Origin of the sequence: Aquaspirillum sp. LM1 (assembly GCF_002002905.1) — a bacterium.
GTDB lineage: Bacteria > Pseudomonadota > Gammaproteobacteria > Burkholderiales > Aquaspirillaceae > Rivihabitans.
Map to the genome: position 1 here is coordinate 2257350 of NZ_CP019509.1, position 212651 is coordinate 2470000.

The 212651-nt window shown below is 59.8% G+C and carries 180 protein-coding genes, 6 tRNA genes, 2 rRNA genes, 1 other RNA gene and 2 pseudogenes (2 of these 191 cut by a window edge); 95 read left to right on the top strand and 96 right to left on the bottom strand.

Translation table 11 applies throughout. The features are described 5' to 3' along the window. The 8 genes from BXU06_RS09675 to BXU06_RS09710 form a co-directional block, all read right to left on the bottom strand. A protein-coding gene (locus tag BXU06_RS09675) for a flagellar basal body rod protein FlgF (RefSeq protein ID WP_077299028.1) crosses the window boundary here: on the bottom strand, window positions 1-340 show its start. It extends 413 nt beyond the left edge of the window; 340 of the gene's 753 nt are visible here — the first part of the coding sequence; it begins with the start codon at window positions 338-340; its stop codon lies beyond the left edge, outside the window. A 118-nt stretch (window positions 341-458) separates the two neighbouring features. After that, a complete protein-coding gene (gene flgE, locus BXU06_RS09680) occupies window positions 459-1775 on the bottom strand; it encodes a flagellar hook protein FlgE (protein ID WP_077299030.1) in 1317 nt (438 codons plus the stop codon). 78 nt (window positions 1776-1853) lie between these two features. Continuing rightward, the gene (locus BXU06_RS09685; protein WP_077299032.1) at window positions 1854-2528 is read right to left on the bottom strand and encodes a flagellar hook assembly protein FlgD; all 675 of its coding nucleotides are present in this window, start codon (window positions 2526-2528) and stop codon (window positions 1854-1856) included. Window positions 2529-2546: 18 nt separating this feature from the next. After that, window positions 2547-2960, bottom strand: coding sequence for a flagellar basal body rod protein FlgC (gene flgC, locus BXU06_RS09690; protein WP_077299034.1), 414 nt, complete (start codon window positions 2958-2960; stop codon window positions 2547-2549). Window positions 2961-2967: 7 nt separating this feature from the next. Further along, window positions 2968-3372 (bottom strand): flagellar basal body rod protein FlgB, encoded by a 405-nt coding sequence (flgB, locus tag BXU06_RS09695; protein WP_077299036.1) that lies wholly within the window; start codon window positions 3370-3372, stop codon window positions 2968-2970. 242 nt (window positions 3373-3614) lie between these two features. After that, complete coding sequence (locus BXU06_RS09700; protein ID WP_077299038.1) at window positions 3615-5921, bottom strand: tetratricopeptide repeat protein; 2307 nt, start codon at window positions 5919-5921, stop codon at window positions 3615-3617. A gap of 80 nt (window positions 5922-6001) precedes the next feature. Beyond that, entirely contained in the window at window positions 6002-7810 is a 1809-nt protein-coding gene (feoB, locus tag BXU06_RS09705) for a ferrous iron transport protein B (RefSeq protein ID WP_077299040.1), read from the bottom strand. A gap of 45 nt (window positions 7811-7855) precedes the next feature. Next, window positions 7856-8086, bottom strand: coding sequence for a FeoA domain-containing protein (locus tag BXU06_RS09710; RefSeq protein WP_171982181.1), 231 nt, complete (start codon window positions 8084-8086; stop codon window positions 7856-7858). 379 nt (window positions 8087-8465) lie between these two features. Here BXU06_RS09710 and BXU06_RS09715 point away from each other — a divergent pair, with 379 nt between their 5' ends. Continuing rightward, window positions 8466-9236, top strand: coding sequence for a sulfite exporter TauE/SafE family protein (locus BXU06_RS09715; protein ID WP_077299044.1), 771 nt, complete (start codon window positions 8466-8468; stop codon window positions 9234-9236). A 120-nt stretch (window positions 9237-9356) separates the two neighbouring features. Here BXU06_RS09715 and BXU06_RS09720 read toward each other — a convergent pair. The 11 genes and pseudogenes from BXU06_RS09720 to BXU06_RS09770 form a co-directional block, all read right to left on the bottom strand. Beyond that, window positions 9357-10269 (bottom strand): annotated as a pseudogene (locus BXU06_RS09720) (DDE-type integrase/transposase/recombinase). A 276-nt stretch (window positions 10270-10545) separates the two neighbouring features. After that, window positions 10546-11310 (bottom strand): cephalosporin hydroxylase family protein, encoded by a 765-nt coding sequence (locus tag BXU06_RS09725; RefSeq protein WP_077299046.1) that lies wholly within the window; start codon window positions 11308-11310, stop codon window positions 10546-10548. Window positions 11311-11317: 7 nt separating this feature from the next. Then, window positions 11318-12064: a class I SAM-dependent methyltransferase gene (locus BXU06_RS09730; protein WP_077299048.1), complete on the bottom strand. Its 747-nt coding sequence runs from the start codon at window positions 12062-12064 to the stop codon at window positions 11318-11320. Between the two features lie 19 nt (window positions 12065-12083). Beyond that, window positions 12084-12905, bottom strand: coding sequence for an NAD(P)-dependent oxidoreductase (locus BXU06_RS09735; RefSeq protein ID WP_077299050.1), 822 nt, complete (start codon window positions 12903-12905; stop codon window positions 12084-12086). Further along, entirely contained in the window at window positions 12902-13390 is a 489-nt protein-coding gene (locus tag BXU06_RS09740) for a DapH/DapD/GlmU-related protein (protein ID WP_077299052.1), read from the bottom strand. The genes BXU06_RS09735 and BXU06_RS09740 overlap by 4 nt, the downstream gene beginning before the upstream one ends. Before the next feature lie 6 nt (window positions 13391-13396). Further along, entirely contained in the window at window positions 13397-13927 is a 531-nt protein-coding gene (gene rfbC / locus BXU06_RS09745; protein WP_077299053.1) for a dTDP-4-dehydrorhamnose 3,5-epimerase, read from the bottom strand. Continuing rightward, window positions 13924-15156: a class I SAM-dependent methyltransferase gene (locus BXU06_RS09750; protein WP_077299055.1), complete on the bottom strand. Its 1233-nt coding sequence runs from the start codon at window positions 15154-15156 to the stop codon at window positions 13924-13926. The genes rfbC and BXU06_RS09750 overlap by 4 nt, the downstream gene beginning before the upstream one ends. A gap of 6 nt (window positions 15157-15162) precedes the next feature. Further along, a complete protein-coding gene (gene rfbG, locus BXU06_RS09755) occupies window positions 15163-16257 on the bottom strand; it encodes a CDP-glucose 4,6-dehydratase (RefSeq protein WP_077299057.1) in 1095 nt (364 codons plus the stop codon). After that, window positions 16254-17027, bottom strand: coding sequence for a glucose-1-phosphate cytidylyltransferase (gene rfbF, locus BXU06_RS09760; RefSeq protein ID WP_077299059.1), 774 nt, complete (start codon window positions 17025-17027; stop codon window positions 16254-16256). The genes rfbG and rfbF overlap by 4 nt, the downstream gene beginning before the upstream one ends. Before the next feature lie 109 nt (window positions 17028-17136). Then, window positions 17137-19785, bottom strand: coding sequence for a tetratricopeptide repeat protein (locus BXU06_RS09765; protein ID WP_077299061.1), 2649 nt, complete (start codon window positions 19783-19785; stop codon window positions 17137-17139). 24 nt (window positions 19786-19809) lie between these two features. Then, entirely contained in the window at window positions 19810-24270 is a 4461-nt protein-coding gene (locus BXU06_RS09770) for a tetratricopeptide repeat protein (protein WP_077299063.1), read from the bottom strand. Between the two features lie 896 nt (window positions 24271-25166). On the opposite strand from BXU06_RS09770, the gene BXU06_RS09775 reads away from it, so the two are divergent. From BXU06_RS09775 to BXU06_RS09835, 13 genes are all read left to right on the top strand, one after another. Then, the gene (locus BXU06_RS09775; protein ID WP_077299065.1) at window positions 25167-26723 is read left to right on the top strand and encodes a flagellin; all 1557 of its coding nucleotides are present in this window, start codon (window positions 25167-25169) and stop codon (window positions 26721-26723) included. Window positions 26724-26911: 188 nt separating this feature from the next. Then, on the top strand, window positions 26912-28537 hold the full coding sequence (locus BXU06_RS18485) for a flagellin (RefSeq protein WP_077299067.1): 1626 nt from the start codon (window positions 26912-26914) through the stop codon (window positions 28535-28537). A 108-nt stretch (window positions 28538-28645) separates the two neighbouring features. Next, window positions 28646-28933: a hypothetical protein gene (locus tag BXU06_RS09785; protein WP_077299069.1), complete on the top strand. Its 288-nt coding sequence runs from the start codon at window positions 28646-28648 to the stop codon at window positions 28931-28933. Window positions 28934-29192: 259 nt separating this feature from the next. Next, a complete protein-coding gene (gene fliD, locus BXU06_RS09790; RefSeq protein WP_077299071.1) occupies window positions 29193-31229 on the top strand; it encodes a flagellar filament capping protein FliD in 2037 nt (678 codons plus the stop codon). A gap of 29 nt (window positions 31230-31258) precedes the next feature. Further along, on the top strand, window positions 31259-31747 hold the full coding sequence (gene fliS / locus BXU06_RS09795; RefSeq protein WP_077299073.1) for a flagellar export chaperone FliS: 489 nt from the start codon (window positions 31259-31261) through the stop codon (window positions 31745-31747). Next, a complete protein-coding gene (locus BXU06_RS09800) occupies window positions 31740-32060 on the top strand; it encodes a flagellar protein FliT (RefSeq protein WP_077299075.1) in 321 nt (106 codons plus the stop codon). The genes fliS and BXU06_RS09800 overlap by 8 nt, the downstream gene beginning before the upstream one ends. A 164-nt stretch (window positions 32061-32224) precedes the next feature. Further along, a complete protein-coding gene (locus tag BXU06_RS09805) occupies window positions 32225-32635 on the top strand; it encodes a DUF2802 domain-containing protein (protein WP_077299077.1) in 411 nt (136 codons plus the stop codon). Next, window positions 32632-34110 carry a flagellar hook-length control protein FliK gene (locus BXU06_RS09810; protein ID WP_077299079.1) on the top strand — a complete coding sequence of 493 codons (1479 nt, stop codon included), beginning with the start codon at window positions 32632-32634 and terminating at the stop codon, window positions 34108-34110. The genes BXU06_RS09805 and BXU06_RS09810 overlap by 4 nt, the downstream gene beginning before the upstream one ends. Continuing rightward, window positions 34100-34483 (top strand): EscU/YscU/HrcU family type III secretion system export apparatus switch protein, encoded by a 384-nt coding sequence (locus BXU06_RS09815; RefSeq protein ID WP_150125169.1) that lies wholly within the window; start codon window positions 34100-34102, stop codon window positions 34481-34483. The genes BXU06_RS09810 and BXU06_RS09815 overlap by 11 nt, the downstream gene beginning before the upstream one ends. A gap of 71 nt (window positions 34484-34554) precedes the next feature. Further along, window positions 34555-35442 carry an NAD(P)-dependent oxidoreductase gene (locus tag BXU06_RS09820; RefSeq protein ID WP_077299083.1) on the top strand — a complete coding sequence of 296 codons (888 nt, stop codon included), beginning with the start codon at window positions 34555-34557 and terminating at the stop codon, window positions 35440-35442. Between the two features lie 252 nt (window positions 35443-35694). Continuing rightward, entirely contained in the window at window positions 35695-36729 is a 1035-nt protein-coding gene (locus BXU06_RS09825) for a hypothetical protein (protein WP_077299085.1), read from the top strand. 100 nt (window positions 36730-36829) lie between these two features. Further along, window positions 36830-37252: a hypothetical protein gene (locus tag BXU06_RS09830; RefSeq protein WP_077299087.1), complete on the top strand. Its 423-nt coding sequence runs from the start codon at window positions 36830-36832 to the stop codon at window positions 37250-37252. A 128-nt stretch (window positions 37253-37380) separates the two neighbouring features. Further along, entirely contained in the window at window positions 37381-37731 is a 351-nt protein-coding gene (locus BXU06_RS09835; RefSeq protein ID WP_216352458.1) for a transcriptional regulator, read from the top strand. A 203-nt stretch (window positions 37732-37934) separates the two neighbouring features. Here BXU06_RS09835 and BXU06_RS09840 read toward each other — a convergent pair. Continuing rightward, a pseudogene (locus tag BXU06_RS09840) lies at window positions 37935-39215 on the bottom strand (RNA-guided endonuclease InsQ/TnpB family protein); the annotation flags it as partial. Between the two features lie 419 nt (window positions 39216-39634). Here BXU06_RS09840 and mgtE point away from each other — a divergent pair. Together mgtE and prmC are read left to right on the top strand one after the other, a co-directional pair. After that, window positions 39635-41077 carry a magnesium transporter gene (mgtE, locus tag BXU06_RS09845; RefSeq protein WP_077299093.1) on the top strand — a complete coding sequence of 481 codons (1443 nt, stop codon included), beginning with the start codon at window positions 39635-39637 and terminating at the stop codon, window positions 41075-41077. Further along, window positions 41074-41892 (top strand): peptide chain release factor N(5)-glutamine methyltransferase, encoded by an 819-nt coding sequence (gene prmC, locus BXU06_RS09850; protein ID WP_077299095.1) that lies wholly within the window; start codon window positions 41074-41076, stop codon window positions 41890-41892. The genes mgtE and prmC overlap by 4 nt, the downstream gene beginning before the upstream one ends. 9 nt (window positions 41893-41901) lie before the next feature. Here prmC and BXU06_RS09855 read toward each other — a convergent pair whose 3' ends face one another. Next, complete coding sequence (locus BXU06_RS09855; protein ID WP_077299097.1) at window positions 41902-43191, bottom strand: NCS2 family permease; 1290 nt, start codon at window positions 43189-43191, stop codon at window positions 41902-41904. On the opposite strand from BXU06_RS09855, the gene BXU06_RS17710 reads away from it, so the two are divergent. Both BXU06_RS17710 and moaA read left to right on the top strand, forming a co-directional pair. Next, window positions 43190-43351, top strand: coding sequence for a hypothetical protein (locus BXU06_RS17710; RefSeq protein ID WP_171982182.1), 162 nt, complete (start codon window positions 43190-43192; stop codon window positions 43349-43351). The genes BXU06_RS09855 and BXU06_RS17710 overlap by 2 nt on opposite strands. Before the next feature lie 137 nt (window positions 43352-43488). Then, on the top strand, window positions 43489-44463 hold the full coding sequence (gene moaA / locus BXU06_RS09860; protein ID WP_077299100.1) for a GTP 3',8-cyclase MoaA: 975 nt from the start codon (window positions 43489-43491) through the stop codon (window positions 44461-44463). 96 nt (window positions 44464-44559) lie between these two features. On the opposite strand, the gene BXU06_RS09865 is transcribed toward moaA, so the two are convergent. Beyond that, on the bottom strand, window positions 44560-45294 hold the full coding sequence (locus BXU06_RS09865; RefSeq protein ID WP_077299103.1) for a hypothetical protein: 735 nt from the start codon (window positions 45292-45294) through the stop codon (window positions 44560-44562). Then, complete coding sequence (locus tag BXU06_RS09870; protein WP_077299105.1) at window positions 45291-46199, bottom strand: LysR family transcriptional regulator; 909 nt, start codon at window positions 46197-46199, stop codon at window positions 45291-45293. Before BXU06_RS09870 ends, BXU06_RS09865 begins: the two co-directional genes overlap by 4 nt. Before the next feature lie 842 nt (window positions 46200-47041). On the opposite strand from BXU06_RS09870, the gene BXU06_RS09875 reads away from it, so the two are divergent. Next, window positions 47042-48628: a PAS domain-containing methyl-accepting chemotaxis protein gene (locus BXU06_RS09875; RefSeq protein WP_077299107.1), complete on the top strand. Its 1587-nt coding sequence runs from the start codon at window positions 47042-47044 to the stop codon at window positions 48626-48628. Window positions 48629-48719: 91 nt separating this feature from the next. Here the strand turns inward: BXU06_RS09875 and BXU06_RS09880 are convergent, their stop codons facing one another. Then, window positions 48720-49019, bottom strand: a complete 300-nt coding sequence (locus tag BXU06_RS09880; protein ID WP_077299109.1) for a helix-turn-helix domain-containing protein — start codon at window positions 49017-49019, stop codon at window positions 48720-48722. Window positions 49020-49199: 180 nt separating this feature from the next. Here BXU06_RS09880 and BXU06_RS18490 point away from each other — a divergent pair, with 180 nt between their 5' ends. Both BXU06_RS18490 and BXU06_RS09890 read left to right on the top strand, forming a co-directional pair. Next, entirely contained in the window at window positions 49200-50525 is a 1326-nt protein-coding gene (locus BXU06_RS18490; RefSeq protein WP_077299111.1) for a PAS domain-containing methyl-accepting chemotaxis protein, read from the top strand. A gap of 110 nt (window positions 50526-50635) precedes the next feature. Next, window positions 50636-51646, top strand: coding sequence for an Rpn family recombination-promoting nuclease/putative transposase (locus BXU06_RS09890; RefSeq protein ID WP_077299113.1), 1011 nt, complete (start codon window positions 50636-50638; stop codon window positions 51644-51646). A 22-nt stretch (window positions 51647-51668) separates the two neighbouring features. Here the strand turns inward: BXU06_RS09890 and BXU06_RS17420 are convergent, their stop codons facing one another. Then, a complete protein-coding gene (locus BXU06_RS17420; protein ID WP_150125170.1) occupies window positions 51669-51881 on the bottom strand; it encodes a hypothetical protein in 213 nt (70 codons plus the stop codon). A gap of 370 nt (window positions 51882-52251) precedes the next feature. On the opposite strand from BXU06_RS17420, the gene BXU06_RS09895 reads away from it, so the two are divergent. Next, entirely contained in the window at window positions 52252-53841 is a 1590-nt protein-coding gene (locus tag BXU06_RS09895) for a PAS domain-containing methyl-accepting chemotaxis protein (protein WP_171982183.1), read from the top strand. Between the two features lie 87 nt (window positions 53842-53928). Here the strand turns inward: BXU06_RS09895 and def are convergent, their stop codons facing one another. The 7 genes from def to tsaB all read right to left on the bottom strand — a co-directional run bounded on the left by def (window position 53929) and on the right by tsaB (window position 59867). After that, window positions 53929-54456 carry a peptide deformylase gene (gene def, locus BXU06_RS09900; protein ID WP_077299117.1) on the bottom strand — a complete coding sequence of 176 codons (528 nt, stop codon included), beginning with the start codon at window positions 54454-54456 and terminating at the stop codon, window positions 53929-53931. Window positions 54457-54499: 43 nt separating this feature from the next. After that, complete coding sequence (locus BXU06_RS09905; protein WP_077299119.1) at window positions 54500-55249, bottom strand: S-methyl-5'-thioinosine phosphorylase; 750 nt, start codon at window positions 55247-55249, stop codon at window positions 54500-54502. An 86-nt stretch (window positions 55250-55335) separates the two neighbouring features. Next, a complete protein-coding gene (locus BXU06_RS09910) occupies window positions 55336-56106 on the bottom strand; it encodes a YoaK family protein (RefSeq protein WP_077299121.1) in 771 nt (256 codons plus the stop codon). Between the two features lie 93 nt (window positions 56107-56199). Continuing rightward, window positions 56200-57690: a long-chain fatty acid--CoA ligase gene (locus tag BXU06_RS09915; RefSeq protein WP_171982184.1), complete on the bottom strand. Its 1491-nt coding sequence runs from the start codon at window positions 57688-57690 to the stop codon at window positions 56200-56202. Window positions 57691-57790: 100 nt separating this feature from the next. Continuing rightward, the gene (locus BXU06_RS09920; protein ID WP_253189440.1) at window positions 57791-58741 is read right to left on the bottom strand and encodes a uracil-DNA glycosylase family protein; all 951 of its coding nucleotides are present in this window, start codon (window positions 58739-58741) and stop codon (window positions 57791-57793) included. Next, on the bottom strand, window positions 58738-59205 hold the full coding sequence (rimI, locus tag BXU06_RS09925; RefSeq protein ID WP_077299125.1) for a ribosomal protein S18-alanine N-acetyltransferase: 468 nt from the start codon (window positions 59203-59205) through the stop codon (window positions 58738-58740). Before rimI ends, BXU06_RS09920 begins: the two co-directional genes overlap by 4 nt. Continuing rightward, window positions 59202-59867, bottom strand: coding sequence for a tRNA (adenosine(37)-N6)-threonylcarbamoyltransferase complex dimerization subunit type 1 TsaB (tsaB, locus tag BXU06_RS09930; RefSeq protein ID WP_077299127.1), 666 nt, complete (start codon window positions 59865-59867; stop codon window positions 59202-59204). Before tsaB ends, rimI begins: the two co-directional genes overlap by 4 nt. Before the next feature lie 514 nt (window positions 59868-60381). Between tsaB and BXU06_RS09935 the strand changes: the two genes are divergently transcribed. Next, on the top strand, window positions 60382-62388 hold the full coding sequence (locus tag BXU06_RS09935; protein WP_077299129.1) for a methyl-accepting chemotaxis protein: 2007 nt from the start codon (window positions 60382-60384) through the stop codon (window positions 62386-62388). A gap of 64 nt (window positions 62389-62452) precedes the next feature. Here BXU06_RS09935 and xseA read toward each other — a convergent pair whose 3' ends face one another. Next, the gene (xseA, locus tag BXU06_RS09940) at window positions 62453-63802 is read right to left on the bottom strand and encodes an exodeoxyribonuclease VII large subunit (RefSeq protein WP_077299131.1); all 1350 of its coding nucleotides are present in this window, start codon (window positions 63800-63802) and stop codon (window positions 62453-62455) included. Window positions 63803-64184: 382 nt separating this feature from the next. On the opposite strand from xseA, the gene BXU06_RS09945 reads away from it, so the two are divergent. The 7 genes from BXU06_RS09945 to BXU06_RS09975 all read left to right on the top strand — a co-directional run bounded on the left by BXU06_RS09945 (window position 64185) and on the right by BXU06_RS09975 (window position 69529). Next, on the top strand, window positions 64185-64790 hold the full coding sequence (locus BXU06_RS09945) for a MotA/TolQ/ExbB proton channel family protein (RefSeq protein ID WP_077299133.1): 606 nt from the start codon (window positions 64185-64187) through the stop codon (window positions 64788-64790). Window positions 64791-64800: 10 nt separating this feature from the next. Continuing rightward, window positions 64801-65214 (top strand): biopolymer transporter ExbD, encoded by a 414-nt coding sequence (locus BXU06_RS09950; protein ID WP_077299135.1) that lies wholly within the window; start codon window positions 64801-64803, stop codon window positions 65212-65214. A gap of 263 nt (window positions 65215-65477) precedes the next feature. After that, window positions 65478-66521, top strand: coding sequence for a tetraacyldisaccharide 4'-kinase (gene lpxK, locus BXU06_RS09955; protein WP_077299137.1), 1044 nt, complete (start codon window positions 65478-65480; stop codon window positions 66519-66521). Continuing rightward, window positions 66502-66690, top strand: a complete 189-nt coding sequence (locus BXU06_RS09960; protein ID WP_077299139.1) for a Trm112 family protein — start codon at window positions 66502-66504, stop codon at window positions 66688-66690. The genes lpxK and BXU06_RS09960 overlap by 20 nt, the downstream gene beginning before the upstream one ends. Further along, entirely contained in the window at window positions 66683-67441 is a 759-nt protein-coding gene (gene kdsB / locus BXU06_RS09965) for a 3-deoxy-manno-octulosonate cytidylyltransferase (RefSeq protein ID WP_077299141.1), read from the top strand. Before BXU06_RS09960 ends, kdsB begins: the two co-directional genes overlap by 8 nt. A 39-nt stretch (window positions 67442-67480) precedes the next feature. Next, the gene (gene adk, locus BXU06_RS09970) at window positions 67481-68137 is read left to right on the top strand and encodes an adenylate kinase (RefSeq protein WP_077299143.1); all 657 of its coding nucleotides are present in this window, start codon (window positions 67481-67483) and stop codon (window positions 68135-68137) included. A gap of 132 nt (window positions 68138-68269) precedes the next feature. Next, a complete protein-coding gene (locus tag BXU06_RS09975; protein WP_077299145.1) occupies window positions 68270-69529 on the top strand; it encodes a 6-phosphofructokinase in 1260 nt (419 codons plus the stop codon). A gap of 100 nt (window positions 69530-69629) precedes the next feature. On the opposite strand, the gene BXU06_RS09980 is transcribed toward BXU06_RS09975, so the two are convergent. Then, window positions 69630-70142, bottom strand: coding sequence for a diheme cytochrome c (locus BXU06_RS09980; RefSeq protein ID WP_253189441.1), 513 nt, complete (start codon window positions 70140-70142; stop codon window positions 69630-69632). Window positions 70143-70204: 62 nt separating this feature from the next. Beyond that, window positions 70205-70585, bottom strand: a complete 381-nt coding sequence (locus tag BXU06_RS09985; RefSeq protein WP_216352459.1) for a DUF1924 domain-containing protein — start codon at window positions 70583-70585, stop codon at window positions 70205-70207. A 191-nt stretch (window positions 70586-70776) separates the two neighbouring features. Between BXU06_RS09985 and BXU06_RS09990 the strand changes: the two genes are divergently transcribed. Then, entirely contained in the window at window positions 70777-72348 is a 1572-nt protein-coding gene (locus BXU06_RS09990) for a ferredoxin--NADP reductase (RefSeq protein ID WP_077299149.1), read from the top strand. A 104-nt stretch (window positions 72349-72452) separates the two neighbouring features. On the opposite strand, the gene BXU06_RS09995 is transcribed toward BXU06_RS09990, so the two are convergent. The 3 genes from BXU06_RS09995 to BXU06_RS10005 are packed head-to-tail and all read right to left on the bottom strand — an operon-like array spanning window position 72453 to window position 74179. Continuing rightward, window positions 72453-73307, bottom strand: coding sequence for a MoxR family ATPase (locus BXU06_RS09995; RefSeq protein WP_077299151.1), 855 nt, complete (start codon window positions 73305-73307; stop codon window positions 72453-72455). 3 nt (window positions 73308-73310) lie between these two features. After that, complete coding sequence (locus tag BXU06_RS10000) at window positions 73311-73727, bottom strand: hypothetical protein (RefSeq protein ID WP_077299153.1); 417 nt, start codon at window positions 73725-73727, stop codon at window positions 73311-73313. After that, entirely contained in the window at window positions 73724-74179 is a 456-nt protein-coding gene (locus BXU06_RS10005) for a thioesterase family protein (RefSeq protein ID WP_077299155.1), read from the bottom strand. Before BXU06_RS10005 ends, BXU06_RS10000 begins: the two co-directional genes overlap by 4 nt. A 224-nt stretch (window positions 74180-74403) precedes the next feature. Here BXU06_RS10005 and BXU06_RS10010 point away from each other — a divergent pair, with 224 nt between their 5' ends. Continuing rightward, window positions 74404-74889 carry a universal stress protein gene (locus BXU06_RS10010; protein WP_077299157.1) on the top strand — a complete coding sequence of 162 codons (486 nt, stop codon included), beginning with the start codon at window positions 74404-74406 and terminating at the stop codon, window positions 74887-74889. Window positions 74890-75285: 396 nt separating this feature from the next. Here BXU06_RS10010 and BXU06_RS10015 read toward each other — a convergent pair whose 3' ends face one another. From BXU06_RS10015 to BXU06_RS10030, 4 genes are all read right to left on the bottom strand, one after another. Continuing rightward, a complete protein-coding gene (locus tag BXU06_RS10015; RefSeq protein ID WP_077299159.1) occupies window positions 75286-75603 on the bottom strand; it encodes a DNA-binding transcriptional regulator in 318 nt (105 codons plus the stop codon). Window positions 75604-75851: 248 nt separating this feature from the next. Beyond that, an RNA gene (gene ffs / locus BXU06_RS10020) (signal recognition particle sRNA small type) lies at window positions 75852-75950 on the bottom strand. Window positions 75951-76077: 127 nt separating this feature from the next. Then, the gene (msrA, locus tag BXU06_RS10025) at window positions 76078-76641 is read right to left on the bottom strand and encodes a peptide-methionine (S)-S-oxide reductase MsrA (protein ID WP_308418067.1); all 564 of its coding nucleotides are present in this window, start codon (window positions 76639-76641) and stop codon (window positions 76078-76080) included. A 96-nt stretch (window positions 76642-76737) separates the two neighbouring features. After that, window positions 76738-77637: a histone deacetylase gene (locus BXU06_RS10030; RefSeq protein WP_077299163.1), complete on the bottom strand. Its 900-nt coding sequence runs from the start codon at window positions 77635-77637 to the stop codon at window positions 76738-76740. Window positions 77638-77719: 82 nt separating this feature from the next. On the opposite strand from BXU06_RS10030, the gene BXU06_RS10035 reads away from it, so the two are divergent. The 23 genes from BXU06_RS10035 to BXU06_RS10145 all read left to right on the top strand — a co-directional run bounded on the left by BXU06_RS10035 (window position 77720) and on the right by BXU06_RS10145 (window position 101014). Next, a complete protein-coding gene (locus BXU06_RS10035) occupies window positions 77720-78679 on the top strand; it encodes a tRNA-dihydrouridine synthase (protein ID WP_077299165.1) in 960 nt (319 codons plus the stop codon). A gap of 104 nt (window positions 78680-78783) precedes the next feature. Continuing rightward, window positions 78784-79305: a low molecular weight protein-tyrosine-phosphatase gene (locus BXU06_RS10040; protein ID WP_077299167.1), complete on the top strand. Its 522-nt coding sequence runs from the start codon at window positions 78784-78786 to the stop codon at window positions 79303-79305. Then, entirely contained in the window at window positions 79295-82141 is a 2847-nt protein-coding gene (locus tag BXU06_RS10045; protein WP_077299169.1) for an EAL domain-containing protein, read from the top strand. The genes BXU06_RS10040 and BXU06_RS10045 overlap by 11 nt, the downstream gene beginning before the upstream one ends. Then, a complete protein-coding gene (locus tag BXU06_RS10050) occupies window positions 82138-82827 on the top strand; it encodes a CheB methylesterase domain-containing protein (RefSeq protein WP_077299171.1) in 690 nt (229 codons plus the stop codon). Before BXU06_RS10045 ends, BXU06_RS10050 begins: the two co-directional genes overlap by 4 nt. A gap of 60 nt (window positions 82828-82887) precedes the next feature. Beyond that, window positions 82888-84342, top strand: coding sequence for a sigma-54 dependent transcriptional regulator (locus BXU06_RS10055; RefSeq protein WP_077299173.1), 1455 nt, complete (start codon window positions 82888-82890; stop codon window positions 84340-84342). Further along, window positions 84323-84646 carry a flagellar hook-basal body complex protein FliE gene (fliE, locus tag BXU06_RS10060; RefSeq protein WP_077299175.1) on the top strand — a complete coding sequence of 108 codons (324 nt, stop codon included), beginning with the start codon at window positions 84323-84325 and terminating at the stop codon, window positions 84644-84646. The genes BXU06_RS10055 and fliE overlap by 20 nt, the downstream gene beginning before the upstream one ends. A gap of 72 nt (window positions 84647-84718) precedes the next feature. Then, window positions 84719-86401, top strand: coding sequence for a flagellar basal-body MS-ring/collar protein FliF (gene fliF, locus BXU06_RS10065; RefSeq protein WP_077299177.1), 1683 nt, complete (start codon window positions 84719-84721; stop codon window positions 86399-86401). Continuing rightward, complete coding sequence (gene fliG / locus BXU06_RS10070) at window positions 86394-87392, top strand: flagellar motor switch protein FliG (protein ID WP_077299179.1); 999 nt, start codon at window positions 86394-86396, stop codon at window positions 87390-87392. Before fliF ends, fliG begins: the two co-directional genes overlap by 8 nt. Then, on the top strand, window positions 87382-88326 hold the full coding sequence (locus BXU06_RS10075; RefSeq protein ID WP_077299181.1) for a FliH/SctL family protein: 945 nt from the start codon (window positions 87382-87384) through the stop codon (window positions 88324-88326). Before fliG ends, BXU06_RS10075 begins: the two co-directional genes overlap by 11 nt. After that, the gene (gene fliI, locus BXU06_RS10080) at window positions 88313-89701 is read left to right on the top strand and encodes a flagellar protein export ATPase FliI (protein WP_077299183.1); all 1389 of its coding nucleotides are present in this window, start codon (window positions 88313-88315) and stop codon (window positions 89699-89701) included. The genes BXU06_RS10075 and fliI overlap by 14 nt, the downstream gene beginning before the upstream one ends. 111 nt (window positions 89702-89812) lie before the next feature. After that, window positions 89813-90259: a flagellar export protein FliJ gene (gene fliJ / locus BXU06_RS10085; RefSeq protein WP_077299185.1), complete on the top strand. Its 447-nt coding sequence runs from the start codon at window positions 89813-89815 to the stop codon at window positions 90257-90259. A 60-nt stretch (window positions 90260-90319) separates the two neighbouring features. Next, window positions 90320-91657 (top strand): flagellar hook-length control protein FliK, encoded by a 1338-nt coding sequence (locus tag BXU06_RS10090; RefSeq protein ID WP_077299187.1) that lies wholly within the window; start codon window positions 90320-90322, stop codon window positions 91655-91657. 124 nt (window positions 91658-91781) lie between these two features. Then, a complete protein-coding gene (fliL, locus tag BXU06_RS10095) occupies window positions 91782-92285 on the top strand; it encodes a flagellar basal body-associated protein FliL (RefSeq protein WP_077299189.1) in 504 nt (167 codons plus the stop codon). Between the two features lie 11 nt (window positions 92286-92296). Continuing rightward, window positions 92297-93328 carry a flagellar motor switch protein FliM gene (gene fliM / locus BXU06_RS10100; RefSeq protein WP_077299191.1) on the top strand — a complete coding sequence of 344 codons (1032 nt, stop codon included), beginning with the start codon at window positions 92297-92299 and terminating at the stop codon, window positions 93326-93328. Window positions 93329-93355: 27 nt separating this feature from the next. Further along, window positions 93356-93784 carry a flagellar motor switch protein FliN gene (fliN, locus tag BXU06_RS10105; protein ID WP_374754315.1) on the top strand — a complete coding sequence of 143 codons (429 nt, stop codon included), beginning with the start codon at window positions 93356-93358 and terminating at the stop codon, window positions 93782-93784. Window positions 93785-93787: 3 nt separating this feature from the next. After that, a complete protein-coding gene (fliO, locus tag BXU06_RS10110; protein WP_253189442.1) occupies window positions 93788-94255 on the top strand; it encodes a flagellar biosynthetic protein FliO in 468 nt (155 codons plus the stop codon). 83 nt (window positions 94256-94338) lie between these two features. Next, window positions 94339-95061: a flagellar type III secretion system pore protein FliP gene (fliP, locus tag BXU06_RS10115; RefSeq protein WP_253189569.1), complete on the top strand. Its 723-nt coding sequence runs from the start codon at window positions 94339-94341 to the stop codon at window positions 95059-95061. A gap of 10 nt (window positions 95062-95071) precedes the next feature. Then, on the top strand, window positions 95072-95341 hold the full coding sequence (gene fliQ / locus BXU06_RS10120; protein WP_077299195.1) for a flagellar biosynthesis protein FliQ: 270 nt from the start codon (window positions 95072-95074) through the stop codon (window positions 95339-95341). A 9-nt stretch (window positions 95342-95350) separates the two neighbouring features. Beyond that, window positions 95351-96148: a flagellar biosynthetic protein FliR gene (gene fliR / locus BXU06_RS10125; RefSeq protein ID WP_253189443.1), complete on the top strand. Its 798-nt coding sequence runs from the start codon at window positions 95351-95353 to the stop codon at window positions 96146-96148. Between the two features lie 160 nt (window positions 96149-96308). Further along, the gene (locus BXU06_RS10130; RefSeq protein WP_077299197.1) at window positions 96309-97034 is read left to right on the top strand and encodes a YebC/PmpR family DNA-binding transcriptional regulator; all 726 of its coding nucleotides are present in this window, start codon (window positions 96309-96311) and stop codon (window positions 97032-97034) included. Between the two features lie 244 nt (window positions 97035-97278). After that, window positions 97279-98595: a Xaa-Pro aminopeptidase gene (pepP, locus tag BXU06_RS10135; protein WP_077299199.1), complete on the top strand. Its 1317-nt coding sequence runs from the start codon at window positions 97279-97281 to the stop codon at window positions 98593-98595. Continuing rightward, the gene (locus BXU06_RS10140) at window positions 98592-99764 is read left to right on the top strand and encodes an FAD-dependent monooxygenase (protein ID WP_077299201.1); all 1173 of its coding nucleotides are present in this window, start codon (window positions 98592-98594) and stop codon (window positions 99762-99764) included. Before pepP ends, BXU06_RS10140 begins: the two co-directional genes overlap by 4 nt. Before the next feature lie 89 nt (window positions 99765-99853). Beyond that, a complete protein-coding gene (locus BXU06_RS10145; RefSeq protein ID WP_077299203.1) occupies window positions 99854-101014 on the top strand; it encodes a UbiH/UbiF family hydroxylase in 1161 nt (386 codons plus the stop codon). Window positions 101015-101078: 64 nt separating this feature from the next. Here the strand turns inward: BXU06_RS10145 and BXU06_RS10150 are convergent, their stop codons facing one another. From BXU06_RS10150 to grpE, 9 genes are all read right to left on the bottom strand, one after another. Then, entirely contained in the window at window positions 101079-101489 is a 411-nt protein-coding gene (locus BXU06_RS10150) for a hypothetical protein (RefSeq protein WP_077299205.1), read from the bottom strand. A gap of 202 nt (window positions 101490-101691) precedes the next feature. Then, complete coding sequence (locus BXU06_RS10155) at window positions 101692-102255, bottom strand: DUF1003 domain-containing protein (RefSeq protein ID WP_077299207.1); 564 nt, start codon at window positions 102253-102255, stop codon at window positions 101692-101694. Window positions 102256-102283: 28 nt separating this feature from the next. Next, window positions 102284-102493 (bottom strand): hypothetical protein, encoded by a 210-nt coding sequence (locus BXU06_RS10160; RefSeq protein ID WP_077299209.1) that lies wholly within the window; start codon window positions 102491-102493, stop codon window positions 102284-102286. An 89-nt stretch (window positions 102494-102582) separates the two neighbouring features. Next, on the bottom strand, window positions 102583-103629 hold the full coding sequence (locus BXU06_RS10165) for an IS481 family transposase (protein WP_077299211.1): 1047 nt from the start codon (window positions 103627-103629) through the stop codon (window positions 102583-102585). Between the two features lie 110 nt (window positions 103630-103739). Continuing rightward, on the bottom strand, window positions 103740-106490 hold the full coding sequence (locus tag BXU06_RS10170) for a COR domain-containing protein (RefSeq protein ID WP_171982185.1): 2751 nt from the start codon (window positions 106488-106490) through the stop codon (window positions 103740-103742). Window positions 106491-106561: 71 nt separating this feature from the next. Next, window positions 106562-107730 (bottom strand): IS3 family transposase gene (locus BXU06_RS10175; RefSeq protein WP_216352460.1). Its coding sequence is split into 2 segments (ribosomal slippage): window positions 106562-107463 and window positions 107463-107730, totalling 1170 coding nucleotides; the frame shifts between segments, so codons are not numbered across the junction. A 308-nt stretch (window positions 107731-108038) separates the two neighbouring features. Continuing rightward, a complete protein-coding gene (gene dnaJ / locus BXU06_RS10180; RefSeq protein ID WP_077299215.1) occupies window positions 108039-109187 on the bottom strand; it encodes a molecular chaperone DnaJ in 1149 nt (382 codons plus the stop codon). A 133-nt stretch (window positions 109188-109320) separates the two neighbouring features. After that, window positions 109321-111258, bottom strand: a complete 1938-nt coding sequence (gene dnaK / locus BXU06_RS10185; protein WP_077299217.1) for a molecular chaperone DnaK — start codon at window positions 111256-111258, stop codon at window positions 109321-109323. Between the two features lie 178 nt (window positions 111259-111436). Next, window positions 111437-111988 carry a nucleotide exchange factor GrpE gene (grpE, locus tag BXU06_RS10190; protein ID WP_077299219.1) on the bottom strand — a complete coding sequence of 184 codons (552 nt, stop codon included), beginning with the start codon at window positions 111986-111988 and terminating at the stop codon, window positions 111437-111439. Window positions 111989-112510: 522 nt separating this feature from the next. On the opposite strand from grpE, the gene aceA reads away from it, so the two are divergent. After that, window positions 112511-113809, top strand: coding sequence for an isocitrate lyase (gene aceA / locus BXU06_RS10195; RefSeq protein WP_077299221.1), 1299 nt, complete (start codon window positions 112511-112513; stop codon window positions 113807-113809). 272 nt (window positions 113810-114081) lie between these two features. After that, entirely contained in the window at window positions 114082-114642 is a 561-nt protein-coding gene (locus BXU06_RS10200) for a GGDEF domain-containing protein (RefSeq protein WP_077299223.1), read from the top strand. 71 nt (window positions 114643-114713) lie between these two features. On the opposite strand, the gene BXU06_RS10205 is transcribed toward BXU06_RS10200, so the two are convergent. Continuing rightward, a complete protein-coding gene (locus BXU06_RS10205; protein ID WP_077299225.1) occupies window positions 114714-115058 on the bottom strand; it encodes a YkgJ family cysteine cluster protein in 345 nt (114 codons plus the stop codon). Between the two features lie 214 nt (window positions 115059-115272). On the opposite strand from BXU06_RS10205, the gene BXU06_RS10210 reads away from it, so the two are divergent. From BXU06_RS10210 to BXU06_RS10220, 3 genes are all read left to right on the top strand, one after another. Continuing rightward, window positions 115273-116124: a LexA family transcriptional regulator gene (locus tag BXU06_RS10210; protein ID WP_253189444.1), complete on the top strand. Its 852-nt coding sequence runs from the start codon at window positions 115273-115275 to the stop codon at window positions 116122-116124. 227 nt (window positions 116125-116351) lie between these two features. Next, a complete protein-coding gene (gene yegQ, locus BXU06_RS10215) occupies window positions 116352-117704 on the top strand; it encodes a tRNA 5-hydroxyuridine modification protein YegQ (RefSeq protein WP_077299227.1) in 1353 nt (450 codons plus the stop codon). Window positions 117705-118337: 633 nt separating this feature from the next. Continuing rightward, window positions 118338-120146 carry a methyl-accepting chemotaxis protein gene (locus tag BXU06_RS10220; protein WP_077299229.1) on the top strand — a complete coding sequence of 603 codons (1809 nt, stop codon included), beginning with the start codon at window positions 118338-118340 and terminating at the stop codon, window positions 120144-120146. Window positions 120147-120251: 105 nt separating this feature from the next. On the opposite strand, the gene BXU06_RS10225 is transcribed toward BXU06_RS10220, so the two are convergent. The 3 genes from BXU06_RS10225 to BXU06_RS10235 form a co-directional block, all read right to left on the bottom strand. Next, entirely contained in the window at window positions 120252-121454 is a 1203-nt protein-coding gene (locus BXU06_RS10225; protein ID WP_077299231.1) for an ammonium transporter, read from the bottom strand. A gap of 1446 nt (window positions 121455-122900) precedes the next feature. Then, window positions 122901-124088 (bottom strand): hypothetical protein, encoded by a 1188-nt coding sequence (locus BXU06_RS10230; protein ID WP_077299233.1) that lies wholly within the window; start codon window positions 124086-124088, stop codon window positions 122901-122903. Beyond that, window positions 124085-127129 carry a hypothetical protein gene (locus BXU06_RS10235; protein ID WP_171982186.1) on the bottom strand — a complete coding sequence of 1015 codons (3045 nt, stop codon included), beginning with the start codon at window positions 127127-127129 and terminating at the stop codon, window positions 124085-124087. Before BXU06_RS10235 ends, BXU06_RS10230 begins: the two co-directional genes overlap by 4 nt. Before the next feature lie 147 nt (window positions 127130-127276). Here BXU06_RS10235 and dnaE point away from each other — a divergent pair, with 147 nt between their 5' ends. Beyond that, a complete protein-coding gene (dnaE, locus tag BXU06_RS10240; RefSeq protein WP_077299237.1) occupies window positions 127277-130717 on the top strand; it encodes a DNA polymerase III subunit alpha in 3441 nt (1146 codons plus the stop codon). Between the two features lie 128 nt (window positions 130718-130845). On the opposite strand, the gene BXU06_RS10245 is transcribed toward dnaE, so the two are convergent. The 6 genes from BXU06_RS10245 to ccoN form a co-directional block, all read right to left on the bottom strand. Next, window positions 130846-131382 carry a FixH family protein gene (locus tag BXU06_RS10245; protein ID WP_077299239.1) on the bottom strand — a complete coding sequence of 179 codons (537 nt, stop codon included), beginning with the start codon at window positions 131380-131382 and terminating at the stop codon, window positions 130846-130848. A 7-nt stretch (window positions 131383-131389) separates the two neighbouring features. Continuing rightward, the gene (gene ccoG, locus BXU06_RS10250) at window positions 131390-132829 is read right to left on the bottom strand and encodes a cytochrome c oxidase accessory protein CcoG (protein ID WP_077299241.1); all 1440 of its coding nucleotides are present in this window, start codon (window positions 132827-132829) and stop codon (window positions 131390-131392) included. 297 nt (window positions 132830-133126) lie between these two features. Then, entirely contained in the window at window positions 133127-134041 is a 915-nt protein-coding gene (gene ccoP, locus BXU06_RS10255) for a cytochrome-c oxidase, cbb3-type subunit III (protein ID WP_077299243.1), read from the bottom strand. Further along, complete coding sequence (locus BXU06_RS10260) at window positions 134038-134241, bottom strand: cbb3-type cytochrome c oxidase subunit 3 (RefSeq protein ID WP_077299245.1); 204 nt, start codon at window positions 134239-134241, stop codon at window positions 134038-134040. The genes ccoP and BXU06_RS10260 overlap by 4 nt, the downstream gene beginning before the upstream one ends. 10 nt (window positions 134242-134251) lie before the next feature. Then, on the bottom strand, window positions 134252-134866 hold the full coding sequence (ccoO, locus tag BXU06_RS10265; RefSeq protein WP_077299247.1) for a cytochrome-c oxidase, cbb3-type subunit II: 615 nt from the start codon (window positions 134864-134866) through the stop codon (window positions 134252-134254). A gap of 21 nt (window positions 134867-134887) precedes the next feature. Beyond that, a complete protein-coding gene (ccoN, locus tag BXU06_RS10270; RefSeq protein WP_077299249.1) occupies window positions 134888-136312 on the bottom strand; it encodes a cytochrome-c oxidase, cbb3-type subunit I in 1425 nt (474 codons plus the stop codon). A 517-nt stretch (window positions 136313-136829) separates the two neighbouring features. Here ccoN and BXU06_RS10275 point away from each other — a divergent pair. Continuing rightward, on the top strand, window positions 136830-138599 hold the full coding sequence (locus BXU06_RS10275; protein ID WP_077299251.1) for a M61 family metallopeptidase: 1770 nt from the start codon (window positions 136830-136832) through the stop codon (window positions 138597-138599). A gap of 145 nt (window positions 138600-138744) precedes the next feature. Continuing rightward, window positions 138745-141378, top strand: a complete 2634-nt coding sequence (gene pepN, locus BXU06_RS10280; RefSeq protein WP_077299253.1) for an aminopeptidase N — start codon at window positions 138745-138747, stop codon at window positions 141376-141378. A 54-nt stretch (window positions 141379-141432) separates the two neighbouring features. Here the strand turns inward: pepN and BXU06_RS10285 are convergent, their stop codons facing one another. Then, entirely contained in the window at window positions 141433-142629 is a 1197-nt protein-coding gene (locus BXU06_RS10285; RefSeq protein ID WP_077299255.1) for a YbfB/YjiJ family MFS transporter, read from the bottom strand. A gap of 400 nt (window positions 142630-143029) precedes the next feature. On the opposite strand from BXU06_RS10285, the gene BXU06_RS10290 reads away from it, so the two are divergent. From BXU06_RS10290 to BXU06_RS10305, 4 genes are all read left to right on the top strand, one after another. After that, entirely contained in the window at window positions 143030-143626 is a 597-nt protein-coding gene (locus BXU06_RS10290; RefSeq protein ID WP_077299256.1) for a methyltransferase, read from the top strand. Window positions 143627-143686: 60 nt separating this feature from the next. Next, window positions 143687-144151: a copper chaperone PCu(A)C gene (locus BXU06_RS10295; protein WP_077299258.1), complete on the top strand. Its 465-nt coding sequence runs from the start codon at window positions 143687-143689 to the stop codon at window positions 144149-144151. 372 nt (window positions 144152-144523) lie between these two features. Beyond that, a complete protein-coding gene (locus tag BXU06_RS10300; RefSeq protein WP_077302810.1) occupies window positions 144524-145669 on the top strand; it encodes a DNA cytosine methyltransferase in 1146 nt (381 codons plus the stop codon). Continuing rightward, window positions 145666-146625: a DUF4928 family protein gene (locus BXU06_RS10305; RefSeq protein ID WP_077299260.1), complete on the top strand. Its 960-nt coding sequence runs from the start codon at window positions 145666-145668 to the stop codon at window positions 146623-146625. The genes BXU06_RS10300 and BXU06_RS10305 overlap by 4 nt, the downstream gene beginning before the upstream one ends. A gap of 235 nt (window positions 146626-146860) precedes the next feature. Here the strand turns inward: BXU06_RS10305 and fdhE are convergent, their stop codons facing one another. The 8 genes from fdhE to folD form a co-directional block, all read right to left on the bottom strand. After that, the gene (gene fdhE / locus BXU06_RS10310; RefSeq protein ID WP_171982187.1) at window positions 146861-147733 is read right to left on the bottom strand and encodes a formate dehydrogenase accessory protein FdhE; all 873 of its coding nucleotides are present in this window, start codon (window positions 147731-147733) and stop codon (window positions 146861-146863) included. A 121-nt stretch (window positions 147734-147854) separates the two neighbouring features. After that, complete coding sequence (fdhD, locus tag BXU06_RS10315) at window positions 147855-148733, bottom strand: formate dehydrogenase accessory sulfurtransferase FdhD (protein ID WP_077299264.1); 879 nt, start codon at window positions 148731-148733, stop codon at window positions 147855-147857. 54 nt (window positions 148734-148787) lie between these two features. After that, on the bottom strand, window positions 148788-149408 hold the full coding sequence (locus BXU06_RS10320) for a formate dehydrogenase subunit gamma (protein ID WP_077299266.1): 621 nt from the start codon (window positions 149406-149408) through the stop codon (window positions 148788-148790). Beyond that, a complete protein-coding gene (gene fdxH / locus BXU06_RS10325) occupies window positions 149405-150280 on the bottom strand; it encodes a formate dehydrogenase subunit beta (RefSeq protein ID WP_077299268.1) in 876 nt (291 codons plus the stop codon). Before fdxH ends, BXU06_RS10320 begins: the two co-directional genes overlap by 4 nt. A 13-nt stretch (window positions 150281-150293) precedes the next feature. Beyond that, entirely contained in the window at window positions 150294-153380 is a 3087-nt protein-coding gene (gene fdnG, locus BXU06_RS10330) for a formate dehydrogenase-N subunit alpha (protein ID WP_077299270.1), read from the bottom strand. Between the two features lie 259 nt (window positions 153381-153639). Further along, window positions 153640-153804, bottom strand: a complete 165-nt coding sequence (locus BXU06_RS10335) for a helix-turn-helix domain-containing protein (RefSeq protein ID WP_171982188.1) — start codon at window positions 153802-153804, stop codon at window positions 153640-153642. 109 nt (window positions 153805-153913) lie between these two features. After that, the gene (purU, locus tag BXU06_RS10340; RefSeq protein WP_077299274.1) at window positions 153914-154774 is read right to left on the bottom strand and encodes a formyltetrahydrofolate deformylase; all 861 of its coding nucleotides are present in this window, start codon (window positions 154772-154774) and stop codon (window positions 153914-153916) included. Between the two features lie 38 nt (window positions 154775-154812). Further along, on the bottom strand, window positions 154813-155664 hold the full coding sequence (gene folD / locus BXU06_RS10345) for a bifunctional methylenetetrahydrofolate dehydrogenase/methenyltetrahydrofolate cyclohydrolase FolD (RefSeq protein ID WP_077299276.1): 852 nt from the start codon (window positions 155662-155664) through the stop codon (window positions 154813-154815). Between the two features lie 183 nt (window positions 155665-155847). Between folD and BXU06_RS10350 the strand changes: the two genes are divergently transcribed. From BXU06_RS10350 to BXU06_RS10360, 3 genes are all read left to right on the top strand, one after another. Next, a tRNA-Pro gene (locus BXU06_RS10350) sits at window positions 155848-155925 on the top strand. A 24-nt stretch (window positions 155926-155949) separates the two neighbouring features. After that, window positions 155950-156026, top strand: a tRNA-Arg gene (locus BXU06_RS10355). Window positions 156027-156099: 73 nt separating this feature from the next. After that, window positions 156100-156175, top strand: a tRNA-His gene (locus BXU06_RS10360). A 169-nt stretch (window positions 156176-156344) separates the two neighbouring features. Here BXU06_RS10360 and BXU06_RS17425 read toward each other — a convergent pair. The 3 genes from BXU06_RS17425 to BXU06_RS10375 all read right to left on the bottom strand — a co-directional run bounded on the left by BXU06_RS17425 (window position 156345) and on the right by BXU06_RS10375 (window position 160728). Further along, window positions 156345-156749, bottom strand: coding sequence for a hypothetical protein (locus BXU06_RS17425; RefSeq protein ID WP_150125172.1), 405 nt, complete (start codon window positions 156747-156749; stop codon window positions 156345-156347). A 188-nt stretch (window positions 156750-156937) separates the two neighbouring features. After that, window positions 156938-157013: transfer RNA gene (locus BXU06_RS10370), tRNA-Asn, on the bottom strand. A gap of 124 nt (window positions 157014-157137) precedes the next feature. Then, window positions 157138-160728 (bottom strand): Rne/Rng family ribonuclease, encoded by a 3591-nt coding sequence (locus BXU06_RS10375; RefSeq protein ID WP_077299280.1) that lies wholly within the window; start codon window positions 160726-160728, stop codon window positions 157138-157140. 698 nt (window positions 160729-161426) lie between these two features. Between BXU06_RS10375 and BXU06_RS10380 the strand changes: the two genes are divergently transcribed. The 10 genes from BXU06_RS10380 (at window position 161427) to BXU06_RS18545 (ending at window position 171170) form a co-directional block, all read left to right on the top strand. Then, window positions 161427-162362 carry an RluA family pseudouridine synthase gene (locus tag BXU06_RS10380; RefSeq protein ID WP_077299282.1) on the top strand — a complete coding sequence of 312 codons (936 nt, stop codon included), beginning with the start codon at window positions 161427-161429 and terminating at the stop codon, window positions 162360-162362. Then, the gene (locus BXU06_RS10385; RefSeq protein WP_077299284.1) at window positions 162359-163036 is read left to right on the top strand and encodes an HAD family hydrolase; all 678 of its coding nucleotides are present in this window, start codon (window positions 162359-162361) and stop codon (window positions 163034-163036) included. Before BXU06_RS10380 ends, BXU06_RS10385 begins: the two co-directional genes overlap by 4 nt. Continuing rightward, on the top strand, window positions 163009-163371 hold the full coding sequence (locus BXU06_RS10390) for a Rieske 2Fe-2S domain-containing protein (protein WP_077299286.1): 363 nt from the start codon (window positions 163009-163011) through the stop codon (window positions 163369-163371). Before BXU06_RS10385 ends, BXU06_RS10390 begins: the two co-directional genes overlap by 28 nt. Next, window positions 163368-164303: a S49 family peptidase gene (locus BXU06_RS10395; protein ID WP_077299288.1), complete on the top strand. Its 936-nt coding sequence runs from the start codon at window positions 163368-163370 to the stop codon at window positions 164301-164303. The genes BXU06_RS10390 and BXU06_RS10395 overlap by 4 nt, the downstream gene beginning before the upstream one ends. Before the next feature lie 34 nt (window positions 164304-164337). After that, the gene (motD, locus tag BXU06_RS10400) at window positions 164338-165114 is read left to right on the top strand and encodes a flagellar motor protein MotD (RefSeq protein ID WP_077299290.1); all 777 of its coding nucleotides are present in this window, start codon (window positions 164338-164340) and stop codon (window positions 165112-165114) included. Window positions 165115-165307: 193 nt separating this feature from the next. After that, window positions 165308-166735 (top strand): circularly permuted type 2 ATP-grasp protein, encoded by a 1428-nt coding sequence (locus BXU06_RS10405; RefSeq protein WP_077299292.1) that lies wholly within the window; start codon window positions 165308-165310, stop codon window positions 166733-166735. Next, window positions 166735-167646, top strand: coding sequence for an alpha-E domain-containing protein (locus BXU06_RS10410; RefSeq protein WP_077299294.1), 912 nt, complete (start codon window positions 166735-166737; stop codon window positions 167644-167646). Before BXU06_RS10405 ends, BXU06_RS10410 begins: the two co-directional genes overlap by 1 nt. Beyond that, entirely contained in the window at window positions 167643-168449 is an 807-nt protein-coding gene (locus tag BXU06_RS10415) for a transglutaminase family protein (protein WP_077299296.1), read from the top strand. The genes BXU06_RS10410 and BXU06_RS10415 overlap by 4 nt, the downstream gene beginning before the upstream one ends. 85 nt (window positions 168450-168534) lie before the next feature. Then, window positions 168535-169266, top strand: a complete 732-nt coding sequence (locus BXU06_RS10420) for a proteasome-type protease (RefSeq protein WP_077299298.1) — start codon at window positions 168535-168537, stop codon at window positions 169264-169266. A gap of 335 nt (window positions 169267-169601) precedes the next feature. After that, on the top strand, window positions 169602-171170 hold the full coding sequence (locus BXU06_RS18545; RefSeq protein ID WP_077299300.1) for a quinone-dependent dihydroorotate dehydrogenase: 1569 nt from the start codon (window positions 169602-169604) through the stop codon (window positions 171168-171170). A gap of 82 nt (window positions 171171-171252) precedes the next feature. Here the strand turns inward: BXU06_RS18545 and BXU06_RS10430 are convergent, their stop codons facing one another. Genes BXU06_RS10430 through fur form a run of 3 tightly spaced genes read right to left on the bottom strand, consistent with a single transcriptional unit; the run spans window position 171253 to window position 173170 of the window. Continuing rightward, the gene (locus tag BXU06_RS10430; RefSeq protein ID WP_077299302.1) at window positions 171253-172023 is read right to left on the bottom strand and encodes an arginyltransferase; all 771 of its coding nucleotides are present in this window, start codon (window positions 172021-172023) and stop codon (window positions 171253-171255) included. Next, complete coding sequence (gene aat / locus BXU06_RS10435; RefSeq protein WP_077299304.1) at window positions 172004-172711, bottom strand: leucyl/phenylalanyl-tRNA--protein transferase; 708 nt, start codon at window positions 172709-172711, stop codon at window positions 172004-172006. Before aat ends, BXU06_RS10430 begins: the two co-directional genes overlap by 20 nt. 15 nt (window positions 172712-172726) lie before the next feature. Continuing rightward, a complete protein-coding gene (fur, locus tag BXU06_RS10440) occupies window positions 172727-173170 on the bottom strand; it encodes a ferric iron uptake transcriptional regulator (protein WP_077299306.1) in 444 nt (147 codons plus the stop codon). Window positions 173171-173278: 108 nt separating this feature from the next. Here fur and BXU06_RS10445 point away from each other — a divergent pair, with 108 nt between their 5' ends. The 5 genes from BXU06_RS10445 to holA all read left to right on the top strand — a co-directional run bounded on the left by BXU06_RS10445 (window position 173279) and on the right by holA (window position 178844). Then, window positions 173279-173671: an outer membrane protein assembly factor BamE gene (locus tag BXU06_RS10445; RefSeq protein ID WP_077299308.1), complete on the top strand. Its 393-nt coding sequence runs from the start codon at window positions 173279-173281 to the stop codon at window positions 173669-173671. Between the two features lie 3 nt (window positions 173672-173674). Beyond that, window positions 173675-174481 carry a 4-hydroxy-tetrahydrodipicolinate reductase gene (gene dapB / locus BXU06_RS10450; protein WP_077299311.1) on the top strand — a complete coding sequence of 269 codons (807 nt, stop codon included), beginning with the start codon at window positions 173675-173677 and terminating at the stop codon, window positions 174479-174481. Window positions 174482-174648: 167 nt separating this feature from the next. After that, complete coding sequence (gene leuS, locus BXU06_RS10455; RefSeq protein WP_077299313.1) at window positions 174649-177267, top strand: leucine--tRNA ligase; 2619 nt, start codon at window positions 174649-174651, stop codon at window positions 177265-177267. Window positions 177268-177319: 52 nt separating this feature from the next. Beyond that, window positions 177320-177844, top strand: coding sequence for an LPS assembly lipoprotein LptE (lptE, locus tag BXU06_RS10460; protein WP_077299315.1), 525 nt, complete (start codon window positions 177320-177322; stop codon window positions 177842-177844). Further along, a complete protein-coding gene (holA, locus tag BXU06_RS10465) occupies window positions 177825-178844 on the top strand; it encodes a DNA polymerase III subunit delta (protein ID WP_077299317.1) in 1020 nt (339 codons plus the stop codon). The genes lptE and holA overlap by 20 nt, the downstream gene beginning before the upstream one ends. Before the next feature lie 93 nt (window positions 178845-178937). On the opposite strand, the gene BXU06_RS10470 is transcribed toward holA, so the two are convergent. Next, window positions 178938-179678 carry a beta-ketoacyl-ACP reductase gene (locus tag BXU06_RS10470; protein WP_077299319.1) on the bottom strand — a complete coding sequence of 247 codons (741 nt, stop codon included), beginning with the start codon at window positions 179676-179678 and terminating at the stop codon, window positions 178938-178940. A 363-nt stretch (window positions 179679-180041) separates the two neighbouring features. Further along, window positions 180042-181646 (bottom strand): ABC-F family ATPase, encoded by a 1605-nt coding sequence (locus tag BXU06_RS10475; protein ID WP_077299321.1) that lies wholly within the window; start codon window positions 181644-181646, stop codon window positions 180042-180044. Between the two features lie 163 nt (window positions 181647-181809). Between BXU06_RS10475 and dapA the strand changes: the two genes are divergently transcribed. Next, window positions 181810-182685, top strand: a complete 876-nt coding sequence (gene dapA, locus BXU06_RS10480) for a 4-hydroxy-tetrahydrodipicolinate synthase (RefSeq protein WP_077299323.1) — start codon at window positions 181810-181812, stop codon at window positions 182683-182685. A gap of 19 nt (window positions 182686-182704) precedes the next feature. After that, window positions 182705-183835, top strand: a complete 1131-nt coding sequence (gene bamC, locus BXU06_RS10485) for an outer membrane protein assembly factor BamC (RefSeq protein WP_077299325.1) — start codon at window positions 182705-182707, stop codon at window positions 183833-183835. A gap of 166 nt (window positions 183836-184001) precedes the next feature. Here the strand turns inward: bamC and BXU06_RS10490 are convergent, their stop codons facing one another. Further along, window positions 184002-184238 carry a hypothetical protein gene (locus BXU06_RS10490; protein ID WP_077299327.1) on the bottom strand — a complete coding sequence of 79 codons (237 nt, stop codon included), beginning with the start codon at window positions 184236-184238 and terminating at the stop codon, window positions 184002-184004. A gap of 272 nt (window positions 184239-184510) precedes the next feature. Beyond that, a complete protein-coding gene (locus BXU06_RS10495; RefSeq protein ID WP_253189445.1) occupies window positions 184511-185635 on the bottom strand; it encodes a cupin domain-containing protein in 1125 nt (374 codons plus the stop codon). Window positions 185636-185758: 123 nt separating this feature from the next. On the opposite strand from BXU06_RS10495, the gene BXU06_RS10500 reads away from it, so the two are divergent. Beyond that, the gene (locus BXU06_RS10500) at window positions 185759-186244 is read left to right on the top strand and encodes a peptidylprolyl isomerase (RefSeq protein ID WP_077299331.1); all 486 of its coding nucleotides are present in this window, start codon (window positions 185759-185761) and stop codon (window positions 186242-186244) included. A gap of 163 nt (window positions 186245-186407) precedes the next feature. On the opposite strand, the gene BXU06_RS10505 is transcribed toward BXU06_RS10500, so the two are convergent. The 10 genes from BXU06_RS10505 to BXU06_RS10545 form a co-directional block, all read right to left on the bottom strand. After that, entirely contained in the window at window positions 186408-188963 is a 2556-nt protein-coding gene (locus BXU06_RS10505) for an EAL domain-containing protein (RefSeq protein ID WP_253189446.1), read from the bottom strand. Between the two features lie 289 nt (window positions 188964-189252). Then, window positions 189253-190431 carry an acetyl-CoA C-acetyltransferase gene (locus BXU06_RS10510; protein ID WP_077299333.1) on the bottom strand — a complete coding sequence of 393 codons (1179 nt, stop codon included), beginning with the start codon at window positions 190429-190431 and terminating at the stop codon, window positions 189253-189255. A gap of 103 nt (window positions 190432-190534) precedes the next feature. Then, window positions 190535-192301 (bottom strand): alpha/beta hydrolase, encoded by a 1767-nt coding sequence (locus BXU06_RS10515; RefSeq protein ID WP_077299335.1) that lies wholly within the window; start codon window positions 192299-192301, stop codon window positions 190535-190537. A gap of 237 nt (window positions 192302-192538) precedes the next feature. Continuing rightward, the gene (locus BXU06_RS10520) at window positions 192539-193435 is read right to left on the bottom strand and encodes an AEC family transporter (RefSeq protein WP_077299337.1); all 897 of its coding nucleotides are present in this window, start codon (window positions 193433-193435) and stop codon (window positions 192539-192541) included. A 214-nt stretch (window positions 193436-193649) separates the two neighbouring features. Then, window positions 193650-194828 carry an acyltransferase gene (locus tag BXU06_RS10525; protein ID WP_077299339.1) on the bottom strand — a complete coding sequence of 393 codons (1179 nt, stop codon included), beginning with the start codon at window positions 194826-194828 and terminating at the stop codon, window positions 193650-193652. Between the two features lie 478 nt (window positions 194829-195306). Continuing rightward, window positions 195307-197319, bottom strand: a complete 2013-nt coding sequence (locus tag BXU06_RS10530) for a cache domain-containing protein (RefSeq protein WP_077299341.1) — start codon at window positions 197317-197319, stop codon at window positions 195307-195309. A gap of 5 nt (window positions 197320-197324) precedes the next feature. Beyond that, window positions 197325-198695, bottom strand: a complete 1371-nt coding sequence (locus BXU06_RS10535) for a sigma-54 dependent transcriptional regulator (RefSeq protein WP_077299343.1) — start codon at window positions 198693-198695, stop codon at window positions 197325-197327. Next, window positions 198670-198876 carry a hypothetical protein gene (locus BXU06_RS17715; protein WP_171982189.1) on the bottom strand — a complete coding sequence of 69 codons (207 nt, stop codon included), beginning with the start codon at window positions 198874-198876 and terminating at the stop codon, window positions 198670-198672. Before BXU06_RS17715 ends, BXU06_RS10535 begins: the two co-directional genes overlap by 26 nt. Before the next feature lie 79 nt (window positions 198877-198955). After that, a complete protein-coding gene (gene tnpA / locus BXU06_RS10540) occupies window positions 198956-199384 on the bottom strand; it encodes an IS200/IS605 family transposase (protein WP_077299345.1) in 429 nt (142 codons plus the stop codon). A gap of 220 nt (window positions 199385-199604) precedes the next feature. Then, complete coding sequence (locus BXU06_RS10545; protein WP_077299347.1) at window positions 199605-200438, bottom strand: EAL domain-containing protein; 834 nt, start codon at window positions 200436-200438, stop codon at window positions 199605-199607. Window positions 200439-200584: 146 nt separating this feature from the next. On the opposite strand from BXU06_RS10545, the gene mscL reads away from it, so the two are divergent. The 7 genes from mscL to BXU06_RS10580 all read left to right on the top strand — a co-directional run bounded on the left by mscL (window position 200585) and on the right by BXU06_RS10580 (window position 206609). Continuing rightward, window positions 200585-201055: a large-conductance mechanosensitive channel protein MscL gene (gene mscL, locus BXU06_RS10550; protein ID WP_077299349.1), complete on the top strand. Its 471-nt coding sequence runs from the start codon at window positions 200585-200587 to the stop codon at window positions 201053-201055. A 129-nt stretch (window positions 201056-201184) separates the two neighbouring features. Next, window positions 201185-203494, top strand: coding sequence for a PAS domain-containing sensor histidine kinase (locus tag BXU06_RS10555; protein WP_171982190.1), 2310 nt, complete (start codon window positions 201185-201187; stop codon window positions 203492-203494). A gap of 143 nt (window positions 203495-203637) precedes the next feature. Continuing rightward, window positions 203638-204405, top strand: coding sequence for a tRNA adenosine(34) deaminase TadA (gene tadA / locus BXU06_RS10560; protein ID WP_077299353.1), 768 nt, complete (start codon window positions 203638-203640; stop codon window positions 204403-204405). Continuing rightward, complete coding sequence (locus BXU06_RS10565; protein ID WP_077299355.1) at window positions 204389-204886, top strand: L,D-transpeptidase; 498 nt, start codon at window positions 204389-204391, stop codon at window positions 204884-204886. Before tadA ends, BXU06_RS10565 begins: the two co-directional genes overlap by 17 nt. Next, window positions 204883-205551: a L,D-transpeptidase gene (locus BXU06_RS10570; RefSeq protein WP_077299357.1), complete on the top strand. Its 669-nt coding sequence runs from the start codon at window positions 204883-204885 to the stop codon at window positions 205549-205551. The genes BXU06_RS10565 and BXU06_RS10570 overlap by 4 nt, the downstream gene beginning before the upstream one ends. Next, on the top strand, window positions 205538-206083 hold the full coding sequence (locus BXU06_RS10575; RefSeq protein ID WP_077299359.1) for a peroxiredoxin: 546 nt from the start codon (window positions 205538-205540) through the stop codon (window positions 206081-206083). The genes BXU06_RS10570 and BXU06_RS10575 overlap by 14 nt, the downstream gene beginning before the upstream one ends. Before the next feature lie 64 nt (window positions 206084-206147). Next, window positions 206148-206609, top strand: coding sequence for a DUF2721 domain-containing protein (locus BXU06_RS10580; RefSeq protein WP_077299361.1), 462 nt, complete (start codon window positions 206148-206150; stop codon window positions 206607-206609). On the opposite strand, the gene BXU06_RS10585 is transcribed toward BXU06_RS10580, so the two are convergent. The 6 genes from BXU06_RS10585 to BXU06_RS10610 all read right to left on the bottom strand — a co-directional run. Then, a complete protein-coding gene (locus BXU06_RS10585; protein WP_171982191.1) occupies window positions 206610-208328 on the bottom strand; it encodes a methyl-accepting chemotaxis protein in 1719 nt (572 codons plus the stop codon). It lies immediately after the preceding gene. 218 nt (window positions 208329-208546) lie between these two features. Then, entirely contained in the window at window positions 208547-210067 is a 1521-nt protein-coding gene (locus BXU06_RS10590) for a fumarate hydratase (RefSeq protein WP_077299365.1), read from the bottom strand. Window positions 210068-210234: 167 nt separating this feature from the next. Then, window positions 210235-210310, bottom strand: a tRNA-Glu gene (locus tag BXU06_RS10595). A 3-nt stretch (window positions 210311-210313) separates the two neighbouring features. Beyond that, window positions 210314-210390 (bottom strand) — tRNA-Arg (locus tag BXU06_RS10600). Window positions 210391-210455: 65 nt separating this feature from the next. Then, window positions 210456-210569 (bottom strand): 5S ribosomal RNA (gene rrf / locus BXU06_RS10605). Between the two features lie 109 nt (window positions 210570-210678). Beyond that, window positions 210679-212651: ribosomal RNA gene (locus tag BXU06_RS10610) — 23S ribosomal RNA — on the bottom strand; it runs 915 nt beyond the window's last position.

The window sequence follows — 212651 nt, forward strand, 5'->3', positions numbered from 1 at the left end:
TACCGGCTTCATCAATGATATAGCCACCATCACGGGTATAGGCTTCCTGACCATCCGGGCCTTGCACGGCAAAGAACCCTGGTCCCTTCACGGCAAAATCCTGATCGTTGCCAGTGTGGATCAATGGCCCTTGCGAGCGGTCATGGCCAATGGTGGAATCCACCACAAACGCCCGGGTCGGGGTTGCCGGTGCATCGGCCACCACGGGCAGCGCACGAAACGCCACCAGTTCAGCCTTGAAACCATTGGTGTTGGCATTCGCCAGATTATTCGATGTCGTGGCTTGTTGCAGTTGCACATGCTTGGCGCCGGTCATGGCAATGTAGAGCATTTTATCCATGGATGATGTCTGTCCTTTGCGAGGTCATGGCAGCTGCGAGAATGCAGTTTTCAGTGGAGTATACCGTCATTCGGCATGGGTTGGGCACCCATGCCGATCTCAGCTGAACAACGATGAATTAACGCAGGTTGATCAGCGTCTGCATCACCGCATCCTGCACCTTGATGGTCTGGGCGTTGGCCTGATAATAGCGCTGGGCAGTAATCATGTTGACCAGTTCGGAGGTCAGGTCAACGTTGGAGTCTTCCACGGCACCAGACTGTACGTAGCCGACGTTACTTGAACCAGGATTATTCAGGGTTGGCGAACCAGACGCCAGGGTTTCGGTCCAGCGGTTGGCCCCAACCGATTGCAGGCCCTGGGTATTTTTGAAGTTGGCCAATACCACCTGGCCAACATCTTTGGTCTGGCCGTTGGTGTAGCGCGCTTTGATCACCCCGGTTTTGTCAATCTGAACCCCGGTCAACTCGGCAGCGGCATAGCCAACCTGGTTGAGGTCGCGCACGCTGAAGGTTTTGCCATGCTGGGTGGTTCCAGTCAAACCGGAACCGATATCCAGCGTCACGGTCAGCGGTGCGGCCCCGGCCACAGACTGGTAAGTGCCAAACGACACTGCGCCATCACTAGGCGTTGCCAAAGTACCGTCAGTATTGAACGACAGGCTCATTGCGGTACCGCCACCCAGCATATACGGGTTGTCGCCTACCGCAGAGCCAGAACCAGAAGTGGGCACGTTCGGGTTATTGATCCGCGAGTACACATTCCACTGATTATTAGCGGTCTTACGGTAGTACATGGTCATGGTCAGCGGATTACCAAGACTGTCGTACAGCGTTGCAGAGGTGGAGTGATTGTACGTGGTGGCATCAGCAACGTTGAAAGGTGGTGTCGGCACCGACTGGCGCGAGTCCAGGGTGGTGGTCAGGGTGATCTTTTTCGAATTAGCCGGGCTGGCACTACTACCACCATCGGACGCCAGCGGTGCAATAGTGTCAGTCTGAATTTTCAGCTCTTGCAGCTCGCCTTCACGAATCTTGACCGGATTGCTACCCGCCACCGTCCCCCAGCCCATCAGTTTGTCGCCGTTATTGACGATATAGCCGTCTTTGTCTACCTGAAACTGACCATTACGGGTATAGCCAGTGCCAGTAGGCGTTTTGGTGATGAAGAAGCCATTACCAGAAATCGCCAGATCCAGCTGATTGTTGGTGATGGTAACATTACCTTGGTTCATTTGCTGGGCCACAGCCTGCACGGTAGAACCGATACCGTTCTGGGTAGCGGCCACACCGTAATAGCTGGCGGCAAACATGTCACCGAACTCGGCGCGGGATTGCTTGAAACCCACCGTGCTGGAGTTGGCAACGTTGTTGCCAATAACGTCAAGCTGTTTGGCTGCTGCGCCAACACCGCTAAGACCTTGTTGAAAACCCATAATAACTCTCCGTTTTGTTCAGATGGCGTGTGCCGAGTTCGTATTTTTTAAGGCGATTACAATCAGGCTTGATGCAGGTCAGATCAGCTGACGGATGGCATCCATGCTGGTTTCCTTGCCATTGGCCAGATGCAGAACCGGCGTGCCATTATTCCACGACATGGCCTGGATGGTGGAGTAAGCCAGCGGCGTGGCCTCCACGGCAGTATCTCCCTGCGCCGCATTGACCGAAATACTGTAGCTGCCATCAGCCAGCTGGTTACCGTTATCGTCCTTGCCGTCCCACTGGAACTGCAGAACGCCAGCCTGCTGATTGGTCAGGGTTTCAGTATAAACCGTCTTGCCAGCAGCATCATTGACATTGATGGTGACCTTGTCGGCATTTTTCGCCAGATCGACCCCGGCGACAGCCTTGCCGCTGGCCAGTTGCATTTGGCTACCACTGGCCAGTGCAATATGGCCAATCAGGGCTGCGGCAGCCACCGACTGACTGCTCTTGTACATTTCACTCAGCGAAGTCATCGACTGATTGAGCTTTTCGATGCCCTGTACGGTGCTGATTTGCGCCATCTGGCTGGTCACGGCCGCATTGTCCAACGGATTGAGCGGATCCTGAGTCTGCAACTGCGCCACCAGCAATTTCATGAAGCGGTCTTGCGCTTCTTCAATGCTGCTTTTCTTCGCCGTGGTGGCGGTGTCGCCATTCAGAAAGTTGTAGGGATTGCTGTCGGTAACGGAAGACGTGGTTGCCATGATGTTTTAACCTGTGAGTTATTGCTGGCCGATGGACAGCGTTTTCTGCAACAGCGACTTGGCCGTGTTCATCATTTCCACGTTGGTCTGGTAAGAACGTGCCGACGAGATCATGTCAGTCATTTCTTCCACCGGGTTGATGTTGGGCATGGTCACATAGCCTTTGGCGTCAGCCATCGGATGTTTCGGGTCATAGACCATCCGGGCCGGCGACTGATCTTCCACCACGGCGGTCACCCGCACAGTGGCCACTTGCGGCGTTTCCTTATTGATCGGAATCGCCGTGAACACCACCTTTTTGCCCTTGTACGGTTCCCCGTTGGAGGACACCGCGCTGTCAACGTTGGCGATATTGCTGGATACCACGTTCAGGCGCATGGACTGTGCGGTCATGCCAGCGCCGGCGATATCGAATACTTTAGAGAGTGACATGATTCAATTACCCCTTGATGGCGTCAGACAGACCGGAAATCCGGCGGTTCAGGAAGGTCAGCGTGGACTGGTACTTCAGCGCATTGTCAGCAAAGGCTGAGCGTTCCAGGTCCATGTCGACGGTGTTGCCGTCAATCGACGGCTGAACTTCATTGCGGTATTGCAGCTTGAAGTCCTTGTCTGCCTGCTCGGCAAAGCCATCCAGATGGGTTTGGTGGGTTTTGTCCATCGCCATGGACGACTGGCTCTCGCCAATGGCGCGGGTCATGGCGTCCTTGAAGTCAAAATCGACCGCCTTGTAGTAAGGCGTATCAGAGTTGGCGATGTTACTCGACAGCACTTCCGTGCGGTATGCACGCAAGCCCAGCGCTTTTTGCTGAAAGTCGAAATGTTTGGCAATTTTATCGAGCATGGTTCTAAACTCCGTCGGCAACATCACGATTAGCAATTAATGGGCCAGCCTGACTGTTGCGATCAATAGTTCTTCAGTGCATTGTTTTGCAAGAGGTTTTTTAAAACCCTTGCCATCTCTGCTGGCGGCACACGCCACGCCAGCCATTCACCCGGCAAGTTTTGCCGGTCTCGGCAAAACTTGCAACTAAAAAAAATCGGTTCTGCTGCCGATAACAAACAGACAACCCCTACTGTGTCTGCTTAAATCCGAGCTTGCCACATCTGTAGCAGGCCCTGGGCAAAATGGCGGGCAAACCGTGGCCCATCCATCAAGGGGCTCGCCTGCACCCGCTCACGCAATCCCTCACGCAGAGCCCGCAAACGCGGCAGATCCTTGGCCAGTGCCAGCACCAGCGCCTGATACCCAGCAACATCCTGTGCAATCAACTCCGCCAGCCCAACATTATGCAGCAGCGTCACCCCCATGCGTGACACAAAGCTATCGCCTGCCAGAGTGACAAACGGCACCCCCATCCACAGGCTGTCGCAACTGGTGGTCCCCCCGCAACACGGGAAGGGATCCAGCGCCAGATCAACTTGGCGATACAACACATACTGCTGCCCCGCCCGGCGCGGCAGAATATCCACTTGCTCAGGCCGGGCACCAGCAGCCACAAAGCGCAGGCGGATGTCGTCGGCAAATGCGTCTTCTTCGGCACCGTGAATTTCCAGCAGCAAGCGCGCCCGGGGCAACTGTCGCAGCAGTTCGCCCCAGCATTCAATGACCGGTGGGGTCACCTTGGCAAAATTATTGAAGCAACCTAAGGTAAATACCCCTGATTCATCATGGGGCAGTTGTCTGGCGGGTTCGGGAGAAGCAATCGGCTGATAGCAGCAGAATACTTCGGGCATACGGTAAAGCTGTTCACTGTTCAGATGCTCGGTCAGGCCTTCCGGCTCCGCATGGTGATCGGTAATGCGCCATTGAATGGCTGGAATACCAGTAGTCGCCGGATGGCCTAGCCAGGTGATCTGCAAGGGGGCCGGTTGACGGGCAAACACAGGCAGGCGGTTACCTCCGGTGTGACCAGATAGGTCAATCAGCACATCCACTTCATCGGCTTGAATTTGTGCCACCAACTGGTCGTTAGACAACTCAGCCACTTCGCGCCAGACATCACATTTGCGGTGCAGGCGGGCACTGACATCGTCGTATTGCTTGCCATTGTAATAGGCCAGCACCACAAACCCCTGCTCACGCAAACCATCCCATACTGGCTCGACAAAATAGCTGACGGAATGACGAAACAAATCCGCCGAGACAAATCCAATCCGTTTCGGGCTGGCCGGCAGATTGCGCAACAACGGTGCATGCGGGCCGGCCTGCGCAGCAATCATCTGCCCGTAGGCTTTGTGCTCTTCGGCCAGTTGGCTGGCTGACATGGCGTGACTATAAATACCGGTAAACAGCAGGCTGCTGCGAATATGCCGGTTGTGTGGCTGCATCTCCAACGCAATGCGCAGATGCTTGTCAGCCTCGACCAGATAGGACTGATCCTTGAGCGCATTGGCCAGGTTGGCGTGCGCTGCTGGGTAATTCCAGCTCAGCGACAGCGCCTTGCGCAGTGTGCGTTCAGCTTCCATTACCCGACTGGAAGCACGCAATACCGAACCCAGATTATGGTAGGCCACGGCAAATTCGGGATCCAGCTCAATTGCCTTGCGGCAGTGATTTTCTGCTTGCGGATAGCGCTGCTGCAAAAACAGCACATCACCCAGATAGGCGTGGGTGCTGGCCAGCTTGGGCTTGATCTTCAGCGCCCGGCGATAGCAGTGCTCGGCTTCTTCATATTGCGCCAGCTGGGTCAGCACCACGCCCATATTGCTAAGCAACTCGCAGTCGCCAGGTTCCAGCATGCTGGCCTGACGCATGGCCTGCAGGCCTTCCTGGTTACATCCCTGCTGGGTGAGCACGGCCCCCAGGGTTTTCCAGCCCAGTGCATGCTTGGGGTAATGGGCGATCATGTGCCGAGCCGATTGCTCGCACTGTGCCAGTTGGCCGCTATTGAACAAAGCAACCAGCTGTTGTTGCTCGGCAATTTCCGGAATGCTGCCGTTTTTGCCCATTTTGGTTGGTTTTCTGACCCGGCCTTTTTTGCTGGCCAGTCGCAGCAACATGGCTTCATCCAGACGCTGGGCCAGTTGTTCCACCTCTGGGCCTGCCAGGCCGGCCTGACGCCCCTGAGCCAGCCATTGCCCAGCCTCGTCCAGGCGCTGGGTGCGCAGCAACGCATCAATATAGCTGATCCAGAAACGGCCATTGCCCAGTTGCTCGGTCAATGCGGCATGAAACAGGGGCAGCGCCTGCTCGGGGTTGCCCAGCTGGACAGCAATCACCCCCAGATTATGGTTGGCATCCGGATGCGCGGGCAACCACTGCAAGACCACTCGGTACAACATCTCGGCCTGGCTAAGCCGCCCGGCCTGATGATGATTGATGGCGGATTGAAACGCCGCGTCCAGGTCAATTTCTTGATTGGCCAGCGGCAATGCATCGGGCTCGGACATGACAACCTTGCAAGAGGGTTAGCGCAGAAAGTCCCGGCAGTGTAGCGCAAGGCCCGCTGCCGGTACATGCCCATCCTGGCTCAGGCGCGGCCCAGCCAGTGATGCGCCAACTGATAAAACCCACCTGCCACGCACCAGGCCAGCAGCAGGGAATACCCCACCGACAATGCCGCAAAGCCATTGCTGCGTGACTCCTTGCGAATGGCGGCAATGGTAGACAAGCACGGTACATAAATCAGGGTAAACAGCATAAAGCTGTACGCTGCCACCCAATCCAGCTGCTGGCTGATGACCTGGGCCAGGCCGGATTCCGGCACACCATAAATCACCGCCATGCCACCCAGCAGAATTTCCTTGGCCACCACCCCGACCATCAGCGCCACCGCCAGCTCGTGGCGAATGCCCAATGGATCCAGCACTGGGGCTAGCGCATCGCCCAAGCGGGTGGCCAGGGTGGCGTCGCCATTCATCGGCAGATGGGTCAGCGCCCAGATCAGCACCACACCGACCAGGATAAAGGTAGAGGCCAGCTGCAAAAAGGCTTTGACTTCACCGCTGGCGCGGGTAAACAGATAGGCCATGGCTGGCAGCCGGTACGGCGGCATTTCCATCACCAGCGATTCCCGATGTGGCAACGCGCGCTTGAACAGCCAGGCGGTGAACATGGCCACCAGAAAACTGACCAGATACAGACTCAGCAACACCCACGGTGCAGCCTGAGCGGAAAACAGAGTGGAGACAAAAAACAGAAACACCTGCAGGCGTGCCGAGCATACCGAAAACGGAATCACCAGCATGGTCAGCAGACGCAGCTTGCGCTCGCGCATGATCCGGGTGCCCAGAATAGCCGGCACATTGCAGCCAAAGCCCATCAGGTGCATGACAAAGCTGCGCCCATCCAGCCCAAGCCGGGTCATGCTGGCATCCATCAAGAATGCCGCCCGCGCCAGATAACCGCTGTCTTCGACCACGGCCATCAGCACAAAAAACACAAATAAAATGGGGATAAAGGTCAGCACCGTGGATACCCCCTGCCAGATACCTTCCAGCAGCAGGCTTTGCAACCAGGCGGGTGCGCTGGCCAGAGCAGGCTGCCACAGCGTGGCCTGCAGCCACTCCAAGCCGCTGCCCAATGCTTCTTGAAGTGGAGAACCCAGCAGATAGGTGGCCTGAAAAATCAGCGCCATCAGCACGGCAAACATGGGCAACCCCAGCCATGGGTGCAGCAACAGCTGATCCAGCCGATGGGTCAGGGTAATCGGCAAGGTGGCCGGCACATGGTAGGCCCCCTGCAGCATCTGCTCAACTGCGCCGGGAGCCAGCGCCGGCACATTGACCTGGTCGGCGCGGCAGGCATGCTCGCGCAGCGGCGCCTGTTCAGCCAGCAAGGTCAGCGCGCTTCGCACTGCCGGCCAGTTGTCGCCCTTGCGCGCACTCATTGCCACTACCGGTGCGCCCAGACGCTGGCTCAATTGTGCCAGGTCAGCGCGAATGCCCAGCTGACGCATTTCATCATGCATATTGACCAGCACCAGCAGAGGCAGACCCAAAGTGCTGAGCTGCAGCACCAGGCGCCAGTGACGCTCCAGCTGCGCGCCGTTCACCACCAGCACCAAGCCATCAAAAACGCTCTGGCAGAGCACATCGCGCACCACCGCTTCGTCTTCGCTATAGCCGCTCAGATCATGAATGCCGGGCAAGTCCACTACTTCTACCAGCCGGCTGCCCAGCACCACTTTGGCGCTGGCCAGTTCAACCGTCAGCCCTGGCCAGTTGCCCACTCGCTGCGACAGGCCGGTCAGCCGATTGAAAAAAGTGGATTTGCCCGCATTGGGCAAGCCGATAATGGCCAGCCGCCGGGCCTGGCGGGCAGCGGCAACCGGTGGCATGCCAGCTGCTGGCGGGCATTTTGGGCAACTGGTGGACATACCGGCTTACCCCTGCAGCTGGACGTGGATCGATTCGGCCAGCAAACGGCGCATCAGCAGCTGGGTGGTGCCGACGGCAATATGCAAGGGGCCGCCCAGGCCAGCACGACGAAATACCTGAACCTGCGCGCCAGGCTGCATGCCAAAGGCGGACAAACGCTGACATTCTTCGGTGGGCAGGTGGATGGCCACCACTTCGGCCCGATGGTTGGCTTTGAGCTTGGCTAATGATGTCATAAAACCCCCGTAAGAATGTTGCATCACATTCTCAATTGTACGCCAAAGCATGGCCCTTGCGGCCATGCCCGTCGCCAATCGAGCGCAGAGAAACAGAACATTTGATCTGTATCAGCAGTGCAATGCAACATTTGCGCCAGATCGGCGCGCCCTCCCCAAGTGCCATGACCGGGTGACTGGCACAACCCCCCGCACCAGGCTGCCAAGGCGGCCATTCTGTGTCTGAGGCGCTGTCGAATTGGCAGTATGCTGGAATATCAGCACCCTGGAAAAGTCCATTAGTTTGTTTTGGAATTAACTGCAATTCAAAACATCTAAAAAGTTATACGGCGGTCAGCTACGATGCAGGCTTGATTGATCTGCATGAAGCGAGAACGCCGTGGAATGGGGTTTTGTGGTGGCCGGCCTAGTGGTCGGGTTTGTGGTGGGGCTGACCGGGGTAGGCGGCGGGTCGCTGATGACGCCCATTCTGCTGTGGTTTGGCATCAATCCGGCCACGGCAGTGGGAACCGATCTGCTGTATGCCTGTATCACCAAGATGGGCGGGGTGTGGGTGCACCACCAGCACAAGCAGATCGACTGGAAAATTACCGGCTATCTGGCGCTGGGCAGCATGCCAGCGGCGCTGCTGACGGTGACCGTGCTGCATGGCCTGCACCTGGAAACCCAGTATGTGGAGCGCTTGATCAAGCTGATGCTGGGTGTGGCGCTGATGCTGACCGCCGTGGCCATCCTGTTCAAGCCGTATATTTTGCGCCAGCTGAGCAAGATCATGCCGCCGCGCCCGGAGGGCGTGCTGCCAGTGAAAGCCACCATTGCCACTGGCGTGGTGCTTGGCGTGATTGTCACCCTCAGTTCGATTGGTGCCGGCGCGCTGGGCACCCTGGCCATTTTCGCCCTGTATCCGCTGCTGCCGATTGCCCGTCTGGTTGGCACCGAGATTGCCCACGCGGTACCGCTGACACTGGTGGCTGGCCTGGGCCACGCCAGCATGGGACATATGGACTACGGCCTGCTGGTGCAGCTGCTGATGGGTTCCCTGCCAGGCATCTGGCTGGGCAGCCACATGACCCGCCGGGTGGCGGAACAATGGCTGCGTCCGGCGCTGGCGCTAATGATGGCGCTGATTGGGGCCAAGCTGGTACTTTGACATCCTCTCTTTTCAGCGCGCAGAGCAAGTGGTTCTCAAGAGCACATGAGTCGGTTCGCTTTATTGGCCTCAATCATCGGCCTGGAGCTATTACGAATCCTGTCGTTGCGCGATGACCGCCTAGTAGCTGTCAAGTCCCGCCTGATTGTAAATGCGCTTCTTGAACAATTCAGGTTTTTTCTTCTGCCATTCTTTCAGCGCCTGCACGGGCGAAAGATGATTGAGCGCACGCAGCGGAATCTGCTGGTTGTAAGTGTTCACATAGCGCTCAAGCATCGTCTCCAACTCAGCCGCTGAAGCAAATCGGGTCTGGTTCACCACCTCACTGATTCGGCCATTGAAGCGCTCAACCATGCCGTTTGTCTGTGGGTGGCGCGGCGGGCACAGGCGGTGCTCAATATTCAGCGCCGTGCAACGAGCATCAAAGACGTGGCACCCGGTTGGCTCACGCTTTTTGCTGGTGAAGCGGTCGGTGAACTGGCTGCCGTTGTCAGTGAGCAACCTGACGATCTTCATCGGTGCAGCACGTTCCAGCCGGTTTAAAAAGTCCACGCTGCTGCGCTCACTTTGGTCTGCATAGATATGCATGAACACCCAGCGGGTGGCGCGGTCGATGGCCACAAACAGGTAGCGCCGCGCTTTCTCGTCGGGCATCTGCGGTAAATACTTGATATCCATGTGCAGGAAACCTGGCTCATCATCCTTGAAGGTTTTGACTGGCGGCTGGATCTGGCCGGCATCAGCCAGCGCCTGGGCTTGCAGTTGACGCAGGTTGGCCACGCCATGAGGACGCAAGCAGCGATCCAGTCCAGAGCGCGAGACATCCGGGTTGATGAATTCGCGCACCACAGCGACCAGGTCATCCAGTGCCAGGAGCGTCAGACTTCGCAAGGCCACGACAATCGCCTCCACTTGCGTGCGGTTGCCACGCTGATGTGTAGCGTTTTGCCAACTCAAGCAACGATGCGGCTGAGTTCTTGATCTCCGCTCGCGTACGAGGGGTGGTTCGAGCCTGGGCGTGGCCTTCACTCATGTTGATTGCTCCGCTTTCAAGGAGCGGTCTCAATCAGACCACGCATCACGTCTCTTGCCCAGAAGAGTGGCCAGCTACGAAGGGAATATGATCACACGGGATGCAACAGCTAATGACCTGCATAACTGCGCGCTGCGTCAGGCATACAGGTCATTAGGGACGCGCTGATTTATTCAGAAAAATCGTGTTTGCCAAAAGCAAAACCCAGCAAAATCAACATCCTGGATTCCCGCCTTCGCGGGAATGACGATTTTTTCAGCGTATCCTTAGAGGTATTTATGCCTTTTTCTTCAACCAAGCGCCCGGCCAGTAAGTGACCATCTCGGTAATATTACCTTCGTTAAACGGAAAGCTCGGCTGCGTATTATTAAATTCGGGGTGCTGGGCAACAAACTCATCTGCTGCATTTTTTGGGTTATTCCAGCTCCAGTCGGCTTCAGTACGGGGAGCATTACCCAGCCAGTGCATGATACCATCGGTTGCCACAATGTAAGAACCCTGGGTCACCAGCGGAGCGTAGGCTTCCAGTTCACCCAGCACATGTTCCTTGCTGTGGCAGGAATCCAGCACCACCATGACCGTATCCCCCGGCTTGATCTGCTGTTTTACTTGCTCCACAATCTCTGGGGCCGTCGAACTACCTTCGATCAGAGTCAGGTATTCGTACAATTCATGCGCTTCAATGGCCGCACGATTGTGCGGACGGATCTCAATATCCACGCCAACCACACGCCCCTTGCCCATTGCTTTGAAAAGGCTGGCGTAAAAAATCAGTGACCCACCATGAGCAATCCCGGTTTCGATCAGCACATCGGGTTTGACCTGATAAATCACTTCCTGAATACGCAGCATATCTTCCGGCAGCTGAATAACTGGGCGCCCCATCCAGGCAAACGAATACACATATTTATTGTCCCAGCCGCTGCGCAGCCAGGCTTTGGAAATCACCGAAAACGCTTCGGCGGTGCCGATCGGGTAGCGCTGTTCGCCGGCAGCGGTGGTTTCGCTGACCCAGCCATTTTCCATATCAATCTGAATCATGATTTTCTCACTTAATGATTAAACCTTGGCCAGTAGGCAATTCGAGCACACGATAGCCACGCTGTGCGAACCAAGGGTCTTCGGCCAATTTTTGTCCTCGATATCCAATCCAACCATAATCATCAAGAATCAAGACTGCTCCTGGGACCATTCTATCAAAAAGCATGTCTAGAGCTGCAACTTCTGGCTCAGCGTTATTCAAGTCGAGATGCATGAATGCAATTTTCTTGGGTGATACAACCTCCAATATCTCAGGGACTTTACCTTGTGTAACAGTTGCGTTTGGCACATCGGAAAACCGATCTTTTACCCATGCGTATAGCTGTTTACTATGCTCTGGCATGGCATGATGTGGCAAACTAGGGTCATGATCAAAAAGATCATATAAATAATAGTGGCGATCCGGATGTTGGCTAAAGTCCAAATAATCGCATACAATTCTTGCTGTCATACCTTTGTAGCAAGCACATTCAACAAAATCCCCCTCTCCAAGCCGCATTCCATTGAGCGCCCCCCACACAACGACATAGATACGCCATAAAATTGAATCTTCAATTTGAGTTTGGGAGTGCTTTGCATGGCTTTCCATGAGCTTTGTGTCTTCAAGAAAGCTAAGGTTTCTGCCATAAGTAAATAAATTATCGCCAGCATAAATCCCTTCCTTATGAGCAATATTATTAATGGCCTGCTGGATGCCACTTAAAAAGCCTTCATTGTTTTCAAGACAGAAGAATGCACCAGGTAAATGGTTCAATTTTTAATCCTTTTTGTGTTTAGGTTGTTTCGTTAAGGAATGCACGTAAAGTATATAGTGGAGATATTGGAGTAAAATTAAATTCTTTCTTTAAGCGATCTATATTAATAGAAGGAAAACGCGTCTCTTTAGCTCCGCCATTGATGGTAACATGTGCTTTAGTTGTATTGCAAATAAACTGCAGAATGTCCCGATGGCTTAGTTGCTGGCCGCTGGCCAGGTTGTAGCAGCGCGCCTGGCCATAGCTGGCGATATGTTCCAACATGCTGGTGACATCAGCCAGGGCAATATAGTCTTTGGCCGAATCCAGGCTGCTATTGAGCTGGATGGCACCGGTGGCCAGCGCCTCACGCAGCAGGGCGTAAATAAAGTTGTCTGATGTCAGATCGCCGCCCACCACATTGGACAGCCGTACCACGCGCACCGGTCTTTCTGGACGGTGAGCGGCATGGCACAGCGACTCGCCCATCAGCTTGGATAGATTGTACAGTTGATCCGGTGCTTCTGGCCGAACGGTCAATGGGGCATCTTCATGGCCAGTGTCGCCACCCAGGTATACGCGGGTGGAGGACAGATAGGTCAGGGAGGCAAACTGACCGTCGGCCAGTAACTGGCGCAGCACACCCACATGAGCATCCACGGTGTCCCATGGCCGGCTGCGAAAATCCGCTGTCAGGCCGATGCAGTACACCACGTGCCCGCGCAGGCTGGCGCTGAGTTCAGTGGGCGACAACTGGCGTGCAGGGGTATGTACCTCATGGCCGCGCGCACTCAGCCATTGGCTTAAGGCCTGGCCGACAAAACCTTGTGCACCCAGTACGGTGAAGACATCAGTACTCATTCCCGCCACCCAATCACCGCCAGAGGCTGGCCAGCATTGATCGAATAGGCAGCCACTTCGCCGCGCACGACTGCGCCAGCACCAATCACGCAACCATGGCGCAGGATGGCACCATCCAGAATCACGCAATTGGCACCAATCCAGACATCATCTTCAATGACAATGCCGCCCTTGCTGGGACGAAAGCCTTGCTGACGGATGGGAATATCGCGGCGGCGGTATTCGTGGTTGACCGGAGCAAAGGTGCAGTTGGCGGCAATCGCTACATCGTCACCAATCTGGATGCCGTTGCCGGTGTAGAGCACACAGCCGGAATTGATCACCGTGCGGGCACCAATGATCAGATCACCGCTCCCCCCTGCCGGCTTGATTTTGACAAAAGCATCCAGTACCGACTGTTCGCCGATCGCAATCCGGGTGCCACGGGTAGAATCTTCAATGTCCGCCAGGGTAGAAATGCGGGCGGTAGGGTGCAAGTCGATCATGAGCAATCAGTTCTGGTAAAGCGGGTAGCTGGCATCACGCTCAGACAGGATTGGCTCAGCCAGCGGCCAGTCGATGGCAAAGGCGGGGTCATTCCAGCGTACGCCGCAGCTGTAGCCAGGCACATAGGCCTGCGCCATCTGATAAAAAACTTCCGAGTGGTCTTCCAGGGTCTGGAAGCCATGCGCCACCCCTTTCGGGATGTACAGTGTGTGGTGGTTGTCTGCTGATAGCTCCACCGCATGCCAGCACAGATAGCTGGGTGAGTCGCAGCGCAAATCCAGGATCACATCGTAAATGCGGCCCTGGGTGACGCGCACCAGCTTGATTTCTTCATGCGGTGCGGTCTGGTAGTGCATGCCGCGCAGTGTGCCGCATTTCTGGTTAAACGACACACTTTGCTGCAACATGCGCCCTTCCAGGCCATGTGCGGCCAGAGTATCGACGCACAGGCTGCGGGCAAAGAAGCCGCGCTCATCAAGGATGGGCTCGATCTCCAGCAACCAGGCACCGGCAATTGGTGTTTCGCTCAGTTTCACCCGACAAACTCCACCTGCGGAATCGGCACGGCAAAGCGCCCGCCCCATTCGCGGATATAGCCATGGGCGGCAATGATTTCATCCTTGAGGTTCCACGGCAGGATCAGCACGATATCCGGCTTGGCTTCACGCAGTTTTTCCGGGGCGTACACCGGAATGCGTGTGCCCGGCAACCAGGTACCTTGCTTGTGCGGGCTGGCGTCTACGGTAAAGTCGATCAGATCGGTGCGCACACCACAGTAGTTGAGCAGGGTATTGCCCTTGGCTGGTGCGCCGTAACCAGCCACGCGCAGACTTTGCTCCTTGGCGTCGATCAAGAAGCGCAGCAGCGCGCGCTTGGTCTGGTCCACCTGGGCGGAAAACCGGGTGTAGGTGTCAATCTCGGCCAGGCCAGCGGCGGCTTCCTTGTCGCGCACCGATTGCAGGCCAGGCTGGCTGGCATGCGGGCCATTGTGGTGCTGGGCAAAGATGCGCAGCGAGCCACCGTGGGTAGGCAGTTCTTCCACATCAAACAGCGCCAGACCATGACGGGCAAAGATGCGCTCCACTGCCAGCAGCGACAGGTAGGAAAAGTGTTCGTGGTAAATGGTGTCGAACTGATTGTGGCGAATCAGGTTAAGCAGGTGGGGGAATTCCATGGTGATGACCCCGCCCGGCTTGAGTGCCACTTTCAGCCCACCCACAAAATCATTGATGTCCGGCACATGTGCCAGCACATTGTTGCCCAGCAGCAGGTCGGCGGCATGGCCGGCGGCAACCAGCTCGCCAGCGGTGGCCACACCAAAGAATTTCACCCAGGTGGGAATGCCCTTGCTGATCGCCACATCGGCGGTATTGCCGGTGGGCTCCACACCCAGCGCAGGGATGCCGGCAGCGACAAAGTTTTGCAGCAGGTAGCCGTCGTTGCTGGCGATTTCCACCACCTGACTGCGGGCATTCAGGCCAAAGCGGGCAGTCATCGCCTCGCTGTAGTGCTTGGCGTGGGCCAGCCAGCTGCTGGAGTAAGAGGAAAAATAGGCGTATTCATCGTTGAAGATGTTTTCTGCCTGCTCAAATTCTTCCAGCTGCACCAGCTGGCAGTTTGGGCATACCCAGGCATGCAGCGGGTAGAACACCTCGCCCTGATTCAGCCGCTCGGCTTTCACATAGGAGTTGGACAGCGGCGACAGACCCAGATCGGCAAAGGTGTGGGTCAGCGGCGTATGGCAAAAGCGGCAATGACGGGACATGATGATTTACGCTTGGGTTGGAGTGGAATCGGCAGCGTGGTACTGGGCAATCTGCGCCAGACACACCTGACGGGCAGCTTCGCCATGACAAAGCACTCGACGATACCAGTCTACCGTGTGAAACAGGGTTTTGTCGAAATCCCAGCGCGGCTGCCAGCCCAGGTGGCGGCGAGCCTTGCTGATATCCAGCTTTAACGTCCCGGCTTCGTGCAACTTGAGCGGATCGCCGCTGATATTCAGCGAACCGCTGCCCCAATGGCGCAGCATGCCAGCGGCCAGCTCGCCAACGGGCACGGTATTACCCGGCTCCGGGCCAAAGTTGAAGCCGCCCGCTGCCACCGGATTGCCGGCATATTGCTGCTCGGCCAGCACCAGATAACCGGACAAGGGTTCCAGCACATGCTGCCACGGGCGGATCGCCCCAGGCGAGCGGATATCGATGGGTTTTTCGTCTAGCAGCGCGCGGATGCAGTCGGGCACAATCCGGTCGGCGGCCCAGTCGCCACCGCCAATCACATTGCCAGCCCGCGCCGAAGCCAGCTGAATGCCGGCGTCAGTCATGAACGAACGGCGATAGCTGTCCACCACCAGCTCGGCGCAGGCCTTGCTGTTGCTGTACGGGTCATGCCCGCCCAGCCGGTCGGTTTCCCGGTAGGGGTATTCCCACTCGCGGTTGTCGTAGCACTTGTCGGTGGTGATCACCTGCACCACTTTGACCGACGGCACCCTGCGTGAGGCTTCCAGCACATTGGCCGTACCCATCACATTGGTAGCGTAGGTGGTCAGCGGGTCGGCGTAGGAGGCGCGTACCAGTGGTTGTGCGGCCAGATGCAGCACAATTTCCGCTTCGGCTTCGGCCAGTGCATCGGCCACGGCGCGGGCGTCGCGGATATCGTCGATCACCGAGTGCATGCCGTTGGCCACATCCGCCAGGGTGAACAGTGCCGGCAGGGTATCGGGTGCCAGCGCATAGCCGGTGACTTTTGCCCCCATCTGCTGCAGCCACAGCGCCAGCCAGCCGCCCTTGAAGCCGGTGTGCCCGGTCAGAAACACCTTGCGGCCACGCCAGAAGGCCGGATTGGGCAGGGTGTGCTGGCTCATGCCTGCCACACTTTCCACGGGGCAGTCTTGTTTTGCCAGAGCTCTTCCAGCAGGTTTTTCTCGCGCAGGGTGTCCATTGCCTGCCAGAAGCCTTCGTGCTGGTAAGCTTGCAGTTGGCCTTCGCTGGCCAGCGCAATCAGCGGTTCCTGTTCCCAAGTGGTGTCGTCGCTGTCAATGTAGTCAAGCACCTTGGGTGACAACACAAAAAAACCGCCATTGATCCAGCCGCCATCACCTTTGGGTTTTTCCTGAAAGCCCAGCACGCTGTTGCCGTCCATGGCCAGTGCGCCATAGCGGCCTGGCGGCTGAATGGCGGTGACCGTGGCCAGCTTGCCGTGGGCGTGATGGAATTCAACTAGCTTGCCGATGTCCACGTCAGCCACGCCGTCGCCATAGGTAAAGCAGAAGTCGCTGTCATCCAGATACTCGCGCACCCGGCGCAGACGGCCACCGGTCATCGAGTTTTCACCGGTGTTGACCAGGGTGACTTTCCACGGTTCGGCGCTTTTGTGGTGAACATGCATCTGGTTGCTGCTCATGTCGAAAGTCACGTCAGACATGTGCAGGAAGTAGTTGGCAAAGTACTCCTTGATCATATAGCCCTTGTAGCCCAGGCAGATCACGAAGTCATTGATTCCATAATGGGAATAGATCTTCATGATGTGCCAGAGAATGGGCTTGCCACCAATGTCGATCATTGGCTTGGGGCGCAGGTGGGATTCTTCACTGATGCGGGTGCCAAAGCCCCCGGCGAGGATGACGGCTTTCATGATGCGAAATATTCCATATGCTAGATTGTAAGTACGATTATGGTAAAACCATATAATGAGTGATGTTTTTTAAGGATGGTATTATCATGCTAATGATTTAAAATAGCGGTCAATTGCCGTGCTTTTCTGGTACTTGCTTCATAATTTCTTTGAGCCACATTTCTGTAGTGGCTGAGTCGTCCAGGCTCAAACTGTACTGTAAATGCATAATGGCCTCCTCAAATAACTGGAGGCGAGCACATGCATTTCCAAGTACGGCCAAGATTTGTGCTTGAACAGCAGGAGGTTGGCATTCCATCTGAGAAGCAAAAACAGCTCGCTGCAATAATTCTTGTGCTGCTTTGGAGTTGTCCTCCAGCAACAAGACCATACCTAAGCCATAAAGTGCCTTGCTGCAGCTTGGCCATTTTTCTAATAAAATCTGATAGCCTTTGGCTGCCTCTTGCAAAGCGCCTTGCTCTAACAGCGTGGCACAAAGATCTAGCGCTTCATTTTGCGCAGCAAACTCTTTAGCGATGTTGGATTGCTCACTTTTACACCATGCATGCCACATCTTACGTAGCGCGTGCTCAAATCCTTGAACAAAAGAAGGTGCATCCATTAATGCACTGTTAGCAAGTTTATCACGCAAGCCCTGCCGAATCACTGAGAGTAAGGCGATATCCGATGCAAGACACTTGGCGATATCAACAAAATGATCTTCATTATTTGCAATCCATTCTTTCTGACCTAAGTGAGTCAGTATCGAAGCACCTATTCGGGATGCAAAGCGATCTCCTTGTCGACTAATAACGGGAACCCCCATCCATAAAGCATCAAATGTAGTGGTGCCTCCATTACTTGGAAATGGGTCAAGCGCAATATCAAAATCATGATATAGCAAGTACTGTGCCTTACCATCTCTTGGGCATAGCCTGAGACGAGCACGCTCAATGCCTTCATTGGCAAAACGGGTAATGACTGTATTTGCAATATCAGTCTCATCCAAGCCAACAGCTTCTAATATCAAAATGCTTTTTGGAATGGCATGTAACACCCTGCTCCACATTTTAATAGTAGTGGGCGTCAATCGGATAATATTGCAGGCTGAGCCAAAACTAATGTAGCCATTCTTAGTGGCAGGAAGCAATGATACTTGATAAGCTGCCATATGCTGCCATTCTGGATTGGCAACGCACGGTGTATAGGTGCAAAATGGCGTAGATAAGTGCCAGATACGCTCGAACCCAAATTTTGCTTTTGCATGTTGTTCAGGTTCGATAATATGGTCAACTAGCTGATAGTCCATATGTCTTAATCCTGTCGTTTCAGGAAACCCCAACCATGTTGCTTGAACCGGCGCTGGCTTTCTGGCAAATGCTGCCAATGCGTTATGCTTGGTGTGACCAGCAAGATCAATCATGATATCAATGCCATCATCTCGGGCAAGCTCTGCAATGATTTCAGGAGTGAGTCCGTAAATATTTCTCCAGGAATCGGCATATTTTTCTTGGTAACGCTCAGTAATGGTATCTACTTGATTGTTATTGTAATATAAAAATACCTCAAAGTTTACATGATCATGCAAAGCAAACAAGCTCTCTGTAAAATAGCTGGCAGAATGCTTCTTGAAATCGCCTGATACATAAGCCACTTTCAACCGTCGGTCTGGCTCAGGGGAGTTCAGGTGTGGCCGAAAAGCTGAATCAGGGAGCGCTGCTTCCACTGCTTTTTGGTAAGTTTGATAAGCGGCAATACGTTCTTGATCAGTATAAACATCAGAATATAGCTGATTAAGCAGAAAGGTATCATGCCAAGCGCTGATTTCTGGTTGCAACATCACAGCACGGCGACTGGCTTCTGTGGCTCGGTAAGCATCACCAGTGTAGCCATAAAAAGTAGACAAATTATTTAATGCATTAGGTGTGTTGGGCTGAAAAGAAAGCGCCCGCTCTGTAAATTCGATCGCAGCAGTAATTTTGTTTCTCTTAAAAAAAACGATGCTAAGATTAATCAGCGCTTCGTGCATGGCTGGATTGATTTTTAGCGCATTTTTTGTGGCAATTTCAGCTTCATCTGTTTTGTTTTTATATAGATAAATACACGCAATATTATTCCACGCAAAAGCATTTTTCTTGTTCAGTTCAAGAACATGAAGATAGTTTGATATTGCCTGCTGCAACATAGCGTCTGCTTCTGGTGAAGCAGCACTTATATGTTGACCATATTCACTTTGGCAAGTGGCCAGCTTGAAAAATGCTTGTTCATCCGCTGAATTTACATGGCAAGCAACTGAATAATGCTCAATAGCTTGAATTGGGTTATTCTGTTTGTAAAAACAGTCACCCATATTCTTTCTGTATACACTGTTAAAAGGGGCTGATCTGATGCACTTTTCCAGATACGGTTGTGCATCTGAATATTGACCAAGTGCCAGATAGGCTGCACCGAGGATATGAGTCGCTTCGATATGCTCCGGATGATCTTTCAAAAAACATGTGGCAGTAGCCACCGTGTTTTCAAATAAGCCTTCACGGTAAAGATTTGAGAGGTGGGTGATCAGATGCATGCCCTGCGCTTCCGTTGAGAGAGTAGATGGTACAAAACCTTTCATAGGCGCTTTCTCCAGACCTCCTGTCATTGCACTTAACTCTCTGAGTTCGCCGAGCTTTTTTGAAAAAATCCCAGGGGATTTGTCTGGTGTTAAGCGGCTGCACTGGAGCTTTAAGAAAAGTGCCAATGCGATAGGTTGAGACCAAAATTGGTGCAGCACACTCATGCTGCACCAAAAAATCTTACATATTTAGTGCTTTGTACACTTGGAATGAGCCGTTTCCAGTGCCGCTAGGCAGAGCTCCCGTTTTCGATGTGTAGCTGGCATGCCTTGCATTGCGTGCTCCAACAAAATAGCTGCTTGCTCTGGGTTTTCATCAAGCATAATCATTCCCAGGCCATACAGCGACTCTGCACAACTTGGCCAGTGTGCCAAAATACTCTTATAGCCCTCCCATGCTTGATCAGCCTGCCCCTCTTCCAGCAAATGATCACATAACTGCAAGGCCTGCACATGATTCCAGTAATCATGTGCAGCCATGCCATCATCACTCTCGCACCAAAGTCTCCACATTTGAGTCAAAGCATTCTGCCAAGATTGCACATAGGCAGGCATATCCATGAGCACAGATGCTTGTAAGGCTGGGCGCAACTGTTGGCGAATAGCATCAAGAGCAGGGTAATCACCGGAGAGCATCTTAACAATATCTACAAAATGCTCCACTGTGTTTGCCGTCCATTCTGGGTGGCCAACATGGTGCAAGATGGATGCGCCAATACGTGAGGTGGCACGCTCTCCAGTAAGGGTCACCACAGGAACCCCCATCCAAATAGCATCAATAGAAGTTTCATGCTGACTGCATGGTGTGCAATCCAATACAATATCAATTTCCTGATAGAAAAGCTCTTCGCATACCAAAACATTATTTACATACTGTACCCGACTAGAGGGAATACCCAGTTCCTGCAATGCATGTTGGGCCTTGTGTGCCACTTGCGAATTCTTCAATAGCAATTTTGCCTCTGGCACAGCAGATAATGAACAGGCCAAAAGATTCAAAGTATCTGAGGTTAAGTCCATGGTATTACAAGCGCTACCAAATGTAATGTACCCACGCTCTACGCAGGGAGACGGCCGCACATTGAACACCGCCATACTGTGCCGCTCGGGGTAATTGACAAACGGGGTGTAACTAATAAATGGAACTCCTTGCAGCACCCATGGCTTCTCATAAATGCCTTGCCCCCATGCATCGGCCCCGATGATGGCATCGGTCAATACATAATCTACTTGCGGTAACCCTGAGACATGACCCGCACGTCCCCAGTTAATAATAACGGGGGCTGGTTTTTGCATGATAGCATATGTAAAATTGTGTGCTGCATGGTCAGACATGTCTACTAAAATATCAATCTCATCTTCGCGCATGTAGGCAACAATGGCGTAATGCGAGAGGCCATGGGTGAAGCGCCAATGATCTGCACACATTTCTTTCAAAAACTGAGTTTGCTCATCTAACTGTGAGCCACTGTAATAATAAAATGTCTCAAAACTGTTCTTGTCAATTGAGGCTAAGACCTTGTGTCGCAAATTGTGCTCATGGCTATCAATAAATGCATTGGAACAAATGCCAACTTTAAGTTTCCGATTCATATCGGGGATGTTTCGGTGTAGTGGGGTTGATTGAGTGGCAAATTTTTCCACTAATAAATTGATTTTTTCCTGATATTCCATCTTGGTGGTGATGCCTGTGCGTTCAGCATGATCTAGCCACTGGCTCCAATATTCGATACTTTCAGGAGCTTTCTGAATAGCCATTGAGTTGTGCTTAAGCATATAAGTAAGATCGCCAAGTGATTTGTACACTTGGGCAAGTAAGCAATCAACTTCCGGCTCTTCTGGCCTCTGCCGAGCAGCTGCTAGTAACACTGATTTTGCATGCGAGAAATTATTACGGCTCATCAACAGCTTTGCCAGCGTTAAATTGGCAAGGAGATGTTCTGGGTTAAGTTTGATCGCCCGACTCGCCATGACTTCTGCAGAAGCAAATTGATTGCGATAGAAATAAATGTCCGCACATAAAGCCAGGCTTTCTACGTGGCTAGGCATAGCTTCCAGTGAGTGCTGTAAAAACCCAATAGCTTGATTAAAAAAACGATTGGCTTCTGGTGAGGCCAAGCTCATACTCTTGCCTTGCTTAATCAGCCATGCAGCAAGATAATAATGAACTTTCTGCTTATATGCTGGATCTAGCAACGATTTTAGCATTTCTCCTGCAACAGTTTCTTGTCCAGCATCACTTAAGCATTGGGCTAAAGCATACAGATATTGATTAACATCTGGCTGCTCACTGCATACACGGAAAAACTCATTCAATGCCTCTGAAATAAAACTTGTTTTCCATAGCGCGTTAGCATAAATATAGCGGACTTGCGTATCACTGTCGTGACTCTCCAAATAAACAGAAGATTTTTGCAAAAGTTCATGCCAAGCTTGACTCTCATACAACTTTTCAATGTGGGAAGTCTCTTCTAATACAGCTTTACCAAAGGCATCCGAGACATCGCCGGACTGCTGCATTGTGCACCATGTGTACCACATTTCCTTGTATGCCCGTTCCATTTTTCGAGCAAAACCTGTTTCATCCATCAGCGGCGAACACTCAACTTCTGCTCGTAAGCATTGGCGAATTTGATCTAGGCGATCAATATCAGATGCTAGCTCCACCGCAATCTGCACATACGCATCCGGAGAACTTGTCACCCATTCAGGGTGTCCGATATTTTTCAGGAAAGTAGCACCCATTCTCGACATAAATCTCGTGCCGCTCAGACTGATGACGGGAACGCTCATAAAAAGTGCATCGCACGTTGTTGTGCCCCCATTGCAGGGGTATGGATCTAGTGCAATGTCAATCTTATGGTATAGCGAGTATTGTCGATTTTCTGCTCTATTAGTAAAAACAACCCGATCCATAGGAATGCCCTGCTTTTGAAAGCGGTTATGCACTTGATTACGCGTGGCCTCACCATCCATGCCTGGCGCTTCAATTAGCAACAGGGCAGTAGAGGCTTGATTCATAATACGGGCCCACATTTCCAAGGTAAAATCTGTCAGCTTGGCAATGTTATTGCAACATCCAAATGTAACGTAGCCATTTAATTTGGCAGGAGTAGTAAGCACATCCAGCTCATGCGTCAGCAAGCGATCTGGAGCACCAATAGAAGGGCGATAAGCGCAAAATGTACCAGGGATTCTGATCAATTTCTCTGTGCTAAGATGCTCTGCTAATCCCTCAGGTTCCACAATGGCATCCACAATCCGATAGTCCATGTTAGATAGCCCTGTCGTGAAAGGATATCCCAGCCAGGTTGCTTGCACTGGTGCTGCGCGTCTGGCAAATACCCGCAACTGATTGCCACCGGTATGCCCTGCTAGATCAATCAAGATATCAATCTTATCAGATTTAATGCGATTGCAAATATCCTCATCATTCATACCAACTAAAGGTACCCATTGGCTATTCTTTTTATACTGCGCACTAACAGGCCCAATATAGTCACGTACTGCGTAAGTATAAACTTCAAATAGTTCTTTGTTGTGATTACAGATCAAGGGTAATGCAAAGTATGAGACCGCGTGATTAAAAAAATCTGCTGAGATATAGCCAATCCTTAATTTGCGATTCGGGATTGGGGTATTGCTGAAATGAGGTGTAGAATTTTGATATGGCGCTTCATAATATTCAGCATATTTTTTAGCCCATTCAAACATTTCTTCCTGACTGACTTCATCATGGTAAACCATGTCAAGCAAAACATTGCTAAAGTTTTCACTGACTTCCGGGAATTTTTCCACTGCCTCTTTCCCTACTTCAATTGATCGCTTGCTATCCCCTCGTGATTTATGTAAGCCTGCAAGCACCATCAAAGCATTAATCTCATCGCTTTTGTCAATAGGTTTTTCTAGATATTCATTGAGATATTTCTCTGCAAGATCATGTCGTGTAAGTGAGAGATGGGAGACTGCCAATTGCAGCAGGCAGTCGTATCTTTTAGGGTCAAGCTTTAATGCTTTTTCAAAAAACTCAATCGCAGCAGAGTGCTGACTACTATCTTGATAGCAAATTCCAATATTGACAAGTGACTCAATGTCTTCTGGGTTGTCATTGTGCGCCAACTTGAACCAGAGAATGGCCTGTCCATAATTCCCCACTTGGTGTGCACATGCGCCAAGATTATAATAAACACTACCGCCCTGAGCTCCGGTGGTTAATGCTTGCTGCAAATAGGCTTCTGCTTCACTATAGTTGCGTTTGGTCAGCAATAATTTACCAAGATTATAAGCTGCATCTGGATTATTGGGTTTAAGTTGCAAGCTCTTTTTATATGCGGCCTCTGCACGGTCCAGTTCATTAAGGCCAGCAAGATAAATACCTAATGTGTTATATTGGTGAGTACTGCCAGGGCAAATGGCTACTGCAGCCTCGCAATACTTGACGGCTTCAACATAATTTCCTTGTTCGCCTAAAACAACACCAAGGAGTTGTAAGCTGATATCGGAATTTGGATGGGCTTTTACAATTGCCCTGGCAATTTCCTCTGCTTTGGCAAATTCTTTTTTGGCAAGCAATTCTCTGGCTTTATTGGAAGCTTGTTCAAATGAAAATCTTTTTCCATTGACGATGATGGTGGAATTCATAATTGCCATGTAATGCTCCTGATATTAACGGCATGCAACAGCCGGGGCACTTTACGGGTGCGGGCGATGCAGAAGTGTCGGGGAAGTTAGAATCGTGAAAGTTGCTTGGCGCTTCAGGCCCTGGTTAATTATAAACATGTTTCTTGAAAAATTCGGTTTTATGGTATACCTATTTTCAGCACCTGAATTGATAAGACGTATTCGGATGCGTACAGGAAGATCACATGAATAGCAATCTTTAGGGCTGCGAGCCTGCGTGACATCGGATAAGCTCTACTGCTCGACTAAGGATACACTGATTTATCCAGAAAAATCGTTTTCGCCAAAAGCAACACCCAACACAATCAACATCCTAGGCTCTCGCCTTTGCGGGAATGACGATTTTTTTCAGCGTATCCCTAGAAGCCCAAGCACAACAGAAGCTCAGTCATAACTTTATTGCATCTTAACGGCAGTGACCGGCTCGAAGCAAGTAGAGGGAAGGAAGTTATGTGTAAACTTATCTTTTTTTCTTTAATATCAATTTGTTGGCTAATTTTTTGATTGAAATCTGTCCGGTGGAGCATCTATGAGTGAAGTGGTCTCAAGTTTTTGATGTTGTGGCCGATAAGCCTATGTGCGCCTCCATTCGCAACACCGCACAGATGCTAACATAAGCTTTTTGTTGGCACTTTGAGCACACCTATCAGGTGTACTGTGTAGCGGCTAAATCACGTGGCGCTTGCTGGTGTGGCGCTTGCTGGTGTGGCGCTTGCTAGTGTGGCGCTTGCTAGTGTGGCGCTTGCTAGCGTGGCGCAACCTTGACACTGTCTAATCGTTTTGCTTCTGCCTGCTTGTTCCTTCGACTGTTGAAATTTAACATGATTGAAAATTTGAGTCGGCAAAACTGAACTTGGGAAATCATTATGATTGTCAATTCTAACGCGGCTTCACTGTTCACGCGTCGTGCGTTAGGGCGAAGCGGGTTAAGCCTAGAGGTCACTACGGCTCGACTGGCTTCCGGTGTACGCATCAATTCAGCCGCAGACGATGCCGCAGGTCTTGCTATTTCTGATCGCATGAGTACCCAGGTCAATGGGCAGGGGCAAGCCCGGAGAAATGTTAATGATGCAGTCTCAATGGCGCAGACAGCAGAAGGCGCATTGCAGCAATCTGCGGATGTCCTGCAGCGCATTCGCCAGCTGGCAGTGCAGGCTGCCAATGGCACAAATAGCCAGCAGGATAGAGCCTCGCTGCAAGCCGAGGTGGATCAGTTGGTGGCCGAATTTGACCGGGTAAGTAAAGACACCGAGTTTAATAGCCGAAAATTGCTGGATGGCTCTTCGCTGACGGCCTCTGTCCATGTGGGCTACAAGGGCTGGCAAGCGGTGGGCTTGGGGGTGCAGTCATCCCGAGTGGAAGATCTTTACAGCTACGAGCTGGGTAGCGATATCAGCACGACCAGCTCAATGCAGGCGGCGCAGACGGCTACTTCGGATGGTCACGCCGGGCAGCGTAATCGCTTACAGACGCAAAATCTGGCGATCAATGGCCGGGGTATGACTGGCGCAGCGGTGTTGCAGGCAGGGCTCTCGGCCAAAGATGTAGCAGACCGTATGAATCATGCACTGGTGCAAAAAGATGGCCTGTTGGCTGCACGAGCAGAAACCTATGCGCTGATGACTTTTGCCAGCAGCCAGTCTGCCAGTGTCAGCCTGAAGCTTAATGGCGTGTCCATTCAGGCTTATGCTGACCGCGCCGATACCGATGTGGACGGCGTGATTGCTGCCATTAATAATGAATCAGTCCGCACCAGGGTGGTTGCCAGCAAGCAGGCATTGTCTGGTGGTAGCGTGGGTGTGGTGCTGCATGCCGTTCAGGGTGAGGATATTCAGCTTTCGCAGGTGTCTGTGGCGCTGGGCACGGGGGGGGCTACCGGCACAGTGGGTGTGCAGGGGCTCTATGCGGAGAATGGCTCTTTTGGCAGCGTAGGTGCTGCCGTGTCTCTGACTGCCGGAGGCCTGCCAACCGCCCTCAGAAACACCACCGTGGGGGGGCGAGTGTTGATGACTGGTGATTCTGCTTACACGATTTCTCACTCAGCGGCTGGCACATCGGGCGGGCTGTTTGCGTATGCGCCCAATACCATGGTGTCGTCTTACAAGGGCAGCACGCTCTGGCAGGTCAAGCTGGATGATCCCCGTAATAGTACGGCTGCGATTGCAGTTGTGGATGCCGTGCTGGCCAGGGTAAACAGCTATCGGGCTGGCTTGGGGGTCATGCAAAATCGGTTTGATTTCACCAAGGATAATTTGTCTACCAGTGTGGAAAATGCTTCTGCTGCCAGAAGCCGGGTGAAAGATGCTGATATGGCGGAAGAAACCTCCAATCTGGCGCGTGTTCAGGTTGTGCAGCAGGCGGGTGTGGCCATGTTGGCCCAGGCAAACAACTCGGCCTCTCGCGCCTTGGAGCTGCTACGCTAGGGCTTGGCGCTTCTGGCAAGCGTTGCCCGGTGATGCAAAAAAATGTACAGGAGCTCTCAAGTTTGTGTGCTGAGAGTCGAAATAAGGAAAGACGGCGGGTTGAATCGTTAAAGCAACGATGAGCGAAAGCTCGGATCCGCACGATCAAGGTTACTCAACACTTCAGGCTCTTCATCAGGAGTTGTATCATGATCATCAATTCGAACGTTTCCTCGCTCAATACTCAGCGTAAACTGGCTGGCACCAATGTGGGCCTGACCACCACCATGGAACGCCTGTCTTCCGGCCTGCGCATCAACAGCGCCAAAGATGATGCTGCAGGTCTGGCCATTAGTGACCGTATGACCTCCCAGATCAACGGCCTGAATCAGGCTCGTCGCAACGCCAATGATGGCATCTCGGTCGCTCAGACAGCTGAAGGTGCCCTGCAAACTTCTACCGACATCCTGCAACGCATCCGCGTGCTGTCCGTGCAGTCCGCCAACGACACCAACAGCACCTCTGACCGCCGTGCCCTTCAGGCCGAAGTTAACCAGTTGGTTGCTGAATTTGATCGCGTTGCCAACACCACTCAATTTAACGGTCAGAACCTGCTGGACGGCAACTTTTCCAAAACCCAGTTCCAGGTAGGCGCAAATGCCAACCAAACTATCACCTTCGGCATCGGCTCCTCGAAGGCTGCCGACATGGCAAGCTTTGAGCGCTCGACTTATTCTGACGCGACCGGTAGCATGATCGCTGCTTCTGCGGCTGCAAATGATGCGGCTACGACGTCGGGTAACATCAACCGCATGCAGGCACAAACTCTGACCATTCGTTCCAAAGGCCAGACTGGTTTGGTGGATTTGGGTGGTGGCGCTACCATCAATGGTTTGTCCGCCAAAGAAATCGCTGCTCGTGTCAACGCACAATCCACCTACACTGGTGGTGTGGCTGCTCGTGCAGAAACCTATGCCTTCCTGTCGCTGGGCACTCAAAGCACCATGCAGGCCTCGGTTAACTTTAAGCTGAATGGCCAAACGATTTCTGCCTATTCCAGCAGCACAGCTTCTGATGTGGACGGTCTGGTAACCGCCATCAATGATGTTTCTGGTAAAACTGGCGTGGTGGCACAAAAAGTTGACCTGCCCGGCTCGGCAGGCACCTATCGTGTGCAGTTGTTTGCCGCTGATGGCAGCGACATCAAGATTCAGGAAGCATCTGTCACTTCCTCGAATACTGCTGGTGCAACTTGGGGTAACGCCAGCATCATGACCCTGCAGGGTGCGTTGGATAGTAATGGCACCATTACCCCTAACGCAGGCACGGCTGCCAGTCACACCATCGGTCAAGTTACCCTGAGTGTTGGCGGTGCCACCGCTAACCGTAATTCAACAGTGGGCGGTCGTGTGCTGTTCACCAGCGATAGCGCTTACACGCTGGAAACTTCTTTGGCTAGCGCTACAGGTGGCCTGCTCAATGTCTCTGCTACTGGCATCCAGATCGGTGGCGTGAAGGGTTCTGACCTGTCTGGTGTGGATATTACCACTGCCTTGGGTGCTAACAAGGCCCTGTCGGTGCTTGATGCCGCCCTGTCGCGCATCTCCAGCACCCGTTCCAACTTGGGCGCGCTGCAAAACCGCTTCCAGATGACGGTAGAAAACCTGCAATCCACCTCGGAAAACCTGTCCGCTTCGCGTAGCCGTATCCGTGACGCTGACTTTGCCGAAGAAACCTCCAACCTGTCGCGCTGGCAAGTGCTGCAGCAAGCTGGCACCGCCATGCTGTCGCAGGCTAACCAGCGTCCGCAAGCAGCACTGCAACTGCTCCAGTAATTTTGTATACTGGATTAGCCAGTCGCTAACGGAAAAACCCGGCGGGCATTGCCTGCTGGGTTTTTCTGCGAGAATAGCCCGTTTTGCCAGTTTTGGAGGAGGTTTTTCATGTCGACCATTCCTGCTTCTTCTTTTGTACCAGCCGCGTCTACGCTGGTCAGCAACAACGATTTTCCTCGTAGTCTGTCTACTTCTCAGGCCAGTGCGCCTACTGTTGCGGTATCAAGCCAAGCCGTCCAGGCGCTGGCCAGCAGCCAGAAACAGAATGCAAGCAGTGATGCATTAAAAGCCGCTCGCCTGCACCAGGAACTGCGCGATGTGCAGCGTGAGGAAAAGGAAATCATTCGCGAGCTGGACGAACTGGATGATGATGACGGCACCAGTGTTTATGCATAGAGCGGTTCACGATATGCTATCTTTGCGCTTGCCACGCCAGATAAGCCAGACAAGTGCTTGACGATATTCATCGCAAGCACTTGTTTTTTTATGGTTCTTTACGCTCCACGTCGATGCGCTTGCTCAAGTAGACATCTTTTACGCCGATACTAAGTAGGTGTGTGGTGGATGCAGCCGCAACCTGCCCGCCTGGCTACAGCCGGCTTGCCTTTTCCTGCATCGCCGGTTACTCTGAATTCATTCATTTCGGGAGACTATCATGGGACTTACCGTAGGCGGCCTTGGCTCAGGGCTTGACATTGAGGGCATGATCACCAAGTTGATGGCAATTGAAGCTCAGCCATTGACCCAACTCAACAACAAGGAAGTCAAGGCTCAGTCCAAGATTTCAGCGTGGGGGACGGTGAAAAATGCGGTCGCTGCATTCCAGACGGCAACGCAAACATTGCAAACAGCTACCGCATTCAACCAGCCAAAGGGAGCTTCCAGCCACAGTGATGTCGCTTCCATCACCACGACCTCTGGTTCGGCAGTAGGCTCTATCAATATTGAAGTCAGCCAGTTGGCCAAAGCAGGGAAAGCCACCCTGATTGGCACCTACGCTTCCAACACGACAGTGGTGAACCCTGGTGCGGCATCCACCATGACCGTGCAGTTTGGCACCACCAGTGGCACGGTTGGTTCAGGTGCAACATTTGTCAATGATCCGGCAACTTCTGCTAAAAATATTACCATTCGTGCCAATGCCACGCTTGAACAAGCTGTGGCTGATATCAATGGCTCGAATGCAGGTGTCAATGCGCGTATCGTGTCCACGCCCACTGGCAAACGGGTTGTGATGGAGTCAACTGCTACCGGAAGTAAAACAGATTTCCGTGCGATGATTTCCGGCTCCATTCATAACCAGTTTGCTTATGATCCTCTCAATAATGGATCGGTTGGCAATGAGCTGGTGCGTGGGCAAAACGCCCAGTACAAAATTGATGATGTGGCAATCTCTGCAAGCCAGAATACCATTACTGATGCATTGACTGGTTCGACCATTACACTGAATAAAGTATCTACCAGTGGTGTCAAGACCAGTGTTAGCGTGACCCGAGACTCTGAAGGGGTAAAAACTCAGTTGGAGTCTTTTGTCAAGGCATTCAATGAGATGAACACTACTTTGCGTTCCTTGTCTGCCTATGGTGCTTCTCCAGGTAAAGGTCAGTCGCCAGTCGGCGGTGGTGCGCTCAGTGGGGATGCAACCATTCGCGCCATTCAAACTGAAGTTCGCAGCATGTTCAACCAGCCAGTTCCTGGTGCCCCCAAGGGCTACTCCAGCATGGTTGATATTGGCGTGACTTTTGCCAAAGATGGTACGCTCAGCTTAGATAGTACCAAGCTGAGCACAGCATTAACCAATAATGCCGATGGTGTACGTCAGTTGCTGATGGGACGCGCCCAGTTCTCGCAAAGTGGCTTTACTGCACTGAACTCGAACTCTCTAACCAAAACAGGCACTTACGGCATTGAGGTCACCAGTACACCAAGCAAGGCAAAGCTGGTGAGCGGCACGCTTGGTGCCGCCACCTTCCCGACCAGTTTCACCGCAGCCAACAACACCTTGAAGCTGAACATTGATGGCACGCTTGTGACGGCCAATTTGCCGGTTGGGCCAGGCTTTGCCTCCAAAAACTTTATGGCTACTGGCATGCAAAATGCCATTAACGCCAGCCTACCCAGCACTCGTCAGGTCACCGTTGCTTATAATTCTGGTGCGGATAAATTTGAAATTACTTCAGGAAAGACTGGGAGTATTTCCAAGGTAGAGGTCTTAGCTGGGTCCACGTTGCCAGCTGCCTACGGGTTTAGCGTGGGCAACAGCGCAACCGGGACCAGCTTGGCAGGTAAAATTGGGGGGATCACAGCGCTGAGCGACGACGACTCCATGAGCTTGATCGGTGCGACAGGCTCAGGCGCGACAGGTTTGAAGTTCCGTGTCGATGATGCGACACTGGGTTCGCGTGGCACGGTTTCCTTTGCTACTGGTTTTGCTTACAATCTGGGTGGCAAGCTGTCCACGATTTTGTCGAGCAGCAATGGTGCCATTGTCACCCGCCAGAATGGCCTGAACAGCGACATCAGCCGCATTGACGATCAGCGCACGCGCCTGAATGACAAGTTGAGCCGCATGGAAACAACTCTGCGCAAGCAGTTTACTGCGATGGATTCTACGGTTGGCAAGTACAATCAGCTTTCCAGCTACTTGTCGTCGCAGCTGCAAGCCTTGGTTGGCTCGACCAGCAACAAGTAAGCTGTTTTCGAAATCACCCAGGAACTGGTATGTCCACAAAACGCAACCCTTACGAAGCCTATAGCAAAACCTCACTCGAATCCGAGGTTGCCCAGGCAAGCCCGCACAAGCTGATTCTGATGTTGTTTGATGGCCTGCTCAGCGCCATTAATCAGGCGCGTGCGCACATGGAAGCCAAGCGTATTGCAGAAAAAGGCATGGCCCTGAGCAAGGCTGTGGCGATTCTGGAGGAAGGGTTGCGTAGTTCCCTGGACAAAGATGTAGGTGGTGAGTTGGCGGAAAATCTGGACGCATTGTACGAATATTGTTCGAACACACTGATTGAAGCCAACCTGAAAAATACGCCGGAAAAACTGGATGAAGTGATCAACCTCCTGACCCCCATCCGCGACGCATGGGAAACCATCGGTCAACCGGGGTACTTGCAGGGAGAGGCGGGGGCTGCACCTGCCGCCCCTGCAGTGCCTGACAGTCCTCCGGAAAACCGCAATAACCCGCTGAGCTACGGTCATGTCTGAAGGTGCGTTTGCTGACTGGCTGGCAGTGCTGACGCTGGCACAACAAGCGCATGAAGCCGTCAGTCAGGCGGACTGGGACACCTTCTTGCAGTTGGAAGACCAATACTTTTCTGCCTTGGCGGCCACTCAGGCCCGGCCTGTCAATATTGCCAGCCTGGACGCGGATCGCCATGAGGCATTCACTCAGTTAGTTCAGCAAGTCATTGATCTTCACCAGGAAACCGCACTACTGGCCGAAGGGTATCGCAATCAACTGGCTGACGAGCTTGCCCTGACCTCCAATCAGGGCAGGTTGCTGAAGTTGTACAAGTAATCTTGGGCTCAGAGCGGGGCAAGCTGGTCTGGCTCATCTGCCGTTGCATGCTGGCCGGATAGCTGCTTGGCACCATGCCGGCTTCAGAGATGGCCTTGCGTACGCGAGGCCATTTTTTATTCACCTGCCGCGTGATGCGGCGCTTTTCAACGGGCGAATAGGCGATGGATGCATTGATCTCCTGGCTTTCCCTCATCCTGGCAGTGGCTGCTGTGGCCGGTGTGGGTGGACTCTTCTGGTATACCCGCCGTCAGCACGCCTCGTATACCCGCAGTGTAGAACAAACTTACTTTGACCTGCAGCAGACCCAGCTCAGCGCCTTGCAGCGTGATGTCAAGACGCTGCTGGCCCGGCTGGAGCGTCTTGAGCACAGCGATGCCCAGGCGGCAGCGCATCCGGCTGGCGCAGGCCAACCCCACGGGGGCAATGCCGTGACGCCCAATGCCACGCCATATAACCAGGCCATCGAACTGGCCCGGCAGGGCATGCCGGCGGCTGAAGTAGCCACTCGCTGTGGCATCTCCCGCAGTGAAGCCGAATTGATTGTTGCATTGTATCGGCGGGCCAGGTCATGATTCCTGTTTCTTCTTCGCTGCAGCCAGATTCTTCTCAGCTCGCCCGATTTTTACGTGAAACCGGGCGGCCCACACTGGAAATCAGTGGCCCGCCCAAGGCCTTGCCCACCTTTGAAGTGGGCGAAGAAATCACCGCCAAGATTGTCGATACCTACGGCAGCAACCGCTTTACCGTGCTGGTCAAAGACAAGCTGATGACGCTGAACCTGGATCGCCGCCATGCCTTTGCTGGCGAAGCCGGGGGGTCAATCAAGCTGGTGGTCGCCACCATTGAGCCCAAGCTGTCGTTTGCCATGGACGCGAAAGCGCCCATGCACATGCCGGATTCGTCCAGCAAGGTATTGCTGAGCCCGGCCACCCGTTATCTGTCTACCCTGCTGTTTGTCGCAAGCGGCAGTGAAGAGACGCCTGACGCAGGAGGTGGGGGCTTGCCGCAGATGTATTCCCGCCCCGGCACCGGCATTGCCACGGTCACATCGGCGCTGGCCAATGCCATGGCGGCGGCAGCGCCTGCGGATGCTGCCCCTTCTGCTGCCCAACCGGCAACGACTGGCGGCGCAGCAGCGGCCAAGCCGCCGCTGCCCAGCGGTATCGCCAGCGCAGAAGTGCCGGTGCGGGTTAATGCACCGAATGTCCCGGCGGCAGGCGCACCATCCAATGCAACCGCTGCTGGCGAAAAAGCCTCTGCCGCAACCAGCGCCAGCAGCAGCGCGGTGGCACGCTTTCCGGCTGCGCTGGCATCGCTGCTGGGCGGTGACAAAGCGGCCCAGCCAAGCAAAGCGGCAGCGCTTGTCCCGCTGTTTGAGCAGATGGACACACTGCCCACGGCAGGCATGGCGCAGCTGCTCAAGCAGGCGGTCAGCCGCAGCGGGGTATTTTACGAATCGCATCTGGCCGAATGGTCACAAGGCAGCCGCAGCCTGCACGCCATTCGCCAGGAACCACAAGCCGTACTGAAATTGCCAGAAAAACTGGCCGAGCTGGGCAAGCCAACGGCGCTGGACAATCCCGCCATCCAGGAAGCAGTGAAAACCGGTTCCGCCACCGGGCTGCGCGACCGCGAGCTGTTCAATCTGCGCAATGACAGCAACACCACCCAATTGGGCCAGCTGGTGCATCGTCAACTGGACGCACTGGATCAGCAGCAATTTACCTGGCAAGGCATGGCCTGGCCAGGGCAGCCGATGGACTGGCGGATTGAACAGGAAAAGGTCGATCAGCGCGAAGCGCATGGCGACGGTGAACAGTTTGGCAACTGGAGCACCAGCTTGGCGCTGGAACTGCCCAATCTGGGTGGGCTGGCGGCCAAAATCAGCCTGTCGTCTGCCGGGCTGATGATCCGCTTTCAAACTGACTCAAGCGAAACCGCCAACGCCATTGACCAGAACCAGTCCCGGCTGCGCGAAGCGCTGACCAATGCCGGTTTGTCCCTGCTGACCTTCTCGGTACAAAAGGGAGATGAAAATGGCCACTAAGCCGATGGGTGAACGCCGCGCCGCCGTGGCGCTGGCCTACAAAACTGGCCATGCCGCCCCACGAGTGGTGGCCAAAGGGCGTGGCGAACTGGCAGAAACCATTATCGCCAAAGCCCAGGAAGCCGGCCTGTTTGTGCATGAATCACCGGAGCTGGTGTCGCTGCTGATGCAGGTAGACCTGGACAAAAGCATTCCTGCCGAGCTGTATCAGGCCGTGTCGGAAATTCTGGCCTTTGTGTACTATCTGGAGCGGCAGTCCAAAGGCAGCCAGATGGTTGATGACATTCTCGCCGCCGCCCAGTCGGCTCCGGTGTTTATCCCACCGCCCGCCGCAACAGAGTCACCCACGCCGTCGCCGGCCCCCTCTTCATGAGCCCCCTTCTCCCCAACCCGCCATCTTGCACCAAGATGGCCTGTAGTATTTGCATATGAGGACCTGTTGTGATGAAAGTCGGTTATATCGGGCTGGGCATTATGGGGCGCGCCTGCGCGGCCAATGTGCTGCGCGCCGGCCATACCCTGTTTCTGTACGCCCGCCGGCCAGACACGGTCAGCGACCTGCTGGCCCAGGGCGCGCAGCTGTGCGCCAGCCCGGCAGAACTGGCAGCCCAGGTCGAGGTGGTGGTCACCAATGTATCGGACACCCCTGACGTGGAGCAGGTATTGCTGGGCGAACACGGCGTGATTCATGGCGCGCATCCCGGCCTGGTGGCAGTGGACATGAGCACAATCAAGCCACTCGCCGCCAAGGCAATGGCCGCCCAGCTGGCGATTGCCGGGGTGGATTTTCTGGATGCGCCCGTATCGGGCGGCGAAGTGGGAGCCATCAATGGCACGCTGACCATCATGGTGGGTGGCAAGGCGGAGGCGCTGGAGCGGGTGCGCCCGGTGCTGCAGGCCATGGGCAAGACCATCACCCACATTGGCGAATCCGGTGCCGGGCAGGTGGCCAAGGCCTGCAACCAGATTGTGGTGGCGGTTTCCATCGAAGCGGTGGCCGAGGCCATGAAATTTGCCCGCGCCTGCGAGGTGGACCCGGCCAAGGTGCGCGAAGCGCTGCTGGGCGGGTTTGCCGGCAGCCGGATTCTGGATGTACACGGCCAGCGCATGATTGATGACAACTTTGTACCTGGTTTCAAGGCCAGGCTACATCAAAAGGATATGGGCATTGTCGCGGAAACCGCCGAGGCATTGGGCATCCACCTGGAAGCCGCCAGCCATGCTGCCGCCCTGATTGATGCGCTGGTGGCACAAGGCGATGGCGAGCTGGATTCGTCTGCCATTGCCCGCCTGATTGCCCAGCGCAATACCAGACCAGCCGGCGTCGCCTGACACCCTGGCTCACTGGCAGGGGGTGCTGCCCGGCATCCGCCACAAAGTCAGCGTTGAAGACCGTCATGCGCGTCAGTGCCATGGCGGTCTTGTCACATGGGGGCCATAAACTTCAGCGGCCAGTTTTCTTGCCGCCAGGCACCGCACGACAGAATACGCTCCCTTGGCAAAAATCCTGCATGAGTGATCTTTTCGCTTGACACTCTGTTTTGCAGAGTTATAGACTCTGCAAAACAGAGTAAGGATATGCTCATGCCCGCCCCCAGCCAACAACTGTACGCCATCCACAGCATGCTCACCGCCGGCCACCGCAATCTGCGGATCGAGCGCCATTCGCTCTGGCTATGGGGTGTGCCCGCCGGCCTGCTGTTTGTTCTGTCTGAATCCATTCTGACCCCGGCGCAGTTGCCCGACCTCACCCAGCGGGCGCTGGCCTGGCTGGCCCTGCTGCTGCTGGTGCTCACCAGTGTGGCCATGCTGGACTGGCGCTGGACGCAGAGGGTCAAGCAAACCCGTGATGAAGCCTGGTCGTTCATCCACCGCCAGGTGCTCAAGGTGCTATGGCTGCTGATGGGCCTGGCCACGCTGACCACTTTTGCCATGTTCTTTTATGGTGGTGGCTATATGGTGTGTACCGTATGGCTGGTGTTCCTGGGGGTCAGCCTGTATGTGCACGGGCTGTTTTCTGAAGAATTGCTGGAATGGGCCGGTTTGCTGACCATCCTCATCGGCATTGCCAGCCTGCTGGCCAAACTGCCCTACGAAACCATGCGCTGGGTGGCCGCTGCCGTGTTTGGCCTGGGCTTGCCCTTGCTGTCGATGATGCTCGACCGTGGTCGCCATCGGCCCGCCTGGCAACGCCTGGCCCAGGTGCTGGGCTGGCTGGCCGTGGTGCTGGTGTTGCCGATGGCTGTTGATCAGCAGATCCATCGCGACCCGCCGGCCACCCTGCCAGTCATGCCGCTGGAGCAATTTCGCCAGCAGCGCGGCCCCCTGCCGACGGCCCAGGTGGTGACCCTGCCTGCCGGCACCGTGATTCCGGTTGAAATTGAACTGAAAGGCGATATTTTTGCGCGCCCCACCCCCGCCCAGTTGCCGCTGACCCTGACACAACCCATCGAGGTGCTGATGCAGGATGGCAAGCTCAGCGGCGACGCGCGTATCCCAGGGGAAAACTGGCTGCGCCGTGACACCCGCTGGATCAGCATTCCTTTTCTGAAGGCCGAGCTGACCCGCGAGGGGCCGCAGGTGCGCGGCCAACTGGTGGTGACGTTGCGCCCTGAATAAGCCCGCCTGGCTTGATCCCACGATTTTTTCTGCCCGTTTGCTGCCGCGCCCTGTCCGGCCAGGAAACGTGCGCCCTGAGCCGTCCACTGGAGAACCTCTGATGAAACCTGCTGCCCTGATGTTGCTGCTGCCTGCCGCCCTGTTGACCGCCTGTACTGGCCTGGGTGCGCCCACGTCTGCCGAACTGTCTCGCCTGCCTGTGGTGCGCTACGGCCAGGCCGCGCCAGCCGATCGCGATTTTATCCTGCTCTACCCCGCCGGGGTGGATCTGCCGGTGAATACTCAGGTCACCGGCTCGCTGCTAAGCAAAACCGACCAGAGCACCCTGACGGTGCGAGTCAAGCAGGATGTGCTGATTTACCGCGACCAGGTGAGTTTTGATGGCAGCACTTGGTTCAATGGCCGTGACAAGATCAGCGGTAATATCCGCTTCTCCTTGCCTGGCCAGGAACCCGGCCATCCGGCTGGCCGTCTGGATGGAGTGAGTCCGGCCACGCTGGCGGCGCAATTTGATCTGCGCTGAAGAGACGTGGGTTGATTCAGAAAATTTGTTTCGGCAAGAATCCCTCCGGAAAAATCCGCAGCCGTCATCCCCATTGGTGTAGGGATGACGGTTTTTCAGCGTTTCCATCACCTTTGGATAACATGTTCATGGAACCCCTTGATCCCTTGCTCCATCAACCCTTGCGCACCCAGTTGGTGGCGTTTCTGGCGGGTGCTGGCGAACAGACTTTCAGTGACCTTAAACGTCAGCTGGGCGTGTCCGACGGTAATCTGGATGCTCACCTGAAAAAACTGCTGGCCGCTGACTATGTGGCCGTGCGTAAGGAAACCGGCGTAGGCCGGCCACAATCCTTTTTTGTGCTGACCCCAGTCGGGCTGGCTGCCTTGCAGCAGTATGTGGCGGCGCTGCAACGCCTGTTGCCAGCCTCGCTGGCCACATCTCAGGGCACAGAGGCCCACGACAAGACCCTGCCCTTGGTCGGCTGGGTGCAAGGTTAGTGGGTTTGCTGTTGCCATGACAGATTTTTAGAGTGGCCAACAATCCGGACATCGGTCTGATGGCAATAGTCACCATCGGCATGGCCGATTTGGCAGCTCCAGGTTTTCCAGAAAGACGTAATCAGCGAATTTGCCGCCCAGGCCATTCCACAAGGCACCCATGGCAGCCAGTCGGCCAATGTGCCGTTGACATCCTCCCCCGCCTAAAGTCGGGGGATTCCTACGGCGCTCATCCCGGCATCGAGCCGGCATGAGTCGCTTCGGCGGGTTCCTGCTGCTGGCGGCATGACTGCTCCGCTCACTTCACAGGCGATCCGGGCTGCGGTTTCCCGCCCGGCGGAAGCGTCCGCCGTGTCCTGCCCTTCGTCTCGCAATAATTGCATCCCGCAAGACAGGATGTTGATCGCGCCGACCACATCGGCGTTTTCCTTAAAACCGCACTCAACACACTGGAACCGGGCTTGCGTCTGGCGGTTGTCCGCCGACACATGGCCGCAGCACGGACAGGTGCGGCTGGTGTTCTGCGCCGGCACGGCGATGAGATGCCCACCGTTCCACGCCAGCTTGTAGTCCAGTTGGCGACGGAATTCGAACCAGCCTTGATCGAGGATGGACTTGTTCAGGCCGGACTTGGCCCGAACGTTCTTGCCCGGTGTTTCGGGGCTGCCTGCCGACGATTTGGACATGTTCCTCACCTGCAAGTCCTCAAGACACACCATCGCGTGGTTTTGGCTGATCGTGGTTGTGGCTTTGTGCAGATAATCGCGGCGGGCGTTGCCGATGCGGGAATGGATGCGCTGGACGCGGGCTTTCGCCTTTTTCCAGTTGCTGCTGAATTTGGTCTTGCGGCTCATGGCCTGCTGCGCTTTGCGCAAGCGGGCTTCGTGTCGCTTGAAGCTGTTGAGCGGGGCATGGAACGTGCCATCCGAGAGCGTGGCGAACCGTGCAATACCCATGTCGATGCCGACTGTACCGCCCTTTGGAATTGGCTGCTCGACCTCGCGTTCGGTCTGGATCGACACGGACCATTTGCCGCAGGACTGGCTGACGGTGACGTTTTTCACCGCACCCAATACTTCCCGGCTGTTGCGGTAGCGCAGCCAGCCGAGCTTGGGCAGGAAAATTCGGCTGTTGGCCTGATCGAGCTTGATCTGTTTCGGGTCTGGATAGCGAAAGCTGTCGGACTGGCCCTTCTTCTTGAAACGCGGAAAGTCGGCCCGTCTGGCGAAGAAGTTGGCGTAAGCACGCTCCAGGTCCTTGAGCGTCTGCTGCAGCGGATGAACGGGCGCATCGGCCAGCCATGCCGTTTCTGTGCTGTTGCGCCACTCGGTGAGCAGCTTGCACAGGCCCGCATAGCCCAGTTTCTTCTCTCCACGCTCGTAGCGTGCCTTCTGCAACGCCAGCGCCTTGTTGAAGACGAACCGGCACGAGCCAGCAAAGCGGCGCATGTCGCGCTGCTGTTGGCCGGTCGGCATCAGTTCGTATTTGTAGGCTTGAACGCGCTATCCTTCCCCGCCCTGAACGGCGGGGCTGGCCGCGCACCGGGTCAACAGCTTCCTGGCCCGCAGCCGGTAAGCGCAGCCTGATGCCATGGGTCGGGCCGTGGGAAGACACGCCCTCCACCACGGCCTGGCGTTTCCTGTCACACGCCTGACCCCTGGCCTCGCTACACTGAAACCCAGTGTCGCGGGGCTTTTGCCTGTTCCGCCTGACTGGCAGGAAACGCCCGTCAGTGCTATATTCCTGCCTTCTGTTGAATTGCTCGGGCCATCGCCCGGATACGACATATGGACTTACCCAGTTACCGCCTTTTGAACACCTCAACTGAGCTTCCCCGCTAAATTCCCGCCACACCGCATCCTCTGCATGCCCGTGTTGTCGGGGCAGGGAGGAGGATGTGCGCATGAACGCTTTCGACACCCCGAAAAACCCGGAAAGCCTGCAGAGCAGCCTGCAGCAAGTTCTGGCGCTGCTGCACAAGCACCGCCTGGTGGAAAACCTTGTCCACAAGCAGGATATGCCCAAGCATACCCTGGTGGAAAACCTCGTCCACAAACAAAACCATCACGCCCTGCAAAAAAAGCTCGACCAGCTGCACACGGCTGACGTGGCCTATATTCTTGAATCGCTGCCGCTGGAAGACCGGCTGGTGGTGTGGGATCTGGTCAAGGCCGAGCGCGACGGCGATATCCTGCTGGAAGTGTCCGACGCGGTGCGCGAATCGCTGATTGAGGTGATGGACACCCACGAGCTGGTGGCCGCCGCCGAACAGCTGGACGCCGACGAATTGGCCGACCTCGCCCCCGATCTGCCGCAGCAGGTGGTGTACGAGGTGATGGATGGGCTGGACAGCAAGGAGCGCGAGCAGCTGCAGTCGGCGCTGTCCTACCCCGAAGATCAGGTAGGCAGCCTGATGGATTTCGAGCTGGTAAAAATTCGCGCCGACGTGACACTGGAAGTGGTGCTGCGTTACCTGCGCCGTTTTGACGAACTTCCCGACCATACCGACAAGATTTTTGTGGTGGATGAAGCCGACCGGGTACAGGGTGTGTTGTCGCTGAAAACCCTGCTGGTATCCGATCCGGACGCGCTGGTGGAAACCATGATGGCCCGCGATGTGGTGACCTTCCGCCCAGAAGACGACAGCGGCGACGCCGCCCAGGCGTTTGAACGCTATGACCTGATTTCTGCGCCGGTGGTCAACGCCGCTGGCGAGCTGATTGGCCGGCTGACCGTGGATGAGATGGTGGACGTGATCCGCGAGGAATCCGACAGCGAAGTGCTCTCCATGGCCGGCCTGAAAGAAGAAGAAGATCTGTTTGCCAGCGTGTGGGATTCGGTGAAAAACCGCTGGGCCTGGCTGGCCATCAATCTGGTGACTGCGTTTGTTGCCAGCCGGGTGATTGGCGTATTTGAAGGCGCGATTGAAAAACTGGTGGCGCTGGCAGCATTGATGCCGATTGTGGCCGGGATTGGCGGCAACTCCGGCAACCAGACCACCACCATGATTGTTCGCGCACTGGCACTGGGCCAGCTGCAAACCAGCAGCGCCATGCGACTGTGGCGCAAGGAGCTGGGCGTTTCCACCGTCAATGGCCTGGTGTGGGGCGGGATTATTGGCCTGATTGCCAGCCTGCTGTACGGCAGTTTTTCGCTCGGGGTAGTGATGACCTGCGCCATGACGCTGAACCTGATGCTGGCGGCCACCATGGGGGTGATGATTCCAATGCTGATGGTGCGCTTTGGCCGTGACCCGGCCATGGGTTCGTCGGTGATGATCACCGCCTGCACCGACTCTGGCGGCTTTTTCATCTTTCTTGGCCTGGCTTCGGTGTTTTTGCTATGACCACACTGGCCGAACTGACCCAGCACGCCGGCCTGCCCCGGCTGGAAGCACAACTGCTGCTGGACGCCGCTGGCGGCGGCAATCGCGTCACCCAGTTAACCTGGCCGGAGCGTGAAGCCAGCGCCGAGGTATCGGCCCATTTTGCCCAGCTGTGCGCACGCCGGCTGGCGGGCGAGCCGATGGCCTATTTGCTGGGCGAGCGCGAGTTTTTTGGTCTGGATTTGCAGGTGTCGCCAGCCGTGCTGATTCCGCGCCCGGATACGGAAACGCTGGTCGAGCAGGCCTTGCTGCGCCTGCCAGCCAGCGCGCGCGTGCTGGATCTGGGCACCGGCAGCGGGGCAGTGGCGCTGGCGCTGGCGCATGCCCGGCCCGATGCCGACGTCTGGGCGCTGGATGTCTCCGCTGCGGCGCTGGCCCAGGCCGAAGCCAATGGCCAGCGCCTGGGCCTGCAGGTGACCTGGCGGCTGTCCGACTGGTTTGCCGCCGTGACCGGCGAGCGCTTTGCCCTGCTGGTGTCCAACCCACCCTATATTGCAGCGGATGACCCGCACTTGCAGCAGGGGGATTTACGCTTTGAGCCAGCCAGTGCGCTGACCGACTTTGCCGATGGCCTGAGCGCCATCCGCCAACTGGCCGCCGGTGCGCCTGCCCATCTTTTGCCAGGAGGCTGGCTGCTGATTGAACATGGCTGGCAGCAAGCTGATGCGGTGCAGGCCATCTTGCACCAGGCCGGCTTTGCCGAGGTGGCATCCTGGCAGGATCTGGCCGGCCATCAGCGGGTCAGCGGCGGGCGCTGGCCGAGTGCCACCGCCTGACGCCGCCATTCAGCCCAGCACATACTTGAGCACAAACACCCCGGCAATCAGCGCTACCGGCCAGCCAATCTGCTGACGCCGGCCAGCGGCCAGGTTCAGCGCGACAAAGGCAATGGCACCAAAGGCAATGCCATCGGCAATCGAAAAGGTGAAGGCCATGGTCAGCGCACACAGCAGCGCTGGTGCAGCTTCAGTAATATCATCCCAGTTCAGCAGGGCAAAGCCCTTGAGCATCAGCATGGCCACATACACCAGCGCTGGCGCAGTGGCCCATACCGGAATGGTGGCGGCCAGCGGGGCAAAGAACAGGCTGGCCAGAAACAGCACCGCCACCGTCACGGCGGTCAGCCCGGTGCGCCCGCCAGCGGCAATGCCCGTGCTGCTTTCCAGATACGACGTGGTGCTCGACGTGCCAAGCAGCGCGCCCACACTGATGGCCGTGCTGTCGGCCAGCAGCGCCCGGTTCAGCCGTGGCAGCCGGCCCTGAGCGTCCAGAAACGGGCCGCGTTGCGCCACGGCAATCAGCGTGCCTGAGGTTTCGGTCAGGCTCATCAAAAAGAACCCCAGCACCACGCTCAACACTGCCGGGGCCAGCGCGCCGGGAATATCCAGCTGCAGCCAGGTGGGTGCCAGCGAGGGCGGCAAGGCAAACACCCCGGTGTATGGCGTCAGGCCGAGCAGCACCGATACGGTAGTAATCACCAGAATCCCCAGCAAAATCGCCCCCGGCACGCGCCAGCGCTCCAGGGTGACAATCAGCGCAAAACCGGCCAGCGCCAGCAAGGGCTGCGGCTTGTGCAAATCGCCCAGCCCCACCAGGGTATCCGGATTGGCCACCACCACGCCGGCCTGTTGCAGCGCAATCAGCGCAATGAACAGCCCGACACCAGCGGAAATGGCTTGCTTGAGCGACAGCGGAATCCCATTAACAAAGCCTTCGCGCAGCCGGGTCACGCTGACCAGCATGAACAGCACGCCAGAGACAAACACCGCACCCAGCGCGGTCTGCCATGACATCCCCAGCCCCTTGACCAGGCCAAAGGTGAAAAACGCATTAATGCCCATGCCTGGTGCCTGGGCAATCGGGTAGTTGGCCAGCAGCCCCATCACCGCCGAGCCGATGGCGGCAGCCAGGCAGGTGGCCACAAACACCGCGCCATGGTCCATGCCGGCCTGCGCCAGGATTTCCGGGTTGACGAACAGGATGGAGGCCATGGTCAGGAAGGTGGTGAGGCCGGCAAGCATTTCAGTGCGTACCGAGGTCTGCGCGGCGCGCAGCTGGAACAGGGATTCAAACATGGGGAAACAGTACCTTGAGGATGCGCCGGATGGGATTTCCGGCAAACCGGCCAGTTGGAAACAGCCAACCGCCACGGCAGGCCCGACGGTTGGCGCAATGCGCAGTCAGGCCAGCACGGCAATTATCCCGACCCATGCCGGGCGGGTCAATTTTGTCTGATGCGCCCAGCATGGGTCAGCGTGGCTACAATGAAGCAACCCTTGTATTGGCGCACACGTTCGGCTCAATGCATGGTGTATTTCTTGCTTAATAGGCCGGCCCATCCGGGCTGTGATGATTTGTTCGCGGAAGCCCCCATGCTAGAAGACCGTTTTGGCCGGCGCATCGACTATGTGCGCCTTTCGGTGACCGACCGTTGCGATCTGCGTTGCAGCTACTGTATTCCAAAAGGATTCAAAGACTTCGAAGAACCAGAACACTGGCTGACCTTCGATGAGATTGAGCGGGTGATCGGCGCGTTTACCCGTCTGGGCACCCGTCGGGTGCGGCTGACTGGCGGCGAGCCACTGCTGCGCCGGGATATCAGTACGCTGGCAGCGCGACTTTCTGCCCTACCTGGCCTGGACGATTTGTCCCTGTCCACCAATGCCACGCAACTGGCCCGCCATGCCCCGGCGCTGAAAGCGGCTGGCGTCAGCCGGCTGAATGTCAGCCTGGATTCGCTGCGCCGCGACTGCATCACCGAAGTCACCGGGCGCGACAGCCTGCCGCAAATTCTTGATGGCCTGATGGCGGCCAAGCAAGCCGGGCTGACGCCAATCAAAATCAATATGGTGGCCATGCAGGGAGTAAACCACGATGACATCGAGGCGATGGTGGGCTTCTGCATCGAGCACCAGTTTATCTTGCGCCTGATCGAAACCATGCCGATGGGCGACACGGGCCGCAGCGCGCAGTATCTGGATCTGCAACCCGTGCTGGCCCGACTGCGCGACAGCTTTGGTCTGCGTCCGCAAACCGCTACCCTGGGCGGCGGCCCGGCCAGCTACTGGTCAACCGCCGATGGCCGGTTCACCCTGGGGGTGATCACCCCGATTTCCCAGCATTTTTGCGCCACCTGCAATCGGGTGCGGCTGTCGGTGGATGGCACGCTGTATATGTGTCTGGGTCAGGAAGAAAGCCTGGCGCTACGCCCGTTGCTGCGCGCCGGCATCAGCGATGCAGATCTGGAAGCGGTGATCCGCCAGGCGATTGAGCTGAAGCCGGAACGGCATGAATTTCTGGAAACGCCGGGCAAGGTGGTGCGGATCATGGCCAAGACGGGCGGCTAAGCGCCTGTTCAAAGCGCGCGCGGTGGGCCATGAGAAAATGGCGTGGGGCGCTCTGGCTGTTCGCCCGGCATTCCGTGGGGCCGACGCGCGGGACAATCAGCCCGGCGCAGCCGGGTTGGGCGCGGGCGGCATCTGCGCCTGTAGCCAGTCGCGCAGCAAGGCGTCGGCTTCGCGGCCCAGGCTGACCGCTTCCACCAGAAACTGCGCCAGCAAGGTGGCAAACGCTATTTCGTCCGGGCGTAGCGCCAGATAGCGCTGCGCCGCCTGCAACAGGCGCTCGGCCAGTTGCAAGTGACGTTCGCGCACCTGCATCCATACCGCCTGTGGCGAACACGGTATGCTGGGCTCACCCAGCCAGGCGTACTGAAATGCTTCGGCCACCACACGGGTGAATGCTGCCGCGCCTGCGCCGCCCACCCAGGTCCAACTGCGCGGCAAGGGGGCCAGACGGTCCAGCCACTGCTGGGCGGCGGGGTCAGCCTGGGGCTGGCCGCCCACGGCGAGGGCAAAACCGTATTGCCCACCCCACGGTGCCAGCGGCCCGGCCAGTTCCAGATAATGCCCACCCAGATCGTGCACCCGGCTTTCCCGCTGTGGCCGCTGTTCAAACCAGTCGGTAGAGACGTCCAGCACCACATCGCCGGGACGCAGCACCTGGTGCAACGGTGGTGCAGCAAACAATCCTTCGCCAATCAGCAGGCAGCGCAGGCCGTTGAGCAGCATGGCATCCTGCCAGTCATGCCCGCGCAGCACCACCCCGCCCTGACGAAACGCCCGTTCTGCCAGCCAGCCCAGTGCCGGGGTCTCGCCGAGTACGGCCAGTGCCGTCATGGCACACCTCCCAGCAGACGGGTGCTGACCTCGGGCAGGGCCAGCTGGGCCAGAAACCAGGACAGCGCTCGCCCTGGCCGACGTTCGCGCCAGGCGTAGTACACCGGCGCGGGCGGATTGGGGTGTTCCACCTGGCACAGTTGCAACGCACCGGACTCAATCGCCGGCAGCGCCAGCCAGCGCGGCAAAAAGCCAACGCCCAGCCCAGCTTGCTGGGCCGCCAGCTTGGCGTCCATATCCGGAACGGTGAGGATATCCTGGCCGGCCAGCAAGGGTGAGCTGCGCGGAGGCAGACGGCGCGACGAATCTGCCGCCACCACCGCCCGCCAGGCGCGCACCTGCTCCAGGCTCAGCGGCCCGCGATGCTGGGCCAGCGGATGTTTCGGTGCCACGGCAAAAACAAAGGAAACATCGCCCATGCGAGCAGTGCGGTAGGCACCGGGCGGGCCATCACCCGGCGCGCCAATCACCAGATCGACGCGTGGCTCCAGCAGCGCGTCCCAGTTGCCGCCAAACACTTCGCGGCTGAGACGGATCTGGGTGCCGGCGGCTTGCTGGTCAAAGCCTTGCACCAGCGCCAGCACGCCGGCCAGCGGAATCAGGTCGCTGACGGCAATGCGCAGCTCGGTTTCCCAGCCAGAAGCCAGCCGCTTGACCCGCTGTTCCAGCGCCATGGCGGCATTGAGCAGATGACGGCCATCGCGCAGCAAGGCCTGACCCACCGGCGTGAGTTTGGCGCGGTGGCCGCGCCGGTCAAAAATACTGACGCCGAGGTCCTGTTCCAGCTTTTGCACCGCATAGGTCATTGCCGACGGCACGCGATGCAGTTCCTCGGCCGCGGCGGCAAAGCTGCCATTGCGATCGATAGCATCGAGAACAGTGAGTGCGTCGAGAGTCAGCCGCATAATTGTCTGAAAACGTCAAAAACCCTGGGTTGTGAAAGACACACTGGCGGATGCAGAGCATACACGGGCAGCCCGGCGACTGTCGTGCGGAATCTGGTGACAATGTGGCAGGCACACTGGGCTAACAGGGGGCTGAGCCGCCGCAGTGACGCCAAATCGCTTCACACCCCCCTGCCGATTGGGCGATGAGCACGAAGGGGCTTGTCACTTGCCGCCACCAACTTATCCTTAATGCGTATGCTCAAATTATTATGACGATAATATTATATTATCGCATAATTCTAAATTCCGGCTTCTTTTAGCGGTTTTATCCGTATTTCTACGGATATCTCTCCTGCCTTTGCTGTCATTGACATTCATTTGACTTAGATCAAGGTCACCCCAGACTCTTACATCAAAAATAGCGCGCTTTGGCATTGCATACGGTTGATTCTGCTGGATTGTTAGCTACTATGTGGCCACGCAAGTACGTTAACACCATTAACACAAAGCATGTTATTCAATTGTTTGTTTGAAAAACCGACACTCAAGACAGTAATAGCAAGCCAACGCGCTTGCTACGCATTCTGGCCTGCGCATTGGGCTATCCAGCAATGTCAAAATTGACATGGCGGATAAAAATACCGCGCTGGAATACACCATGGGCAAGCAGGTTTCCCGTCAGATTGGCCATACGTAATGAACAAAAGGTCATTAGTCAGGATCAAGCTGAACCGGATATTCCTTGTGCGGTGAGTCATGCCGGCTTCCCCAGACTTGCTTGATTTTTCTTTGGCTTTCACCTCGGCTGCAGACAGACGTTCCCTGCCGCAGTCAACGATTGGGCGTTATCTTTTACAAAAATGAAAATAAATCTTCCTGTCACCCAAACCGAAAAACCCTTCACCCGTGGCACGATTGTCACCAAAACCGACCTCAAAGGCGTGATCACCTACGCCAACGATGCCTTTGTCCAACTGTCCGGTTTTGAGCGCGAAGAACTGCTGGGCAGCAACCAGAACATCGTCCGCCACCCCGACATGCCCCCGGCTGCTTTTGCCGATATGTGGCGCACACTAAAAAACGGCCACACCTGGAAAGGCATGGTCAAAAACCGCTGTAAAAACGGCGACCACTACTGGGTGTCGGCATTTATCGTGCCGGTCAAGCAGCAAGGCCAGATTATTGGCTATATGTCGGTGCGCTCCCCGGCCAGCCGTCAGGACATCGCCCAGGCCGAAGCGCTCTACCAGAAAATTGGCAAGGACGGCCAGCTGCCAGCCAAACGCCAGGCTGCCCTGTCGGTGTTTGCCATCCGCATGATCTCGATGGCCGCCCTCAACCTGCTGATTGCTGTGGCTGCCCTGGCCGAACCGCAATGGCTGAAACTGACCTGTCTGCCGCTGGGCCTGAGCATCATGGCGCTGATGGACTGGCGCGCCTACCGCGGTCGCGCCCGCCAGCAACACATCATCCACACCCTCGACCGGATTGCCGAAGGCCGGCTGACCAGTCAGCTGGACACCGACCGCTTTGACGAAATCGGCCGCATCGAAGCCGGTCTGGCCACCATGCAAGTGCATATCAAGGTGATGATCGACGACCTGTCCAATGCCGCCAGCCTGATGCACACCCACAGCACCGGCCTGCATCAGCTAATGTCACAGCTGATGGAGCGCTTTGCCCAGCAATCGCATGAAGTGGCCGGTGTATCTGGCGCAGTGGAAGAAATGAGCGTCTCGGTCTCACAAGTGGCCGAACACGCCGGCAGCGCCGCCGTAGCCGCCGGCCAGGCCACCGGCGTCGCCCAGGTGGGTGCTGGCCATATGGCGCAGTCGCGCGAGGGAACCCGTGAAGCCGCCCAGAATGTCAGCGCGGCCCAGGCCACCATCCAGGATCTGTATCAGTCGGTGATCAAGATCAGTACTGTCACCGACACCATCCGCGAGATTGCCGACCAGACCAATCTGCTGGCGCTGAACGCCGCGATTGAGGCTGCCCGTGCTGGCGAGCAGGGACGCGGCTTTGCCGTGGTGGCCGACGAAGTGCGCCGGCTGGCCGAGCGCACCGGCCACAGCACCGCCGAAATCAACCAGATTGTTGCCAGCATCCGTGTGGTCACCGACTCGGCTGTCGCCAATATGCGCAAAGTGGGCGACAGTTCGGAGCAAAGCGAAATCCACCTGGCCGACACCGCCCGCAGCCTGGATGACATCCTGCAGGCCAGCCGGGCAGTGGAGCAGATGATGCGTGGCATTGCCGACACCAATGTGCAGCAATCGGCCACCGCCCACGACCTGGCCGAACGCACGATCAATATCAGCACGCGGATTGAGGCATCCACCCAGGAAATTGCCCAGGCCGGCACGCTGATTGCCGAACTGGCCACCAAGGCCGACCAAGTGCAGGAGATGGTCAGACGGTTTGATACCGGGGATCGGCGCGGTTAAGGCCGCCAGCGCATTGCCAGAATGCACAGACCGGACCCAGCGCCCACTCTGGCATGATGCCAGGGTGGGCGTTGCCGCATGTTGCGCCGGCTCAGCGTCGTCGCCGTATTCTGCCAATGTCTTCATGAGGCAGGCACGAGCATGGCGGGGCCAGCAACTGGCAGGCGTCCAGCTCCAGCGCCAAGGCAAGCTTCTCGATATTGTCCAGAGAAATATTCACCCTGGCGCGCTCTACCTGACTGATGAAGGTACGGTCCAGCTGGGCGACAAAGCCGAGCTGTTCCTGGGATAAACCTTGCGCCACCCGGCGGCGGCGCAGATTGTAGGCCAGCACATCACGGAGTGAACTGAGCGGGAGCGGAGAACAGGAAAGTTTCAGGTGAGCAGACATGCCAATATCGTCGGCATGAAACTGATAGGCATCTACGGTTTTTACATCACCTTATCTTGCGGCAGGTGATGCAAAAGCTGTGTAGCAGGGGAATGCGCTATGCTAGAATTTTTAATCGGTGCATGACTTAACATTTCGTCATAGCTAAAACTATTCAATCTTCTGCCAAAGCGCCCCGCCATGTTCAATGCCCGACTCAAGCAAGCCTACGCCAGTGCACAACAGGAATTGCAACAGCAGCACGCCGTGATGGCTGCGCTGGATCGTTCCACTGCGATCATCCGTTTTGACCATGAGGGCAAGGTGTTGTCGGCCAACCGCAACTTCCTGAGCGCGCTGGACTACAGCAGTGAAGCTGAGGTGCTGGGCAAGCCGCACAGCCTGTTTTGTGTGCGTGAAGACATTGCCAATCCGGACTACCAGCGCTTCTGGGAGCGTTTGCGCCGGGGGGAGTATTTCAGCGGTCGGGTCAAACGCCAGACCGCCAAAGGCCAGGTGATCTGGCTGGAAGCCACTTACAACCCCATTCTGGACAGCCACGGAGCGGTGCAGTCGTATATCAAGTTTGCCACCGACATTACCGAACAGGTCAATGCCGAAGCCATTCGTCAGGCCAAGCTCAACGCCATCAATCGGGCGATGGCGGTGATCGAATTCACCCCAGATGGACTGATTCTGGCCGCCAATGACAATTTTCTGGCCACGCTGGGCTATCGTCTGGACGAAGTGAAAGGCAAGCATCACCGCATGTTTTGCGACAGCGAATTTGTCAACAGCGCAGAATACCAGGCGCACTGGCAGCATCTGGCGCGCGGGGAAGTGTTTGCCGGCCAGATCAAGCGGGTGGCCAAGGATGGCTCCGAGCGCTGGCTGGAGGCCAGCTATAACCCGGTGTTTGGCCACGACGGCAAGACCGTGGTGTCGGTGGTGAAATTTGCCACCGACATTACCGAGCGGGTGCAAACCCAGCGCAAGGAAAGCGAAAGCGCACGGTTTGCCTACGAAGTGGCGCAAGAAACCGAAGCGCTGTCCGGCACCGGCGCAGACAATATCCGCCGCAATGCTGCCGCCATCGAAGACATGGCCGGCAGCATTGAGCAGGCCGGGCAGAATGTGCAGGCGCTGGGCCAGCGCTCCGAACAAATCACCTCAATCGTACAGACCATCAAGGACATTGCCGACCAGACCAATCTGCTGGCGCTGAACGCCGCGATTGAAGCCGCCCGCGCCGGCGAGCAAGGACGCGGCTTTGCCGTGGTGGCCGACGAAGTGCGCAAGCTGGCCGAACGCACCTCGTCGTCCACGGCGCAAATCAGCAAGATGGTATCCGACATCCAGCAGCAAACCAGCCTGGCAGTGGACAATATGGCCGCCATTCAGCAGCAGGCCGGGCAAAGTGTGAGCCTGACCCGCGAAGCTGGCGACACCCTGGCACAAATTCTGGAAGGCGCGCGTTCGGTGGTGAAGGCCATCAGCCAGTACGCCGAAGCGGAACGCACCCGCTAGAAAGCGAAGCACTGAAAAAATCGTTATCCCCGTGAGGATGGGGATAACGATTGGGGTTGCAGGGGTTGCTTTTTTGCTCATCGCCTCCCGCTGACCGCTACAATACCCCCATGCCCCACGACACCGACGCCTCCTACAAGCTGCTGTTCTCCGCCCCCGAAGTGGTGCGTGACCTGGTGCTGGGATTCATCCCCGACGACTGGCTGCACAGCCTGGATTACACCACCCTGGAAAAAATCCCCGGCAGCTACGTCACCGACGACCTGCGCGACCGCGCCGATGATGTGGTCTGGCGAGTCAAGGCCGACGGTGAATGGGTGTATCTTTATCTGCTGATTGAATTTCAGAGCACTGCCGACCCGTGGATGGCGGTGCGGATGATGACTTACCTTGGCCTGCTCTATCAGGACCTGATCCGGCGCGGCGACGTACTGCCAGGCCGGCGGTTGCCGCCCGTGCTGCCGATTGTGCTGTATAACGGCCAGGGCAACTGGCGGGCCGCCACCGACATCGCCGATCTGATTCCCAAAGCCCCCGGCCTGGTGGCCAAACACCTGCCCAAGCTGGAATACCTGCTGATCGACGAAAACCGCTACACCGACGCCGATCTGGCTGAGCTGAAAAACCTGGTGGCGGCCATCATCCGGGTAGAACATCCGGAAAACGAACAGGCACTGCTGCAACTGATTGATCTGTTGAACGAATGGCTGGAAGGCAAGCCAGAGCTGAAACGCACGTTTGCCATCTGGATCCGGGCCGTGCTGTTAAGACAAAGCAAACACACCCTGGCCTTGCCCAAGGTGCGCGACTTGAAGGAGCTGAAGATGACCTTGGCCGAACGGTTTGACCAGTGGGCGCAGCAGTATGAGCAGCGTGGCAAGCTGGTGGGGTGGCAGGAGGGCTTGCAGAAAGGTCAGCAGCAAGGTCGGCAAGAGGGTCGCCAAGAAGGTCGGCAAGAAGGCGAAGCCCTGTTGCTGCAACGCTTGCTCACCCGCCGCTTTGGCGTACTGCCTGCTGACTGCGTCGCTCGAATCTGTGCCGCAAGTTCCGGACAACTGGAGCAGTGGAGTGATCGGGTACTGGATGCCAAGACATTGGCCGAGGTGTTTGAACACGCCTGATCAGCGCCGATCAAGCCGCTCATCATCGCATCTGCCGCAGCAAAAACGCATGGGTCAATGTGCCCGCCGGTCGCCCCATGTTGAGGTGACCGCCTGCCTGCTTATTGTGCGCCGCACCATTTTCTGACTGCTTTATCCTTCCTTCAGCACGCCCCGCATCGCTTATTCGTTCCCTCTCAAAGTAATCGCGCGCCATGGCTGTTATACGGTTTATCCAGTCAAGACCGCTTTTCATGCACGATACCGGTCTGATTCAGACAATAATATCGTTATACATCTGTTTTTATAGGCGAATTTCAGGCAAGGAAATTGCTGAATATGGGGTAAGCGTTACCCGCATGGCCGGGCAGACACCACCCTGTCAGCCTCTGTCGGTACGTGGATCGCCGCTTGCGGCGATGAGCTGGCCCTCTGCACTGGGCTGACGTCCTAGACCAAATGTCGCAAACCTTTCATTTGGCATGGCGCGGGACAGACAGATTGTCAGCTTTGATTCATCCCGCCGCCTGACGGCCTGGCTTCACGCTGGGCAAGGCTGGCATACGGTGGTTCCCCCCTGGCTCCAAGGCCAGCACCACGATGAATACACGAAAGAGCGCGCCGCCATGAAACTGAACTTACCGGTCTCCCAGCATGAAAAGCCGTTTACCCACGGCACCATTGTCACCAAAACCAATCTGCGTGGGGTCATCACCTACGCCAACGACGCCTTTGTTGAAATGTCCGGGTTTGAACGCAGCGAACTGATCGGGGCCAGCCAGAATATTCTGCGCCACCCAGACATGCCACCTTGTGTGTTCGAAGACATGTGGCAGCAGCTCAAGGCCGGGGAAACCTGGCAGGGGGTGGTCAAGAACCGCTGTAAAAACGGCGACCATTACTGGGTGTCGGCCTTTATTGTGCCGGTCAAGCAGGATGGCGTGACCACCGGCTATATGTCGGTGCGCACCCCGGCGGCGCGTCAGGACATCAGCCAGGCTGAAGCGCTTTACCAAAAACTGGGCCGTGATGGCCGGCTGCCCAAACGCCGCCGGCTGCCAGTGCTTACCGACGCCCGAGTCAATCTGGCCGCGCTGCTCACCTTCAATAGCCTGCTGCTGATGCTGGCCCTGCATCATGGCCAGGGCCAGGACTGGCTGGCCATGCTGCTGGGTGCCGCCGTGTCGGCTGGCCTGCTGCTGCGCGGCTTTGCCTCCAACCAGCGCATGCGCGCCATTGCCCAGACCCTGGACCGGATTGCCGAAGGCCGGCTAAGCAACCGGGTGCGCATCGACCGCCGCGACGAAATTGGTCAGGTGGAAGCCGGCCTGGCCACCATGCAGGTGCATGTCAAGGTGATGATCGACGACCTGACTCAGGCCGCCACGCTGATGCATTCTCACAGCCAGGGCCTGCACCAGCTGATGTCACAGCTGATGGAGCGCTTTGCCCAGCAGTCCAGCGAGGTGACCGGGGTCTCCAGCGCGGTTGAGCAAATGAGCATTTCGGTGTCGCAAGTGGCCGAACACGCCGGCAGCGCTGCCGGCGCGGCGGGCCAGGCGCGGGCAGTGGCCAGCAGCGGAGCCAGCCAGATGGCACAGTCGTGCGAGGAAACCCGCGAAGCGGCGCGCACCGTACAGCACGCGCAACTGACCATTCAGGAGCTGTATCAGGCGGTGGTGAATATCGGCACGGTAACCGACACCATCCGCGAGATTGCCGACCAGACCAATTTGCTGGCACTCAATGCCGCCATCGAAGCTGCCCGCGCTGGCGAGCAAGGGCGCGGCTTTGCCGTGGTGGCCGACGAAGTGCGCCGGCTGGCCGAGCGTACCGGCCACAGCACCGCTGAAATCAACCAGATTGTCGCCAATATCCGCGTGGTGACCGATTCTGCCGTGGCCAGCATGGCACAGGTGGGGCAGCGCACCAGCCAGGGTGAACAGCATCTGAGCGACACGGCCAGCAGCCTGAACGAAATTCTCCACGCCAGCGCCGAGGTGGACCAGATGATGCGCAGCATTGCCAGCACCAACACCCAGCAGTCTGCCGCCGCACGCGAACTGTCCGAGCGCATGCTGAACATCAGCCACCGGATTGAAGTATCAACACAGGAAATTGCCCAGGCAGGTGGCCTGATCCGGGATCTGTCGCTGAAGGCCGAGGAAATGGGCACGCTGGTGCGCCATTTTGATACGGAACACTGTGCCGCCTGAGCGGCGAGTGCGGCGGGCGTGGAAACGCATGCTCGCCGCACGCGGTGCTCACGCCCGGCACCACGGGCCAAGAAACCACCTGCGCCATTACTCCAGCAATTCAGGGAACAACACCTCGGTGAATCCCAGCTGGCTGATGTCCTTCATCCGCATCGGGTAGAGCATGCCCCACAGGTGGTCGCACTCATGCTGCACCACCCTGGCGTGAAACCCGGATACCGTGCGGTCAATCGGCTGGCCCTGGGCATCAAAGCCCTGATAACGCACTTCGGCGTAGCGCGGCACCACGCCGCGCAGGCCGGGGATGGACAGGCAGCCTTCCCAGTCGTCGTCCATGGTCGCGCCCATCGGGGTCACGGTAGGGTTGATCAGCACGGTGGGCGGCACCGGCTCGGCATCTGGGTAGCGGAGATTGGCCTTGCCGCTGCCAAAAATCACCACCTGCCAGGGCTCGCCAATCTGCGGCGCAGCCAGGCCGGCACCGTTGTGGGCGGCCATGGTGTCGCGCAGGTCTTCCAGCAGTTGCTGCAATGCCGGGGCGGTAAAATCTTCAATCGGGCGTGCCTGGCTGAGCAGCCGGGCATCGCCCATTTTCAGGATCGGTCGTATCGCCATGATCGGTCTGTCTCCTTGGTATGCGTGTGATCGGCCATGCGGCTCAGTGATACAGGCCCAGCGCCAGCGTGGTGGCCAGCAGGCGCTCCACCTTGACCATCGCCTGTTCCATCACCACGCCAGCGGCAGTAAAGTCGATCTGGCCGGTGCTGGTGCCACAGCCGGCAGCATCGTTGGCCACCACTGCCACACAGGCGTAGTCCAGTTTCAACTCGCGCGCCAGCACGGCTTCCGGCATGCCGGTCATGCCCACCATGTCGGCACCGTCGCGGCGCAGTCGGGCAATTTCGGCAGCGGTTTCCAGCCGGGGGCCCTGGGTGCAGGCGTAGGTGCCGCCATCCAGCACGTCCAGCCCGGCCTGCAATGCGCCGTCCAGCAGGCACTGGCGCAGGCCAGGGGTGTAGGGCTGGGTAAAGTCCACATGCACCACGGGTGAGTCTGGCCCTTCAAAAAAGGTGTGCTTGCGGCCCCAAGTATAGTCGAGCAATTGGTCAGGGATAGCCAGCGCACCAGGGGCCAGTCCGGGGTGGATGCCGCCCACCGAACCGATGGCCAGCACATGGCGCACCTGCTGCGCCTTGAGCGCCCACAGATTGGCCCGGTAGTTGATTTCGTGCGGGGCGTGCATATGGCCATAGCCATGTCGGGCCAGAAACACCACATTGCGCCCGGACAACTGGCCAAAGGTCAGCGCACATGAGGGCTCGCCATACGGCGTGCGCACCACCTGGCGGTGTGTGGTTTGTAAGCTGGCCAGCTGCGACAGGCTGCTGCCGCCAATAATTGCAATCATGAATACTCCGCAAACCCTCAAAAAACCGGGACATTGCCCGGTGGGAAACCCGTCTGGCCGCCAGGCTGGCGCGCCCGATCACCCGCTCAGCGCAGTGCCTGATCGTGCCGGTGCATGCGTCGCCAGCGCCAGTACAGGCACAGGTCATCCCAGACCGGTACCAGCCCCATCAGCAGCAAGGCCAGCGCCAATGGTACGGTGGCAATCACCCCCACCCGCTGAAACACCAGCGCCCCGCATACCCCGCCACAAAAAAACATCAGCAAAATCATGCCCTGCACCGCCAGCTTGCCCAGCACCCGCTGGCGCGCCTCCCGCTCCAGCGCTGGCCCCAGGCAACGACCCAGGCCAATGCCGATATCGGTGAGCAAGCCGGTGACATGGGTGGTGCGGATTTCGGCGTGGGACAATTTGGTGATCATGGCGTTTTGCCAGCCCATCATCAGGCACAGCAGCCAGGCGGTCATCGACAGGGTGAGTGCCACCTTGGGAAACATACGGCTGGCCAGGATGCCAAACAGCAGCATCAGGCAGGCCTGGATCACCAGCACCAGCGCATATTCGCTGCGCAGCCGCCACCGTCGCGCCCACTGAATGCTCAGGGTGCACAACACGCTGCCGGCCAGAAAGCAGCCCAGCGACACCAGGGTGGTCCAGATCAGCCGTTGTTGTTGCAGCACCAGCGCATCGGCCAGGGTGGACACCATGCCGGTCATGTGGGAGGTATATTGATGTACCACCAGAAACCCGCTGGCATTGGCGGCACCGGCAATCCACGCCAGCATCGCGCCCAGTTGGCGATTGGCTTGCGGGGTGCGATGGTGGTGCAGCAGATGACGGGCAAGGCGAACAGGCATGATACGTTATTGTGCCATGAACGCCGGGAAAACGCTGGAAAACAGGGCTGTTTAAGGGGTTCTCTAGGCGCTCGCTGCCCGCCTGTTCGCGGTTTATTCCCCGGCGGCCCAGCGCCGGCGCAGTTCGGCTTTTTGCACCTTGCCGGACGAATTCAGCGGCAGCGCGTCCAGCTGGCGCAGCTCACGCGGGCATTTGAACCGGGCCAGACAGTGGCTCAACGCCGCCTGCAAGGCAACGACATCCAGCGTGTGGCCTGCCGCCATTTGCACAAAGGCGCAGCCCACCTCGCCCCAGCGCGGATCGGGAATACCAATCACCGCTGCGGCCACCACGCCGGGCTGGCGCTGAATGGCGGCTTCCACCTCGGCAGGGTAGACGTTTTCGCCGCCGCTGATATACAGGTCTTTTTTACGGTCAACCACGTAATGAAAGCCATCGGCATCGCGGCGGAACAGATCGCCGGTTTGCAGCCACGGCCCGGCAAACAGCGCGGCGCTGGCGTCCGGGCGCTGCCAGTAACCCGAGCACAAGGTGGGGCCGGCCAGCCAGAGCTCGCCCACCTGCTCCGGCCCGACCTCCTGGCCGTGTTCGTCCACAATGCGCGCCTGGGTGCCCCAATTGGGAAACCCCACCGAGCCGCGATGCGACACGGCGTAATCTTCCGGCAGGGTCAGGCAGTTCACCCCGGCTTCGGTCAGTCCGTAGCCCTGCTTGAAGGTGAGCCCGCGCTCGGCCCAGCGCGCCATCAGCGGCAGCGGGCAGGGCGCGCCGCCAGACATGCAAAAGCGCAGGCTGCGCAGGTCAGCCCCGGCAAAATCGGGGTGGTCGGCCAGCAACTGGAACATGGTGGGTACGGCAAACAGCACGGTCAGCTGCCACTGGCCCACTGCCGCCAGTACGGCTGCCGGGTCGAAGCGCGGGAGCACCACCACCAGCCCACCGCGCTGCAGCAGCGGCAGGGTCAGCACGTTCAGCCCGCCAGTATGGAAAAACGGCGCATGGGCCGTGCTGCGATCGGCGGCGGAGAGATCCCACGACAGCGCGGTATTGTCGGCATTGGCGGCCAGCATGCGCTGCGACAGCAGCGCGCCCTTGGGCTGACCGGTGGTGCCCGAGGTGTACAGCAACAGCAACGGGGTTTCCGGGTTGATGTCGGTTGTTGGCAACCGCGCCTGGCCCAGCCAGCTGTCCAGCTCGGTCAACGCCACCCGCAGAACCCCAGACAAGGGCGCGGCCAGCGCCGCGTGGGTGGCGTCATGAAACAGATAGCGTGGCCGGGCGTCGTCCAGCTGAAACTGCAATTCCGGCACGGTCAGCCGCCAGTTCAGCGGCATCAGCATGGCTCCCAGCCGGGCGCAGGCAAACAGCAAGGTCAGCGTATCGCTGCGGTTTTCCGCCAGCACCGCCAGCCGGTCTCCGGTGGTTACGCCGGCAGCGCACAGGCCAGCCGCCAGCCGCTCCACCCGCTGGTGAAATTCGGCATACGACCAGCGTAGCAACTCCGCAGGTGCCAGCAGTGCGGGTGCAGCGGGGCGGACCTGGGCGTGATAGGCCAGCCAGTCGGCAGGGTTGGGGCGCAGCATGACAGCTCCTTGGACAATCTCGTCTGCCAGCATGGTAGCAAGATTGCCGACTGGCTGGGGAATGTGGCGGCGGGAGAGGGCGGAGATGAATTCCGCCTGTTCAGCCGCCGGTCTGCGCCACCTGTCTGGCACGCAGCAGATCCTGCCAGGCCTTGGCTTTTTCCGGCAGGCTGCGCAGCAAGTAAGCCGGATGGTAGCTGACCACCAGCGGCACGCCAGCGTACTGGTGTACCCGGCCACGCAGGCTGCCAATGCTGGCTTCGCTATCCAGCAGGGTTTGCGCGGCAAAGCGGCCCAGCGCCACAATCACCGCCGGCTGTTGCAGGGCAATCTGCTGGCGCAGATAGGGCTGGCAAGCCGCAATTTCATCGCCTTGCGGGTTGCGGTTTTTTGGCGGGCGGCATTTCAGCACATTGGCGATATAAATATCCTGCTCGCGGTCCAGCCCCAGCGCAGCCAGCATATTGTCCAGCAGCTTGCCCGCCGGGCCGACAAACGGCAGACCTTGCAGGTCTTCCTGCTCACCTGGTGCTTCGCCCACAAACAGCCAGCGCGCCGCCGGGTTGCCCCGGCCAAATACGGTTTGCGTGCGCGACTGGCTGAGCCGGCAACGCTGGCAGGCGGCCACCTGGGCCTGAAGTTGCGCCCAGCTGGGCAAAGACTCGGGCGGCGCGGGCATCAAGTCCACACTCGGCTCGTCCAGTGGCAGGCTGGCCAGCAGCCTGTCCGGTTCGGCCAGTGCCGGTGCATCCTCTGCCGGCGCGGTGATGCGCTGCGCCACTTCAGGCATGGTCAGCGCGTCAGCCGGCTGGGCTGCGTCTGTGTCGGGCGGCGCGTAGACGGATGGGAGGTCAGCCACTGACGCAGGGGGCGTGTCTGGCGTGACAATCGGAGCTGGGAGGCAGGGTTCTGCTACCACGTCCGCTGCCGCCGCGCACGCACCTGCGTCATCACTAGGGGCTGCCAGACTAGGGGTCGCCAGCGGCAGGCGCGGCAGCCAGCGCGGCCCCAGCCCCAGTGCCTCGAGAATCAGCGTCTGTCGCGCCATCATGACGGCTCCTTCCTGGCCTGTGTCAGGCCGACATCCATCAGACAAGCGTCTTCGCGGCCACCCGCCGCCGGGTAATAGCCCTTGCGCCGGCCAGACAGCTGGAAGCCGGCGCGCTGGTACAGCGCCTGCGCGGCCAGATTGCCCGCCCGTACTTCCAGTAGCAGCCGCTGGGCTCCCTGGGCTTGTGCCTCCGCCATCACGGCATCCAGCAAACGCTGACCCAGACCTTGCCGGCGGCAAGCTGGAGTCACGCCAATATCCAGCAGTTCGGCGTCGTCCAGCACCTGTGACCACACAGCAAACCCCAGCAGCGCGCCATCCGCCGCCTGCAGGCCAAGCAGTTGATGGCCTGCCGCCAGCGAGTCGGCAAACTGGGCTGCCCGCCACGGATAATCCGCCACCTCGGCTGCCAGCGCGGCCAGCGCGTCCACGGCGCTGGCGTCCAGCCTGACCAGCGCGCTCATGCGTTCAGCCGTTCGTGGGTTTTCAGCGCCACCTTGTCGCGCACATAGCACAGCTCGGCGGCCTCTGGTGCGCACGCCGGCCAGCGGCCACTGCGCGCCAGGGCAATCAGCGCCTCGGCGTGCGGGGTTGCCTGGCCATCCACGCCGGCCAGGCAACCACCCAGCCGGGTTTGCAAGGCTTGCGGATGCGCCGCTGCGCCGCTGCCCACCAGCCACCAGCCCTCGCCCGACGGCAAGGGCACGTCGTCCGGGGTGTACAGGCCAGGGGCCAGCACTTCCTCGCCGTCAACATAGCCGGCGTAGTACACCTGCCCCATCCGCGCATCCAGGCAGGCCAGCACCCGGCTGGCCGGCACGCTGGCCGCCAGCACCGCCAGGGTGGATACGGGAATCACCGGAATGCCAAGCGCCAGCGCCAGCCCCTGCGCCAGCCCGCAGCCAATGCGCAAGCCGGTAAACGCCCCCGGCCCATTGCCAAAGGCAATCGCCTCCAGCGCCTGCGCGCTGAGGCCCTGCTCGGCCAGCAAACGGTGCAGGGTGGGCAGGGTGGCTTCGGCATGCTGCTGGCCTACATGGGCGTGGTGGCTGCGCAGCACGCTGCCCGCCGCCACCGTCAGGCTGAGGTATTCGGTTGAGGTATCCAGTGCAACAAGGTTGTTCATCGCGTAAACGGCTTTAAGCCAGGGCAGACAAGGGCAGACATGATAACGGATGCACGCGCTCCGGTGGCGCAACACTTCAGGGCAATCGCGCCATCAGGCCACCAAGGCACCTGATTGACATCCTTCCCTGTCTGAAGGCAGGGGATGCCTACGGCGCGCATCCCGGCATCAAGCCGGAAGGCGTCGCTTCGGCGGGCTCCTGGCCCAACGCCCCAGCTTCAGGCGAAGTCTCTGCACAAGCTGACCGGGCGTGTCCCGCCCTTGACACATTGATTGCGCCAACCAGATCAGCGCCTCCTTAGCCCGCTATAGATTGCACCCCATTTGCCCTGGCTGAAAGCCAGTTGAAAGACCCGCTGGCGCAAACTGCCGCCAGGGGACGCGCAAGCGCTGTAGGGGTTTTCCTTTACGGGTTTCCCGCGATTGTGGGCGCTGCCCGCCCCCGCTACCCTGCAGCACGGCTACCCGGCGACAGATCGGGCCGCCATCAACGAGGACGCGAGGAGAAGCACAGATGAAAATCGGGGGCAAATTGGCCGTGGCGCAGGGCCTGCTATTGCTGGCGCTGGGCGCAAGCTTTGCGCTGGGGGTGTCCAGCCAGTTGGGCGAGCGGTTGCTGGCGCGCAGCGACAAGGTGCAGGCGCAGCGGCTGGAAGATGCATTGAACATGCTGGATGCGTATAACCAGGCGCTCAAGGGCAGCGTCGATCAATTTGCCCGCATGTTTGAAGCCGAGCTGATTGGCCAGTTCACCCTGGACAACACGCAGACCCTGGCCACGGGGCCGGCCCGCACCGGCGTGCTCAGGCTGGACAACACCGTGCTGAACAATCGCGTTGACGAAGTAGACCGGTTCACCGCCCGCACCAGTGCGGTGGCCACGGTATTTGTCCGCCATGGCGAGCAGCTGATTCGGGTCAGCACTTCATTGCGGCAAACCGATGGCGAGCGGGCGCTGGGCACGGCACTGGATCCTGGCAGCCCGGCATATCAAAGCCTGATGGCCGGCCTGCCGTATATTGGCAAATCCCAATTGTTTTCCCGCGACTATATGGCGCGTTATACCCCGCTGGAAAACGCCCAGGGCGAGGTGATCGGCGCGACTTTTGTCGGGGTGGACATCACCCAGGACATCGTCAATCTCAAGGCGCGGCTGGCCAAGGTCAGAGTGGGCGACAGTGGCCAGCTGCATGTGCTGGCGCTGGATGGCCCGCAACGCGGGCAGTTTGTGCTGCATCCCAGCCTGACCGGCAAAAATGCCCTGGCTTTGCGCGACAGCCGCGACCAGCCGGTCTACGCGCCGATGCTGGAAGCCCCTCAGGGGGCCCGCAGCGTGACGCCTGCCGGAACGTCATCGCCCCACCTGCTGCGCTACGCGGCTTACCAAGACTGGCGCTGGCTGTTGGTCAGCGATGAACTGCACGATGAAATCAATGCAGAAAACCAGTTGATCCTGTTCTGGCTGCTGGCCGGGCTGGGGGTATTGCTGGTGCTGCTGGTGGCGGCCATGGCGCTGAGCAGTCGCCGGTTGGTCAGCCAGCCACTGGGCGCGCTGGCCAGCCAGGTGAACGGCATCAGCCAGCAGCGCGACCTGACCTGCCGGCTGCCGGCACAACGGCGCGATGAAATGGGCGCACTGGCGCTGGCGTTCAATCGCCTGCTTGAGGCGTTTCAGCAGGCGCTGCGCACCACGCTGGACAGCGCCCAGCAAGTGGATGATGCCGCCCGTGGGGTCAGCGACAGTGCGCACCGGGTGGCGCAGGATTCACAGCAGCAAAGCCTGGCTGCCCAGCATATCTCCCAGGAAATCGACCTGCTCAACCAGGGGATTGCCGAAATTGCCGACGACACCCGCCAGGCCCAGCAGCTCACCGCCCAGTCGGCAGCGCAGGCGCAGCGCAGCCAGCAGGATGTGGCACACGCAATTGAAGAAGTCAGCCAGGTGGCAGACACCCTGTCCACCGCCGCCAGCACGCTGAGCAGTGCCCAGCAGCAGGTCGAGCAGATTTCCGCCATTGTCAGCGTGATTGACGAGATTGCCGGGCAAACCAATCTGCTGGCGCTGAACGCCGCCATTGAAGCTGCCCGCGCTGGCGAACAAGGACGCGGCTTTGCTGTGGTGGCCGACGAGGTGCGCAAGCTGGCCGAGCGCACCAGCCACGCCACGCACGAAGTGGGTGGCATGATCGAACGCATGCAGCGCAGCAGCCGGACCGCCGTCAGCAGCATGCACAGCGCGGTCAGCCGGGTCGATCAGGGGGTGGCCGCCACCCGGCAAGTGGGCGACGCCATCCACGCCCTGCAACAGGGGGCCCAGCAGATTGCCGGGATGATGGATACCATCAAGCAGCGGCTGGACGCGCAAAACGACAGCGCCCAGCTGATTGGCCTGCACACCCATCAGGTGGTGGAAATGGCCGATGCCAACCAGGCGGCCGCCCAGCATGCGGCGGTGTCCGCCGGGCAGATGACCCAAATGGCGCTGACCCTGCGCCAGGAAGTGCAGCATTTCCGGGTGTAGCCTGGCCGGCACGCGCCCAGGGTGATGCCACCCGATGCGTTATGGGTATCGCCCGAGTTCCCGCTTAAAACCCGAAACTGCCCTGCCCGCCATCCGGATGGCGCACTTCCGCCTCGGTATGTCCCTCGGCCAGGCGCAAGATGATCCGCTCGCCCTGTTTGAGCTGGGCCGGGCTGCGCACCGGCTGGCCCTTGCGGTTTTCTACCATGGCGTAGCCACGTTTCAGCACGGCATTCGGGTTGAGCGCCGCCAGGCGTTCGGCCAGATGCTGCTGTTGCTGGCGCTGCTGGCCCAGCTGTCGTTGCATGGCCAGGTGTAGACGGTCGGCCAGATGCGCCAGCATCGCCTGGTGTCGGGCCGGTTGTGGGCGCAGGCGGGCGTGGCGTTCGCTCAAGCGCGTCAGCTGCCAGCGTGCGCGCTCCAGGCTGCGCTGCATCTGCAGGCTCAGGCGCTGCTGGTCGCGCTGCAGCAATTGCGCTTGCTGACGCAGCCGCTCGCCAGGGTGAATCAGCCGGCCCGCCAGGCCGTCCAGCCGTTGCATGCGGGTGTGCAGGCTGCGCTGCATGGCGCGCGCCAGCCGGGTGTGGCGTTGTTCCAGTTCGGCAGCCAGCGCCTGCCGGTCGGGGCACACCCGTTCGGCTGCGCCGGTTGGGGTGGGCGCACGCAGGTCGGCGACAAAATCGGCAATGGTGAAATCGGTTTCATGGCCAACGCCGCTGACGGTGGGAATCGGGCAGGCGGCCAGCGCACGCGCCACCGCTTCGTCGTTGAATGCCCATAAATCTTCAATGCTGCCGCCACCGCGACAGACAATCAGCACGTCCACTTCGGCGCGCAGCGCGGCCTGCTCCAGCGCAGCCACAATCTGCCGGGGGGCCGCCTCACCCTGCACCAGGGTGGGGTAGAGCTGCACCGGAATGCTGGGCATGCGCCGGCGCAGGGTGCTGACCACGTCGCGCAGGGCGGCACCGCTGGCGGAAGAGATAATGCCGATCCGGCGCGGAAATGCCGGCAGCGCCCGCTTGCGTGCCGGGTCAAACAGTCCTTCGGCCCCCAGCTTTTGCTTGAGTCGCTCGAATGCCTCGAACAGGCGGCCCAGCCCGGCTTCGCGCAGCATGTCCAGCTGAATCTGGTAGTCGCCCCGCGCCTCATATAAGGACACCTGGCCAAAAGCTTCCACCTGCAAGCCTTCACGCAGCCGGAACGGCAGGCCGGCCAGCCGGCCCCGGAACATCACCGCGCGAATCTGCCCGCCCTTGTCTTTCAGTGAAAAATACGCGTGGCCGCTGGCAGCCAGGGTGAGGTTGGAAATTTCACCGCTGACCCATAGGGGGGGCAAGCCACGTTCCAGCAGGCCACGGGCCAGGCGATTGAGTTCGGTCACGCTGACCAGTTCGGGAAAAACAGCCTGCATTGGGCATCCTTGCGCTTTGTCAAGTCATCCACACCCCTTTTCCTTGTAATCAATCTGTCAAGAGGGGTTTGTCATGAACCGGGGGTGTATTTATCAAGTATTTGTTTTTAAAGCAATTGTTCCAACTGCCCAGCAAATGGGCAATCCAGAAAAAAGCCTTGCCAGACGCGGGGTTTAGCCGTTCGCCCAAGGTTTGTCCACATGGTTATCCACAGATTATGTGGATGGCTGGAAAAAACCCTGAAAAACCATTTGTTTATCTGCACATGGGCCTATCAGCCCTGTGTTCGGTCGGGCAATTGCGTCAACTGGGTTGCCGCAAGCAAAACCTTAGCGTAGAGTAAGAAGATTGTACTGTCTACGCACTTCAAAGGGGTCTTGCGTGTTGTCGATCATCGAAGCGGCCGGCTGGCCAATCTGGACCATCATTCTGGCATCGGTGCTGTCGCTGGCCATCATCTTCGAGCGCTTTTACAGTCTGCGGCAAAGCCTGGTTGCCCCTGCCGGTTTGCTGGAAGACGTGCTCACCCGGCTGCAGGCCGGCGAATCGCGCAGCCTGGCCGAACAGTTGGCCAATGGCGCGCCGCTGGCGCGCATTCTGGCCGCCGGGCTGAAAAACCACCACGCCAGCCGTGAAGTGATGAAAGAAGCGATTGAAGAAACTGGTCGCGCCGTCGCCCATGAGCTGGAACGCTTTCTGACCACGTTGGGCACCATTGCCGCCATGGCCCCGCTGCTGGGCCTGCTGGGCACGGTGATTGGCATGATCGAACTGTTTGGTGCCACCACTCCGACCGGTACCAACCCGCAGCAGCTGGCGCACGGTATTTCCGTGGCGCTGTACAACACCGCCTTTGGCCTGGTGGTGGCGATTCCCAGCATGATCTTTTATCGCCATTTCCGCGCCAAGGTGGATGCGCTGCTGGTGGGCATGGAACAGCAGGCCATTCATCTGGTGGACGTGGTCCACGGCGACCGCGACCGTTAAGGAGATCGGCATGAACTTCAGCCGAGGCCGCAAGCGCGAAGAGCCGGAAATCAACTTCATCCCGCTGATTGACCTGCTGCTGGTGATCCTGATCTTTTTGATGGTCACCACTACCTACAATCGCTTTGCCGAACTCAAGATCAACCTGCCCACCGCCAGCGCCGATGCCCCACTGGAAAAACCCCTGGAAATCCGCGTGGCGGTCAATCCAGCCGGTGAATACCGGGTAAACGATCAGGCTGTGGCCAGCCCGGCGCTGGCCGACGCGCTGAAAGCCGCTGCTGGCAGCCAGGCCGACCCGGTGGTGGTGATTCAGGCCGATGGCAAGGCGCCGCATCAGGCGGTGGTGTCGGTGATGGAAGCCGCCCGCCAGTCCAGCCTGAGCAAGCTGACCTTCGCCACCCAGGCACCGGCAGCGCAGTAAGCCGTCGGGATAAAGCGGCCAGCCCAGCCTGGTTGCTTTATCTCAGGATACGCTGAAAAAATCGTCATTCCCGCGAAGGCGGGAATCCAGGGTGTTGATTTTACTGGGTTTTGTTTTTGGCAAAAACGGTTTTTCTGAATAAATCAGCGCGTCCCTCATGCGCCTAGCCTGCTGGGTAAATCGCACACAGATGCCTTGCCAGGCGGTTTTTTCTGCTCCGCTCACGCTGCACCCAGGCATCTGCCGCGCTGCCATCTCACACTATGTCCGATACTCCCAACACCTTCTCTGAGCGTCTGCAAGCCTTCTGGCATGGCCGGCGCGACCCATGGCTGGCACTCTGGACCATTCCGCTATCCTGGCTGTTTGCCGCGCTGGCGGCTCTGCGTCGCGCCGCATTTGCCTGCGGCCTGCTGCGCCGTGAGCAGCTGCCGGTGCCAGTGGTGGTGGTCGGCAATATCCATGTTGGCGGTGCGGGGAAAACCCCATTGACGCTGGCGCTGCTGGCTAAACTGCACGCTGCCGGGCTACACCCCGGCGTGATCAGCCGGGGTTATGGCGGCACAGCGCGGCAGGCGCAGTCAGTCGGAGCCGAAGACAGCCCGGCCCTGGTGGGCGATGAGCCGCTGCTCTACGCCCAGGCCGGCTTTGCCGTGGCGATTGGCCGCCGGCGCAGCGAGGCTGGGCGCGCGCTGCTGGCCGCCCACCCCGAGGTCAATGTCATTCTGGCCGACGATGGCCTGCAACACTACGCACTGGCGCGCGACATCGAGCTGGCGGTGGTGGATGGCGGGCGTGGTTTTGGCACGGGCCGGCTGCTGCCTGCCGGGCCGCTGCGCGAGCCGGTCAGCCGGCTGGCGCAGGTGGACGCGATTGTGATCAATGGCGAGACAAGGCCAGCCGGGTTGCCGGTGCATCCGCGCTGTTTTCATATGCATTTGCAGCCCGGTGCGCTGTACCGGCTGGCCCAGCCTGAGCAGACCGCCCAGGCTGCCGCATTTGCCGGACAACGGCTGGTGGCGCTGGCCGGCATCGGCCATCCGCAACGCTTTTTTGCCACCCTGCGCCAGCAAGGGCTGACGCCAGCGCGCTGCCTGGCATTTGCCGATCACCATGCCTTTACCGCCGCCGACCTGCCCGACGACGCCGATGCGATTGTAATCACCAGCAAGGACGCGGTTAAATGGCGAGCGCTCGATAATGGTAAACTCTGGGTTTTGCCAGTCACCGCCCAGCTCGACCCCGAACTGGCCGACTGGCTGGTTTCCACGCTGAAAGAACTGCTCCATGGACAGCAAGCTGCTTGAAATTCTGGTCTGCCCGGTCTGCAAAGGCCCGCTGGTGTTTGACAAGCCCGCGCAGGAACTGATCTGCAAGGCCGACCGCCTGGCTTACCCGATTCGCGATGGCATTCCGGTGATGCTGGAAAGCGACGCCCGTGAACTGCCGGCCAGCGAAGAGGTGCGCGGTGGCTGATTTTCGGGTGGTGATTCCGGCCCGGCTGCACTCTACCCGCCTGCCCGACAAACCCCTGGCCGACATTGCCGGCCTGCCGATGGTGGTGCGCGTGGCGCAGCAGGCGGCCAAAAGCGGCGCGCGCGAGGTGGTGGTGGCCACCGACCACGCGCGTATCCTGCACGCCTGCGCCGAACATGACGTGACCGCCCGGCTGACCCGCGCCGACCATCCGTCCGGCACCGACCGGCTGGCAGAAATGGCCGACCTGCTGGCGCTGGCCGACGATGACATCGTGGTGAATGTGCAAGGCGACGAGCCGCTGATCGACCCGGCGCTGATCGACCAGCTGGCCGCGCTGATGGCCGCTGGCGAAGCGCCGATGGCCACGCTGGCGCATCCCATCCATGATGCGGCAGACATGTTTAATCCAAATATCGTCAAAGTGGTGCTTGACCGCCACGGTCATGCGCTTTACTTTAGTCGGGCTCCGATTCCCTACGCCCGCGACGCGTTTGCCCACCGCACCGACGCGCTGCCGCCAGATCTACCCGTTCTGCGCCATATCGGGATGTATGCTTACCGCGCCGGCTTTCTGCGTCACTACCGTGAACTGGCACCGTCTGCGCTGGAAGCCATCGAAGCGCTGGAACAATTGCGCGTACTGTGGCACGGCCACGCCATCGCGGTTGGCGTGGTTGACCAGGCGCCGCCAGGCGGGGTGGACACCCCAGAAGACCTCGCCCGCGTGCGCGCCCTGTTTCACTCATAATCATAACGACCGCCAATCCTACAAGTGGAGTCTCACTCAATGAAACTGATTCTGTTGGGCGCACCGGGCGCCGGCAAGGGCACCCAGGCCAATTTCATCAAAGATAAATTCGGCATTCCGCAAATTTCCACTGGCGACATGCTGCGCGCCGCCGTCAAGGCCGGCACCCCGCTGGGCCTGGAAGCCAAAAAGATCATGGATGCCGGTGGTCTGGTGTCGGATGAAATCATCATCGGCCTGGTCAAGGACCGCATTGCCCAGCCGGACTGCGCCAACGGCTTTTTGTTTGACGGTTTTCCGCGCACCCTGCCGCAGGCTGACGCCATGCAGGCCGCTGGCGTGACCATCGACTACGTGGTGGAAATCGACGTGCCGGACAGCGAAATTGTTGAACGCATGTCGGGCCGCCGCGTGCATGTGGGGTCGGGCCGCACCTACCACATCAAGTTCAATCCGCCCAAGGTGGAAGGCGTGGACGACGAAACCGGCGAAGCGCTGATCCAGCGCGATGACGACAGCGAAGAAACCGTGCTCAAGCGTCTGGCCGTGTACCACGAACAAACCGAAGTGCTGGTAGGGTATTACTCCAAGATGGCCGCCAGCGGCGACGCCACTGCGCCGAAGTATGTCAAGGTGCCGGGCGTGGGTTCGGTGGATGGCATCCGCGACGCGGTGTTCCGCGCACTGGGTGCCTGATTCCGCGCCTCTCGTCTGCGCGGTGCGCCTTAGTGCGTGCTGCCTGGCACAAAAAGCCCCGTCTGGCTCCTGCCCGGCGGGGCTTTTTGCTACAATCGCCGGATTGTGAACTGCCTGTGGGCCTGCTCTGTCATGACCTTGAAAAATGCTTTCTACGCTCAATCCGGTGGCGTCACCGCCGTCATCAATGCCTCGGCAGCCGGGGTAATTGAAACCGCCCGTCGCCATGCTGACAAAATCGGCACGGTGTATGCGGGCCGCAATGGCATTATTGGCGCGCTGACCGAAGACCTGATCGACACCAGCCTGGAATCCGACGCCGATATCGCCGCGCTCAAACACACCCCTGGCGGTGCGTTTGGCTCGTGCCGCTACAAGCTGAAAAGCCTGGAAAGCCACAAGGCCGAATACGAGCGGTTGATTGAGGTGTTCAAGGCACACAATATTGGCTATTTCTTTTACAACGGCGGCGGCGACTCGGCAGACACCTGCCTGAAAGTGTCGCAGCTGTCGGAAACCCTGGGCTACCCGATCCAGGCCATCCATGTGCCAAAAACCGTCGATAACGACTTGCCAATCACCGATTGCTGCCCCGGCTTTGGCTCGGTAGCCAAATACGTGGCCACCTCGATCCGCGAAGCCGGCTACGATGTCGCCTCGATGGCCAAAACCTCGACCAAGGTGTTCATCCTCGAAGTGATGGGCCGCCACGCCGGCTGGATTACCGCTGCCTGTGGCCTGGCCAGCGAAGCGGCCGGCGAGCCGCCGCATATCCTGTTGTTCCCGGAAGTGCGTTTTGACGAAACCGCCTTCCTGGCCAAGGTGGACGCCTGCGTCAAGGAATACGGCTACTGCGTGGTGGGCGTGTCGGAAGGCATCCGCAATCCGGACGGCAGCTTTGTGGCCGAAACCGGGCTGAAAGACGCCTTTGGCCATGCCCAGCTCGGCGGGGTGGCACCGGTGGTGGCCAATCTGGTCAAGGAAAAACTGGGCTACAAATATCACTGGGCAGTGGCCGACTACCTGCAGCGCGCTGCCCGCCATATTGCCTCGCAAGTGGACGTGGATCAGGCGTATGCGCTGGGCCAGAAGGCGGTGGAACTGGCGCTTGACGGTGCCAATTCGGTGATGCCGACGGTGGTGCGCGAAGCCGACAGCCCGTATACCTGGCATATCGGCGTGGCTGAGCTGAAGGACGTGGCCAATGTGGAAAAATTCATGCCGGCTGAGTTTATCAGCGCCGATGGCTTCCATATCACCGACGCCTGCCGCCGTTACCTGTCACCGCTGATTCAGGGCGAAGCCTTCCCGCCGTTTGCCAATGGCCTGCCGCAGTATGTGCGCCTGCAAAATCAGGCGGTAGCAGCCAAACTGCCTGCGTTCAAGGTATAAGCCATGCCACCCGCTAGGCGGGTGACAGGCTCACGGCACAGAGGCCCCGACGCGGTGAGCGTCGGGGCCTCTGTGCTTGTGCGGACTTCGACCAGTCCGCTCAACGCGGGATTTTGACCCGGTCCTCGTCAAAATCCCCTTTTTCTGCGCCGCTGTGGCAGGCCAGGCAGTTGGCGGCACTGCCAACAGACTGACGCCGCCATACCTCAGCGCGCACCTCGTCGTGCTTGCGGACAAACCAGGCGGTGGTGGTAATCCGTGGCGGCTCGCCCGCCTTGCGCGATGGCTCCAGCGGCAAACGGTTTACCGCCGATGCCGCCGCCAGAAAGGTGCGAATCGCCTGTTCGTCTTTTTTATCCAGCGTGGCATTGCTGCCGTAATGGTTTTTCAGCGTGTCCATCTGCTGCTGCCAGGCCGCAGCGGGTAACAGGCCGGGTGGATAAGCCATATGGCAGCTGGTACATTCGGTTTTCCACACAGCAGGCACCTGGCCCACGCTGAGCTGCTTCGGGCGTTTGCCATAGCCATGGTGGTGGTCATCATCATCGGCGTAAGCCAGGCTGCTGCACAGGGTCATGGCCAGCAAGAATATCGGGGCGCGTGTCCAGGTCATGGTGTGCTCTTGAATGCATGAATCAATCGGGGTGAAAGGTTGGGCAATCAGCGGGCCAGGGATTATTTCACGGTAACGATCCAGCTGATGAAATCACCTTTTTCCTGCGCGGTGCATTCACGTTTCAGCACATCATCACAATTGCGGCGAAACCATTTTTCCACTTTCTTGCTGTCGGTAAACCGGGTGGGGGTCACTGCCGGGGCAAGCGGCTCAATCGGGCGAAACGCGGGGGTTTTACCCGGCTGGCGCGGGTCGCTGCTGTGGCAGGTGGCGCACTGCATCGGCTTGCCGCTGGCACTGGATTCACGAAAATACAAGGCCTTGCCACGTTCGGCAGCAAACCCGGCAAACGCTGGGTTGGCTTGGCGCACCTGCTGTTCATAGTCTTTCAGCAAGGCAGGGTTGGCCTGGGCCAGGCTGGCCGACAGCAGTAATCCCATGACAATGAAACACTTCATCGAAAACTCCCTGGTACATAGTCAGTCTGGCTATCCTGGTCGAGAAAACTTAACAGTAGATTAACCCTCTTGATACTCAGGGATTTTGTGCTTTGTGGACGCCGCTAATCCCCGGTTAAGCTCAGCGCTTTAAGCTGATGGCGATACCTTGACTGTGCAGGAGCTGATCTGTCATGAAGCCGTTTTCCCGTTTTCGTTTTTATCACTGGGTGCTGGCCCTGGTGTTTGCCGCCGCATATCTGACCGGCGAAGATGCCGAGCTGGCGCATGTCTGGCTGGGCTATGGCTTGTTGCTGTTACTGGGGCTACGCCTGCTGCTGGCGCTGTTCAAGGCCAGGGGGTTTCCACGCCTGTGGCCATCGGGGCCGGCCTGGCGCAAGCCAGTAGGGGCGCTGGGGCGGATGGTTACCCTGAGTGCCTTGCTGGGCTTTGCTGCCACGCTGGGGCTGGGGCTGACCCTGGTGGACAACCGTGCCGCGCTGTCTGATGGCATGGCCAGGCTGATTCCTGCCGCACAGGCAGATTCGGGAGGCGAATTCAGCGCGCATACCCTCAGCCGCTGGTTGAGCGAGAGCGATGAAGTTCACGAGGCACTGGCCAATGCCGCACTGGCTTTGGTGGGCGGGCATCTGGCCTGGTTGCTGCTGTTTAACCGCCGTCAGGCGTGGGCGCTGGTACGCGGTAGCACGCCAGCGCAGGCCGCCAGCGCGACATCGTCCGGCCCGCAAGCGGCGCGAGCACCGCTGGCAGCGCCAATGCTGATGTCGCTGCAGGTGCTGGCAGTACAACGTGACCCCCGTGCCCAAGTCTGCCATATCCGCTTGCGCCGACCGGCACAAGCAGAGGGAGCAACATTTTTGCCTGGCCAGTTTCTGACCGTGGCGGTGCCCTTGGCGTCAGCGCCAGTGTGGCGCTGTTATTCGCTGTCCAGCGCGCCGCACGATGCGGACTGGCAGTTGACCGTCAAGCGGGTGGCTGGTGGCCAGGCGTCAAACTGGTTGAACGACCAATTGCAAGCGGGAGACCACTTGCGCGTGCGGGCACCGGCAGGGCAGTTTGTGGCCCCGTCGCTGGCACATGATCTGCTGCTGATTGCCGCAGGCAGCGGCATCACCCCGGTGTATTCGATTCTGCGCGCCGCCTTGCATGACGGCCAGGCAAACATCCGGCTGATTTACGCCAATCGCCAGGCCGATGCGGTGATTTTTGCCAGGGAAATTGCCCAGTTGCAGCGCGACTACCCACAGCGGCTGTCGGTACACTGGCATCTGGATACACAGGATGGCCGGCTGGACCGCCTGGCGCTGCTGCCTCGGGTGCAGGGCTGGACGCACGCCAATGCCATGCTGTGCGGCCCACAGGCGCTGATGGCTGAACTGGCGCGTGCCTTGCTGGCGGCTGGCATGCCGGCCAGCCGGATTTATCAGGAGCAGTTTCAGCCTGCCCAGGTTGGCACTCCCACCCCTGGTGGCGTAGCCAGCACACTGCAGGTGACGCTGGATGGCCACACCCACCAGTTGCCAGTGGCAGCTGGAGAGGTATTGCTGACGGCCATGGAGCAGCATGGTCTGCAGCCGCCCAGCGCCTGCCGCTCAGGGGCGTGTGGGGCATGCAAGTGCCGGGTGACTTCCGGGCAGGTACGGCTGCGGGAAAATGGTGCGCTGAGTACTGCCGAACTGGCCGAGGGCTGGATACTGGCTTGCCAGGCTGAGGCAGTGTCAGCCAAGGTGACGGTGCAGTATTGAGCGCTGACCACCCTCCACGACAACGGCCCTGGCGGCGATTCAGGGTCAGTGAAATCGCCGCCAGGGCCGTGTGCGCAAGCTGAGCGGGGTTGCTTGGTGTTGTGTTAACGACGGTTTTTCATCAGCCCGATCAAGCGGTCGAGCAGATGCTGGTCCTGCTCGTTTTTCAGCAGGGCACCCGCGTGTGGCGGCGCGCTGCTGCCGGCCAGGCTGGCCGCCAGCGGGGCGCTGCTGGGGGTCAAACGTTCGTCGGCCAGCAGGCGCAGCCAGTCGAGCAGTTCCGAGGTGGAGGGTTTTTTCTTCAGGCCGGGCAATTCGCGCACGGCCAGAAACACTTCCAGCGCTTCGGCAATCAGTTGCTCGCGCAGGTCGGGGTAATGTACCTGGATGATCTGGCGCAGGGTGTCGGCGTCGGGAAAGCGGATGTAGTGAAAAAAGCAGCGGCGCAAAAAGGCGTCGGGCAGTTCTTTTTCGTTATTGCTGGTAATCAGGATAATTGGCCGCTGGCGTGCGCGCACCTGCTGGCGGATTTCGTAGACGTAAAACTCCATCTGGTCGAGTTCGCGCAGCAGGTCGTTGGGAAACTCGATGTCGGCCTTGTCGATTTCGTCGATCAGCAGCACCGGTGCCTGGTCGGCGTCGAATGCTTCCCACAGCTTGCCCTTGATGATGTACTCGCCCACGTCGCGGCTGCGGCTGTCGCCCAGCTGGGCGTCACGCAGGCGGGACACGGCGTCGTACTCGTACAGGCCCTGCTGGGCCTTGCTGGTGGATTTGATTGGCCAGACAATCAGTTCTCGTCCCAGCGCCCTGGCCACTTCTTCGGCCAGCATGGTTTTGCCGGTGCCTGGCTCGCCCTTGACCAGCAGCGGGCGTTGCAGGGTGATGGCCGCATTGACCGCCATCATCAGGTCATCGGTGGCCACATAGTGTTCGGTGCCGCTAAACAGGGTGTGCATGGATTATTGCCGAATGAATTCTTCTTCCAGGGTATCCAGGGTGATGTGCCATTTGGCCATCATGTATTGCAGCAGGGCCATTTCCGGCTCGCTGATGGTGTCGTCGGCCTTGCACAGGTCAAGCGCGATGGCGCAGGTGAGCAGGCGTTTTTGCGGGTCGCTCACTTCGTCCAGCAGCAGGTCGGCGCGGGCGCGGTCGATCAGGTGGATGCTGCCATCGGGCTCGGCTTCATCGCTGATGTCGTTGCAGTAGTCGTGAAAAATGGTCAGGAACTGCTTGCGTTCCAGGTTGAGCAGGGAAAACAGGCTCAGACGCTCAAAGCTGTCCAGTTCACGCGGGTCCATCACCCCGTCTCCCATCATGAACATACACAGGATGCGGGCAATTGCCTGCGGGCTGTTGGGGGCGTAGTTTTTCATGCAGATTCCTTTGGGACAGCCAGTTCGGTCAAGCCGGCGCGCTCAAGAAAACGCGACGGAATAGGGGCAATTTTACGGGTTTGGTAGTCAAAAAACACAATACCGGTCTTGATGCGGGCAATTTCTTTTCCACTAGCCTGATTGTCCAGCTGGTAGAACATGTCAAAGCCGTAGGGATTGAAGTCGCCCAGGGCGATGCGCACGGTCAGTTGTTCACCATGAAAGGCCTCGGCGCGGTACACCACCACGGCGTCGGCCAGCACAATGCCCACGCCTTCAATGTCGATTTCGCTGTAGCCCAGCGATTTAAAGTATTGCAGGCGCGCTTCATGGGCGAGCGACAACACGGCATCATTGCCAAGGTGGCCGCCATAATTGATGTCGCCGATCCGCACAGCCACTTCGGTCTGGAAATGGCAGGCGTCCGGCAGGGTCAGCTTGACACGGGCCAAGGTTAACTCCAGTCAGGGTGGAAAATACGATCGAGTGTATGCGTGGCCTTGTGTTAAATCAACAGGCCAAGGGCTGGCTTTGCTAGACTGAAAGCCTGTTCTGTGGCGTTTGCATGCGATGAAAGGGTTTCATCCATGCTGCACAGGGGTCTGGCACAATCTGGCCGCTGTGGCGGGCGTGGCCTGTTCTGTGGGCGCAGCATGCCATTTTCAAGGAGTGAGCCATGTATCAACGGATTTTTGTCCCGGTTGACGACAGCAGCACGTCGCGTCGGGCACTGGAAGAAGCCATGCGTCTGGCCAAGCACACCGGGGCTACCCTGTTGCTGGCCCATGTGGTGGATTTGGCCCAGTTTGGCTGGGGCGGCACCGAGTTTCTCGATGCGTCTGAACTACAGAGCAATATCAAGGCCACCGGGGAAGCGGTGTTGAATGCCTCGTCGTCGCTGGTGGAAGCCGCCGGCCTGCCGTGCAATGCCACCCTGCTGGAAAGCTGGGGCGACAAAATGGCCGAGGTGCTGGTGCAGGAAGCAGAGGCCGAGCATGCCGAACTGATTGTGATGGGCACTCACGGGTTTTCCGGGCTGATGCATCTGCTGATGGGCAGTGTGGCTGAAGGCATCATGAAAAAAGCCTCGGTGCCGGTGATGCTGGTGCGCTCGAATGAAACCGGTCCGGTGACTGAGACAGTTGCTATGCCGTCGATTTGAGCGGCAAGCATCCGGTTTGCAGGGGTGGCATGGCGCAGCCTGCTGCAGACGGTATCGTCTGGGTGGCATGATAAACGCACAATGGCCTGTGTCCGCTGGATCATCTGCCTGGCCACGGGGCCAACCGGGCAAGGAAGATGTCATCGAATCACAGGCCATTGCGCATTCAATCATGCGCTGGCAATACTCAGCACGAAAAACAAGCTTGGCTGCTCTCCGTTTTGCCCCTGAATATGCGCAGTGCGTGACGTGTGCGGGCTGAAGTCAGGCGTTGGGTGCTGATGATGGCCTGCTATTGCTGGGCGGTGTGTAACAGTCTGGCATGACAGGATAGCCATGCCGGGCTGCGGGCTCCGGCCAGTCAACTGAGCAAACCCTCTCCGGCACCATGCCGGCTCAAGCCGAGGTGACAGCGTCGGATTGCATGTCGGCCTGGGCCTTGACGGCTTTACGCAGGCTCTTGTACAGATCCGGATGGGTGTCCTTGAGATACTCGATGATTTCAAAATCTTCGCGCTTGACCTTGGACAGATCCACCTGCTCGATATGCACCAGACGGAGCAGTTCACGAACCGGCTTGGGCATGTTGCGGCCCGATTCGTAGCGGGAGCCACCCGATTGGGTTACCCCGATCTTGCTCCAGAATTCTTGCTGGTTCAGGCCCAGCTTGCGGCGGATTTCCCGTGGGTTCGGGATTTTTTCAAACAGTTTCATAACATTTCCTCTCGTCGTTGGTAGCGTACGCCCCGTACTCAGGTTATAAGTCAGATTTGGAAAAATTCCAAACACATAGTGAGCTTGACTGTATTTTTAGCTGGAAGTTTCCACAACTACGTACTTCCACTTAATATTTTAACCAGCGGGGAAGATGACGACAACGGAATGCGACGAAAAGTTTCGTTAACGCGCAAAAGCGTGTCGTATTCAGGCATACGCACGTTTCGGGGAATACAAGAGGGGAAGGTGGCGAGCCTGACCCCCGGCACTTGCAATAAGCGGCTGTGGCTGCTTCCTTCCGGACCTGACCAGGTTCACCACCTTGCAATGCGGGGAGACCCGCCATAGAACTTACCATCATACCCGATGTGCCTTGCCTGGGGAAGCCCCACTGGCAATTTATTTTGACGCCCGCTGACAGCCGCTAAGGCTGCAGAGCTGACGCCACAACACAGTCGCTCTGTGTGTCGGTTATCCTTCCGTGCGAATCGCGTGGATAAAATACTGTTGTAATTTTGCAACTTTTGGTCCAACCACCGCCATGCAGTAAGGCTGCTGCGGATGGCGATCAAAGTAGCGGTAGTGCGTCATTTCTGCCGGGTAAAACACCCCAGCCTCGACCACCTGCGTCACCACCGGGTCAGGCCACACACCGTTTTCAGTCAGGTTGGCAATGGCCTGATGGGCGGCTTCCCGTTGCCGGGCATCGTGGTAAAACACGGCTGAGCGGTATTGGCTGCCAACGTCATGACCCTGCCGGTTTAAGGTGGTAGGGTCATGCGTGGCAAAGAACACCTCAAGCAACATACTGAAATCAATGATGTTTGCGTCAAAGACAATCTGCACTGCCTCGGCATGGCCAGTATCACCCTGGCAAATATCCGGGTAGGTGGGATTCTGGGTATGGCCGCCGATGTAACCCGAGCGCACGTCATGAACGCCGCGCAAGCGGGTAAACACCGCCTCCAGACACCAGAAACATCCGCCTGCCAACGTGGCTTGGCTCAGGGTCACTGCCGGAGCAGATATCATCATCAGGTCCTGTACGTAGAAATACTTAATGCAGCTACTGAGTACGGTATATGGGGTTTAAGCAAAAATTTCCAGCTTTTTTTTGCAAAAAAATCCCAATCACCTCGAATGCGCATAACGGCGGCAGGTTTCCCGCACGGTTTCCGTCTGCACCGCCACACTGGCGCTGATTGGTTGGGCATAGCCGCCCCCCATACATAACGCCACCGGCATGGCGTGCTGCGCGCACGCATCCAGCACCAGCCGGTCGCGTTGCGCCAGCCCGTCGGCGCTCAGACTGAGTTTGCCCAAGCGATCGGCAGCCAAAGGATCCGCGCCAGCCAGATAGATCACCAAATCCGGGCGAGCCTGGGCAAATAATGCTGGCAGGGCAGCTGACAAAGCCGCCAGATAAGGGCCATCACCGGTATGGTCAGGCAATTCGATATCCCAATCGCTGGCCACCTTGCGAAACGGAAAGTTGCCGGCACCATGCATGGAGAATGTGTAAATACTCGGATCGTCCTGGCACAGCGCCGCCGTGCCATTGCCCTGATGCACGTCCAGGTCAATCACCAGCCCACGGCGGATCCGTCCTTCCTGCTGCATCAGCCGCAACGCCACCACCAGATCGTTGAACACGCAAAACCCGCTGCCGGTCTGCCGGCTGGCGTGGTGCGTACCGCCGGCCAGATTGACACCGCAGCCGCTCCACAAGGCGCTGCGACAGGCGGCAATGGTGGCCCCCACCGAGCGGCGGCTGCGCTCCACCAGCGCAGCCGACCAGGGAAAACCGATTTCACGCTGGGCAGCTGCGCTGAGAGTGCCGCTGAATACCTGACTGATATAGTCGGGATCATGCGCCAATGCCAGTTCAATAGCGCTGGCAGCGTCTGGTTCGGCCAGCAGGGGCTGGGCAAATTCGGCCACGGCCTGGCGCAACAGCGCGTATTTTTCCATCGGAAAACGATGGCCGGGCGGCAGGGGCAAGGAAAAATGGTCAATGTAAAAAATCTGCATGCGGGCTGTCGGTATTCGCTGAGGGCGCGGGTACAATCGCCCGTTCGGTTATTGGCCCGGCAACGCGGCCTGGAATGTTGCCATGAGAATCCTGTTGGCCCCGATGGAGGGGCTGGTCGACGACCTGATGCGCGAACTGCTGACCAGCATGGGCGGCATCGACCAGTGTGTCACCGAGTTTGTCCGGGTTACCAGCCATCTGCTGCCCAGCAAAACCTTTTATCGACTCTGCCCGGAATTACTGCAGGGCGGACGCACGGCGGTTGGCGTGCCGGTCAGCGTACAGCTACTGGGGTCTGATCCCGCCTGCCTGGCGGACAATGCCGCCCGGGCAGCGGAACTGGGTGCGCTGGCAGTGGATCTGAACTTTGGCTGCCCTGCTCCCACGGTCAATCGTCATTGCGGTGGCGCGGTGCTGTTGCGTGAGCCGGCACGCTTGCAGCAGATTGTCCGGGCCGTCAGGGAAGCTGTGCCCGCCGGGGTGCCGGTCACCGCCAAAATGCGACTGGGCTACGACGACACCTCACTGACGCTGGACTGCGCCCGCGCGCTGGCCGAGGGTGGCGCGGCAGAGCTGGTGGTGCATGCGCGCACCAAACTGGAAGGTTATCGCCCGCCGGCGCACTGGCCATGGATTGCCCGCATCCGTCAGGCGGTAGCGATCAATGTGGTGGCCAATGGTGAAATCTGGTCGCTGGAGGATGCCCTGGCCTGCCGTCAGGCCAGCGGCAGCGCCGATATCATGATTGGCCGTGGGTTGGTGGCGCGCCCCGACCTGGCCTGGCAAATTGCCTGCCAGCAACGGGGGCTGCCGTATCAAGCACGCAACTGGTCGCAGATGCAGCCGGTGGCACAGCAGTTTTTTCAGCTGTTATGTCATCGGGCCGACAGCCAGTATCCCCAGGCACGGCTCAAGCAATGGCTGGCGCTGGTCAGCCGGGTATTTCCGGCGGCACAGCCTTTGTTGCAGCAGGTGCGTCAGCTCACCACGGTGGCGGCGCTGGAGGCCACGCTGGCTGAGTCGCGCTTTTGGGATGACTAAATTATGACCATGATATTTTATTTTGTGTACTATAGTTAATAAGCATCAGTTTTACCTGCCATGCCCCAGTATGGCATACGCCGTTTGCACGGCAAGGAACCTTCATGTCATCGCGCCATCCGCCCACCCAAATCCTGCTGGTCTGCATGGGGAATATCTGCCGCTCACCCACCGCCGAAGCCATTGCCCGCGCCCAGGCGCACGCCCGTGGCCTGGGCGGACGGGTGACACTGGACTCTGCTGGCACGCACGCTTACCACGTTGGGGAAGCCCCCGACCCGCGCGCCATCGCCAGCGCCAGACAGGCCGGTTACGACCTGACCGCCTTGCGCGCGCGCCAGGTGAACGCGATCGACTTTGCCCGTTTTGACTGGATTATCGTAGCCGACCGGCAAAACCTGGCCGAGCTGCAACGCCGCTGCCCGGCAGACCATCAGCACAAACTGCAGCTGATGTGCGCCTGGCTGGAGGGGCAGGACGTGCCCGATCCGTATTACGGCGGGCCAGAAGGGTTTGTCGACATGATCCACCTGCTGGAACAGGCGATGGCGGCCATGCTGGCGCAGCTGTGTCCCAGCAATCAAGCGGCACAGCGCGGCACGCCAGGGGGCACAGATGCACACTGACAGCCCGCCAGCGCTTTGGGACGAAGACGCCGATGACGATGCACAGGCCAGCAACTGGCCATTGGGGCTGGCGCAGGCCGACTGGCAACGGGCGGTGGGCGATGTGCTGTTCGAGTGCTGGCTGCCTACCCGCCAGTTGCGCTGTTCTGCCCAGCTGCGTACCTTGCTGGAACTGAGCGCGCTGCCATCCGACCCCTGGGAGGCCCTGCGCGAACGGGTACACCCCGAAGACCGCGCCGGCCTGCGCCACGCACTGGACACCTGCTGGCGCTCCAAAACCGGGCGGTTGCGCCATGAATACCGGCTGCGCACCGACCAGGGCCACTATCGCTGGGTGCTGATTCGCGGCTTGCTGATTGAGCGCGACGCGCATGGCGTGCCCCAGCACATGCTGGGTGTGCTCAGTGATATTTCGGCGCGCAAACAAACCGAAGCCATGTTGCAGCGGCATGAACATCTGGTGGCCAGCAGCTCGGACGCCATGTCGTTTATCGATGCCAATCTGGTGATTGTGCTGGCCAACCAGGCGATGAGCAGCCGCTTTGGCCTGCGCCCGGAGCAGGTGGTGGTGCGCAGCATTGCCGAAGTGTTTGGCCAGACCCTGTTTGTGGAAAGCATGCGCGACGGGCTGCAGCGGGCGCTGGCCGGTGAAGCGTTGCATTTTCAGCGCTGGATGGTGTACCCGGCACAGGGCCGGCGGTATGTCGATGTGCGTTACGACCCGTGTGGCCAGCCTGGCGACCCCTCGCACGGGGTGGTGATTACCGTGCGCGACATGACCGATTCTGCCCGTCAGTCCTTGCTGATGGCGCAAACCCAGCGCGCGGCCCAGGTGGGTGGCTGGGAAATCGACAGCCTGCGCCATGAGGTGTTCTGGACGGAAGAAATGTTTGCCCTGCTTGGGTTGGCTCGTGACCAGCAGGCACCGTCATTTGACGCGTTGCAGGCGCGTCTGCCGGCTCAACAGGCCGAACAACTGAGCCGCCAGTTGCAGGCGGCCATGGCCGGCACGCTGTCCGAGTTTGAGCTGGAGCTGGACCTGGCTGGCAACACACGGGTGCCCGACCGGGTGCTGTATCTGCAAGGGCGCAGTGAGCATAGCGCCCGACGTGGGGTGGTGCGGGTGTTTGGCTCGATTCAGGATGTCACCGCCAGCAAGGCGGCGCAGGATCAACTCAGGCTGGCCGCCACGGTGTTTGAATGCAGCCGGGAAGGGGTGTTCATTGCCGACGCCAAGCGCCGGCTGGTGGCAGTCAACCCGGCGTTTTGCCGGATGACCGGCCTGCGCGCCGACAGTGTGCTGGGCCAGCCGGTGCGCTGCCTGACCTCACCTCACCACGACGAAGCATTTTATCAGCAGCTGTGGCGCACTGCCGAGCAGGAAGGCGGCTGGCATGGCGAGCTGTGGGGCGTCAACAGCCAGGGGGAAAACTACCCGCAATGGGCATCGCTGACCACCGTGCGCGAAACCGATGGGCATATCAGCTATTATATTGGTATGTTTGCCGATATTTCGGCGCGCAAGGAAGCAGAAGCGCGCGTGCATCAACTGGTGCACTTTGACAGCCTGACGGATTTGCCCAACCGGGTCTTGCTCCAGCAATGCCTTCCAGATATGCTGAACGGGCATCGCTACACCCATCGCGGCCTGGGGGTGCTGTTCATCGACCTTGACCGCTTCAAGAACATCAACGACACCCTGGGCCATCAGCTGCTGCGCCAGGTGGCCGCCCGCTTGCACACCGGGCTGGGCCGCGAGGACTTGCTGTGCCGCTATGGCAGTGACGAATTTGTGCTGGTGCTGACCGGCATCGACCAGCCCACCGAGCTGGCCCGCCGCGCCGCACTGATTCAGGACGCCTTGCTGCAGCCACTGTGGGTGGCCGGCACCGAGTTGGCCCCCACCGTATCCATCGGGATCAGCGTGTTTCCCCAGGATGGCGGCAATGCCGACACCCTGCTGCAACATGCCGATGCGGCGCTGTACCACGCCAAATCGCAAGGCCGCAATAATGTGCAGTTTTTTACCGAGGCGCTGAATCTCCGCGCCAGCGAGTTCCTGCAGCTGGAGCACAGCCTGCGCCGTGCCTTGTCGCGCCATGAGTTTTGCCTGCATTACCAGCCGCAGATCAATATGGCCACCGGCCAGCTGGTGGGGATGGAGGCGCTGATTCGCTGGCAGCATCCTACCCTGGGGCTGGTGGCACCCAGCAAGTTCATTCCGGTGGCGGAAGATACCGGCATGATTGTTGCGATTGGCGAATGGGTGATGCTGGAAGCCTGTCAGGAAGCCCAGCGCTGGCAGCGCGAAGGCCTGACCGATGTGCCGGTGGCGGTGAATCTATCGGCCCATCAGTTCCGCGCCGGGGTCAAGGATTGCGTGTCCCGCGCGCTGGCCCTCAGTGGCCTGCCGCCGCAGCGACTGGAGCTGGAAGTGACGGAAAGCCTGGTGATGGGTGAAGCGGATCAGGTGATTGCCAGCCTGCGTGAATTGAAAGAGATGGGGTTGATTTTGTCGATTGATGACTTTGGGACCGGGTATTCCAGCCTGTCTTATCTGAAGCGGTTTCCGATTGATCGCCTGAAGATTGATCGATCGTTTGTCTGCGATATCGCCAGGAACCAGGACGATGCCGCAATTACCACGGCAATCATTCATCTGGGCCACAATCTGCGCCTGGAAGTGGTGGCCGAAGGGGTGGAAACCCCCGAGCAATGGCAGTTTCTGCGTCAGCATGGCTGTGACCATGTGCAGGGCTACTGGATCAGCAAACCACTGGACAGCGCCGCGCTGACAGTATTTTTACGCAACTGGCGCCAAGGATTGCCCTTATGACGGCTTCTTCTCCCCGCCTGCCGGCCAGTTTTACCCTGACCCCCAGCCACACCGCCGATATCGTGCTGCCGTTTCAGCCTGGCGAACGCCGGGCCAGTGGCACCGTGGTGGTGGTGGGCGCGTCCACCGGTGGCACCGAGGCACTGAAAACCCTGTTGTGCCAGCTGCCGGTGAGCATGCCGCCGATTGTGGTGGTACAGCATATGCCGGAAATGTTCACCCGCTCGTTTGCCAGCCGGCTGGACACGCTGGCGGCCTTGCGAGTCAAAGAGGCCGAACAGGGCGATGTGCTCAAGGCAGGGACGGTGTATATTGCCCCTGGTCATTCACATGTGCTGATTACCGCATCAGGCGGTGGGCTGAGCCTGCGCCTGTCGGACGCGCCAGAGGTGAATCGACATCGGCCTTCAGTGGATGTCTTGTTCCGTTCTGCGGCCAATGTGCTGGGACGTGCGGCGATTGGCGTAATCCTGACGGGCATGGGTCGTGACGGCGCGCGCGGCATGGCGGAAATGAAACAATGCGGCGGCTATAATCTGGCCCAAGATGAAGCCAGCTGCGTGGTGTTTGGCATGCCCAAGGAATCGATTGCCCTGGGCGGGGTAAACGAAGTGCTGCCATTGACCAATATTGCCTCACGTTTGATCGCATTATGTGAAAAGCGTACCACTTGGCCGCCGCATTAAGTAAACTCACGTAATTCTCCGGCTTGGGCCGGTTCATTCGAGTGGACGGAGACCTTCTGCATGCGCGATGAAGCTCGCCACGCACTGCCGGTGCTGGTCGTTGAAGACGACGCCGACCTGCGTGAAGCGATAATTGATACCCTGAGCCTGGCCGGCTACGCCACGCTGGAGGCCGCAGATGGCCACCAGGCGCTGGCGTGCCTGAAGCGCGAGCTGGTGGGCCTGGTGCTGTCGGATGCGCAGATGCAGCCCATGGATGGCTATCAGCTGTTTGCCGAGCTGCGCAGCCGCCACCCTGGCATCCCATTCATTCTGATGACCGCCTACGGCGTGATCGAGCGCGCCATCGAGTTGCTGCGCAACGGTGCATCACACTATCTGCTCAAACCATTTGAGCCGGATGGACTGATTACCGAAGTAGAGCGCCACATTCTCAAGCCGCGCAGCCGGGCCGAGCCGGACATGGTGGCGCAGGATGCCAGCATGCAGGAGGTATTGCGTCTGGCCAGCCGGGTGGCGGTGACTGACGCCACCGTGCTGCTCAATGGTGAAAGCGGGGTAGGCAAGGAGGTTGTGGCACGCTTCCTGCATCGGCATTCCATGCGTGCGGATGCACCGTTTGTGGCGGTCAACTGTGCGGCGATTCCGGAAAACCTGCTGGAGTCCACCCTGTTCGGCCACGAAAAGGGGGCCTTCACCGGTGCCAGCACCAGTTTTGCCGGCAAGTTTGAACAAGCGCAGGGCGGCACCTTGTTGCTGGACGAAGTTTCGGAAATGCCGCTGGCGCTGCAGGCCAAATTACTGCGGGTGCTGCAGGAGCGCGAACTGGAGCGGGTGGGCGGAACACGCACGCTGAAGCTGGATGTGCGGGTGATCTGCACCACCAACCGGGTTTTGGCGGATGAGGTCAGGAAAGGCACATTCCGCGAGGATCTGTATTTCCGGATCAACGTGTTCCCGCTAACGATTCCGCCTTTACGCCAGAGAAAGGGTGATATCGTGCCGCTGGCGCAGCATTTTCTGGAAAAATATGCCCCGACACACAAAAAACACCCGGTGCCCGCACTATCGGCAGCAGCTATCGAGCATTTGACGGGTTACCAGTGGAACGGTAACATCCGTGAGCTGGAAAATGTCATGCAACGGGCATTGATCCTCTCTTGTGGAGAAAGCATCCTCCCGCAGGACCTGATGCTTCAGGTTCTGTCACCTCCGGAATGCACTGCCCCGGACGCCACGCCGGGCGAAAGCGAAGGGGCTGCAGCGCCAACAGAAGACGATATGAGCATGCACCTGTTGGAAAAGCGGCATATCCTTGATACGCTGGCTACCGTCAACGGGGTGCGCAAGTTGGCCGCCGAGAAACTGGGCATCAGCGAACGGACCTTGCGCTACAAATTACAGCGTTACCGCGAAGAAGACACCGCTCCATCCGGAGCGCAAGAACAATCTCCGGCAGAAACCCTGCCGGCTCATCAAATGTCAGGAGAACAGCATGTCTGTACAAGGCATTGATCAGGTTTTAGGTGAAATGCGCGGCGTTTCGGCCCTGGCTTCCGGACGCGCGCCAGACCCTGCTGCCGCCATACCGCCTGGCGTAGACTTTGCGGAAGTGCTGCGCTCGTCGATCGAGCAAGTCAATACGGTTCAGCAAACCTCGCAAGACCTGCAAAAACGTTTCGAGCTGGGTGACGAAAACGTGAATCTGCACGACGTGATGATTTCGTTGCAGAAGGCAAGCCTGTCGTTCCAGACCATGGTTCAGGTGCGGAACAAGCTGGTCACGGCTTACCAGGAAATCATGAACACGCAGGTGTAAGCACCGGTTTTTCCGGCAGCAGACACGGTGGCTTTTCTGCCCTTAGCGGGTGGCAACTACATGTAGATTTTTATGGCAGAGATTGCAGAACAAGGCAATAACCTGAGACAGAATCGCGTGCGTGAAAGCATGGAGCGTTTCCGGGAACTCCCGACAAACAAACGCACCCTGCTCTACGTGGGTTTAGCCGCGATTGCCGCCCTGGTCATTGGCACCGCACTGTGGATGCGTGAACCCACCTGGAAAGTCCTGTTCAGCAATGTGTCTGACAAGGACGGCGGGCAGATCACCACTGCATTGCAGCAGATGAACGTTCCCTACGAGCTTTCTCCGGGGGGCACGATTGCCGTGCCCGCCGAGAAAGTATACGAAACCCGGCTAAAGCTCGCCTCGCAAGGCCTGCCCAAGGCCAGCGGCGTGGGTTTCGAATTGATGGACAACCAGAAGTTCGGCATCAGTCAGTTTGCCGAACAGGTGAACTACCAGCGCTCGGTGGAAGGCGAACTGGCGCGCACCATTCAGGCGCTGAGCACGGTGGAAGCGGCCCGAGTGCACCTGGCCATCCCCAAAAACAGCGTTTTTCTGCGCGAACAGCAAAAACCTACGGCATCGGTGGTGCTTAACCTCAACCCTGGCCGCCTGATTGACGCCACCCAGATTCACGGCATCATGAATCTGGTATCGTCTGCCGTACCTGGGCTGCCGCCACGCAACATCACCATTGTCGACCAGGAAGGCAATCTGCTGTCGTCGATGGGTGAGCTGAACCAGCAAAACCAGAATGGTCTGGACCAGCGCCAGCTGACCTACGTCAAGGAAATCGAACAAACTTACATCAAGCGCATCGAAACCATCCTTGAGCCAATCTTTGGCAAGGGCAACGCCCGCGCCGAAGTGACCGCCGAGCTGGATTTCGCCCAGCGTGAGCAAACCTCGGAAAACTACACCCCCAATTCGCCGCCCAATGCCGCCGCCATCCGCAGCCAGCAGATGCACGAAAGCACCGAGCGCGAACCGATTGGCCCAGGGGGCGTGCCGGGTGCCTTGTCCAACCAGCCTCCCAATGCTGCTGCTGCGCCAATTACCCTGCCGCCGGGCACGCAAGCCGGGATCACCGCCAACGGTCAGGCTGCACCAGACAAATCCAGCAAGAAAGACTCCACGGTCAACTACGAAGTGGACCGCACCATCCAGCACACCAAGCTGCCGGTGGGGGCAATCAAGCGGGTGTCGGCTGCCGTGGTGGTGAACTACAAGAAAAAAGTCGACAACAATGGCGAGAGCAAGTTTGTTCCGCTGACCCAGCAGGAGCTGGGCCAGATCAACAATCTGGTCAAGGAAGCCATGGGGTATAACCCGACGCGGGGTGACACCCTGAACGTGGTTAACGCCGCCTTTGCCGACAACACCGCCCGCCCGGCGCTGGAACAGCGCGCCATCGACTTTGTCACCGAAAATATCTTTGACATCGCCAAATGGGGCCTGCTGCTGCTGGTGCTGCTCTACCTGATCTTCGGCATCATCCGTCCGATCGTGCGCGAGGTGATCAACCCGCCAGTGCCGGAAGAAGAATACCCGGATGGCCCGGCTATCGAAGGCGAAGAGCTGACTGGTGAAGAAGGCGACGAAGTGGTTGACGACGTAGAACTGCAGCGCCGTGAATACGCGGCCAACCTTGAGGCTGCACGCGAGATCATCCGCAACGATCCGCGCATGGCTGCCCAGATCATCAAGGAGTGGATTAGCGATGAGTGATGCCGGCGTGCGCCGTAGCGCAGTCCTGCTGTTCAGCATTGGACAGCAGGATGCGGTCGAGGTATTCAAATACCTTGGCCCGAAAGAAGTGCAGAAAATCAGTACCAACATGACCCAGATCACCAATCTGAGCATTGATGAAATCGCCACGTCGATCCAGCTGTTCCGTGACGAAGCCAAGATGCGCGCCTCGATTGGTGCCGCTGACGAATACCTGCGTCAGGTGCTGGTGGAAGCCCTGGGCGAAGACAAGGCCTCCAACCTGCTGGACAAGATTTTTGCCGGCAACGACAACTCGGGTATCGAAAGCCTGAAGTGGATGGACCCGTCCTCGGCTGCCGACCTGATTCGCAACGAACACCCGCAGATCATCTCGACCATTCTGGTTCACCTCGAACCCGATCAGTCCAGCGCGATCATGCAGCATTTCTCCGAACGGCTGCGCAACGACGTGCTGCTGCGGATTGCCACGCTGGAAGGCGTGCAGCCGCAGGCGATCCGCGAGTTGAACGACGTGCTGACCCAACTGCTGTCGGGTTCGGACCGGATGAAGAAGAGCGCCATTGGCGGCGTGCAGATGACCGCCGAAATCCTCAACTTCATGGGCAGTTCCTACGAAGCCTCGGCGCTGGGCTCGATCCGCGAATACGATCCGGAACTGGCGCAACGCATTCAGGACAAGATGTTCGTGTTCGAAAACCTGTGCGATCTGGACAACCGTTCGATCCAGGTAATCCTGCGCGAAATTTCGCCAGAGTCGCTGATTACCGCGCTCAAAGGCACCAGTCAGGAGCTCAAGGACAAGATCTTCAAGAACATGTCTTCGCGGGCGGCAGAAATGCTCAAGGACGACTTCGAGGCCAAAGGCCCGGTCAAGGTGTCCGAAGTGGAAGCCGAACAGAAGGAAATTCTCAAGATCGTGCGCAAGCTCGCCGACGATGGTCAGATCGTGCTGACCGGCAAGAGCGGGGAAGAAGGCGTTGTCGAGTAAAATCATTTCCGCTGGCGACCTGCAGGGACAGCAGCTGCAAACCCTGCAATTTGCCTCGTTTGGCCAGGGTACACCCAACTCCCGCCTGGCCAGGACGACGGCTGCCATCGCGCCCAAGGTCACCTTGCCATCCAACATGGACCTGAGCGCCTTGCTGGCGGCAGCCGGCGTGGACGACCCCGCGGCCAGGGCGGCGGTAGCGGCTGAACCGTCGCTGCCCGCCTCAATGCAGGTGGATGCCGATGAAGCTTCCGCGTTGCTGGCACCAGATCCGATCCTGGACGGCGAAAACGCTGATGCTGGCGTGGATGATGCCAGTGATGAACCTGACGCTGAGCCGGAACCCGACATCCCGGAAGAGCCTGAACCGCAATGGCCAACGGCGGCCGAGCTGGAAGCCATCCACCAGGAAGCGTATCAGGCAGGCTATGATGCCGGCCACGCCGAAGGTCTGGCGCGAGGCGCTGAAGCGGGTCATCAACAGGCATTCGACCAGGCACAGCAGCAATTTGACCAGCAGGTGCAGGCCTTTGCCCAGTTGCAGGATGCCTTTCAGGCCAATCTGAGCGAGCTGGAAGTGGAAATTGCCCCGGCGCTGCTCAAGCTGGCGGTGAATGCCGTGGAAAAACTGCTGCACGACCAACTCGCCACCAAGCCTGATGCCGTGCTGGCCGTGATCAAGCAGGCCCTGCAAGTGATTCCCACCGAAGTGGCCCGCGCCACGGTGCGCGCCCATCCGGCAGATATTGCCGCCCTGCGAACATTCTTGCCGACGCAAACCCCGGATACCCTGTGGCAGTTTGTTGAAGACGCCAGCATCACGCAGGGCGGTTGCCTGGTGGACATGCCGTCTGCCAGCCTTGACCTGACCCTGCAGACCCGCTGGAAAGCCCTGCTGGCCACCCTGGGAGCCGACGCCGATGTCGGCGCTTGATCGCTGGCTGGCGTATCTGGGGGCCTGTGAGCAGACCCTGGATGAAGCCGTGCTCTGGCAACCCAAAGGCCGGTTGACCCGTGTTACCGGCATGGTCATGGAAGCCGTTGGCCTGCGTTTGCCGGTGGGCAGCGCCTGCGTGATTGAAATCGACCCACATCATCGGGTGGAAGCCGAAGTGGTGGGCTTTTCTGGCGATAATCTGTATCTGATGCCGGTGACCAATGTGCATGGCCTGGTGCCAGGCACGCCGGTTTCTGCGCTGATTTCCCATCACCCCCCGCAATACGAACACCAGCAGATTCCACTGAATGCCAATGGCCCGTTTGGCCGTCAGGTGCCGGTAGGGGCCAGCCTGCTTGGACGCATTCTTGATTCGCTGGGACGACCCCTGGATGGCCTGGGTCCGATTCACCCCGATGCCTATTACCCGCTGTATGCCCAGCCGATCAATCCGCTGGGACGCACCCCGGTGCGTGATGTGCTGGATGTCGGTGTCAAGGCCATCAATGGCCTGCTGACCGTGGGACGCGGCCAGCGGCTGGGCCTGTTTGCCGGCTCTGGCGTGGGTAAGAGCGTGCTGCTGGGAATGATGGCCCGGTTCACCAAGGCCGACGTAGTGGTGGTTGGGCTGATTGGCGAACGGGGCCGTGAAGTCAAGGACTTCATCGAGAACATTCTGAGCGAAGAAGGCCTGGCCCGTTCGGTGGTGGTGGCCGCCCCGGCTGATTCGCCGCCGCTGATGCGTTTGCATGGCGCGGCTTATGCCACCGCGCTGGCTGAATATTTTCGCGATCAGGGTTTGTCAGTGCTACTGCTGATGGACTCAGTCACCCGTTATGCGATGGCACAGCGGGAAATCGCCCTGGCGATTGGCGAACCGCCAGTCACCAAGGGCTACCCGCCGTCAGTATTTGCCAAACTGCCACAGCTGATTGAGCGGGCGGGCAATGGCGGCAATGGCGGCTCGATTACCGGGTTTTATACCGTGCTATCCGAAGGCGATGACCAGCAAGACCCGATTGCCGATTCGGCGCGGGCCATTCTGGATGGTCACTTTGTGCTGTCGCGCTTGCTGGCCGAGTCTGGCCACTACCCGGCCATTGACATTGAACAGTCGATCAGCCGGGTGATGGTGGATATTGTCAGCAAGCAGCAGCTGGAAACCGCACGGAATTTCAAGCAACTGTATTCGCGCTACCAGCGCAACCGCGACCTGATCAACGTCGGGGCCTATGTGTCCGGCTCTGACCGCATGCTGGACGAGGCAATCCGTTTGCACCCGACCATGGAAACCTTCCTGATGCAGGCCATGGACGAGTCTTACGATCTGGACAACACCCAGTTCCTGCTGGGCAATGTGTTAGTATCCTGAGCAGCGTTAACCCATGCCGGCATGGCTTTCCGGCATGGTCAGTGATTCAGGCAGCACGCTGCCAAACCTTACATCCCGCTATGGCGGGAACCAACGAGTCAGGAAGTTTGCATGGCCGTCAGCAAGTATCAGCTGTTGATTCGCCTGGCCACTGAAAAATGTGATGACGCTGCCCAAGTGATGAACTACGCCCGTCAGCGTATGGAAACAGCGCGTCAGCGCCTGCAGCAGCTGGCGCAGTTTCTGGCGGATTATCTGCATCGGCGAATTGCTCAGGGCGAACAAGGCATGGCCGCCGGCCAGTGGGTGGATTATCAGAAGTTTATCGAGCGTTTGCAGGAAGCCATTGCCGTACAGCGCCAGGAAGTGGACAGTAGCCAGAACGCCTATCAGCAGGCAACCGACGCCTGGCAGGCGGCACGAAAAAAACTGAAAGCCCTGGAAAAACTCCAGGAGCAGGAAGATATGCGAGCCCGTTTGCGCGAAGCCAAACGGGAGCAAAAACAAACGGATGAATTTGCCGCCCGGATTTTCCGGGAATCCAAGTCCAGAACGTGAAAAATCATCTGGAATGCAAATTGCTTGGCTACGCCAAAACCTTCCTCAGGGGCGCTTGCAATGACCATCAAAATTATCTCGAATGCACCCACGGCGACGCCGTCCACCTCTTTGTTCAAGCAGCCGGGCAGCGCAAACGCGGGGGCCATCGACCTGTTTTCCAGCCTGCTGGGCGGACAACTGGGCGAACTGGACACGTTGCTGGGTGACACGCTGAACAAAAGCACCTTGCAAAGCGAAGATGCCGCGCTGTCACCGCTGGCCCGCAAGCTGAAAGCCCTGAAAAACACCCCTGAAATCACCCAGGAAGCAACAACCCCCACCCCCACCCCGGATACCAATCTGGCCGCCATGCTGAGCGCGGCGGCCCTGCTGCCTTTGCCTGCCCGGATTCCCGCCCCGGCGCGCGATCCTGATGCCGTGACCGAAGGATCGGCCCAGCCTGAGCTAGGCGTTTCCACCGATCTGCTGGTGAGTGCCGATGCCGAGCAAGCCGCCACGTCGCAAACCATCACGTCACCAGCCTTGGTCCAAGTGCCAGGCACCACCACCGTGGCTGCGCCATCCAGTGAAGCCAGCGACACAGAATCTGCCGCTGCTGCCAACACCAGCGCCGCCTGGGTGGACCCCAAGCTGGCAACCGCACCCGCGCCGGCCACCGGCCAGCAGCCCCCCGCCTTGACCTCATCTGAGCAAAAACCGCGCGTTGAACTGGCCGTGGCCACCGAATTGCCGTCCAGAACAGCGGCAGAACTTGCCGCCAACGGACAAAAATCTCGCCAGGATGCGGCAGATTTTACCCAGGCACTCAAGGAAACCGTCGCCGAAGCCACCACCAGTACCGCTCCGCTGGCCAGCGATGGCCGGCAGATTCAAGTGGCCGTGCCCAGCGCCCAGCGCGGTGTGCCAGCACATGTGATCACCATTCCAACCCCGGTGGGACAGCCGCAGTGGGCCGATGACGTGGGCCAGCAAGTGGTGGTGATGATGAACAGCCGGCTGGAAACCGCCCAGCTGCAAGTCACCCCGCCTGATATGGGGCCGGTGGAAATTTCGCTGAAAATGGGTAATGATGGTTCTGCCCAGCTGTCGTTTGTTTCCGGTGTGGCCGAAACCCGTCAGGCGCTGGAGCAGGGCCTGCCCCGCCTGAGCGCCATGCTGGCTGACAACGGCATTCGCCTGGCGGATGCCCAGGTGTCGTCTGGCCAGGGACAGAATTCCCGCGATGCATCACAGTTTGCCCAGCAAGGGCAGGCAGGCCAGGGACAGGGTCAACAAGGTGGACAAGCAAATGGACGCCCGGCCACCGCCCAAGAGCTGATTGCCGCTGGTTTGCCAGCGGATACGGTGGCGGTGAATATGCCGATTCCGAGTAGCGACGTGAGCATCTACGCCTGACCACATGCGGACGTCACAGCATTGTGTTAATGTTGGGCAAGAAAAAAATATCCAGCAATTTCTCTGAAAATCTGGAAAAATAACTCGCTGTCTGTACAGCATCATCAACATCAAGGTCGTAAACATGGCACAAAGCAAGGCAACTACGGCAGCTCCCAATCAGAAACCGGCTGGCAACAAGCGCACGATGGTGATCATCATCTCCGCGCTGGCGGCTGTGCTGATCCTGCTGGCCGGTGCAGTGGGTTATCTGTTTTTGAACAAGCACAACCAGAATGGCGAAGACGGTCCGGCACTCGGCGCGCCAGGCACCTTGCCCGTCTTTGAAAAAATGGACGCCTTCGTGATCAACCTCAGCGGCGAGCAGGGTGGCATGCTGCAGGTCGAAATGGAAACCGAGCTGTCGGCAGAAAGTTCGCGCGAAATCGTCAAGGCGTATACGCCCAAGATTCGCAGCGCCATCATCATGCTGCTGTCGTCCAAGAGCGCCCAAGAGTTGTCCAGCGCCGAAGGCAAGGCCAAGCTGCGCAACCAGATTCGTAAAATCATCAATGAAACGATTGGCGCCAGCCCGGATCGTCCGCTGGTGGTCGGGGTGGTGTTCACCTCGTTTATTGTCCAGCAATAAAGGCTTAAGGCATGGCTGACGACATTCTCTCCCAGGACGAGGTTGATGCGCTATTGCGAGGTGTCTCGGGCAGCACCGAGTCCGACGATACCCGCATCTCCCCGGTCCGTCCTTATGATATCGGTCGCCAGGAGCGTATTGTCCGTGGCCGGATGCCGACGCTGGAAATCATCAACGAGCGTTTTGCCCGTAATCTGCGCATCGGCCTGTTCAACTTCATTCGCCGCAACGCTGAAATTTCTGTCGGCCCGGTGCGGGTGCAAAAGTACAGTGAATTCATCCGCAATCTGGTGGTGCCCACCAACCTGAATCTGGTTCATGTCAAGCCGCTGCGTGGCACCGGCCTGCTGATTTTTGATCCGGATCTGGTGTTTCTGGTGGTGGACAATATGTTTGGCAGCGATGGCCGCTATCATGTGCGGGTGGAAGGGCGTGACTTTACCCCAACCGAACAGCGGATCATCCGTCGCATGCTGGACGTGGTGTTTGCCGAATACCAGAAAGCCTGGGAACCGGTTTATCCGATCGAATTCGTGTTCATGCGCTCGGAAATGAACACCCAGTTTGCCAACATTGCCACCCCAACCGAAGTGGTGGTGGCAATGACCTTCCGCATCGAACTCGGTGCCGGTGGTGGTGACTTCCATGTGTGCATGCCGTATTCGATGGTCGAACCGCTGCGTGACCTGCTGGCCTCGACCATGGCGGCTGACCGTACCGAAGTGGACAATCGCTGGGTGAATCTGCTGTCCAAACAGGTTCAGGTGGCCGAAGTGGATCTGGTGGCCACGCTGGCCGAAGCCGACATTACCCTGGGGCAGATTCTCAACCTCAAGAAGGGGGATGTGATTTCGGTAGAGATTCCCGAATCGATCGTGGCTTCGGTATCAGGCATCCCTGTGGCAGAATGCCACTATGGCACGGTCAATAACCAGTATGCGTTGAAAGTCGACCAGATTCTGGCCGGCGCGCAGGAAATGAGCGAGCTGGTGATCCCGCCACGGGAAATTCAGCTGCAAAAACAATCTCTCAATGGGCAATAAGCAATGACGACTGAAAACTCTGTCAGCATGGATGACTGGGCTGCTGCCTTGGCCGAGCAAACCTCTGCTACTGATGCCGCAGCGCCTGCTGCAGCGCCAGCGCCGTCTTCGGTGCCGCAGCCGGCCATCAATCTGTTCCAGGACTTTTCTGGTTCTGCCACGGATCTGGTGGCAACCGGTGATGGCAGCGCACCGCAAAATCTGGACATGATTCTGGATATCCCGGTCAACATGACAGTGGAGTTGGGTCGCACCAAGATTGCCATCCGCAATCTGCTGCAACTGGCCCAGGGCTCGGTGGTGGAACTGGACGGCTTGGCGGGCGAACCGATGGATGTGCTGGTGAATGGCTGCCTGATTGCCCAGGGTGAAGTGGTGGTGGTGAATGACAAATTCGGTATTCGCCTGACCGACATCATCACCCCGTCCGAGCGTCTGCGTCGCCTGCAAAAATAAGCCGTGTCCATTTTCGCGCGCTGCACCCGTCTTCTTGCGCTGCCCTGCCGGGCAGCGCTTGTTTTTCCAGGCACCACCCTGGCGGCCACCGCCACGCCCATGGCCAGTGAACTCTCCCCGGTGTCTGGCCTGGTGCAAATGCTGCTGGCCATGGGGCTGGTGCTGGGGGTCATTTTTGCCCTGGCCTGGCTGATGCGCCGGGTCAACCCGATGGCACTGGCTGGCAGCCAGGCCGCATTACGGGTGATTTCCGGCGTGATGGTGGGCCAGCGTGAGCGGGTGGTGATTGTCGAAGTGCAGGGCAAATGGCTGGTGCTGGGCGTTGCCGCACAATCCGTTACCCTGCTGCATACCCTGGACCGGCCAGAAGACCTGCCCGCCTCTCCTTCGGTCACCACTGGCCCGTTTGCTGACAAACTGCGCGCCTTGCTTGAATCGCGTGGCATTTCCCTGCCAAAGAAACCATCATGAAGCTGTCTTGTTATATTTCCCGGCTCAACCTGCCTCCTCTGTCCCGCGCCATGTGGGCAGTCCTGGCGGTATCCGGGCTGGGCATGCTGGCTGCCAGCCTGCTCTGGGCCAACCCGGCCATGGCCGAAGGCCTGCCAATGATGAACAGCAGCCCGGCACCGGGCGGCGGCAACAATTATTCCCTGTCGCTGCAGATGCTGCTGTTTCTCACCTCGCTAAGCTTTATCCCCACTGCCTTGCTGATGATGACCTCATTCACCCGCGTGGTGATTGTGCTCTCGCTGCTGCGTCAGGCGCTGGGCACCATGCAGTCGCCACCCAATCAGGTGATCGTCGGCTTGTCGCTGTTTCTCACCCTGTTCATCATGGGACCGGTGTTTGACAAGGTATATAAAGAAGCCTGGGTGCCGTTCTCGGAAGACAAGATCAACTTTCTGCAGGCGCTGGACAAGGGCTCGGTGCCGATGAAACAGTTCATGATGCGACAAACCCGGGAAAAAGACCTGGAGTTCTTTCTGGAAGTCTCGCAAAGCCCCAAACCTCGTGGCCCGGAAGACGTCAGCATCAAAACCCTGGCTCCGGCCTTCATCATCAGTGAAATGAAAACCGCCTTCCAGATCGGTTTCATGATCTTCATTCCGTTCCTGATCATCGACCTGGTAGTGGCGTCGATTCTGATGGCCATGGGGATGATGATGGTGTCACCCGTCACCATTGCCCTGCCATTCAAGCTGATGCTGTTTGTGCTAGTAGATGGCTGGACACTGCTGCTGGGATCGCTGGTGCAAAGTTTCTACGTCAGCTAGGGAGACAGCAATGACCCCGGAATTTGTGATCAATCTGGTTCAAGGTGCCCTGTTCATGCTGATCGTGGTATCTGCCCCGATCATGGGTGTGGCGCTGCTGGTGGGCTTGCTGGTCAGCGTCTTGCAGGCCGCTACTCAGATCAATGAAATGACCCTTACCTTCATTCCCAAACTGCTGGCGATGTTTGTCGTGCTTGTGGTGGCTGGGCCGTGGATGGTCAGCACGCTGATGGACTACACCATCCGCCTGTTTACCAGCATCCCCAATGCTGTGGGCTAAAGAACCGTCGTGATTCCCGCCGCCCTGAATCTGTCTGATGCCGAAATCTCCGCCATGCTCAGTGCGTTTTTGTGGCCGTTGTTTCGCATTCTTGGCTTTTTTATCGCCGAACCGGTATTCAGCTCGCGCAGCATTCCACGTCAGGCCAAAATCATCATGGGCATTGCACTCACCGTGATGATCGCCCCACTCTTGCCACCGATGCCGGTGGTACCAGTCATTTCTGGCACCGGCCTGCTCATCATTGTGCATCAGCTGCTGATTGGTCTGGCCATGGGCTATGTGATGCGGCTGATGCTGACCGCAGTGGAAATGGCCGGCTTTTTTGCCAGCTCGCAAATGGGTTTGGGCTTTGCCATGTTTTTCGACCCGCAGCACTCCGGCCAGGTGCCCACCCTGTCGCGTTTGCTGTCTTTGCTCACCTTGCTGCTCCTGCTGGCAATGAACGGCCACCATCTGATGCTGTCCACCCTGATCAACAGCTTCAAGGTATTCCCCATCAGCACCGAAGGCCTGCCGGCCATCAGCTTTCGCCTGCTGGCCGAGTGGGGCCATGAAGTGTTTGCCTTGGGCCTGCTGTTGTCGATGCCGGTGATGGCAGCGATGCTGATTGCCAACATAGCCATGGGGGTGATGACCCGTGCCGCCCCACAGTTCAACGTGTTTACCTTTGGTTTTCCACTGACCATCACCATCGGCTTTGTGGTGTTGTACTTTTCCATGCCCTATTTTATTGAAGCCGTGAAGATGCTCTACGAACACGGCACCAGCCTGATTCTCACCCTGCTCAAGGCACAGCCCAGCTGAGCCAGACCGGCTCGCAGACGGGTTCTTTTTCCCGCCCGCCCGCCTGCGCCCGGCTGTGATAAAATTAGCTGGTTTCTGATGCTTTTTTCCGGTTACGCAAAACACCCGCATCTGGCGGGTGTTTTGCGTAAGCGCTATCTGACATTTTATTGAGGTTGCTATGGCTGGACACAGCAAATGGGCCAATATCAAGCATAAAAAAGCCGCGACGGACGCCAAGCGCGGCAAGATCTTCACCCGGGTGATCAAGGAAATCACCGTCGCTGCCAAAATGGGCGGTGCCGACATCACCTCCAACCCGCGTCTGCGCCTGGCCGTAGACAAGGGCTTTGACGCCAACATGCCCAAGGACACCATCCAGCGCGCCATCGACCGTGGTGCCGGCAACCTGGAAGGCGTCAACTACGAAGAATGCCGCTACGAAGGTTACGGCATTGGTGGCGCAGCGGTGATGGTGGATTGCCTGACCGACAACAAAACCCGCACCGTAGCCGACGTGCGCCATGCGTTTTCCAAGTTTGGCGGCAATATGGGCAGTGACGGCTGTGTGGCCTTCCAGTTCAAGCATTGCGGCCAGCTGCTGTTTGCTCCGGGCACCGACGAAGACGCGTTGATGGAAGCCGCGCTGGAAGCGGGGGCCGACGATGTGCTCAGCCACGACGACGGTTCATTTGAAGTCATCACCCCACCGTATGAGTTTTCTGACATCCGCGCCACCCTGGAAAAAGCCGGCTTCAAGGCCGAAATGTCCGAAGTGACGATGAAACCGCTCAACGACACCGAATTGAGTGGCGACGATGCCCTGCGCATGCAAAAACTGCTCGACGCGCTGGAAAGCCTGGATGATGTTCAGGACGTGTTTACCTCAGCAGTGATGGACGAGTAACGAGTAATTTGCTTTTTTGGATCTGCACACGTCAAGTGTTGCAGACCCCACGCCATCCGGTCGGGACACACGCCGCCGCTCTGCCCGAGCGGCGGCGTTTTGCTTGGGTGGCTGTCCCTGCGCCAGTGAGTCCCAGATCGGTCCGCCTGCCCCTGGCCGGCCAGCCGGTGTACACTGCGCACATCTGCGCGCCGGACGGTTTAACCGGGCCGCACTGTTTGCCTGTTTTCGGGAAAGAGCCTTCATGTCCACAGCCCCTTATCTGCAACGCCGCCAGCGCCTGATGGCGCAACTGGGCAGCGGCATCGTGATTTTGCCCACCGCCCGCCACGCCGTGCGCAATGCCGACACCCACTACCCGTATCGCCCCGACAGCAGCTTTTACTATCTCACCGGTTTTGACGAACCCGACGCCGTACTGGTGCTGCTGCCCGCCAGCAGCCAATCCATCCTGTTTTGCCGCAGCAAGGATCTGGAGCGGGAAATCTGGGACGGCTACCGCCATGGCCCGGATGGTGCGCGCGCGCAGTTTGGCTTTGACCAGGCCTACCCGCTGTCCGAACTCGATCTGCGTCTGCCCGGCTGGCTGGCCAACCAGCCCTGCGTCCATTACAGCCTGGGCCGCGATGCCGACTGGGACCGTCGCGTGCTGGGCTGGATTGACGCCGTGCGCGGCCAGCTGCGCACCGGCGTGTCGGTGCCGCCCTGCATCAGCGATGTGGCCTTGCCGGTTGCCGAAATGCGCCTGTTCAAGGATGCCCACGACCTGAACCGGCTGCGTGAGGCCGGGCAGATTTCCGCCGCCGCCCATGTGCGTGCCATGCAGGCCACCCGGCCAGGGCGGATGGAATACGAAATCGAAGCCGAACTGCTGCACACCTTTGTCAGCCACGGTGCGCGCAGCCCGGCGTATGAAAGCATCGTGGCCGGTGGAGCCAACGCCTGTGTGCTGCATTACGTCAGCAACCGCGACCGCCTGCGCGACGGCGACCTGCTGCTGATTGATGCCGGTTGCGAGCTGGACGGCTACGCTGGCGACATCACCCGCACTTTTCCGGTGAATGGCCGCTTCAGCGGCGAACAGCGCGCCGTGTACGATATCGTGCTGGCCGCACAGCTGGCGGCAATTGATGCCATTCAGCCAGGCGTGCCGTGGAATACCCCGGCAGACGCGGCACTGGCCGTGCTGGTACAGGGGCTGATCGACCTTGGCCTGCTCAGCGGCAGCGTGGCCGGCAATATCGAATCCGAAGCCTACCGGCAGTTTTACATGCACCGCATTGGCCACTGGCTGGGGCTGGATGTCCACGACGTGGGCCTGTACAAGCTGGATGGCCAGTGGCGCAGCCTGATGCCCGGCATGGTCACCACCGTCGAGCCTGGCCTGTACATCCGCCCGGCGGCCAATGTGCCGGAGCGCTTTGCCGGCATTGGCATTCGCATTGAAGACGATGTCCTGGTCACCGATACGGGACCGGAAGTGCTGACCGCTGACGCCCCCAAACACCCCGACGCCATCGAAGCGCTGATGGCCAGCGCCCAGACAGGAGCCCACGCATGACTGCCCATCTGCCCGAACACAGCGAACTGACCGTGGTGGGCGGCGGGCCGGTGGGGGCCACCGTGGCCTTGCTGGCCGCCCAGGCGGGCCGCCAGGTTACCCTGCTGGAAGCCCGGCCCAGCGGATCGGGCCGGCGTGACGACCCCAGGGTGCTGGCGCTGTCGCACACCAGCCAGCAGGCGCTGCTGGCCGCTGGGGCCTGGCCGGACAGCCTGCCCGCCACGCCAATCGACACCGTGCATATCAGCCAGCAAGGCAGCTTTGGCCGCACGCTGATTCAGCGTGACGACCTCCGGCTGCCGCACCTGGGCTACACCGTGGGCTACCACGACCTGAACGTGGCGCTGGACCAGGCGCTGGCGCAGTCGTCGGTGCAGCGGGTGGATGCCGCCACGGTCACCGGCCTGAGCTCGCTGTCGGCCTATGCCCGCGTGCAGTTTCAGCACGATGGCCAGCGCCATGCGCTGACCACCCGGCTGGTGGTGCTGGCCGAAGGTGGCGCGCTGGCAGCCGGCCTGCCCGGCATGCGCCGCCACGAACATGACTATCAGCAATCGGCGGTGATTGCCCGGGTGGAAACCGCCCTGCCGCATCAGGGCATGGCCTTTGAGCGGTTTGCCACCGATGGCCCGCTGGCGCTGCTGCCCTATGGCAATGCACTGATGCTGGTGTGGACACGCGACAGCGCCACTGCCGAAAGCCTGAAAACCCTGGACGACACCGCCTTCTGCACGGCATTGCAAGGCGCAATTGGCGACCGGCTGGGGGCCATCACCGCTGTCAGCCCACGCGCCACCGTGCCGCTGAAACTGAAGTTTGCCCTGAATACCGTCAGTGGCCGGGTGGCGCTGGTGGGCAATGCCGCGCAAACCATGCACCCGGTGGCTGCCCAGGGCTTGAACCTGGGCCTGCGCGATGCGCTGGGGCTGGTTCAAGCCCTGGGTGAGGGCGGCGATGTGGGCGATGCGCGCAAGCTGGCCGAATTTGCCCGCCTGCGCCGCATTGACCGCCGTTCGGTCACCGGCTTCACCCATAGCCTGATCCAGCTGTTTGACCGTCACGACCCGGTGATCAACACCGTGCGCGGCCTGAGCTTGTCGCTGCTGGACAGCATTGGCCCGCTGCGTCGGGCGTTTGCCGGACACCTGGTGTTTGGCGTGGGCGTGTAAGGCGGTGCGCCACTTTTGCGCTGGGGCAAAGCCGGCGCAAGGCGGGATGGGCATACTGCCAGGCACCAGAAACAGGAAAGCCATTGAAAATGAACTGCGAGTGTTTTGACGTACTGGTTGTGGGTGGCGGACTGGTGGGGGCCAGCCTGGCGCTGGCACTGAGTCGCCACGGGCGTCGGGTGGGATTGATTGAAGGCCAGCAGCCACCGCGTGACGGGCTGGCCGACACCAATGACTGGGACCCGCGCGTCTACGCCGTCAGCCCGGCCAACCGGGCGTTTCTTGACAGCCTGAACGCCTGGCCGGACATGTCCCGGATTGGCACCGTCAGTGCCATGGATGTGCGTGGCGACGGTAATGGGCGAATTGCTTTTTCTGCTGCCGACGCCGGCCAGCCTGCGCTGGCCTGGATTGCCGAAAACCGCTGGATGCTGGCCACGCTGTGGCAGCAACTGGCGCAGAGCAACGCCTGTTGCATCACCGGCGTGCGCCCGCTCAGCGTCAGCCATCATCCACGCCATGTCAGCCTGAGCCTGGACGATGGCCGCACACTGAACACCCGGCTGCTGGTGGGCGCGGATGGGGCCAACTCGTGGATTCGCCAGCAAACCAGCATTCATGTTGCCGTCTCGCCCTATGGCCATAGCGGCGTGGTGGCCAACTTTGTCGCCGAGCACGACCACGGCAATATTGCCCGGCAATGGTTTCTGGGCGATGGCATTCTGGCCTGGCTGCCGTTGCCGGAACGGCGCATTTCCATTGTCTGGTCTACCGCCACCCCGGACGCGCTGACCCGGCTGAGCGCGGATGAACTGTGCGCTACCGTCGCCAAGGCTGGCGGCCAGGCGCTGGGCCAGCTGCACTGCCTGACGCCAGCACAGGCGTTTCCGCTGCGGCTGATGCGTCCGGACAGCGTGATCGCCCCACGCATTGCCCTGGTGGGTGACGCCGCACACACCGTCCACCCGCTGGCCGGCCAGGGCGTCAACCTCGGTTTTGGCGACGCCCAGGCACTGGCCGCCCTGCTGGCCAGCCATACCGGCGACGCCGGCGACCTGCTGCTGCTGCGCCGCTACCAGCGCATGCGCCGGGAAGCGGTGAACACCATGCAGCTGACCTGTGACGGGCTGTTCAAGCTGTTCCACACCCGCGACCCGCTGCTGGGCTGGCTGCGCAATACCGGCCTGTCACTGACCCAGCATCTGCCGCTGGTAAAACGGCAACTGGCCCGGCAAGCAATCGGGTTTTAGAGAAACGCTGAAAAAATCATCTGCGAGCCCCTTCACGCACTGATGGCTTGTGACAAGCAGCGGGCTACCAGGCCAGCGACACGGTTTTATGCCCACGGTTCAGGTTAATCCGCTGCTCGCGCACCAGCCCCTCATAGCTGGCCCATACCCGATAACGCCCCGGTGCCAGCCGCACCAGCAAGATGGGCCCCACCGACGGTACCTCCAGCACCATGCGGCCATGGCCATCGACAATGGCCACCTTCACATCCGCCACATACGCCCCGGTGCGTTCGGCCAGAATCAGCTTGAGCGGAAAATCACGCGCCGCCTGATTGACCTGCTCCAGTTCGGTTTCACCAATGCCACCAGACAGATACACCGTGCCATGGGCGTCGGTTTGAGTGGGAAGCGGGGCCAGTTCCTGGGCCGACAACAGGCTGGCGCTCAAGCCGAAGGTGAGGGCCAGAACGCCTTTGATCATGGAATTGCGCATGGGAAACGCCTTCTGAAAGCACAAGCGCCAGGCTCCCGGCCCATGCCGGCAACCCGCTCGCTTGCGGGGGTGAACACACAACAGCACGCAACCGGCACGCACCGCACCGGGCCATCACTCGCTTGCCCCGACCCGAACAGCTTGCGCCCTGGCCGGGATTTTTTCCGTTCGCTTGCCCACATACCCGCCACCTGGCCAGCGCTTACGGCGCGGGTGGCGTAGCCGGGACCGCCAGAAATTTCTGGTGCAGCTCCACCGTCAGTTTTTCAATCCGCTCGGACAGCTGCTTGTTCAGCTCGGTCAGCTGGGTGTTCTGCTGCAACAGCAACAGCATCTGCTCCGCATGCCGGGCGGCGTCGGCCAGCTGCCGGGCATGGTCGGCAGCCAGGTTTTCCCGATGCAGCGCATCGGCCTCGGCATGCACCTTGTCGCGCTCCGCCTGCCGGGTTTGTGCCAGCAGAATCAGCGGCGCCGCATACGCCGCCTGCAGGCTGAACGCCAGATTGAGCAAAATGAACGGGTAAACGTCAAAGCCGGTGATTCCCGCCACATTCAGGCCAATCCATACCAGCACGATCAACGTTTGCGAGATCAAAAACACCGGCGTGCCAAAAAACCGGGCAAACGCCTCGGCCTTCAGTGCAAACCAGTCATTGCCAAATGGTGATGCCAGATGCGCATGGCGACGGTGAAAGCGCAAATGGTCAGGGTCGGGCAGGGTGACGCGCTGGGGAATGGGAGGGGAAAGCGGGCGGGAAGGTTCCATACAGGGTCTGCCAGTGAGGGGGAAGGGGTTAGCCGGGCGAGCCGGGGTCGGGATGGGGAACAGGGAAGCCGTTGGCGGCCAGGGCAGTGAAGATGGCGGCGAAGTTGTTGTCGGAGAGGGCTTGAGTGCCGCGCGGCATCAGGGTGTCGGCGATCCAGGCAAGCATCTCGTCGGTACGATGGCAAAAATCCTTGACCAACAATACTTCATCGCGCGTTTCAGGTGAAAGCTCCGCCAAACTAAACTCATCAAGCAACTCCTGGTGCGATTTAGCTGTAGAAGTCGCGACCTGATCTGACAGTCTCCCGTTCTGACGGTGCCGGATTGTCAGATCAAATTCAAGCTGGTGACTTTCTCACTCCACGCCTCCTTCCCTGCAATCAGGGTTTGCACAGGCGTGCGTCCGCAGCACATCTTACCCTGATGAGTTCGCTCATTGTTGTAATAGGCCATCCAGGCATCAAGATCAGCCTGTAACTCGTCCAGCGACAGGTACAGCTTGCGCCGGAACGCCACCTGATAAAACTCCTGCAAGATCGTTTTGTGGAAGCGCTCGCAGATGCCGTTCGTCTGTGGATGCCTCGCCTTGGTCTTGGTGTGCTCAATGTCGTTCAGGGCCAGATAAAGCTGGTAATCATGGGTTTCCGGCTTGCCGCAATACTCTGTGCCGCGATCGGTCAGCATGCGGATGATGCCCATGCCGTGTTCGTCAAAGAACGGCAACACCCGGTCATTCAACAGATCAGCGGCGGTAATTGGCGTCTTGGTCGTGTAGAGCTTGGCCATGGCGACCTTGCTGTAGGTATCGACGAAAGTCTGCTGATAAATCCGTCCAACACCTTTGATCGTGCCGACGTAGAAGGTGTCCTGCGACCCGAGGTAGCCGGGATGGGCGGTTTCGATTTCGCCATGGGCCAGATCATCATCCTGCTTACGCTCCAGCGCCGCCACCTGGGCATCAGTCAGCAGGATGCCTTGTTCGGCGGCCTGTTTCTCCAGCGCGGCCAGGCGCTGCTTGAACGAAGCCAGACTATTGCGCAACCAGATGGAACGAACGCCAGACGGTGAAACGAAGATGCCTCGCTGGCGAAGTTCGTTGCTGGCTCTGACCTGACCGTGGGCAGGTTGCTCAATGGCGTAGGCGAGAACAGCCGTTTCTGTGGCTTCTGCCACCCGATTCTTTGGGTTCGGTTTACGCCGGTTGCTGTCGAACAGTGCTTCGACACCGCCTTCGGCAACGGCATTCTGGTAACGGTAGAAGGTGTCACGGGACAGGCCCATCACCTTGCAAGCTTTTGAGACGTTGCCCAATTCGGCGGCCAGATTCAGCAGGCCGATCTTGTGACGAATGACATTCTGGTTGAAACTGCTCATGGGGTTACTCCCTGGCGCTCTCGCGCTGTTTTGATGAAGATTCGCACCTCTATCAAAACGGGTAACCCCACCCTTTGGCAAGGCCCTGCTGTCAGATCAAGTCTGAACTTCTACAATTTAGCTTCTGCTTTCCAGTGGCGCAGATACGGCAAACGATGCTTCACCGGGCTCAGCAGCAATGACTCCGGCCGACATGGCACAATGCGTCGGCAGAACTCAGCTTTATCGCCCAAACTGGACTGATACAAATACAGCAATTCACGCATGCAATACGGCGAGTGCAAATACTTGTCGTCCAGCACCACCAACACATGACGGCTTTGGCCAATCTCACGCATGAATGTGGAAATCCAATCACCCGTGCGAGTTTTTTTCTTGTCGTAAATCAGCTGACAGCCGCGCCCGGTAAACTCGGCCTCTAATTGCGCCAACAATGCAGTATTCTCCTCACCCCAGCCATACGACACATACACGGTGGGCTTGTCATCTGGTTGACTGCCCGGCTGCAAACGTTGAATCGGGTCTTGAACCAATTCTTTATCTTGCTTCAGCTCCTGCGCCTGCTGATGGCGCCACGTCACGACTGGAGGCTGGCCCTGCGCCTTGCGCTGGATGGCGTTCAGCAAATCCTCCAGCCAGCGCTGCACCCTAGCCCTGTTTTCTGCCTGTGCCACATGCGCCCGCCACACCAACCGGCCAGCGCCTGGTTGGTCAGGATTGATATCTGGTTGCGCTTCCAGCCAGAAAGTGGCCTGCATGCCTTGGTCAAAAAAGCACACGCCATAACGCCAATACTCCGCATATCTCCCTGCTCGCTGACCAATTTGACACAGCAAGTCTTTCATTACCCCATCGTGCAGAAAACGGTAATCCAGCCAGACTTCCAGATGCGTTTCTGCACTACGCCACACACGATCAATCTGCTCTTGGACTTCACCGCGTTCAAACAATAAATCCGGGGCAAGATATCGAGTCAAATCGGGCTGTTCTGAATGGTATTCCACAGGAAAACAGATGCCGCACTGCTCCATCAGAGAAATAAACAAGGCTTGTTCACCCAGCGAATACTTACCATGCCAAACAAGTTCATCCAGCGTTTCCCGATCAAACTCCCCGCCTTGGCGGCGCAATAGCGGCAGACTACGCTGACGATCCAGCACCGCATATACGCCATTCAGCGCCCATTGCTGATCCAGAACCAACTGATCGCCAAACAAACCTGGTCGGTAAAATACCTCACCGCTGCGGTGCAGATAATGCAGCACCACCTCGGGTGGGGCGCTGGCATGGCTGGCGCGGCATAATGCCTCAAACTCGACGCGAGGCAAGGTGCGCTGTTCGTGCTCACGACAAAGAGTGCGCAGCGTATCGCCAACGGCCACCCAGCTGGCCGGCAACAGCACCTGACCGTAGCGCTCCAGCAACAGCCGCGCCTGGCGCCGAATCGCGGCCAACACGCTGTCCATGCCGTCCACTTGCCGCGCGCTGCATTCGGTGTAGCGCAGATGGCGCAAGCCATGGTCTACCGGCAGTGGCGGCGGCACGCTGTCTTGCAGCTGGTCGCATTTGGACTGCACCACCACCACCGCAGCATCCTCCCCCGCCACGTCGCGCACCATGGCCAGCCAATAGGCCAAAGGCCGATGGCGCATGGCCACGCCATTCTCGGCATAGGGCAGGGCGGTTTCCTGTTCCGGGTTCCACACAATCACAAACAGCGCGCGCTCGTCCATGAACAGGGCATGGGTGCCATGGTAAATATCCTGGCCGCCAAAATCCCAGACATGCGCCATGATGGCCGGGCTATTTTCACTGGCGAGAATCAAGGGCAACGGGTCCAAGTCGATGCCGTGGGTGGAGGGGATGCTGGGGTCAAATGCCTGGCCATGCAGCCGACGGCAGATTTGGGTTTTGCCGGCGGAGCCGTTGCCCAGTACGAATAACTTGATGCGGTGATTGTCTGCCTGGCCTTGATCGAGGTCGGCGCGCCAGGCTTTTAGGCGGGGGAGACAATTTTCTGGGTAAAAATGATCTTGCTGTGATGCCAGTTCATTTGGTGCAATAAGTAAATTATTGCAGTGCAGCGTTTCTAGTCCTACTGCCGTGTCTAAAATACTGCTCCCAGGCTGGCAAGATAGGGAGATTGAATCCGACAAGTGCAATGTTTTTAAGGCGGGTAATTGGAGCAGTGGTGACAGATCGCTCAGCGCTTGGCACCAGCTCAAATCCAAGGACTGCAAGGTGATCAGCGAGGCCAGCGGTGATAGGTCGCTCAGCCCTCGGCACCCTCTCAAATCTAAGGATTGCAAGGTGGGCAGCGAGGCCAGCGGTGACAGGGCGCTCAGCGCTTGGCACCAGCTCAAATCCAAGGATTGCAAGGCAGGTAGTAAGGCCAGCGGCGACAGGTTGTTTAGCGCATCGCACTCGCTCAAATCCAAGGATTGCAAGGCGGGTAGTAAGGCCAGCGGCGACAGGTTGCTTAGCGCGTCGCACCTGCTCAAATCCAAGGATTGCAAGGCGGTCAGGGAGGTTAGCGGCGGCAGGTCGCTCAGCGCTTGACACTCGCGCAAACCCAAGGATTGCAAGGCGGTCAGAGAGGTCAGCGGCGACAGGTCGCTCAGCGCGTCGCACCAGCTCAAATCCAAGGATTGCAAGGCGGGCAGCGAGGCCAGCGGCGACAGGTCGCTCAGCGCTTCGCACTCGCTCAAATCTAGGGACTGCAAGGCGGTCAGGGAGGCCAGCGGCGACAGGTCGCTCAGCGCTTCACACCCGCCCAAATCCAAGGACTGCAAAGCCGGTAGCTGTTTCAATGCTGTTAAATTTACCAAATTGGGACAGTGCCCAAGCCGAACGACTCTCACCCGTGGCAATCCCGCCACCGATGTCTGTACTGGTCAAGTTTTTTCGAACACCCCGATAGGGAGTCAGCCGCTCAAGCCTGCACAGGCGCAGGTTTGAGCTGGCATTGTCTTTCAAACTCTGCCGGGCTCATCTCACCCAGCGCCGAGTGCAAACGCTTCTGGTTGTAAAACTTCATCAGGTAATCCGCCACATCCCGGCGCGCTTCTTCATGGTTGGCGTAATCTTTACGCCATGCCCGCTCCATCTTCAAATTCAGGAAGAAGCGCTCCATCGGGGCGTTGTCCCAGCAGTTTCCTTTCCGGCTCATGCTGCACACCATCTTGTGTTTCTTCAGCAGCGCCTGGTATTCCGCACTGGCGTATTGGCTGCCTCTGTCTGAGTGCAGCAGCACACCTGCAGCGGGGTTTCTCTGCCCTTGTGCCATGATCAATGCCCGGCAGACCAGTTCCGCCCGCATGTGTGGCTCCATGGCCCAGCCAATCACCCGGCGTGAGCACAGATCCATCACCACGGCCAGGTAGAGCCAGCCGCTGCGCGTGCGAATATAGGTGATGTCTGAAGCCCAGGCCTGGTTCAAGGCCTTGGGGTTAAACTTGCGGTTCAGCAGGTTTTCCGCCACCGGCAGCGTGTGTTTGCTGTCCGTGGTGTGAACAAACTTTCGCTTCCAGCAGGTTTTCAAGTTAAATGCGTTCAACAACTTACGCACTTTGTAGCGTCCAAGCGCCAAGCCACGTTTGGCCAGCTCGCTGCGCATTCTACGACTGCCATAGGTTTGCTGGTTCTCGGCAAAGACGGCCTTGAACAGGGTTTCGGTGCGCAGATCACACACCGGGCGATCACCGCGCTGGCGAGCGTGATGCAGGCCGGAGCGGCTCACGCCCAGCACGCGGCAGAGTGTGCTTTTGCTGTGCGCCCTGTCCAGTTGGCTAACGATGGGCAACATCATCGATAAGCGCGGGCGAACAAGGCCGAGGCTTTTTTTAGGATTTCGTTATCCTCTTTGGCAATGCGCAGTTCGGCTTCGAGTTGCCGGATGCGTTGCTGGTCTGGGGTCAGAGGCAGACCGATGCCTGACTGGCCGTTGAGTTCGGCTTTGTATTGGGCGACCCAACGGCGGACGGCGGTTTCGCCAAGGTTCAGTTCATGACAGAGCTGGGTGATGCTGCATTGCTGCTGAACGATTTTTTTGGCGACTTCGAGTTTGAACTCGGGGGCAAAGTGGCGACGGGTTTGTGGCATGTTCGATGTCCTTTGGGTGGTGGGATTGTTCCACCTATCGGGCTGTTCGAAAAGATTAGACCACTACAGTCGGCACTGCCTCAATATCCAACTCCCACAAACCCAGCTCTCTCGCCCCACTCACCCGCGCTTCCTCAATCCGCCGTTCCGCTTCCCGCCAACCCTCGCTCACACCATCCATCTCATCACCTTATCGCCTTCGACACTCCCCACATCATACCAAACACATACCCCACCCCCACCCACAAAAAAGGACGCCCACAAGCGTCCTTTTCTGCCTTACCCCCACACACTAAGCCATTGAACAATCAGTTAAAAAAATCCTTCAACTTATCCATAAACGACTTGGCGCGCGGGTTATGTGTGTCGCTATTGTCCGCGCCCTCGGCGTCAAACTGGCGCAGCAGGTCTTTTTGCCGTTCGGTGAGTTTCACCGGGGTTTCTACCACCACATGGCAGAGCAAATCGCCGTAGCTGGCGCCGCGCACCGATTTGATCCCCTTGCCGCGCAGGCGGAAGGCCTGGCCGGATTGGGTTTCGGGCGGAATCTTCAGCCGGGCCACGCTGTCCAGGGTGGGGATTTCGATTTCCCCGCCCAGTGCGGCGGTGGCGAAACTGATGGGCATTTCGCAGTGCAGGTCCTGGCCGTTGCGCTGGAATACGCCGTGTTCGCGGATGTGGGTGACCACGTACAGGTCGCCTGCCGGGCCGCCGTTCACGCCGGGTTCGCCTTCGCCGGCCAGGCGGATGCGGTCGCCTTCGTCCACGCCGGCGGGGATTTTCACGTTCAGCGTCTTGTTTTTCTTCACTCGGCCCGAGCCCTGGCAGGCGGTACACGGGTCAGGAATCACCTTGCCGGTGCCGTGGCAGGTGGGGCAGGTTTGCTGGATGCTGAAAAAGCCCTGCTGCATGCGCACCTGGCCGTGGCCGCCGCAGGTCTGGCAGGTTTTGGGCTCGGTGCCGGGCTTGGCGCCGCTGCCGTGGCAGACGTCGCAGGTTTCCACTGCCGGGATGCGCACTTGCTTTTCGCAGCCGCGTGCGGCTTCTTCCAGGGTGATTTCCATGTTGTAACGCAGGTCGGAGCCGCGATACACATTATTGCGGCTGCCGCCACCTGCACCGCCCGCGCCCGCGCGGCCACCGAAGATGTCACCAAAGATGTCGGAGAAGGCGTCGCCAAAGCCGCTAAAGCCGGCCCCGCCCGCGCCAAAGCCGGCACCTGCGGCGTTGGGGTCTACCCCGGCGTGGCCGTATTGGTCGTAGGCGGCACGTTTCTGGCTGTCGGAGAGAATTTCATAGGCTTCTTTGATTTCCTTGAATTTCTCTTCGGCTTCTTTACTGTCCGGGTTGCGGTCCGGATGGTATTTCATTGCCATTTTGCGGTAGGCTTTTTTGATGTCGTCATCCGACGCATCGCGATTCAGCCCGAGCAGTTCGTAAAAGTCTTTTTTTGCCATCACTGTTCACCGTGCAGAACCCGCCCCGCAATGCCGGGCGGGCCGAGTGTGTATGTGCTTGCCAACATGAAAAAGGCACAGAGCCCAGAGAATGGAACTCTGATGCACTGTGCCCACAAGAAGTTAAACTAAATTACTTCTTGTCTTTCACTTCTTCAAATTCGGCGTCCACCACATTGCCGTCTTCTTTCTTGCCGCTGCCACCGGCAGCGCTGCCAGCCTGGCCCGCGTCAGCGCCGGCACCTTCGGCCTGCGCCTGGGCATACATGATTTCGCCCAGTTTCTGGCTGGCCTTGCCCAGCGCTTCCACCTTGGCTTCAATATCGGCCTGGTCGTCGGTCTTGATCGCGGCTTCGGCGTCCTTGATGGCGGTTTCGATCTTGGCTTTTTCGTCTGCGCCAATCTTGTCGCCGTATTCTTCCAGCGATTTTTTCACCGAATGAATCAGGCCGTCAGCCTGGTTGCGTGCCTGCACCAGTTCGTGCAGCTTTTTGTCTTCGTCGGCGTGGGCTTCGGCATCCTGCACCATGCTCTGGATTTCGGCTTCGGACAAGCCGGAGCTGGCCTGGATGGTGATCTTGTTTTCCTTGCCGGTGGCCTTGTCTTTGGCGGACACGTGCAAAATGCCGTTGGCGTCGATGTCAAAGGTAACTTCGATTTGCGGCATGCCGCGCGCTGCCGGCGGAATGTCGGACAGGTTGAACTGGCCCAGGCTCTTGTTGGCGCTGGCTTTTTCGCGTTCGCCTTGCAGCACGTGGATGGTTACCGCGTTCTGGTTGTCGTCAGCGGTGGAGAATACCTGGCTGGCCTTGGTCGGAATGGTGGTGTTCTTCTGGATCAGCTTGGTCATGATGCCGCCCAGGGTTTCGATACCCAGCGACAGCGGGGTAACGTCCAGCAGCAGCACGTCCTTGACGTCGCCCTTCATCACGCCGCCCTGGATGGCTGCGCCCACGGCCACGGCTTCGTCCGGGTTCACGTCGCGGCGCGGTTCCTTACCAAAGAATTCCTTGACCTTGTCCTGCACCTTGGGCATGCGGGTCTGGCCGCCCACCAGAATCACGTCGTCAATCTGGCCAATCGACAGGCCGGCGTCTTTCAGGGCAATCTTGCACGGCTCGATCGAACGGTTGACCAGCTCTTCCACCAGGCTTTCAAACTTGGCGCGGGTGATCTTGATGGCCAGGTGTTTCGGGCCGCTGGCGTCTGCGGTGATGTATGGCAGGTTGACTTCGGTTTGCTGGGCCGAGGACAGCTCGATCTTGGCTTTTTCGGCGGCTTCTTTCAGGCGTTGCAGCGCCAGCACGTCGGCTTTCAGGTTAACGCCGGATTCTTTCTTGAATTCTTCGATGATGTAATCGATCAGGCGCTGGTCGAAATCTTCGCCGCCCAGGAAGGTGTCGCCGTTGGTGGACAGCACTTCAAACTGGTGTTCGCCGTCGAGTTCGGCAATTTCGATGATGGAGATGTCGAAAGTGCCGCCGCCCAGGTCATACACGGCAATTTTGCGGTCGCCTTCTTTTTTGTCCATGCCGAATGCCAGTGCAGCGGCAGTCGGTTCGTTGATGATGCGCTTGACTTCCAGACCGGCAATGCGACCGGCGTCCTTGGTGGCCTGGCGCTGGCTGTCGTTAAAGTAGGCCGGCACGGTGATCACGGCTTCGGTGACTTCTTCGCCGAGGTAGTCTTCGGCGGTTTTCTTCATTTTGCGCAGCACTTCGGCGCTGATTTGCGGCGGGGCGAGTTCTTTGTCACGCACTTGCACCCAGGCGTCGCCATTGCCAGCCTTGACGATGGAGAACGGCATCAGGTCGATGTCTTTTTGCACTTCTTTTTCTTCGAAGCGGCGGCCAATCAGGCGCTTGACAGCGTACAGGGTGTTTTTCGGGTTGGTGACGGCCTGGCGCTTGGCCGGCGCGCCGCACAGGATTTCGCCATCTTCGGCGTAGGCGACGATGGACGGGGTGGTGCGTGCGCCTTCGGCGTTTTCAATCACCTTCGGCTGGCCGTTTTCCATTACGGCCACGCAGGAGTTGGTGGTGCCCAGGTCAATACCAATGATTTTGCCCATTATTGCGTTCCTTTCGCGTCTATCTTGCAAAATAGCCAGCAGTGAAGGCTGTATGTTCAAGCACTTGCACTTTGTCGCCGGGGGCGCGCTGGCAGATGTTTTCTTGAGATGTCAGATAAAGCTGGTTTAACCGTTTTCAAGGGACAGGGTGCAAATTTTACCCCTGTCGCTTACCGGGCTATTTGCCCTTGGCCACCACCACCATGGCCGGACGCAGCACGCGTTCGGCAATCTGGTAGCCCTTTTGCATCACATTCACCACGGTATTGGCGTCGGCGTCAGACTCGATCATGCTGATGGCCTGATGCTTGTGCGGGTCGAGCTTTTCGCCCACCGGGTTGATTTCGCTCAGCTGGAATTTCTCAAAAGCCGAAATCAGCTGTTTCAGGGTGAGATCCACGCCGTGCTTGAGGGTGTCAAACTGCCCGCTCTGGTCGAGCAGGGCCATTTCCAGGCTGTCTTTCACCGGCAGCATTTCGGCGGCAAATTTCTGTACGGCGTATTTATTGGCCGCTTGCAGGTCTTCCACTGCGCGGCGGCGCTGGTTTTCCTGCTCGGCGCGGGCACGCAGGAACTGGTCTTTGGCTTCGGTCAGCTGGGTTTCCAGTTCGGCAATGCGGGCGCTGGCGTCAAAGGCGGCAGCGGCGTCGGGCGGCAGGCCGGTGGAAATGGTTTCGGGCTGCGCGGCCACGGCATCAGATGCAGGCACATGGGATTCTTGGGATTGCATGGCGACCTCCGTGAATAATGATGCGACAAGTAGGGGCATTGTGGCCGGTTTCAACCCCCAGGCGGTGCATCTGCGCCAGCGGCGACAAGCCCGCCCCTCTGAGAGGGCGGCGGGCCGGGCTGGCATTTTTCAGGGGGGGATGGGCAGCCAGGCCAGCAGGCACAGGGTGCGGGCTTGTTCACTCAGATGCGCAAGTAACCGTATTTTCATCTTTCGGCAGGGCAAATTTTTCCGCTGGCGAACAGCCGTTTTCATTTACGAAAATGCGACATTTTTTTATTGCTGCGCTGCACACAAGTGGGGGTTTTTATGATTTAATCCTCACACAAAGTTGTACGAAAGCCTGCAAAACTGTGGTGAAAAACACCAAGTTTGGCTCGTATCCGGTTGTGGCCATCTCCGCAACCTCTGCGCAAGCCGACACACCGCGCTCGCACTTTTTGCCGCCATGTGCTGGGGCAAAAATGATTTCGGGCATGTCGCCCGTTTAGGCCAAATTAATCATTCTGGGGTAACAGAAACATGACGACTCGCGAACAACGCATCGCTGCCATCGAAAAAGACTGGGCTGAAAATCCGCGCTGGGCCGGTATCAAGCGTGGCTACACCGCCGCTGACGTGGAGCGCCTGCGCGGCTCTTTCCCGGTCGAATACACCCTGGCCCGCCGTGGCGCCGAGAAGCTGTGGAACCTGGTCAACAACGAACCGTACATCAACTGCCTGGGCGCGCTGACCGGCGGCCAAGCCATGCAACAGGTGAAAGCTGGCATCAAGGCCATCTACCTGTCCGGCTGGCAGGTTGCGGCTGACAACAACGAATACTCCGCCATGTACCCGGACCAATCCCTGTACCCGGTGGACTCGGTACCGAAGGTGGTTGAGCGCATCAACAACGCCTTCACCCGCGCTGACGAAATCCAGCACTCCAAGGGTGTGGACGCTGGCGACAAGGGCTACATCGATTACCACGCTCCGATCGTGGCCGATGCTGAAGCCGGTTTTGGCGGCGTGCTGAACGCTTTCGAACTGATGAAGTCGATGATCCGCGCTGGCGCAGCCGGCGTGCACTGGGAAGATCAGCTGGCTTCCGTGAAGAAGTGTGGCCACATGGGTGGCAAGGTGCTGGTGCCGACGCAAGAAGCCGTGCAAAAGCTGATCGCCGCCCGTATGGCTGCCGACGTGTACGGCGTGCCGACCCTGGTGATCGCCCGTACCGATGCTGAAGCCGCTGACCTGCTGACTTCCGACTACGACGAAAACGACAAGCCGTTCCTGACCGGCGAGCGCACCGCCGAAGGCTTCTACAAGACCCGCAAGGGCCTGGACCAAGCCATCTCCCGCGCCATTGCCTACGCTCACTACGCTGACCTGGTATGGTGCGAAACCGGCACCCCGGATCTGGAATTCGCCCGCAAGTTTGCTGAAGCCGTGCACAAGGTTCACCCGGGCAAGATGCTGGCTTACAACTGCTCGCCGTCGTTCAACTGGAAGAAAAACCTGGACGATGCCACCATCGCCAAGTTCCAGCGCGAACTGGGTGCCATGGGCTACAAGTACCAGTTCATCACCCTGGCTGGTATCCACTCCATGTGGTACAACATGTTCGACCTGGCCCAGGACTACGTGGCCCGTGGCATGTCGGCTTACGTCGAGAAGGTGCAAGAGCCGGAATTCGCCGCACGCGATCGTGGCTACTCCTTCGTGTCGCACCAGCAGGAAGTGGGCACTGGCTACTTCGACGACGTGACCACCGTGATTCAAGGCGGCAAGTCCTCGGTGACCGCCCTGACCGGCTCCACCGAAGAAGAACAGTTCCACTAAGATTTGATTTTGTCTCACTCCGGGTGGTTTCCACCCGGCAAGCCCTCGGGCTTGGCATCGACCCACTGCCCCGTCAGCTCACCCTGACGGGGTTTTTTCATATTTGGGGTCATATCAAATTCTTTCTGGATTTTTGCCTTTTGCTGGGCTAAACCTCCAGGCAGGCTGACGGTGCGTGCTATAAATGAAACAGAGATGTTTGCACAAACGGCCACACCCCGAAACCGGCCATGGCCGCGACGGCAAAACCATAATAAAAGGAGGGAGTCATCATGCCGCTGAGTCTGGAAACCCTAAGGCTGGTTGCCCAGCTGCACCATGCTTACCAAAACCGCCAGCGCGACCCGCTGACCCAAACCTTTGCCCGCAGCAGTGGAGAAGAAGTGCTGGCCCTGCAGTTTCAGGTGGCCGAGCGCAGTAACACCCCGCTGGCGGTGGCCTTGCTGGACGTTGACCGCCTGAGCGAAATCAACGACAGCCACAGCCACCCCGAAGGCGACAGCATGCTGGTGGCCGTGCCACAGTACATCAGCAAAACCCAGCGCCAGGGCGATATGCTGGTGCGCTGGAGCGGCAAACGCTTTTTGCTGATTTTGCCCAATACCTCGCTGGATCACGCGGTGATTGCCCTGAACCGCTTCCGCGAAATGGGCTTTGGCCTGCGCCCGGACGGGCAGCCGCTCACACTGAGCATGGGCGTGGCCGAACGTCAGGTAGATCAGCTTGATAGCTGGACGGCGCTGGTCAGCCGCGCCGAACAGCGGGTGCTGGAAGTCAAACGCCAGGGGCGCAATGGCATCTGTATGCAAGATGCCCCGGCACTGGCCGCCTGAACTTCGCTGATTTGCCATTAGGGTGCGTCACCCGCAGGGCGACGCACCACCCGGTTTTTCCCCCCACCGCCTCACTCCACCGTCAACGCCGGCAAGCCATGCAAGGCCCTGGCGTGATGACAGGCCTCTTCAAACACGCCCATTTCTGCCCGTGCACCAAACTCGCGACACGGCGATGGGCGTTCGGCGTAAATGCCACATTGCACCGACTGGCCAATGGTGCCAATCAGCGCCGCGCAGCGTGGCCGGGCGTAGTCGGTGCCGCGCAGCCGGTACAAGCTGGCGGTTTCCGCATCGGCCAGCCCGGCAGGCACCCGACCACCTTCGCTGTCCAGCTCGGAATAATGAAACGTCACCCGAAACGCGGCGCAACAAGCGCCGCATTGCGTGCAGATGGAAGGGGAAACGGCGGACATCGTGGCTCCTGATGTGTACAGAAAAGCGCCGAGCTTACCGGATTGACCCGCCAGCTCCTACGCCTGGGCCGTGTCATGGCAGCCCAATTGGGCCAAAATACACCGTTTCATCCGGCAAATATCAGGATAAATTGGCCAAATCATCAGGAAAGCCATGTTGTATTCGTCTAATTGCGCTTATAATTTCGTAACAGTCACGCAAATTGGTCGCATCATGGCAGGCAGAAAACGCAAAACCCCGCAGTGGGTCAACGGCAAACCGAGTTTCGACGACATGCCGGTGCATTATCAGGTGGATCAGGCCGAGCTGGCCGAGCGCCTGCTGGGCGCGCTGGAAGAAGGCCGGATCGGTCTGCTGCAGCCGCGCCAGCACGATGCCGCCGTGCGGGCCTTGCGCCAGCTCGGCGAAGCCAGCCAGCCTGCCGACCAGCGTGTGGTGGCGGAATGGGTGGACGCCCACCTGACCCCCAGCAGCCGCACCAAGCTGCTGGGGGCCTTGCGCCAGGAGCGCTTTCGCGCCACGCGCGGCATTAAGCAGGTAGCGCTCAAGCCCAGCGAGTTTCAGCAGCTGCAACTGCTGCGCGACCGCGCCGAACAGCGCCGTCGTGGCCCGCTGAGCCACGCCGACCGCACGCTGCTGCGCGAGCTGGGGGCCATCCTGCCCCCGCATCTGACCCAGGTGGTCAGCGTGCCCTTGTACAGCCACACCGTCCCGGCTGGCCAGCCTGCACCCGCCGATGACGACATCGAAGACCTGATTGACCTGAACGACTATCTGCTGCCGCATCGCGAATCCAGTTTTCTGGTGCGGGTCAAGGGCGAGTCGATGCTGGAAGCCGGCATTCGCGATGGCGACTTGCTGGTGGTGGACCGCGCCCGCCCACCCAGCGATGGCAAGATTGTGGTGGCGGCGCTCAATGGCGAGCTGACCGTCAAGCGGCTGTCCACCCGCCACGGCCAGGTGCGGCTGATGCCGGCCAATCCGGCATTTGCCCCAATTGAAATCGACGAAGCCAGCGAACTGATGATCTGGGGCGTGGTCAGCAATGTGATTCACAAGCTTTGATTCACAAGCTATAAGCCGGGCCGGCAGCGGCAAGGCAAAAATTAACCCATACGATTCATAGGGTTAATTTACCCAGGCCACCGCCCTGTGCTTGACGCTGCCCCGGTGGCTGCGGATAATCGCGGCTTTACGCCATCATGGCCAGCGCCGCCCGTCCCTGCGCCTGGCCTTAGGCAGCGCGCGCCCGCTCCGGGTGCTCCGCCTGCCCGCCTACCGGAATGCTGAACATGTCTGTCACTCCCGAACTGCTATTGCCCGCCGGCACGCTGGATAAAATGCGTGCTGCCTACGATTTTGGTGCCGATGCGGTATACGCCGGCCAGCCGCGCTACAGCCTGCGCGCGCGCAATAACGAGTTCAAGCTGGAACAACTGGGCGTCGGCATTCAGGAAGCCCACGCCAGAGGCAAGAAATTTTACGTGGCCTCCAACCTGCTGCCGCACAATGCCAAGGTCAAAACCTATCTGGCCGATATGGCCCCGGTGATTGCCATGCAGCCAGACGCGCTGATCATGGCCGACCCTGGCCTGATCATGATGGTGCGGGAAACCTGGCCAGACATGCCGATTCATCTGAGCGTGCAGGCCAATACCGTCAACTACATGGGGGTGAAGTTCTGGCAAAAGCTGGGGCTGTCGCGCATTATCCTGTCGCGCGAGCTGAGCCTGGACGAGGTGGCGGAAATCCGTCAGGAATGCCCGGACATGGAAATCGAAGTGTTTGTCCATGGCGCGCTGTGCATTGCCTACTCCGGGCGCTGCCTGCTGTCGGGTTACTTCAACCACCGCGATCCCAACCAGGGCACCTGCACCAACGCCTGTCGCTGGGATTACAAGGTTCACGATACCAGCGACGCCAGCGACAATGGCGATGTGCAGGCCATCGACTTTGACTTCAACCACGCCCTGGATGACGCCAACCAGCAGTTTGCCGCCTGTGGCGGCGCGCCGCGTCATCCGCTGGCCGACAAAACCTATCTGATTGAAGAAAAAAGCCGCCCAGGCGAAACCATGCCGATTCTGGAAGACGAGCATGGCACGTACATCATGAACAGCAAGGATTTGCGCGCAGTCGAACATATCGAGCGGCTGACCAGGATTGGCGTGGACTCGCTGAAAATTGAAGGTCGCACCAAAAGCCTGTACTACGTGGCGCGCACCGCCCAGGTGTATCGCCGGGCCATCGACGACGCGGTGGCGGGCCGGCCATTTGACCTGGGCCTGCTGGCCGAGCTGGACGGGCTGGCCAACCGGGGCTATACCGATGGTTTTTATGAGCGCCACCATACCCAGGATTACCAGAACTACATGACCGGGCATTCGCAGGCCAAGCGCAGCCAGTATGTGGGCGACGTGCTCAGCGTCAATGCCCAGGGCCTGGCCACGGTAGATGTTAAAAACCGCTTTGCCCGTGGCGATCGGCTGGAGGTGATTCAGCCAGCGGGCAACCGGGAAATCATCGTGGGCGACATGCTGCGCCGGGGCCACGGCCCGGTGGAGGTGGCCGGGGGCAGCGGGGTGGTGGTGGAGCTCGACCTCGGCCCAGTGGCCAGCGGTGCCTTGCTGGCCAGAATTTTGTAAGCCGGCAATCTCCTCAAAAAAACGTGGCCAATCGCCACGTTTTTTTATTTTTCGTGAATTTGTCACAGGATTGTTTAGCCAAACGTCAGGATTGGGGCAAGGCAGACAGGGCAAGGCTTGTGGCCTGGGTGGGCAATGCGGTGAACATGTTGCACAGCAGCGTAGTAACTGCTGGATTTTTTCTGCACTTCATACCAGAATACGGCGTAAATACACCCTGCACCTGCGCATGTTCTGGCCGGGGGGCTTGTCCGCTGGTCGGCACAGGTTTCCCGGTCAAATCGTGTACAGGCAACGACCTGGGGAACTGTGTCACGACACAGGGGGTCTGTCAGCAGGTGATGGGGTGAAAATGATGCTGAATATCTAAAAAGCATCAAAAAGATGTGATGAGGGCATGTCTTGATGCACTGCACCATCTGGTGCTTTGCCGATAAAAACATAAGGTTGGGCCACACCGGACACACCCGGGCCGCGTCATCGCGCAGGATGACGCGCCCGCGCCCCGGTGGTCGCGTGAGGGTGATGCAGCATGCTTCATCCCGACAGTGCCATGGCGGCACGGTTCGGATCAAGTCAGGTGGTCACAGGCATGCCGGCACTGACCCAGCATGACCAGGACGGAGGAAAACAATGAATTGGTTCTGGCAAACCTACACGCTGGTTGAAAAAACCTTCTGGAATTCAATCAGCCGCAAGTTGTGCAGTTTTTTCTTCATCAGCCTGTTTCAGCTCGGCTTTGTGGCCTTGCTGTGGTTCTATTTCACCGAGGTGCATCAGGTGCTGGCCAGCGCCGAGGTGAAGCCCGATCTTCTCCAGAAACTGGACCAGACCATGCGCCAGGCGTTGCAGGCGGTGGTGGCGCTGTGGTTTGTCTCGCTGGCCTTTATTGGCTTCATGGTCTGGTATCTGCGTTTCCTGATTGTGCGGCCACTGCGAATGATCATTTCCATCTTCAACGAAATTGGCCAGGGCGAAGGCGATCTGTCACGCGACATTCCGGCGATGACCTTCGATGAAATCCGCGAGCTGTCCGAATCCTACAACCGCTTCCTGAAAAAAATGCGCGAAATCATCAGCAATGTGCGGCTGATGACCGTGCGCATTGCCATGGACTCAGCCCGCTCGGCAGTCAATATCAGCGATTCGCTGGGCAGCGCGCGCAAGCAGGGCCAGTTTGCCCGCGAAGTGCGCGAATCCAGCGACGCCACCACCGCCGGCATCACCCAGGTATCGGAGCAAACCCAGCATATTTCCTACACCACGCTGGACAATCTGGCCGTGGCCAAATCCTCATGCGCCGAGCTGATTGACGTCACGGCGCGGATTGAGGCGGTCAACCAGAAAGTCAGCCGCTTTAACCAGACAGTAGAAGGGCTGAACCTGCGTTCAGCCAGCATCAAGCAGATTGTTGACCTGATCAAGGACATTTCCGACCAAACCAACCTGCTGGCGCTGAACGCCGCGATTGAAGCCGCACGTGCGGGCGAAGCCGGGCGCGGCTTTGCCGTGGTGGCCGACGAGGTGCGCAAGCTGGCCGAGCGGGTGAAAGTGGCCACCGACGAGATTTCCGACAATATTGAAGGTATGCTGCGGCTGGTGGGCAACACCCTGGAAGAAACCAGCCAGATCACCACCGATACCCGCTCAGCCAGCGAAACCGTCAGCAAGGCCAGCCAGCATTTTGAAAAAATGGTGATCGACTACGACAACACCGCCAGCAGCCTGTCGGAAATTGCCCGCACCATGGAAACCTTTGCCGCCACCAACAAGCAGGTGAACCGGCATGTGTCGGATATTGACGAGCTGAGCCAGCAGGTCACCGAAAAGCTGCAGCTGTCGCATCAGGTATCCAAAGAGCTGTCGCATGCCTCCGAGCAGGTGCAGGAGCTGGTGTCGCGCTTCAGCGTGGGCGAAGGCGATTTTGACCACGCCATCAACCGGGCACGCAGCTACCGCGAAATGCTGGAAAAACGCCTGCAGGAAATGGCCGAACGCGGGATTAATCTGTTTGACCGCAATTACCGCCCGATTCCCGGCTCGCATCCGCAAAAATACCACACCAGCTACGACGAAAGCTTTGAGCAGCTGATGCAGCCAGACTACGACCGCCTGGTAGACGAAACCCCCGGCGGACGGTTTGCCCTGCTGGTGGACGAAGGTGGCTACGCGCCAACGCATAACTCGTTCTACTCGAAAAAACCCACCGGCGATGCCCGCGTTGACCTGCTGCACAGCCGCGACAAACGCATTTTTAACGATCCAGCCGGCCTGAAATCGGCATGCAACACCCAGCCCTTCCTGCTGCAAACCTATGTGCGCGATACCGGCGAAGTGCTGTCGGAAATCTCGCTGCCGGTGTTTGTCAACAACCGCCACTGGGGCGCGCTGCGGCTGGGGTTTGACACCAGCCGCATGCTTACCCTGTCTGGCCATGTGTAAGCGAAAAAAAAACACGCCCCTGCGCAGGCGGGGGCGTGTTTGATTCATCCCCGCACAGGCAGGGCTGCCATCCAGGTATTTGAGGTATTTGAGGTATTGATTGTCTTACCAGCTGGCCTCACGTTCCGGCGTGGCGGTAATCTTGTGTACGGTCAGATCCGCCCCCTGATACTCTTCTTCCTGATCCAGCCGCAAGCCCACCGTGGCTTTCAGCACGCCATACACCACCCCGCCGCCCACAAAGGCAATCACCACCCCGGCCAGCGTGCCCAGCAGCTGCGACACCAGGCTGACCCCGCCCAGCCCACCCAGCCAGGTTTGGCCAAACAGGCCACAGGCAATGCCACCCCATACCCCGCACAGGCCGTGCAGCGGCCATACGCCAAGCACATCGTCAATTTTCCAGCGGTTTTGCGTGATGGTGAACATCGCCACAAACAGCAAACCAGCCACGCCCCCCACCACCAGCGCACCAATCGGGTGCATGACATCCGAGCCCGCACACACCGCCACCAGGCCGGCCAGCGGGCCGTTATGCAAAAAGCCGGGGTCGTTCTTGCCCAGCCAGTTGGCGGTGAGTGTGCCGCCCACCATAGCCATCAGCGAGTTCATCGCCACCAGCCCGGACATACCTTCCAGCTTTTGCGCGCTCATCACATTAAAGCCAAACCAGCCCACAATCAGAATCCACGCGCCCAGCGCCAAAAACGGAATGCTGGACGGCGGGTGGGCCGACACGCCGCCTTCCTTGCGGTAGCGGCCATAGCGCGGGCCCAGCAGCAGCACCGCCGCCAGGGCAATCCAGCCACCCACCGCATGCACCACCACCGAACCGGCAAAGTCGTGGAACGCCGCGCCAAACTGCGCGGTGAGCCAGTCTTGCAGGCCAAAATGGTTGTTCCAGGCCATGCCTTCAAAAAACGGATACACCAGCCCAACCAAGGCAAACGTGGCCAACGCCTGCGGGCTGAACTTGGCGCGCTCGGCAATGCCGCCTGAAATAATGGCCGGAATCGCGGCGGCAAAGGTCAGCAAAAAGAAAAACTTGACCAGCTCGTAGCCATGGTTGGCGGTCAGCACGCTGGCTGGGGCGAGAAAATTCACCCCATACGCCACGGTATAGCCCACGCTAAAGTAGGCAATGGCCGATACGGCAAAGTCGCTGAGAATCTTGGCCAGGGCGTTGACCTGGTTTTTTTTGCGCACCGTGCCCAGTTCCAGAAAGGCAAAGCCGGCGTGCATGGCCAGAATCATGATGGCGCCCAAGAGCAGGAACAGAACGTCCCCGGCGCTGGTGTTGGCTCCCATGTGTATTTTCCTTTGGTGCATGATTTTAGTGCGTGCACCGAAAGCAAACATAATGCCTTTGTTTATAACTTACTGATTAAAAACAATAAATAATATTTAACTACCCCGTTCGCACTGAAAAATTGCCAGATTGCGCGCAAATATTGTGCAAATCCGCTCCAGCCATGCACCATGATAATGCCTATGCGTCAAATAAGTGCCACCCCAGCCCCAGCCGCAGGTAGGGCAGCGTAATAGCCAGTCATCATGATATGAACCGATCATTGGCACAGCTGCCCAAGGTCAGCTTGCTGACATGTACGCTGGTGTTTCAACGTGACTGACGACTAAACCACTTTCAGCATGAACCTCACTTCACGTGTCGTTCCCGCGCAGGCGGGAACCCAGGCCGCACCACAGTGTGCCCCGTGGGCGTGGAGCATGGCAGGGCGATCGTGAGAGCTGATACCCGCTGCACGTTGTGGATGCCCCTGGATTCCCGCCTTCGCGGGAATGACGCGGTGGGATGCGGTGGGTGGTTCGCTGTGGCAAGGAATAGCAAGGTAAGGCTATGTTTTAAAATAGATTAAACAAGAGCTCCCACCGGAGGCTAGCCCTCTTCTGGCATGAGTTTCACCCACTTGTCGTTCCCGCGCAGGCGGGAACCCAGGCCGTGCCAGAGCGTGCGCCATGGGCGTGGAGCATGGCAGGGCGATCGTGAGAGCTGATACCCGCTGCACGCTGTGGATGCCTCTGGATTCCCGCCTGCGCGGGAATGACGGGGTGGGATGCGGCGGGTGGTTCGCCGTGGCAAGGAACAGCAAGATAAGGCTATGTTTTAAAATAGATTAAACAGGAGCACCCACCGGAGGCTAGCCCTCTTCTGGCATGAGTTTCACCCACTTGTCGTTCCCGCGCAGGCGGGAACCCAGGCCGTACCACCGCGTGCGCCGTGGGCGTGGAGCATGGCAGGGCGATCGTGAGAGCTGATACCCGCTGCACGCTGTGGATGCCTCTGGATTCCCGCCTGCGCGGGAATGACGGGGTGGGGTGCGGCGGGTGGTTCGCCGTGGCAAGGAATAGCCAGGTAAGGCTATGTTTTAAAATAGATTACACAGGAGCACCCACCGGAGGCTAGCCCTCTTCTGGCATGAGTTTCACCCATTTGTCGTTCCCGCGCAGGCGGGAACCCAGACTGCACCACAGCGTGCGCCGTGGGCGTGGAGCATGGCAGGGCGATCGTGAGAGCTGATACCCGCTGCACGTTGTGGATGCCTCTGGATTCCCGCCTGCGCGGGAATGACGCGGTGGGATGCGGCGGGTGGTTCGCCGTGGCAAGGAATAGCAAGGTAAGGCTTTGTTTTAAAATAAATTAAACAGAGGCATCAGATGTAAGCTGACTCACATGCACTCTTGTATTTCAACCTAACTGGCGATTAGGTGGCGGGCGTTTTTCAGCGGCTGGGCTTATTTGCCCGCCGAGTTGAAAAGATCGCGGAGTTTTTTCAGTACATCCGCCAGTTCGCCCAACTGCTTGCTGGGCAGCTCCAGCGCCGGTTCCGGTTTTTTCTCGTTGATTTTTTTCTCGTCGGCCTTGCTGGCCGGGGCGTCGCCAAACACCTCCTGGCGGATGCGCGCCAAATCTGCGTCGCCATTGCCCACCAGCTTGCGTTTTTCATCGGCCAGCACCACGTTCAGCGTGGCCCAGCGCCGGGCGGCGGATTGGCCGGCGCGCCAGCTGTCTTGCAGCATACCGCCCAGCCAGCGCATGCCCCAGCCAAACACTGTCATCACAAAGGCAAACAACGCCAGCCGCTCGCCCCACTGCCGCCACACCAGGGTTTTGGCTTGCTCGGCCAGCACTTGGCACAGCGGGCTGAGTGGGCCGGTTTGCAAACATTCGGCGGGCAGCGTGGGCGGAGTGGGGTGGGTGGTTGCCAGCGCCAGCCATAAGCCCAGCACCGCCAAGGCCAGCCACGCCAACATCAGCCCGGCCAGCCAGCCCAGGGTGCGGGCATTGGCCTGCCGCGCCTGATCCAGCTCGCGCAGCACATGGCTGGCGCTGGATTGCGCTTCTTTGCGCTCTTGGGTGCGCTCCAGCTCATCCAGCGTCTGCGTCAGTAGGTTTTGCTGTTGCGCTAGCGCCTGTTCGCGTTCGGCCAGCTGTTGCTGGCGCACTTGCAGCTCAGCGCGCAGTAGTTCGGGCTGGGCGCGCAGCCAGCGCAGCCGGCCTTGCGCCACGGCGGGCGCTTCGTCGGCGCTGTCGGCCAGCGCCAAGGCCTGCGCCAGCATGCCCAGCGCCAGCAGCGGCGCACGGGCTGCCTCGGCCAGAATTTCCCCTGCGCCGGCATCGTCCCGGCACAGCGCTGGCGTGGAGCCGGCGTAGCCATCTTGCAGCGCCTGGCGCAGCCGTGCGGCCTGGGCGTCGGCCTCGGCACCGCTGTAGTGGGCATCTGCCTCGCCGCGCAGTTGCTCCAGCGCGGCACACTGGCGCGTCATCACCTGCTCGGCCAAGGCCATGGCCGCTGTCCAGTCGCCGTCCAGCAGCCAGGCCCACGCCTGACTTTCCGCCTCCAGCCACTGGCGCAGCGCCGCCCGGTCGATAAACTCCAGCTTGGCGCGGTGGCCGCGCAGGATGGTCAGCGGAAAGCTCATGTCGCCTCCTGTTGCAAGCGCTCCACATCCGCCTGCTCATCGGCGCTGCGCGCCAAACGCCGCAAACCGCGCCACACATGGTCGTTGGGGCGGCGCAGGCCGGCGCGGCGGCATTGCTCAAACAGCCGGAGGCCAGTGGCGTAGTCGGGCGCGTGCTTGAGTAAGGCCGGCAGGGTGTAGTTGTCTGGCCGCAGCCCGGCGGCCAGCAGATCGGCCAATAGCGCCTCAGCGGCGGCCAAGCTGCTGGCGCGCTTGATCACGCTGTTGAAGGTGATCAAATTGGGTTTGATACCAGCGGCGCGCATGTCGCCCAGCAGGCGCTGGCGCTCGGCTTCGCTGGCGGCTTTCTCGATCAGACTGTTGAACGTCACCACATCCGGTGTGAGGCCAGCGGCGCGCATCTCGCCCAGCAGGCGCTGGCGCTCGGCTTCGCTGGCGGCTTTCTCGATCAGGCTGTTGAACGTCACCACATCCGGTGTGAGGCCAGCGGCGCGCATCTCGCCCAGCAGGCGCTGGCGCTCGGCTTCGCTGGCGGCTTTCTCGATCAGGCTATTGAACGTCACCACATTGGGTTCAATCCCAGCGGCGCGCATCTCACCCAGCAGGCGCTGGCGCTCGGCTTCGCTGGCGGCTTTCTCGATCAGGCTGGTGAACGTCACCACATCCGGTGTGAGGCCAGCGGCGCGCATCTCGCCCAGCAGGCGCTGGCGCTCGGCTTCGCTGGCGGCTTTCTCGATCAGGCTGGTGAACGTCACCACATCCGGTGTGAGGCCAGCGGCGCGCATGTCGCCCAGCAGGCGCTGGCGCTCGGCTTCGCTGGCGGCTTTCTCGATCAGGCTGTTGTACGTCACCACATTGGGTTCAATCCCGGCGGCGCGCATGTCGCCCAGCAGGCCCTGGCGCTCGGCTTCGCTGGCGGCTTTCTCGATCAGGCTGTTGTACGTCACCACATTGGGTTCAATCCCAGCGGCGCGCATGTCGCCCAGCAGGCCCTGGCGCTCGGCTTCGCTGGCGGCTTTCTCGATCAGGCTGGTGAACGTCACCACATTGGGTTTAATCCCGGCGGCGCGCATCTCGCCCAGCAGGCGCTGGCGCTCGGCTTCGCTGGCGGCTTTCTCGATCAGGCTGTTGTACGTCACCACATTCGGTGTGAGGCCAGCGGCGCGCATCTCGCCCAGCAGGCGCTGGCGCTCGGCTTCGCTGGCGGCTTTCTCGATCAGGCTGGTGAACGTCACCACATTCGGTGTGAGGCCAGCGGTGCGCATCTCGCCCAGCAGGCGCTGGCGCTCGTGGGCGTTTTGCGAGCGGCTGATCAAGGTGGTGTAGATATAGATATCCGGGCTGAGCTTAAGCGTGTGGCACAGCGTCAGCACCGCGTCGCCGGGCAGCGGCGGTTCGCTGTCGCGCAGCAGCAAATTCAGCGTCAGCCGGTCTTGTTGCGGTTGCGGGCGCACTTTGCTGGCAAATTCGCGCAGCAGCCGCTCACGCGCCTCGGGCTGGGCGCAGGCCCACAGCAGCAGCAGGGCGCGGCAGGCGTGGGCGTCGGGTTTGGCAAACAGGGTGCGCAGCATGGGCAGCAGGCGCGTCAGCTCGGCGTCGCCCAGGCGTAGCGCACGGCCATCGCCGGGGCGGGCGGCTTGCTCCAGCCAGTGCGCCAGTGCGCGCGGGGTGGCCAGCCAGCGCGCGCCGTCCTGCGCGGGCAGTGCATGCGCCGCCAGCGCGTAGTCCAGCGCCAGCAGGGCGTGCTCGGGGTCGATCACTTCGTCCACAAACACGCTTTCCAGGCTCAGCGTGCGGTTGGCGGCGCGCCACTGAAACCAGGCTTTGGCGTCGGCGCGGTCGGCCAGCGCCTGGCAGGCGATCTCAAATTCGGCGGCGTCCAGCGCGGTGGGTAGTGTGTTTTCCAGCAGTTGGCGCGGGCGGGCCTGGGCGATGCTGTCCATGCCGCCGCCGTCCAGCCGCAGCGCCAGCGCCACGCCGCGCAGGGCGGTGTGTTCGTTGCCGGGCAGTTGGCGAAACTGCTCACGCCAGAGGGTGATGGCGTCGTGCAAAAAGTAATAGCCAATATTGCGCGGGGCCTGGCGCAGGCGGGTTTTCGGCAGGTTGGCGTTCAGGTGCAGCTGCACCGCCACCCGTTCCACTTCTTGATCGTTCAGCCGGCCCAGCAGTTGCGGGCGGAGGGTTTCTTTCACCCGCGCCGGCAGCGCGTCGCGCAGTTGGGCGTAGGCTTCGCCGCTGCGGCAGGTGGCCGCCCAGCGTGGGTGGCGCTGGCTGAAAGCGCTAAACTGCGCGGCAAAGCTGGCGTCTTGCAGATTTTGGTCGATGTCGTCAAACACCACCCATAGCTCGGCTGGCAGCCCCGCCGGAAAGCGCCATTGCCCGGCGTCGCCCTGCGCCACCAGCACCGGCTGGCCCAGGGTCAGCAGGCAGCGCAGCAGCAGGCGGGTTTTGCCGGCCAACGATTGTCCCACCAGGGCAAATGGGCTGTGGCCGGCCAGCGCCTGGCACAGCGGACGTTCTTCGTGGTCGCGGGGGTAATAAAAATAGCGGCCTTTGTTGTTCACCCAGCGTTGCTGGTAATCGCGCGCGCGCCACAGCAGCTGCGCCAGCGCGTCTTCATCGTTGGCAGCGTGGCCCAATGGCCGCCACAGGGCAAAGCCGCTGTCGGGCTCGGGCGTCCAGTTGTCCAGGCTGGGGGCGGCGATAGTGGCAGCGGCTTCCAGCCAGTCGCCATCGGCGCTGGCGGCACCAGCGTCTACCGCCAGACACAGCCACAACGGCGCTTGCCGGGCAGCCAGTATTTGCTGGCAGGCGGCAACAAACTGGTTGACCCACTCGGCGGATTTACCCCGGCAATCGGCATAACAGGCGCTCAGCTCGGTGCGGTGAACAAAGCCGCGAAAATACGCCGCCGCCACGCTGGCGGGCAGCTTGCTGTTGAGTGCGGCTTTAACCAGCGTGTCTGGCAGCAGACGCTCGGCTCCGGGCAAATCCAGCAAGGTGAAGCTGATGCACACGGTGGCGGCGGATGAATCAGGCATTGTGCTATCCCAAAAGCGTTGCCAAATGAAAAAGCATTGTCGCGTGGGTAAGACAAGCAGGCAAGCGGTGAACGCGACGTGGGCATCTGGCCGCGCCTGGTGCGCATGTCTGCCGACAGCCGCCAGCGAACCGGGTAAAATGCCACGATGACTACCCCGCGCTTTGTACATCTCCGCCTCCATTCCGAGTTTTCCATCACCGACGGCATTGTGCGTCTGGATGACGCTGTGGGCCGCGCTGCGGCCGATGGCATGCCGGCTTTGGGGGTTTCCGATCTGGCCAACCTGTTTGGCATGGTCAAGTTTTACAAAACCAGCCGAGGCCAGGGCATCAAGCCCGTGGTTGGCGTGGATGCCTGGATTGAAAACCCGGACGACCGCGATGCGCCGTTCCGGCTGCTGCTGATTGCCCGCGACCATCCGGGCTATCTGATTTTGTGCCAGCTGCTGACCGACGCCTACCGCACCCACCAATACCATGGCCGCGCCGAGCTCAAGCGCGACTGGCTCAGCCCGGAACGCTGCCGCCACCTGCTGGCGCTATCGGGCGCGCAGATGGGCGATGTGGGCCGGGCGCTGCTGGAGGGCAATCTGCCGGCGGCGCAGGCGGCGGCGGCAGACTGGTCGGCGCGGTTTGGCGATGGGTTTTATCTGGAAGTGCAGCGCTATGGCGCGCCACACTGCGACACGCTGGTGGAACGCACGCTGTGGCTGGCTGGCGAGGCCGGGCTGCCGGTGGTGGCCACCCATCCGATCCAGTTTATGGACCGCGACGACTACAAAGCGCATGAAGCGCGGGTGTGCATCGCCAAGGGTGAAATCCTGGGCGACCGCCGCCGGCCCCGGCTGTTTACCGAAGACCAGTATTTCAAGACCACGGCAGAAATGGCCGAGCTGTTTGCCGACCTGCCGGAAGCGCTGGCCAACTCAGTGGAAATTGCCAAGCGCTGCAATGTCACCATCCAGCTGGGCAAGAACTACCTGCCGGATTTCCCCACCCCGGATGGCATGACGCTGGATGAGTATTTGATTCACCGCGCCAACGAAGGGCTGATGGAGCGCATGCAGGCGCTCTACCCCGACCCCGCCGCGCGCGAAGCCGAGCTGCCGCGCTACCGCGACCGGCTGAAGTTTGAGCTGGATACCATTATCCAGATGGGGTTTCCTGGTTATTTTTTGATCGTGGCCGACTTTATCAACTGGGCCAAGCACAACGGCTGCCCGGTGGGGCCGGGCCGGGGCTCGGGCGCGGGTTCGCTGGTGGCCTATAGCATTGGCATTACCGACATCGACCCGCTGGCCTACGCGCTGCTGTTTGAACGCTTTTTGAACCCGGAACGGGTGTCGATGCCTGACTTTGACATCGACTTCTGCCAGGACAACCGCTGGCGGGTGATTGAGTACGTGCGCGACAAATACGGCGCCGACGCGGTGAGCCAGATTGTGACTTTCGGTACCATGGCGGCCAAGGCGGTGGTACGCGACGTGGGCCGCGTGCTGGATTTGCCGTATATGTTTTGCGATGGCCTGTCCAAGCTGATTCCGGCCGCACCGGGCAAACAGTACAGCCTGGACGACGCGGTGGAGATGGAGCCCATCCTCAAGGATAGGCTGGAGCACGAGGAAGAAGTGGCCGAGCTGTGGGTGCTGGCAAAAAAGCTGGAAGGCCTCACCCGCAATATCGGCATGCACGCCGGCGGCGTGCTGATTGCACCGGGCAAGATTACCGATTTTTGCCCGATGTACCAGGCCAGCGGCGAAGACGCCAGCCCGGTCAGCCAGTTTGACAAGGACGATGTGGAACAAGTCGGCCTGGTGAAGTTCGACTTTCTGGGCCTGCGCAACCTGACCATCATTGATCTGGCGGTGCGCTACATCAAAGCGTTGCAGCCGGATTTCAGCATCGACCTGAACACCATGCCGTTTACCGACCCGGCGGCGTACAAGGTATTGCAGGAGGCCAACACCACGGCGGTGTTCCAGCTGGAATCCGATGGCATGAAAAAGCTGCTGGAAAAGCTCAAACCCGACCGCTTTGAAGACATCATCGCTGTGCTGGCGCTGTACCGCCCCGGCCCGCTGGGCTCGGGCATGGTGGACGACTTTATCTTGCGCAAGGCCGGCAAGCAGGCGGTGGATTACTTCCACCCCGACCTGACCGCCTGCCTGGAACCGACTTATGGCGTGATTGTGTATCAGGAACAGGTGATGCAGATCTCGCAGATTATCGGTGGCTACACGCTGGGCGGTGCCGATATGCTGCGCCGGGCAATGGGCAAGAAAAAGCCGGAAGAAATGGCCAAGCACCGCAGCATTATTGCCGAAGGGGCCAAGACCAAGGGCTACGATCCGGCGCTGGCCGAGCAGTTGTTTGACCTGATGACCAAGTTTGCCGAGTACGGCTTTAACAAGTCGCACACGGCGGCCTACGCGGTGGTGAGCTACCAGACCGCCTGGCTGAAGGCGCATTATCCGTCGGCATTTATGGCGGCCACCATGTCCAGTGAACTGGACAACACCGACCAGCTGCGGGTGTTTTACGATGATTGCATTAAAAACAAGCTGAAGTTTCTGGCCCCGGACATCAACCACAGCCATTACCGCTTTGTGCCAACCGACCGCCAGCATATCCGCTACGCGCTGGGCGCGATCAAGGGCACTGGCGAGGCGGCTGTGGCGCATCTGATTGCCGAGCGCGAGGCCAACGGCCCGTTTGTCGATCTGTTTGACTTCTGCCGGCGCACCGACAAGCGAGTGGTCAACCGCCGCGCCATCGATACCATGATCCGCGCTGGCGCGTTTGACGGGCTGGATACACACCGCGCCAAGCTATTGGCCAATGTGGAGCTGGCAATGAGCCTGGCCGAGCAGGCAGCGGCCAATATCAATCAGGGTGGCTTGTTTGATGATTTTGACGACAGCGCCGCGCCGCCTGTGCGCATGGTGGAGGTGCCAGCCTGGACCGAGGCCCAGCGCTTGTCGGAAGAAAAACTGGCGATCGGGTTTTACCTGTCCGGCCACCCGTTTACCGCCTACGCCGCAGCAGTACGCCGCTTTGCCAAGGCCACACTGGCCAGCCTGAGCCCGAAAAAAGACCTGCAAACCCTGGCTGGGGTGGTGACTTCGGTGCGCACCAAGGTGGGCGGACGCGGCAAGATGGCGTTTGTTCAGCTGGACGATGCTACCGCCAAACAGGATGTATCGCTGTTTTCCGAGGCATTTGAAGCGCATCGGCACAAGCTGCGCGAAGACGCGGTGCTGATTGTGGAAGGCAAGGTCAGCTACGATGATTTTTCTGGCGGGCTGCGCATCATCGCCGAAAATGTCTACGATCTGGCCGAGGCGCAAAGCCGCTTTGCCCAGCATCTGGCGCTGACACTGACCGACAACTGCGACGTGACCAAGCTCAAGCACCTGCTGCAGCCGTTTGCCGGCAGCGGTGCCTGCCCGCTGCGCTTTCGCTACAGCGGCAGCCAGGCCCGCTGCGAACTGGACGCTGGCGACGACTGGCGCGTGCTGCTCAGCGACCCGCTGCTGGACAGCCTGCGCGCGCTGCTGGGTGAAAAAGCCGTGGAAGTGGTGATGTAACCGCTGTGCTGCCCCCTCACAGGGGCAGCCCGCTGCGCTTGGCCAGAAAAAGCCAGACCCGCACGCATTGCTGGGTACGGGTCTGGCGGATCACTACATCAGCAGCAAATCAGCGGGTTTACGGGGGGCTACTGGCTGGCCGTCGACAGTGTGGGCTGGCTGGACAACGCCACCACATTGTCTTCGTTGGGCCGCCATTCACTCTGCAGCCGCCAGCGCCCGCTCAGGTCTTCCAGACGCACAAACCAGTGTGCGGCGGTGGGCAATTGCATTGTGCCGCTATAAAACCCTTCGCCGGTCTTGTTCAACTCCACTTCCTGGTCACGTTGCGACAGGGTGGGATGCAACATCCACAAGCGCAGCTTGGCGGGTGCGGCTTCTACCGGGCTTTGCAGCATGATGCGCACATTGCGCCCGCCGTCGCCAAACATCACCTGTGCGCCCATTTTCAGCCGGGCGGCGGCGTTGTCGCGGGTCAGCTCGATATTGATTTCCTTGCCGCGCTTGTAGTAGTCGTCATTCACCAGGGTGTCTTCGGTTTTCACCGCCAGCACCGCCGTGCTGATGCCAGCCACCACCACCACCATCGGACCCAGCATCAGCAACCAGGGCCAGCGTTGGCGATACCAGGGCAGGGCGGACGGGGTGGCGGGTTTGTGCATCATGACGGGTTTACTCTCCAATAAAACTGCTGTGCTCTTCAATATCTACCGAGTCATCGCCAACCGATTTCACTTCAAACTCGATCTTGTGGCTGCCTTTGGGCGCGCTTTCCGGCGGAACCTGCACATTGATGGTCACCAGCACATTTTGCGTCGGGCCCACATCAATGATGTCACGTTCGGCCACCAGCTTGATGCCCGGCAGGCCCTTGACCGACAGCTTCAGCTTTTGCTGATTCTCGGAGATATTGATAAAGCGGATATTGTACGTATTTTCCAGCAAACCATCCTGAGTTTCACGCACCAGTGACGCGCGGTCGCGGATGATGTCCACCTTCAGCGGCTGGCGCAAGAACAGCCCAGTAACCGCAATGCTGAACACGGTAAACAGCACCAGACAGTACATCAATACGCGTGGGCGCTTCATCCGGGTCCAGATCTGGCTTTCCGGATAGTGTTTTTCCAGCGCGTTTTCGGTGGTGTAACGAATCAGCCCGCGCGGGTAGTTCATCTTGTCCATCACTTCGTCGCAGGCGTCGATACAGGCGGCACAGCCGATGCATTCGTACTGCAGCCCATCGCGGATATCAATTCCGGTGGGGCATACCTGCACGCAAATGCCACAATCCACGCAGCTGCCTTTGTTCACGCTGGCCGGGTCGATGCCCTTTTTGCGTGCGCCACGCGGTTCGCCACGTTCGGTGTCGTAGGAAATAATCAGTGTGTCGGCGTCAAACATCACGCTCTGGAAGCGGGCATACGGGCACATGTACTTGCACACCTGCTCGCGCATGAAACCGGCCATGCCGTAGGTGGCAAAGCTGTAGAAGAAGATCCAGAAGGTTTCCCACGGGCCCAGATCCCACACCAGCAGCTCGTCAATCAGCATGGTGCGCGGGGTGAAGTAGGTCACCAGGGTAAAGCCGGTAATCAGCGAAAACACAATCCACAGCGTGTGTTTGGCGCTTTTCAGGCCCAGCTTGCGCGCCGACATCGGCGCGGCATCCAGCTTGATGCGCTTGCTGCGGTCGCCTTCAATCCAGTGCTCAATCCACAAGAACACTTCGGTATACACCGTTTGCGGACAGGCGTAGCCACACCACAAGCGGCCCGCGATGGTGGTCCAGACAAACAGCCCCAGCGCGCACATCATCAGCAGGGCAGCAACGTAGATGAAATCCTGCGGAAAGAAGGTGATGCCAAAAAAGTAGAACTTGCGGTTGACCAGGTCAAACAGCACTGCCTGGCGGTCATTCCAGCTCAGCCACGGAAACACAAAGTACACCAGCTGGGTGAGCACCACCATGGCGATGCGCAAATTGGCAAACAGGCCGGTCACATGGCGAGGGTGAATTTTTTTGTGCTCTGCGTACAGCGAGACGGTTTCGGCCTGTTCGGCCTTGTCGCTGGGGACAGGTTTGATCGGGATGGACTTTTTGTCGGTAGACATACTCGTGGTTCCTGAGTGAGGTTTAGCCAAACGGTAGCACATGCCGGCATGATAGAGCAGGCTACCGCTTGGCTAAACCCCCTGCGCATGGTGACAGGGCAAAGAGGCAAACAACTGATGCCACACATTCTATCAAATCAGATAATGATTTGGGCGGAATTAGTGAACCAAAGTTTTCCGCTTGTTGATGCAGGTCAACATCGCGCCGGCCAGCACTCCGCCATGGGTTGCAGGATACGCGGAAACGACACTGCCCGCCGAAGCGGGCAGTGTGACACAGACAATCAGCCAGATAAATTACTGAGCTTTTTGTGCGCCGTTGGACAGACCCCAGACATAAGCGGTCAGCAGATGCACCTTGCCGTCGCCCAGGAAGTCTTTCCATGCCGGCATCTGGTTGGCGCGACCATTGGTGATGGTTTCAATAATGGTCTTTTCGGTGCCGCCATACAGCCAGATGTTGTCGGTCAGGTTAGGAGCGCCAATGCCCTGGTTGCCCTTGCCATCCGGGCCGTGACATGCGGCGCATACAGCAAAGTCGCCCTTGCCGCGTGCAGCGCGGTCGGCATCATGCTTCTTGCCAGACAGCGACATCACGTAGTTGGCCAGATCCTTGACCTTTTCTTCGCCCAGCGCAGCGCCAAACGGCGGCATCTGGCCCTGGCGACCGGCTTCCAGCGTCTGGTGAATGGCTTCCGGGCTACCGCCATACAGCCAGTCGTTGTCGGTCAGGTTGGGGAAACCCTTGGCACCACGGGCATCAGAACCATGGCACTGGATGCAGTAGGTCTGATACAGGCGCTGACCCATTTCACGGGCTTCCTTGTCACCGGCCACCGTCTTGATGTCCTGCTTCAGGTACTTGTCGTACAGCGGCTGGTACTTGGCTTCTGCCTGAGCACGTTCTTCCTTGAACTGGCCTACCGAGGTCCAGCCGCGCAGGCCAGCCCACTTGCCCAGGCCCGGATACAGGGCCAGGTAGCCAATGCTGAAGAAGATGGTCAGGTAGAACATGCCCATCCACCAGCGCGGCAGCGGGTTGCTGTACTCCTGCAGGTCGCCATCCCACACGTGAGCCATGGTCTGGACTTGCTCACCCTTTTTCAGTGTGGTCTTGGACTGGGTGAACAACAGCAAGGTCACGCCCAGGATGCCAATAATGACAACTGCGGTGATCCAGATACTCCAGAAATCACTAACAAAATCACTCATTTTTTTGCTCCGTCGGAAGCCGGCGGCGAGCGTGTGCCGCCAGCTTGCAGTGAATCATCACCGTCATCCATAAAGGGCACATTGGCCGCTTCATCGAACTGTTTCTTGCTGCTTTTGCTGTATGCCCAGAAGGCAATCAGCAAAAAGCAGACAAACGACAGCACGGTAAAGATGATTCGAATCAGATTGATGCCGTCCATGGGCCGGGAATCAACGCACGTTCTTCAGCGCCAGACCCAGGCCTTGCAGGTAGGCAATCATCGCGTCCATCTCCGACTTGCCTTCCACCATGGCCTTGCCTTCAGCAATTTCCTGGTCGGTATACGGCACACCCACCTTGCGCAGCGCCGTCATCTTGGCAGCCACACCATCAGCGTCGGCCAGATTTTTGGACAGCCACGGGAAAGCCGGCATATTGGATTCCGGCACCACATCACGCGGGTTAACCAGGTGGACACGGTGCCATTCGTCGGAATAGCGGCCGCCTACACGCGCCAGGTCCGGACCGGTACGCTTGGAGCCCCACTGGAACGGGTGGTCATACACCGACTCACCTGCCACCGAGTAGTGACCATAGCGCTCGGTCTCGGAGCGGAACGGACGGATCATCTGCGAGTGGCAGTTGTAGCAGCCTTCGCGGATGTAAATGTCACGACCGGTCAGTTGCAGGGCGTTGTACGGCTTCACGCCTGCCACTGGTTCGGTGGTGGATTTCTGGAACATCAGTGGCAGAATTTCAACCAGCATGGCCACACTGATGGTCAGGAGGGTAAACACGATCAGGTAGCCGACGTGTTCTTCAATCAGTTTCTGGATCTTTTCCATGTTCGCTTTCCTTCGTCCGACTTAGTGGGCGTGGGCCACAACAGCCGGAATCTCGGCGTTGACGGCACGACCCACAGCAATAGTGCGGAACATGTTGTAAGCCATCAGCAGCATGCCGCTCAGGTAGAACACACCACCCAGCAGACGCACAAAGTGGTACGGATAGGTTGCCTTGACCACTTCAGCAAACGAGTAGGTCAGGGTGCCGTCCACGTTCAGGGCGCGCCACATCAGGCCTTGCATCACACCGGAAATCCACAGGGCGGCGATGTACAGCACCACACCCACGGTAGCCAGCCAGAAGTGTGCTTCCACCAGCTTCATGCTGTGCATTTGCTCGCGGCCAAACAGGCGCGGCAGCAGATAGTAGATGGAGCCGATGGAGATGAAGCCCACCCAGCCCAGTGCGCCGGAGTGCACATGGCCGACGGTCCAGTCGGTGTAATGCGACAGGGCGTTCACGGTCTTGATGGCCATCATCGGGCCTTCAAAGGTGGACATGCCGTAGAAGGACAGCGACACCACCAGGAACTTCAGGATCGGGTCAGTGCGCAGTTTGTGCCATGCGCCCGACAGGGTCATGATGCCGTTGATCATGCCACCCCAGCTCGGTGCCAGCAGAATCAGCGAGAACACCATGCCCAGCGACTGGGTCCAGTCCGGCAGGGCGGTGTAGTGCAGATGGTGAGGACCTGCCCACATGTAGGTGAAGATCAGCGCCCAGAAGTGCACCACCGACAGACGATAGGAGAACACCGGACGGCCAGCTTGCTTGGGCACAAAGTAGTACATCATGCCCAGGAAGGCGGCGGTCAGGAAGAAGCCCACGGCGTTATGGCCGTACCACCATTGCACCATGGCATCCACGGCACCGGCGTAAACCGAGTAGGACTTGGTCAGGGTGACCGGAATTTCCAGGCTGTTGATGATGTGCAGCAGGGCCACGGCCAGGATGAACGCGCCGTAGAACCAGTTGGCCACGTAGATGTGCGACACCTTGCGCACTGCCAGGGTGCCAAAGAACACAATCGCGTAAGCCACCCAGATCACGGTGATCAAGAGGTCAATCGGCCATTCCAGCTCGGCGTATTCCTTGCCGGAGGTAAAGCCCAGCGGCAGGGTGATGGCGGCGAGCACGATGACCAACTGCCAGCCCCAGAAGGTGAAGGTTGCCAGTTTTTCGGCAAACAGGCGCACGTGACAGGTGCGCTGAACAACATAGTACGAGGTGGCAAACAATGCACAACCGCCAAAGGCGAAAATCACGGCATTGGTATGCAGCGGACGCAGACGACCAAAGTGCAGCCACGGACCAAAGTTCAGGTCTGGCCACACCAGCTGCGCGGCGATAATCACGCCCACCAGCATGCCGACGATGCCCCAGATCACGGTCATCACGGCAAACTGGCGCACCACCTTATAGTTATAAGTGGATTGCGTTTCCATTAAGGTTTCTCCAAGGTTGCTAACACAAGAATCAAAAACCGTCGCGCGGGCCTCTGGAAACGCCTTCATATGCCCCCATATGAAATACGCGCTTCCACCGCTATCGGGTCGAGGACGCCCGTTGCCGCCGTGCTGGCCAGCCTACGGGACAGACTACTGTCACATCCCCGCTTTGAATTGACCCATTTTACATCGAAGGGGCCTTCCAAGCCACACGGATACAACGGTATCTCGACAACGACCCTTGCCAGACGCAAGACTCAATTCCAGCCCGGTCATTATATTGTCATGACCTGGCAAGATGTTGACGTAGGTCAACCGAACCCCACCCAAAGCATGAGTGCCCCCGTATTTTTACCTAGACACTTCAGGCCATCTGGCCGTCAGTTCTGTGCGCCCAGCCCGGCTGGCCAGCCGGCAATGAACTTTTGCCCAGACCTGGCCTCAATCAGGCATACCCATCTTCGCCGCCATCCGGCACACTGTCTGTTCGACTTTTTGCCCATACGCCACCGCCATGATCCATGCCATTCATTACCGCCTGACCCTGGCCGACCCGGCTGCCCATTATTTTGATGTCAGCCTGACGGTTGATGCCCCTGGGCCGGCAGCGCTGACCCTGCGTTTGCCGTGCTGGATTCCTGGCAGCTATCTGATTCGCGAGTTTGCCCGACATATTGTCAGCCTGCGTGCCGAGGCCGACGGTCAGCCGCTGGCCATCGATAAACAAGACAAACACAGCTGGCGCGTTGAGCCTGGCGCTGCCCGCCAGTTGTGCGTGCACTACCGGGTGTATGCATTTGATTTATCGGTGCGCGGGGCGTATCTGGATCTGGAGCGCGGCTTTTTTAATGGCAGCAGCGTGTTTCTGGAAGTGGCCGAACGCACCGACCAATCGGTCAGCGTGGAAGTGGTGGCCCCCAGCCATCCGGCGTGCGCCGACTGGACACTGGTCAGCAGCCTGCCGCGCGCGGGCAAGCGGGGCCGCCACGGCTTTGGCCGCTTTTGCGCCGACAATTACGCCGAATTGATCGACCACCCAGTAGAAATGGCCCGCGTGGATTTCGTCCGCTTTACTGCTGCGGGCGTGCCACATGAAATTGCCGTCAGCGGCCAGCATCGCGGCGACCTGAAACGGCTGGCGCGTGACGTCAAGGCAGTGTGTGAATGGCAGATCCGCCTGTTTGGCACGCCCGCGCCGTTCAGCCGCTATGTGTTTTTGCTGTATGTCGGCCAGGATATTTACGGCGGGCTGGAGCATCGTGCCTCCACTGCGCTGATGGCCGACCGCCAGGCGCTGCCGGCCCCTGGCCAGCCAACGCTGGACAAAGCCTACCAGGACTTGCTTGGCCTGTTCAGCCATGAGTATTTCCACAGCTGGAACGTTAAGCGCATTGCCCCGGTGGCGTTTACCCCACACCAGCTGTATCAGGAAAACTACACCCGCCTGCTGTGGGCATTTGAAGGTGTCACCTCGTATTACGACGATCTGGCGCTGGTCCGCGCTGGCGTGCTGTCTGCCGAACAGTACCTGAAACGCCTGTCCGATACGCTGACTGCCGTTCAGCGTGCCCCTGGCCATCGCCTGCAAACCCTGGAAGACGCCAGCTTCGATGCCTGGGTGAAATACTATCGCCAGGATGAAAACAGCCCCAATAGTCTGGTCAGCTACTACACCAAGGGTGCGCTGGTCGCACTGTGTCTGGATCTGCTGATCCGCCGCGATACCGCAGGGCAGCGCTCGCTGGACGATGTGATGCGCGCACTGTGGCAGCGCTGGCTGGCCGATGGCCAGGGGGTCAGCGAAACCGGCTGGGAAGCGCTGGCCATGGAGGTCAGCGGGCTGGACCTGCGCGACTTTTTCCAGCGCGCGCTGCGCAGCACCGATGCACTGCCGCTGACCGAACTGCTGGCCAGTGTCGGCGTGACCCTCAGCCATACCGTGCGCGACAGCGACGACACCAGCCGCCCGGTGCCGCCGACGCTGGGGGTGAAAACCGAACGCGACCCACTGGGCTGGAAAATCAAGTGCGCCTATCAGGATGGCCCGGCGCAGCAGGCCGGCCTGTCCGGCGGGGATGTGCTGCTGGCGCTGGATGGCCTGCGTATTCACGACCTCGACGCCGTGCTGGCGCGCTATCAGCCCGGCGACAGCGTCACCGTGCATGCTTTTCGCCGCGAGCGGCTGCTCACGGTCACCCTGACCTTGCAAGCCAGCCCAGCCGACCACTGCGCGCTGGCATTCAACCCGGACGAAGTGACACGCTGGCTGGCACCCGGACGCTAAACGCAGCCCCCACCGCCCTGGCGGCCTTCAGGCGGCCAGGGCATATAACACAATGCCCTTCGAGAGTGTTAGCCAAGCGGGTATAATCCCGGCATCTTTGCTGACTCCTCCTCAAGCGCGCCTGAACGCGCTGGATCGCCCGACCATGTCCGAACACGCCCCCGTTGCCAAATACCTCCGTGACTACTGCCCCGCTGCCTTTCTGATCGACCGGGTGGATCTGGAGTTCGATATCCACGACAGCCACACCAGCGTGCGTTCACGCATGGTGGTCAAGCGTCATCCGCAAGCGGTCACGTCTGACAGCACGCTGTGCCTGCACGGCAGCGCCGAACTGGTGTCGGTGGTGCTGGATGGCGAAAAGCTGCCGCCATCGGCATGGACGCTGGCCGATGAACAGCTGTGTCTGGCCAATGTGCCGGAAAGCTTTATCCTGGATATCGAAACCCGGCTGGACCCGGCCAGCAACACCTCGCTGATGGGGCTGTACGCGTCCAATGGCAATCTGTACACCCAGTGCGAGCCAGAAGGCTTTCGCAAGATCACCTATTACCTTGACCGCCCGGATGTGATGGCCAAGTTTTCCACCACCCTGATTGCTGACCGCCAGCGTTTTCCGGTGCTGCTGTCCAATGGCAATAAAGTGGGTGAGGGGCTGACGGAAAACCGCAAGCGCCACTGGGTGAAATGGGTGGATCCGTACCGCAAGCCGGCGTATCTGTTTGCCGTGGTGGCGGGCAAGCTGGCGGTGCAGAAAGACCACTACACCACCTCGGGCGGACGCAAGGTCACCCTGGAAATCTACGTCGCCCCAACCGACCTGGACAAGACCGCCCACGCGATGAGCTCGCTGAAAAAGTCGATGAAGTGGGACGAAGACGTGTTTGGCCTGGAGTACGACCTGGACACCTATATGATTGTGGCCGTGGGCGACTTCAATATGGGTGCGATGGAAAACAAGGGTCTGAACGTCTTTAACACCAAGTTTGTGCTGGCCAGCCGCGACACCGCCACCGACTTCGACTTTGAAGGCGTGGAAGCGGTGATTGCCCATGAATATTTCCATAACTGGACCGGCAATCGGGTGACCTGCCGCGACTGGTTCCAGCTCAGCCTGAAAGAAGGGCTGACCGTGTTCCGCGACCAGGAATTCTCCGCCGACATGCAAAGCCGGGCGGTCAAGCGCATTGAAGACGTCAAGGGCCTGCGCGCCTTGCAGTTTCCTGAAGATGCCGGCCCCACCGCCCATCCGGTGCGCCCCGAGTCGTATATCGAAATGAACAATTTCTACACCATGACGGTGTACGAAAAAGGTGCCGAAGTGGTGCGCATGATCCACACCCTGGTGGGGGCTGCCGGGTTCCGCAAGGGCATGGATCTCTACTTCCGCCGTCACGACGGCCAGGCCGTGACCTGCGATGACTTTGTTGCCGCCATGGCAGACGCCAACCAGATCGACCTCACCCAGTTCAAGCGCTGGTACAGCCAGGCCGGCACGCCGGTGCTGGACGTCAGCCTGGACTGGTTTGCCGAAGGCCACACCGCCTCGCTGACCGTGCGGCAAACCTGCCCGGATACCCCAGGGCAAACCGACAAGCTGCCGCAGCACATCCCGCTGGCACTGGGTTTTCTGGCGGCAGACGGCCTGGAAATGCCAGTCACCCTGGCCAGCGACAGCGCCACCGGCCCGCTGACCCGGGTGCTGTCGGTCACCGAAGCGGTGCAGACCTTCACCTTTGTCGATCTGGCGGAAAAACCGCTGCCGTCGCTGCTACGGGGATTTTCTGCCCCGGTGCGGCTGAATTACGCCTACACCGACGCCGAACTGGCGTTTTTATGCGCGCACGACAGCGATGCATTCAGCCGCTGGGAAGCCGGCCAGACCCTGGCCAGCCGCGAGCTGCTGCGCCTGTATCGCGGCGAAGGCGAGCCAGCGCTGTCGGCCTGCCTGGTGGAGGCGCTGGCCAAAGTGCTGGACGGCGCTGACGCCGATCCGGCGTTTGCCGCCCTGGCGCTGACCCTGCCGCTGGAAGCCGAACTGCTGGAATTGCTCGACCAGGCCGACCCGGTGCGCCTGTGCCAGGTGCGCGAACAGGCCCGCCTCCAGCTGGCCCAGGCGCTGGCTGACGCCTGGCAAACCAGCTGGCAGCGCTACAGTGGCCGGCCATTCCGTCATGAAGACGCCGGCCAGCGGGCGCTGAAAAACCTGGCATTGTCTTATCTGGCGCTGCTGCCCGCCGGCGCAGCGGGAGCCCTGGCCAGCCAGCAATACCAGCAGGCGGACAATATGACCGACCGCATGGGCGCGCTGACGGCGCTGGCAGACACCCACAGCCACACCCGCGACACCCTGTTTGCCGACTTTGCCCAGCGCTTTGCCGACAATGCCCTGGTGATGGACAAATGGTTTGCCCTGCAAGCCGGCAGCCGTCGCGCCGATGTGCTGGACACGGTCAAATCGCTGATGGAACACCCGGCGTTTGCGCTGACCAATCCGAACAAGGTTCGCGCGCTGATTGGCGCTTTTGGCCGCAATCTGCCCGCTTTCCATGCGGCAGATGGCAGTGGCTACCGGCTGATGGCCGACCAGGTGCTGGCGATTGACGCCATCAACCCGCAAGTGGCTTCGCGGCTGGTCGCAGTGTTCAACCGCCGCACCCGCATCGAGCCGGCCCGCGCCGCGCTGATGCATGCCGAGCTTACCCGCGTGCTGGCGCAAGACGGGCTGTCGCGCGATGTGTACGAGATTGTGTCGAAAAACCTGCAGCAGGCAGCATAAGCCATGCTCAGCGGCTCAGACGGGCGGTAGACCACCCCGCCGCCCGTCTGAGCGTCAGCGCAGTTGCGCGGCCTTGTCCTGCTGTTCACACTGCCACATCGCCCACAAAAACCCCATCCCGACCCCCACCATTCCCGCCGCCACCCACAGCGCGCCGCGATAGCTGCCGGTGAGTTGCGCCAGCGTGCCGGCCAGCGCCGGAGCAGCAATCTGCGCCACACCGTAGCTCAGCGTCAGCCGCGCCATGGCCTTGGCCGGGTTGGCCGGCAGGGTGCGCCCGACAATCGACAGCGCCAGGCTGACAATGCCGACAAATGTCACCCCGTACAGCAAGGCGCTAAGCAGGTTCAGCCATAAACCATCGCTGAAGGCCTGCAGGGCAATCGCCAGCGCCTGCACGGCATAGGCCAGCAAAATGGCCGGCATCTGGCCCAGTTCGCGGGTGAGCCGGTCCCAGACAAAGCACGACGGCACCGCCGCCAGGCCAATCAGCATCCAGATGCCGCTGCCCCAGCCCGCCAGCGCCGGGTGGTTTTCCACAATCGCCACAATAAACGTTGCACTGACCACATAGCCCACGCCAGCACAAAAATAGGCCGCCATGAAGTAGCGCATCCAGCGGCTGGAGGGGGGCGTCACCGTGGGGGTGCTGCTGGTGCCCGCCAGCTGCGGCGCAGGCATCCAGCACCAGGCTGGCAGAAAAAACCCCAGCCCCAGCATGCCCAGCGCCAGCCACTGCGCCGACCAGTCCAGCCGGGGCAACATCGCCCCCACCGCCAGCCCGGAGACCACCACGCCCAGGCCCAGCCCGGCAAAGTGCGCGCCCAGTTCGGCGCGTAACTGATGGCGAATCAGCCAGTTCAGCACCAGCCCGGATGCCAGCAGCAAGCCTGCCGTGCTGCCCAGGCCAGACAGGTAACGCAGCAACGCCCAGATGGCAAAGTGCTCGGTCAGCCCCATCGCCGGCAGGCTGACAATGGCCAGCAGCAAGCCCCATCGATACAGCCGGTATTTCAGCGCCACGTCGCTGATTGACGCCGCCAGCAGCGCGCCAGACAAATAGCCCAGATAGTTAAACGCCGCCAGCCAGCCGCCGGCTGCGTGGCTCAGGCCGGCTTGTTCGCGCATCAGCGGCAGCAAAGGGGTATAGGCAAAACGGCCCAGGCCAACAGTCAGGATCAGCCCGCATACCCCGGCGGCAATCACCCGGCGGCGCTGGGCGGCCAGGGCAGGATCGATGGCCGGGGTCATGTGCGCACCCCCCGCGCGCTATCCTCCCGCGTGTGCCAGTGGGCCAGCGCGTGGCCCGTTTTGTTCTGGGTCAGATCAATGCAGCACAACATGGTGAGTCTCCTCGTGACAAGCGCTTGACGGATCAATGGACCGCCATCGTCGCCCTGCCTTCATCACTCGTGTGGTGGTGTGCCAGGCAGACGCATGCAAAAAATATTAGACCGATCGTCTAATTAATGCAAATATAGTCTGTCCAGCCAGCCGGGACCCATTCAGCCAACACGGCAACAGGCTTATTTCTGCGCAGGTTGGCGTACATATTTTTGATTTTGCTGGGTTTTACGTTTTGCCCAAACATAATTCCAGAATTCATCCGCGCACTGCCTAGCGGCGTGCAGCCCCCAAGGAAAGGCCTGCCATGGCACAAGACAGCTCCCGCCCCGACTTCTGGGAAACCCGTTATCAGCAAGGTGTGACCCCCTGGGACGCTGGGCAGATGCCGCGTCAGTTTGTCGCCTTTGCCACCCGCCGCCCAGCGGGTGAACGGGTGCTGGTACCCGGCTGTGGCAGCGGCTACGAGGTGCGCGGGCTGGCCGAGCATGGCGCGCAGGTGCTGGCGGTGGATTTCAGCCCGGCGGCGGTCAGCCTGGCGCGTGAGGTGTTGGGTGAATACGCCGACTGCGTGCAGCAGGGCGATTTTTTCCTGATTGACCAACCGCCATTTGACTGGGTGTACGAGCGGGCACTGCTGTGCGCGCTGCCACCCAAAGTGTGGGCCGACTGGGGCCGCAAAATGGCCGAGTTGGTGAAACCGGGCGGCGTGCTGGCCGGCTACTTCTTTTTTGCCGACACCCCAAAAGGCCCGCCATTTGGCACCACGCCGGATCAACTGGCCCAGTTGCTGGGGACGCACTTCACCCTGCTGGAACAGGCCCCCGCCGATGACAGCCTGCCGGTATTTGCCGGGCGGGAGCAGTGGATGGTCTGGCAACGCTGCGACAATTTGTCGCATTGATCCCATCGGTCCAAGCTCCGTATCATCCGGTACTTTTCCGTTTTTTTCTGGAGCCTGACCATGAAACGCCTGTTTGCCCTGGCCCTGCTGGCCGTCTGTGCGACTGCCAATGCCCACGATTACACGGTGGGCGAGCTGAAAATCGTCCACCCCTGGGCACGGGCCACCCCTGGCACCATCCAGAATGGCGCCGCCTACATGACGCTGACCAACACCGGTAAACAAGCTGACCGACTGGTATCGGCCAGCACCGAGGCTGCCGGCATTACCGAGCTGCACACCCACCTGAACGAAAACGGCGTGATGAAAATGCGCCAAGTGAATGATATTCCGGTAGAAGCCGGCAGCACGGTCAAGCTGCAGCCCGGTGGCCTGCATGTCATGCTGATCAAGCTGAAGCAGCCGTTGAAAGAAGGTGACAGCGTGCCGCTGACCCTGCGCTTTGAAAAAGCGGGTGAAGTGAAAGTGGACGTCAAGGTAGACAAAGTGGGTGCCATGCCCGCCATGCAACACGCTGGCCACTGAGTGACGACCGCCCCCTGACACGGCATGCGCAGGGGAGGCCACCGGAAGCAAACAGGCCCTCCTGCCCATGGATTCAGCATCCTGGTGCAGGGGGGCCGGTTTGCCGTGTGCCCCCGGTATCTCGCCACCTGCACATGATGATGCGCCACGGATTCGCCCGACCAATGCACAACACCACGCCAGAACAGCGGAAACGCGCAGCGCACCGCCCCCCTCACGCCTTGCTCTCCTTACCGCGTAGCGCCGTAGGAATCCCCTTTCTTCTGGGAAGAGAGGATGTCAGAATCACTGAATTGTCCATTGCGAGCATCGGCCTGATGGCAGGATAGCGGTGATCCTTGCAGAATCTTGCATCATTTCAAAGAGCAGGTCATGTTGAGTTTTTATGAGTTTTTTGCTGGCGGCGGCATGGCGCGCGCGGGCTTGGGCGCGGGCTGGGAATGTTTATTGGCCAATGATTTTGACCCCAAAAAAGCCGCCAGCTATGCCGCCAACTGGGGCGATGCCGATCTGCGCGTGGGCGATGTTGCGGCCTTGCGCGTGGCTGATCTACCGGGCAAGGCCGACTTGGCCTGGGCATCGTTTCCCTGTCAGGATTTATCGCTGGCTGGCGCGGGTGCCGGTCTGAATGGTTCACGCTCAAGTGCATTCTGGGCGTTCTGGCGCTTGGTGCGTAGCCTGGGTGAGGTTGGGCGGGCACCTGCGCTGGTGGTGCTGGAAAATGTCTGCGGCGCGCTCAGTTCGCATCAGGGGCGTGATTTTGTCGCCTTGGCCGGCGCTTTGGCCGAGGCCGGCTATCGCTTTGGTGCCGTAGTGATCAATGCCGTACATTTTTTGCCACAATCTCGCCCCCGTTTATTCATTATTGGCGTCTTGCATCACCACCCTGTTGCCGCGTATTTGCTGGCGGATGGGCCGGAGGCGGAATGGCACCCGCCAGCATTGATCGACGCCCACGCCAGACTGTCGCCAGCATTGCGTGAGCACTGGATGTGGTGGCGTTTGCCAATACCCGCCCCCAGAACGTCTGTGTTTGCCGATGTGATTGAAGACGCGCCAAGCAGCGTGGCATGGCACTCGGCAGCAGAAACGCACAAGCTGCTGGCCATGATGAGCCCACGCAACCAGGCCAAAGTGGAAGCGGCCCAGCGTAGCGGGCGGCGTATGGTGGGGACCGTGTATCGACGCACCCGCACCGAAGGCCCGCATCAACAAAAAGTACAGCGTGCCGAAATCCGCTTTGACGATGTGGCAGGGTGCTTGCGCACTCCGGGCGGCGGCTCCAGCCGACAAGCCATCATGGTGGTGGAAGGCGAGCAGATTCGATCCCGCCTGCTGTCCGCGCGTGAAGCCGCGCGCTTGATGGGATTGCCGGATAGCTACCGTCTGCCAGCCAATTACAATGACGCCTACCATCTGGCAGGTGATGGCGTGGCCACGCCGGTGGTGCGCTTTCTGGCGCAGTCTATTCTTGAGCCAATTCTGTGCCCGGTAGCCGCAAATAGAAAGGCTGCATGATGTGTGCAAGGGATATTCAAACTGCCTTGGCATCGTTTTACCAAAAGCATCACTTTTCAGGAAAAGGTGCATTGTGCGTTGCTCTCGTGGTCACCCAACACGCTCGCCAATGTGGGCTACCATTGGATGCCACAACCCTGTTAACCGAAGGTGGCGGTCAAGTACTGGGGCTTGGTAAGACTCAAGTGCAGGCCGTGTTGGCTCGTCATGGCATTGAGCGTGTGCTGGCTGCCGAAGGTGGACGCACAAGCCGTGGCAGCATTGGCAATATGCGCGCTTATGTTGAGTTTTTGAATGCACTGGCTGATGCATCTAGCGGGTGTGCCCTTGATATTAATCTCATCGAATCGTTCTGGATGGATAAGGTGCGCGCATTCTTTGCCGCCAAACCCTTCAAAATCCGACTGGATACTTCTCGCAGCCTGCGCATGATGGTGCGCGACGTGTTGACCCAAGCGGAGGAACGACAGAAAGCCTCGCCCGGCATGCAGTACGCAGGAGCAGTACTTCAGCATTTGGTTGGTGCAAAATTGGATTGTGCACTTTCCGCCAGCACAACATCCGGCCCGTTGACGCATCACAGTTTTTCCACGTCTGATGCTCAGTCGGGACGCGCAGGGGATTTTTTACTGGGAGACGTGGCCATCCATGTCACGACGGCACCAGGAGCCGGGGTAATTGCACGCTGTCAGGACAATCTGGATCAAGGGTATCGACCGATGATTGTCACGACGACGCGGGGCTTGACTGCTGCAGAGGTGTTTGCCGACGCGGCAGGTTTGGCTGAACGGATTGATCTTTTCGAGATTGAACAGTTTGTCGCACTGAATTTGTATGAACTGGGTGGGTTTCTCGCAGAAGGGCGTCGGATGGCGGTGCAGGATGTGGTGCAGCGATATAACGAAATCATTGAGGATGTTGAAACGGATCCAAGCCTGAAAATCGAATTTCGTTAAGCCGGCGCTGATTGATTCAGAAAAATCATTTCCACCAAAAGCAAAACCCAGCAAAATCAACACCCTGGATTCCCGCCTTCGCGGGAATGACGATTTTTTCAGCGTTTCCTTAATGCCAGGAGGCGCGCAGCCGCATCATGCGTGCCATTCCTTCGCGCAATACCAGACCAGAACGGACCAGAACGGCGGACGCGCTCGCCGCCGCACCGCCACCATCACGCCTTGCTCTCCTGTATTACGCCTCGTCCGTCCCCAGCAAAAACAGATTGGGCCCGTTGCGCGGGTGGTCGGCCTGGCCCAGCGCCACGTCCAGTGCCAGGCTGGCCAGATCGTCGGCCACCGGGTCCAGCGCCGGGTCTTGCTCCAGGAACAGGATTTTCAGATAGCTGCGGCAGGCATCGCAGGTTTCGGCATGCACCCCAGTGGGGCCGCCTTCCAGTTGCTGGTAGTGAACCTTGCCATCAGAATCACAGGCGGTGCAGCGAGCACGCACCGCGTACCAGCGGGTGTTGCACAGCGAACAGTGCAGATAGCGCAGCTTGCCCAACTTGGCCCCCACCTGGATCACACTGGCCACCGGCGCGCTACCGCAACAGGGACAGTGACTGCCGCCGGCGGGCAGCGGTGCCGGCACCTGGTGGGCCCAGCGGGTCCAGCAGGCTTGCAGGGTGGCGGCCACCAGCAGGCGGGCGGCGGCGTCCTGGCCGGTGGGCTGTTCGCCATGGCCTTGCGCATCCGCCAGCACGCGGGCGGCCAGTGCAGTCAGTTCGGCTGGGGTGGCACTGGCCAGCTGGACAATGGCGGCGCGCACCGGGTCGGGGGCGTGGTCGGCCACCCAGGCACCCAGTGCATGCAGCGCGGTCATCCAGTCGGCGGGCAGAGTGTCGGCCTGGGCCGGCCAGCACGGTGCACCGTGGCCGGGCACGGGGGCAAGCGGTACGTTGAGCTGCTCCTGGGCCAGGCTGAGCTGACCCAGAAACGCCAGCCACGGCCCCAGTGGGTGATTGACCGCCAGTTGTTCAAAACGGGCCGCGCGGCTGCGAAACAGGCCAGCATCGGGAGGCAGGGTGGTTTCCGGGTCGGTGGGGTTAAGCAGGTCGATGGACATGAGGACTCGATAATCAGGTAAGCAAGGCATCCGGCGGCAAGTGTGCTGACCGTCGCCCAGGTGGGCGAGGTTGGGCACGGTGGCCGGTGTGAGGAATGGGCAACATAGTCAGGTTGGACACTTAGCGCAACGTGTCTGCGCTGTCGCCCTCCCGCGCCAGCGGCATGTCGGCCAGCACATGGCTGGCACCGGCATACACCACCAGGCTGTGCTGACGGGCAAAACCCACCAGGGTCAGGCCGCTGCTTTCGGCCAGGCGCACGGCCAGCGCCGTGGGGGCAGACAGGGCCACCAGCGCGCCCATGCCGGCCAGCGCGGTTTTTTGCACCATTTCGTAGCTGGCCCGGCTGGACACCAGGGCAAAGCCCTCGCGGTTGTCTGCGCCCAGACGGGCGCGGGCACCAATCAGCTTGTCCAGCGCATTGTGGCGGCCCACGTCTTCGCGCACCTGGTGGATGACCCCATCGGCGTCTACCCAGGCGGCGGCATGGGCGGCACCGGTGGTCTGGCGCAGCGGCTGATGGCGCTCCAGCGCCTTGACCGCAGCAAATATCCGCGAGGCGGACAAGGCAGCCCCCCGGCTCACTGGCGTCTGGCAGCGGGCTACGCCATCCAGGCTATCTACCCCGCACAGGCCGCAGCCGGTGCGGCCTGCCAACGCCCGACGGCGGTTTTTCAGGGAATGAAACTGACGGCTGGCAATCTCCATCATGATGCTGATCCCGTCAGCGCTGTGTTCAATGTCCAGCCCATAAAGCTGGGATAGGTCGTCCAGAATGCCTTCGCTGAGGCTGAAGCCCAGCGCCAGGTCGTCCAGTTCGGTGGGGGTGGCCAGCATCACCGCGTGGGAGATGCCGTTGTACACCAGGGCCACCGGGGTTTCTTCCACCAGCACGTCAACGGTGCTGCGTTGCCAGCCATCGGCGCACACCCGCCAGACCGGCACATGGCAGGCCTGTTTCGGGGGGGTGAGTGCAGAGGCAAGGTGTTCACGTTGCATGTTGGGCTCCTGCCCGCCCGATCGGGCCAAGGCCAGACCGGGCGGGGTGAGGGATCAGGACTTCTTGCCGGTCATGTCACGATACCAGCGCGGATGGTGTTTTTTTGCCCAGGCATGGGTCACCACGCCCTCCACCATGGCACGGATGGTGCCCTTCACCCACAGTGCGGCGTACACATGGATGATGATGCCGGCAATCAGCGCCACCGCCGAGCTGGCGTGCGCCAGCAGGGCCAGCCGAATCAGCGGAATCGGAAACGACGGGGCAAAGTAGGGCCGCCAGATGATAAAGCCGGAAATCAGCAGCACCGCCATGCACGCGCACATCAGCCAGAACATGCCTTTTTGCCCGCCGTTGTACTTGCCGATGTCGCCCACTTCGTTGCCCTTCATCACCTCTTTGACCGACTTCATCCACTTGACGTCTTCAGATGTGATCAGGTTGTGATGCCAGTAGCGGAAAAACTGTCGGGCAAAGGCCAGAAACATCACCACGCCAACAAACGGGTGGACAATGCGCGCCAGCTGCGGTGTGCCAAATACGCCGGTCAGCCAGAAGAATGCCGGGTAAAAGAACGCCAGGCCAGAAATGGCCAGCAGCACAAAGCATACGGCAACCACCCAGTGATTGATGCGCTCCGGGGCCGAGTAACGTTGGATCAGTTGTTCTTTCACTTGCGGTTCTCCTCGTGGTCTTCGTCATCCGGACGGTTCGGGCCGACGGTGATGTAGTGGAAGAAGCCAAACAGCCCGGCGGCGGCAATGCCCAGGGTGGCCAGCGGCTTGAGCAGGCCTTTCCACAGGCTGACCGTGGTGCTGATGGCCGGGTCCTTGGGCAGGTTGCTGTACAGCTCGGGCTGGTCAGCGTGATGCAGCACGTACATCACATGGGTGCCGCCCACGCCTTCCGGATCGTACAGGCCGGCGTGCTGGTAGCCCCGGTTTTTCAGGTCGGCGATGCGCACAGAGGCGACTTCTTTCATGTCCTCTTTGCTGCCAAACTGAATCGCCCCGGTCGGGCAGGTTTTCACGCAGGCCGGCTCTTGGCCCACCGCCACGCGGTCGGAGCACAGGCTGCACTTGTAGGCCTTGTTGTCCGCCGGGCTCAGGCGCGGCACGTTGAACGGGCAGCCAGACACGCAGTAGCCGCAGCCAATGCAGTTTTCCTGGTGAAAATCGACAATGCCATTCTTGTACTGAATGATGGCACCCGGCGAGGGACAGGCTTTCAGGCAGCCGGGGTCGGCGCAGTGCATGCAGCCGTCCTTGCGGATCAGCCATTCCAGCTTGCCGTTGGCTTCGGTTTCGGCAAAGCGCATCACCGTCCACGCCTGGGCGGACAGATCGGTCGGGTTGTCGTACACGCCGACGCAGGAACCCACTTCCTCACGCAGGTCGTTCCATTCGGAACAGGCCACCTGGCAGGCCTTGCAGCCGATGCAGGTGGACACGTCAATCAGCTTGGCCACTTCCACCGGGGTCCGCGCTTGCGGGGTGGCGGTCGGGGTGGCCGAGCGACGCAGGATATCAAGAGATTGCAGAGCCATGGTTATGCGCGCCTCATGCCTTTTCGATGTTCACCAGGAACGATTTATATTCAGGCGTTTGCGTATTGCAGTCACCCACGAACGGCGGCAGGACATTGGTCAGAAAGCCCTTTTTCGCCACGCCTTCCCAGCCCCAGTGCAGCGGAATGCCGATCTGATGCACGGTCTGGTTGTTCACCGTCAGCGGCTTCACCCGCTTGGTCACCACCGCCTTGGCCTTGATAAAGCCGCGCTTGGAGCTCACCTTGACCCAGTCGCCCTGGCCGATGCCTTTTTCCTTGGCCAGTTGTTCGCTGATTTCAACAAACTGTTCTGGCTGGGCAATGGCGCTGAGCTTCACCGACTTGGTCCAGAACTGGAAATGCTCGGTCAGCCGGTAGGTGGTGCCCACATACGGGAAGTCCTTGGCCGTGCCCAGGCGCGCGCGGTCGCCCTTGAAGATGCGCACTGCCGGGCTGGTGCTCACCTTGGGGTGCAGCGGGTTGGCGCCAATCGGGCTTTCCATCGGCTCGTAGTGCTCGGGGAAGGGGCCATCCACCAGCTTGTCCACGGCAAACAGCCGGCCCACGCCTTCGTGGTTCATGATGAACGGGTTCATGCCGGAATCCGGCGCGGCGTCGATCTTGAAGTCGGGCACGTCGGCACCCACCCATTTTTCGCCGTTCCAGCTGATCAGCTTGCGCTTGGGGTCCCACGGCTTGCCAGCGGGGTCACACGAGGCGCGGTTGTACAAAATCCGCCGGTTGGCCGGCCACGCCCACGCCCAGGCCGGGGTGTTGCCGCAGCCGGCATCGGTATTGTCGCGCCGTGCCATCTGGTTGCCGGCTTGCGTCCAGCAGCCAGAGAAAATCCAGCAGGCGCTCATGGTGCTGCCGTCGTCGCGCAGCAGGGCAAAGCCGGGCAGTTGCTCACCTTTTTTGGCCAGTTGCTTGGTCGGGTCTTTCGGGTCGAACAGGTCGGTCAGTGCGCGGCCATTCATTTCCTTGGCCAGCTCTTCCGGCAGCGGATTTTTCGGGTCGCGGTACGGCCAAGCCAGATTGAGGATTGGCTCGGCCCCCTTGCCGCCATCTTTTTTGTACAGCTCGCGCAGGGTGGTGAACAGCTCGCCCAGGATTTCCGTGTCGGCCTTGGCTTCACCCGGCGCGTCCGCGCCCTTCCAGTGCCATTGCAGCCAGCGGCTGGAATTGACGATGGAGCCGTCTTCTTCGGCAAAGCAGGTGGACGGCAGGCGGAAAACTTCGGTCTGGATCTTGCTCGGGTCGGTTGGGTTGGATTCGCCGTGGTTTTGCCAGAAGGTGGACGTCTCGGTGCCGATCGGGTCGATGATGACCATATACTTCAGCTTGGAAAATGCCTCGCGTACCTTGTTGACATCCGGGAACGACGCCAGCGGGTTAAAGCCCTGGACAATAAAGCCGTTCATCTTGCCCTGGTGCATCAGCTCGACCATGTGCAGCACGTCGTAGAGCTTGTCCCACTTGGGCAGCCAGTCGTAGCCCCAGTTGTTCTCGGCGGTGGCTTTGTCGCCCCAGAACCATTTCATCAGGCTGACCAAGAATTTGGGGGTGTTCGACCAGTAGTTCAGCTGATCCGGGCGCACCGCCTTGGGCGTGGTTTTTTCCAGATAGTCGGCCAGGGTCGGGTGCTGGGTTTCATTGGGCAGGGTCAGGTAGCCCGGCAGCGCGGTGGACAGCAGGCCCAGGTCGGACAAGCCCTGGATATTGGAGTGGCCGCGCAGTGCGTTGACGCCGCCGCCCGGCATGCCAATATTGCCCAGCAAGAGCTGGATCATCGCCATGGTGCGGATGTTTTGCGAGCCAACGGTGTGCTGGGTCCAGCCCAGTGCGTACAGAATGGTGCCCACTTTGTTGGGCTGGGCGGTTTCGCCCAGATGCTGACACACCGCCAGGAAGCCTTCTTTCGGGCTGCCGGTCAGGCTGGTGACCAGTTCCGGGGTGTAGCGCGAGAAGTGCGCTTTCATCAGGTTCCACACGCAGCGCGGATGGGCCAGGGTCGGGTCGGTCTTGGCCATGCCCTGCTCGTCCAGCTCGTAGTTCCAGCTGCTGCGGTCGTACTTGCTTTTCTCGGCGTCAAAGCCGGAGAACAGCCCTTCGTCAAAGCTGTAGCCTTCTTTGACGATCAGGCTGGCGTTGGTGTAGGCCTTGACGTAATCCCAGTGGATTTTGTCGTTGTTGACCAGCCAATTGATGATGCCGCCCAGGAAGACAATATCCGAGCCAGCGCGGATCGGCACGTATTGGTCGGCCACGGCGGCGGTGCGGTTAAAGCGCGGATCGACCACGATCAGCTTGGCACCGCGCTGTTTTTTCGCCTCAATCGCCCACTTGAAGCCCACCGGGTGCGCTTCGGCGGCGTTGCCGCCCATCACCAGGATGAAATCGGCGTTCTTGATGTCCACCCAGCTATTGGTCATGCCGCCACGGCCATAGCTGGCCGCCAGCGCCGCCACGGTCGGGCCGTGGCACACCCGCGCTTGCGCGTCGGTGGCGACAATGCCCAGCGCGCGCATCACTTTTTGCGTGAGGATGCCGGTTTCGTTAGAGGCGGCAGAGGCGGTGAGCATGCCGGTGGTCAGCCAGCGGTTGACCGGCACGCCGGCATCATTTTTTTCCAGCAGGTTGGCATCGCGGTCGGCCTTGATGTGCTTGGCCACTCGCTCGATGGCCTCGTGCCAGCTGATGCGCTTCCATTGGTTGCTGCCGGCTTCGCGCACTTCCGGGTATTTCAGTCGGCCAGGGCTATGCACAAAGTCCAGCAGGCCGGCACCCTTGGGGCACAGCGAGCCACGGCTGACCGGGTGGTCCGGATCGCCTTCGATGTGGATGATTTCGGCCTTGGCGTTTTTCGCGCCGTCGCCCAGGCTGTACATCAACAGGCCACAGCCCACCGAGCAATAGGTACAGGTATTGCGCACTTCGGTGGCGCGGCTCAGCTTGTACTGGCGCACCTCGGCCTGCGCGGTGGCCGGGGCCATGCCCATCACCGCCAGGCTGGATGCGCCCATGCCTGCAGCGGAAATCTTGAAAAACTGCCGTCGGCTGACTGAGACGCCAGCGACAGCGGTGTGATGGTTATCCATACATCTCCTCCTGGTTTTTGCCCACGGTGCGGACCCATGCTCACGCGCCGTTGGGGATCAGGAAGGACGTTCTGGCCGCCGGTGCAGCCAGGGGGGCGTCCTTCCGAAGCGGGACGCCCATAAGCAGAAGCCATGCCACCTTAAAACCCTTTCAATATCATGGGTTTGGCTTGGGCACCTCAGGAGAGACTACGGTTTGCCGGGTCATTTTGGCTGGCGCGGGGACAAAATGACCCGGCAGGGCAGTGCTAAAGCCCAGTCAGTCATTTCTGCACAGGCGGATGTTGATTTTGCGCGGGAAGGGGAGGGTGAACACCAGAGCCGGGTTGAACACGAAGTGGTACAACCCGGCGAAGCGGCGCATGTGGCGCGGCGCTTCGCCGTTGGGCATGAATGCGTATTTGAAGGCTTGAAGACGCGGCATGACGGCATTCATACGCTTGGCCCATGCATAAAAACACGAGATCCGGCCCGGATGAACAGCCTGAAAGCAGGCGTGTCCCCCCGGACGAAAGGCGCGCGCGGCGGCCCTCTCAGTCGAAAATCACGGTTTTGTTGGCATAGGCCAGAATGCGGTTTTCGATATGCCAGCGCACCGCGCGCGACAACACCACTTTTTCCAGGTCGCGGCCTTTTTGCACCAGGTCTTCAACATCATCACGGTGAGAAATCCGGGTGACTTCCTGCTCGATGATCGGACCATCGTCGAGTACGGCGGTGACATAGTGGCTGGTGGCACCAATCAGCTTCACACCCCGGGCAAATGCACGGTGATACGGCTTGGCACCGTCAAATGCCGGCAGGAAGGAATGGTGGATATTGATCACCTGATTGGGGAAGCGCTCGACAAATGCCGGTGACAGCACTTGCATATAGCGCGCCAGCACAATGAAATCCACCTGAGCGTCTTCCAGTAGCTGCCATTGCAGCGCTTCCATTTCGGCCTTGTTGTCGCGGGTGACTGGCACGACATGGAAGGGAATGCCGTTGAATTCCACCAGGCGGCGGCAGTCTTCGTGGTTGGAAATCACCAGGGCGATGTCGCAGTTGAGCTCGCCAATGCGCCAGCGGTGCATCAGGTCTACCAGGCAGTGTTCGTATTTGGAGACAAACAGCGCCATGCGCGGCTTCTTGCTGGACAAGGTAACGCGCCAGGTCATCTGGTTTTCGTCAGCGATGGGCTGAAACGCGGCGGCAAAGCTTTCCATTGGCAGGGTAAAGCTGCTCAGATCCCATTCGACACGCATCAGGAACAGGTTTTCGCTGGAATCCTGATGCTGGTCGGCGTGCAGGATGTTGGCGTTGTAGGCCATCAGGAAGTTGGCGATAGTGGCCACCAGCCCCTTGCGGTCAGGACAACTGATCAACAGGGTTGCGGAGTTGCGCTCGGACATGATTTAGGTTTTTCGTCAGCAATCGGTCAAAAAACGGCTCAGGCGTGCAGATTGGCCGAGTCCAGGGTGTTTTGCAGCAGGGTGGCCACCGTCATCAGGCCCACGCCGCCCGGCACTGGGGTGATCCAGCTGGCGCGCTCGCTGGCGGCGGCAAAGTCCACATCGCCCACCACCTTGCCATCCGGCAGACGGTTGATGCCCACGTCCACCACCACGGCCCCTTCCTTGATCCAGTCGCCCGGCACAAAGCCCGGCTTGCCCACCGCGGCCACCACAATATCAGCGCGGCGCACTTCGGCGGCCAGGTCAGCGGTGGCGCTGTGGCAGACGGTGACGGTAGCACGCGCCAGCAACAGCTCCAGCGCCATTGGCCGGCCCACGATATTGGAAGCACCAATGATCACCGCGTGCTTGCCCTTGGGGTCGATGCCGGACATTTCCAGCATGGTCATCACCCCGCGCGGGGTACACGGGCGCAGCAGCGGCATTTTCAGCGCCAGGCGGCCGATGTTATAGGGGTGAAAGCCGTCCACGTCTTTTTTCGGGTCGATGCGCTCAATCACCGCATCGGCGTCGATATGCGCCGGCAGCGGCAATTGCACCAGAATGCCATCGATTTCCGGGTCGGCGTTGACCTGGTCAACAATGGCCAGCAGTTCAGCCTGAGTGGTGCTGGCCGGCAGGTCAAACGCCACCGAACGGATGCCGACTTTTTCGCACGAGCGCTTTTTGTTGCGCACATAGATTTCCGAGGCCGGATTATTGCCCACCAGTACCACGGCCAGCGCGGGCGCGCGCCGACCAGCCGCCAGCCGGGCATCCACACCGGCTTTGACGCGAGTAAGCAGGGCTTCGGAAATGGTTTTGCCGTCAATCAGCTGAGCTGCCATGATGTGGATTCTTTCCCAAAATGTTCGTATGCAAAAACAGGATTTTCGCATTGTTGGGTGGCGCGGCTCAACCCTATCTCGGCGTGTCGTGGGTCGGCAGCAGATAAAGCGCCTACCCTGAGGTTTTTTACACCAGGGTGTTGACAGGTAGCCAGAGGCTGCGTATAGTTACGTTCTCTTGTTCGGGGTGTAGCGCAGCCTGGTTAGCGCACCTGATTTGGGATCAGGGGGTCGTGAGTTCGAATCCCACCACCCCGACCATTTGAAGCTGCGACCGACCGTTGAGCGCCCGTAGCTCAACCGGATAGAGCATCGGCCTTCTAAGCCGGCGGTTACAGGTTCGATTCCTGTCGGGCGCGCCAGTGCGGACAAGCAGGATTTTTATCTGAATTTACGCTGAAACAGTCAGTCGAGTAAGTCAGATCAGTTTATGTGGTGGATATAGCTCAGTTGGTAGAGTCCCGGATTGTGATTCCGGCTGTCGTGGGTTCGAGTCCCATTATCCACCCCAAGCATTAAAGGGCTTGCAGCGATGCAAGCCCTTTTTGCGTGCGCGCTAGCCAGATAGCCCGATTCCCCCTGGCGACTCTCCCTAGGGGTCCGGATACCTCATCTTAACCTTGCAGCCTCCCTTGTTTTTTCATCCGACCTTGCCGCGAAAGCGCGCTCTGGTCATTGACCTAGCTTATCTCATCCAGCCACACCCGCAAACGCCCGGTACCTCGAGTATGCTTGCGCTGGCAAACCAACTTGTCTTGACCAGAAGATTGCGCCGTTGAGCTCAGATAAAATCCATCTACCGGGTAGGCACTCGGGATGTATGTACCCGCTTGGGCTGGCCACTGATTCGGGGTGTGATGAATCCGGAAGGCGCGGTCTTCGCGAGCAATCTGGTAAGTACCTTTCCACACCCGACCTTGTTCGTCCTCCCATTGATAGTGTCCATTGCCACTGAGCTGCAACTCCAGCGTGGCACAGCGCCAGTAGCCAATAAATACCGGGTTCTGCTGACCACAGGCCAGCAGGGCAGGAAAAAGAAGCAAGGAGGTCAGCAGACCCAAAAAACGTAATAAGGAACGAGGCATACTTAGCCACATATAGGGTGGGTTTGATTGGAAACGATAACGTCCTAAAGACAATAGCATGAAACGCGACACAGAGCGACGCCTAAACGGCCTATACAGGCCAAAGCTATCGTAGTTTTACTTAGGTTAGCAGGAAAAAGACACAAAAAAAACGCCAACACAGCTGTGTTGGCGTTTTTTCTTAATGCTGGCTCCTCGACCTGGGCTCGAACCAGGGACCTGCGGATTAACAGTCCGTCGCTCTACCGACTGAGCTATCGAGGAATCGAGAACAAGATATTACTGAATTCAGACAGTTTGGTCAAGGCTTTTTTGCAAAAACTTGCTCACATCTGCTGTTGTGGCCATTTTGCCCGCTGATGCAGCGGCAAAATGGCCACAACCAGGGTCAGCGAGTTTCGACCTGCACCATCGCAGCCGCTTCTTCAGTGGCAGCGTGCACCACCCGATTCGCCCGACGAGCCTGCTCTGGCAGCGGCAGGCTTGCGCTGACTTCTACCGGCGCAATCAGCGATGCGGTTTCCACCTGTTGCAGCACATTCTCGGCGGTGTGTACTGCGGCACCAGCCTGCAGATCGGCGCGGCGACGACGCGACGGCAAGGTGGGTTCTGTCGCCACCGGCGCAGCATCTTGCACCTGCGTGGTCACCAGAATCAGCCCGCCCAGATCCAGCGGCGACTCCATGACGGCAGGGGCCGGCGCAGCCACAGGCAGCGTCACCGGCACGGCTTCCGCCGGAGCAACGGTCTCCACTGGCACCTCTGCAACGGCCTCCACCACGACGCTAGCGTCTGCTGCCGGTTCAGCCGGTTCGGCCACCAGGGCAATCGCTTCAGCCACACTGACTGGCGCAGCCATGGCTGCGCCAGTCAGGCGGGTTTCCAGGGCAACCGACACGGTAGCCGGCAAGGGTTCCGCCTCGGCAGTGACGGGTTCCGGGATGACAGCCGGTGCAGGAGCAGCGTCTACCTGGCTGATCACCGCTGTCGTCACGGCATCGACCTGGGTTTCCACTTGCACCAGCACCGGGCTATCGTCTTGTGCAGACTGAACCACGACAGCAGGTTCCACCGGGGCCGCACGCAGGATTTCGGCAACGTTGGTCGTCGGCGCGACAGGGATGACGACAGGGTCGTCAGCACGGGTTTCCACCATGACCATGACCGGTTCAACGGGTGCTGCCGGCATCGCTTCGGCAACTGCAACGGACACAGAAGCAGCAGGCATGCTCGGAGCAATCGGCGCGACCGGGGCAACGGCCTCGACCGCAACCGGCGCGGCGTCGACGCTGACCGGGAGGCTGTCTGCCGGTGCAGCAGGGGCAAGCTCTTCTGGAACCGGTGCGGGCTCAAGCACTGGTGTGGCCATCACGGGGGTTGGCAGGACGGCCACCGCCGGGCTGTCTGCTGCCACGGCAGCGGGCACTTCGACGGCATCCGCCACACTGGCAGCAACCACGCTGGCGACGGCGGCAACGGCCAGCGGCGCAATGTGTTCGCTTGCGTCAGCGACCACGGCGTTTTCCTGACCTTCCACCGCAGCGGCGTCATCACGACGGCGTTCGCCACCCCGACGGCCACGACGGCGACGGCTGCGCTGTTCCGGGCGTTCGCCGGCTTCGCTTGGCACGCCATCCGGGCTGGCGGCTTCCAGCGCCGCCACTTCGGCCTGGCGCGGCTCCAGTGCGTCTACTGCCGGGGTGTCAACGACTTCAGGTGCATTGACTTCTGGCTGGCGACGGCGGCGTTCCGGACGTTCCGGGCGCTCACTGCGGTTTGCGTCACTGCTCGGGCGTTCGCCACGCGGTTCGCGTGGTTCACGGGCTTCGCGTGGGGGTTGTTCACGGGCTTCGCGTTCCTCGCGCTCACGCATTTCATGGCGCAGGGCCTGGCGTTCCGGACGAGACGGGCGTTCGTTGCGTTCCGGACGTTCACCACGCTCCGGGCGTTCGCCGCGTTCAGCACGCGGGGCGCGCGGCTCACGTTCAGCGCGCGGCTCGTTGCTGTCGCGTTCCGGGCGAGGGCTGGCATCGTCACGGCGGCGAGGTGCCTGACCGTCTTCGTTGCGACTGCGGTTCGGACGGCGGTCACGGCGGCCACCCTGGCCGGCATTGCCTTCGCGGCGCGGGTTGGCGGCAGCCGGTTTGACGGGTTCTGCCACCGGAACCGGAGCCGGCGCTTCGGTGGTGAACAGCGACTTCACCCAACCCACCAGACGGGCCATCACCCCTGGCTGGGCTGGCTTAGTCACCACCGGGGCGGGCTGGCGGGCTGCCGGAGCCGGGCGACTGGCCGGAGCCGCCGGTGCTACTGCTGCAGCCACAGCGGGCGCAGCCGCCGCGCTGGCTTCCTGGTCACGCACGGACACCGGGGCGGGCTGCGACGGCGTAATACCCTGCACTGCCGCCTGCTGGCGCTCTGGCTTGGCTTTTTCCTGCTGGGCCGAGGTATAGGCGCTGTCTTCGCTGGGCGCTTCTACCATCTTGTAGCTGGGTTCCTCGCCTTCCGGCAGATCTTCGGCGCGCAGGCGCACAATCTTGTAGTGCGGGGTTTCCAGATGGATGTTTGGAATCAGCACCACGCTGACCTTCAGCCGCGCTTCCACGGTAAACAGGTCGGCGCGCTTTTCATTGAGCAGGAAGGTGGCCACGTCCACCGGCACCTGGGCATGCACGGCGCTGGTGTTGTCCTTCATTGCCTCTTCCTGAATGATGCGCAGGATGTGCAGGGCGGAGGATTCGATGCCACGGATAAAGCCGGTACCATGGCAGCGCGGGCACGGCATGTGGCTGCTTTCGCCCAGGCTGGGCTGCAGGCGCTGGCGCGACAACTCCAAGAGGCCAAAGCGCGACAGCTTGCCCATCTGCACGCGGGCGCGGTCGGTTTTCAGCGCTTCGCGCAGGCGGTTTTCCACTTCGCGCTGGTTTTTCGGGTTTTCCATGTCGATGAAATCGATCACGATCAACCCGCCCAGGTCGCGCAGGCGCAGCTGCCGGGCAATTTCGTCGGCGGCTTCCAGGTTGGTGTTCAGCGCGGTGGTCTCAATGTCGCTGCCCTTGGTGGCGCGCGCCGAGTTGACATCCACCGACACCAGCGCTTCGGTGTGGTCGATGACAATGGCACCGCCAGACGGCAGGGTGACGGCGCGGGAAAACGCGGTTTCGATCTGGTGTTCGATCTGGAAACGCGAGAACAGCGGCACGTCGTCCTTGTAGAGCTTGACCCGGTTGACGTTGCCCGGCATCACATGGCTCATGAACTGGCGGGCCTGATTGTGAATTTCTTCGGTATCAATCAGGATCTCGCCAATGTCTGGCTGGAAGTAGTCGCGGATGGCGCGAATCACCAGGCTGCCTTCCTGGAAAATCAGGAATGGCGCGTTTTGCGCACCGGCAGCGCTTTCGATGGCGGTCCACAGTTGCAGCAGGTAGTTCAGGTCCCACTGCAGTTCTTCCAGCGTGCGGCCAATGCCGGCGGTGCGGGCAATCAGGCTCATGCCGGCCGGGCTTTCCAGCTGGGCCAGCAGTTCGCGCAGTTCGTTGCGCTCTTCGCCTTCAATGCGGCGCGACACGCCGCCGCCACGCGGATTGTTGGGCATCAGCACCAGATAGCGGCCCGCCAGGCTGACGTAGGTGGTCAGGGCGGCACCCTTGTTGCCGCGCTCGTCCTTCTCCACCTGAACAATCAGCTCCTGGCCTTCTCGCAGCACATCCTGAATGCGCGGGCGACCACCGTCAAACTGACGGAAATAGGCGCGGGAGACTTCCTTGAACGGCAAAAAACCATGACGCTCGGTGCCGTAGTCGACAAAGCAGGCTTCCAGCGAGGGCTCGATGCGGGTGATCACGCCCTTGTAGATATTGCCCTTCTTTTGCTCCTTGCCGACGGTCTCGATATCAAGGTCAATGAGCTTTTGCCCATCCACGATGGCAACGCGCAGCTCTTCAGCCTGCGTTGCGTTGAATAACATGCGTTTCATAAATTTTCCTGCGCGGCACTCACGCAGGGGTTGGCCTGGTTTCAGCGGCCAACGGCACCTGATATCTCCACTGCAGGCCGGCAACGGGCCGGCGCAGCGCCCGGCAGAAGACGGGCCTGGACAGGCAATCCGGGCACACCGGCCCTGCCGCCATGGCAGAACCTGTGTGCCCGACCGGAAATATCAGTGCACGGTGCAGCAAGTTTTCGACAGCCCGTCTGGAGGGCATTCACCGAAGGAAGTCTTCACTAAAGAGCAATACGGCATGAGGTCAGCCGACTTTCCTGTCTTCGCGGTGCCGAAAAGGTGCGGAATCTCGCCCGTTGACAGCGGGCAATCTTTTCAATGGGCCCACCCTGACAATAAGGTTTCAACAAGGGGCAGGCACGAAATAACGTTTTTGGGCAACCGCGTCGGGTCAAACTTTGCTGCATGGTTTTCCGGCGGGCTTGGTCGCCGGAAAACGGAATTCTGGTGAGTGCGTATTGCGCGTAAATGCTTTACCATCGCTGCTTTTCGGTGAGCGAGACAACCGTGTCGCCGCCGCATGGACGATGCCGATCAAGGTGCGTTCTGCGCACGTCTTCGGCCACCGCGTCGGGGCGATGAGGCGACAAGAGTCTGGTGTTTCCCGAACTTATTCACCGGGGATTCACGGGTTATCCACAACCCGCCCCGGTTCGCGAAGTATAAGCAAAATGACAGACTTGCGTAAAGACTCCGTCACCTTTGTGACGGTGGACGATGCCGGGCACGACCAGCGCATCGACAATTTCCTGCTCCGACTCCTCAAAGGCGTGCCCAAAAGCCATGTCTACCGGATTTTGCGCAGTGGTGAAGTACGGGTCAACAAAGGCCGGATTGACGCCAGTTACCGGCTGCGCGAAGGCGATGTGCTGCGCATTCCGCCGGTGCGGGTGGCCAGCGCCGATCCGGCTGCCCGCCCGGCCCCCGCGCAGGAGTTCGCCATCATCTACGAAGACGAGGCGCTGCTGGTAATCAACAAACCGGCAGGGGTGGCCGTACACGGCGGCTCCGGCGTATCGTTCGGGGTGATTGAACAACTGCGCGCCGCCCGGCCCGATGCCCGTTTTCTGGAGCTGGTACACCGGCTGGACCGGGAAACCTCCGGGCTGCTGATGCTGGCCAAAAAGCGCTCGGCGCTGGTCAAGCTGCATGAAATGATCCGCGAAAACCGCATGGACAAGCGCTATCAGGCGCTGGGGGTGGGAGACTGGGCGGAGGCGCGCAAGCAGGTGAAGCTGCCGCTGCTGAAATTCAACCTGCCCGACGGGGAACGTCGGGTCAAGGTGTCGGACCAAGGTCAGAGCGCGCACACCAATTTTCATGTGCTCAAGCGCCTGCCCGGCTTTGTGCTGGTGGAAGCCCAGCTGAAAACCGGCCGCACCCACCAGATTCGCGTGCATATGGCCGCCAGCGGGGCCGCCATTGCCGGTGATGAAAAATACGGCGACTTTGCCTATAACCGCAGTCTGCACAAACAAGGCCTCAAGCGCATGTTTCTGCACGCCTGGCGGCTGCGGCTGGACCATCCGCTGACAGGCGTGCCGTTAACGCTGGAAGCGCCGCTGCCCCGCGAACTGCAATCTTTTCTGGATACCCTGAGCGCATGAACCTGCCTGCCGACACTGCCGCCTTCGACCTGATCGTGTTTGACTGGGATGGCACCCTGATGGACTCCACCGCGCACATCACCCGCTCGATCCAGCGCGCCTGTGCCGATCTGGGCCTGCCAGTGCCTGAGCGCAGCCGCGCCAGCCATGTGATTGGCCTGGGACTGGTGGACGCCATGCGCCATGTTTGCCCCGGCCTGCCGTCAGCGCGCTATCAGGACATGGTGGAAGCCTACCGCCACCACTATCTGGCCGGCGATGCCGTGATCGAGCTGTTTGACGGCGTGGCCGCCGCCCTGGCCCACTACCAGCAGCGCGGCGTGCTGCTGGCGGTGGCCACCGGCAAAAGCCGCATCGGCCTGGACCGGGCGATGCAGCACACCGGGCTGACCGACTGCTTTGTCGCCACCCGCACGGTGGACGAGTGCCATTCCAAGCCCCATCCACAGATGCTTGACGATCTCACCCAGGTGCTTGGGGTGGACAAGCGACGCACGCTGATGGTGGGCGACACCACCCACGACCTGCAAATGGCGCTGAATGCCGGCACCTGGGCCGCCGGGGTCAGCTACGGGGCTCACCCGGTAGACGCGCTGCACGCGCTGTCGCCGCTGGGCTGCTTTGATTCATTTGGAGCGCTGGACACATGGCTGAGCCCACGCCTGTCGGCCTGATCGGCCCCAGCGCCGCGCTGGTGAACAGCCAGCCTGGCCTGCGTTTTACCCTGGCCGATGGCCGCCCGGCATTTGCCATCCGCTACCGCGACCGGGTGTACGCCTACCTCAATGCCTGCGCGCATGTGCCGGTGGAGCTGGATCTGGTGGAGGGGGATTTATTTGACCTGTCCGGCCAGTATCTGGTCTGCGCCATGCACGGTGCTTATTATCATCCGGAAAGCGGTGTCTGTCTGGGCGGCCCGTGTCCTGGCCGGCGACTGACGTCGATTGCCATCGAAGAACATGACGGCCAGCTGTGGCTGGCCGGCACTTACACAGGAACACCGCCATGAGCGATCCACAATGGGAACGGCCAGTGCTGGAAAAACTGGCGTTGGCCTCGGTTACCGAACAACGGCGCAGCCGGCAATGGAAGCTGTTTTTTCGCCTGGCCTGGCTGGTACTGGCCATTTTGCTGGTGGTGGGCATCCTGCGCCAGGAAGATGACGGCGAAACCGGGCTGACCGGCGGGGAGCACGCCGCGCTGCTGAACCTGAGCGGTGAAATCAGCACGGAAAACCACACCGCCGAACGCATGATCAAGGGCCTGCAAAAAGCCTTCAAGGACAGTGGCACCCAGGCGGTCATCATCCGTGCCAACAGCCCTGGCGGCAGCCCGGTGCTGTCTGGCATGGTCAACGATGAAATCCGCCGGCTGAAAGCCGAACAGCCGAATATTCCGGTGTATGTGGTGGTGGAAGAAGTTTGCGCCTCTGGCTGCTATTACATCGCGGCGGCGGCGGACAAGATTTTTGTCGATAAGGCCAGCATTGTCGGCTCGATTGGCGTGCTGTCCGATGGCTTTGGTTTTTCTGGTGCCATGGAAAAACTGGGCATCGACCGCCGGCTGATGACCGCCGGCAGCCACAAGGCAATGGCCGACCCATTCTCGCCGCGCAAACCGGAAGACGAAGCCATCCGTCAGGCACTGCTCAATGACATTCACCGCCAGTTCATCGATGTCGTCAAAGCCGGGCGCGGCAAGCGCCTGAAAGACGATCCGGCCATTTTCTCCGGCCTGTACTGGCTGGGTGAAAAAAGCATTCCACTGGGGCTGGTGGACGGTTACGGCACGGTAGACAGCGTGGCGCGTGATCTGGTGAAAACCGAACATGTGCAGGACATCACCCCCGGCGAAGATTTCATCGACCGCTTTGCCAAGCGCTTTGGCGTCGGGCTGTCGCTGGGCCTGCTGCAGGGCAGCCATGCCTTGCAACTGAAGTAATCGACCGAGACCACCATCGAACCAGGGACTGCCCATGCGCCGCCGCCCCCCAGAAGACCCGGATCACCACGAACGCTGGATGGTGTCCTACGCCGACTTTGTCACCCTGCTGTTTGCCTTTTTTGTGGTGATGTACTCCATCTCGTCGATCAACGAGGGCAAGTACAAGCAGATGACCCAGTCGATGATTGCCGCCTTCAACCAGGGGGCAATTGCCCCCAAGCTGCTCGGCCAGTCCGGTAGTGCCAACACCATGGTGGCGGTGGAAGATGCCAAGCCGCTGGCCAGCAAGGTGGCCACCACGCTGAAGCTGCAACAGGATGCGCGGATGAACCAGCTGGCCGCCCAGGTGCGTCAGCTGCTCGACCCGCTGATGCAGCGCGGCCAGGTGCGGGTCACCCAGAGTGAGCTGGGCATTGCGGTGGAAATCAACGACAGCGCGCTGTTTGAATCCGCCCAGGCGGCCCCCTCGCTGGCGTCCAGCGGCTGGCTGGGCCGCCTGGGCGGCGTGCTGCGCGGCTACCCCAACCGCATCCGGGTGGAAGGCTATACCGACGACCGCCCGATCCGCACCAGCACGTATCCGTCCAACTGGGAGCTGTCTGCCGCCCGTGCCGGCAGTGTGGTGCGCCTGTTTGTGGAACATGGCGTCGGCTCCAGCCGGCTGGTGGCCATTGGCCGGGCAGAAAACCGCCCGATTGCCAGCAACGACAGCGCCGAAGGTCGCGCCCGCAACCGGCGGGTGACCATCAGCATTCTGCCGGAAAGCGCCGGCGATGATGCCCTGGTGCCGGCTGGCAAACTGAATTAGCCAGTATGGGCAGCGGTGGCCAGATCGCTGAGTGGCGTATTGTGGCCCTCTGGCGAGGCATGGCTGTGGCGTGACGGTGCAGCACGCACTTTATTGGTGCATGCCGCACTGTCACATTGGTGTCTGTTCACTGCAGACATGGCACGGCGCTTGCTGACTGACAAGCTTAAGCCTGCCTGCCGGATTTGCTGCCATGCCCAGCCTGACCTTGCCCGCTTCGGGGCTATACGACGAAATGTTCGACGCTGCTGCGCCGCGCGCCCATTACGCGCAGTATGCCGACTGGCTGAACAGCCAGAGCGACGAGGCGCTGGCCACCCGGCGCAACGAAGCCGACCTGCTGTTTCGCCGTTACGGCATCACCTTCAGCGTCTGCCGCGACGCCTACGCCCGCGACCGGCAAATTCCGTTCGACATCATCCCGCGCGTGCTGCCGGCCAGCGACTGGGCCGTGCTGGAACGCGGCCTGCGCCAGCGGATGCAGGCGCTGAACGCCTTTTTGCATGATATTTACCACACCCAAGACATTGTCCGCGCCGGGGTGATTCCCGCCGAGCAGGTGCTGGGCAATCCGCTCTACCAGGTGGCCATGCACGGGCTGGCGCTGCCCAACCAGGTGTACGCCCATGTGGCCGGGATTGACATCATCCGCCACGCCGACGGCCAGTTTTATGTGCTGGAAGACAATCTGTGCGTGCCATCCGGGGTCAGCTATATGCTGGAAAGCCGCAAGATGATGCGCCGGCTGTTTCCTGAGCTGTTCACCCGGATGGACATCGCCCCGGTCGAGCATTACCCCAACCTGCTGCTGCAAACCCTGCGCGAAGCCAGCCCGGTGGAACAGCCCACCGTGGTGGTGCTCACCCCTGGCCGGCATAACGCGGCTTACTTCGAGCATGCCTTTCTGGCCCGGCAAATGGGCGTGGAGCTGGTGGAAGGACAGGATTTGCTGGTGAAAAACGACCGGGTGTGGATGCGCACCACCGCCGGGTTGCAGGGCGTGGATGTGATTTACCGGCGCATCGAAGAGGATTTTCTTGATCCACTGGCCGGCAATCCGGAGTCCCTGCTTGGCGTGCCCGGCCTGCTGTCGGTGTACCGCAAGGGCCAGGTGGCGCTGTGCAATGCGCCGGGCACTGGGGTGGCTGATGACAAGTCGGTCTACCCGTTTGTGCCGGACATGATCCGTTTTTACCTGAGCGAAACGCCAATTTTGAATAATGTGCCCACCTGGCAGCTGCGCAAGCCGGACGATCTGGCCTATGCGCTTACCCGCCTGCCCGAGCTGGTGATCAAGGAAGTGCACGGCAGTGGCGGCTACGGCATGCTGATTGGCCCGCTGGCCAGCCGCAGCGAGATTGCCGACTTCCGCCAGCGGATTCTGGCCAAGCCGGCGCATTACATTGCCCAGCCCACCCTGGCGCTGTCCACCTGCCCCACCCTGGTGGAAGCCGGCATTGCCCCGCGCCATGTGGATTTGCGCCCGTTTGTGCTCAGTGGCCGCGACACGCGGATTGTGGCCGGCGGGCTAAGCCGGGTGGCGCTGGAAGCCGGGTCGCTGGTGGTGAATTCCTCTCAGGGCGGTGGCACCAAGGATACCTGGATTGTGGAGAACGCCTGATGTTGTCACGAACTGCTGCCAACCTGTACTGGATGTCCCGCTATCTGGAGCGGGCGGAAAACCTGGCGCGCGTGCTGGACGTCAGCCAGAGCCTGGCGCTGCTCAAACGCAGCACCCACAGCGACGATATGTCTGCCCCGCTGCGGCTGACCGACAGTGAGGCGGAATTTGCCGCCCGCCATGGCGAGGAGATCAATGCGCGCACCCTGTGGGCGTTTCTGGGCTTTTCTGGCCATCCGGCCAGCATTCATTCCTGTTTACTCCAGGCACGGGACAACGCCGATGCCGTGCGCGGCGCGCTGACTGGCGAAATGTGGGAAAACATCCACGCCACCTGGCTGGGCATGCAGGAAGCCGCCCAGCAGCCCCCGGCTGACCTGGCCCGGTTTGGCGACTGGGTGCGCGAACGCTCACACCTGTTTCGCGGCATTACCTACGGCACCATCCACCGTGACGATGCGTATCGCTTCATCCGTCTGGGCACATTTGTCGAACGCGCCGACAATACCGCGCGCCTGCTCAAGCTGCGCTACCGCCACCACCGCGCCGGCATGGCCGATCATTATGCGCTGGTGGCACTGCTGGAGTCGGTCAGCGCCCACGATGCGTATCAGTCGATTTACCACGACACGGTCAGCGCCCCCAAGGTGGCCGAGCTGCTGATTCTCAACCCCGATGTGCCGCGCAGCCTGGCGGCGTGCTTTGGCGAAATCAGCCAGATCGTTGCCCAAATTGCCGGCCCGCGTGGCCGCAACGCCAAAAAACTGGCTGCCGAAATGGCCGCCGCACTGATGTACGGCGACATTCAGGACATTCTGGCCCAGGGCATGCAGAACTATCTGCACCACTTTCTTGGCCAGACCGCCGAACTGGACGCCTTGCTGCACACCGCCTATATGGAGGCGCTATGAAACTGGACATCAGCCACCGCACGGTTTATCGCTACGATGCGCGCATGCGCCATTCCACCCAGTATCTGCGCCTGACGCCATCCAGCTCGCGCCGCCAGCGGGTGCTCAGCTGGCAGCTGGGCCTGCCGGCGCGTGCCTCCAGTGGCCGCGACCCCTATGGCAATTGCCAGCATGTGCTGACGCTGGACTACCCGCACCATGAGATCAGCGTGCTGGCCACCGGCCAGGTGGAAGTGCTGGAGCCACAGTTGGAAGACGATGACGATGGTCTGTCACCCGGGGTGTTTTTGCGGCATACTGCGCTGACGGTCAGCTCACCCGCGCTCACCGAATTTGCCCTGGGCCTGACTGCCGCCGTGGCAGCCCAGCCGCGTCAGGGCTTGTGGAGCCTGATGGAACGGCTGGCCGACGCCATGCCCCTGCGCAGCGGCTATGCCAGCACGCCGCTGTCGGCGGCACAAGCGTTTGAGCAAGCCTGTGGCGACAGCCACGCACTCAGCCACGCCTTTATCAGCGCCGCCCGCCTGCTGGGCAAGCCCGCCCGCCATGTCAGTGGCTATGTGCTGGAGCCACACACCGGCGAAGTCAGCCCGCAGGGCTGGGCCGAAGTCTGGCTGGAAGGGCGCTGGGCCAGTTACGATGTCCAGCACGGTCAGGCTGCCGGCCCCTGCCATGTCAAGCTGGCGGTGGGCATGGACTACCTGGATGCCTGCCCGGTGCGCGGTCAGCGCATGGTGAATCTTGCCAGCGCCGACCCCACCGGGCAGATGCTGCCTGCCGCGCAACAGTCGGCACAACAATAGGCGGAAGAATCTGGCCGGGCAGGTGCCCCTGACCCGGTTTTACCGGATAATGCTGCCACCTCTCACTGTGACCTGTCAGACGACCATGACTTACTGTGCAGCCCTGAATCTGAAAGACGGCCTGGTATTTGCCTCTGATTCGCGTACCAATGCCGGGGTGGACCATATCGCCACCTTTCGCAAAATGCATTTGTTCCAGCAACCGGGCGAGCGGGCGATTGTCCTGCTGAACTCCGGCAATCTGGCCACCACCCAATCGGTGATCAGCCTGCTGCGCACGCGCACCGGCCACGATGGCGAGCATCTGCTCAATGTGGCCAGCCTGTACGATGCCGCCCGACTGGTGGGGGAAACCGTGCGTGAAGTGGTGGACCGCGACACCGGCCAGCAGGCGTCGAGCATCGATTTTGGCTGTTCGTTTCTGGTGGGCGGGCAAATTCGCGGCGAGCGTCCCCGGCTGTTCAATGTGTACCCGCAGGGCAATTTCATTGAATCCTCCACCGACACACCGTTTTTCCAGATTGGCGAATCCAAATACGGCAAGCCGATTCTGGACCGGGTGATTCGCCACGACACCTCAATGAATGAAGCACTGAAATGCCTGCTGATTTCATTTGACTCCACCATTCGCAGTAATTTGTCGGTCGGTTTGCCGATGGAAACCCTGCGCTATCGTACCGACAGCTTTGCTGAACTGGTGCCGCACCGGATTGACGAGGGCGACGAATACTTCCAGCAACTGCGCGGGCGCTGGGCCAGTGGGCTGCGCCAGGTATTTGCCTCGCTGCCCGACCCGGACTGGTTTGACGAAGACTGAACAGTCTTTCAGAAATGCCCGTTTGGCGGATGACATGCCAGCTGGCTGTTTGTGCTGGATATGTCTATCATAGCTCGATAAGGCAGTACGTAATAATACGGTTGTTTTTTTAGGGCATTGCCGAGGACAACCGTATCACAGTTTCGGGACTGAGAAGCGCTCGCAAATGTAGCGCACGTCCCCGGTGCCGCATTCCACCCAGGCAGTACACTGCGTACTGCGGGCTTTCACCTTGTGCGCACCAGGGGTTTTTTGCCAGCGCTGACTTAGACTCAAGTTGACTAAGGCTCCACCCGATATTAACGCTGAAATTCACCTGTCCAAGACCGCCGCCCATGCTCTATTCGCTTATTCGCCCCTTGCTGTTTCGACTTGATGCCGAAAAAGCACATAACCTCACCCTCAGCACCCTGCGGTTCTTGAACGATTACGGGCTGGATACGCTATTGACCAAGCCAATTCCCGACCAGCCCGTCGAGGTGATGGGGCTAACCTTCCCCAATCCGGTGGGTCTGGCGGCAGGTCTGGATAAAAACGGCGACTACCTGGACGCATTGGCGGCGCTGGGCTTTGGTTTTGTCGAAATCGGCACCATCACCCCGCTGCCACAGCCGGGCAACCCCAAACCGCGCCTGTTTCGCTACCCGGATGCCGAGGCAGTGATCAACCGCATGGGCTTCAACAACGACGGTGTGGACACACTGGTAGACAACATCAAGCGCTCAAGGTTCCAGGGTGTGCTGGGCATCAATATCGGCAAGAATGCGCTAACCCCGATGGAGCGCGCCGTTGACGACTACCTCACCTGCCTGAACAAGGTGTATTTGTACGCCAGCTACGTCACCATTAACATTTCATCGCCTAACACCAAAAACCTGCGCGACCTGCAAAGCAGCGCTGCGCTGTCCGAGCTGCTGGGCCGGCTGAAAATGCGCCAGCTGGAACTGGCGCAGCAGCATGGCCGCTATGTGCCGCTGGTGGTGAAAATCGCCCCGGATCTGGAAGACGAGGCAATTGAAGACATCGCCAAAGTGCTGATGGCCAAGGAAATTGACGGGGTGATTGCCACCAACACCACGCTGTCGCGCGATGGCGTGCTGCATATTCCCGAAGCCGCCCAGGATGGTGGCTTGTCGGGCGCACCGCTGAAAGGCCGTTCAAGCCGGGTGATCCGCAAGCTGGCTGAAGCGCTGGATGGTGCCATTCCGATCATTGGCGCGGGCGGGATCACCCGTGGCGGCGACGCCTGGGAAAAACTCAACGCCGGTGCCTCGCTGGTGCAGCTGTATAGTGGCCTGGTGTTCCGGGGGCCAGAACTGATTGAAGAGGCCGTCAATGCCTGCCGCCCCTACTTCATCATGCACGGCAGCACCCCGCGTCGCGCCAAACTGGATATCCAGACCTCGACACTGCAGCCAGAAAGCCCAAAAGACAGCGCTGCGCTGGAGATGGAACAGGTCAATCCGGAGCAATCCCCGGTAGCCGCCGACACCGCCGCCGCCCCGGCCCCCGTGAGCGACACGCATGGGGTGATTCAGCTGGCTCCCACGCCGCCTGATGTGCCAGTGGTGGACACGCCAGTCAATGCCGAAGGCAAGGAGCTGTCGATCACCCAACTGCTGGCAGCCGCAGCCACGCCGGTGATGCCCCCCCACCCGGATGGCACGCCAAGTCAACCTGCTGCCTCGGCCAAACCGGCTGCCATGCCGCCACCTGCTACGGCGGCTGCGGCTGCGGTTGCGCCGGCAGCGGCACCAGCAGTGCCAGCTTCCGCGCCGGCTGGTGCGCCCGCAGATGGCGGAGAGGTCAGCCCCAGCCAGGAAGTCCCCAACATCATCGCCACCAGCAAGGCCACCAACGCCTACCTGTCCAGCGGCCCCCGAAAAAAACGTCGCCCGAGCTGATTGAACACCTCTGCCCGTCTGTCCGCCGGCCTTCAGCCCTGAAGAAGCTGGCGGCGGACGATGCCAGATTGCAACCGAACAGCTACTCACCCCAACGCAACGGTTCAAACGTGGCGTCCACCGCCTGTTCATCGCTGACCCAGCGCCCCTGGCGCAGTCGCTCCAACGGGCGGTAATGGGTTTTGTACGCCATCTTGCGGCACGCGGCGATCCAGTAGCCCAGATACAGATACGGCAGCCCACGCCGGCGGGACTCCTCTACCTGCCACAGCACGTTGTACACCCCATAGCTGGCCTGCGGCTCATCCGGCTCAAAAAAGGTGTACACCGCCGACAGGCCATCGCCCAGCACATCAATCAGACTGACCATTTTCAGCTGGCCATCGCCATCCCGAAACTCGACCAGCTCACTGCTGACTGCGCTTTTCAAAATAAACTCGGCGTACTGGTGGTGGTTGTCGTCGGCCATGCTGCCCTCGGCATGGCGGGAAGCCTGGTAGCGGCGGTACAGCTCGTAATGCTCCCAGACAAACGCCAGAGGGCGACGAATCCCCTGCAGCTGGCCGCAATGGCGGCGCATCACCCGCCGCTGGGTGCGATTGGGGGTAAACTGCGCGACCGGGATGCGCACTGATACACAGGCGTCGCACTGGTCGCAATAAGGACGATAGGTAAACAAGCCACTGCGTCGGAAGCCGATATGCACCAGCTGGCTGTAGACGCTGTCGTCGATGGCGTCTGCCGGGATGGCCACCTGCGAGCGCGCCTGACGGCCAGGCAGATAGCTGCATGGATAGGGCGCAGTGGCGTAAAAATGGATGCTGAAGATCCGGTTATGGTCGCGATGGCTCATTGTCGAAGCAGTAATGCCACAGGCCGCTTGGCGTCGGCAGGTTGACCCGGTGGCTGAGCGCCACCATAAAATCCTCGCGCGGCATTGGGGCAGCACCCAGGCGCGCCAGGTGATCGGTGTGCATCTGGCAATCAATCAAGGATAGGCCATGCGCCTGCATCTGTCTGGCCAGATGGGCCAGGGCAATCTTTGAGGCATCGGCCACGCGGGAAAACATCGACTCGCCGTACACCATCTGGCCCACGCATACCGCATACAGGCCGCCCACCAGCTGGCCATCCTGCCAGGTTTCCACCGAATGGGCATGGCCGGCCTGGTGCAGGCGCAGATAGGCCTGGACCATGTCTTCGACAATCCAGGTGCCGCGATGGCCATCGCGCGGCGCGGCGCAGGCGCGAACCACGGCTTCGAAAGCCTGATTGAAGCACACCCGATAGCGCCGGTTGCGCAATACCTTGGCAAACGAGCGCGGCGTGCGCAGGGCATTGACCTCCAGCACCATGCGAGTGGCCGGCGACCACCACAGAATCGGGTCGCCAGGGCTATACCAAGGGAAAATGCCACCACGGTAGGCAGCCAGCAAACGGGCGGCAGACAAATCGCCCCCCGCCGCCAGCAGGCCATCCGGCTCGGCCAGCGCCTGGCTGACCGGCGGAAACAGCAGAGAGGAACCCAACCAGGGGATCATGGCCGGGCCTGTCGATCAGAGGCGCTGCTTGCCCAGCGTTTTGCCGGCACAGCTGCAGTCGGTGCACTCGCCATACAGATAGAGAGAGTGTTCGCGGATGCGGAAGTTATGCTGCTCGGCGATGCGGGTTTGCAGTTCTTCGATTTCCGGGCTGAAAAACTCGGTCACCCGACCACAGATCATGCACACCATATGGTCGTGGTGGGCACCTTCATCGAGCTCGTAAACGGCCTTGCCGGATTCAAAGTGATGGCGGACCAGAATGCCGGCCTGCTCGAACTGGGTGAGCACCCGGTACACGGTGGCCAGGCCGATGTCGATTTCATCGGCCAGCAGCAGACGGTACACGTCTTCTGCGCTCAGATGGCGGGCGCTGCTTCTTTCAAAAAGATCGAGGATTTTCAGCCGGGGGCCGGTGGCCTTGAGGCCAATATCCTTGAGATGGCTTGCCTTGTTCATGGACGTATCGTATCTTGGGCTGGGTAAGTTATCATATAGCGTTTTCGGGCACTTGCCTAATTTCCTGGCTGGCCCGGCTTACTCCCCGACAACCATCCCCGATCCGTCATGCGAAAATTTTTGCTGCTCTCCGGCGTACTGCTCCTTACTGCGTGCGGCAGTTATTCGCCGCTGAATCTGCTTACGCCCCACACCATTGATGTCCAGCAGGGCAACTATGTCACACAGGATGTGGTCGACAAGCTTCAGCCCGGCATGACGCGGGCTCAGGTGCGCTTTCTGCTGGGCACCCCGCTGATAGCCGACATGTTCCATGCCGATCGCTGGGATTACCTCTATACCTACCGCAGCGGCGACAAGCTGACCGAATCGCGCCAGCTGTCGGTGTTTTTTGACAAGGAAGGCCGCCTCACCCAGGTGGAAGGCTCGGCCATGCCCGCCCGCCGTGCCAGCCTGGCCGACGATGCGCCAACCGCCCCTGCTCCTGTAGGAAAGCCGTAACTCATGTCTGATCTGAATATTGTCATCGTTGGCGCGGGTGGCCGCATGGGCCGCACGCTGATTGAATCGGTGCTCACCACCCCAGGCTGCCGCCTGCACGCCGCGCTGGAGCGCGCCGACAGCCCCTTTCTGGGCCAGGATGCAGGCCTGTTCAGCGGCCAGACCACTGGCGTGGCCATCACCGCCGATCTGGCTGCCGCACTGCAGGGTGCCGACGCACTGATCGACTTTACCCGCCCGGAAGGCTCGCTGACCTATCTGGCCGCCTGCCGCGCCGCCGGGGTAAAAATGATCATCGGCACCACCGGCTTTGACGACGCCGGCAAAGCCGCCATTGCCGCCGCCGCCCAGGAAATTGGCGTGGTGTTTGCCGCCAACTTCTCGGTGGGCGTCAACCTCACCTTCAAGCTGCTGGAAATTGCCTCGCAAGTGCTGGCTGACGGCTACGACATCGAAATCATCGAAGCCCACCACCGCTACAAGGTGGACGCCCCATCCGGCACCGCACTGCGCATGGGTGAGGTCATCGCCCAGACGCTGGGCCGCGACCTGAAAACCTGCGCCGTGTATGGCCGCGAAGGCCACACGGGCGAGCGTGACCCCGGCACCATCGGATTTGCCACCGTGCGCGGCGGCGACGTGGTCGGCGACCACACGGCGCTGTTTGCCGCACTGGGCGAACGGGTGGAAATCAGCCACAAGGCCTCCAGCCGCGCCACCTTTGCCAACGGCGCGGTGCGCGCTGCGCTGTGGCTGGCCGACAAGCCCAGCGGCCTGTTTGACATGCAGGACGTGCTCAAACTGCGCTAAGCCGCTGACTGACGGCACGTTGACACACCGCCCCCCCAGGTTTTCGCCTGGGGGGCGTTTTTTTGCCGGACAGGCAGCACAAGCTTTCCCCCTCTCCGGCGCTCCTGCCACATCAGGTATAATCGGCCAATTCTGCCTTTGAACCGATAGCGACCAACAAGCCCATCATGCAAGAACACTATCTCCCCCGTGAAGTCGAAACCGCCGCGCAAACGCGCTGGGACCACCACCAGATTTTCAAGGCCGTGGAAGACGCCAGCCGGCCGAAGTTCTATTGCCTGTCGATGTTCCCCTACCCGTCGGGCAAACTGCACATGGGCCATGTGCGCAACTACACCATCGGCGACGTGCTAAGCCGCTACAAGGCGCTGAACGGCTTTAACGTGCTGCAGCCGATGGGCTGGGACGCCTTTGGCATGCCGGCAGAAAACGCCGCGATGAAGCACAACGTCGCCCCGGCAGCGTGGACTTACGAAAACATCGCCTACATGAAGCAACAGCTCAAGAGCCTGGGCTTTGCTATTGATTGGGAGCGTGAAGTCACCACCTGCAAGCCGGACTACTACCGCTGGGAGCAATGGCTGTTCACCCGCCTGTTCCAGAAGGGGCTGATCTACAAGAAAAACGGCGTGGTTAACTGGGATCCGGTCGATCAAACCGTGCTGGCCAACGAGCAGGTGATCGACGGGCGTGGCTGGCGCTCGGGCGCGCTGGTGGAAAAGCGCGAAATCCCGATGTATTACTTCAAGATTACCGCCTACGCCGACGAACTGCTGGCCGACCTGGACACGCTGGACTGGCCGCCGCAAGTGGTGACCATGCAGAAAAACTGGATCGGCAAGAGCTTTGGTGCCGACATCACCTTTGCCTACGATGAAGCCAGCATCGGCCACGCCGGCCAGCTGAAGGTGTACACCACCCGTCCGGACACGCTGATGGGGGCCACCTATGTGGCCGTCGCCGCCGAACACCCGCTGGCCACCCAGGCCGCACAGGGCAATGCCGAACTGACTGCCTTCATTGCCGAATGCAAGTCCGGCTCGGTGGCCGAGGCGGATATGGCCACCATGGAAAAGAAAGGCATGAACACCGGCCTGTTCGTCATCCATCCGCTGACCGGCGAGAAGCTGCCGGTGTGGGTGGCCAACTACGTGCTGATGGGCTATGGCGAAGGCGCGGTGATGGCGGTGCCGGCGCACGACGAGCGTGACTATGCCTTTGCCAATAAATACCAACTGCCGATGGTGCAGGTGCTCAAGCCCACCACTGAGGGTCTGCCCGAATTCGACGCCACCGTGTGGCACGACTGGTACGCCATCAAGGAAGACGGTGCCACGGTCACGGTAAACTGCGGCAAGTACGACGGCCTGAGCGTCAGCGCCGCCTTTGACGCGATTGTGGCCGACCTGGCCGCCAAGCAAGCCGGCGAAAAGAAAACCCAATACCGCCTGCGCGACTGGGGTATCAGCCGCCAGCGCTACTGGGGCTGCCCGATTCCCATCATCCATTGCGACAGCTGCGGCGACGTGCCGGTGCCGGACGATCAATTGCCGGTGGTGCTGCCGGAAGATGTGGTGCCGGATGGCATGGGTTCGCCGCTGGCCAAAATGCCCGAGTTTTACCAAACCACTTGCCCGTGCTGCGGCAAGCCGGCGCGCCGCGAAACCGACACCATGGACACCTTTGTCGAGTCCAGCTGGTACTTTGCCCGCTATGCCAGCCCGGATTGCACCACTGGCATGGTCGATGAGCGCGCCAATTACTGGATGAACGTTGACCAATACGTCGGCGGTATCGAACACGCCATCCTGCACCTGCTGTACGCGCGTTTCTTCAACAAGCTGATGCGCGACGAAGGCCTGCTGAACAACACCGAGCCGTTCCAGCGCCTGCTCACCCAGGGCATGGTGATTGCCGACACCTTCTACCGCGATCTGCCGGACGGCAAGAAAGACTGGATCAACCCGGCTGACGTGGACATGCAGCGCGACGGCAAGGGCAAGATCATCCAGGCCGTGCTGCGCGCCGATGGCCAGCCGGTGGTAATTGGCGGCACGGAAAAAATGTCCAAGTCCAAGAACAACGGCGTGGACCCGCAAGCGCTGATCGAGCAATACGGTGCCGATACCGCCCGTCTGTTCATGATGTTCGCCGCGCCGCCCAGCCAGAGCCTGGAATGGTCGGACGCCGGCGTGGAAGGCGCGTTCCGCTTCCTCAAGCGGCTGTGGAAGGGGGTGCATGAACACGTGGCCACTGGCGTCACTGCGGCTTATCAGGGCGGCGAACTGAGCGCTGGCGACAAAGCCCTGCGCTTCAAGCTGCACAGCACCATCCAGAAGGTCAGCGACGACTACGGCGTGCGCCAGCAGTTCAACACCGCGATTGCGGCGGTAATGGAGCTGCTCAACACCCTGGACAAGGCCGAGCTGTCCGCCGAGCAAGGCCGCGCCGTGGCGCAGGAAACGCTGGAGGCCGCCGTCATGCTGCTGGCCCCGATTGTGCCGCACATCACCGATGCACTGTGGACGGCCTTGCGCCCCGACACCACGCTGGAAGCCCAGCGCTGGCCGAAAGTAGACGCCAGCGCGCTGGTGCAGGACGAAATCGAGCTGATGGTGCAGGTCAACGGCAAGCTGCGCGGCAGCATCACCGTGGCCAAGGACGCCGACCGCGCGGTGATCGAGGCCGCTGCGCTGGCCAATGAGAACGTGCAGAAATTCACCGAAGGCCAGCCGCCCAAGAAAGTGGTGGTGGTGCCGGGCCGTCTGGTGAATATCGTCGTATAACCCTCGGGCGCGGGCTGAACCCGCGCTGTTTTCTTCCTGCTGGAGTATTACGATGAATCGACGTGCCTGGCTGCTGGCTACCCTGGCGTGCGCGCTACTGAGCGCCTGCGGCTTTCACCTGCGTGGCGTGGGCGGCGAGCTGCGTCCGCTGCCGTTTGCCAGCCTCTGGCTGGCCAGCGCCGGCTCCCAGCTGCATCCGCACCTGGAGCGCCAGCTACGCTTCCGTCCGGATGTGCAGATGGTCTCACAGGCCAACGCAGCAGAAGCCGTGCTGTCAGTGACCGACGAACGCACCGCCAAGGATATCCTGACCATCAACCGGGGCGGCAAGGTCAACGAGTATGAACTGACCTATCGGGTGACGGTGCGGCTGAGCAAGAACGGCCATGGCTACGGCGAGCCGATTACCGTGCTGACCCGGCGCGAGTTCAGCTATACCGACAGCCAGGTACTGGGTAAGGAACAGGAAGAACAGCTGCTGTTCCGCGATATGCGCGACGATGCCGCCACGCAGATTGTCCGCCGGCTGGCTGCGCTGAAACCGGTGGTGGAGCCCGATGCCATCAAGAAGCCTTGAGCAACTGCCGCGTGACCTGGCTGCCGGCCTGGCCCCGCTGTATGTGATACATGGCGAGGAAATGCTGCTGGCGCTGGAAGCCGCCGACAGCATCCGCGCCGCCGCCCGCGCCCAGGACTACGACGACCGCGAAGTGCTGACGGTGGAAAGCCAGCACTTTGACTGGTCACGGCTGGTGGAAGCCTCGCTGAGCGTGTCGCTGTTTGCCAGCCGCAAGGTGCTGGAAGTGCGCCTGCCAGGCGGCAAGCCTGGCAACGAGGGTGCCGAGGCGCTGGTGAAGTTTGCCGCCCGCCTGCCAGAAGACACCATCACCCTGATCCTGCTGCCCAAGCTGGACAAAACCCAGCTGAACAGCAAGTGGTTTGATGCGCTGGCAGCCGTTGGCGTGGTGCTGGCGGCGCATGCAGTCGATCGTCAGCACCTGCCGCAATGGGTGGCGGGTCGGCTGGCGCGCCAGCAACAGCGGCTGAACGACGAGGCCATGCAGTTTTTTGTCGAACGGGTGGAAGGCAATCTGCTGGCCGCCCGTCAGGAAGTGGACAAGCTGGCGCTGCTGTTTCCGGCGGGTGCCACGCTGACGCTGGCCGACCTGCAAAGCGCAGTCGCCAATGTGGCTCGCTACGATGTGTTTCAGCTGTCGGAAGCCTGGCTGGCCGGCGACTGTGTACGCACCGCGCGCATGCTCGATGGCCTGCAGGCGGAGGGGGAAACCCCGGTGCTGGTGGTGTGGCGGCTGGCGGACGAGTTGCGCGGGCTGATCCGGATTCGCCAGGGCCTGCGCGAAGGCCGGCCCATGGCACAACTGCTGCGGGAAAACCGGGTGTGGGGTGAACGCCAGCGCCATATCGAGCATGCCTTGCGCCGTCTGTCGCTACGTCGGCTGGCTGACGCCTTGCGCGACTGCAGTGTGATTGACCAGTCGATCAAAGGGGCCGCCGAGCATGACCCATGGCTGTTGCTGCACCGGCTGGCGCTGGGGCTGGCGGGCGTGGGCCGCTGAGGCGGATTGGACAGCGAGGCAGAGGCAGGACAAACAAAAACCCCTTGTGGCGACACAAGGGGTTTTTTGCAGCAGAACCGGCAATCGGGGAGATTACAGGGTCAGGCCACCGGTGATTTCAATCGCAGCACCGTTGATGTAGCTGGCTTCGTCGGAGGCGAGGAAAGCGTACAGGTTGGCGATTTCTTCCGGCTGAGCCATGCGCTTCATCGGCACGCGGTCTTCCATGGCCTGGATGACTTTTTCCGGCATGGCTTTCAGGATCGGGGTGGCGACAAAGCCAGGGCACACGGCGTTGGCGCGGATGCCCTTCTTGCCCAGTTCCTTGGCCCAGGTCTTGACGAAACCAATCACGCCAAACTTGGTGGCAGCGTAGTTGGTCTGGCCGAAGTTGCCATACACGCCAACCACGGAAGAGGCGTTCAGGATCACGCCGCCGCCTTGAGCTACCATGGTGTCGATCACGGCCTTGGCGCAGTTGTAAACGCCCTTCAGGTTGATGTCCACCACCAGATCAAACTGCTCGTCGGTCATCTTGGTCAGCTGGGCGTCCTGCACGATACCAGCGTTGTTCACCAGCACGTCGATGCGGCCAAAACGGGCCTTCAGGTCGCCGACCATGTCGTTGATCTGGGACTTGTTGGTCACGTTGACGATATAACCGACGGCTTCACCACCTGCTGCCTTGACTTCATTGACGGTTGCGTCAATTGCTTCCTGGTTCAGGTCACACACGGCGACGATGGCGCCTTCTTGTGCAAACTTCAGGGCGGTAGCCTTGCCAATGCCGCTGGCACCACCGGTGATGATCGAAACTTTCCCTTTCAAACGCATGGCGCAATCCTTAAATTCAGAGGGGTTGGGATAAAGCATGTCCGGCCTTCCGCATATCGGAAGGGCCGGACTCGCTCTCACTCCACCATCGACCTTCAGCTGTGCTGTATTTTGGGTCGTTATTATATTTATTGTTTGTGATGCTTTTGTTGTGATTCGACCGCTATCTTGCGGTTCGTTTCTCCTCTACCGGGCGGCGTGGCCCGAAGAATGGCTGCAATATACCGCAGCCTTACGCACCGGTAAAGGCATAACTCTAAAACAGGATTCACTTAGCGTGACGCTCACGGAAAGCCGATGCTTTCCGTTAACGTAAACCTGGCTGACACTGGGGTAAAACCCTCCCCGCCGCCAGCCCGGCGCTTACTCGATACCCTTGCTGCCCAGGTAGTCTTCGTAGCCGCCCGTGTAGTACTCGTAGCCGCCCTTGCCATCGAGTTCCAGCACCTGAGTGGCCAGCGAACTGACAAACTCACGGTCGTGCGAAACAAAAATCAGCGTGCCCTTGTATTTTTCCAGCGCCATATTCAGCGACTCGATCGACTCCATGTCCATGTGGTTGGTCGGTTCGTCCATCAGCAGCACATTGGGCTTTTGCAGAATCAGCTTGCCGTACAGCATGCGGCCCTTTTCGCCACCGGACAGCACGCGCACATTCTTTTTCACGTCATCGCCGCCAAACAGCAGCCGGCCCAGCGTGCCGCGCACCACTTGCTCGTCGTCGCCGTCCTGGGTCCACTGGCGCATCCATTCGGCCAGATCGTAATCCAGGTCAAAGTCAGCCTCGTGATCCTGGGCAAAATAGCCCGGATTGGCCTTTTCTGCCCACTTCACCCGCCCCTGGTCCGGCTGCAGTTCGTTCACCAGCATCTTCATCAGCGTAGTCTTGCCCGAGCCGTTGGGGCCGATGATGGCCAGACGCTGGCCAGCATCCAGAATCAGGTTGAGATTCTGGATCAGCGGCTTGTCGTAAGACTTGCTCACCCCGCTGATATCCACTGCCTGGCGGTGCAGTTTGTCCTTGTCGTCCATTTCAAAGCGGATATACGGATTCTGCCGCGACGACGGCTTGACCTCGACCATATCAGCCTTGAGCTTGTCCACCTGCTTCAAGCGGCTGGTGGCCTGGCGGGCCTTGGATTTGTTGGCCGAGAAGCGGGCAACAAAGTCCTGCAGCTCGCCAATGCGCTCCTTGGCCTTGGCGTTGGACGACAGCAAGCGCTCGCGCGCCTGCGCCGACGCCAGCATGTAGTCGTCGTAGTTGCCGGGGTAGATGCGGATTTCACCGTAGTCCACGTCGGCCATGTGGGTACACACCGAGTTCAGGAAATGGCGGTCATGCGAGATGATGATCATGGTGGAATTGCGCTGATTCAGCGTATTTTCCAGCCAGCGGATGGTGTTGATGTCCAGGTTGTTGGTGGGTTCATCCAGCAACAGAATATCCGGGTTGGAGAACAGCGCCTGCGCCAGCAGCACGCGCAGCTTCCAGCCGGGAGCCACTTCGCTCATCGGGCCGTTGTGCTGTTCCACCGGAATGCCGGCCCCCATCAGCAACTCGCCGGCGCGCGCCTCGGCGGTATAGCCGTCGTACTCGGCAAACTTGCCTTCCAGTTCGGCGGCGCGCATGTAGTCGTCTTCGGTGGCTTCCAGGTTGGCGTAGATGGCGTCTTTTTCGCTCATCGCCTCCCACATTTCGGCGTGGCCCATCAGCACCACGTCAAGCACGCGGCGCTCTTCGTAGGCAAACTGGTCCTGGCGCAGCTTACCCAGCCGCAGCCCATTTTCAACGGCAACCGTCCCTTGCGTGGGTTCGAGGTCGCCGCCAAGAATTTTCATGAAGGTGGATTTGCCGCAGCCGTTTGCGCCAATCAAGCCGTACCGGTTGCCCTCGCCAAACTTGACCGACACCTTCTCGAACAGCGGCTTGGCACCGAACTGCATGGTGATGTTGGAGGTGGTAATCACTGGAAATCCTTGCTGAACAATCTGTTAAAAGCAGAAAAACGTATGATTCTAGCACAGCCTGTCGCCCCCGGCAGCGCCAGGGCGCTTGCTGATGGCGGTTTGCCGTTACCGGGGATTCGGCTACAATCGTAGGCTTTGAATCCTGTCAAATAGGCTAAAAAGCATGCTTACCGGAAGTCTGGTCGCGATTGTTACGCCAATGGCCGAGGATGGCAGCGTCGATTACGCAGCCCTCGACCGCTTGGTTGATTTCCACATTGAAAACGGCACCAGCGGGATCGTGGCTGTCGGCACCACAGGAGAATCGGCCACCCTGGCGGTCGACGAACACCTGAAAGTGGTCGACGCCGTGGTCAAGCGCGCCGACAAACGGGTGGCGGTGATTGCCGGCACCGGGGCCAACTCCACCCGCGAAGCCATCGAACTGACCCACGAAGCCGCCCGTCTGGGCGTAGATTCGGCCCTGTCGGTGGTGCCCTACTATAACCGTCCGACCCAGGAAGGCATGTACCTGCACTTCAAGGCGATTGCCGAAGCGTGCGACCTGCCGGTGATCCTGTACAACGTGCCGGGCCGCACCGTGGCCGACATGTCCAACGACACCGCCCTGCGCCTGGCCAACATCCCCAATATCATCGGCATCAAGGAAGCCACCGGCAATCTGGAGCGCGCCTGCGACCTGGTTCGTCGTGCGCCGGCGGATTTTGCCCTGTACACTGGCGACGACGCCAGCGCCATGGCCTTCATGCTGTGCGGCGGCCACGGGGTGATTTCGGTTACCGCCAACGTGGCCCCCAAGCTGATGAGCGAGCTGTGTCGCGCGGCCCTGGCTGGCGACTGCCTGGCCGCCCGCGCGATCAACGACAAGCTGCAGGGTTTGCACAAGCAGCTGTTTATTGAAGCCAACCCGATTCCGGTCAAGTGGGCGCTGGAACGGATGGGGTATATTCCGTCCGGCATCCGTTTGCCGCTGACCCGCCTGTCCGAGTCTTGCCAGCCGGTGGTGGAAGCCGCCCTGCGCCAGGCCCAGGCCCTTTAACACCCTTCACGGAGTCGTGATGAATCCCCGCCACGCCAGCCTGATCCTTGCCACCCTGCTTGCCACCGCTTGCAGCAGCACCGGCCTGTTCGAGAAAAAGATTGACTACAAGTCTGCCGACGCCGGCCCGAAAAACCGGCTGGAAGTTCCACCGGATCTGACCGCGCCGCAGTTGAACAACAGCTATGCCTTGCCGGGGGCGGCCTCGGTCAGCGTCCAGCAGCTCAATCAGCAGGCCCAGGCCAATCTGGTCAACAAGAATCCGTCCAATGTGCTGGTTGACGTGGCGCAGGTACGCATTGAGCGCGCCGGCCAGCAGCGCTGGCTGGTGGTGCAGAAAAAGCCGGAAGAAGTCTGGCCGCTGCTCAAGGAGTTCTGGATCGACAACGGCTTCATCCTCAAGCAGGACGCGCCGGAAATTGGCGTGATGGAAACCGACTGGGCGGAAAACCGCGCCAAGATTCCGCAGGATGGCATTCGCAACCTGCTGAGCAAGGTGGGTCTGGACAATGTGTATTCCACCCCGGAGCGTGACAAGTTCCGCGCCCGGGTGGAGCGCACCAACAGCGGCACGGAAATCTACTTCAGCCACCGTGGCATGTACGAAACCTTCGTCAACGAAGGCAAGTCGGCCACCATGTGGCAACCGCGCCCGGCTGACCCGGAGCTGGAAGCCGAAATGCTGGGTCGCTTCATGATCCGCCTGGGCCTGACCGAAGAAAAGGCCAAGCTGGCCGCTGCCAAACCGGACCGCAGCCAGCCGCAACGCGCCAGCGTGCAGGGTGAGTCGATTGTGGTCAACGACGCCTTCGACCGCGCCTGGCGCCGTACCGGCCTGGCGCTTGACCGCATTGGCCTGCTGGTGACCGACCGCGACCGCTCCCAGGGCATTTATTACATTCGCCCGGCCCAGTCGGAAATGGACAAGTCGGACGAGTCCGGTGGGTTCTGGTCCAGCCTGCTGTTCTGGCGCAGCCAGGATAGCCAGGCCGGCAAGAAAGTGGCACTCAGCGGCGGGGATTATCAGGTTCGGGTGAAAGCCGTGAACGACAGCAGCAGCCAGGTGGTGGTGCTGGACAAATCCGGCCAGCCGCTGCCGGCCAGCGTCAGCCAGTCCATGCTGGCGCGCCTGCAACAGCAATTGCAGTAAGCCACGCGCGCCGCCAGAGGGTGGCGCACGCAGGCAAGCAAAAAAATACCGACATGCCCGGATAGGGACTGTCGGTATTTTTTTGCCGGTCAGGCGGGGCGTCTCCGCCAGGCAATAAAAAAGCCGACCTCGCGGTCGGCTTTTTTCGCGAAGAGCGAAGCAGGAATTACTGCTTCTTTTCTTCAGCCGGGGCAGCCGGAGCGGCAGCCGGGGCAGCAGCGTCAGCCGGTGCAGCAGCCGGAGCGGCCGGTGCAGCAGCTTCCGGAGCGGCCGGAGCAGCAGCCGGAGCAGCCGGTGCAGCAGCTTCCGGAGCCGGTGCCGGTGCCGGGGCAGCTTCTTCTTTTTTGCCGCAAGCGGACAGAGCAACGGCCAGCAGGGCAGCGACGAGGAGCGATTGTTTCATTATCAGTACCTTCGAATAAAAGTAGCGTTGGACAAAGCGTGTCGGGGTGGAAAGGTCAACAAATGACAACCCCAACTGACTGCAAGATTGTAGCACGAAAAAAAGCTCGGAAAAGATGCAAGTCGAAAAAAGCAAGACTTTTATCTTATGCACATCCCAGGCGCACACCACAAAGCGCTGTGCACTGCCATGGGTCTATTAAGTCACATCTTGCGCTTCAGGGAAAGCATATTGATGCGCCGCAACATTTCCTGTCGCATACATGCAACAGTTCAGTGCACGTGCCAGAAGCCGTTCAGATAGCCCTCGTACAGCGCTTCGGTCAAACTTTCCGAATACTGGCCGGCAGGCAGGCGGCGCCGATTGGCCAGGGTTTCCCAGTCAGCGCGGTCAGCGGCGTCGATTTCCTGGATTTCACCATTGGTGTACACCTGCTGCTCGGTAAACAGGATCTGGCTCTTCAAATCCAGCCAGACGCCCTGCTCGGCCAGCGCCTGGGCAAACGCGTCCTCGTCCAGAGGCTCATCCGGCGCATCATAAAACACATGGGCTTTGGGCTCGGTCAGATAGTGACCCAGAAAATCGGCAACCGTGGACTTATCCCATTGAATGGCCTGCAACATTTCGCTGACCTGATCCATCATGTCCGCGCCGATCCGGCCCGGTGCGTCGGTGGGCTGACGGTCAGGGTCGCTGTACATGCCTTCGCAGCACAGCCGGTCCTGCAGGTACACCAGAAACTGGGTGACCATTTCCTGACAGGTGGGCGCGCGAAAACCGATCGAGTAAGTCATGCCTGGCTCCAGCGCCACACCATAGTGGGCGTACTTGGGCGGCAGGTAGAGCATGTCGCCATGGCCCAGCTCCCAGGTCTGGTCGGCATCAAAATGCTGCAGGATTTTCAGCGGCGCGCCGTCTACCAGCGACACATCGTCCTGGCCGGAAATCTGCCAGCGCTTGCGCCCGCCTACCTGCAGCAGGAACACGTCGTACGAGTCAAAATGTGGCCCGACCGTGCCCCCTGGTGGTGCATAGCTGATCATCAGATCGTCCAGCCGGGCGTAAGGCAGAAAATCAAATCGCCACAAAATGTCGGCAATATGGGGCAGGTGCTGGTTTACGCTCTGTACCAGAATGGTCCAGTCACTTTCCGGCAGTCGGGCCAGCCGGCGGCTGGACAGCGGGCCATGTTCGACTTTCCATTGCCCCTGACGGTATTCCACCAGCCGTGATTCAACATCATCGCGACTGGCCAGCTCGCTGAGCCACTCCAGATCCACTGGCTTGCCGACATCCGGAATGGCCTGACGGATCAACAATGGGGCTTTTTGCCAGTAGTCGCGCAGAAAGGTTTCTGCATCCATACCACCAAGCACTTCAATAGGGCGTGAAATCAAGTTGTCTTCGCACCGCAAAGCGATACGCTCCTGAATGGTTTACAATGCGAACCATGCAGCAACCCATTCGGGCGCTGTCTCGGCGGGATACCCCGCTATTTTCTTCAGACAGAAGGTTCTTCAATGCAAATCGTTAAAAATACCGTGGTGACGCTGCACTACGAAATGTTCGACTCCGAAAACACGCTGGTCGACAAAACCGACGAGCCGATCAGCTACCTGCACGGCGGCTACGACGGTATTTTCCCGCTGGTGGAAGAAAACCTCCACGAGAAGAAAGCCGGCGACAAGGTCGACGTGCTGATGCAACCGGACGACGCATTTGGCGACTACGAAGCCGAACTGGTGCGAGTGGAATCGGCTGACGTGTTCCCGGACGACGTTGAACTGGCCGTCGGCATGGTGTTCGAAGCTGACGATCCGGAAACCGGCGATGTGCTGATGTTCCGTGTCACCGAAATTGCCGAAGGCAAGGTGGTGGTGGACGCCAATCATCCGCTGGCCGGCCAGGCCGTGCGCTTTGTGGCCACCGTGACCGATGTTCGCCCGGCCAGCCCGGACGAAATCACCCACGGCCACGCCCACGGTGAACACGGCCATCATCACTGAGATGGCCCGCGCGCCCTGGTTTTGCTGAAAGCAGGCCAGGGCACGGCGGGCTTCCCGCCGCGCGGCGTATTATCCGGTGTTTTGCCAACAAAAAAGCCATCTTCGGATGGCTTTTTTGTTGGCAGCCGGCGCATCAGGCCGTCATGGCGCGCCCGCGCACGCATTACAGCGATTTGGCGCTCAGCCAATCATCCAGCTTGGCTACCTCCATGGGCCGGCAATACCAATAGCCCTGACCAAACGGGCAGCCCTGCTCACGCAGGAAATTCAGCTGGTAAGGCTCTTCAATCCCCTCGGCGGTCACCGCCAGGTTCAGGCTGTTGGCCAGCGAGATAATGGCCCGGGTAATCGCCGCATCACCCGGCTCCTGCTCCAGCCCGGCCACAAACGAACGGTCGATCTTCAGACCGTCGATGGGCAGCTTGCGCAGGTAGGACAGCGAAGAGTAGCCCGTGCCAAAGTCGTCGATGGTCAGATGCACCCCCATCTCGCGCAGGCGCACCAGGGTATCCAGGGTTTCCTGGGTGGTGTCCATCGCCATGCTTTCGGTGATTTCCAGCTCCAGGCATTCTGCCGGCAGGCCACTCTGGTTCAGCGCGCTGTGCACGCTCTCGACCAGATTGCTCAGTTTAAGCTGGCGGTGGGAAATATTCACCGCCATCCGTCCCGGCAGGCGCCCCTGATCCAGCCAGATGCGCGCCTGGCTGCAGGCGGTATGCAGCACCCAGTCACCAATCGGCACAATCAGCGAGGAATCTTCGGCAATCGGAATGAACTGCGCCGGCGACACCATACCCATTTGCGGGTGGTTCCAGCGAATCAGCGCCTCGTAGCCAAACAGGCTTTCATCGGCCAGCTTGAGCTTGGGCTGATAGTGCAGCAGCAGCTCTCCCCGTGCCAGCGCCGCGTGCAGACTATTTTCCAGCCGCATGCGCTCCATGGTGGAAGTGTTCATGTCCGAGGTGAAGAACTGGAAATTGTTCTTGCCGCGTTCCTTGGCCCGGTACATGGCCGTGTCGGCATTCATCAGCAGGGTTTCCGGCGCTTCGCCGTCTTCCGGGTAGATGGCAATGCCGATGGACGCGGTGACAAACACTTCCTGCTGCTCAATCTTGACGATGCCGTTGAGTTTGGACACCAATTTTTTAGCCACCTTGGCCACATGCTGCACGTCGGCAACGCTTTCCAGAATCACGGTGAATTCGTCGCCGCCCAGCCGCGCCACCGTGTCACTGTCACGCAGGCTGCTTTTCAGCCGTTCGGCAATCACCGTCAGCAGCTTGTCGCCAGCAGCATGGCCCATGGTGTCGTTGATGTACTTGAAACGGTCCAGGTCGATGAACATCAGCCCGATCTTGCGGGTTTCCCGCTGGGCACGCTGGGTGGCCAGCAACAGGCGCTCCATGAACAGTGTGCGGTTAGGCAGGCCGGTCAGCGGATCGTGGTTGGCCAGAAAATGCAGGCGCTCTTCGGCAATCTTGCGCTGGGTGATATCGGTGAAAATGCCGGCAAAGTGCGAATACTGGCCAGTTTCGTCCTTGATGCCGGTAATGGTCAGGTATTCGTGGAACAACGTACCATTTTTGCAACGGTTCCACAGCTCGCCTTGCCAGAAACCGTTGTCGCGCAGACTGCTCCACAGGTGACGGTAAAACTCCAGCGGCTGCTTGCCGGAAGACAGGAGGCGCGCATTGCGCCCCACCGCTTCGGATTTGCGGTAGCCGGTGATGCGGGTGAACGCCGGGTTGACCGACTCGATCACCCCATTGGCATCGGTGATCATGATGCCTTCCAACGTTGACTCAAACACCTTGTCGGCCATACGCAGGTTTTGCCGGGAAATCTGCAGCGCCTCGTCGCGCTCTCTCAGCGCATACTGCAGCTCGTTGACATACTCGTGCTCAATGCTGGTGAGAATATCGGAAAAACTGATCACCCCAACCAGTTCGCCACGATCAAGCACGCCCAGATGGCGGATATGTTTTTCTGCCAGCAGCTTGCGTGCATAGTACAGGCTGGTTTGCTTGGGCACGCTGATGATCGGGTGACTGGCCACAGCGCCCACCGCCAGGTGGGTTACCCGGTCGGCCAGCAGGCGCACCACGTCGCGCTGGGTCAGAATGCCAAACTCGTCGTCCGGGTAGCGGATCAGCAGCGCTTCGGACTGCTGCTCGCGCATGCGCTGAATCGCCTCGTGCAGCGGCACATCGGCGGTGACCTGTACCGGACGGTGGTCGGGATCGAGAATGGTGTCGAGGTGTTTGAGCTTGAGGAAAAACTCGGCCCCCTGATTCAGCACGATGTCGCTTTGCGACAGGATGCCGCGATAGCCACCCTGATCATCCACCACCAGATAGTGACGCACACCCTGGCGCTTGAACAGCACGGCGGCGTCGTTGAAGCTGGTTTCCACCGAGATGGTTTTCACCGGCCAGCTCATCACGTCGCGCACGCACAGGCTGAAGGTGGCCGGATCGGCAAAGTTCAGCCGCAAGGCGTCGGATTCGGTCCAGATGCCCACTGCGCGGGTATTGTCGATCACCAGCAGCGAGCCGCAGGCCGCCTCACGCATCAGCCGGGCGGCTTCTACCACACAAGTGTCGGGCGGGCAGGAAAAAATGCGTGGGGAAATGATTTGTTCGATGGTGCGACGCACGGGCACAGCAACAGGCTCTCCACTGGCAGTGTCAGGAATGGGGATGGTCAGCGAAAGAGACACGGCCACATCTCGAGCTCAGCAGCAACACATAGAGAAAAGCCAGTACAGCGCGTATTCATGGGGAAAGCCTCCGTCCGGCCAGCAAGTTGCTTGGAGTATGCCATACATCGGAATTGACGATGATTGCCTGTTTGCCCAATCCTGTCAAAAAATGCTGTCCCGCATTGCAGCAATGGTTCAGGCGTTTGATTGGTGCAGGGCAGCCGGGACTATACCGAAAAAATGCCTGTCGCCACCGGCGAACAGGCATTTCTCTGCGCATGCTCAAGCAAGTGCTGCCGCTTAAGAATTAACGCTCCACGGCCAGCGCCACGCCCATGCCGCCGCCGATGCACAGCGTGGCCAGGCCCTTCTTGGCGTCACGGCGCTGCATTTCATGCAGCAGGGTGACCAGCACGCGGCAGCCAGACGCGCCAATCGGGTGGCCCAGGGCAATGGCACCACCGTTGACGTTGACTTTGTCCAGATCCCACTTCAGCTCGCGGCCCACACCCAGCGCCTGGGCGGCAAACGCTTCGTTAGCTTCCACCAGGTCGAGCTCTTCCACCGTCCAGCCAGCCTTGGCCAGGGCTTTCTGGGTGGCGCTCACCGGGCCCATGCCCATGATTTCCGGCGCGCAGCCAGACAGCGCATAACCGGCCACACGCGCCAGCGGGGTCAGCCCCAGCTCGGCGGCCTTGGCAGCGCTCATCATCATCACGGCAGCAGCACCATCGTTGATGCCGGAAGCGTTGCCAGCCGTCACGGTGCCGTCTTTCTTGAAGGCGGCGCGCAGCTTGCCCAGGCCTTCCAGGGTGGCACCGTGCTTGATGAATTCGTCGTTGACGAAGGCAATCGGGTCGCCCTTGCGTTGCGGCACCAGCACCGGGGTGATTTCGTCAGCAAACTTGCCGGCCTTTTGCGCGGCTTCGGCGCGGTTTTGCGAGGTCACCGACAGTTGGTCCTGCTCTTCGCGGCTGATGTCGTACTTGGTGGCAATGTTTTCTGCGGTCACGCCCATGTGGTACTGGTTGTAAGCGTCGGTCAGGCCGTCGTACACCATGGTGTCCACCAGCTGGGCATTGCCCATGCGGAAGCCATCGCGCGAGCCCGGCAGGATGTGCGGGGACATCGACATGTTTTCCTGGCCGCCGGCAATCACGATCTCAGCGTCGCCATTGGCAATGGCTTGCGCGGCCAGGTGGGTGGCGCGCAGGCCGGAGCCACACACCACGTTCAGGGTGGACGCCGGGGTGCTCACCGGCAGGCCGGCCTTGATCAGCGCCTGACGGGCCGGGTTCTGGCCCACGCCAGCGGTCAGCACCTGACCCATGATCACTTCGCTGACCGCTTCAGGGGCCACGCCAGTTTTTTCCAGCAAGGACTTGATCACAATGGCACCCAGGTCCGGGGCGCTGATTTTGGCCAGGCTGCCGCCAAACGAGCCGATGGCGGTACGGGTTGCGGCGACGATGACAACTTCTTGCATTGCAGTTCTCCTGTTGCGGGGTCGGCGCCAGCAGCACGCTGGCGCGGTAGACTTCAGCGGGCCATCACCAGGGATGGCCCTGCGGTGACAAACCGGTTTTTTATCAGGCCATCATGGCGGCGGTTTGCGGCATGGAACGGGCGTGAACAAAGGTTCCCGGCGCTGCGCACAGCGACTTGAAGTCCTTGTTGCCTGGGGTTTTCGGTGCAGCCACCTGGTTGCCGGAACGCGGTGCCAGCCAGTTGTCCCAATCCTGCCACCAGCTGCCCGGACGCGATTCGGCACCGGCAAACCATTCTGCCGAGGTGGCCGGCTGGGCGTCGTTCACCCAGTAGTTGCGCTTGTTCTTGGTCACCGGGTTAATTGCCCCGGCGATGTGGCCGGAAGCCCCCAGCACATAGCGCTTGTCCTTGGCACCGGTCAGGTACTTCAGGCCATCGTAAGCCGAGGCCCACGGCACGATATGGTCTTCGCGGGCGGCAAAGATGTACAGCGGCAGGTCGATGGTGGACACGTCGATCGGCACGCCACACAGGGTGATGGCCCCCTTCTTGGTCAAGGCATTGTTCAGGTAGAACTCCTTGAGGAAGAAGGTATGCATCGGCAGCGGCAGGTCAACCGAGTCGTTGTTCCAGTACAGGAGGTCAAACGGCGGCGGGGTTTTGCCCAGCAGGTAGTTGTTGACCACGTAGTTCCACACCAGGTCGTTGGCGCGCAGACTGGCGAAGGTCTGGCCGATTTCCTTGCCGGAAACAATCCCGCCGGCAGCCATCTTCGGCTCGCGGGCCTTGATGATGTTTTCGTCGATGTACATGCGGATTTCGCCCGGATCGGTGTGATCGACCAGCGAAGTCATGAAGGTGGCCGATTCCAGCCAGTCCAGGCCCTTGGCCTTCATCACGCACAAGGCAGTATTCAGGATCACGCCGCCAATGCAGAAGCCCAGCGCGTTGATTTTGTCCTGCTTGGTGATCTTGCGCACGGTGTCGATGGCCGCCAGCGCACCCTTCTCGACGTAGGTGTCCCAGGTGAAGTGCTTCATTTCGCGGTCGGCAGACTTCCACGACACCAGGAACACGGTGTAACCCTGGCTGACGAAGTGGCGCACCATGGAATTATCCGGGCCCAGATCCATCAGGTAGTACTTGTTCACGCACGGCGGGATGATCAGCAGCGGACGCTCGTACACTTTTTCGGTGGTGGGGGTGTACTGGATCAGTTCGATCAGTTCATTGCGGAAAATCACCGAGCCCGGCGTGGCGGCAATGTTCTTGCCGATTTCAAACTTGGACTCGTCGGACATGGAAATATAGCCCTTTTCCATGTCGGCCATCATGTGCTTCATGCCTTCGACCAGGCTCTCACCCTTGGTTTCGATGGCGCGCTTGAGCACTTCCGGGTTGGTCATGGCAAAGTTGGTCGGGCTCAGTGCGTCCAGATATTGCTTGGTGAAGAAGCTCATGCGCTCCTTCTGGTGCGCATCCACTGGCACGCCATCCACCATTTCGGTCAGCCACTTCGACGTCAGCAGATAGTTTTGCTTGAGGAAGTTGAAGAACGGATGTTCGTTCCATTCTGCTGCGGCAAAACGCTTGTCAGAAGCATCCGCTTGAGCGGCACCCGGCACTTTCTGGCCCAGGAAGTTCATCCACAGGTTCATCTGCTGCTGGTACAGATTGGTTTGCATTTCCACCAGTTGGGTGGCGCTCTTGGCCGCGTTGCTCCACATGCTGACAAACGGGTTCAGTTCGCCATTCGGCAGCTTCATGCTGGACAAATTACCGACAAACTGCTCCATCATCTTCCGGTTGGCGTCGGAAATGCTGGCAAAAAACGACTCGAGCGAAGGACCTTGCTTGTCTTGACTCATAACCTATCTTCCTCTTTTTAGTGGTTCCATCCATGCTCGGCACGGATATCGGGGGGTAGCGTGTCGTGTAGCACTGGCCGGGAATCAACGCCCCGGTCACAGCAACTGAGCCTGCGAAATTGGGGTCTTCTGGCTTGCGCACTTTGCCCCTGTTGTCGGTCTTATCCTGACCGATGACATTAACTTATCATGGTTTGATGAACAATTGTTGCATTGCGCACAGGGTTTTTATTGTGTTTACAAAGCCAGCCCCAGCCAGAGCGGCAAGGTCACCATGGCTGCAAAGATATTCACCGTGATGATTGTTGCCACCGTCTTGCCGTCGCCGCCCATGCGCACCGCCAGAATATACGCCGACGATGCAGTGGGCAGCGTCGCCAGCACCAGCGCTGACTGCAAATATAAGCCTGTCAGCCCCAGCCACACCGCCAGCCCCCAGGCAGCCGCCGGCACCGCCACCAGCTTGACGAAGGTAAAATAATTCACCAACGGCAGCGAAGCACGCAAGCCATCGGCGCGCAGGCCGGCCCCCACCGACAACAGGCCCAGCGGCAAGGCAGCAGACGCCAGCAGGTCAAGCATGTGATTGGCGGCACCCGGCAGCGGCACACCCAACACACTGACGGCAAACCCGGCCAGCGTGGCCACAATCAGCGGATTGCGCGCCAGCTCACGCCATACCGACACCCCGCCGTGGCGGGCCAGAAACCACACCGACACCGCATTGACCCACGGCACCATCACCCCGATCAGCAAGGCAAACGAGGCAATGCCGGCATGCCCGGACAAACGGTCTACCACCGCCAGCCCAACATAGGTATTGAAGCGGAACGCGGTTTGCACACAGCTGGCAAACACCTTGGGCTCAGGTTTGAGCAACCAGCGCCCCAGCACCCCCAGCCCGATGCCCACCAGGCTGAAACCCAGGCCAACGGCAAACATGTCCAGCGCCGGCGCAATATCCAGCTCGGTGCGCGACACCGCGCGAAACAGCAGGGCAGGAAACATCAGGTAGTACACCAGCCGCTCCAGATGCCCCCAGAACGCTGCCGGGTAATCAAAACGGCGACGCAAGGCCAGGCCCAGCAAGATCAGGGCAAAATCGGGCAGCAGGATCAGGGCGATGGCAAGCATGGGCATCCGGAGCAGCGCACGCTGGGTGCAGGCTCATCAGGTCAAGGCTAAGAAAAACCAAATGTACCGAAGCTAGCCAGAAATGGCAAAACGACCGTATACAAAAAGCATGGACGGGCGTTGGGCCATGAGAGGACGTGTGAGGGTCAGTGGCGGCGCAGCGACCAGCAAACTGCGGTCGCGTGCGCCTCACTGATGGGGCAGCGCGGCCCGGTCAACGGCGTTGCGCCAGCCGACGGAAATAATCCCGGAAAAAAGACTCAAAGTGATGGTACACAAAATAGGAGATCAAGATGACCAGTGCCAGCAAGCCCAAGTTGATTACATCAGCAAAAGGCGTATCAATAACCTTGAATGGCGTACCACCATGACGTGCCGTCATGCTGCTTACCGGCAGTTTTAGCACATATTGCCAGACATTGGCGGCCAATAAAAAAACCAGCATATGAATCATATAAATAGAATAGGACAGCGTGCCCAGCAGCACCATCCACTTCAATTTCAAGAAGCGACTGACTACCCCAATATTTTGCACCGAGAGCACATAAACAATCACAGCAAACAGCACAAAAGTCGCCGGCTGCATGAATTTATGATGGGATGACAACACAAAAATGCTGGTACATATCAGCAGAATGATTTCAATCGCTGATGCAACTTTGACACTCCACTGGACTTGGGTGTTTCGCGACAGGTGGTACACAAACACGCCAAGGAAAAAGCCGCCCATGCAACGGAAGATACCGTATTGGAAGGTATACAGCATGGTATGTGGGTCGTCGCGGGTGACATAGAAAAGTGCAGCGTAGCTCAGCATGGCCAGAGCAAGGGCAAAAAAAGGCTTGTAAATTGAACGACATACAAAAATAAAGCCAAAAAATACAATGTATGTGTAAAATTCGACGCTGATGCTCCATGCTGGGGCATTCCAGCCCAAATCGGTATCGACACCCAATGAGTTAATCAAGAAAATATTATAAACAAAACGCAGCACACTGTTCTTGACAAATGGATCGACCTCACCCATGTGCAAGCGGTGAAACGCATAGCCTTTCAACAGTACATACGGCACCCACACCAGCAGAGTCAGCAGATGTAACGGGTACAAGCGGCCAAATCGCAAGAGAATAAATTTGGTAAATGGCATGCCATGACGTACCTTGTCAAAATAGGCAAACGCCATAACAAAACCAGACAGCACAAAAAAGAAATCGACAAACACACCCGCATTGGAAATAAACAGATGCTGCTGGCCATACAAAAAACTGGAGTGGCTCAGCGCCACCAGTAAAGCGGCCACGCCGCGTAAAGACTCAAGTGAATCAAACTTCATGATCTTCCGTTCAAACAATGTACATGCTTGCCGGCCAACGCCAATCAAACCAAGAGGCATGCTTACTCATCTGGCTGAACGTTCGTTGCGCCACACAAGATGGCTTGCCAAAAGCAGAAATCAGGCTGCAAACACTGACGCAATGCATCATGTTGTCCATCCTTGGGCAGCCTGCCCCTACAACAAAAAGCGGGTCATCCTAGCATTAATCAGGCTTAAGAAGCCACCCAGAATCAAGCTTTTCTGCGCCTCGTTCACGGTGCGGTAAATTCGCCACCAATAACTCAGGCCGCTGCCCCCCTGTGACATAACCCTGGCATTTCCACCCTCACGGCCTCATCCCGCGCGGCACTTTTTCGCATCAAACGCAAACCTAGCGCGTGAGCATTGCCCTTGTTCACGGAGATTCAGATTCAGCGCCATCTTCACGTTGTCACCACAGCGTTATCACCGATTCTCTGAATACCGGGGCATGGCCCATCATGCCGTCGTTCTCTTTGGCGCATCCATCCAGCGGCTGCGCCCTCTGTACGGGCTGCTACCCCAACGGCTCCAGCCGCAACCAGATGCTGAATCGGCTCCCGCCCTCTGCCCGGTTTTCCGCGCTCAGATAACCGCCGTAGCGCTCGACAATGCTCTGGCTCACCCACAGGCCCAGGCCATTGCCGCCAATCTTGTCGCTGGTGAAAAATGGCTCGAACAGCTTGTTCAGATGTTCAGGTGGAATGCCGGAGCCGGTATCGCTCACGCTCAGGCAGATGCCCACCGGCATGCCGGCCTCGTCCCAGTCCTCGCTGGCAATGGCCAACACCCCGCCATCGGGCATGGCCTGGATGGCGTTGACCAGCAGGTTGATCAGCACTTGCTGCAGTTCGCCCTTGTTGCTGACCACCCGACGCTGTGAATCCATGTTTTGGGTGACGGCAATTGCCGTGCGGCGCAGCAGGTGGCCCACCAGCAGCAGGCTGTCCTGCACCAGCGTATCCGGGGCAATCGGCTCCAGATAGCCAACATAGTCGGTGGGCCGGGCAAATTGCAGCAGCTTGGCCACAATCATGCGGATGCGGTGCACCTGCTCGCGGATCAGGCGGATTTCGGCAGATACCGGCTCACAGCCCTCGGCACCCAGCACGTCGGCCAGAATGTCCAGATTGCCCTGAATCACCGCCACCGGGTTATTGATTTCATGCGCCACCCCGGCGGTAAGCTGGCCCATGGCGGCCAGTTTTTCCTGGCGGATCAACTGGTGCTGGGCCGAACGCAGCTCGGCCAGCGCCTGGGACAAATCCTGGGTGCGCCGCGCCACTTCGCCATCCAGCGCGTTGCCCCATTGCTGCAGCGCTTCGGTTTGTGTTTGCAACTGGTCAAGCAGGCGGTCAAAGTGGCGGGCCAGTTCGGCCATTTCATCGCCCGGTGTGAGCGGCCCCACCCGTGCTGTCAGGTTGCCGGCGCGCCAGGCGCGCATGGTGGCCTGCATTTGCTGGATGGGCCGGTAAATGCCGCGTGCCCACCAGGCGGCCAGCAGGCTGGCACCGCCCATCACCACAATAAACAGCGACACCACCAACCCCAGCGCCGCGCGTTTGGCCCGCACCAGCGGTTCTTCCAGAAACCCCACGTACAGCATGCCCACCCGACGCTGATGGCTGTCCACCAGTGGCATATAGCCCGACACATACCAGTCCTGCACCACAAACGCCCGGTCCAGCCACACCCCGCCGCGCTGCAATACTGCCTCGTTGACGGTGGCGGACACCCGGGTGCCAATGGCCCGTTCGCCGGCAAACAGGCGCACATTGGTGGCCACCCGCACATCCTCCAGAAACAGCGTGGCGGTGCCCTGGCTACCAAATGGCAAGGCTTCGTGCGGGTATACCACGGTGTTCAGATGGTCGATAAAATCCAGATTGCGGTTAAGCAGGATGCCGCCAGCCAGCACGCCCTGCAGCCGGCCCTGGCTGTCCAGCACCGGTGCGGCGGTGTGAATCACCAGGCCACGGGTTTCGCCGGTGCGGGTGGCGGGCAGCGCATCGGCGGTGGGGCGCAGGGCAATGCTGGCCTGCGCCGCCAGGCCGGGGGCCAGTTGGCTGAGGGTGTCGGCGTTGAATACGTCCAGCTCGGTGCGGCTCAAGCCCCCCATTGCCGCCCGCACCACTGGCCACTGGCCCAGACACAATGTGGTATCGCCCTGGCGCTGGCAGCCGCTGGCGTCCAGATAGCTCAAAAAATCCAGCTGCAGCTGGGTGCGCGCATCGGCCAGCAGGGCATTCAGTGCAGCGGCGTTAGGCCCGCCGCGCCGCGCCCGCGCCAGCCGCTCCGACCCGGCCAGCGCCTGCACGGCGTGGCCCACGCCGGCCTCCACCCGGTCAAAGTAGCCATGCGCCACGGCCAGATCGCTGCGCACCTTGGTGACCATCAGCCGGTCGAAGTATTCACTGCCCCACGAGGCCAGAATGCCCACCAGCACTGGCAGCACCATGGCCAGCGGTGCCAGCGCCAGCGCCAGCAGGCGCAGCCGGATGGATGGCGCGCGCCAGCCGCGCGCGCTCATCCGTTTTATACCCCCCAGGCGGTGCATTTGCGGTCCAGGGTTTTACGCGATACGCCCAACTGACGGGCTGCTTCGGATTTATTGCTGCCACAGGCATCCAGCACCGTCAGGATATGGCGTTTTTCCACCGCCTCCAGTGAGGTGTCCTGCACGGGCAGGGGCGGCTGACTGCCCACCGCACTGACCGGCTCGGGCTTGAGGTCGTAATAGCCAAAAATCAGCGAACGCTCGATCAGGTTGCGCAGCTCACGCACATTGCCCGGCCAGTCGTAACCCTGCAACCGGCGCAGGGTGGCCGCATCCGGATGCACCGGCGGCACGCCCAGCTGGCCAGACAGCAGGCGGGTAAAGTGGTTGATCAGTTCCGGGATATCTTCCGGGCGTTCGCGCAGCGCCGGCAGTTCGATTTCCATCACCTGCAAACGGTAGTACAAATCCTGGCGAAAACGCCCGGCGGCCACTTCCTGCGCCAGGTCGCGGTTGGTGGCCGCCACCACGCGGGCATTGACCGGAATCTCCTGCTCCGACCCCACCGGGCGCACCCGGCGCTCTTCCAGCGCGCGCAGCAGCTTGGCTTGCGCTGCCAGCGGCAATTCACCAATTTCATCCAGAAACAGCGTGCCGCCCCTGGCGTAGTAAAACAGCCCTTCCCGGCTACCTGTTGCCCCGGAGTACGCGCCTTTGACATGGCCAAACAGCTCGGATTCGATCAGTTCGGCGGCAATCGCCGCGCAGTTGACTGGTACAAATGGCCCCTGCGCGCGCGGCCCCATCCGGTGCAAGGCGCGGGCGGCCACTTCCTTGCCGGTGCCGGATTCGCCCAGCAGCAGCACGGTGGATGGCGTGGGGGCAATGCGCTTGAGCCGCTCGCACACCAGCCGCATGGCCTCCGACTGGCCGACCACGCCTTCCAGCCCACCCTGCACAGTCACTTCGCGACGCAGGATGTAGTTTTCCCGCTGCAGGCGCGAGCGCTCAAAGCAGCGCTTGACCGCATTGAGCAGCTGCGCCAGCGAAAACGGCTTGAGCAGAAAATCCGCCGCGCCAGCGCGCAGGGCGTCAATCGCGGTATCCAGGTCGGCGTAGGCGGTCATCAGCACCACGTCGCCAGCAAAGCCCTCGCCGCGCAGCTGGTGCAGCCATTGGGTGCCGGTACGCCCGCCCGGCAGCGAAATATCCAGAATAATCAGATCATAGTGCTGGCGCTGCAACAACGCTTCGGCCCCGGCCACATCCCCGGCGCTATCCAGCGTGCCGCAGCGTTCGGCCAGCGCCCGGCGCAAAAAGTTGACCATGCCGGGCTCGTCGTCCACCACCAGCACCGAGTGCATATGCCAGGGAGAAAAATCATCAGTTGGAGAAAGAGAAGAAGACATGGGCAATCACGGTTCCTGTGACCTGCTGCGCAGGGGTCAGACCAAAAACCGCGATGATAGCAAAGCTGGGGGCTTGGGGTTTTGCTTTGCGGCAGAAGCCGGCGTGCAAGGATGCCGTTACGTCGGGAGAGAAATATGGCAGGCAGAGTAACAATCCCCCGGCAGAGCCGGGGGCCTTCATGGTGCGAGCCGCTCAAAGCGGCTGAACGGGGACGCTGACGCGGCCCCGCCTTCTCCTGGCGCCACCAGCGCCACATCCCTTACATCAGCTTCAGTTGCTCCAACCGTTCATCCTCTTTTTCCTGATCCCGGATGTACTTTCGGATCATTTCCTCATCCCGACTCACTGTCGAAACAAAATACCTTCTCGCCCAAAAACTCTGCCCCACAAAATTCCGCCTGCGTTCTCCGTACACTCGGGCAATGTGGATCGCACTCTTCCCTTTCATGTACCCCACCACTTGCGATACCGCATGCTTTGGCGGGATCGCTATCAGCATATGCACATGATCCGGCATCAGATGCCCTTCCAGAATCTCGCATTCCTTGCGCTGCGCCAGTTGTCGGAACACCTCTCCCAAGTGCTTGCGCAGGCTCGCATACAACGCTTTCCTTCGGCACTTCGGAATGAACACCACATGGTATTTGCACTCCCACCGACTGTGGCTTAGGCTCTCAAATTCGTCCATCGTGAAACTCCCTTTATCGAGTGTGCTTGGCGGCTCACTCTGGAAGTTTCATCGATGGACTCCCGTAAACGTCAAACTTTTACTGTCACCCCGGCACAGCCGGGGGATTTCCCGTTATGGTTTAAACATGGACAATCGCGACCTCCACCTTGACGCGACCAGCCTAGAAACACCTCACGCCGAACACCGACCCCTCCTGCCCCGGCCAGACGGCGCGGGATCAACCCGCCTGCAGCAGCGCATCCAGCGCCGCGCTCAGCTGCCGCGACGGCTGGCTGGCCGGGCGTTCGATAAAATACCCCTGACCCATGCCAATGCCCAGCTGGCGCAAGGTGGCCAGCTCCTCGCCGCTTTCAATGCCTTCGGCAATCACCTGCGTGCCGGTAGCCAGCGCAATGGCGTGAATCGAGCGGACAAACTGCTGCTTGGCCGGGTCCAGATGGATGGCCTGGGTAAAGTATTTGTCCAGTTTGACAAAATCCGGCTTCAGCTCCGACCACAAGCGCAAATTGGAAAACCCCTCGCCCAGATCGTCCAGGGCGATGCGAAAACCCATGCGCCGGTAATGGGCGGTGGCTTCGCGCAGCACAGTGTATTCGCTCACCGGGCGGGTTTCGGTCAGCTCAATCACCACCTGCTCCGGGCGCAGGCCGGCCTGCCGCATCCAGCCCAGGGTTTCGCCAGGACGGAAATCCGCGTCCAGCAAGGTAGCCGGGCTGATATTCAGAAACAGCGTGCCGCACAGGCTCAGTTCGGCAAAGCGGTGCAACGTCACCCGCCGGCACACCCGCTCCAGCGCCAGTAATTGACGGCAAGCGTCAGCGGCTTCAAACAAATTGACCGGCGAATGCAAGGGGCTATCCGATGGCCCGCGAATCAAGCCTTCGTAACCCAGAATTTGTGCGCCGGCAAAATCGACAATCGGCTGAAACACCGCGTGCAGGCGCTGCTGGTCAAGAATCTCGGCCAGCGCGCCATGCCAGGCCTGCGCAGCAGACTGCGCCAGGGCAGAAGCGGGCGGCAGGCACACGGCGGACAGGTCGTCGGGTTTCATGGCAAGGCCTTTACATACGGACGGAACGGATAAGTGTAATCAGCGCAGATCACACACACATGACAGCAACGGTCCGCCGGTATGGCTTGAAACCGCGCGGCAGTCGCGCCATGATGGGGGTTTATTGACTTTCTCAGGACCGTTTCATGCTCAAGGAATTCAAGGCATTTGCCATGCGCGGCAATGTGCTCGATCTGGCTGTTGGCGTGGTGATTGGCGGCGCGTTTGGTGCCATTGTCAAATCGCTGGTTGACGATGTGATCATGCCGCCGGTGGGCCTGCTGGTGGGCAATGTCGATTTTGCCCAGCTGTTCATCGTGCTCAAGGAAGGCGCAGCCGTTCATGGCCCGTATCTGACCGTGGAAGCGGCCAAAAAGGCTGGCGCAGTGACGCTGAACCTGGGCTTGTTCATGAATGCCATCATCAGCTTTGTGATTGTGGCGTTTTCGGTATTCATGCTGGTAAAAACCCTGAACAAGCTGCAAAAAGACACCCCAGCGGAACCCGCTGCACCGGCACCGGCCATGCGCGACTGCCCGCACTGCCTGAGCAGCATCCGTGCCCAAGCCAGCCGTTGTCCGCATTGCACTGGCGAAGTCAGCCCAATTCAGCCATAAGGCCTGATGCGGCGGGGCGGCACACGCCCTGCCCGCACACTGTGATGCGGGTTTTCCCGCCTATCCGGCCAGCGCAACAGGCTTACAATGGCGCTGTCGGCGCAATTGGCGCCTTGCCTGGCCCTTGCCGTGTCTCCCAAACGTTTTTTTCCGCGCGCCGAACAATCGCGCTGGCTGCTGTGGCTGCCGGCCACGGTGCTGATTGCCTTTGTCCTGGCGCTGGGCGGGATGTTCTATGTGGTGTTTTTTGACTGGCAGGACGAACGCCGCGACGGACTGATCCAGGACATCCTCTGGCTGGAACAGTCCATGCGCATGCAACTGACCGACCATCAGGGCTGGGCGGTGCGCATGGCCAGTGAGGTGGGCGAAGGCACGCTGGATGATAGCCGCTTTCAGGCCGCCAGCGAACTGATGCTGCGTGAAAACCCGGAAATCCTGGCCATTGAACTGCTCAATGCCCAAGGACGCATCGAAGCACGGGCCCCCAGCCAGTTTCAGCCGGAACACCGCCAGCAGCCACTGGCCAGCTTTGAAGAACGCGACGCCTTCGAGGTGGCCCGACGCCAGGGTCAGCCGGCATTCAGCAGCAAATACTACGGCCTGGACAAGCAGGCGCGGGTGGATATGCAGGCACCGGTTTACCGGGAGCATCACTTTGCCGGCAGCATCCGCCTGACCTACAGCCTGCCTGGCATGCTGCACCACGAAGTGCCGTGGTGGATCGCGCAAAAATACCAGATCAGCATCGTTGACCTGGGCGGCAAGGTGATTGCCGCCAAGTTCACTGTGGGCGAGCGCCCTGGCAGCCTGTGGCATGAAATCGACTTTTCTCCGCCAGGCAATGGCCTGCGCCTGCGCGCCACCGCGTACCACCTGGGGCTGGGGCTGGCATTTCCACTGCTGGCCGGGCTGATGGGCCTGCTGCTGGTGTTGCTGGGCGGCAGCCTGTGGAAGATTCGCCAGCATATCCGTCACCGGCACAAGGTGGAGTCCATGCTGCGCGAAGAAATGGCGCTGCGCGCAGCAATGGAAGATTCGATGAAAAACGGCCTGATCGTGATGAACCTGCGCGGCGGCATTGTGCGGGTCAATCGGGCGTTTTGCGAGATGACTGGCCGCCAGGCCGACGCGCTGATTGGGCAAACCCCACCGTATACCTTCTGGCCCAGCGAACACCTGGACGCACTGCATCAGTTTTTGAACGCCACCCTGGCAGGTGAGATGCCACCACATGGTTTTGAACTGCCCTTCTTGCGCGCCGATGGCGAGCCATTCTGGGTGCGGCTGTATGCCACCCCGCTGGTCAACCACCTAGGCCAGCAAACCGGCTGGCTGGCATCAATGTACAACATTACCGAGCTGAAGAAAAAACGTGAAGCCATTGCCATGGCCCACCAGCGCTTTCGCACCGTGCTCAACGGCCTGGATGCCGCCGTGTGCGTCAGTCGCTGCGAAGACCGCCAGCTGCTGTTTTCCAACCGCGCCTTTGAAGAAAACATGGTCCGCGCCAGCGATGACACGCCGTTTTGCGTGGTCCTGCCGTGGCCGGACGACGACGATATCGGCCCGCTGGCCGAAGTGGTGGACTGCGAGCTGCAGTTTAACGGCAGCCCGCGCTGGTATCAGCTGCACCGTCGCCGTATCGAGTGGGTGGATGGCGAACCGGCCTGGCTGGGCATTTACGCCGACATCACCGAAGCCAGGGTCTTTGCCGAACGCGAGCGCCTGCAGGCAGAAAAACTGCAAAGCACCGCCCGGCTGATGACCATGGGCGAACTGGCTTCCAGTCTTGCCCACGAACTGAACCAGCCGCTGGCGGCGATTGCCAGCTACGCCGCCGGCTGTCTCAACCGGATTGACCAGACCCCGGCACTGCCTGCCGTGCAATTGGCCACCCCGCTGGACAAAATTACCCGCCAGGCGCGCCGGGCCGGCGAAATCGTTCATGGCATCCGCGCCTTTGTGAAAAAGCGCGAACCCAAACTGGCCCGCGTGGCCGCCGACGACCTGCTCAACCACACGCTGATGCTGGCCGGACCGATGCTCACCCAGCATCGGGTCAATCTGCACACCCACTGCGACGAAGCGCTGTATCTGGATGCCGACCGGGTGCTGCTTGAACAGGTGCTGCTGAATCTGGTGAACAACGCCGTAGAAGCCATGCGCGACGCCGGCACCGCGCGCCCCAGCCTGCAGCTGGATGCCCGCCGCGACGGCAAGCGCCTGCGCATCACCGTGGCCGACAATGGGCCGGGCTTAAGCGACAGCGTGGCCGAGCAGCTGTTCACCCCATTTTTTACCACCAAGCAGGAAGGCATGGGCATTGGCCTGAATATCTGCCGCTCGATTATCGAGTACCATCGCGGCGAATTTGGCCATTACCCGAACCCGGACGGCGGCTGTGTGTTCTGGGTAAGCTTGCCGTTGCTGGCGTGAAGATGGCCTGGAGGCGAAAACCAAGGCTTATCCACCATCCCGCGTGACCCACCGCGTCAGGCAGACTAAAATGGCGAAATGTCCCGCTGTTACATTTTTTTGATTGCCTTGTCTGTCTCGCTCCGCCTTGCCGGAGCGCAGCCATGAACACCCCGCCCGACCCGCTGCACCGGTTGGGGCACAAAACCGTCGCCCGGCTGGCTGCGCTGGGCGTGCACAGCCACGCCGATCTGGCCGCCCAGGGCGCAGTGGCGGTGTTTTTGCAGCTTAAAGCCCATGGCCACACCGTGGCGCGCACCCTGCTGTGGGCCTTGCATGGCTGTATTGTCGGCTGCCATGGCAGCGCACTGGATGCCGACACCCGCGCCCGGCTGTGGCAGGCGGCGCACACCGCCCCGCTGCCGCCGCCCCCACTCGACCAGGCCGATGCCGAGCATTGGATGCGCCAGGCCCTGCTGCTGGCCAGCCAGGCGGCGCAGCAGGGCGAAGTGCCGGTCGGGGCGCTGGTGGTGCGCGATGGCCAGATGGTTGGCCAGGGCTTTAACCAGCCGATTGGCCGCCACGACCCCAGCGCTCACGCCGAGATGCTGGCGCTGCGCGATGCAGCACAGCGGCTGGGCAACTACCGGCTGGATGGCTGCAGCCTGTATGTCACCCTGGAACCATGCCCAATGTGCGCCGGAGCCATCCAGCACGCGCGGATAGCCCGGCTGGTGTACGCGGCTGCCGACCCCAAAACCGGTGCCGCTGGCAGCGTGATCGACCTGTTTGCCCATCCCCGGCTTAACCATCACACCCAGGTGTACGCCGGCATTCTGGCCGATAATGCCGGCGCGCTGTTGTCCGGCTTTTTTCGCGCCCGCCGCGCCGGCCACGCCTTTCCGAGCCCAGAACATGCCCATTCTGATTGAACTTGACCGCCAGCAGCTGACGCTGAGTGATGAGCAGGGCCATGTGCTCAGCCGCTATCCGATTTCTTCTGCCGAACGAGGGGCTGGCGAGCAGCGCGGCAGTTATCAGACGCCGCGTGGCCGGCATATCATCCGCGCCAAGATCGGCGCACACGCCCCACGCGCGGCAGTGTTTGTGGGCCGGCGCTGGACGGGCGAGTGCTGCACGGCAGAAGCCTGGGCCGCGCAGCCGCAACGTGACTGGATTCTCAGCCGGATTTTATGGCTGTCCGGCTGTGAGCCGGGACGTAACCGCCTGGGGGAAGTGGACACCATGCGCCGCTATATCTATATCCATGGCACCCCGGATGCCGTCGCACTGGGTGTTCCCGGCTCGCATGGCTGCATCCGCATGCATAACGACGATGTGATTGCGCTGTTTGATCAGGTCTATCCCGGCATGCCGGTGAATATTATTGAACAGGGTGAGGAGCCGACATGACGCTGCCCCGTATTCTGTTATGGCTGACGCTGGCTGGCCTGAGCCATGTTGCCCTGGCTGCCAGCGAACCTGCCCCCGCAGAGACAGATTGGGCACACTGGCTGTCTGGACAGCAGCAAACCACGCTGCACCCAGCCTGGCCCAATCCGCGCACGCCAGGTGCGCCGTGGATCAAGGTGGGCGTGCGCTCGCAGACGCTCAGCGTGTTTGATGAAGCTGGCGTGCTGATTCAGCGTTATCCGGTTTCCACTGCCAGGCGCGGGGTAGGCGAAGTGCAGAACAGCTACCAGACGCCGCGTGGCTGGCACCGAATTTGCGAGAAAATTGGCGATCAGGCTCCAGCAGATACCATTATTTTCCGGCGCGAAGTCACTCCGTGGAAATATACCCCGGAACTCCACGCCGAATATCCCAACAAAGACTGGATATTGACCCGGATTCTGTGGCTATGTGGCCAGGAACCAGGCCTGAACCAGGGCAACCGTGACGATGGCGCTTTGGTAGACAGTTATGCCCGCTATATCTATATCCATGGAGCAGGCGGGCATGTTCAGATGGGTGCGCCCACGTCGCTGGGCTGTGTGCGCATGACAAGTGATGCCGTCATCGACCTGTACCAACGGGCACCGGTGGGCATGGAGGTGCTGATTGATGAACAGGGTTAAGGTGATATCCCGCTGGCTGCTGTGCCTGGGGCTGTGTACGCTGGCCTGGCCGGTCTGGGCAGCCGCCCCGGCGCTGGGCGAATACGCCCCCGGCTTCCGGCTGGCCGACCAGCATGGGGTCAGCCGCGACCTGCAGGAATTTCGTGGTCGCTGGCTGGTGCTGTATTTTTATCCGAAAGACCAGACACAGGGGTGCACCGAGCAGGCATGCAGTTTTCGCGATGACTTTGTCAAAATCAAGCTGCTGGGGGCAGAAGTGGTTGGCATCAGCCTGGATAGCCGGGAAAGCCATGCCCAGTTTGCCCAGAAATATCTGCTGCCGTTCCCGCTGCTGAGTGACCCCGACGGCACGGTGGCCAGCCGCTATGGCGCGCTGACCAATCTGCTGGTACTGAAGTTTGCCCGCCGGCATACCTTTCTGATTGATCCACAGGGCCGGATTGCCCAGCGCTACACCGATCTGGACACCGCCACCTACGCCAGCCGCATCGTCAAGGATCTGACCACGCTGACCCGCAAGCCGGCCCCCTGACCTTCTTGTGCGGCAGGCCTTCCCGGCTCATCGGAAACAGCCTGCTGCTTGCTTGCCCATTGCCATGCATATTGAAATCAATACTCCCGCCCTGTTGTTTCCAGCCATCTCGCTGCTGCTGCTGGCGTACACCAACCGCTTTCTCGGCCTGTCCAGCACCATCCGCTCACTGCACCACGAATACCAGCAGCGCCCAGACCCCAAAATCCTGGGCCAGCTGGACAATCTGCGCCATCGGGTGGCGCTGATTCGCGGCATGCAGATCAGCGGCACGCTGAGCATTTTTTGCTGTGTGATCAGCATGGTGCTGGTGTTTGTCGGCTATGGCGAAGCCGCCACCTGGGTGTTTGGCAGCAGCCTGCTGCTGATGAGTCTGTCGCTGGCCTTGTCGCTGCGTGAGCTGTTTATCTCCGGCCATGCGCTGACTATTTTGCTGGCCGATATGGCCGAACCTCTGGCAGCTCACCATCAGCGCGAATCGTCGCGCCCGTGGCGGCGGCCAGAGGAGGATGAACCGCCCCCTTAATCAGCTGGCCAGCATGTCGTCGGTAGAAATCGCCATGCGCAGCGCCCCCCAGTGGCGGCCATTCACCTTCACCGGCAAGGAGATTTCCGACAATACCTCGCCCGTATCCCGCGAATAGGTTTGCAGCAGGAAAGGCTTGGTATTGCGCGCCGAGCGCAGGCCAATCGGGTCATCGAAACGACGCTGGTGACGGCAGTGGGCAATATCCACGGTCAGATTGCCGGTTTGCGGCTGGGCAAAGCGGCTTTGGTGGGTAGGCGCATAGCCTTGCAAGTCCACCAGGCAGGTGGCCACGCACTGCGGAATGGTCTGGGCGATTTCATCCAGCAAGGGTTGCAGTGCGCGGTGAAAAGCCTCGGTATATTCCAGGCGGAACTTGGGCGGTGCGCTGCCCGGCACGGGCTGGTACTGGCTGTCAAACAGGTTCAGCCCCTGCTGGGCAAAACCGTTCAGCTGCTGCTCCACCCGCTGGCGGAAACCGCCCAGCCTGGCCACCAGCCCCTCGACCACGCCATCGCCGGTGGTGAACGAACCGACCACTTCCTGTACGTTTTCTGCGGCAGCATTCATGTCGTGGGTGGTTTTTTCGGCAGCGCTGACCGCCTGCATGATCTCGGCGGACAAACCATGCACCTCGGCCACATGGGTGGTGATTTCACGGTTGCGCGTGGCCAGCGCCTGCATGGTGTCGGCCATCCGGGTCAGCCGCTGGGTGGTCAGCTCAAAATCGCCCACCAGGGTAGAAAAATTGCCCGAAGCACGGTCAACCACCTGCTTGGTCACTTCAGTGGTGCGCACAATACCCTGGGTTTCCACCAGCGTTTCGTCTACCTGGCTGACCATATGCTTGATATTGGCAAAGATGTCTTCGGTGGCGCGGCCCACCCGTTCGGCCAGCTTGCGCACTTCATCGGCCACCACGGCAAACCCCCGTCCGGCCTCACCCGCGCGGGCAGCCTCAATTGCGGCATTCAAGGCCAGCAAATTGGTCTGTTCGGCCACGTCCTTGATCAGCCCGGCAATCAACTGAATATCGCTGGACTGATGCGACAGCTCGCTGACGGTTTGAGAAAAGCGCTGCATGGCCTGGCTCATGTCGTGAATATGCCGGGTAATGTCGAGCAGTTCGCCGTGGGAATCCCGTGCCAGTTGCAGATTATTCGCCGTCTGCCGGGAAATCGCCCCGGTTTCGCCAGACATTGCCTCGACATCCGTGGCGGTGGCCGTGCTGAGGGTACGCACCGAGTCAGTCAGTTCACGCTGGGCCTGGGCATGGCTGGAAACCTTGCGGCTCATCTGCACCAGCCGGGCGGATTCCACTGCCGTGTGGATGGCCAGTTGGCGAATGCGGTTGATCATGTCGCGCAGCTTGCCCTGAAAGCGGTTATGCCCGGTGGCCAGCTGGCGGATTTCATCGTGAGTGTATACCGGCACATCCTGCGACAGATCGCCCGTGCCTTCACTGTGCTGATCCAGCAAGGCGGTGATTTCCCGCAAGGGGTGGACGATCAGGTGGCGCAGATACGCCACCCAGACAAACATGGCAATGGCCAGCAGCAGCAAGCCAGCACCGATCCAGCGCGTCAGCAACGGATCATCCAGCTGCCAGAGCAGATAGGCCGTCAATAGTGCATGCGGAATGAACACCATGAACACACTGAGCAGTTTCTTGCTCAGGCTATTAAAAAAAGTCTGTTCAATTTTCCGGTAGAGAGCCATATTTTCCAAACGTTGAAAGAGAGTTTGTGCCATACCACTTCCTTTTCCTGCCTGCCAGCTGCTACGCTGATTGAGCGTATCACTGCCGCGCGGCGCTGAACAGGCAAACGTTCGAATGCATTAATTTATGATTTAAGTATAATGTCCTCAGCAAAAGCACAAAAACAAAACCCGTCAGGGTTTGACCTGACGGGTTTGCCGGGAAGGGGATTAAGCGTTTAGCCTTGCACCACCGGAATTTTGCCAATACGGGCTTGCCATTCTTTCGGGCCGGTTTCATGCACCGACGTGCCGCCGGAATCCACCGCCACAGTGACTGGCATGTCCACCACGTCGAACTCGTAAATGGCTTCCATACCCAGGTCGGCAAATGCCACCACGCGCGACGCTTTGATCGCCTTGGACACCAGATAAGCGGCACCACCCACCGCCATCAGATACACCGCCTTGTGGTCCTTGATGGCGCTGATGGCAATCGGACCGCGCTCGGACTTGCCCACCATGCCCAAGAGGCCGGTCTCGGCCAGCATCTGGCGGGTGAATTTGTCCATGCGGGTAGCCGTGGTCGGACCCGCCGGGCCCACCACTTCGTCACGCACCGGGTCAACCGGGCCAACGTAGTAAATAAAGCGGTTGGTAAAGTCCACCGGCAGGGTTTCGCCCTTGTTCAGCATGTCGGTCATGCGCTTGTGCGCAGCATCGCGGCCCGTCAGCAGCTTGCCGTTGAGCAGCAGGGTTTCGCCTGGTTTCCAGCTGGCCACGTCTTCACGGGTGACGCTGTTCAGATCCACGCGGCGAGCCTGGGCCGACGGCGTCCAGGTTACAGCCGGCCAGTCATCCAGATTGGGCGCTTCCAGCTGGGCAGGGCCGGAGCCGTCCAGAATGAAGTGCACATGGCGGGTGGCGGCGCAGTTGGGGATCATGGCCACCGGCAGGCTGGCGGCGTGGGTCGGGCAATCCTTGATCTTCACGTCCAGCACCGTGGTCAAGCCCCCCAGACCCTGGGCACCAATACCCAGCGCATTGACCTTTTCATACAGTTCGATACGCAGTTCTTCTGCCCGGTTTTGCGCGCCACGGGCAATCAGCTCCTGAATGTCAATTTCTTCCATCAGCGCTTCTTTGGCCATCACCATGGCTTTTTCGGCAGTGCCACCAATGCCAATGCCGAGCATGCCCGGCGGACACCAGCCCGCGCCCATTTGCGGTACGGTCTTGATCACCCAGTCCACAATGCTGTCGGACGGGTTGAGCATGACAAACTTGGTTTTGTTTTCCGAACCACCACCTTTGGCGGCGATGTCCACTTCAACGGTATCACCCGGCACGATTTCGTAATGAATCACCGCCGGGGTGTTGTCCTTGGTGTTTTTGCGCGCGCCCGCCGGGTCGCTCAGGATGGAAGCACGCAGTTTGTTGTCCGGGTTGTTGTACGCGCGGCGAACCCCTTCGTTGATCATGTCGGTGACGCTCATGCTGGCATCGTCCCAGCGCACGTTCATGCCCACGCGCACGAAACAGGTGACAATCCCGGTGTCCTGACAGATTGGCCGGTGGCCTTCGGCACACATCCGGCTATTGGTCAGAATCTGGGCGATCGCATCTTTGGCGGCCGGGCTTTCTTCGCGTTCATACGCTTTGCCCAGGGCCTGGATATAGTCCTTGGGATGGTAGTAGGAAATGAACTGCAAGCTGTCGGCAATGCTGTCGATGAGATCCTGCTGGCGGATGGTGCTCATGCGCTACGCTCCTCTGGTTTGTCGATTGTGTGAGTAATCAGCAGGCGGCATTTTACTCGCTAAGCCGCACCATCGGGTCATTGCGATGCAGGGAATTATGTCGGGAATAGAAAATCCCCAGGCAGAAATGCAAAAAAGCCTGGATTGACCAGGCTTTTTTACTGATTTGGCGTCCCCACGGGGATTCGAACCCCGGTTATCGCCGTGAAAGGGCGGTGTCCTAGGCCTCTAGACGATGGGGACATCTGGCGCACCCGGAGCGATTCGAACGCCCGACCCTCTGGTTCGTAGCCAGATACTCTATCCAACTGAGCTACGGGTGCGTAACAGCATTTCATCATCGGCATGAAGCCGATAAGGTGAGGAGGTGATTTTCCTCGAATAAGGAGCCTGGCGTTGACCTACTTTCACACGGGTAATCCGCACTATCATTGGCGCGAAGCGGTTTCACTGTCCTGTTCGGGATGGGAAGGAGTGGGACCCACTTGCTATGGACACCAGGCATAAGCTGTCGTGCGCTGCATTGCTGCAACACACCAAAACGGGAAGAGTAACTTCAGTCATCAACTGGATCAGATCACATCTAAAACACCTGAAGCATCGCGGCTTATAGGATCAAGCCGCACGGGCAATTAGTATTGGTTAGCTTAATGCATTACTGCACTTCCACACCCAACCTATCAACGTCCTGGTCTCGAACGACCCTTCAGGGCACTCTAGGTGCCAGGGAAGTCTCATCTTAAGGCAAGTTTCGCGCTTAGATGCTTTCAGCGCTTATCTCTTCCGAACTTAGCTACCCGGCGATACGACTGGCGTCATAACCGGTACACCAGAGGTTCGTCCACTCCGGTCCTCTCGTACTAGGAGCAGCCCCCTTCAAACTTCCAACGCCCACTGCAGATAGGGACCAAACTGTCTCACGACGTTTTAAACCCAGCTCACGTACCACTTTAAATGGCGAACAGCCATACCCTTGGGACCGGCTACAGCCCCAGGATGTGATGAGCCGACATCGAGGTGCCAAACTCCGCCGTCGATATGAACTCTTGGGCGGAATCAGCCTGTTATCCCCGGAGTACCTTTTATCCGTTGAGCGATGGCCCTTCCATTCAGAACCACCGGATCACTATGTCCTGCTTTCGCACCTGCTCGACTTGTGGGTCTCGCAGTTAAGCTACCTTTTGCCATTGCACTATCAGTACGATGTCCGACCGTACCTAGGTAACCTTCGAACTCCTCCGTTACACTTTGGGAGGAGACCGCCCCAGTCAAACTGCCTACCATGCACGGTCCCCGATCCGGATGACGGACCAAGGTTAGAACCTCAAACACACCAGGGTGGTATTTCAAGGGCGGCTCCACAGAAACTGGCGTCTCTGCTTCAAAGCCTCCCACCTATCCTACACAAGTCTGTTCAAAGTCCAATGCAAAGCTACAGTAAAGGTTCACGGGGTCTTTCCGTCTAGCAGCGGGGAGATTGCATCTTCACAAACATTTCAACTTCGCTGAGTCTCGGGTTGAGACAGTGTGGCCATCGTTACGCCATTCGTGCGGGTCGGAACTTACCCGACAAGGAATTTCGCTACCTTAGGACCGTTATAGTTACGGCCGCCGTTTACTGGGACTTCAGTCAAGAGCTTGCACCCCATCATTTAATCTTCCAGCACCGGGCAGGCGTCACACCGTATACGTCCACTTTCGTGTTGGCACAGTGCTGTGTTTTTATTAAACAGTCGCAGCCACCTTTTCACTGCAACCCCATCGAGCTCCGGACGCGAGGTCCTTCACCCTACCGGGGCACACCTTCTCCCGAAGTTACGGTGTCAATTTGCCGAGTTCCTTAACCCGAGTTCTCTCAAGCGCCTTAGAATTCTCATCCTACCCACCTGTGTCGGTTTGCGGTACGGTCAATTGTGAGCTGAAGCTTAGAGGCTTTTCCTGGAAGCATGGGATTACTCACTTCAGTGCCGTAGCACCTCGTTATCACGCCTCAGCATTGGCCCACCGGATTTGCCTGATGGACCTGCCTACACGCTTGAACCAACTATTCCAACAGTTGGCTGAGCTACCCTTCTCCGTCCCCCCATCGCACTCACAATCGGTACAGGAATTTTAACCTGTTTCCCATCGACTACGCATTTCTGCCTCGCCTTAGGGGCCGACTCACCCTACGCCGATGAACGTTGCGTAGGAAACCTTGGGTTTTCGGCGTGCGGGACTTTCACCCGCATTATCGCTACTCATGTCAGCATTCGCACTTCTGATACCTCCAGCAGCCTTTACAAGCCACCTTCGCAGGCCTACAGAACGCTCTCCTACCATATGTACAGAGTACATATCCGCAGCTTCGGTTACATGCTTGAGCCCCGTTACATCTTCCGCGCAGGACGACTCGACCAGTGAGCTATTACGCTTTCTTTAAATGATGGCTGCTTCTAAGCCAACATCCTGGCTGTCTAGGCCTTCCCACTTCGTTTACCACTTAGCATGTCATTTGGGACCTTAGCTGGCGGTCTGGGTTGTTTCCCTCTTGACACCGGACGTTAGCACCCGATGTCTGTCTCCCAGGCTCGTACTTGACGGT

Excerpts from the sequence above, each read along its gene's own strand:
- flgE (WP_077299030.1), bottom strand. The coding sequence starts at position 1,775 with ATGGGTTTTCAACAAGGTCTTAGCGGTGTTGGCGCAGCAGCCAAACAG.
- BXU06_RS09685 (WP_077299032.1), bottom strand. The coding sequence starts at position 2,528 with ATGGCAACCACGTCTTCCGTTACCGACAGCAATCCCTACAACTTTCTG.
- flgC (WP_077299034.1), bottom strand. The coding sequence starts at position 2,960 with ATGTCACTCTCTAAAGTATTCGATATCGCCGGCGCTGGCATGACCGCA.
- flgB (WP_077299036.1), bottom strand. The coding sequence starts at position 3,372 with ATGCTCGATAAAATTGCCAAACATTTCGACTTTCAGCAAAAAGCGCTG.
- BXU06_RS09700 (WP_077299038.1), bottom strand. The coding sequence starts at position 5,921 with ATGTCCGAGCCCGATGCATTGCCGCTGGCCAATCAAGAAATTGACCTG.
- feoB (WP_077299040.1), bottom strand. The coding sequence starts at position 7,810 with ATGCCACCGGTTGCCGCTGCCCGCCAGGCCCGGCGGCTGGCCATTATC.
- BXU06_RS09710 (WP_171982181.1), bottom strand. The coding sequence starts at position 8,086 with ATGACATCATTAGCCAAGCTCAAAGCCAACCATCGGGCCGAAGTGGTG.
- BXU06_RS09725 (WP_077299046.1), bottom strand. The coding sequence starts at position 11,310 with ATGATTCAGATTGATATGGAAAATGGCTGGGTCAGCGAAACCACCGCT.
- BXU06_RS09735 (WP_077299050.1), bottom strand. The coding sequence starts at position 12,905 with ATGAGTACTGATGTCTTCACCGTACTGGGTGCACAAGGTTTTGTCGGC.
- BXU06_RS09740 (WP_077299052.1), bottom strand. The coding sequence starts at position 13,390 with ATGATCGACTTGCACCCTACCGCCCGCATTTCTACCCTGGCGGACATT.
- BXU06_RS09750 (WP_077299055.1), bottom strand. The coding sequence starts at position 15,156 with ATGTCCCGTCATTGCCGCTTTTGCCATACGCCGCTGACCCACACCTTT.
- rfbG (WP_077299057.1), bottom strand. The coding sequence starts at position 16,257 with ATGAGCCAGCACACCCTGCCCAATCCGGCCTTCTGGCGTGGCCGCAAG.
- rfbF (WP_077299059.1), bottom strand. The coding sequence starts at position 17,027 with ATGAAAGCCGTCATCCTCGCCGGGGGCTTTGGCACCCGCATCAGTGAA.
- BXU06_RS09765 (WP_077299061.1), bottom strand. The coding sequence starts at position 19,785 with ATGAGTGTGCTGCACCAATTTTGGTCTCAACCTATCGCATTGGCACTT.
- BXU06_RS09770 (WP_077299063.1), bottom strand. The coding sequence starts at position 24,270 with ATGGCAATTATGAATTCCACCATCATCGTCAATGGAAAAAGATTTTCA.
- BXU06_RS09775 (WP_077299065.1), top strand. The coding sequence starts at position 25,167 with ATGATTGTCAATTCTAACGCGGCTTCACTGTTCACGCGTCGTGCGTTA.
- BXU06_RS18485 (WP_077299067.1), top strand. The coding sequence starts at position 26,912 with ATGATCATCAATTCGAACGTTTCCTCGCTCAATACTCAGCGTAAACTG.
- BXU06_RS09785 (WP_077299069.1), top strand. The coding sequence starts at position 28,646 with ATGTCGACCATTCCTGCTTCTTCTTTTGTACCAGCCGCGTCTACGCTG.
- fliD (WP_077299071.1), top strand. The coding sequence starts at position 29,193 with ATGGGACTTACCGTAGGCGGCCTTGGCTCAGGGCTTGACATTGAGGGC.
- fliS (WP_077299073.1), top strand. The coding sequence starts at position 31,259 with ATGTCCACAAAACGCAACCCTTACGAAGCCTATAGCAAAACCTCACTC.
- BXU06_RS09800 (WP_077299075.1), top strand. The coding sequence starts at position 31,740 with ATGTCTGAAGGTGCGTTTGCTGACTGGCTGGCAGTGCTGACGCTGGCA.
- BXU06_RS09805 (WP_077299077.1), top strand. The coding sequence starts at position 32,225 with ATGGATGCATTGATCTCCTGGCTTTCCCTCATCCTGGCAGTGGCTGCT.
- BXU06_RS09810 (WP_077299079.1), top strand. The coding sequence starts at position 32,632 with ATGATTCCTGTTTCTTCTTCGCTGCAGCCAGATTCTTCTCAGCTCGCC.
- BXU06_RS09815 (WP_150125169.1), top strand. The coding sequence starts at position 34,100 with ATGGCCACTAAGCCGATGGGTGAACGCCGCGCCGCCGTGGCGCTGGCC.
- BXU06_RS09820 (WP_077299083.1), top strand. The coding sequence starts at position 34,555 with ATGAAAGTCGGTTATATCGGGCTGGGCATTATGGGGCGCGCCTGCGCG.
- BXU06_RS09825 (WP_077299085.1), top strand. The coding sequence starts at position 35,695 with ATGCCCGCCCCCAGCCAACAACTGTACGCCATCCACAGCATGCTCACC.
- BXU06_RS09830 (WP_077299087.1), top strand. The coding sequence starts at position 36,830 with ATGAAACCTGCTGCCCTGATGTTGCTGCTGCCTGCCGCCCTGTTGACC.
- BXU06_RS09835 (WP_216352458.1), top strand. The coding sequence starts at position 37,381 with ATGGAACCCCTTGATCCCTTGCTCCATCAACCCTTGCGCACCCAGTTG.
- mgtE (WP_077299093.1), top strand. The coding sequence starts at position 39,635 with ATGAACGCTTTCGACACCCCGAAAAACCCGGAAAGCCTGCAGAGCAGC.
- prmC (WP_077299095.1), top strand. The coding sequence starts at position 41,074 with ATGACCACACTGGCCGAACTGACCCAGCACGCCGGCCTGCCCCGGCTG.
- BXU06_RS17710 (WP_171982182.1), top strand. The coding sequence starts at position 43,190 with ATGGGGAAACAGTACCTTGAGGATGCGCCGGATGGGATTTCCGGCAAA.
- BXU06_RS09855 (WP_077299097.1), bottom strand. The coding sequence starts at position 43,191 with ATGTTTGAATCCCTGTTCCAGCTGCGCGCCGCGCAGACCTCGGTACGC.
- moaA (WP_077299100.1), top strand. The coding sequence starts at position 43,489 with ATGCTAGAAGACCGTTTTGGCCGGCGCATCGACTATGTGCGCCTTTCG.
- BXU06_RS09865 (WP_077299103.1), bottom strand. The coding sequence starts at position 45,294 with ATGACGGCACTGGCCGTACTCGGCGAGACCCCGGCACTGGGCTGGCTG.
- BXU06_RS09870 (WP_077299105.1), bottom strand. The coding sequence starts at position 46,199 with ATGCGGCTGACTCTCGACGCACTCACTGTTCTCGATGCTATCGATCGC.
- BXU06_RS09875 (WP_077299107.1), top strand. The coding sequence starts at position 47,042 with ATGAAAATAAATCTTCCTGTCACCCAAACCGAAAAACCCTTCACCCGT.
- BXU06_RS09880 (WP_077299109.1), bottom strand. The coding sequence starts at position 49,019 with ATGTCTGCTCACCTGAAACTTTCCTGTTCTCCGCTCCCGCTCAGTTCA.
- BXU06_RS18490 (WP_077299111.1), top strand. The coding sequence starts at position 49,200 with ATGTTCAATGCCCGACTCAAGCAAGCCTACGCCAGTGCACAACAGGAA.
- BXU06_RS09890 (WP_077299113.1), top strand. The coding sequence starts at position 50,636 with ATGCCCCACGACACCGACGCCTCCTACAAGCTGCTGTTCTCCGCCCCC.
- BXU06_RS17420 (WP_150125170.1), bottom strand. The coding sequence starts at position 51,881 with ATGAAAAGCGGTCTTGACTGGATAAACCGTATAACAGCCATGGCGCGC.
- BXU06_RS09895 (WP_171982183.1), top strand. The coding sequence starts at position 52,252 with ATGAAACTGAACTTACCGGTCTCCCAGCATGAAAAGCCGTTTACCCAC.
- def (WP_077299117.1), bottom strand. The coding sequence starts at position 54,456 with ATGGCGATACGACCGATCCTGAAAATGGGCGATGCCCGGCTGCTCAGC.
- BXU06_RS09905 (WP_077299119.1), bottom strand. The coding sequence starts at position 55,249 with ATGATTGCAATTATTGGCGGCAGCAGCCTGTCGCAGCTGGCCAGCTTA.
- BXU06_RS09910 (WP_077299121.1), bottom strand. The coding sequence starts at position 56,106 with ATGCCTGTTCGCCTTGCCCGTCATCTGCTGCACCACCATCGCACCCCG.
- BXU06_RS09915 (WP_171982184.1), bottom strand. The coding sequence starts at position 57,690 with ATGCTGCGCCCCAACCCTGCCGACTGGCTGGCCTATCACGCCCAGGTC.
- BXU06_RS09920 (WP_253189440.1), bottom strand. The coding sequence starts at position 58,741 with ATGATGGCGCGACAGACGCTGATTCTCGAGGCACTGGGGCTGGGGCCG.
- rimI (WP_077299125.1), bottom strand. The coding sequence starts at position 59,205 with ATGAGCGCGCTGGTCAGGCTGGACGCCAGCGCCGTGGACGCGCTGGCC.
- tsaB (WP_077299127.1), bottom strand. The coding sequence starts at position 59,867 with ATGAACAACCTTGTTGCACTGGATACCTCAACCGAATACCTCAGCCTG.
- BXU06_RS09935 (WP_077299129.1), top strand. The coding sequence starts at position 60,382 with ATGAAAATCGGGGGCAAATTGGCCGTGGCGCAGGGCCTGCTATTGCTG.
- xseA (WP_077299131.1), bottom strand. The coding sequence starts at position 63,802 with ATGCAGGCTGTTTTTCCCGAACTGGTCAGCGTGACCGAACTCAATCGC.
- BXU06_RS09950 (WP_077299135.1), top strand. The coding sequence starts at position 64,801 with ATGAACTTCAGCCGAGGCCGCAAGCGCGAAGAGCCGGAAATCAACTTC.
- lpxK (WP_077299137.1), top strand. The coding sequence starts at position 65,478 with ATGTCCGATACTCCCAACACCTTCTCTGAGCGTCTGCAAGCCTTCTGG.
- BXU06_RS09960 (WP_077299139.1), top strand. The coding sequence starts at position 66,502 with ATGGACAGCAAGCTGCTTGAAATTCTGGTCTGCCCGGTCTGCAAAGGC.
- adk (WP_077299143.1), top strand. The coding sequence starts at position 67,481 with ATGAAACTGATTCTGTTGGGCGCACCGGGCGCCGGCAAGGGCACCCAG.
- BXU06_RS09975 (WP_077299145.1), top strand. The coding sequence starts at position 68,270 with ATGACCTTGAAAAATGCTTTCTACGCTCAATCCGGTGGCGTCACCGCC.
- BXU06_RS09980 (WP_253189441.1), bottom strand. The coding sequence starts at position 70,142 with ATGACCTGGACACGCGCCCCGATATTCTTGCTGGCCATGACCCTGTGC.
- BXU06_RS09985 (WP_216352459.1), bottom strand. The coding sequence starts at position 70,585 with ATGGGATTACTGCTGTCGGCCAGCCTGGCCCAGGCCAACCCTGCCTTG.
- BXU06_RS09990 (WP_077299149.1), top strand. The coding sequence starts at position 70,777 with ATGAAGCCGTTTTCCCGTTTTCGTTTTTATCACTGGGTGCTGGCCCTG.
- BXU06_RS09995 (WP_077299151.1), bottom strand. The coding sequence starts at position 73,307 with ATGCACACCCTGTTTAGCGGCACCGAACACTATGTGGCCACCGATGAC.
- BXU06_RS10000 (WP_077299153.1), bottom strand. The coding sequence starts at position 73,727 with ATGAAAAACTACGCCCCCAACAGCCCGCAGGCAATTGCCCGCATCCTG.
- BXU06_RS10010 (WP_077299157.1), top strand. The coding sequence starts at position 74,404 with ATGTATCAACGGATTTTTGTCCCGGTTGACGACAGCAGCACGTCGCGT.
- BXU06_RS10015 (WP_077299159.1), bottom strand. The coding sequence starts at position 75,603 with ATGAAACTGTTTGAAAAAATCCCGAACCCACGGGAAATCCGCCGCAAG.
- msrA (WP_308418067.1), bottom strand. The coding sequence starts at position 76,641 with ATGATGATATCTGCTCCGGCAGTGACCCTGAGCCAAGCCACGTTGGCA.
- BXU06_RS10030 (WP_077299163.1), bottom strand. The coding sequence starts at position 77,637 with ATGCAGATTTTTTACATTGACCATTTTTCCTTGCCCCTGCCGCCCGGC.
- BXU06_RS10035 (WP_077299165.1), top strand. The coding sequence starts at position 77,720 with ATGAGAATCCTGTTGGCCCCGATGGAGGGGCTGGTCGACGACCTGATG.
- BXU06_RS10040 (WP_077299167.1), top strand. The coding sequence starts at position 78,784 with ATGTCATCGCGCCATCCGCCCACCCAAATCCTGCTGGTCTGCATGGGG.
- BXU06_RS10045 (WP_077299169.1), top strand. The coding sequence starts at position 79,295 with ATGCACACTGACAGCCCGCCAGCGCTTTGGGACGAAGACGCCGATGAC.
- BXU06_RS10050 (WP_077299171.1), top strand. The coding sequence starts at position 82,138 with ATGACGGCTTCTTCTCCCCGCCTGCCGGCCAGTTTTACCCTGACCCCC.
- BXU06_RS10055 (WP_077299173.1), top strand. The coding sequence starts at position 82,888 with ATGCGCGATGAAGCTCGCCACGCACTGCCGGTGCTGGTCGTTGAAGAC.
- fliE (WP_077299175.1), top strand. The coding sequence starts at position 84,323 with ATGTCTGTACAAGGCATTGATCAGGTTTTAGGTGAAATGCGCGGCGTT.
- fliF (WP_077299177.1), top strand. The coding sequence starts at position 84,719 with ATGGCAGAGATTGCAGAACAAGGCAATAACCTGAGACAGAATCGCGTG.
- fliG (WP_077299179.1), top strand. The coding sequence starts at position 86,394 with ATGAGTGATGCCGGCGTGCGCCGTAGCGCAGTCCTGCTGTTCAGCATT.
- fliI (WP_077299183.1), top strand. The coding sequence starts at position 88,313 with ATGTCGGCGCTTGATCGCTGGCTGGCGTATCTGGGGGCCTGTGAGCAG.
- fliJ (WP_077299185.1), top strand. The coding sequence starts at position 89,813 with ATGGCCGTCAGCAAGTATCAGCTGTTGATTCGCCTGGCCACTGAAAAA.
- BXU06_RS10090 (WP_077299187.1), top strand. The coding sequence starts at position 90,320 with ATGACCATCAAAATTATCTCGAATGCACCCACGGCGACGCCGTCCACC.
- fliL (WP_077299189.1), top strand. The coding sequence starts at position 91,782 with ATGGCACAAAGCAAGGCAACTACGGCAGCTCCCAATCAGAAACCGGCT.
- fliM (WP_077299191.1), top strand. The coding sequence starts at position 92,297 with ATGGCTGACGACATTCTCTCCCAGGACGAGGTTGATGCGCTATTGCGA.
- fliN (WP_374754315.1), top strand. The coding sequence starts at position 93,356 with ATGGATGACTGGGCTGCTGCCTTGGCCGAGCAAACCTCTGCTACTGAT.
- fliP (WP_253189569.1), top strand. The coding sequence starts at position 94,339 with ATGCTGGCTGCCAGCCTGCTCTGGGCCAACCCGGCCATGGCCGAAGGC.
- fliQ (WP_077299195.1), top strand. The coding sequence starts at position 95,072 with ATGACCCCGGAATTTGTGATCAATCTGGTTCAAGGTGCCCTGTTCATG.
- BXU06_RS10130 (WP_077299197.1), top strand. The coding sequence starts at position 96,309 with ATGGCTGGACACAGCAAATGGGCCAATATCAAGCATAAAAAAGCCGCG.
- pepP (WP_077299199.1), top strand. The coding sequence starts at position 97,279 with ATGTCCACAGCCCCTTATCTGCAACGCCGCCAGCGCCTGATGGCGCAA.
- BXU06_RS10140 (WP_077299201.1), top strand. The coding sequence starts at position 98,592 with ATGACTGCCCATCTGCCCGAACACAGCGAACTGACCGTGGTGGGCGGC.
- BXU06_RS10145 (WP_077299203.1), top strand. The coding sequence starts at position 99,854 with ATGAACTGCGAGTGTTTTGACGTACTGGTTGTGGGTGGCGGACTGGTG.
- BXU06_RS10150 (WP_077299205.1), bottom strand. The coding sequence starts at position 101,489 with ATGCGCAATTCCATGATCAAAGGCGTTCTGGCCCTCACCTTCGGCTTG.
- BXU06_RS10155 (WP_077299207.1), bottom strand. The coding sequence starts at position 102,255 with ATGGAACCTTCCCGCCCGCTTTCCCCTCCCATTCCCCAGCGCGTCACC.
- BXU06_RS10165 (WP_077299211.1), bottom strand. The coding sequence starts at position 103,629 with ATGAGCAGTTTCAACCAGAATGTCATTCGTCACAAGATCGGCCTGCTG.
- dnaJ (WP_077299215.1), bottom strand. The coding sequence starts at position 109,187 with ATGGCAAAAAAAGACTTTTACGAACTGCTCGGGCTGAATCGCGATGCG.
- dnaK (WP_077299217.1), bottom strand. The coding sequence starts at position 111,258 with ATGGGCAAAATCATTGGTATTGACCTGGGCACCACCAACTCCTGCGTG.
- grpE (WP_077299219.1), bottom strand. The coding sequence starts at position 111,988 with ATGCAATCCCAAGAATCCCATGTGCCTGCATCTGATGCCGTGGCCGCG.
- aceA (WP_077299221.1), top strand. The coding sequence starts at position 112,511 with ATGACGACTCGCGAACAACGCATCGCTGCCATCGAAAAAGACTGGGCT.
- BXU06_RS10200 (WP_077299223.1), top strand. The coding sequence starts at position 114,082 with ATGCCGCTGAGTCTGGAAACCCTAAGGCTGGTTGCCCAGCTGCACCAT.
- BXU06_RS10205 (WP_077299225.1), bottom strand. The coding sequence starts at position 115,058 with ATGTCCGCCGTTTCCCCTTCCATCTGCACGCAATGCGGCGCTTGTTGC.
- BXU06_RS10210 (WP_253189444.1), top strand. The coding sequence starts at position 115,273 with ATGGCAGGCAGAAAACGCAAAACCCCGCAGTGGGTCAACGGCAAACCG.
- yegQ (WP_077299227.1), top strand. The coding sequence starts at position 116,352 with ATGTCTGTCACTCCCGAACTGCTATTGCCCGCCGGCACGCTGGATAAA.
- BXU06_RS10220 (WP_077299229.1), top strand. The coding sequence starts at position 118,338 with ATGAATTGGTTCTGGCAAACCTACACGCTGGTTGAAAAAACCTTCTGG.
- BXU06_RS10225 (WP_077299231.1), bottom strand. The coding sequence starts at position 121,454 with ATGGGAGCCAACACCAGCGCCGGGGACGTTCTGTTCCTGCTCTTGGGC.
- BXU06_RS10230 (WP_077299233.1), bottom strand. The coding sequence starts at position 124,088 with ATGAGCTTTCCGCTGACCATCCTGCGCGGCCACCGCGCCAAGCTGGAG.
- BXU06_RS10235 (WP_171982186.1), bottom strand. The coding sequence starts at position 127,129 with ATGCCTGATTCATCCGCCGCCACCGTGTGCATCAGCTTCACCTTGCTG.
- dnaE (WP_077299237.1), top strand. The coding sequence starts at position 127,277 with ATGACTACCCCGCGCTTTGTACATCTCCGCCTCCATTCCGAGTTTTCC.
- BXU06_RS10245 (WP_077299239.1), bottom strand. The coding sequence starts at position 131,382 with ATGATGCACAAACCCGCCACCCCGTCCGCCCTGCCCTGGTATCGCCAA.
- ccoG (WP_077299241.1), bottom strand. The coding sequence starts at position 132,829 with ATGTCTACCGACAAAAAGTCCATCCCGATCAAACCTGTCCCCAGCGAC.
- ccoP (WP_077299243.1), bottom strand. The coding sequence starts at position 134,041 with ATGAGTGATTTTGTTAGTGATTTCTGGAGTATCTGGATCACCGCAGTT.
- BXU06_RS10260 (WP_077299245.1), bottom strand. The coding sequence starts at position 134,241 with ATGGACGGCATCAATCTGATTCGAATCATCTTTACCGTGCTGTCGTTT.
- ccoO (WP_077299247.1), bottom strand. The coding sequence starts at position 134,866 with ATGGAAAAGATCCAGAAACTGATTGAAGAACACGTCGGCTACCTGATC.
- ccoN (WP_077299249.1), bottom strand. The coding sequence starts at position 136,312 with ATGGAAACGCAATCCACTTATAACTATAAGGTGGTGCGCCAGTTTGCC.
- BXU06_RS10275 (WP_077299251.1), top strand. The coding sequence starts at position 136,830 with ATGATCCATGCCATTCATTACCGCCTGACCCTGGCCGACCCGGCTGCC.
- pepN (WP_077299253.1), top strand. The coding sequence starts at position 138,745 with ATGTCCGAACACGCCCCCGTTGCCAAATACCTCCGTGACTACTGCCCC.
- BXU06_RS10285 (WP_077299255.1), bottom strand. The coding sequence starts at position 142,629 with ATGACCCCGGCCATCGATCCTGCCCTGGCCGCCCAGCGCCGCCGGGTG.
- BXU06_RS10290 (WP_077299256.1), top strand. The coding sequence starts at position 143,030 with ATGGCACAAGACAGCTCCCGCCCCGACTTCTGGGAAACCCGTTATCAG.
- BXU06_RS10295 (WP_077299258.1), top strand. The coding sequence starts at position 143,687 with ATGAAACGCCTGTTTGCCCTGGCCCTGCTGGCCGTCTGTGCGACTGCC.
- BXU06_RS10300 (WP_077302810.1), top strand. The coding sequence starts at position 144,524 with ATGTTGAGTTTTTATGAGTTTTTTGCTGGCGGCGGCATGGCGCGCGCG.
- BXU06_RS10305 (WP_077299260.1), top strand. The coding sequence starts at position 145,666 with ATGATGTGTGCAAGGGATATTCAAACTGCCTTGGCATCGTTTTACCAA.
- fdhE (WP_171982187.1), bottom strand. The coding sequence starts at position 147,733 with ATGTCCATCGACCTGCTTAACCCCACCGACCCGGAAACCACCCTGCCT.
- fdhD (WP_077299264.1), bottom strand. The coding sequence starts at position 148,733 with ATGCAACGTGAACACCTTGCCTCTGCACTCACCCCCCCGAAACAGGCC.
- fdxH (WP_077299268.1), bottom strand. The coding sequence starts at position 150,280 with ATGGCTCTGCAATCTCTTGATATCCTGCGTCGCTCGGCCACCCCGACC.
- fdnG (WP_077299270.1), bottom strand. The coding sequence starts at position 153,380 with ATGGATAACCATCACACCGCTGTCGCTGGCGTCTCAGTCAGCCGACGG.
- BXU06_RS10335 (WP_171982188.1), bottom strand. The coding sequence starts at position 153,804 with ATGCCGCGTCTTCAAGCCTTCAAATACGCATTCATGCCCAACGGCGAA.
- purU (WP_077299274.1), bottom strand. The coding sequence starts at position 154,774 with ATGTCCGAGCGCAACTCCGCAACCCTGTTGATCAGTTGTCCTGACCGC.
- folD (WP_077299276.1), bottom strand. The coding sequence starts at position 155,664 with ATGGCAGCTCAGCTGATTGACGGCAAAACCATTTCCGAAGCCCTGCTT.
- BXU06_RS17425 (WP_150125172.1), bottom strand. The coding sequence starts at position 156,749 with ATGCCTCGTTCCTTATTACGTTTTTTGGGTCTGCTGACCTCCTTGCTT.
- BXU06_RS10375 (WP_077299280.1), bottom strand. The coding sequence starts at position 160,728 with ATGAAACGCATGTTATTCAACGCAACGCAGGCTGAAGAGCTGCGCGTT.
- BXU06_RS10380 (WP_077299282.1), top strand. The coding sequence starts at position 161,427 with ATGACAGACTTGCGTAAAGACTCCGTCACCTTTGTGACGGTGGACGAT.
- BXU06_RS10385 (WP_077299284.1), top strand. The coding sequence starts at position 162,359 with ATGAACCTGCCTGCCGACACTGCCGCCTTCGACCTGATCGTGTTTGAC.
- BXU06_RS10390 (WP_077299286.1), top strand. The coding sequence starts at position 163,009 with ATGGCTGAGCCCACGCCTGTCGGCCTGATCGGCCCCAGCGCCGCGCTG.
- BXU06_RS10395 (WP_077299288.1), top strand. The coding sequence starts at position 163,368 with ATGAGCGATCCACAATGGGAACGGCCAGTGCTGGAAAAACTGGCGTTG.
- motD (WP_077299290.1), top strand. The coding sequence starts at position 164,338 with ATGCGCCGCCGCCCCCCAGAAGACCCGGATCACCACGAACGCTGGATG.
- BXU06_RS10405 (WP_077299292.1), top strand. The coding sequence starts at position 165,308 with ATGCCCAGCCTGACCTTGCCCGCTTCGGGGCTATACGACGAAATGTTC.
- BXU06_RS10410 (WP_077299294.1), top strand. The coding sequence starts at position 166,735 with ATGTTGTCACGAACTGCTGCCAACCTGTACTGGATGTCCCGCTATCTG.
- BXU06_RS10415 (WP_077299296.1), top strand. The coding sequence starts at position 167,643 with ATGAAACTGGACATCAGCCACCGCACGGTTTATCGCTACGATGCGCGC.
- BXU06_RS10420 (WP_077299298.1), top strand. The coding sequence starts at position 168,535 with ATGACTTACTGTGCAGCCCTGAATCTGAAAGACGGCCTGGTATTTGCC.
- BXU06_RS18545 (WP_077299300.1), top strand. The coding sequence starts at position 169,602 with ATGCTCTATTCGCTTATTCGCCCCTTGCTGTTTCGACTTGATGCCGAA.
- BXU06_RS10430 (WP_077299302.1), bottom strand. The coding sequence starts at position 172,023 with ATGAGCCATCGCGACCATAACCGGATCTTCAGCATCCATTTTTACGCC.
- aat (WP_077299304.1), bottom strand. The coding sequence starts at position 172,711 with ATGATCCCCTGGTTGGGTTCCTCTCTGCTGTTTCCGCCGGTCAGCCAG.
- fur (WP_077299306.1), bottom strand. The coding sequence starts at position 173,170 with ATGAACAAGGCAAGCCATCTCAAGGATATTGGCCTCAAGGCCACCGGC.
- BXU06_RS10445 (WP_077299308.1), top strand. The coding sequence starts at position 173,279 with ATGCGAAAATTTTTGCTGCTCTCCGGCGTACTGCTCCTTACTGCGTGC.
- dapB (WP_077299311.1), top strand. The coding sequence starts at position 173,675 with ATGTCTGATCTGAATATTGTCATCGTTGGCGCGGGTGGCCGCATGGGC.
- leuS (WP_077299313.1), top strand. The coding sequence starts at position 174,649 with ATGCAAGAACACTATCTCCCCCGTGAAGTCGAAACCGCCGCGCAAACG.
- lptE (WP_077299315.1), top strand. The coding sequence starts at position 177,320 with ATGAATCGACGTGCCTGGCTGCTGGCTACCCTGGCGTGCGCGCTACTG.
- holA (WP_077299317.1), top strand. The coding sequence starts at position 177,825 with ATGCCATCAAGAAGCCTTGAGCAACTGCCGCGTGACCTGGCTGCCGGC.
- BXU06_RS10470 (WP_077299319.1), bottom strand. The coding sequence starts at position 179,678 with ATGCGTTTGAAAGGGAAAGTTTCGATCATCACCGGTGGTGCCAGCGGC.
- dapA (WP_077299323.1), top strand. The coding sequence starts at position 181,810 with ATGCTTACCGGAAGTCTGGTCGCGATTGTTACGCCAATGGCCGAGGAT.
- bamC (WP_077299325.1), top strand. The coding sequence starts at position 182,705 with ATGAATCCCCGCCACGCCAGCCTGATCCTTGCCACCCTGCTTGCCACC.
- BXU06_RS10490 (WP_077299327.1), bottom strand. The coding sequence starts at position 184,238 with ATGAAACAATCGCTCCTCGTCGCTGCCCTGCTGGCCGTTGCTCTGTCC.
- BXU06_RS10500 (WP_077299331.1), top strand. The coding sequence starts at position 185,759 with ATGCAAATCGTTAAAAATACCGTGGTGACGCTGCACTACGAAATGTTC.
- BXU06_RS10510 (WP_077299333.1), bottom strand. The coding sequence starts at position 190,431 with ATGCAAGAAGTTGTCATCGTCGCCGCAACCCGTACCGCCATCGGCTCG.
- BXU06_RS10515 (WP_077299335.1), bottom strand. The coding sequence starts at position 192,301 with ATGAGTCAAGACAAGCAAGGTCCTTCGCTCGAGTCGTTTTTTGCCAGC.
- BXU06_RS10520 (WP_077299337.1), bottom strand. The coding sequence starts at position 193,435 with ATGCTTGCCATCGCCCTGATCCTGCTGCCCGATTTTGCCCTGATCTTG.
- BXU06_RS10525 (WP_077299339.1), bottom strand. The coding sequence starts at position 194,828 with ATGCCTCTTGGTTTGATTGGCGTTGGCCGGCAAGCATGTACATTGTTT.
- BXU06_RS10530 (WP_077299341.1), bottom strand. The coding sequence starts at position 197,319 with ATGAGCGCGCGCGGCTGGCGCGCGCCATCCATCCGGCTGCGCCTGCTG.
- BXU06_RS10535 (WP_077299343.1), bottom strand. The coding sequence starts at position 198,695 with ATGTCTTCTTCTCTTTCTCCAACTGATGATTTTTCTCCCTGGCATATG.
- BXU06_RS17715 (WP_171982189.1), bottom strand. The coding sequence starts at position 198,876 with ATGAAGGCCCCCGGCTCTGCCGGGGGATTGTTACTCTGCCTGCCATAT.
- tnpA (WP_077299345.1), bottom strand. The coding sequence starts at position 199,384 with ATGGACGAATTTGAGAGCCTAAGCCACAGTCGGTGGGAGTGCAAATAC.
- BXU06_RS10545 (WP_077299347.1), bottom strand. The coding sequence starts at position 200,438 with ATGAAACCCGACGACCTGTCCGCCGTGTGCCTGCCGCCCGCTTCTGCC.
- mscL (WP_077299349.1), top strand. The coding sequence starts at position 200,585 with ATGCTCAAGGAATTCAAGGCATTTGCCATGCGCGGCAATGTGCTCGAT.
- tadA (WP_077299353.1), top strand. The coding sequence starts at position 203,638 with ATGAACACCCCGCCCGACCCGCTGCACCGGTTGGGGCACAAAACCGTC.
- BXU06_RS10565 (WP_077299355.1), top strand. The coding sequence starts at position 204,389 with ATGCCCATTCTGATTGAACTTGACCGCCAGCAGCTGACGCTGAGTGAT.
- BXU06_RS10570 (WP_077299357.1), top strand. The coding sequence starts at position 204,883 with ATGACGCTGCCCCGTATTCTGTTATGGCTGACGCTGGCTGGCCTGAGC.
- BXU06_RS10575 (WP_077299359.1), top strand. The coding sequence starts at position 205,538 with ATGAACAGGGTTAAGGTGATATCCCGCTGGCTGCTGTGCCTGGGGCTG.
- BXU06_RS10580 (WP_077299361.1), top strand. The coding sequence starts at position 206,148 with ATGCATATTGAAATCAATACTCCCGCCCTGTTGTTTCCAGCCATCTCG.
- BXU06_RS10585 (WP_171982191.1), bottom strand. The coding sequence starts at position 208,328 with ATGGCTCTCTACCGGAAAATTGAACAGACTTTTTTTAATAGCCTGAGC.
- BXU06_RS10590 (WP_077299365.1), bottom strand. The coding sequence starts at position 210,067 with ATGAGCACCATCCGCCAGCAGGATCTCATCGACAGCATTGCCGACAGC.